Source organism: Ectothiorhodospira sp. BSL-9, from assembly GCF_001632845.1.
Lineage (GTDB): Bacteria > Pseudomonadota > Gammaproteobacteria > Ectothiorhodospirales > Ectothiorhodospiraceae > Ectothiorhodospira.
Map to the genome: position 1 here is coordinate 842750 of NZ_CP011994.1, position 230686 is coordinate 1073435.

Annotated in this window: 196 protein-coding genes, 1 tRNA gene and 3 pseudogenes (2 of these 200 cut by a window edge); 111 read left to right on the forward strand and 89 right to left on the reverse strand. The window is 62.2% G+C overall.

Annotated elements, in window-relative coordinates; all coding sequences use genetic code 11:
* The 3 genes in view from ECTOBSL9_RS04190 to ECTOBSL9_RS04200 are tightly spaced (at most 43 nt apart) and all read left to right on the forward strand, a layout consistent with a single transcriptional unit that may run on beyond the window.
* Positions 1-527, forward strand: partial view of a TatD family hydrolase gene (locus ECTOBSL9_RS04190; protein ID WP_063464011.1) — the 3' portion only. It extends 271 nt beyond the left edge of the window; 527 of the gene's 798 nt are visible here — the last part of the coding sequence; its start codon lies off the left edge, out of view; the stop codon is at positions 525-527.
* Positions 528-570: 43 nt separating this feature from the next.
* Positions 571-1302 (forward strand): ThiF family adenylyltransferase, encoded by a 732-nt coding sequence (locus ECTOBSL9_RS04195; protein ID WP_063465998.1) that lies wholly within the window; start codon positions 571-573, stop codon positions 1300-1302.
* Between the two features lie 43 nt (positions 1303-1345).
* Entirely contained in the window at positions 1346-3586 is a 2241-nt protein-coding gene (locus ECTOBSL9_RS04200; protein WP_063464012.1) for an EAL domain-containing protein, read from the forward strand.
* A 12-nt stretch (positions 3587-3598) separates the two neighbouring features.
* Here the strand turns inward: ECTOBSL9_RS04200 and ECTOBSL9_RS04205 are convergent, their stop codons facing one another.
* The 5 genes from ECTOBSL9_RS04205 to glyQ all read right to left on the reverse strand — a co-directional run bounded on the left by ECTOBSL9_RS04205 (position 3599) and on the right by glyQ (position 8777).
* A complete protein-coding gene (locus ECTOBSL9_RS04205) occupies positions 3599-4270 on the reverse strand; it encodes a beta-lactamase hydrolase domain-containing protein (RefSeq protein ID WP_063464013.1) in 672 nt (223 codons plus the stop codon).
* Positions 4267-5031: a 1-acyl-sn-glycerol-3-phosphate acyltransferase gene (locus ECTOBSL9_RS04210; RefSeq protein WP_082830035.1), complete on the reverse strand. Its 765-nt coding sequence runs from the start codon at positions 5029-5031 to the stop codon at positions 4267-4269. The genes ECTOBSL9_RS04205 and ECTOBSL9_RS04210 overlap by 4 nt, the downstream gene beginning before the upstream one ends.
* Positions 5032-5202: 171 nt before the next feature.
* A complete protein-coding gene (gmhB, locus tag ECTOBSL9_RS04215) occupies positions 5203-5778 on the reverse strand; it encodes a D-glycero-beta-D-manno-heptose 1,7-bisphosphate 7-phosphatase (RefSeq protein WP_063464015.1) in 576 nt (191 codons plus the stop codon).
* The gene (gene glyS, locus ECTOBSL9_RS04220; protein WP_063464016.1) at positions 5775-7847 is read right to left on the reverse strand and encodes a glycine--tRNA ligase subunit beta; all 2073 of its coding nucleotides are present in this window, start codon (positions 7845-7847) and stop codon (positions 5775-5777) included. Before glyS ends, gmhB begins: the two co-directional genes overlap by 4 nt.
* A gap of 3 nt (positions 7848-7850) precedes the next feature.
* Positions 7851-8777 carry a glycine--tRNA ligase subunit alpha gene (gene glyQ / locus ECTOBSL9_RS04225; RefSeq protein WP_063464017.1) on the reverse strand — a complete coding sequence of 309 codons (927 nt, stop codon included), beginning with the start codon at positions 8775-8777 and terminating at the stop codon, positions 7851-7853.
* Between the two features lie 607 nt (positions 8778-9384).
* On the opposite strand from glyQ, the gene glnA reads away from it, so the two are divergent.
* From glnA to ntrC, 5 genes are all read left to right on the forward strand, one after another.
* Positions 9385-10794 (forward strand): glutamate--ammonia ligase, encoded by a 1410-nt coding sequence (gene glnA, locus ECTOBSL9_RS04230; RefSeq protein ID WP_063464018.1) that lies wholly within the window; start codon positions 9385-9387, stop codon positions 10792-10794.
* Positions 10795-10866: 72 nt separating this feature from the next.
* A complete protein-coding gene (locus ECTOBSL9_RS04235) occupies positions 10867-11472 on the forward strand; it encodes a DUF4124 domain-containing protein (protein ID WP_240481044.1) in 606 nt (201 codons plus the stop codon).
* On the forward strand, positions 11462-11656 hold the full coding sequence (locus ECTOBSL9_RS16855) for a hypothetical protein (RefSeq protein ID WP_156500034.1): 195 nt from the start codon (positions 11462-11464) through the stop codon (positions 11654-11656). The genes ECTOBSL9_RS04235 and ECTOBSL9_RS16855 overlap by 11 nt, the downstream gene beginning before the upstream one ends.
* Positions 11657-11748: 92 nt before the next feature.
* Entirely contained in the window at positions 11749-12816 is a 1068-nt protein-coding gene (gene glnL / locus ECTOBSL9_RS04240) for a nitrogen regulation protein NR(II) (protein ID WP_063464019.1), read from the forward strand.
* A complete protein-coding gene (gene ntrC, locus ECTOBSL9_RS04245) occupies positions 12809-14221 on the forward strand; it encodes a nitrogen regulation protein NR(I) (protein ID WP_063464020.1) in 1413 nt (470 codons plus the stop codon). The genes glnL and ntrC overlap by 8 nt, the downstream gene beginning before the upstream one ends.
* Positions 14222-14261: 40 nt before the next feature.
* Here the strand turns inward: ntrC and ECTOBSL9_RS04250 are convergent, their stop codons facing one another.
* The 3 genes from ECTOBSL9_RS04250 to ECTOBSL9_RS04260 form a co-directional block, all read right to left on the reverse strand.
* On the reverse strand, positions 14262-14666 hold the full coding sequence (locus tag ECTOBSL9_RS04250) for a Fur family transcriptional regulator (RefSeq protein WP_063464021.1): 405 nt from the start codon (positions 14664-14666) through the stop codon (positions 14262-14264).
* 56 nt (positions 14667-14722) lie between these two features.
* Complete coding sequence (gene thiO, locus ECTOBSL9_RS04255; protein WP_063464022.1) at positions 14723-15838, reverse strand: glycine oxidase ThiO; 1116 nt, start codon at positions 15836-15838, stop codon at positions 14723-14725.
* 50 nt (positions 15839-15888) lie between these two features.
* Positions 15889-15962 (reverse strand) — tRNA-Gly (locus tag ECTOBSL9_RS04260).
* A gap of 111 nt (positions 15963-16073) precedes the next feature.
* Between ECTOBSL9_RS04260 and thiS the strand changes: the two genes are divergently transcribed.
* The 4 genes from thiS (at position 16074) to ECTOBSL9_RS04280 (ending at position 18782) form a co-directional block, all read left to right on the forward strand.
* Positions 16074-16277, forward strand: coding sequence for a sulfur carrier protein ThiS (thiS, locus tag ECTOBSL9_RS04265; protein ID WP_082829730.1), 204 nt, complete (start codon positions 16074-16076; stop codon positions 16275-16277).
* Between the two features lie 36 nt (positions 16278-16313).
* The gene (locus ECTOBSL9_RS04270; RefSeq protein ID WP_063464023.1) at positions 16314-17126 is read left to right on the forward strand and encodes a thiazole synthase; all 813 of its coding nucleotides are present in this window, start codon (positions 16314-16316) and stop codon (positions 17124-17126) included.
* Positions 17127-17242: 116 nt separating this feature from the next.
* Complete coding sequence (gene trmB, locus ECTOBSL9_RS04275; protein ID WP_063464024.1) at positions 17243-17950, forward strand: tRNA (guanosine(46)-N7)-methyltransferase TrmB; 708 nt, start codon at positions 17243-17245, stop codon at positions 17948-17950.
* Positions 17925-18782, forward strand: coding sequence for an ion transporter (locus ECTOBSL9_RS04280; RefSeq protein WP_063464025.1), 858 nt, complete (start codon positions 17925-17927; stop codon positions 18780-18782). Before trmB ends, ECTOBSL9_RS04280 begins: the two co-directional genes overlap by 26 nt.
* On the opposite strand, the gene ECTOBSL9_RS04285 is transcribed toward ECTOBSL9_RS04280, so the two are convergent.
* A complete protein-coding gene (locus tag ECTOBSL9_RS04285; protein WP_063464026.1) occupies positions 18775-19629 on the reverse strand; it encodes a universal stress protein in 855 nt (284 codons plus the stop codon). The two genes, ECTOBSL9_RS04280 and ECTOBSL9_RS04285, sit on opposite strands and share 8 nt — an antisense overlap.
* 131 nt (positions 19630-19760) lie before the next feature.
* Between ECTOBSL9_RS04285 and ECTOBSL9_RS04290 the strand changes: the two genes are divergently transcribed.
* The 4 genes from ECTOBSL9_RS04290 (at position 19761) to ECTOBSL9_RS04305 (ending at position 24515) form a co-directional block, all read left to right on the forward strand.
* The gene (locus ECTOBSL9_RS04290) at positions 19761-21599 is read left to right on the forward strand and encodes an SLC13 family permease (protein WP_063464027.1); all 1839 of its coding nucleotides are present in this window, start codon (positions 19761-19763) and stop codon (positions 21597-21599) included.
* Positions 21600-21719: 120 nt separating this feature from the next.
* Entirely contained in the window at positions 21720-22610 is an 891-nt protein-coding gene (locus ECTOBSL9_RS04295; protein ID WP_063464028.1) for a phosphoribulokinase, read from the forward strand.
* Positions 22611-22858: 248 nt separating this feature from the next.
* Positions 22859-23893, forward strand: coding sequence for an NADP(H)-dependent aldo-keto reductase (locus ECTOBSL9_RS04300; protein ID WP_063464029.1), 1035 nt, complete (start codon positions 22859-22861; stop codon positions 23891-23893).
* 64 nt (positions 23894-23957) lie between these two features.
* A complete protein-coding gene (locus ECTOBSL9_RS04305) occupies positions 23958-24515 on the forward strand; it encodes a thioredoxin family protein (protein WP_063464030.1) in 558 nt (185 codons plus the stop codon).
* 258 nt (positions 24516-24773) lie between these two features.
* Here the strand turns inward: ECTOBSL9_RS04305 and ECTOBSL9_RS04310 are convergent, their stop codons facing one another.
* Positions 24774-25703, reverse strand: a complete 930-nt coding sequence (locus ECTOBSL9_RS04310) for a histone deacetylase family protein (RefSeq protein ID WP_063464031.1) — start codon at positions 25701-25703, stop codon at positions 24774-24776.
* 173 nt (positions 25704-25876) lie between these two features.
* Between ECTOBSL9_RS04310 and ECTOBSL9_RS04315 the strand changes: the two genes are divergently transcribed.
* Positions 25877-28558, forward strand: coding sequence for a bifunctional acetate--CoA ligase family protein/GNAT family N-acetyltransferase (locus tag ECTOBSL9_RS04315; protein ID WP_063464032.1), 2682 nt, complete (start codon positions 25877-25879; stop codon positions 28556-28558).
* A gap of 74 nt (positions 28559-28632) precedes the next feature.
* Here ECTOBSL9_RS04315 and ECTOBSL9_RS04320 read toward each other — a convergent pair.
* Both ECTOBSL9_RS04320 and ECTOBSL9_RS04325 read right to left on the reverse strand, forming a co-directional pair.
* Positions 28633-31671 (reverse strand): annotated as a pseudogene (locus tag ECTOBSL9_RS04320) (efflux RND transporter permease subunit); the annotation flags it as partial.
* Positions 31668-32804, reverse strand: coding sequence for an efflux RND transporter periplasmic adaptor subunit (locus ECTOBSL9_RS04325; protein WP_063464033.1), 1137 nt, complete (start codon positions 32802-32804; stop codon positions 31668-31670). The pseudogene ECTOBSL9_RS04320 and the gene ECTOBSL9_RS04325, both read right to left, overlap by 4 nt.
* 198 nt (positions 32805-33002) lie before the next feature.
* On the opposite strand from ECTOBSL9_RS04325, the gene ECTOBSL9_RS04330 reads away from it, so the two are divergent.
* Positions 33003-33398: a hypothetical protein gene (locus ECTOBSL9_RS04330; protein ID WP_156500035.1), complete on the forward strand. Its 396-nt coding sequence runs from the start codon at positions 33003-33005 to the stop codon at positions 33396-33398.
* 24 nt (positions 33399-33422) lie between these two features.
* On the opposite strand, the gene ECTOBSL9_RS04335 is transcribed toward ECTOBSL9_RS04330, so the two are convergent.
* From ECTOBSL9_RS04335 to ECTOBSL9_RS04350, 4 genes are all read right to left on the reverse strand, one after another.
* A complete protein-coding gene (locus ECTOBSL9_RS04335) occupies positions 33423-34424 on the reverse strand; it encodes an acryloyl-CoA reductase (protein WP_063464035.1) in 1002 nt (333 codons plus the stop codon).
* Between the two features lie 5 nt (positions 34425-34429).
* Positions 34430-35818, reverse strand: coding sequence for an OmpP1/FadL family transporter (locus ECTOBSL9_RS04340; protein WP_063464036.1), 1389 nt, complete (start codon positions 35816-35818; stop codon positions 34430-34432).
* Between the two features lie 50 nt (positions 35819-35868).
* Positions 35869-37689, reverse strand: a complete 1821-nt coding sequence (locus tag ECTOBSL9_RS04345; protein WP_063464037.1) for a long-chain fatty acid--CoA ligase — start codon at positions 37687-37689, stop codon at positions 35869-35871.
* Between the two features lie 166 nt (positions 37690-37855).
* Positions 37856-38377 (reverse strand): protein disulfide oxidoreductase, encoded by a 522-nt coding sequence (locus ECTOBSL9_RS04350; RefSeq protein WP_063464038.1) that lies wholly within the window; start codon positions 38375-38377, stop codon positions 37856-37858.
* A 137-nt stretch (positions 38378-38514) separates the two neighbouring features.
* Here ECTOBSL9_RS04350 and nadA point away from each other — a divergent pair, with 137 nt between their 5' ends.
* Entirely contained in the window at positions 38515-39594 is a 1080-nt protein-coding gene (gene nadA, locus ECTOBSL9_RS04355) for a quinolinate synthase NadA (RefSeq protein WP_063464039.1), read from the forward strand.
* 39 nt (positions 39595-39633) lie between these two features.
* Positions 39634-40827 carry a hypothetical protein gene (locus ECTOBSL9_RS04360; protein ID WP_063464040.1) on the forward strand — a complete coding sequence of 398 codons (1194 nt, stop codon included), beginning with the start codon at positions 39634-39636 and terminating at the stop codon, positions 40825-40827.
* Positions 40828-40845: 18 nt separating this feature from the next.
* Here the strand turns inward: ECTOBSL9_RS04360 and ECTOBSL9_RS04365 are convergent, their stop codons facing one another.
* The 9 genes from ECTOBSL9_RS04365 to def form a co-directional block, all read right to left on the reverse strand.
* Positions 40846-41793: a lipid A biosynthesis acyltransferase gene (locus tag ECTOBSL9_RS04365; protein ID WP_063464041.1), complete on the reverse strand. Its 948-nt coding sequence runs from the start codon at positions 41791-41793 to the stop codon at positions 40846-40848.
* Entirely contained in the window at positions 41786-42127 is a 342-nt protein-coding gene (locus ECTOBSL9_RS04370) for a tetratricopeptide repeat protein (RefSeq protein WP_063464042.1), read from the reverse strand. Before ECTOBSL9_RS04370 ends, ECTOBSL9_RS04365 begins: the two co-directional genes overlap by 8 nt.
* Positions 42128-42199: 72 nt before the next feature.
* Positions 42200-43573: a Trk system potassium transporter TrkA gene (gene trkA, locus ECTOBSL9_RS04375; protein ID WP_063464043.1), complete on the reverse strand. Its 1374-nt coding sequence runs from the start codon at positions 43571-43573 to the stop codon at positions 42200-42202.
* 3 nt (positions 43574-43576) lie between these two features.
* Complete coding sequence (locus tag ECTOBSL9_RS04380; RefSeq protein WP_063464044.1) at positions 43577-44950, reverse strand: sigma-54 dependent transcriptional regulator; 1374 nt, start codon at positions 44948-44950, stop codon at positions 43577-43579.
* Between the two features lie 67 nt (positions 44951-45017).
* Positions 45018-47153 carry an ATP-binding protein gene (locus ECTOBSL9_RS04385; RefSeq protein WP_082829733.1) on the reverse strand — a complete coding sequence of 712 codons (2136 nt, stop codon included), beginning with the start codon at positions 47151-47153 and terminating at the stop codon, positions 45018-45020.
* Positions 47138-47731, reverse strand: a complete 594-nt coding sequence (locus ECTOBSL9_RS04390) for a DUF4390 domain-containing protein (protein ID WP_240481045.1) — start codon at positions 47729-47731, stop codon at positions 47138-47140. The genes ECTOBSL9_RS04385 and ECTOBSL9_RS04390 overlap by 16 nt, the downstream gene beginning before the upstream one ends.
* Positions 47728-49023: a 16S rRNA (cytosine(967)-C(5))-methyltransferase RsmB gene (gene rsmB, locus ECTOBSL9_RS04395; protein ID WP_063464046.1), complete on the reverse strand. Its 1296-nt coding sequence runs from the start codon at positions 49021-49023 to the stop codon at positions 47728-47730. The genes ECTOBSL9_RS04390 and rsmB overlap by 4 nt, the downstream gene beginning before the upstream one ends.
* Positions 49024-49031: 8 nt before the next feature.
* Positions 49032-49961 (reverse strand): methionyl-tRNA formyltransferase, encoded by a 930-nt coding sequence (gene fmt, locus ECTOBSL9_RS04400; protein WP_063464047.1) that lies wholly within the window; start codon positions 49959-49961, stop codon positions 49032-49034.
* Positions 49961-50521: a peptide deformylase gene (gene def / locus ECTOBSL9_RS04405; RefSeq protein WP_063464048.1), complete on the reverse strand. Its 561-nt coding sequence runs from the start codon at positions 50519-50521 to the stop codon at positions 49961-49963. The genes fmt and def overlap by 1 nt, the downstream gene beginning before the upstream one ends.
* A gap of 220 nt (positions 50522-50741) precedes the next feature.
* On the opposite strand from def, the gene ECTOBSL9_RS04410 reads away from it, so the two are divergent.
* From ECTOBSL9_RS04410 to hemF, 6 genes are all read left to right on the forward strand, one after another.
* On the forward strand, positions 50742-51842 hold the full coding sequence (locus ECTOBSL9_RS04410) for a LysM peptidoglycan-binding domain-containing protein (protein ID WP_156500036.1): 1101 nt from the start codon (positions 50742-50744) through the stop codon (positions 51840-51842).
* 94 nt (positions 51843-51936) lie between these two features.
* Positions 51937-53064, forward strand: coding sequence for a DNA-processing protein DprA (dprA, locus tag ECTOBSL9_RS04415; RefSeq protein WP_063464050.1), 1128 nt, complete (start codon positions 51937-51939; stop codon positions 53062-53064).
* Positions 53065-53078: 14 nt separating this feature from the next.
* On the forward strand, positions 53079-53552 hold the full coding sequence (locus ECTOBSL9_RS04420; protein WP_063464051.1) for a DUF494 family protein: 474 nt from the start codon (positions 53079-53081) through the stop codon (positions 53550-53552).
* A 31-nt stretch (positions 53553-53583) separates the two neighbouring features.
* Positions 53584-56163, forward strand: coding sequence for a DNA topoisomerase I (locus ECTOBSL9_RS04425; RefSeq protein WP_063464052.1), 2580 nt, complete (start codon positions 53584-53586; stop codon positions 56161-56163).
* A gap of 15 nt (positions 56164-56178) precedes the next feature.
* Positions 56179-56742, forward strand: coding sequence for an L-threonylcarbamoyladenylate synthase (locus ECTOBSL9_RS04430; RefSeq protein WP_063464053.1), 564 nt, complete (start codon positions 56179-56181; stop codon positions 56740-56742).
* Between the two features lie 15 nt (positions 56743-56757).
* The gene (gene hemF, locus ECTOBSL9_RS04435; RefSeq protein WP_371259016.1) at positions 56758-57696 is read left to right on the forward strand and encodes an oxygen-dependent coproporphyrinogen oxidase; all 939 of its coding nucleotides are present in this window, start codon (positions 56758-56760) and stop codon (positions 57694-57696) included.
* On the opposite strand, the gene ECTOBSL9_RS04440 is transcribed toward hemF, so the two are convergent.
* From ECTOBSL9_RS04440 to ECTOBSL9_RS04450, 3 genes are read right to left on the reverse strand one after another with little or no spacing between them, the layout of a single operon-like run.
* A complete protein-coding gene (locus ECTOBSL9_RS04440) occupies positions 57687-59237 on the reverse strand; it encodes a SpoVR family protein (RefSeq protein ID WP_063464055.1) in 1551 nt (516 codons plus the stop codon). The two genes, hemF and ECTOBSL9_RS04440, sit on opposite strands and share 10 nt — an antisense overlap.
* A gap of 34 nt (positions 59238-59271) precedes the next feature.
* Positions 59272-60555, reverse strand: coding sequence for a YeaH/YhbH family protein (locus ECTOBSL9_RS04445; protein WP_063464056.1), 1284 nt, complete (start codon positions 60553-60555; stop codon positions 59272-59274).
* Positions 60556-60586: 31 nt separating this feature from the next.
* Positions 60587-62530 (reverse strand): PrkA family serine protein kinase, encoded by a 1944-nt coding sequence (locus ECTOBSL9_RS04450; protein WP_063464057.1) that lies wholly within the window; start codon positions 62528-62530, stop codon positions 60587-60589.
* Positions 62531-62920: 390 nt separating this feature from the next.
* Between ECTOBSL9_RS04450 and ECTOBSL9_RS04455 the strand changes: the two genes are divergently transcribed.
* The 21 genes from ECTOBSL9_RS04455 (at position 62921) to brxL (ending at position 92750) form a co-directional block, all read left to right on the forward strand.
* The gene (locus ECTOBSL9_RS04455; RefSeq protein WP_063464058.1) at positions 62921-63277 is read left to right on the forward strand and encodes a cysteine-rich small domain-containing protein; all 357 of its coding nucleotides are present in this window, start codon (positions 62921-62923) and stop codon (positions 63275-63277) included.
* A 178-nt stretch (positions 63278-63455) separates the two neighbouring features.
* The gene (bchE, locus tag ECTOBSL9_RS04460) at positions 63456-65141 is read left to right on the forward strand and encodes a magnesium-protoporphyrin IX monomethyl ester anaerobic oxidative cyclase (protein ID WP_063464059.1); all 1686 of its coding nucleotides are present in this window, start codon (positions 63456-63458) and stop codon (positions 65139-65141) included.
* An 88-nt stretch (positions 65142-65229) separates the two neighbouring features.
* The gene (locus ECTOBSL9_RS04465; protein WP_063464060.1) at positions 65230-66795 is read left to right on the forward strand and encodes a cobyric acid synthase; all 1566 of its coding nucleotides are present in this window, start codon (positions 65230-65232) and stop codon (positions 66793-66795) included.
* A 10-nt stretch (positions 66796-66805) separates the two neighbouring features.
* Positions 66806-68353 carry a cobyric acid synthase gene (locus ECTOBSL9_RS04470; RefSeq protein ID WP_063464061.1) on the forward strand — a complete coding sequence of 516 codons (1548 nt, stop codon included), beginning with the start codon at positions 66806-66808 and terminating at the stop codon, positions 68351-68353.
* A gap of 44 nt (positions 68354-68397) precedes the next feature.
* Positions 68398-69393 carry an NAD(P)/FAD-dependent oxidoreductase gene (locus ECTOBSL9_RS04475; protein ID WP_063464062.1) on the forward strand — a complete coding sequence of 332 codons (996 nt, stop codon included), beginning with the start codon at positions 68398-68400 and terminating at the stop codon, positions 69391-69393.
* Positions 69394-69425: 32 nt separating this feature from the next.
* On the forward strand, positions 69426-70445 hold the full coding sequence (locus ECTOBSL9_RS04480) for a diguanylate cyclase (protein ID WP_082829735.1): 1020 nt from the start codon (positions 69426-69428) through the stop codon (positions 70443-70445).
* 157 nt (positions 70446-70602) lie between these two features.
* Positions 70603-70815, forward strand: a complete 213-nt coding sequence (locus ECTOBSL9_RS04485) for a helix-turn-helix domain-containing protein (protein ID WP_063464063.1) — start codon at positions 70603-70605, stop codon at positions 70813-70815.
* Entirely contained in the window at positions 70812-71426 is a 615-nt protein-coding gene (locus tag ECTOBSL9_RS04490; RefSeq protein ID WP_063464064.1) for a DUF1819 family protein, read from the forward strand. Before ECTOBSL9_RS04485 ends, ECTOBSL9_RS04490 begins: the two co-directional genes overlap by 4 nt.
* 17 nt (positions 71427-71443) lie before the next feature.
* Positions 71444-72034 (forward strand): DUF1788 domain-containing protein, encoded by a 591-nt coding sequence (locus ECTOBSL9_RS04495; protein WP_063464065.1) that lies wholly within the window; start codon positions 71444-71446, stop codon positions 72032-72034.
* A 43-nt stretch (positions 72035-72077) separates the two neighbouring features.
* Positions 72078-75647, forward strand: a complete 3570-nt coding sequence (brxC, locus tag ECTOBSL9_RS04500) for a BREX system P-loop protein BrxC (RefSeq protein WP_063464066.1) — start codon at positions 72078-72080, stop codon at positions 75645-75647.
* 23 nt (positions 75648-75670) lie between these two features.
* Positions 75671-77341, forward strand: coding sequence for an ATP-binding protein (locus ECTOBSL9_RS04505; protein WP_063464067.1), 1671 nt, complete (start codon positions 75671-75673; stop codon positions 77339-77341).
* Positions 77342-77474: 133 nt separating this feature from the next.
* Positions 77475-79271 (forward strand): BREX-1 system adenine-specific DNA-methyltransferase PglX, encoded by a 1797-nt coding sequence (gene pglX / locus ECTOBSL9_RS04510; RefSeq protein ID WP_063464068.1) that lies wholly within the window; start codon positions 77475-77477, stop codon positions 79269-79271.
* A gap of 8 nt (positions 79272-79279) precedes the next feature.
* The gene (locus ECTOBSL9_RS04515; RefSeq protein WP_063464069.1) at positions 79280-80422 is read left to right on the forward strand and encodes an ATP/GTP-binding protein; all 1143 of its coding nucleotides are present in this window, start codon (positions 79280-79282) and stop codon (positions 80420-80422) included.
* Positions 80423-80494: 72 nt separating this feature from the next.
* A complete protein-coding gene (locus ECTOBSL9_RS04520) occupies positions 80495-81037 on the forward strand; it encodes a hypothetical protein (RefSeq protein ID WP_205631992.1) in 543 nt (180 codons plus the stop codon).
* Positions 81038-81054: 17 nt separating this feature from the next.
* Entirely contained in the window at positions 81055-82416 is a 1362-nt protein-coding gene (locus tag ECTOBSL9_RS04525; RefSeq protein WP_063464070.1) for an SIR2 family protein, read from the forward strand.
* The gene (locus tag ECTOBSL9_RS04530) at positions 82413-84524 is read left to right on the forward strand and encodes an ATP-binding protein (RefSeq protein WP_063464071.1); all 2112 of its coding nucleotides are present in this window, start codon (positions 82413-82415) and stop codon (positions 84522-84524) included. The genes ECTOBSL9_RS04525 and ECTOBSL9_RS04530 overlap by 4 nt, the downstream gene beginning before the upstream one ends.
* Positions 84517-86268, forward strand: a complete 1752-nt coding sequence (pglX, locus tag ECTOBSL9_RS16860; RefSeq protein ID WP_205631993.1) for a BREX-1 system adenine-specific DNA-methyltransferase PglX — start codon at positions 84517-84519, stop codon at positions 86266-86268. Before ECTOBSL9_RS04530 ends, pglX (ECTOBSL9_RS16860) begins: the two co-directional genes overlap by 8 nt.
* A gap of 10 nt (positions 86269-86278) precedes the next feature.
* A complete protein-coding gene (locus ECTOBSL9_RS04540; RefSeq protein ID WP_063464073.1) occupies positions 86279-87559 on the forward strand; it encodes an AAA family ATPase in 1281 nt (426 codons plus the stop codon).
* Positions 87556-88191, forward strand: a complete 636-nt coding sequence (locus tag ECTOBSL9_RS04545; RefSeq protein WP_063464074.1) for a retron system putative HNH endonuclease — start codon at positions 87556-87558, stop codon at positions 88189-88191. Before ECTOBSL9_RS04540 ends, ECTOBSL9_RS04545 begins: the two co-directional genes overlap by 4 nt.
* Positions 88188-90686, forward strand: a complete 2499-nt coding sequence (gene pglZ, locus ECTOBSL9_RS04550) for a BREX-1 system phosphatase PglZ type A (protein WP_063464075.1) — start codon at positions 88188-88190, stop codon at positions 90684-90686. Before ECTOBSL9_RS04545 ends, pglZ begins: the two co-directional genes overlap by 4 nt.
* Before the next feature lie 12 nt (positions 90687-90698).
* Positions 90699-92750, forward strand: coding sequence for a BREX system Lon protease-like protein BrxL (gene brxL, locus ECTOBSL9_RS04555; protein ID WP_063464076.1), 2052 nt, complete (start codon positions 90699-90701; stop codon positions 92748-92750).
* A gap of 36 nt (positions 92751-92786) precedes the next feature.
* Here the strand turns inward: brxL and ECTOBSL9_RS04560 are convergent, their stop codons facing one another.
* The 3 genes from ECTOBSL9_RS04560 to ECTOBSL9_RS04570 form a co-directional block, all read right to left on the reverse strand.
* Entirely contained in the window at positions 92787-93320 is a 534-nt protein-coding gene (locus tag ECTOBSL9_RS04560; protein ID WP_063464077.1) for a hypothetical protein, read from the reverse strand.
* Positions 93321-93414: 94 nt separating this feature from the next.
* Positions 93415-94140: a DUF4197 domain-containing protein gene (locus ECTOBSL9_RS04565; RefSeq protein ID WP_168161529.1), complete on the reverse strand. Its 726-nt coding sequence runs from the start codon at positions 94138-94140 to the stop codon at positions 93415-93417.
* A gap of 181 nt (positions 94141-94321) precedes the next feature.
* The gene (locus ECTOBSL9_RS04570; protein WP_063464079.1) at positions 94322-95887 is read right to left on the reverse strand and encodes a deoxyribodipyrimidine photo-lyase; all 1566 of its coding nucleotides are present in this window, start codon (positions 95885-95887) and stop codon (positions 94322-94324) included.
* Positions 95888-96182: 295 nt separating this feature from the next.
* Here ECTOBSL9_RS04570 and tcuA point away from each other — a divergent pair, with 295 nt between their 5' ends.
* The 3 genes from tcuA to ECTOBSL9_RS17245 all read left to right on the forward strand — a co-directional run bounded on the left by tcuA (position 96183) and on the right by ECTOBSL9_RS17245 (position 99193).
* The gene (gene tcuA, locus ECTOBSL9_RS04575; protein WP_240481047.1) at positions 96183-97577 is read left to right on the forward strand and encodes an FAD-dependent tricarballylate dehydrogenase TcuA; all 1395 of its coding nucleotides are present in this window, start codon (positions 96183-96185) and stop codon (positions 97575-97577) included.
* 33 nt (positions 97578-97610) lie between these two features.
* Positions 97611-98855 (forward strand): FAD-binding domain-containing protein, encoded by a 1245-nt coding sequence (locus ECTOBSL9_RS04580; RefSeq protein ID WP_063464080.1) that lies wholly within the window; start codon positions 97611-97613, stop codon positions 98853-98855.
* A 137-nt stretch (positions 98856-98992) separates the two neighbouring features.
* A complete protein-coding gene (locus ECTOBSL9_RS17245; RefSeq protein WP_063464081.1) occupies positions 98993-99193 on the forward strand; it encodes a hypothetical protein in 201 nt (66 codons plus the stop codon).
* On the opposite strand, the gene ECTOBSL9_RS04590 is transcribed toward ECTOBSL9_RS17245, so the two are convergent.
* Positions 99177-99788, reverse strand: a complete 612-nt coding sequence (locus ECTOBSL9_RS04590; protein ID WP_205632017.1) for a bifunctional 2-polyprenyl-6-hydroxyphenol methylase/3-demethylubiquinol 3-O-methyltransferase UbiG — start codon at positions 99786-99788, stop codon at positions 99177-99179. The genes ECTOBSL9_RS17245 and ECTOBSL9_RS04590 overlap by 17 nt on opposite strands.
* 100 nt (positions 99789-99888) lie before the next feature.
* Between ECTOBSL9_RS04590 and ECTOBSL9_RS04595 the strand changes: the two genes are divergently transcribed.
* The 4 genes from ECTOBSL9_RS04595 to ECTOBSL9_RS04610 all read left to right on the forward strand — a co-directional run bounded on the left by ECTOBSL9_RS04595 (position 99889) and on the right by ECTOBSL9_RS04610 (position 105090).
* Positions 99889-101769, forward strand: a complete 1881-nt coding sequence (locus ECTOBSL9_RS04595; RefSeq protein ID WP_063464083.1) for an SLC13 family permease — start codon at positions 99889-99891, stop codon at positions 101767-101769.
* 14 nt (positions 101770-101783) lie between these two features.
* Positions 101784-102905 carry a tricarballylate utilization 4Fe-4S protein TcuB gene (gene tcuB, locus ECTOBSL9_RS04600; protein WP_240481048.1) on the forward strand — a complete coding sequence of 374 codons (1122 nt, stop codon included), beginning with the start codon at positions 101784-101786 and terminating at the stop codon, positions 102903-102905.
* 95 nt (positions 102906-103000) lie between these two features.
* A complete protein-coding gene (gene radC, locus ECTOBSL9_RS04605) occupies positions 103001-103672 on the forward strand; it encodes a DNA repair protein RadC (protein WP_063464085.1) in 672 nt (223 codons plus the stop codon).
* Complete coding sequence (locus ECTOBSL9_RS04610) at positions 103669-105090, forward strand: carotenoid oxygenase family protein (protein ID WP_063464086.1); 1422 nt, start codon at positions 103669-103671, stop codon at positions 105088-105090. Before radC ends, ECTOBSL9_RS04610 begins: the two co-directional genes overlap by 4 nt.
* A gap of 7 nt (positions 105091-105097) precedes the next feature.
* On the opposite strand, the gene cls is transcribed toward ECTOBSL9_RS04610, so the two are convergent.
* Positions 105098-106516 carry a cardiolipin synthase gene (cls, locus tag ECTOBSL9_RS04615; RefSeq protein WP_063464087.1) on the reverse strand — a complete coding sequence of 473 codons (1419 nt, stop codon included), beginning with the start codon at positions 106514-106516 and terminating at the stop codon, positions 105098-105100.
* A 189-nt stretch (positions 106517-106705) separates the two neighbouring features.
* Here cls and ECTOBSL9_RS04620 point away from each other — a divergent pair, with 189 nt between their 5' ends.
* Positions 106706-108529: an ABC transporter transmembrane domain-containing protein gene (locus ECTOBSL9_RS04620; RefSeq protein WP_063464088.1), complete on the forward strand. Its 1824-nt coding sequence runs from the start codon at positions 106706-106708 to the stop codon at positions 108527-108529.
* A gap of 56 nt (positions 108530-108585) precedes the next feature.
* Here ECTOBSL9_RS04620 and ECTOBSL9_RS04625 read toward each other — a convergent pair whose 3' ends face one another.
* Positions 108586-109476 (reverse strand): universal stress protein, encoded by an 891-nt coding sequence (locus tag ECTOBSL9_RS04625; RefSeq protein WP_063464089.1) that lies wholly within the window; start codon positions 109474-109476, stop codon positions 108586-108588.
* A gap of 252 nt (positions 109477-109728) precedes the next feature.
* Between ECTOBSL9_RS04625 and ECTOBSL9_RS04630 the strand changes: the two genes are divergently transcribed.
* Genes ECTOBSL9_RS04630 through ECTOBSL9_RS04640 form a run of 3 tightly spaced genes read left to right on the forward strand, consistent with a single transcriptional unit; the run spans position 109729 to position 112578 of the window.
* Positions 109729-110877: an MFS transporter gene (locus ECTOBSL9_RS04630; protein ID WP_063464090.1), complete on the forward strand. Its 1149-nt coding sequence runs from the start codon at positions 109729-109731 to the stop codon at positions 110875-110877.
* A complete protein-coding gene (locus ECTOBSL9_RS04635) occupies positions 110870-111316 on the forward strand; it encodes a hypothetical protein (RefSeq protein ID WP_063464091.1) in 447 nt (148 codons plus the stop codon). The genes ECTOBSL9_RS04630 and ECTOBSL9_RS04635 overlap by 8 nt, the downstream gene beginning before the upstream one ends.
* A gap of 32 nt (positions 111317-111348) precedes the next feature.
* Positions 111349-112578 (forward strand): alpha/beta fold hydrolase, encoded by a 1230-nt coding sequence (locus ECTOBSL9_RS04640; protein WP_063464092.1) that lies wholly within the window; start codon positions 111349-111351, stop codon positions 112576-112578.
* A gap of 89 nt (positions 112579-112667) precedes the next feature.
* Here ECTOBSL9_RS04640 and infA read toward each other — a convergent pair whose 3' ends face one another.
* The 5 genes from infA to ECTOBSL9_RS04665 all read right to left on the reverse strand — a co-directional run bounded on the left by infA (position 112668) and on the right by ECTOBSL9_RS04665 (position 116978).
* Positions 112668-112892 carry a translation initiation factor IF-1 gene (gene infA / locus ECTOBSL9_RS04645; protein WP_025280272.1) on the reverse strand — a complete coding sequence of 75 codons (225 nt, stop codon included), beginning with the start codon at positions 112890-112892 and terminating at the stop codon, positions 112668-112670.
* Between the two features lie 355 nt (positions 112893-113247).
* Positions 113248-114159: a DUF2726 domain-containing protein gene (locus ECTOBSL9_RS04650; protein WP_063464093.1), complete on the reverse strand. Its 912-nt coding sequence runs from the start codon at positions 114157-114159 to the stop codon at positions 113248-113250.
* Positions 114160-114374: 215 nt separating this feature from the next.
* Positions 114375-115547 carry an 8-amino-7-oxononanoate synthase gene (gene bioF / locus ECTOBSL9_RS04655; RefSeq protein ID WP_063464094.1) on the reverse strand — a complete coding sequence of 391 codons (1173 nt, stop codon included), beginning with the start codon at positions 115545-115547 and terminating at the stop codon, positions 114375-114377.
* The gene (bioB, locus tag ECTOBSL9_RS04660; RefSeq protein WP_063464095.1) at positions 115544-116527 is read right to left on the reverse strand and encodes a biotin synthase BioB; all 984 of its coding nucleotides are present in this window, start codon (positions 116525-116527) and stop codon (positions 115544-115546) included. Before bioB ends, bioF begins: the two co-directional genes overlap by 4 nt.
* Positions 116520-116978, reverse strand: a complete 459-nt coding sequence (locus ECTOBSL9_RS04665; RefSeq protein ID WP_063464096.1) for a hypothetical protein — start codon at positions 116976-116978, stop codon at positions 116520-116522. Before ECTOBSL9_RS04665 ends, bioB begins: the two co-directional genes overlap by 8 nt.
* Before the next feature lie 109 nt (positions 116979-117087).
* Here ECTOBSL9_RS04665 and ECTOBSL9_RS04670 point away from each other — a divergent pair, with 109 nt between their 5' ends.
* On the forward strand, positions 117088-117894 hold the full coding sequence (locus tag ECTOBSL9_RS04670; protein WP_240481049.1) for a ComF family protein: 807 nt from the start codon (positions 117088-117090) through the stop codon (positions 117892-117894).
* On the opposite strand, the gene ubiA is transcribed toward ECTOBSL9_RS04670, so the two are convergent.
* On the reverse strand, positions 117809-118639 hold the full coding sequence (gene ubiA / locus ECTOBSL9_RS04675; RefSeq protein ID WP_063466004.1) for a 4-hydroxybenzoate octaprenyltransferase: 831 nt from the start codon (positions 118637-118639) through the stop codon (positions 117809-117811). The two genes, ECTOBSL9_RS04670 and ubiA, sit on opposite strands and share 86 nt — an antisense overlap.
* 1152 nt (positions 118640-119791) lie before the next feature.
* Between ubiA and ECTOBSL9_RS04680 the strand changes: the two genes are divergently transcribed.
* On the forward strand, positions 119792-122914 hold the full coding sequence (locus ECTOBSL9_RS04680) for an SIR2 family protein (protein ID WP_082829739.1): 3123 nt from the start codon (positions 119792-119794) through the stop codon (positions 122912-122914).
* Between the two features lie 684 nt (positions 122915-123598).
* Here the strand turns inward: ECTOBSL9_RS04680 and ECTOBSL9_RS17800 are convergent.
* From ECTOBSL9_RS17800 to ECTOBSL9_RS04695, 3 genes are read right to left on the reverse strand one after another with little or no spacing between them, the layout of a single operon-like run.
* Complete coding sequence (locus ECTOBSL9_RS17800; protein WP_063464098.1) at positions 123599-124174, reverse strand: DUF1566 domain-containing protein; 576 nt, start codon at positions 124172-124174, stop codon at positions 123599-123601.
* Between the two features lie 24 nt (positions 124175-124198).
* Positions 124199-128344, reverse strand: coding sequence for a DUF1566 domain-containing protein (locus ECTOBSL9_RS04690; protein ID WP_063464099.1), 4146 nt, complete (start codon positions 128342-128344; stop codon positions 124199-124201).
* A 55-nt stretch (positions 128345-128399) separates the two neighbouring features.
* Positions 128400-128957, reverse strand: a complete 558-nt coding sequence (locus tag ECTOBSL9_RS04695; RefSeq protein WP_082829740.1) for a hypothetical protein — start codon at positions 128955-128957, stop codon at positions 128400-128402.
* Between the two features lie 539 nt (positions 128958-129496).
* Between ECTOBSL9_RS04695 and ECTOBSL9_RS04700 the strand changes: the two genes are divergently transcribed.
* The gene (locus tag ECTOBSL9_RS04700; RefSeq protein WP_063464100.1) at positions 129497-130126 is read left to right on the forward strand and encodes a tyrosine-type recombinase/integrase; all 630 of its coding nucleotides are present in this window, start codon (positions 129497-129499) and stop codon (positions 130124-130126) included.
* 375 nt (positions 130127-130501) lie between these two features.
* On the opposite strand, the gene ECTOBSL9_RS04705 is transcribed toward ECTOBSL9_RS04700, so the two are convergent.
* Positions 130502-130774, reverse strand: a complete 273-nt coding sequence (locus tag ECTOBSL9_RS04705; protein ID WP_156500038.1) for a hypothetical protein — start codon at positions 130772-130774, stop codon at positions 130502-130504.
* Between the two features lie 921 nt (positions 130775-131695).
* On the opposite strand from ECTOBSL9_RS04705, the gene ECTOBSL9_RS04710 reads away from it, so the two are divergent.
* From ECTOBSL9_RS04710 to ECTOBSL9_RS04720, 3 genes are all read left to right on the forward strand, one after another.
* Positions 131696-133189: a SulP family inorganic anion transporter gene (locus ECTOBSL9_RS04710; RefSeq protein ID WP_063464102.1), complete on the forward strand. Its 1494-nt coding sequence runs from the start codon at positions 131696-131698 to the stop codon at positions 133187-133189.
* Between the two features lie 19 nt (positions 133190-133208).
* Complete coding sequence (locus ECTOBSL9_RS04715; protein ID WP_063464103.1) at positions 133209-134060, forward strand: universal stress protein; 852 nt, start codon at positions 133209-133211, stop codon at positions 134058-134060.
* Between the two features lie 117 nt (positions 134061-134177).
* A complete protein-coding gene (locus tag ECTOBSL9_RS04720) occupies positions 134178-136277 on the forward strand; it encodes a 3'-5' exonuclease (RefSeq protein ID WP_063466007.1) in 2100 nt (699 codons plus the stop codon).
* A gap of 375 nt (positions 136278-136652) precedes the next feature.
* On the opposite strand, the pseudogene ECTOBSL9_RS17400 reads toward ECTOBSL9_RS04720, so the two are convergent.
* The 6 genes and pseudogenes from ECTOBSL9_RS17400 to ECTOBSL9_RS04745 all read right to left on the reverse strand — a co-directional run.
* A pseudogene (locus ECTOBSL9_RS17400) lies at positions 136653-136916 on the reverse strand (VOC family protein); the annotation flags it as partial.
* Between the two features lie 108 nt (positions 136917-137024).
* Complete coding sequence (locus tag ECTOBSL9_RS04725) at positions 137025-137363, reverse strand: addiction module antidote protein (protein ID WP_063466008.1); 339 nt, start codon at positions 137361-137363, stop codon at positions 137025-137027.
* Positions 137364-137367: 4 nt separating this feature from the next.
* Entirely contained in the window at positions 137368-137691 is a 324-nt protein-coding gene (locus ECTOBSL9_RS04730; protein ID WP_063464104.1) for a type II toxin-antitoxin system RelE/ParE family toxin, read from the reverse strand.
* A 375-nt stretch (positions 137692-138066) separates the two neighbouring features.
* Positions 138067-139074 carry a FlgO family outer membrane protein gene (locus ECTOBSL9_RS04735; protein WP_168161531.1) on the reverse strand — a complete coding sequence of 336 codons (1008 nt, stop codon included), beginning with the start codon at positions 139072-139074 and terminating at the stop codon, positions 138067-138069.
* A gap of 67 nt (positions 139075-139141) precedes the next feature.
* A complete protein-coding gene (locus ECTOBSL9_RS16870; RefSeq protein ID WP_156500039.1) occupies positions 139142-140131 on the reverse strand; it encodes a hypothetical protein in 990 nt (329 codons plus the stop codon).
* A complete protein-coding gene (locus ECTOBSL9_RS04745) occupies positions 140055-141470 on the reverse strand; it encodes a hypothetical protein (RefSeq protein WP_063464107.1) in 1416 nt (471 codons plus the stop codon). Before ECTOBSL9_RS04745 ends, ECTOBSL9_RS16870 begins: the two co-directional genes overlap by 77 nt.
* Positions 141471-142649: 1179 nt before the next feature.
* Here ECTOBSL9_RS04745 and ECTOBSL9_RS04750 point away from each other — a divergent pair.
* From ECTOBSL9_RS04750 to ECTOBSL9_RS04785, 8 genes are all read left to right on the forward strand, one after another.
* Positions 142650-142940 carry a type II toxin-antitoxin system ParD family antitoxin gene (locus tag ECTOBSL9_RS04750; protein ID WP_063464108.1) on the forward strand — a complete coding sequence of 97 codons (291 nt, stop codon included), beginning with the start codon at positions 142650-142652 and terminating at the stop codon, positions 142938-142940.
* Positions 142940-143305 carry a type II toxin-antitoxin system RelE/ParE family toxin gene (locus tag ECTOBSL9_RS04755; RefSeq protein ID WP_063464109.1) on the forward strand — a complete coding sequence of 122 codons (366 nt, stop codon included), beginning with the start codon at positions 142940-142942 and terminating at the stop codon, positions 143303-143305. The genes ECTOBSL9_RS04750 and ECTOBSL9_RS04755 overlap by 1 nt, the downstream gene beginning before the upstream one ends.
* Before the next feature lie 797 nt (positions 143306-144102).
* Entirely contained in the window at positions 144103-144303 is a 201-nt protein-coding gene (locus tag ECTOBSL9_RS17405; protein ID WP_240481050.1) for a tyrosine-type recombinase/integrase, read from the forward strand.
* 435 nt (positions 144304-144738) lie between these two features.
* Positions 144739-145281, forward strand: a complete 543-nt coding sequence (locus tag ECTOBSL9_RS17250) for a hypothetical protein (RefSeq protein ID WP_205632059.1) — start codon at positions 144739-144741, stop codon at positions 145279-145281.
* Between the two features lie 98 nt (positions 145282-145379).
* Positions 145380-146825, forward strand: coding sequence for a DDE-type integrase/transposase/recombinase (locus ECTOBSL9_RS04770; RefSeq protein ID WP_063463909.1), 1446 nt, complete (start codon positions 145380-145382; stop codon positions 146823-146825).
* The gene (locus ECTOBSL9_RS04775) at positions 146822-147667 is read left to right on the forward strand and encodes an ExeA family protein (protein WP_063463908.1); all 846 of its coding nucleotides are present in this window, start codon (positions 146822-146824) and stop codon (positions 147665-147667) included. Before ECTOBSL9_RS04770 ends, ECTOBSL9_RS04775 begins: the two co-directional genes overlap by 4 nt.
* Before the next feature lie 16 nt (positions 147668-147683).
* Positions 147684-147911 carry a hypothetical protein gene (locus tag ECTOBSL9_RS04780; RefSeq protein ID WP_063463907.1) on the forward strand — a complete coding sequence of 76 codons (228 nt, stop codon included), beginning with the start codon at positions 147684-147686 and terminating at the stop codon, positions 147909-147911.
* 335 nt (positions 147912-148246) lie between these two features.
* Complete coding sequence (locus ECTOBSL9_RS04785) at positions 148247-150439, forward strand: methyl-accepting chemotaxis protein (protein ID WP_063464110.1); 2193 nt, start codon at positions 148247-148249, stop codon at positions 150437-150439.
* 218 nt (positions 150440-150657) lie between these two features.
* Here the strand turns inward: ECTOBSL9_RS04785 and ECTOBSL9_RS04790 are convergent, their stop codons facing one another.
* A complete protein-coding gene (locus tag ECTOBSL9_RS04790) occupies positions 150658-151581 on the reverse strand; it encodes a nucleotidyl transferase AbiEii/AbiGii toxin family protein (protein ID WP_063464111.1) in 924 nt (307 codons plus the stop codon).
* A complete protein-coding gene (locus tag ECTOBSL9_RS16405) occupies positions 151571-151768 on the reverse strand; it encodes a type IV toxin-antitoxin system AbiEi family antitoxin domain-containing protein (protein WP_240481103.1) in 198 nt (65 codons plus the stop codon). The genes ECTOBSL9_RS04790 and ECTOBSL9_RS16405 overlap by 11 nt, the downstream gene beginning before the upstream one ends.
* A gap of 78 nt (positions 151769-151846) precedes the next feature.
* Between ECTOBSL9_RS16405 and ECTOBSL9_RS04800 the strand changes: the two genes are divergently transcribed.
* A protein-coding gene (locus ECTOBSL9_RS04800; protein WP_371258969.1) for an IS3 family transposase occupies positions 151847-152982 on the forward strand; the annotation gives its coding sequence in 2 pieces (ribosomal slippage) (positions 151847-152123 and positions 152123-152982; 1137 coding nt in all).
* A 41-nt stretch (positions 152983-153023) separates the two neighbouring features.
* Here the strand turns inward: ECTOBSL9_RS04800 and ECTOBSL9_RS04805 are convergent.
* Positions 153024-153665 carry an AbiEi antitoxin N-terminal domain-containing protein gene (locus tag ECTOBSL9_RS04805; RefSeq protein ID WP_240481051.1) on the reverse strand — a complete coding sequence of 214 codons (642 nt, stop codon included), beginning with the start codon at positions 153663-153665 and terminating at the stop codon, positions 153024-153026.
* A gap of 167 nt (positions 153666-153832) precedes the next feature.
* Here ECTOBSL9_RS04805 and ECTOBSL9_RS04810 point away from each other — a divergent pair, with 167 nt between their 5' ends.
* The gene (locus tag ECTOBSL9_RS04810) at positions 153833-154057 is read left to right on the forward strand and encodes a hypothetical protein (RefSeq protein ID WP_156500040.1); all 225 of its coding nucleotides are present in this window, start codon (positions 153833-153835) and stop codon (positions 154055-154057) included.
* A 136-nt stretch (positions 154058-154193) separates the two neighbouring features.
* Here ECTOBSL9_RS04810 and ECTOBSL9_RS17655 read toward each other — a convergent pair whose 3' ends face one another.
* The 5 genes from ECTOBSL9_RS17655 to ECTOBSL9_RS04830 form a co-directional block, all read right to left on the reverse strand.
* Positions 154194-154358, reverse strand: a complete 165-nt coding sequence (locus ECTOBSL9_RS17655; RefSeq protein WP_256366325.1) for an RES family NAD+ phosphorylase — start codon at positions 154356-154358, stop codon at positions 154194-154196.
* Positions 154306-154710 carry an RES family NAD+ phosphorylase gene (locus ECTOBSL9_RS04815; protein WP_256366326.1) on the reverse strand — a complete coding sequence of 135 codons (405 nt, stop codon included), beginning with the start codon at positions 154708-154710 and terminating at the stop codon, positions 154306-154308. The genes ECTOBSL9_RS17655 and ECTOBSL9_RS04815 overlap by 53 nt, the downstream gene beginning before the upstream one ends.
* Positions 154707-155075: a hypothetical protein gene (locus tag ECTOBSL9_RS04820; protein WP_063464113.1), complete on the reverse strand. Its 369-nt coding sequence runs from the start codon at positions 155073-155075 to the stop codon at positions 154707-154709. The genes ECTOBSL9_RS04815 and ECTOBSL9_RS04820 overlap by 4 nt, the downstream gene beginning before the upstream one ends.
* 324 nt (positions 155076-155399) lie before the next feature.
* Entirely contained in the window at positions 155400-155612 is a 213-nt protein-coding gene (locus ECTOBSL9_RS04825) for a hypothetical protein (RefSeq protein ID WP_063464114.1), read from the reverse strand.
* A gap of 275 nt (positions 155613-155887) precedes the next feature.
* A complete protein-coding gene (locus tag ECTOBSL9_RS04830; protein WP_063464115.1) occupies positions 155888-156643 on the reverse strand; it encodes a hypothetical protein in 756 nt (251 codons plus the stop codon).
* Positions 156644-157058: 415 nt separating this feature from the next.
* Here ECTOBSL9_RS04830 and ECTOBSL9_RS04835 point away from each other — a divergent pair, with 415 nt between their 5' ends.
* The 7 genes from ECTOBSL9_RS04835 (at position 157059) to ECTOBSL9_RS04865 (ending at position 162621) form a co-directional block, all read left to right on the forward strand.
* Positions 157059-157376, forward strand: a complete 318-nt coding sequence (locus ECTOBSL9_RS04835) for a DUF2282 domain-containing protein (RefSeq protein WP_063464116.1) — start codon at positions 157059-157061, stop codon at positions 157374-157376.
* 72 nt (positions 157377-157448) lie between these two features.
* Positions 157449-158351: a DUF692 domain-containing protein gene (locus ECTOBSL9_RS04840; RefSeq protein WP_063464117.1), complete on the forward strand. Its 903-nt coding sequence runs from the start codon at positions 157449-157451 to the stop codon at positions 158349-158351.
* Positions 158335-159099, forward strand: coding sequence for a DUF2063 domain-containing protein (locus tag ECTOBSL9_RS04845; protein ID WP_168161532.1), 765 nt, complete (start codon positions 158335-158337; stop codon positions 159097-159099). Before ECTOBSL9_RS04840 ends, ECTOBSL9_RS04845 begins: the two co-directional genes overlap by 17 nt.
* Before the next feature lie 13 nt (positions 159100-159112).
* Positions 159113-160789, forward strand: a complete 1677-nt coding sequence (locus ECTOBSL9_RS04850; protein ID WP_240481052.1) for an ATP-binding protein — start codon at positions 159113-159115, stop codon at positions 160787-160789.
* Positions 160752-161414, forward strand: coding sequence for a response regulator transcription factor (locus ECTOBSL9_RS17720; protein ID WP_063464119.1), 663 nt, complete (start codon positions 160752-160754; stop codon positions 161412-161414). Before ECTOBSL9_RS04850 ends, ECTOBSL9_RS17720 begins: the two co-directional genes overlap by 38 nt.
* Positions 161415-161461: 47 nt before the next feature.
* Positions 161462-161965 (forward strand): DoxX family protein, encoded by a 504-nt coding sequence (locus ECTOBSL9_RS04860; RefSeq protein ID WP_063464120.1) that lies wholly within the window; start codon positions 161462-161464, stop codon positions 161963-161965.
* Positions 161966-162063: 98 nt separating this feature from the next.
* Positions 162064-162621 (forward strand): carboxymuconolactone decarboxylase family protein, encoded by a 558-nt coding sequence (locus tag ECTOBSL9_RS04865; protein WP_063464121.1) that lies wholly within the window; start codon positions 162064-162066, stop codon positions 162619-162621.
* Positions 162622-162637: 16 nt separating this feature from the next.
* On the opposite strand, the gene ECTOBSL9_RS04870 is transcribed toward ECTOBSL9_RS04865, so the two are convergent.
* Positions 162638-163729: an ATP-binding protein gene (locus tag ECTOBSL9_RS04870; RefSeq protein ID WP_063464122.1), complete on the reverse strand. Its 1092-nt coding sequence runs from the start codon at positions 163727-163729 to the stop codon at positions 162638-162640.
* 220 nt (positions 163730-163949) lie between these two features.
* Between ECTOBSL9_RS04870 and ECTOBSL9_RS04875 the strand changes: the two genes are divergently transcribed.
* Positions 163950-164471 (forward strand): carboxymuconolactone decarboxylase family protein, encoded by a 522-nt coding sequence (locus ECTOBSL9_RS04875; RefSeq protein ID WP_063464123.1) that lies wholly within the window; start codon positions 163950-163952, stop codon positions 164469-164471.
* On the opposite strand, the gene ECTOBSL9_RS04880 is transcribed toward ECTOBSL9_RS04875, so the two are convergent.
* A complete protein-coding gene (locus tag ECTOBSL9_RS04880; protein WP_063464124.1) occupies positions 164468-166105 on the reverse strand; it encodes an FMN-binding glutamate synthase family protein in 1638 nt (545 codons plus the stop codon). The genes ECTOBSL9_RS04875 and ECTOBSL9_RS04880 overlap by 4 nt on opposite strands.
* 259 nt (positions 166106-166364) lie before the next feature.
* On the opposite strand from ECTOBSL9_RS04880, the gene ECTOBSL9_RS04885 reads away from it, so the two are divergent.
* Complete coding sequence (locus tag ECTOBSL9_RS04885; RefSeq protein ID WP_082829744.1) at positions 166365-167579, forward strand: DcaP family trimeric outer membrane transporter; 1215 nt, start codon at positions 166365-166367, stop codon at positions 167577-167579.
* Positions 167580-167659: 80 nt separating this feature from the next.
* On the opposite strand, the gene ECTOBSL9_RS04890 is transcribed toward ECTOBSL9_RS04885, so the two are convergent.
* Complete coding sequence (locus ECTOBSL9_RS04890; protein ID WP_240481053.1) at positions 167660-170365, reverse strand: glucosidase; 2706 nt, start codon at positions 170363-170365, stop codon at positions 167660-167662.
* Positions 170366-170555: 190 nt separating this feature from the next.
* Here ECTOBSL9_RS04890 and ECTOBSL9_RS04895 point away from each other — a divergent pair, with 190 nt between their 5' ends.
* The 6 genes from ECTOBSL9_RS04895 (at position 170556) to pgl (ending at position 176902) form a co-directional block, all read left to right on the forward strand.
* Positions 170556-171002 (forward strand): DoxX family protein, encoded by a 447-nt coding sequence (locus tag ECTOBSL9_RS04895; RefSeq protein WP_063464125.1) that lies wholly within the window; start codon positions 170556-170558, stop codon positions 171000-171002.
* A gap of 74 nt (positions 171003-171076) precedes the next feature.
* Positions 171077-172441 carry an NAD(P)/FAD-dependent oxidoreductase gene (locus ECTOBSL9_RS04900; protein WP_063464126.1) on the forward strand — a complete coding sequence of 455 codons (1365 nt, stop codon included), beginning with the start codon at positions 171077-171079 and terminating at the stop codon, positions 172439-172441.
* Positions 172438-173604, forward strand: coding sequence for a transaldolase (gene tal / locus ECTOBSL9_RS04905; protein ID WP_063464127.1), 1167 nt, complete (start codon positions 172438-172440; stop codon positions 173602-173604). The genes ECTOBSL9_RS04900 and tal overlap by 4 nt, the downstream gene beginning before the upstream one ends.
* Positions 173589-174569, forward strand: a complete 981-nt coding sequence (gene gnd / locus ECTOBSL9_RS04910) for a phosphogluconate dehydrogenase (NAD(+)-dependent, decarboxylating) (RefSeq protein ID WP_063464128.1) — start codon at positions 173589-173591, stop codon at positions 174567-174569. Before tal ends, gnd begins: the two co-directional genes overlap by 16 nt.
* Positions 174570-174601: 32 nt before the next feature.
* Positions 174602-176122, forward strand: coding sequence for a glucose-6-phosphate dehydrogenase (zwf, locus tag ECTOBSL9_RS04915; protein ID WP_063464129.1), 1521 nt, complete (start codon positions 174602-174604; stop codon positions 176120-176122).
* A gap of 18 nt (positions 176123-176140) precedes the next feature.
* Complete coding sequence (gene pgl, locus ECTOBSL9_RS04920) at positions 176141-176902, forward strand: 6-phosphogluconolactonase (protein WP_063464130.1); 762 nt, start codon at positions 176141-176143, stop codon at positions 176900-176902.
* A gap of 58 nt (positions 176903-176960) precedes the next feature.
* On the opposite strand, the gene ECTOBSL9_RS04925 is transcribed toward pgl, so the two are convergent.
* Complete coding sequence (locus ECTOBSL9_RS04925; protein WP_063464131.1) at positions 176961-177314, reverse strand: hypothetical protein; 354 nt, start codon at positions 177312-177314, stop codon at positions 176961-176963.
* A gap of 274 nt (positions 177315-177588) precedes the next feature.
* On the opposite strand from ECTOBSL9_RS04925, the gene ECTOBSL9_RS04930 reads away from it, so the two are divergent.
* The gene (locus tag ECTOBSL9_RS04930; RefSeq protein WP_063464132.1) at positions 177589-179013 is read left to right on the forward strand and encodes an NAD(P)/FAD-dependent oxidoreductase; all 1425 of its coding nucleotides are present in this window, start codon (positions 177589-177591) and stop codon (positions 179011-179013) included.
* Positions 179014-179353: 340 nt separating this feature from the next.
* Here the strand turns inward: ECTOBSL9_RS04930 and ECTOBSL9_RS04935 are convergent, their stop codons facing one another.
* Together ECTOBSL9_RS04935 and ECTOBSL9_RS04940 are read right to left on the reverse strand one after the other, a co-directional pair.
* A complete protein-coding gene (locus ECTOBSL9_RS04935) occupies positions 179354-179698 on the reverse strand; it encodes a hypothetical protein (protein ID WP_063464133.1) in 345 nt (114 codons plus the stop codon).
* Positions 179699-179737: 39 nt separating this feature from the next.
* Positions 179738-181129, reverse strand: coding sequence for a heme peroxidase family protein (locus ECTOBSL9_RS04940; RefSeq protein ID WP_063464134.1), 1392 nt, complete (start codon positions 181127-181129; stop codon positions 179738-179740).
* 117 nt (positions 181130-181246) lie between these two features.
* On the opposite strand from ECTOBSL9_RS04940, the gene ECTOBSL9_RS04945 reads away from it, so the two are divergent.
* Positions 181247-181513 carry a DUF2182 domain-containing protein gene (locus ECTOBSL9_RS04945; RefSeq protein ID WP_063464135.1) on the forward strand — a complete coding sequence of 89 codons (267 nt, stop codon included), beginning with the start codon at positions 181247-181249 and terminating at the stop codon, positions 181511-181513.
* An 80-nt stretch (positions 181514-181593) separates the two neighbouring features.
* Here ECTOBSL9_RS04945 and ECTOBSL9_RS04950 read toward each other — a convergent pair whose 3' ends face one another.
* Both ECTOBSL9_RS04950 and ECTOBSL9_RS04955 read right to left on the reverse strand, forming a co-directional pair.
* Positions 181594-181845: a transposase domain-containing protein gene (locus ECTOBSL9_RS04950; RefSeq protein WP_063464136.1), complete on the reverse strand. Its 252-nt coding sequence runs from the start codon at positions 181843-181845 to the stop codon at positions 181594-181596.
* A 339-nt stretch (positions 181846-182184) separates the two neighbouring features.
* Positions 182185-183117: a hypothetical protein gene (locus tag ECTOBSL9_RS04955; RefSeq protein WP_156500041.1), complete on the reverse strand. Its 933-nt coding sequence runs from the start codon at positions 183115-183117 to the stop codon at positions 182185-182187.
* A gap of 168 nt (positions 183118-183285) precedes the next feature.
* On the opposite strand from ECTOBSL9_RS04955, the gene ECTOBSL9_RS17140 reads away from it, so the two are divergent.
* Complete coding sequence (locus ECTOBSL9_RS17140) at positions 183286-183510, forward strand: DUF4389 domain-containing protein (protein WP_063464138.1); 225 nt, start codon at positions 183286-183288, stop codon at positions 183508-183510.
* 632 nt (positions 183511-184142) lie between these two features.
* On the opposite strand, the gene ECTOBSL9_RS04965 is transcribed toward ECTOBSL9_RS17140, so the two are convergent.
* A complete protein-coding gene (locus ECTOBSL9_RS04965) occupies positions 184143-185435 on the reverse strand; it encodes a hypothetical protein (RefSeq protein WP_063464139.1) in 1293 nt (430 codons plus the stop codon).
* A 280-nt stretch (positions 185436-185715) separates the two neighbouring features.
* On the reverse strand, positions 185716-187335 hold the full coding sequence (locus tag ECTOBSL9_RS04970; protein WP_063464140.1) for a hypothetical protein: 1620 nt from the start codon (positions 187333-187335) through the stop codon (positions 185716-185718).
* A gap of 628 nt (positions 187336-187963) precedes the next feature.
* Here ECTOBSL9_RS04970 and ECTOBSL9_RS04975 point away from each other — a divergent pair.
* The 3 genes from ECTOBSL9_RS04975 (at position 187964) to ECTOBSL9_RS04985 (ending at position 190414) form a co-directional block, all read left to right on the forward strand.
* Entirely contained in the window at positions 187964-188593 is a 630-nt protein-coding gene (locus ECTOBSL9_RS04975; RefSeq protein WP_063464141.1) for a DUF1326 domain-containing protein, read from the forward strand.
* A 5-nt stretch (positions 188594-188598) separates the two neighbouring features.
* Complete coding sequence (locus ECTOBSL9_RS04980; RefSeq protein WP_240481105.1) at positions 188599-189381, forward strand: DUF2182 domain-containing protein; 783 nt, start codon at positions 188599-188601, stop codon at positions 189379-189381.
* Positions 189382-189544: 163 nt separating this feature from the next.
* Positions 189545-190414, forward strand: a complete 870-nt coding sequence (locus tag ECTOBSL9_RS04985; RefSeq protein ID WP_063466013.1) for a helix-turn-helix domain-containing protein — start codon at positions 189545-189547, stop codon at positions 190412-190414.
* A 460-nt stretch (positions 190415-190874) separates the two neighbouring features.
* Here ECTOBSL9_RS04985 and ECTOBSL9_RS04990 read toward each other — a convergent pair whose 3' ends face one another.
* Positions 190875-191378 (reverse strand): nucleotidyl transferase AbiEii/AbiGii toxin family protein, encoded by a 504-nt coding sequence (locus ECTOBSL9_RS04990; protein WP_240481054.1) that lies wholly within the window; start codon positions 191376-191378, stop codon positions 190875-190877.
* Complete coding sequence (locus ECTOBSL9_RS04995; RefSeq protein WP_082830037.1) at positions 191368-192186, reverse strand: type IV toxin-antitoxin system AbiEi family antitoxin domain-containing protein; 819 nt, start codon at positions 192184-192186, stop codon at positions 191368-191370. Before ECTOBSL9_RS04995 ends, ECTOBSL9_RS04990 begins: the two co-directional genes overlap by 11 nt.
* Positions 192187-192447: 261 nt before the next feature.
* On the opposite strand from ECTOBSL9_RS04995, the gene ECTOBSL9_RS16880 reads away from it, so the two are divergent.
* Positions 192448-192591: a hypothetical protein gene (locus tag ECTOBSL9_RS16880; protein ID WP_156500042.1), complete on the forward strand. Its 144-nt coding sequence runs from the start codon at positions 192448-192450 to the stop codon at positions 192589-192591.
* A 136-nt stretch (positions 192592-192727) separates the two neighbouring features.
* Here ECTOBSL9_RS16880 and ECTOBSL9_RS17420 read toward each other — a convergent pair whose 3' ends face one another.
* Entirely contained in the window at positions 192728-192892 is a 165-nt protein-coding gene (locus ECTOBSL9_RS17420) for an RES family NAD+ phosphorylase (protein ID WP_240481055.1), read from the reverse strand.
* 236 nt (positions 192893-193128) lie between these two features.
* The gene (locus ECTOBSL9_RS05005) at positions 193129-193497 is read right to left on the reverse strand and encodes a hypothetical protein (RefSeq protein WP_063464113.1); all 369 of its coding nucleotides are present in this window, start codon (positions 193495-193497) and stop codon (positions 193129-193131) included.
* A gap of 372 nt (positions 193498-193869) precedes the next feature.
* Between ECTOBSL9_RS05005 and ECTOBSL9_RS05010 the strand changes: the two genes are divergently transcribed.
* From ECTOBSL9_RS05010 to ECTOBSL9_RS17805, 4 genes and pseudogenes are all read left to right on the forward strand, one after another.
* On the forward strand, positions 193870-195243 hold the full coding sequence (locus ECTOBSL9_RS05010) for an ethylbenzene dehydrogenase-related protein (RefSeq protein WP_063464142.1): 1374 nt from the start codon (positions 193870-193872) through the stop codon (positions 195241-195243).
* A gap of 199 nt (positions 195244-195442) precedes the next feature.
* Positions 195443-195688: a DUF4389 domain-containing protein gene (locus ECTOBSL9_RS05015; RefSeq protein WP_063464143.1), complete on the forward strand. Its 246-nt coding sequence runs from the start codon at positions 195443-195445 to the stop codon at positions 195686-195688.
* Positions 195689-195754: 66 nt separating this feature from the next.
* Positions 195755-196459, forward strand: a complete 705-nt coding sequence (locus ECTOBSL9_RS05020; protein ID WP_063464144.1) for a TVP38/TMEM64 family protein — start codon at positions 195755-195757, stop codon at positions 196457-196459.
* Between the two features lie 603 nt (positions 196460-197062).
* Positions 197063-197110, forward strand: a pseudogene (locus ECTOBSL9_RS17805) (hypothetical protein); the annotation flags it as partial.
* A gap of 36 nt (positions 197111-197146) precedes the next feature.
* Here the strand turns inward: ECTOBSL9_RS17805 and ECTOBSL9_RS17425 are convergent.
* The 4 genes from ECTOBSL9_RS17425 to ECTOBSL9_RS05045 all read right to left on the reverse strand — a co-directional run bounded on the left by ECTOBSL9_RS17425 (position 197147) and on the right by ECTOBSL9_RS05045 (position 203202).
* Positions 197147-197473 (reverse strand): hypothetical protein, encoded by a 327-nt coding sequence (locus tag ECTOBSL9_RS17425; RefSeq protein ID WP_063464146.1) that lies wholly within the window; start codon positions 197471-197473, stop codon positions 197147-197149.
* A 40-nt stretch (positions 197474-197513) separates the two neighbouring features.
* Positions 197514-200756: a hypothetical protein gene (locus tag ECTOBSL9_RS05035; RefSeq protein ID WP_156500043.1), complete on the reverse strand. Its 3243-nt coding sequence runs from the start codon at positions 200754-200756 to the stop codon at positions 197514-197516.
* A 224-nt stretch (positions 200757-200980) separates the two neighbouring features.
* The gene (locus tag ECTOBSL9_RS05040) at positions 200981-202111 is read right to left on the reverse strand and encodes a PD40 domain-containing protein (protein WP_168161534.1); all 1131 of its coding nucleotides are present in this window, start codon (positions 202109-202111) and stop codon (positions 200981-200983) included.
* A 602-nt stretch (positions 202112-202713) separates the two neighbouring features.
* The gene (locus ECTOBSL9_RS05045; RefSeq protein ID WP_063464149.1) at positions 202714-203202 is read right to left on the reverse strand and encodes a hypothetical protein; all 489 of its coding nucleotides are present in this window, start codon (positions 203200-203202) and stop codon (positions 202714-202716) included.
* A 407-nt stretch (positions 203203-203609) separates the two neighbouring features.
* On the opposite strand from ECTOBSL9_RS05045, the gene gorA reads away from it, so the two are divergent.
* Both gorA and ECTOBSL9_RS05055 read left to right on the forward strand, forming a co-directional pair.
* Positions 203610-204956, forward strand: a complete 1347-nt coding sequence (gene gorA, locus ECTOBSL9_RS05050) for a glutathione-disulfide reductase (RefSeq protein WP_063464150.1) — start codon at positions 203610-203612, stop codon at positions 204954-204956.
* A gap of 26 nt (positions 204957-204982) precedes the next feature.
* Positions 204983-205537: a gamma carbonic anhydrase family protein gene (locus tag ECTOBSL9_RS05055; protein WP_063464151.1), complete on the forward strand. Its 555-nt coding sequence runs from the start codon at positions 204983-204985 to the stop codon at positions 205535-205537.
* Positions 205538-205571: 34 nt separating this feature from the next.
* Here the strand turns inward: ECTOBSL9_RS05055 and ECTOBSL9_RS05060 are convergent, their stop codons facing one another.
* The 3 genes from ECTOBSL9_RS05060 to hemB form a co-directional block, all read right to left on the reverse strand.
* Positions 205572-206231, reverse strand: a complete 660-nt coding sequence (locus ECTOBSL9_RS05060; protein ID WP_063466015.1) for an OmpA family protein — start codon at positions 206229-206231, stop codon at positions 205572-205574.
* A gap of 109 nt (positions 206232-206340) precedes the next feature.
* Positions 206341-207153 (reverse strand): shikimate dehydrogenase, encoded by an 813-nt coding sequence (aroE, locus tag ECTOBSL9_RS05065; protein WP_063466016.1) that lies wholly within the window; start codon positions 207151-207153, stop codon positions 206341-206343.
* A gap of 12 nt (positions 207154-207165) precedes the next feature.
* Positions 207166-208167 (reverse strand): porphobilinogen synthase, encoded by a 1002-nt coding sequence (gene hemB / locus ECTOBSL9_RS05070; RefSeq protein ID WP_063464152.1) that lies wholly within the window; start codon positions 208165-208167, stop codon positions 207166-207168.
* A gap of 64 nt (positions 208168-208231) precedes the next feature.
* Here hemB and ECTOBSL9_RS05075 point away from each other — a divergent pair, with 64 nt between their 5' ends.
* The gene (locus ECTOBSL9_RS05075; protein WP_240481056.1) at positions 208232-209005 is read left to right on the forward strand and encodes an alpha/beta hydrolase; all 774 of its coding nucleotides are present in this window, start codon (positions 208232-208234) and stop codon (positions 209003-209005) included.
* Here the strand turns inward: ECTOBSL9_RS05075 and ECTOBSL9_RS05080 are convergent.
* The 5 genes from ECTOBSL9_RS05080 to argH all read right to left on the reverse strand — a co-directional run bounded on the left by ECTOBSL9_RS05080 (position 208992) and on the right by argH (position 216302).
* Positions 208992-211763 (reverse strand): sensor histidine kinase, encoded by a 2772-nt coding sequence (locus tag ECTOBSL9_RS05080; RefSeq protein ID WP_063464153.1) that lies wholly within the window; start codon positions 211761-211763, stop codon positions 208992-208994. The two genes, ECTOBSL9_RS05075 and ECTOBSL9_RS05080, sit on opposite strands and share 14 nt — an antisense overlap.
* Positions 211760-212059, reverse strand: coding sequence for a hypothetical protein (locus ECTOBSL9_RS05085; protein ID WP_205631994.1), 300 nt, complete (start codon positions 212057-212059; stop codon positions 211760-211762). The genes ECTOBSL9_RS05080 and ECTOBSL9_RS05085 overlap by 4 nt, the downstream gene beginning before the upstream one ends.
* Positions 212060-212064: 5 nt before the next feature.
* Entirely contained in the window at positions 212065-214206 is a 2142-nt protein-coding gene (locus ECTOBSL9_RS05090; RefSeq protein ID WP_063464154.1) for an exonuclease domain-containing protein, read from the reverse strand.
* A 45-nt stretch (positions 214207-214251) separates the two neighbouring features.
* Positions 214252-214632 carry a response regulator transcription factor gene (locus ECTOBSL9_RS05095; protein ID WP_063464155.1) on the reverse strand — a complete coding sequence of 127 codons (381 nt, stop codon included), beginning with the start codon at positions 214630-214632 and terminating at the stop codon, positions 214252-214254.
* Between the two features lie 269 nt (positions 214633-214901).
* The gene (argH, locus tag ECTOBSL9_RS05100; protein ID WP_063464156.1) at positions 214902-216302 is read right to left on the reverse strand and encodes an argininosuccinate lyase; all 1401 of its coding nucleotides are present in this window, start codon (positions 216300-216302) and stop codon (positions 214902-214904) included.
* Between the two features lie 90 nt (positions 216303-216392).
* Between argH and ECTOBSL9_RS05105 the strand changes: the two genes are divergently transcribed.
* The 8 genes from ECTOBSL9_RS05105 to ECTOBSL9_RS05140 all read left to right on the forward strand — a co-directional run bounded on the left by ECTOBSL9_RS05105 (position 216393) and on the right by ECTOBSL9_RS05140 (position 224779).
* The gene (locus tag ECTOBSL9_RS05105; protein ID WP_063464157.1) at positions 216393-217466 is read left to right on the forward strand and encodes a sensor histidine kinase; all 1074 of its coding nucleotides are present in this window, start codon (positions 216393-216395) and stop codon (positions 217464-217466) included.
* Positions 217466-218200 carry a LytTR family DNA-binding domain-containing protein gene (locus tag ECTOBSL9_RS05110; protein ID WP_063464158.1) on the forward strand — a complete coding sequence of 245 codons (735 nt, stop codon included), beginning with the start codon at positions 217466-217468 and terminating at the stop codon, positions 218198-218200. Before ECTOBSL9_RS05105 ends, ECTOBSL9_RS05110 begins: the two co-directional genes overlap by 1 nt.
* A 183-nt stretch (positions 218201-218383) precedes the next feature.
* Positions 218384-219352, forward strand: a complete 969-nt coding sequence (gene hemC / locus ECTOBSL9_RS05115) for a hydroxymethylbilane synthase (protein WP_063464159.1) — start codon at positions 218384-218386, stop codon at positions 219350-219352.
* Positions 219349-220182, forward strand: coding sequence for a uroporphyrinogen-III synthase (locus tag ECTOBSL9_RS05120; RefSeq protein WP_063464160.1), 834 nt, complete (start codon positions 219349-219351; stop codon positions 220180-220182). Before hemC ends, ECTOBSL9_RS05120 begins: the two co-directional genes overlap by 4 nt.
* A complete protein-coding gene (locus tag ECTOBSL9_RS05125) occupies positions 220175-221686 on the forward strand; it encodes a uroporphyrinogen-III C-methyltransferase (protein ID WP_082829748.1) in 1512 nt (503 codons plus the stop codon). Before ECTOBSL9_RS05120 ends, ECTOBSL9_RS05125 begins: the two co-directional genes overlap by 8 nt.
* Before the next feature lie 3 nt (positions 221687-221689).
* Positions 221690-222979, forward strand: coding sequence for a heme biosynthesis HemY N-terminal domain-containing protein (locus ECTOBSL9_RS05130; RefSeq protein WP_082829749.1), 1290 nt, complete (start codon positions 221690-221692; stop codon positions 222977-222979).
* A 208-nt stretch (positions 222980-223187) separates the two neighbouring features.
* Positions 223188-224129: an NAD-dependent epimerase/dehydratase family protein gene (locus ECTOBSL9_RS05135; RefSeq protein WP_063464163.1), complete on the forward strand. Its 942-nt coding sequence runs from the start codon at positions 223188-223190 to the stop codon at positions 224127-224129.
* Positions 224130-224218: 89 nt separating this feature from the next.
* Entirely contained in the window at positions 224219-224779 is a 561-nt protein-coding gene (locus ECTOBSL9_RS05140; protein ID WP_063464164.1) for a carbonate dehydratase, read from the forward strand.
* 61 nt (positions 224780-224840) lie between these two features.
* On the opposite strand, the gene ECTOBSL9_RS05145 is transcribed toward ECTOBSL9_RS05140, so the two are convergent.
* From ECTOBSL9_RS05145 to ubiD, 5 genes are all read right to left on the reverse strand, one after another.
* Positions 224841-225251: a DUF4168 domain-containing protein gene (locus ECTOBSL9_RS05145; protein ID WP_063464165.1), complete on the reverse strand. Its 411-nt coding sequence runs from the start codon at positions 225249-225251 to the stop codon at positions 224841-224843.
* A gap of 172 nt (positions 225252-225423) precedes the next feature.
* On the reverse strand, positions 225424-226857 hold the full coding sequence (locus tag ECTOBSL9_RS05150) for a sigma-54 dependent transcriptional regulator (RefSeq protein WP_063464166.1): 1434 nt from the start codon (positions 226855-226857) through the stop codon (positions 225424-225426).
* Positions 226829-228328: an ATP-binding protein gene (locus ECTOBSL9_RS05155; protein WP_063464167.1), complete on the reverse strand. Its 1500-nt coding sequence runs from the start codon at positions 228326-228328 to the stop codon at positions 226829-226831. Before ECTOBSL9_RS05155 ends, ECTOBSL9_RS05150 begins: the two co-directional genes overlap by 29 nt.
* Before the next feature lie 34 nt (positions 228329-228362).
* Entirely contained in the window at positions 228363-230006 is a 1644-nt protein-coding gene (locus tag ECTOBSL9_RS05160; protein ID WP_063464168.1) for a methyl-accepting chemotaxis protein, read from the reverse strand.
* Positions 230007-230151: 145 nt separating this feature from the next.
* Positions 230152-230686, reverse strand: the 3' portion of a protein-coding gene (ubiD, locus tag ECTOBSL9_RS05165) for a 4-hydroxy-3-polyprenylbenzoate decarboxylase (RefSeq protein WP_063464169.1). The gene runs 929 nt beyond the window's last position; the window shows 535 of its 1464 coding nt (coding positions 930-1464); the start codon falls outside the window, past its right edge — the gene reads right to left on this strand; its stop codon occupies positions 230152-230154.

Below are 230686 nucleotides of genomic sequence, written 5' to 3' on the forward strand. Positions count from 1 at the left end.
TGGCCGTGGGCGAATGCGGTCTGGATTGTTTTGTTGAGGGCCTGGACTTTGATGCCCAGTGGACATACTTCACCGCGCAACTGGACCTGGCAGTGCAGTTCGGATTGCCAGTGATCATTCACGCCCGCCGCGCCGTGGACAAGGTGACCCGGGCAGTGCGCGAAAGGCCGGGCCTTACGGGCGTCGTACACAGCTTTTCCGGCAGCCGCCAGCAGGCCGACAAGCTTCTGGAGCAGGGTATGCTGCTGGGCTTTGGCGGCCCCATCACCTATCCCCGTGCCCAGCGCCTGCGGCGCCTGGTGAGCGAACTGCCACTGGAAGGGATCCTGGTGGAGACCGACGCACCGGATCAGCCCGGTGCCTCTCACCGGGGTGAACGCAACGAGCCCGCGTTCCTGCCCGAGATCATCCACACCCTGGCTCAGCTGCGTGAAGACGACCCGTTCAGGGTGTCCCAGGCCACCGCCGACAACGCCCGCCGCCTGTTCCGGTTGCCCGCCGATCCACCCAGCCAACCCGACGCTTGAGACATCCGTGACCGAAACACCCGACATCCACGAACGTACCCGCATGCTCCTGGGAGACGCAGGCCTGGAACAGTTGCGCCGCTGCCACGTCTTCATCGCCGGCCTGGGCGGCGTGGGCGCCAGTGCTGCCGAGGCCATTGCCCGGGCTGGCGTTGGCCAGATCACCCTGCTGGATCACGACGTGGTGGGCCCCTCCAACCTCAATCGTCAACTGGTGGCATTGCACTCCACCCTGGGACGCCCCAAGGCCCAGGTGATGGCCGAACGCATCGCCGATATCCACCCGGCCGCACGGGTGACCGTGCTGCAGGACTTCCTCAGCCCGGACAATGTCGCGGACCTGCTGCCGGCAGATTGCGACTTCGTGCTGGACGGCATCGACTCCATTGCCTGCAAGGCGGCCCTGGTCCATACCTGTCAGCAACGCGGGGTGCCGGTGGTTTCCAGTATGGGTGCCGGAGGGCGGCTGGATCCCACCGCCATTCGCGTGGGCCCGCTGGCAGCAACCGAGAAGTGCCCCCTGGCGCGTGAGCTGCGCAAGCGCCTGCGTCGTCTGGGGGGGCATCTGGATTACCCGGTGGTGTATTCCATCGAGACACCCATCAAGGGAAGCGAGCACCGGCCCATTGATGGGCAGGTGTCCGGTCGCCCCCGGGCGGTGAACGGGACGATCTCGTATCTGCCTGCCCTGTTCGGGCTGACCCTGGCAGGGGAGGTGGTGAGGGGGCTGCTTGCCAGCCACCCCCTCCCCTGCGACCCACGGGCTGGTCTATAGTCTGAAGTGGAAGACGCAACAGGACCTCGTGTCAGGGAAACTCATGAGCAAGACTCTACTCCGCCCCTCTACCGGTCCATCCCGGGCGAAGGACAAACCAGCGCCCAGTGATCTGGAGCGCGTCATCGCCCAGGTTCATGCCATGGACAGGGTGCCCGATGCCTGGCAGGGCAGTGATCACGTGCCCACCATGATTCCCTACATGGCCAAGGCCGTGGATGAACTGAAGCGCATTTACATCAGTCCACGCCTGAAGCAGTGGATGAGCGGCCAGGGCCAGGGCCGGTTTCTCAAGGATCATGACCGCTGGCTGGCTCATCTCCACCCGGATGACCGGGATGCGGTCCTCGATGCCCTGCAGGAAACCCGTGAGATCCAGCGTGCCTACTGCCTGGAGTACCGGCTCCAGGACCGGGACGGTCGACCCCACTGGGTTCGAGACATGGGTGCCTACATCCATGACGGGCGCCCCGAGCGGGCCGTCATCCAGGGCCTGATGATGGAGATCCCGGATCCACAGGGTGGCACCCAACCGGCCAAGGCCCATGAGAGCAACCCGCTGCCCGAGCCCTCCGGCCCCGCGGAGCCACCGCAACTGGCCAGGCATCTGCACCAGCTTCTGGACCAGGCGCCCATGGCCCTGTTGGCGGTGGACGACCAGGGGCAGATCACCTATGTGAACCAGCAGGCACTCACACAACTGGGCTATGCACGCCCGGACCTGCTGGGCCGCGCTGCCCATGGACTGCTGCTCAAGGCCCGCGAGGACGGCACGCCGGTCCCCTGGTCAGACTCCCCCCTGCATCAGGTGCTGCGCAGCGGACAACCCCTGGAACGGCTGGAAACCGTACTTTGGCGCCGGGACCGCCGGGCCCTGCCGGTCCATCTGGCGATCACGCCGCTTCGCGCGGGGACCACTGCCAGCGGGGCGGTGATCACCTTTCAGGACGCTACGGAATACCGTTCCATGTCCACCCAGCTGGACTATCAGGCCAGCCACGATCCGCTCACCGGCCTGCTCAATCGCCGCGAACTCATGTTCCGTCTGGAGCGCGCCCTGCACGATGCGAGGCGTCGGCATGTACAGCACGCTTTACTTTATCTGGACCTGGACCAGTTCAAGCTGATCAACGATACCAGCGGCCACCAGGCCGGCGATGAACTGCTGCGTCGCATTGCCACCCTGCTCACCGATCACGCCCGCCAGGGAGACGCGCTGGCGCGCCTGGGGGGAGATGAATTCGCAGCGATACTGCACGAGGTCAGTCCCGAACAGGCCATGCGCCTGGCCGAGGGGATGCGTGAACTGATAGAGAACTACCGCTTCCACTGGGAGAGCCGCCAGTTCTCGCTCACCGTGAGTGTGGGGCTGGTGCCCGTGAACCGCCAGAGCAGCAGCGGCATCACCCTGCTATCCGCGGCCGACACCGCCTGCAACGCCGCCAAGGACACAGGCCGCAACCGGGTGCATGCCTTCAAGAAGGACGATACCAGCCTGATGCGCATGCAGGGGGACATGCACTGGGTGAGCCGCATCCACTCGGCGGTGGAGGAAAACGGGCTGCAACTCTTCTGTCAGCCCATCCGGCCGGCGGCTCCAGAGGGACAGGAAGCGGGGACGCACTTCGAGATCCTGGTGCGCATGCGTGATCACGATGACAAGCTGATCCCACCATCGGCATTCCTGCCGGCGGCGGAACGCTACAACCTCTCCACCCGCATCGACCGCTGGGTGGTGCGCCAGGCGCTGGACTGGATGTGCGATCAACGTGATCGCATGGGCCATCTGGATGCCTGTGCCATTAACCTGTCAGGGCATTCGGTGGGCAACAGTGAGTTTCTCAAGTTCCTGCTGGAAGCCTTGCAGGAGTCCAATCTGCCACCGGAGAAACTCTGCTTCGAGGTGACCGAGACCGTGGCGATATGCAACCTGGACAACGCCCGGCACCTGTTCTCTTCCCTGGGATCACTCGGCTGCCGCTTCTCCCTGGATGACTTTGGCAGTGGCATGTCGTCCTTCGGCTATCTACGCGACCTGCCGGTGCATTACCTGAAGATCGACGGACTGTTCGTGCGCGACGTGGCTCAGGACGAGACCGACCGGGCCCTGGTACAGTCCATCAACGATATCGCCCACGTGATGGGCAAACAGACCATCGCCGAGTTCGTGGAGTCGGAAGCCATCCTGCAGGTGCTGCGGGAAATGGGGGTGGATTACGTCCAGGGTCATCACATTGGCCACCCGGTGCCGCTGCACTCCATTACCCTCGGCGACACGTCATGAGGGTGCGCGACCCTATTCCCGGCGCAGGATGCTGTTGACCAGGGTGTCCGCCAGCCGGCTGGGGCGGAACGCCTTCCTGAGAACGACCCGGTCATAGCGGGTATCCACCCAGGTGAGCAGGTCCATGGGTTCTTGTGCGGCATCCCGCAGGTAGCTCTCGAAGAACCAATCCAGCAGACCGGTCTTGGCCCAACGGTAATGGAAATAGGGCCAGAGACGCAGTTGCCGGGTCTGGTCCAGGGGCATGCCCTCCATCCAGTGCAGGTAGAGGGTACTCATCACACCCACCCGGTCGGCGCCGGACTTGCAATGAAACCACACCGGATATTCGATGCGATCGAGAAGCTCGTGGGCGGCATGCATCGACTCGGGCGACGGCAGACTGCGGGAGTGCAGCTTGAGGTGCACCAGGGACACCCCGAGGCGTTGGCAGGCATCCGCCTCCAGGGCCATCATGGGGTTGTCCGGCTCCTCTCCCCGCAGGTTCACCACGGTGCGGATGCCATGCAAGGGGATGCGCTGGTGCAGGTGGCGGGGTGAGGGCTGGCCGGAACGAAAGGCCCGATGCGATATCCGGTGAAAGTTGGACAGCCCGAACTCTCTCACCCATCCGTCATCGGCCCAAAGGGCATGCACATAAGTACGCGCCCTTTGGGTGCGCGTACTCAGATCAACATGGCTCATGGGGCGTTGTGATGACCTTCAGACCCGGGTTTGGTCTCTGTGTTGTTGTGTATCCCGCATAGCACGTTGGTTCGGGACTCGATCCACTCTTCCGCGTCAGCCATGATCTCCTCGGCCCGGCGGCCCTCTGTGGGAATGGGCGGCCCGATCTCCATGCGAATGGTGCCAGGATATTTGATGAAGCTGCCCTTGGGCCAGTAAAGCCCGGCGTTGTGGGCCACGGGGATCACCGGGCGACCGCTGCGGGCCGCCAGCACAGCGCCACCCAGCTTGTAACGCCCCCGTTCTCCGGGCGCGGTGCGGGTGCCCTCCGGGAAGATCACCACCCAAAGTCCTCGCTGCAGCCGGTCCTGGCCCTGGCGGACCAACTGGCTGATGGCCTTGCGCCCGGCCGAGCGGTCCACGGCAATGGGGTGCACCAGGGACATTCCCCAGCCAAACAGGGGGATGCGCATCAGCTCCTGCTTGAGCACCCAGACCTGGGGCGGGATCACCCGCTGCAATCCCAGGGTCTCCCAGGTGGACTGGTGCTTGCACAGCAGCACCTTGGCCTCACCGGCCAGGTGTTCGGTGCCGGTGACTTCAAAGCCCAGGCCGCAGGTGACCTTGAGCCACCAGACATTGAAGCGGGTCCACTGGGACAGGACCCGGAAGCGGCCATGCCAGTCCAGGAGTGCGAGGAAGGGGAATGTGCAGGCGAACACGATGGTGGAGCCGGAAAAGCCGGCCCAGAACAGTGTGGCGCGGAGGTAGAGCAGCAGGGTGGGTTGGGGACGGGTCACGGGGTCATTTCAGGGGTTTTGGGCAGGCTGCATGATAACCAGCGGAACTGACGCGGGCCAGTGCCGGGGGGGGGCAGAGGGCTTGACCGCCGCATCCATGCGGCGAACACCCGCCTCCAGAAACCCGCCCCCTCGGGAGAACTGGATGCATCAGTGGCTTCGCCTGGGAGGGCCTCCCTGGGATGGGGGACACTGACGGAGAAGTTCCTGTACCAGTTCCGCCAGATTCCCATAGGCAGGGATGCCTTCGGCGATGCGGCCCTCGGCCAGGGCCCTGGCGCCGTTGCCGGTTCTGACCAGCAGGGGGCGACAGCCGGCGGCGGTGGCGGCCTGGATGTCGCGGGGGGAGTCACCCACGGCGGGCACGTCGGTCAGGTCGATACCCAGGTCCCGGGCCACCTGGTGAAACAGGCCCGGCAGCGGCTTGCGGCAGTCGCAGCCATCGTCCGGACCGTGGGGGCAGTGATAGATGCCACGCAGACGTCCACCCACTGCTTCCACTGCCCGGGTCATGCCCCCGTGGATGGCGTCCAGAGTGGCGGCGTCGAACAGCCCCCGGGCCAGGCCGCTCTGGTTGGTGACCACCACCACCTGCCAGCCAGCCTGGGTCAGCCGGGCGATGGCCTCCAGGCTTCCCGGCAGGGGAATCCATTCCTCCGGCGACTTGATGTAATCGGGGGAGTCCTGGTTGATGACGCCATCCCGGTCCAGAAGGATGAGCTTCATGGCACCCGGGACAGGTCCGCCACCCGCAGGAACAGGCCAGCCAGGCGGTTGAGCAGGGCCAGGCGGTTATCCCGAAGGCTGGCATCCTCGGCCATGACCATCACCTGATCGAAGAAGGCATCCACGGGCTCGCGCAGGCCAGCCAGCGCAGTGAGTCCCTGGGTGTACTCACCTGCATCGAAGTGGGCCGATACCGGCGCCCAAAGATCCTCCAGCCGCTCGTGCAGAGTGCGTTCGGCCTCCTCCTGGAGATGTTCCGGGTCAACCTGGCCGGGCAGGTCGCCTTCCACCTTGCGCAGGATGTTGTGGATGCGCTTGTGGGCTGCTGCCAGGGGTTCTGCCTCGGGCAGGCCCAGGAAGGCTTCCACGGCGCGCACGCGGCGGTCGAAGTCCAGGGGGCGGGTGGGACGCACCGACAGCACGGCGTCGAACACCTCGGGGCGGATGCCCCGGTCGTGGTAGTAGGCGCGCAGGCGCTCCATGACGTAGTCCAGCACCTGGGGAACGGCCTCCATGGCAGGCACGGTGCCCTTGTAGCCCCGGGCCGCCTGTTCCAGCAGGTCCTTGAGGTCCAGGGGCAGTTCCGCCTCCACCAGGATGCGCAGCACGCCCAGGGCGGCGCGGCGCAGACCGAAGGGGTCCTTGGCGCCGGTGGGCTTGAGACCGATGGCGAAGATGCCCACCAGGGTGTCCAGGCGATCCGCCAGGGCCAGCACCCGACCCACGGCCTCGCCAGGCAGGTCATCGCCGGCGTGGCGGGGCAGGTACTGGTCCTCCAGGGCCCGGGCCACGGCGGCGGCTTCGCCGTCGTACTGGGCATAGTACCGACCCATGGTCCCCTGCAGTTCGGTGAACTCGTAGACCATCAGGGTCTGAAGGTCGCATTTGCACAGCCGCGCCGCGCGACGGCATTCGGCCTCGGGCGCCCCAATCTCCCCGGCCAGATATCCGGCCAGTTGTTCCACCCGCAGGGTCTTGTCGTGCAGGCTGCCCAGCTTCTGCTGGAACACCACGTGACGCAGGGCATCCAGATGACTCTCCAGGGGGCGCTGGCGATCCTGCTTCCAGAAAAACTCGGCATCGGCAAAGCGGGGTCGGATGACGCGCTCGTTCCCCTCGCGCACCCGTTCCGGCTCCCGGGAATCCACATTGCTGATGGTGATGAAATGGGGCATCAGGCGACCCTGCTGGTCCACCACGGCAAAGTATTTCTGATTGTCCTGCATGGTGAGGATCAGTGCCTCCTGGGGCACCTCCAGAAAGCGGGATTCGAAATGGCCCACCACGGCCACGGGCCATTCCACCAGGGCGGTCACTTCATCCAGCAAGGCATCATCCAGCACGGCCCGCCCGCCCAGTTCGGCGGCAGCCTGCTCCACCTGGCCACGGATGTTTTCGCGCCGCGCATCGAAATCCGCCAGCACACTGCCCTGTTGCGCCAGCAGTTCCGCGTAGGCGGCCGGCTCCGGCACCTGCAGGGGATCAGGGTGGTGGAACCGATGTCCGCGGGTCTCGCGCCCGGCAGGGATGCCCAGGATGGTGGCGGGGATCTGCCGATCACCGAACAGCAGAACCGCCCAGTGCACCGGCCGCACGAATTCGGCGTCCCCATCGCCCCAGCGCATGCGCTTGGGGATGGGCAGACCCGCCAGGGCGGTTTCCACCACCGCCGGCACCAGGTCCACCGTCTCGCGGCCCGGCTCCACGTGGCGATGCACCAGCCAGGCGCCCTTGTCGGTTTCCATGCGCTCCAGCTCGGACACGTCCACACCGCAGGAGCCGGCAAACCCCTGGGCCGCCCGCGTGGGCTGACCGTCGGCATCGAAGGCAGCACTGACTGCCGGGCCACGACGTTCCATGGACTGATCCGCCTGACGCGGCGGCACGTTCCTGATCAACACCGCCAGGCGACGGGGCGCGGCATAGGCCTGACAGGCCCCGATCTCCAGCCCGGCCTCCGCAAGCCCCTCGGTCACGCCGCGGGCAAAGGCGTCGCGCAACTCCCGCAATGCCTTGGGCGGCAGCTCTTCGGTGCCGATTTCAATCAACAGATCCTGTGCATCACTCATGTCTTACCCCTGTCCGCCTTGCGCCTGACCATTGCCTTCGAGCATCGGGAAACCCAGGGCCTCCCGGGCCTCGTAGTAGGCCCTGGCGACACTCCGGGCCAGTTCGCGCACCCGCAGGATGTAGCGCTGGCGCTCGGTCACGGAGATGGCGCGGCGGGCATCCAGCAGATTGAAGGTATGGGAGGCCTTGAGCATCTGCTCGTAGGCAGGCAGGGGCAGGCCCTGTTCGATCAGGTAACGACTCTGCTGCTCGCAGGTATCAAACCAGGCAAACAGGCTATCCACATCGGCATGTTCGAAGTTGTAGGTGGACTGCTCCACCTCGTTCTGGTGGTAGACATCACCGTAGGTGACCACCCCCTGGGGCCCCCGGGTCCACACCAGGTCGTAAACGCTCTCCACACCCTGCAGGTACATGGCGATGCGCTCCAGGCCATAGGTGATCTCACCGCTCACCGGCCGGCAGTCCAGGCCGCCCACCTGCTGGAAGTAGGTGAACTGGGTCACCTCCATGCCGTTGAGCCACACCTCCCAGCCCAATCCCCAGGCCCCCAGGGTGGGCGACTCCCAGTTATCCTCCACGAAGCGGATGTCGTGCACCAGCGGGTCGATGCCGATGGTCTTCAAAGACCCCAGGTACAGTTCCTGAAAATCCGGCGGGGAGGGCTTGAGCAGCACCTGGAACTGATAGTAATGCTGCAGGCGGTTGGGGTTTTCCCCATAGCGCCCGTCGGTGGGACGACGCGAGGGCTGCACGTAGGCAGTACGCCAGGGTTCCGGCCCCACGGCACGCAGAAAGGTGGCCCAGTGGAAGGTGCCGGCCCCCATCTCCATGTCGTAGGGCTGAAGCAGCACGCAGCCCTGACGGGCCCAGTAGTCCTGCAGGGCCAGGATGAGGCCCTGGAAGGTTGAGGCGTCTTGAGAGGACATTCAGATCGACCCGGTGTGATTCGTGATTGGCATGCGGGCCGCCGGCCACGCAAGGCGTCGCATTATAACGGCGTCGGCAGCAGCCAGACCAGCGCCCTCCCGTGGGAGCGGCCCTCGGCCGCGAAGGGTCTTTGAAAAAACACCGATGTGTCCGGACCTCGGGGGGAGCGGGTTCCTGTAAGCGGGCTTCAGCCGCGGGAAGCGGCTGCAGAGCCTACAGGGATGTATTCACGGCGTCCCGCTGGAAGGGACCCGGTCGCCCCGAGGTCCACTCCGAGCTCCGGCCTGGGTGGCCAAGGCCGCGGGCTTCGTCATTCGCGGCCGAGGGCCGCTCCCACAGGGATGGGGGGGCACAGGTCTGGAGCAAGGCAGGGGATCGCGCCGCCCTGCCCCAACATGAAGCATGCTACCCTGGAGCGCACTATCATGGTGCGGATAGATGAACCGATTTCGGGCACGGAGCCCCGCTCAAGTCCGTATTTCGACCACTCACACCATGGCACGGTCCATGCATTATCCCGACCGAATGTTTTTCAACGCCCCTGCCGTCTGATCAGTGGGCAATCCGTTTCAAAGTGGCACCATTCAAGTCCCTGGAGGAGCACGCATGTCAGCAAGCGACGTACTCAACATGATCAAGGAACACGACGTCAAATTCGTCGACTTCCGTTTCGTGGACAGCCGCGGCAAGGAGCAGCACGTATCCGTCCCCGCCCACACCATCGACGAGGACGTGCTGGAAAGCGGCAAGATGTTTGACGGCTCCTCCATCTCCGGCTGGAAGGGCATCAACGAGTCGGACATGATCCTCATGCCCGATACCGAAAGCGCTGTCATGGACCCCTTCTTCGACGAGCCCACCCTGAATCTGCGCTGTCAGGTGGTGGAACCCACCACCATGCAGGGCTATGACCGCTGCCCCCGCTCCCTGGCCCAGCGCGCCGAGGCCTATCTGGCCAGCACCGGCATCGCTGACGGCTGCATGTTCGGCCCGGAAAACGAATTCTTCGTCTTCGATGACATCAAGTGGGGCACCTCCATCCAGAACTGCTTCTTCCAGATCGACTCCGACGAGGCCAGCTGGAACTCCGAGAAGGTCTTTGAAGACGGCAACATCGGCCACCGCCCCACCGTGAAGGGTGGCTACTTCCCGGTGCCGCCGGTGGACAGCCTGCAGGACCTGCGCTCCGCCATGTGCATGGCCCTGGAAGAAATGGGCCTGACCACCGAGGTGCATCACCACGAAGTGGCCACTGCTGGCCAGTGCGAGATCGGCGTGGGCGCCGCCGCCCTCACCCGCAAGGCTGACGAGGTGCTGATCCTCAAGTATGTGGTGCAGAACGTGGCCCACAACTACGGCAAGACCGCCACCTTCATGCCCAAGCCCCTGGTGGGTGACAACGGCAGCGGCATGCACGTGCACATGTCCCTGTCCAAGGACGGCCAGAACCTGTTCGCAGGCGACAAGTACGGCGGCCTTTCCGAGACGGCCCTTTACTATGTGGGCGGCATCATCAAGCATGCCCGCGCCCTGAACGCCTTCACCAACCCCTCCACCAACAGCTACAAGCGTCTGGTGCCCGGCTTTGAAGCCCCGGTCATGCTGGCCTACTCCGCCCGCAACCGTTCTGCTTCCATCCGGATTCCGTGGGTGTCCAGCCCCAAGGCCCGCCGCATCGAGGTGCGCTTCCCCGACTCCACCGCCAACCCCTACCTGGCCTTCGCCGCCATGCTGATGGCGGGCCTGGACGGCATCCAGAACAAGATCCATCCGGGCGAGGCCATGGACAAGAACCTGTACGACCTGCCCCCCGAAGAGGAAAAGCAGATCCCGCAGGTGTGCGCCTCCCTGGAGCAGGCTCTGGAAGCCCTGGACAACGACCGGGAATTCCTCACCGCCGGTGGCGTGTTCACCGACGACATGCTCGATGCCTACATCGACCTGAAGATGGAAGAAGTCACCCGCATGCGCATGACCACCCACCCGGTGGAATTCGACATGTACTACAGCCTGTAATCACTCGACCCCTGCGGTCATCGTGATTCAGTGAGGGCCTCCGGCAGCGCCGGGGGCCCTTTTTTTGAGTGCTTGTCCGCCAGCCCCCCCCTGCGGTATCGTCCACTCATGGACGTGCGCCTGATCATCCTGCTCCTGCTGCTCGCCCTGGCCACACCGGCCATGGCTGAGGTCTATCGCTGGACCGATGAACAGGGCAATACGGTCTTTGGCGACACACCCCCCGATGGCGTGGAAGCCACACCCATGAACGTGCGCAGCCCCACCGTGACGCCGGGCATGCCGGACGCCCGCGAGATCCTGGAACGCCCCACCCCGCGTGAAGAGGCGCAGGCGCGGGAGCAGGCACGAACCGCGGGCTATACTGGCATCAGCATTGCCAGTCCCGGGGATGATGACGTGGTGCGCACGAATCTGGGCGAGGTGAACGTGTCGGTCCAGGTGGACCCGGAGCTTCAGTCCGACCAGGGCCACCAGGTGCGGATCGTTCTGGATGGCCAGACCGCCGCCGTGGGCGAGTCCACCCGGTTTACACTGGAGGAGGTCACGCCGGGCACCCACACCCTGCGGGCCGAAATCCTGGACAGCAACGACCGGACACTGAAAACGTCCGAGGAGAGCACCTTCCACCTGCTTCGCACCACGGTGCGGCAGCAGACCCGCCCCGGTGGCAACTGAGCCCGATTCACCTCTCCCGCGCCTGGTGCTGGAACCCTCGCCGCGCGGCTACCTGCCTGAAGCCGACCCCTTCGAGCATTCGCCCTTGCACATGGCAGGCAGACCCCGCCTGCACCATAATAGTGCGGATGCGCGTGCGCCCACGGCCACCCGCGCCATCATCGTGATCCTTGGCCGCACCTGAAAGTGGCGCCACGTCTCGTTCCGGGGCCAGGCGGCGCCCGATCACGGTGCATGCATCCGTGCTGGTTCGGTTTTTGCAAAAGGAAAAGCCATATGCCCCAGGATCACACACTGCACCGACATCTGCTGGAGAACCTGACCACCGCCATCCTGGTGGCAGACGAGCGACTGCGGCTGGACTTCATGAATCCCGCTGCCGAGATGCTCATGGAGATCAGCCTGAACCGCGTGCGCGGACTCCCCATGCGCGACCTGTTCCGTGAAGACGAAACCCTGCTGGGCAGCCTGCAGCAGTCACTGAGCACCGGGCACCCCTTCACCGAACGCGAACGCCTGCTGGCGCTGCACTTCGAGCGGGAGGTCACGGTGGACATCACCGTCTCGCCCATTTCCGAGCCGGGCAGCCCACGGCGCTTGCTGATCGAACTGGTGCAGGTGGACCGCCAACTGCGTATCACACGGGAGGAACAACTCCTTAACCAGCAGTCCGCCTCGCGGGCCCTGCTGCGGGGCCTGGCCCACGAGATCAAGAACCCCCTGGGCGGCCTGCGGGGGGCCGCGCAGTTGCTTGAGCGGGAGTTGCCCGACCCGGAACTGCAGGAGTACACCCGCATCATCATTGGCGAAGCCGACCGACTGCAGAACCTGGTGAACCGCATGCTCGGTCCCAACAACCTGCCCCAGCGCCAGCACCAGAACATCCACAAGGCACTGGAACACGTGCGCAACCTGGTGAGCGTGGAAGCCCCCGAAGGCGTTCTGATATGCACGGACTATGACCCCAGCATTCCGGACGTCAACGCTGACCAGGACATGCTCATCCAGTCCATCCTCAACATTGTCCGCAACGCAGTGCAGGCAGTGGGTGATGAGGGTGTCGTCCGGCTACGCAGTCGCGTGCTGCGCCAGTACACCATCGGCCAGGTCCGCCACAAGCTGGTGGCCCTGATACAGGTGATCGATGACGGCCCCGGCATCAGCGAGGAGGTTCGCGAACGTATCTTCTTTCCCATGGTCTCGGGCCGTGATGGGGGCACAGGACTGGGCCTGTCCATTGCGCAATCCCTGATCAACCAGCACGGCGGGCTGATCGAGTGCACCTCCCGCCCCGGCCAGACCGTATTTTCCCTGCTGCTACCCGTGGAGTTGAAGGATGACTAATCGAGAGCATATCTGGGTCATTGATGACGATCGCTCGATCCGCTGGGTCCTGGAACGCACCTTGAGCCGCGCAGGCATCGAGGTCACATCCTTTGCCTCCGCCGCCGAGGCCCTGCAGGCCCTGGAACAGGACGTACCCGACGCCCTGATGACCGACATCCGCATGCCGGGCATGGATGGCCTGGAGATGCTGGGACGACTGCAGCGGGATCACCCCGAGCTGCCGGTGATCATCATGACCGCCCATTCCGACCTGGAGAGCGCCGTTTCCGCCTACCAGGGCGGTGCCTTCGAGTACCTGCCCAAACCCTTCGACGTGGACGATGCGGTTTCCCTGGTGCGCCGAGCCTGCCAACTGCGCAGGGAGCGTGGGCGCGATACCCCAGAGGCCACGGAAAAAACGCCAGAGATCATCGGCGAGGCCCCGGCCATGCAGGAGGTGTTCCGGGCCATCGGGCGCTTGTCCCGATCCAACATCACGGTGCTCATCAATGGCGAATCCGGCACGGGCAAGGAGCTGGTAGCGCACGCCCTGCACCGCCACAGCCCCCGGGCACACATGCCCTTCATCGCCCTGAACACCGCCGCCATCCCCAGGGATCTGCTGGAATCCGAGCTCTTCGGCCACGAAAAGGGGGCCTTTACCGGCGCCCAGAGTGCCCGGCGCGGCCGCTTTGAACAGGCCGACGGCGGCACCCTGTTCCTGGACGAGATCGGCGACATGCCGGCCGAGTTGCAAACACGCCTGCTGCGGGTGCTGGCGGACGGGGAGTTCTATCGGGTAGGGGGGCATCTGCCGGTGAAGGTGGACGTACGTATCATCGCCGCCACCCACCAGAACCTGGACTCCCGGGTCAAGGACGGCCTGTTCCGGGAGGATCTGTTTCACCGCCTGAACGTGATCCGCATCCACGTTCCCTCGTTGCGGGAACGCCGCCAGGACATCCCCTTGCTGCTCAACCACTTCCTGGGACTGGCGGCCTCGGAACTGAACGTGGAACGCAAGGTACCCCTACCTGAGGTGCAGGAATACCTGTCCACCCTGGACTGGCCCGGCAATGTGCGGCAACTGGAGAACATCTGTCGCTGGCTGACCGTGATGGCCTCGGGGCGGGAGCTCCACATGAACGACCTCCCACCAGAGCTGCATGAACGCTCAGCGGGCACGGAGATCAGTGGCTGGGAAGACGGTCTGGCTCAATGGGCAGAACAGGAACTGGCGCGTGGAAACTCAGCGCTGCTGGAACAGGCCACCCCGGCCTTCGAGCGCATCATGATTCGCGCCGCCATGAAAAAGACCGGCGGACGCCGTCAGGATGCCGCCCGCCTGCTCGGATGGGGGCGCAACACGCTGACGCGCAAGATCAATGAACTTCACATGGACGAGGGGCAGGACAATCCCTGAACGCGGACTACACCGCACTGGCCTGAAAGGCCAGCGGCATTCAGCCCTGTCTCACCCTGACAATCACATCCACCCCCTCCACCTGCGTGCCCTCGGGCAGATCAGGCAGCTTGCCGATGTCCACATGCTCCAGGGCCAGGTCTTCCAGGTGACCGGTGTCCAGGTGATACATGTGATGATGCGGGGTCAGGTTGGAGTCGTAAAACAGCTTGGCCGGGTCCACGACCACTTCTCGCACCAGACCCTTTTCCGCGAACAGTCCGAGCGTGTTGTACACCGTGGCCTTGGAGACCCGGTAACGGCGCTCACTGGCGCGCGCCAGTAACTGTTCTGCGGAGACGTGCTGCGGCCTCTCGAACAACAGTTCTGCGATGTCCAGGCGTTGCTGGGTCGGCGTGATGCCGTGATCCCTCAACCGTTTGACGACGGCCTCTCTATCGATCATGGCGAATGCGCTCCACTACAGGTCATACCCCAGTATAACCGTCGGCTAGACAAAGTCTAGTTCGCGTTACTCCGCCGAACAGGAAAATCCGCCCGATCAATCCGGTAGGGCGATGGATCACAGATGGGGGCGTGCCCCATGATCAGGTCCGTGAGCAGGCGGCAGGCACCGATACTCATCACCACCCCGTTACGGTAATGGCCGGCGTTCACAAAGAGCCCCTCCACTTCCGGATGCGGACCAATGTAAGGGATGCCCTGGGGCGAGCCCGGACGCAGTCCGGCCCAGTGTTTCTCGATGGGCAGGTCCGCCAGGGCCGGCACCAGGCGAGCGGCGGCCTCCCGAAAGGTTTGCGCGGCCGCCTCGGTGGTGGACTTGTCAAAGCCCACCTTTTCCAGCGAACTGCCGGCCAGCACATGGCCGTCGCGTCGCGGGATGATGTACTGTTCATCGTTCAGCACCATGCGGCTGACCAGCCCCGGCGGGCCACGGAACAGGATCATCTGACCACGCACCGGCTCGATGGGGGGCGCCCCCAGGGCCAGCAGCAGCCCCCCGGTCCAGGCACCGCCCGCCACCACCACACGCTCGGCCAGGATTTCACCCTGCTCGGTGATCACACCGGTCACGCGGCCACTGCGCACCCGAAACCCGCTCACCGGCGTGCGCGGACGGATATCCACGCCGCGCCTCACCAGACTATGCTGCAGGGCCCGCATGAGCCGGGGATTACGCACCTGGGCCACCCGGGGCATCCATACCCCCTGATCGAAGCCAGCTGCGAGTGCCGGCTCACAGCCATGCACACCCGGCTGATCCAGGGCCTCCAGTTGCACATCCGGCCAGCGGCGAGCCCAGGTTTGAGCCACATCCCACTGGCCGGGATCGAGCACCAACAGGCCGCTTTGCGTCCACTGGGGATCTTCTCCGGTTTCCTGAAGGAGTTCGTCGGCAAAAGAGGGGAAGGCTGCCTGAGTGAGGCTGGCCAGATGGGTCACGGGATCGGGGAAACGCCAGGGGTAAAGTGGCGAGAGGATGCCACCACCGGCCCATGAGGCCTCCTGCCCCGGCTCCTGGCGATCCAGCAGGGTGACATCCAGGCCCTGATCATGAAGCATGCGGGCGGAAAGCATGCCGATCAGCCCGCCGCCCACCACGATACAATCGGTCATGGAATCTCCCGCTGAGGGGAATGGGACAACGCCAGAAAACAGAGGGGAACTGGAGCGGGTGATGGGAATCGAACCCACGTCATCAGCTTGGGAAGCTGAGGTTCTACCATTGAACTACACCCGCACGACACCCATAGTGTATGCGGTTACATCGCGGTTCTCAACGGGGAGATGCGACACCCCGGGAGCCGTTGGATCGGTTAACATAGTCGCCTTTTCCAATCCCGAACACTCCATGATGGAACTCATAGTGAATGGCGAATCGCGCCAGGTGTCCGAGCAGCTGACTGCCGCCGGCCTGGTGGAGGATCTGGGCCTGACCGGACGCCGCCTGGCGGTGGAGGTCAACGGCGAACTGCTGCCACGCAGCCAGTTCAACCAGCACCACTTCAACCCCGGCGACCGCGTGGAGATCGTCCAGGCCATCGGCGGCGGCTGACCCCCTCACTGACCAGAGATTGCACACGGTACCCCCATGTCGAGCATAGCCACTGAAAACCACACGCCCCGGGAAGATGCACTGATCATCGGCGGCACCACCTACCGTTCGCGCCTGCTGGTGGGCACGGGAAAATACAAGGATCTGGATGAGACCCGCGACGCCATAGAAGCCAGCGGCGCCGAGATCGTCACCGTGGCCATCCGACGCACCAACATCGGGCAGAACCCGGGCGAACCCAACCTGCTGGATGTGATCTCCCCGGACCGCTATACCATCCTGCCCAACACCGCCGGCTGCTACACCGCCGACGATGCCGTGCGTACCTGCCGCCTGGCCCGGGAACTGCTGGATGGCCACGACCTGGTGAAACTCGAGGTGCTAGGGGATGAAAGAACCCTGTATCCGGACGTGGTGCAGACTCTCAGCGCCGCCGAGACCCTGGTGGCGGATGGTTTCAAGGTGATGGTGTACACCAGCGACGACCCCATCCTGGCCAAGCGCCTGGAAGAGATCGGCTGCGTGGCGGTCATGCCCCTGGCTGCCCCCATCGGCTCGGGTCTGGGCATTCAGAACCGTTACAACGTGCTGGAAATCGTCGAGAACGCCCAGGTACCCATCCTGGTGGATGCCGGCGTGGGCACCGCCTCCGATGCGGCCATCGCCATGGAACTGGGGTGTGATGGCGTGCTCATGAACACGGCCATTGCCGCGGCTCGAAACCCGGTACTGATGGCTTCGGCCATGAGAAAGGCCATCGAGGCAGGGCGCGAGTCATTTCTGGCGGGCCGGATGCCGAAAAAACGGTATGCTTCGGCATCTTCGCCCTTGGAAGGGACGTTTTTCTGAGGTCTATCGGCTTGGGGGGCCTCCGACCCCCTCATCCCCGGCCCTTCTCCCCAAGGGGGAGAAGGGAGGCATGCACGGATCCCGTAACCTATTGAACCGCTTGAAGTCGTTCTCCCATGACAGCCACCCACCCGCCGCCACACCATCGCCCCATTCGCAGCTTCGTGCGTCGGGAAGGACGTCTCACCGTAGGGCAGCAGCGGGCGCTGGAATTCCTGTGGCCCCGCTTTGGCCTGGAGTTCACGCCCGAGCCCCTGGACCTTGAGGCCCTGTTCGGGCGCCGCGCGCCGGTGACCCTGGAGATCGGCTTTGGCAATGGCGAGTCCCTGGCCCGGATGGCCGCGGACGACCCGGAGCGGGACTTCATTGGCGTGGAGGTGCACCGCCCGGGGGTGGGGCATCTGCTGCAGCAGGTGGAAGACCAGGACCTGACCAATGTGCGCGTGGCCTGTCACGACGCCGTGGAGATGCTCAACCGGCAGATCCCGCCGGGGAGCCTGGATCGCATCCAGATCTACTTCCCCGACCCCTGGCCCAAGAAACGCCATCACAAGCGGCGCCTGGTGCAGCCGGCCTTTGTGGGCCTGCTGGCCAGCCGGTTGCGTGAGGGTGGCATCCTGCACCTGGCCACCGACTGGGAAGATTATGCCCGGCACATGCTTGAAGTCATGCAGCAGGCCGGGGATTTCACCAATCAGGCCGCCGAGGGCGGTTTCAGCCCGCGCCCCTCCTACCGCCCCCTGACCAAGTTTGAACAACGGGGTCAACGACTGGGACATGACGTCTGGGATCTGGTCTATGAACGCACACACCCAAAGCGATAACCCCGCCCTTCCCGACAGCTTCCGCGCCCGGGCCGGACGCTGGATCGAAAGCCCGCGCATCCAGAACCTGATCGTGGCGATCATTGTCCTGAACGCCATCACCCTGGGGCTGGACACCTTCGAGGTGGTTCAGGTGCACGCCGGGAGTGTGCTGCAGTGGATCGAGCGCACGGTACTGACGATCTTCGTCTTCGAGATTGCGGTCAAGCTGTACGCCTTTGGCTTTCGCTTCTTCCGCAGTGGCTGGAATGTCTTCGACTTCCTCATCGTGGCGGTTTCGCTGCTGCCGGGCACGGGGGCCTTCAGCGTGCTGCGGACCCTGCGCATCCTGCGGGTACTGCGCCTGCTCACCAAGATCAAGCGCCTGCGCCATGTGGTGGATTCCCTGCTGCGGGCCATCCCGGGCATTGGCTGGATCGCCGTACTGCTGATGCTGGTGTTCTATGTGTTCGCGGTGATGGGTACGCGGCTGTTCGCCGACAGTTTCCCCGAGTATTTCGGCCATCTGGGGCGCAGCATGTATTCCCTGTTCCAGGTGATGACCCTGGAGAGCTGGTCCCAGGAGATCTCCCGCCCGGTGATGGCGGTATATCCCTATGCCTGGATCTACTTCCTGGCCTTCATCATGCTCACTGCCTTCACGGTGCTCAACCTGTTCATCGGCATCATCGTGAACAGCATGCAGGAGCAGCACTATGAAGAAGAGGAAAACCGACGCCAGGAGCAGGATGCCGCGGCCCGGGAGGAGCGCGACGAGTTGATGGCCAAGCTGCAGGAGATCAACGACCGACTGGCGCGTCTGGAGTCCAGCGGCCGCACGCCGCCTACCTGACGATCAGCACCGGGCAGGGGGCATTGCCCACCACGCGCTTGGAGACACTGCCCATGAACAGGCGTTTCAGGGCGGTGTGCCCGTGGCTGCCCATCACCACCAGGTCGGCGCTGCGGCTGCGGGCCACGTCCACGATCACCGCTTCCGGGCGCCCCTGCTCCACCATGCCATCCAGCTCGATACCCGCCGGGGCCAGTTCCTGCTTGAGCACATACAACACCCGCTGCACAGCCTCTTTGGCCCGTGAGCGTCGCTCATCGCTCTCATCGCCCAGGGTTGCGGAGAGCACCGTCAGCGGCAACCCGGTGGACAGGGCCAGGCGCGCGGCGGTGGCGCAGGCTGCATCCGCATGGCGGGAGCCATCGGTGGCCACCAGGATGCGCCGTCGCAGGGGCTCGGATCCCGGTGGAGCCACCAGCACGCTGCAGGGGGCATGACCGATGATCCGGTTGGTGGAATCCCCGACCACCAATCTTGCCAGATCGCTACGATGGCGGCGCCCCACCACCACACAGTCCACGTTCTCATCTTCCGCCAGGCGGACCACGGCGATGCAGGGATCCGCCCCATGACGCAGCATCACGCGGCACTCGATACCCTGCTTTTCTGCCTCCTGCTGAAGCGTCTCCAGGGACTTTTCCACCTCGCGGGTCTCTGCGTCGACGCGCTGTGGGGCCATGGATTCGTATTCCGGATTGGTCAGCACCACCCGTAGCACCAACAGTTCGGCACCACAATGCTGCGCCAGACTCATGGCCAGGGCACGCGCACCGTCACTGTGTTCCGTGCCATCAAAGGCCAGCAGGATCTTGCGGAACCGGCCGACAGGGGACAACTGGGATTCCATGGGACACTCCACCTGAGGTGATGTTGTGAGCATAGCGGAATTGAGGCGGGGCGAACCAGACGCCCACTCTTTCAAGCCAGGCGCAAAGACATTACACTGCTTATGCCCGCACAGGATATTCATATAATAAAATGCAAGAGATTGCCTTCACACCCCAGATGATGGTGGTGATGGGCCTGCTCGGCCTCACCATCGTGCTCTTCGTCACCGAGGTGGTGCGCATTGATGTGGCCGCTGTGTCCATCATGGTACTGCTGGGACTGCTCAGCCTGGTGCCAGGCCTGGAGTCCATCAGTGATCCGCACCGGCTCTTCGATGGCTTCGCCAGTAATGCAGTGATCTCCATCATCGCCGTCATGATCATCGGTGCCGGGCTGGACAAGACCGGCATCATGTCCCGGGTGGCCGGCCTCATCATGCGCTCGGGCGGCACCACGGAGAAACGCGTCGTTCCCATGATCTCGGGCACCGTGGGGGTGATCTCCAGCTTCATGCAGAACGTGGGGGCTGCGGCCCTGTTCCTGCCCGTGGTCTCGCGCATCAGTGCCCGCACCGGACTGAAGATGTCCCGCCTGCTGATGCCCATGGGGTTCTGCGCCATCCTGGGCGGGACCATCACCATGGTGGGCTCCAGTCCACTCATCCTGCTCAACGACCTGCTGCCGGAGGGCATGGAGCCTTTCGGGCTCTTCGACGTCACCCCCATCGGTCTTGCCCTGGTGGCCACGGGCATCCTCTATTTCGTGTTCCTGGGTCGCTTCGTACTGCCCGTCACCAAGGGAGAGCAGCCCACTGCCGAGAGCACCGAGGAATATTTCCAGCGCGTGTACGGGCTGGATTTCGTCATCCGCGAGGTGCGTCTGGAAGACCACAACGGCCTGGCCGGGCGCACCGTGGGCGAACTGGAGGCCGAGCACCCGGTCATCGTCATCGGCACCTTCATGAACGGGGAATTGCGGGTGGGCCCCTGGAGCGGCCTGGTGCTGGAGCCCAACGCCCACCTGGCCCTGCTGGGTCGTCACGAGGCACTGGAATCCTTCGCCGCCCGTAGCGCCAACCCCCTCAAGGACCGACTGGATGTCTTTGGTGATGCCCTGGCACCCAACCAATCGGGCATTGCCGAGGTGGTGCTGCCGCCCGGCTCGGAACTCATTGGCAAGAAGGTCACCGACATTGCCATGCGCAAGACCTATGGTCTCTCGGTACTCGGCATCCACCGGGGCGAGGAGACCATTCGCAGCGGCGTGCGTGAAATCCCCCTGCTGGCGGGCGACACCCTGGTCTGCCACTGCCGCTGGGATTCCCTGGCGCATATCGAAAAGAACCGTGATTTCGTGGTGATCACCAGCGAATACCCCCACGAGGAATTACGCCCGCAGAAGGTGCCTTTCGCCCTCACCTTCTTCCTCATCGCCCTGGCGCTGATCCTGTTCACCGACCTGCGTCTGTCGGTGGCCCTGCTGGTGGGTGCCGTGGGCATGATCCTGAGCGGCGTGCTGAGCATGGACGAAGCCTACAAGGCCGTGAGCTGGAAGACGGTGTTCCTGCTGGCCAGCCTCATCCCCCTGGGCGCTGCCGTGGAGCAGACCGGCACCGCCGCCTGGATCGCCCATCAGACCCTGACATACCTGGGCCAGGTGTCTCCCTGGGTCCTGCAGGCCACCCTGGCCATACTGGCCACCTTCTTCACCCTGGTGATGTCCAATGTGGGCGCCACGGTTCTGCTGGTTCCCCTGGCGGTGAGCATTGCGGTGGCCGCCCAGGGCATGGGCATGGATGCGGATCCCAGAGTGTTCGCTCTCACGGTGGCCATTGCCACCTCCAACTCCTTCCTCATCCCCACGCACCAGGTCAACGCCCTGATCATGGGGCCCGGCGGCTACCGCGTGAAGGACTTCATGAAGGCCGGCGGCATCATGACCGTGCTGTTCCTGGTTGTGTCGCTCGTCATGCTCAATCTGGTTTTTTAGTCCATTTAACGACACACTATAGAGCTGACTGGCATATAGATTCCGATCCCCCGGCCAGGACCGAGGGACATATAAACAAACCATAGCCATCAACCATCAAGCAATGAAGGAGTCAACCCCATGTCCAGGAAACACCCGATTGTGGCCGTCACCGGTTCATCCGGCGCCGGCACCTCCACGGTCAAGAACGCCTTCGAGCACATTTTCCGCCGCGAACACATCAACCCGGTGATCATCGAGGGCGACAGCTTCCACCGCTACAATCGGGTGGAGATGAAGCAGGCCATGAAGGAGGCCGCCGCCCAGGGGAACAACCACTTCAGTCACTTCGGCCCCGAAGCCAATCTGTTCGACAAACTCGAGGAGATGTTCAAGACCTACGGCGAAACCGGCGGTGGCAAGAAGCGCTACTACATCCATAACGAGGAAGAAGCAGACAGCCACAACGGTCGTCTGGGTACCAGCCTCAAGGCCGGGGAGTTCACCCCCTGGGAAGACATCCCCGACAGCACCGACCTCATGTTCTACGAAGGACTGCATGGCCTGGTGACCGATGGCGACGTGAACGCCGCCCAGCACGTGGATCTGGGCATCGGCGTGGTTCCCATCGTCAACCTGGAATGGATACAGAAGATCTTCCGCGACAACGCCGAGCGCGGCTACACCGCCGAGGCCATCGTCGACACCATGCTGCGCCGCATGCCCGACTACGTGCACTACATCACGCCCCAGTTCTCCAAGACGGACATCAATTTCCAGCGGGTGCCCACGGTGGACACCTCCAACCCCTTCATCGCCCGCGACATCCCCACGCCGGACGAGAGCATGGTGGTGATCCGCTTCCGCGACCCCCAGAAGTTCGGTGTGGATTTCCCCTACCTGCTGAACATGCTGCACGACTCCTTCATGTCACGCCGCAATACCATCGTTGTCCCCGGTGGCAAGATGGGCCTGGCCATGGAGGTCATCCTGGCCCCCATCATCTCCGGCATGCTGGAAAAGCAGCGCTAAGACCTTTCTCCGTAGCAAGAAAGCGGGGCCACTCCCAAAGGGGAGGACGTCCTGGCTTCGGAGAGATGAAGTGATGGAAGTGAGTGTGGGAGCGGCCCTCGGCCGCGAAAAGGGAGGCACCCGAAGAGGGTGGGGCTCCCATATTCGCGGCCAGGGGCCGCTCCCACAGGCCTTGTCTGGCGGCCTGGATTTATCCGGAGTGTGGCTGGATTGTATGCTTTGGGATCAAAGCATCACGGGAGAACAACATGCAGACCAAGCCACTGGGACGTTCCGGCATCCAGGTGAGCACCCTGTGCCTGGGCACCATGACCTGGGGCGAACAGAACACCGAGGCCGAGGCCCACAGCCAGCTCGACATGGCCGTGGAGAGGGGCATCAACTTCATCGACGCGGCCGAGATGTACCCGGTGCCCCCCAAGGCGGAGACCCAGGGCCTCACCGAGCAATACCTGGGCACCTGGCTGGCCCGTCGTGGCCGGCGGGACGACCTGGTGATCGCCTCCAAGGCCTCAGGGCCCAGCGAGAACTTCAGCCACATCCGCGGCGGCCCGCAACTGGACCGCCCCCACCTGGAACAGGCCCTGCACGACAGCCTCCAACGGCTGCAGACGGACTACCTGGACCTGTACCAGATCCACTGGCCCTCGCGCCCCACCAACTATTTCGGCCAGCTGGGCTACCGCCATCAGGACCATGCCGGCGCCACCCCCATTGCCGAAACCCTGGAAGTGCTGGCGGATTTCGTGCGCGCCGGCAAGGTGCGCACCATCGGCATCTCCAACGAGACCCCCTGGGGCCTGATGGAATACCTGCGCCTGGCGGAACAGGCCGACCTGCCCCGCGTGGTGTCCATCCAGAACCCCTACAACCTGCTCAACCGCAGCTTCGAGGTGGGCCTGGCCGAGATGGCCATCCGCGAGGACGTGGGCCTGCTGGCCTACTCCCCCATGGCCTTCGGTGCCCTGAGCGGGAAGTACCTGGACGATGCCCCGCCCGACGGACGCATCACCCTGTACTCCCGTTTCGTGCGCTACTCCGGCGAGACCGGCGTGGCCGCCACCCGCGAATACGTGAACATCGCCCGGCGCCACGGCCTGAGCCCGGCCCAGATGTCCCTGGCCTTCGTGAACGCCCAACCCTTCGTCGCCAGCAACATCATTGGCGCCACCAGGCTGTCGCAGCTGGAGGAGAACATCGACAGCCTGGAGGTCACATTGAGTGAAGCGGTGCTCGAAGAGATTGAAGCCGTGCACGAAAGATATCCCGTTCCGTGCCCCTGATTGAGCACGCCCACCCTCACCCCAACCCCTCTCCCGCCAGCGGGAGAGGAGCAAGGAGAATCCCATGGCCAGAACCGAATCCCGAATGATCGACCTGGGCACCCGCGCCCCCGACTTCAGCCTGCCCGATCCGTCCACCGGCAAGACCGTCTCCCTGGACGACTTTCCTCAGGCCAAGGGCTACGTGGTCGCCTTCATCTGCAATCACTGCCCCTTCGTGCAGCTCATCCGCCACGAATTCGCCCGCTTCGGCCGTGAATACACCGACAAGGGCCTGGCCGTGATCGCCATCAACTCCAACGACGCAGACAACTTCCCGGAAGACAGCCCCGAGAAGATGCAGGACGACGCCCGCCGCTTCGGCTACACCTTCCCCTATCTGTTCGACGAGACCCAGGCAGTGGCCAAGGCCTATGACGCCGCCTGCACCCCGGACTTCTACCTCTTCGACGCCGACCGCAAACTGGTCTACCGCGGCCAGTTCGACGACTGCCGCCCCGGCAGCAACGTCCCCGTCACCGGCAAGGACCTGCGTGCCGCCGCCGACGCCCTGCTCCAGGGCACGCCCATCCCCCAGGACCAGAAACCCAGCCTGGGCTGCAACATCAAGTGGAAGGCATAAGGGCAGGTCCGCGCCACCCCGCCCTCACCCCAACCCCTCTCCCGCCAGCGGGAGAGGGGCTCTGACACGCAACCGAAAGCCCCCGCAGTCTCAAGATGTCCTCGGGGGCGGGTGCCTGGGAGCGGGTGTTCGCCGCATGGATGCGGCGGTCAAGCCTACACGGACGTATTCACGGCGTCCCGCGGACAGGCGCCCGCCCCCGAGGACATCGCTACCCTGATGCCAAACCCAGGCACCACAGCACAAAGCAAACCAGACTCAGTGCCCGATCAACGCATCCAGATGCACACAGGCCGACCGACCCAGCGCTGACAGGGCATACCCCCCCTCCAGGCAGGACACCAGCCGCCCCTCACCATGCCGTTTGGCCACCGCCTTCAACTCCCGGGTCACCCAGGCATAGTCATCTTCCACCAGGCGGAAATCCGCCATATCCTCCTCCCGATGGCCATCAAAACCCGCCGAAATCATGATCAACTGCGGCCGGAAAGCCTCCAGTGCCGGCAACCAGTGACCCTGGACTGCATCCCGGAACTCCTTGCCCGTCACACCCCGCGTCAAAGGCACATTCACCAGATGCGGCGAATCCACCGCCTCACCGGTATGGGGATAAAAGGGATGCTGGAAGGTGGAACAGAACAATACCCGCGGCTCGTCACGGAAAATATCCTCGGTACCGTTGCCATGGTGGACATCGAAATCCACCACCGCCACCCGCTCCAGCCCATACTGAGCCAGGGCATGGGCCGCCCCCACCGCCACATTATTGAAGATGCAGAACCCCATGGCCCGCGCCCGCTCCGCGTGATGCCCCGGCGGACGCACACTGCAAAAGGCACTGCTGACCTCGCCGGACATCACCAGGTCCACCCCCAGAACCGCCGCACCTGCCGCCCGTCGGGCCGCCTGCAGGGTGTGCTCCGTCATCACCGTATCACCCTCGTCCAGGCACACCATGTCGTCCGGGCCGGGCGCCGACGATTCCACGTAGTCCACGTAATCCGCTGTATGCACCCGCAGCAACTGCTCACGCGTGACCAGCGGTGCATCATAATGGCTCAGCAGCATGCTGATCCCCGAAGCCAGCATTCGATCGTCAACGGCCGAAAGACGTTCGGGCACCTCTGGATGGTGGATGGCCACACGGTGCAAACTGCAATCATGATGCGTGATGAAGGCGATGGTCATGGGCGCGACTCCTTGGGCTTTTACCCATGGTAACGCGAAGCGCCAAAAGACGAGATAGGCTTAAGCGATTTCGTTTGTTCGGGTCATGGGTCCCCAAGCGGTTTCGCCGCACCGCAGCATCACCCATACTATACTCAGAGAGAATCTCTAAGGGGGCGATCAGCAGCACAATCATGGGACCACATTTCCTCAACCGAATTTTCGCACCACGCAGCATCGCCGTGATCGGTGCCACCGAACGACACAATGCCCTGGGCAGCCTGGTGTTTGCCAACCTGGTGGACGCCGGTTTCAAGGGCGAGTTGTATCCGGTGAACCCCAAGCACGACACCGTGCACGGACGCCGCTGCTATCCCGATGTGGAGGCCATCGGCCGGCCCGTGGAACTGGTCGTGGTGGCCACCCCCGCACGCACCGTGCCCAACGTCCTGCGTCACTGTGGCGAACACGGCGTGCGCGGCGCAGTGGTGCTCTCCGCCGGTTTCAGTGAATCCGGGCGGGCCGGCAAGCGACTGGAAGAGGAGATCATGGAGATCTCCCGGGAATACGACCTGCGTCTGATCGGCCCCAACTGTCTGGGCGTGATGCGGCCGGGGCGTGGCCTCAACGCCACCTTCAGCAAGAACAAGGCCCTGCCGGGGAATCTGGCATTGGTGTCCCAGTCCGGCGCCATCTGCACGGCCATCCTGGACTGGGCCGAGAGCCAGGAGATCGGCTTTTCCGCCGTGGCCTCCATGGGCGATGCCTCCGATGTGGATTTTGGCGACGTGCTCGATTATCTGGCTCTGGATCGGGAGACCCGCAGCATCCTGCTGTACGTGGAGGGTATTCACAACGCCCGACGCTTCATGAGCGGCCTGCGTGCGGCGGCGCGCATGAAGCCGGTGATCGTCATCAAGTCCGGCCGCCATGCCGAAGGCTCCCGGGCAGCCATGTCCCATACCGGCTCCCTGGTGGGCGCCGACGATGTGTTCGACGCCGCCCTGGAGCGCGCCGGTGGCGTGCGCGCCATGACCATCCAGCAACTGTTCTCCGCGGCCCGCATCCTCTCCAGCGGTTACCGGGTGGAGGGCAACCGTCTGGCCATCATCACCAATGCCGGCGGTCCCGGCGTCATGGCCACCGACCGGGCCGTGGAACTGGACGTCAACATGGCCCGCTTCAGTACCGAGACCATGGACAAACTCAACAAGGCCCTGCCGGAGCAATGGTCCCATGGCAATCCCGTGGACATTCTGGGTGATGCCGACGCGGAGCGCTTCGAAAACGCCATGACCGCGTGCCTGGAAGACAGCGGCGTGGACGCCTCCATCGTCATGCTCACCCCCCAGGCCATGACCGACCCCCTGGCCGTGGCCGAAGTGACCACCCGGGTCGCCAAAAAGGTGAAAAAACCCGTACTCGGATGCTGGATGGGGGACATCCAGGTGCGCGAAGGTCGTGAACATCTCACCCGCGAGCGCCTGCCCCATTTCACCACCCCCGAGGCCTCGGTGGAGGGGTTCGCCTACCTGGCCGCACACAAGCGCAACCAGCGCCTTCTGCTGCAGGTGCCCAGCCCCCTCAGCGACCGCGGCCGCACCGACGTGCACGGCGCCCGGCTGATCATCGAAGGCGCCCTCTCCGAGGGCCGCAAGCTGCTCAGCACCCTGGAGTCCAAGGCGGTGCTTTCGGCCTTCCGCATCCCGGTCACCCAGACCATGCGGGCCAACACCGCTGGCGAAGCCCTGGTGGCGGCAGGCACCGTGGGTTATCCGGTGGCCATGAAGATCGACTCTCCCGACATCACCCACAAGTCCGATGTGCAGGGCGTGCGCCTGAACATCGCCAGCGCCGAATCCGTGCGCAGCGCCTTCCAGACCATGGTGGAGGACGCCCGGCGTCTGAAGCCCGGGGCACGCATCAATGGGGTGACCCTGGAGCGCATGCACCAGAGCACCTACGGGCGCGAACTCATGGTGGGTGTGCTGCGCGATCCGGTGTTCGGGCCGGTGATCAGCTTCGGCTCCGGGGGCACCTCGGTGGAGGTCATCAAGGACCGGGCCGTGGCCCTGCCACCGCTCAACGAGGTGATCATCGAGGGCATGATCGCCCGCACCAAGGTGGCCAAACTGCTCAAGGAGTTCCGCAACATGCCGGCGGTGGACGAGCAGGCCCTGGAGCAGGTGCTGCTGCGGGTCTCGGAGATGGTCTGCGAACTGCCGGAGATCCAGGAGATGGACATCAACCCGCTGATCGCCGACGAACGCGGCCTGGCGGCGGTGGATGCCCGCATCACCGTGAACTTCCCGCCGGTGATGCCGGATCGCTATGCTCACATGGCCATCCATCCCTACCCGGCCCATCTGGTCAACCAGTGGCAGTTGCCCGACGGCACCAATCTGACCATCCGGCCGATCCGGCCCGAGGACGCCAGGATCGAACAGGAGTTCGTGCGCAACCTCTCGGCGGAATCCCGGTACTACCGCTTCATGCAGGCGGTACACGAACTCACCCCGCATATGCTGGTGCGTTTCACACAGATCGATTACGACCGGGAGATGGCCCTGATCGCCGTGCAGGAACGCCCGGACGGCTCCGAGTTGCAGGTGGCCGTGGCCCGTTACACCGCCAACCCGGACCAGCAAAGTTGCGAGTTCGCCCTGGCGGTGGCCGACGAATGGCAGGGCCGGGGCGTGGGCTCACACCTGATGAACGAACTCATGGACGTGGCCCGCACCCGTGGCCTGCGCACCATGGAGGGCGATGTCCTCGCCCAGAACACCAACATGATGGCCCTGATGCACCGCCTGGGCTTCAGCTCCCGCAACAGCCGGGAGGACGAGGGCATCAAGCTGGTGACCAAGCGGCTGTAGGGAACGGTGCCCGCCGCCCCCCTGGGGGGAAGGAAGTTATAACCCCTCTCCCCCCGGGGAGAGGGGTTGGGGTGAGGGTACGAAACCCCGAACAACACAGCATAAAACAGCGGCACCGCCAACAACGTCAGCAATGATGCCAGCGCCAGACCGAACATGATGGCAATGGCCATGGGCGCCCAGAAGGGCCCGGACAACGCCAGCGGCAGCATCCCCAGCACCGTGGTGGCCGCCGCCAGCAGCACCGGTCGTACGCGGCTCACCGCCGCCTCCACCAGGGCAGCGTGGGCATCGTCGGATCGCTCCATCTCCAGATCCACCTGCTCCACCATGACGATGGCGTTCTTGATGATCATCCCCGACAGGCTCATCACCCCCAGCAGGGCCATGAAGCCAAAGGGCTGCTTGAACAGCAGAAGGCCCGCGCTCACCCCCACCACGCCCAGGGGAACGGTCAGCAGGATGATCAGCGATCGCCGGTAACTGTTGAACTGGGCCATCAGCACCAGGGCCATCAACCCCAGCACCACCGGCACCGGCTGCAACACACCCCGCTGCGCCTCCAGGGATTTCACCGGCTCACCGTCCCATTCGATACGGTAGCCTGATGGCAGATCCAGATCTCTGGCCCGCTGCCGAAGATCACGCAGCACCTCATGAGCAATGGCCCCCGGCACGAGATCCATCTGCAGGGTCACACTGCGTTCACGGTCCATGCGCCAGATGGAGGCGTCATCCCACACCACCGACACATCGGCCACCTGCAACAGTGGCACCGGTCGGTGACCTTCCTCGGGCCAGATCACCATGGTCTCCACCTGCGTGGGATCGGTGCGATCCTCCAGGGGGAAACGCCACTTGATGGGAATGCGCTTGTCATCCTCGATATAGACCCCGATGGGCTGTCCGGCAAAGGCGGTGGCCAGCGCCTCAGAGATGGCGGCACTGGAAACATTGGCCCGACGGGCCCGCTCCTGATCCACATCCACCTGGATCTGCGGCGTCCTGTTGCGCCAGTCCAGGCGCACATGATCCAGGCGGGGATCGCCCGCCAGTATCTCCCGCCCCTGCTCGGCCACGGCCCGCAGGGTGTCGCGCTCCGGACCGATGATGCGCATCTCGATGGGATAGCGCACCGGATCCCCCAACTGCATGGGCCGCACCCGGGGCTGGGCATCCGGGAAGCGCTGATCCATGAAACGCCGGGTGGCCACCATCATGGTATCCAGGTCTTCCACGGCCTTCAGGTTCACCAGGATCTGCCCGAAGGCCGCATTGGGGTGTTCGGGCAGCATGGGCAGATAGAAACGCGGCGCCCCCTCACCGATGAAGGCCGTGGCGGCTTCCACCTCGTCCCGCCCCTGCAGCCAATCCTCGATAACCGCCATGTCTTCGGATGTCTGACTGATGCGACTGCCCTCCGGCAGCCAGTAATCCACCATGAACTGGGCCCGTTGCGCGGGCGGGAAGAAGATCTGCGGCACCAGCATGAAGCCGATCAGGGAGAGCACCAGCAGTCCGACGATGACCCCCAGGCTGGCGCGACGCCAGTGCAGCACGCCACCCAGCAGGCGGCGAAAGCCCCGATACAGGCGCCCCCCATAGGGGTCATCGCCCTCGCTGCCCTTGGCCGGTGACTTGAGCCAGCGATGACACATGACCGGTGTGACGGTAATGGCCAGCACCCAACTGAGCAGCAGGGAGAAACCCACCACCCAGAACAGGGAGCGAGTGAACTCCCCGGTGGCGGTATCGGTGAGGGCGATGGGCGAGAAGGCCAGCACGGCGATCAGGGTGGCGGAGAACAACGGCCAGGCGGTCTCGCTCACCGCCTCCTGGGCCGCCTGTAGGCGATCCATGCCCCGCTGCATCTTCACAAAGGTCAGCTCCGCCACCACGATGGCATTGTCCACCATCATGCCCAGCACGATCACCAGCGCCCCCAACGAGACCCGATGCAGGTCGATGCCCGTGCCCCACATGACGATGAAGGTGGCCAGAATGGTGAACGGCACGCCGGCACCGACGATCAGGCCCGTGCGCAGCCCCAGGGCGATGAGCAACACGGCGATGACGATCACCACCGCCGTGACCAGGTTGATCATGAACTCGCCCACCGCCGCCTCCACCTCGCGGGGCTGGTTGGCAATGATGCCGAAGGACATTCCCACGGGCAGGCTGGGTTCGATCCGCGCCAGGCTCTCGCTGATCCGCTCCCCAAGATCCACCACATTCACACCCTGTGTGGGTACGATGCCGATGGCCAGGGCGTCCTGCCCATCATGGCGAAGCAGGGCCTGGGGCGGGTCCGAGAAGCCTCGGCGCACCTCGGCGAAATCGCGCAGATACACCAGGTTGCCGGTGGCCGGACTGCGGATGGAGAGACTGCGGATCTCCTCCAGGGACTCGAACACGCCACTGGCAAAGATGCGCACCTGCCGAGGGCCCATCTCCACGAACCCTGCCGGCTCCACCACGTTCTGTCGATTCAGGGCCTGCACCACCTGATGGGGGGTGAGGCCCATCTCGGCAATCTTCTCCCGGGAGGTCTCCACGAAGACCCGCTCCCCCTGCTGCCCGAACAGCTCCACCTTGGCCACGCCGGGCACCCGAAGCAGTTCCCGGCGCACGTTGTCGGTCACCCGGTCGAGCACGTCATAGCCGTAGCCCTCACCACTGAGGGCGATGAGCAAGGCGAAGACATCGCCGTAATCGTCGTCCACGAAGGGCCCTCGCACCCCATCCGGGAGCTCGCGGGCAGCCTCATTCACCTTGTGGCGCAGCTCATCCCAGATCTGCCGCAGTGATTCCGGATCGTGGCTCTCCTGAATGTCCACGAAGATCACCGACACCCCGTCCCGGCTATGGGACTGCACCTGATCCAGTTCGCCCAGCTGCTGGATCTTGAGTTCAATGCGCTCGGTCACCTCCTGCTCCACGCGCACCGCCCGGGCACCCGGGTATTCGGTGTAGACCACCGCCGTGCGCACGGTGAACTCCGGGTCCTCGAGCTGGCCCAGCTGGATGTAGCTGAAAATGCCCACGAACACGATCAGGGCCACCATGAAGCCCATCAGGCGGCCCCACTGGATGGCCCATACGGCGGCATTCATCGGCGTGCACCCCGCATCTCATCCTCGGTGAGCACCCGTACCGTCTGGCCCTCGCGCAGGTGCTGCACGCCGGCAGTGACCACCTGCTGACCGGCGCGCAGGTCACCCAGGACGCGCACCCCATCCCGCTCCAGCGGGCCCAGGCTCACCGGGCGGCGCGTCACCGTCTCGCCGGCCTCGTCCAGTACCCAGATGTGGGGCTGGCCATCGTGGTCGAATACCGCGGTCATGGGCACGTGGAAATAGCCCTGTTCGTCGGCCTCGGGCAATCCTGCCCGGAAATCCAGGCGGGCGGTCATGCCGGGCAGGATGCGCTGGTCCGGGTTGTCCACCACGATGCGTACCGGATAGGTCTGGGTGTCCTCGTCCACGTCCACCCCCACGGCCCGCACCCGGCCCGTGTAACGGCGGCCCAGGGCGGCGAAATGCACATCCACGGCGGTGAGCCGGTCCCGGTGCACCACCAGGGTCTCGGGCATGCCCACCCGCAATTCGATCTCATCCAGGTCATCCAGCACAAAGACCACCCGCTCCGGGCTGGCCTGCTCGTGGGGTTCGATGTTGCGGCGGGCCACATGGGCGTCGAAGGGTGCCCTCAACACCGTGTCCTCCAGAGCAGCCCGGGCGGTGGACAGGCCCTCGCGGGCCGCATCCCGCTGGCCCTGGGCCTGTCGGAAGGCGGAACGCAGACTATCGAAATCGGCGCGACTGATGGTTCCGTCGCGCACCAGATCCTGGCCGCGCCGGTAATTCACCTCGGCCTCCTCCAGTTGGCCTTCGGCAGCCTCCAGCTGGCCCTCCAGTTCACGCACCTTGAGGCGGTAATCCCGGTCATCCAGCCGAGCCAGCACATCATCCTTCATCACCCGGTCGCCCAGGTCGGCATGCACCAGGGCCACCTGGCCGGACACCCTGAAGGCCAGGGCCGTGCGCTCAGCGGCCTCGGCCCGGGCACTGAAGGTGCGGGAGGTCATGTCCTCGGGGGGCTCAAGGGTGAGGGCCAGGACCGGACGTTCGGGCGGATCCTCGCGCATCTCCGGGGGCTGGTCACAGGCACCGAGCAGCAAAGTGACGGCGAGCACCAGTAGCAGGAGCCCGATGGCCCCCCTGGGAGGCGTGGCGTGGTTGGGCATGGGTCGTTTCCTTTCTTGCTGCACCACAGTGTAACGAGGCATGGTGTTGTCAGGCCATCCTGGTCGTTGCGCCACCTTCGCGGCCGGGGGCCGCTCCCACAGGGAGCGTGTGGCCTTGCGGTAACGGGGCGCACATTTTTTCGGGATAGCTGATAATTCTCACTGACGCATTCATCAGAAAGCGCTAATGTGGGCATCATGAAGATAAATCGTTCAATACTGTTTGTGTGCCTGATGCCGGTGCTGGTGGCCGTGACCCTGCTGGGCTCCGGTTGCCGCCACGATCAGGGCGCGTCCATGCCAGACCGCACCCTGATCGTCCATGTTCAGAACCGCACCTCCGAGACCATCCCCAAAGTGGAGATCGGTTATGCCAATGTGGATACCCAGCAGACCACCACGCTCCTGCAACTGGAAGCAGGAAAGACCCGCACCATCGTGCTGAACCACGAACCTGGCCTGGGTTACAACGTGGAGGCCCATCTGGGGAATGGCAATGTGCTGGAGATCTGCGGGGGTCGCCATCGGGAGAGCCGGGTGATGCGCGAAGTGATCACTCAGGAGTCGATCCTGTCGGGGATTGGCAAGCCTTGAGGACTTGAGCCTGGATTCCAGGGATTATCGCTGAAGATCCACCAGGATTCGCCCGTGTACATCCCCCGCCAGCATGCGCTTGCTGGCTGATTCCAGACCCGCCAGCCCGATCTCCTCGGTGACGATGTCATCCAGGTGGGGAATGGCCCAGTCACTGGCCAGACGTGTCCAGACGGCCGCGCGGCGCTCCGTGGGATAGTTGCTGGAACTCACCCCAAGCAGGGAGACACCCCGCAGGATGAAGGGCATCACGGTGGTGCGCAGTTCCGCGCCGCCTGCCAGCCCGATGGTAACGATATTGCCCCACTCATCCACCGTGCGGGTGAGCCAGCCCAGGATCTCGCCGCCGACGGTATCCACCGCCCCCGCCCAGCGGGCCGTCTCCAATGGGCGCCAGCCCTGCGAGAGACCACGACGATCCATCGCCTTCACCGCGCCCAGGGACTTGAGCCAGTCATGCCGGCGGGTCTTGCCGGACAGGGCCACCACCTCGTAGCCCTGGGCGGCCAGCAGGCTCACGGCAAGGGAACCCACGCCGCCACTGGCCCCCGTGACCAGGATGGGCCCCATGCCCGGGTCCTGATCGTTGGCGCGCAGGCGCTGCAGGGCCAGGGCGGCGGTGAAGCCGGCGGTGCCCAGGATCATGGATTGCCGAAGGTCCAGCCCCTTGGGCATGGGCACCACCCAGTCGGCGGGCACGCGGATGCGACCGGCAAAGCCGCCATGGTGGATCTCGCCCAGGCCACAACCGGTGACCAGCACGGGATCTCCGGCCTTGAAACCGCTGTCCTCGGCGGCACAGAGCACCTCACCGGCAGCATCAATGCCACCCACAAGGGGCGAGCGCCGCAGTACCCGACCGCTGCCGGTGATGCCCAGGGCGTCCTTGTAGTTGAGCGAGGAGTAACGGACCGCCACCTCCACGGCCCCATCCATCAGCTCCGACGGTTCCATGTCCGTGAGTCTGACACGATGGGATCCAAGGACCTCGTCACGGATCAGCAGGGCTGGGAAGGTGGAGGTCATCACGCTCAGAACCGGTAGCGCACGGCGGCGGCCAGGATGTGGACGTGGCCTTCGGTGGTGCCGGTGAGGTCGACGGTCGCGAATGTGTCTCCATTCGGAGCCTCAAACTTCCGCTCCAGTTCAAGCGATTCCTTGGAGATATCGATGTACGTATAGGCCACATCAAAGCCCCAGTTCGGCCCCTGCTCGTAACTGGCACCCAGCGAGTACCACGTACGGTCACCATCCGGCGTGCGGGTGGTGCGGTAGCCATCCTGGGTAGGCGTCCGGTCATACTGCAAACCGCCCCGCAGGGTCCACCGATCGTCCAGTTGGTATTCCGCCCCGACCGACAGGGCCCAGCTGTCCTTGTAGTTCTGCTCGACAACGTTGTCTTCCCGACCGTCGTTGAAGCGAACACGGATTTCGTCGAAGTTGGACCATTGGAACCATTTGTACTGGGCCATCAGGGTCCAGCGATCATTCAACTGGTGATGCGCGCCCAATGCCACCATATCCGGCAGGTGCAGATCGGCCTTGCCGTCCAGGGTTTCTTGCTGGCCTGTGATGGGTCGAGTGATCTTGGCCTTCCCATCCAGAGTGTGTTTCACGCCTTGGCGATAGTGCAGGCCCAGGCGGGTTGCTTCGGTCACCTGCCACATGGCACCCAGGTTAAAACCCACATCCCAGCTATCCGCATCGAGTTGCTGCTCTCCATCACTTTCGAGACTGAGCGCAGGGGGCGTGGAGGGTAAAGCACCCGGAGCGGGTATCGCATTCTTGAGCGTCGCATCTGCATACTGAATATCGATCCCGCCACCAATGGAGAGTCGCTCATTGACCCGGTAAGCCAGGCTCGGTTGAATATTGATGACCTTGAGATCCGTTTCGGTGGAATCATAGCGGGCCCAGAAATCATCGTCATAATGATTGGCGAGACCGAACGGGGCGGTGATTCCCAGCCCAAACCATGTCTGCTCGTTGAGGGGGCGGGCGTAGAACAGATTTGGGACGGGTGTAGGATCATAAGGGTTGCCACCGGAACCACCACCCACAGTATCATTAGTATATTCAGTACCAACTACTGGGACACCCGTTTCGGGATTGACCAATCCGATACCTGAAGCAGTCGATCCACGATTCTTGGCATCCGCGTTCGGAATCAACAAGTGGACACCGGCCTGAAATTCAGGCCCAGGCAGGAACACCATCCCCGCCGGGTTGAAGAAGATGGTGCTGGAGTCCCGAGCCACCGCCGCCTCACCGGCGAAGGCGCGGCCCAGGCCGCTGACGCTCTGTTCCTGGATGTAGAAGCCCGCCGCCTTGACCGGTGAATGCCACAGGGCGGCTCCGGACAGGGCCAGCGCGCCAGCCACGGCGCAGGACAGGGCGTTGCGAGACTGAATGAAAGGCATGTATCCCCCTTGGGTGATTCTTTTATGGTTTTTATAGGTTCGGCAACTGATCAGCGCTTGCTGTGGGCCTCGTACATGGCCTCGATCTGCTTGCTGTAGCGCTCCAGAATCAGGGCGCGCTTGAGCTTCATGGTGGGCGTGAGCAGACCGTTGTCCACGTCCCAGGGCTCCAGGGTGGGCGTGAGGCGGCGTACCTGGGCGTAGCCATGGAACTCGGTCAACTGCTTGCCGGCGCGCTCCAGCAGGGCCTTTTCCACCTTGCGGCTGTAAAGATCCTCACTGCTGTCCGGATCCACCTCCAGTTCCTCGGCCAGCTTTTTCCACTCATCCGGGCTGAGCACCACCAGGGCGGTGAGATAGGGCTTGCCCTCCCCCAGCACCATGGCCTGCTCAAAGATCGGATCCAGGGTGATGGCCATCTCCATATCCGCCGGGGGCACCTTCTCGCCGTTGCCCAGCACCAGGATCTCCTTGATGCGACCGATGATGAAGATATGCCCCTGCTCATCGATGCGGGCCTTGTCGCCACTGTGCAGCCAGCCATCCTTGTCGATGGTGTCGGCGGTGGCCTGCTCATTATTCCAGTAGCCCTGCATCACCGAGGGGCCACGCACCAGCAATTCCTCATCCTTGCCGATGCTCACCTCCACGCCGGGCAGTGCACAGCCCACACTGGCGGGCACGTTATCGTCGGGCCGGTTGACGGCCACCACCGGACTGGCCTCGGTCATGCCAAAGCCATGGAACACAGGCAGCCCCAGGCCGATGAAGAACCGGGCGATGGGGGGTGGCAGCGGCGCGCCGCCGCAGACGGCATAACGCAGACGCCCGCCCAGGCGCTCGGTCACCTTGCCGGCAACGATCTTTTTCAGCAGCGGCCATAACAGCAGCTTGGGATGCCAGCCGGCGCGGCCCTGCTCATGCTCGAAGCGGTGCCAACCCACGGAAACGGTGGTGTGGAACAGGAAGCGGGCGAAGCCGGACTTCTCCTCCAGGCCCGCGGTGATGCGCCCGTAGATGCGCTCGTAGATGCGCGGTACGGAGATGAGCACGGTGGGGCGCAGGTTCATCAGGTCCTCCGCCAGGCCCTGCACCGAGCGGGCGAAGGCCACCTGGGCACCCACCATCATGGGCATGTAGCAGCCACCGGTGCGCTCCAGGGTGTGGGACAGGGGCAGGAAGGAGAGAAACAGATCCTCCCCCCCCATGGGGGCACACTGCTGGGCCGCATAGGCGTTTTGCAGGATATTCTGGTGGGTGAGCATCACCCCCTTGGATCGACCGGTGGTGCCCGAGGTATACACCACGGTGGCCAGGGAGCCGGGATCCACATCACGGGTAATCAGTTCATGATCGCCCTCGGGGGCCCATTCATCCAGGGACTTGAGGCGCGGGTCCTCGGGGAATTCTGCCGGGTCCACTGCTTGCACGGTGACGATGCGATTGACCGTGTCCAGTCGCTCGCGGACCTCCTGGAGGCGCTTCCATTGCTGACGACCGCCCAGCAGCAACAGCTTGGCTCCGGCATCCTTGAGGATATAGGCGATGTTGTCCGGCCGGTCGTCGGTGTATAGCGGCACCGTGATCAGGCCAAGGCCCAGGCAGGCCTGGTCGAAGATCACCCATTCCTGGCAATTGCGCAGCATGACCGCGACGCGGTCGCCCGGAGAAAAGTCTTCCTTTTGCAGTGCCGCCTGCCAGCGGGCCACCTGCTCACCCACCTCCCGCCAGGTGCGCGACACCCATTCGGAAGTGGCCTGATCATACTGTTTGTAAGCCACCGCATCGGGGCTTCGCTTGACTCGCTCCCTGAACAGTCCGGCCAGGGTCCTCGCCTCCCCTGGCGTGACCACGTGATTGGGCTCGCCCATGTTGACTCCTCTGCTTTCGGGGTACTTTGCCCCGGGTTCTTGCCCTTGAGGGGACCCCGCCCGGCGGCGTATCGTCGCCAGCTGAGCATGATTTCCCCGAGTTTCGCCTGAATATATCGCGACTGCCCAGTATAATCACGGGATGGGCCGTTTTTGGTGTGCTGCGTCAGTTCAACGCGCTGGCGGCCCACAGGCGGGCCCGCAAACCCCAGGCGGTGGCAAAGCCGCGCTGGCGAAAGCGCACCTCGCCATCGGCATCCACCACGAAGGTGGCCGGCACCGCTCCCACGCCGAACCGGGCGGACAGTGCGCCGGTCTCGTCCACCAGCACCGGATGGGTATAGTCGTTCTCGTGCATGTATTCCCGCAGCGCCTGGGCATCACCGGACTGCATGGCCACGGTGAGCACAGGCCAGTCCTGGCTGATGGACTCGATGGCCGGCTGCTCAACCCGGCAGATGCCGCACCAGGTGGCCCAGAAATGCACCAGCACCGGCTGGCCCTGGTAGTCCGACAGGCTCACCGGTGAGCCGTCCAGCAGCAGGCCCTGCAGCGGCGGCGCCTCGCCGGAGACCATGTCCCGCTGCAGCCAGGCCTTGATGGCCAGAAACACCAGCAGGATGATGATCAGCTCCAGTCCGCGGCGCAGCCAGCGCCGTCGTCCGGTATGCTTGGGAGTGTCACTCATGGGTTGGAGATGGGCGCCTGCCGCGCAAGTGAAGGGTTTATCGAACGCCATGGGAAGAACATGACGGGTTGATACCGGTCAAAACCATTATCAACAGGCTCAAGGCCTGCCCGCAAGCCAACGGGGACTCAAGATTCATGACCACAGCCACCGTACAACCGCTGCACCACTTCAAGGTTCCGGAAACCGCCTGGGTGGAGCGGCAGATGCCTCACTACACGGGCGCCGAGCGCGAACGGGTGATCGAGCGCATCAAGACCCTGCTCAAGGAGCAGGAGGCCACCCTCGTGGCCCACTATTATGTGCATGAGGATCTGCAAATGCTCGCCGAGCAGACCGGCGGTTGCGTGTCCGACTCCCTGGACATGGCCCGTTTCGGCAAGGAACACCCGGCCTCCACCCTGGTGGTGGCGGGCGTGCGCTTCATGGGGGAGACAGCCAAGATCCTCAGCCCTGAAAAAAGGGTGATCATGCCCACCCTGGAGGCGGAGTGCTCCCTGGACCTGGGCTGCCCGGCAGATGAATTCATCGCCTTTTGCGATCAGCATCCGGACCGCACCGTGGTGGTGTATGCCAACACCTCTGCCGAGGTGAAGGCGCGCGCCGATTATGTGGCCACCTCCAGCATCGCGGTGAAGCTGGTGGAGCACCTCAAGAACGAGGGCAAGAAGATCCTCTGGGCCCCCGACCGTCACCTGGGGGCCTACATCCAGAAGACCACCGGTGCCGACATGGTGCTTTGGGATGCCACCTGCGTGGTGCACGATGAGTTCCGCACCCGGGCCCTGGTGGACCTGAAACAGGAGCATCCGGATGCTGCCGTGCTGGTGCACCCGGAGTCCCCCGCCGGGGTGATCGAACTGGCCGATGCGGTGGGCTCCACCTCACAGTTGATCAAGGCGGCCCGGGAACTGCCCCATGAGACCTTGATCGTGGCCACCGACAGCGGCATCTTCTACAAGATGCGACAGGCGGCACCGCACAAGACCTTCCTGGAGGCGCCCACCGGCGGGCATAGCGCCACCTGTCGCAGCTGCGCCCATTGCCCGTGGATGGCCATGAACGGCCTGGGCAATCTGCTGGAGGTGCTGGAAACGGGTGGCAACGAGATCCACGTGGACGAAACCGTGCGCCAGGGGGCGCTGCGCTCGACCCAGCGCATGCTGGACTTCGCCAGCAGCCAGCACACGCCGGTGCTGGGACGTGGGGACGCCTGATCCCATGGCGCTGGCGGATCGCTGCCTGGTCGCGCGCTCATGAGCAGCAAGGCGGGACCGCAGCCCGTCATCCCCATGGCGGTGTTCCGCAAGATGGTGGCTCAACTGCCGGCGGAGCAGCTGTCCCGCCTGCCGCCAGAGAAGCTGCCGGAGAACATCCCCCTGGATCTGGTGGACGAGGCGCCTTACTACTCCCGTCGTGCAGTGGAAGGCCTGATCCTGTCGGCCAATGCCTATCATCTGGAGCGGCGGCTGAACATCCAGGATCAGTACGGCCCGGAGGTGATGGGCGCCCTGGACAAGTCACAGGTGGTGGGCAACACCGCCAATGTGAAGATCTTCTGGCAAAAGCTGGAGGATCTGCGACAGATGTACGAGCAATGGCGCAAGGACCCCAGCCCACAGAATCTGGACCGTCTTGGCAACCAGATCCGCACCCTCAATGCACTGCTGCTGGACGTGCGCGCCGAGAACGCAGACACCACCCGTTCGGCCCAGTTGCTGCGGGAGCAGGCCTGCGGTCCGGAGCTTGCGTCGATGTTCCAGCAGGCCATCGAGCGCCTGCACGAGCACAGCGAGCGCATCGAGAACCTGCTGGCCCGGTATTTCCGCATCCGCATCACGGTGGCCCAGCACGAGATGCAGGTGCGACTCAAGCAGATCAACACCCTGGACCGGCAGGCGGAGAACCTGCGCGAGCAGATGGAGGATCTGCGCACCCAGCTTGAAGACTCCCAGACCCTGTGGCGCCGCGCGGTCAAGCGACTGCATGCCGATCAGCAGGCAGAGCATCTGCAATCGCGCATCATGGCACTGGCAGGGGAACTGCGCTCCCGCGAGGTGAGCATTTCGGAGAACCAGCTCACCCAATGGCTGGATGCCCTGGTGGACGCGGCCCTGCACCCCCTGACCCGACCCTCCGTTTCCAGCCATATGGGCGATGGGCGCATGGCCCTTTACAGCCTGCTCAGCCGCTATTGTCAGCAGCAGGAGGACTCGGCCCGACAGATCGCCCGCAACCCCTTCCTGCAGGTGGACCCGGCCCAGGCCATTCGTTTCGTGCTGCTCTCGGAGCAGTTCATCCTGGATTATTTTCGCAAGAAGCGTAACGAGACCACGGCCTGGATCAGCGACGTGGCCCAGGTGAAGAGCGAGGATCTGGATGGTCTGGAACGGGAAATACTCAGCGAACTCAAACGCTCAAGCCGGTTCAAGCGCAAGCCCAGCGGGTGAGGACCTGAAGCGGCACCTTCAATACACCTTGGGCTCCCCCCGCGGGCGGGTCTTGAAGAACCGCAGTGTCCACAGATACTGGGCCGGATCGCGACGAATCAGGGCCTCCAGGGCCGCATTCATGCGGGCTGCATCCTGCACGTCGTCCCCGGTGGGAAAATCCGCCAGGGGTTCGGCCATCACCAGTTCGTAACGGTCCTCATCGATCCGGTAAAAGCCCATGCTGGGCACCACCGGTGCGCCGGTGAGACGCACCAGGCGACCCAGGGCCGGGATGGTGGCCTTGGGCACGCCAAAAAACGGGGCAAACACGGTGTGTGCGGGCCCCAGATCCTCGTCCGCCAGATAGTAGAACACCTTGCCCTGGCGGGTGTGGCGAATGGCCGGTCGCAGACCCTGGTCCCGGGCAAACATGGCAGCACCATACTGGGAACGGCTGCGGGTGTTGATCCACTCGATGATGGGGTTCTTCATGGGCTTGGCGAAGGAGACACCGCCGCATTCCAGGCTCAGCCTCAGGCCACCAAAATCCAGGGCCGGGGCATGGGCGGCGCAGATGATGGCCGGCTGACCCTGGCTCTGCATCTCCAGCACACCGGCTTCATCCACCAGCTGGATGCGCGCCCGGTGGCGCCGGTGGCTGCCAAACCAGAGCAGGGGATAATCCACGAAACACTGCCCGACAATGCGGAAATGCTCGCGCAACACCTGCTCGCGTTGCTCTTCCGACCACTCGGGAAAGCACAGCCGCAGGTTCACGCGGCCAACATGCCGACGGCGCCCGCCGGTCACCCAGGCCAGCCAGCCCACCGCCCGACCCACGCCCCGACCCACGGGTCGGGGCAGCCACATGATCACCCAAAGCAGAGCGATACCCAGCCAGGTGCCCCAGTAACGCGGGTGCAGCATGGCCCACTCGAAGTGGGTGCGATAGCCCTCCGGGGCCTGCACCGCGGTATCAGTCATGGCTTCCCTCTTCCGCCGCAATCCGTTTTTCCACTCGTTTGCGGAAGATCCGCATCTCCTTCGCCGCCTGAATATCCCCCCGGGACTCGGCGACCGTGATGCCCTCGTTATAGGCATCCAGGGCCTCGAACAGCGCCCCGCTCTCATCCAGTGCCCGCCCCAGCAACTTCCAGGCAGCGGAGTAAGCCGGGTCATGCCCCACAGCCGCCCGCAAATGGATGGACGCCTCTCCAGGACGACCGTCGGCCAGATACGCATTGCCAAGGGAAAATCGCAGCAATTGATTATCCTGACCGTCGGCCAGCATGGCCTCGAAGCGTTCGATGTTGGTCATGTTCGGCCCGTTCGTTTTACAGAATGAGCCACAAGTATAACGTCAACCAAAGCGGGCAAAACCCGGACGGGCCTACAGGAATGTCACGCTGACCTGGAACAGGCGCTCCACCTCATTGACGCGCTGCTTGTCGGTGAGGAACAGAATCACATGATCCTCCGACTGCACCACGGTGTCGCGGTGGGCGATGATCACCTCATCACCGCGCACCAGGGCGCCGATGGTACAGCCCTTGGGCAGCTTGATCTCCTCCACCCGGCGCCCCACCACCTTGGAGGTCTTTCGGTCCCCATGGGCCACCGCTTCGATGGCCTCGGCGGCGCCGCGACGCAGGCTGTGCACGGCGACCACATCACCGCGGCGCACATGGGTGAGCAGGGCACCGATGGTCACCTGCTGAGGTGAGATGGCAATGTCGATCACGCCACTCTGCACCAGCTCCACGTAGCTGGGCCGGTTGATCAGGGACATGACCGTGCGGGCACCCAGGCGCTTGGCCAGCATGGCCGAGAGGATGTTGGCCTCGTCATCGTCGGTGACCGCCACGTAAACGTCCGTGCCCTCGATGTTCTCCTCGATGAGCAGTTCCTTGTCGGCGGCATCCCCCATCAGCACCACCACGTGATCCAGGGTTTCGGCCAGCTCCTTGGCCCGCGCCGGGTTGCGTTCGATGAGCTTGACGGAGAAATGGGGCCCCAGGTTCTGGGCCAGGCGCTTGCCGATGTTGCCGCCCCCGGCAATCATTAAACGCCGATAGGGCTTGTCCAGGCGCCGCAGTTCACTGGTGACGGCGCGGATATTGCGCCGCGCGGCGATGAAGAAGACCTCGTCATCCACCTCAATGACCGTGTGGCCTTCGGGAAAGATGGGCTTCTCGCGCCGGAAGATGGCTGCCACCCGGGTCTGCACGCCCGGCATGTGGGTGGCCAGATGCTTGAGTTCCTTACCCACCAGGGGGCCGCCATGATAGGCGCGCACCGCCACCAGGGAGACCCGGCCATCGGCAAAGTCCAGCACCTGCAGGGCCCCGGGATGCTCGATGAGGCGCTGGATATAATTGGTGACCACCTCCTCGGGGCTGATGAGCACATCGATAGGCAGCGACTCCGGGGTGAACAGGGCCCGGTACTGCAGATACTCCAGGCCCCGCACCCGGGCAATCTTGGTGGGGGTGTGGAACAGGGTGTAGGCCACCTGACAGGCCACCATGTTGGTCTCATCGGAATTGGTGACCGCGATGATCATGTCCGCGTCCCTGGCACCGGCGCTGATGAGCACATCCGGATGGGAGGCAAAGCCAACGATGGTGCGCAGGTCCAGGCGATCCTGAAGGGCCTGCAGGATGTCCGGGCGGGTGTCCACAACGGTGATGTCGTTGGCCTCGTTGGCCAGGTTGTGGGCCACCGTGCTGCCCACCTGGCCCGCGCCCAGTATCAGTATCTTCATGGCTCAGTCCCGGGACTTCTTCGGCTCAATGCCAAGGGCGCGCAGTTTACGATACAGGTGCGTGCGTTCAAGCCCCACCCGTTCCGCCAGGCGGGTCATGTGACCATCCACCTGCTCCAGCTGGCGCAGCAGGTAATCCCGCTCGAACTGTTCACGGGCCTCGCGCAGCGGCAGTTGCGTATTGGGCTCAGGGCTCTCCCGGTACTCTACCGTCTGCGGGGCAGCCCCGCTGAGTGCTGACTCCACCTCGGCCGCATCCACCTCATCGGCATTGCCCAGGATCAGCAGGCGCTGCACCAGATTGCGCAGTTCCCGGATGTTGCCCGGCCAGGGGTGGCGGGCCAGGCGGGCCCGGGCACCGCCGCTGAAATGGCGCCGTGGCAGACCCTCCTCCTGGTGAAAGGCCCGAACGTAGTGCTCCAGCAGTTCCGGTATATCGTCCACATGCTCGCGCAGCGGCGGGATGTGCAGGGGCACCACGCTGAGGCGGTAGTAAAGATCCTCGCGGAACTGCCCTGCGGTCACCCGGGCACGCAGATCCTCCTGGGTGGCGGCCACCACCCGCACATTGACGGCGATGGGATCACTGCCCCCCACACGGGTCATGCGCTGCCCCTCCAGGGCGGTGAGCAAGCGACCCTGGGTGTGCAGGTCCATCTGTGCCACCTCGTCCAGGAACAGGGTGCCGCCACTGGCCTGCTCCAGCAGACCGTAGCGGATGCGATGCCCCTGCTCCTGGCCAAAGATCTCCACCACCGCCTCATCGGCGCTCATGGCACCCACCGGCACCTCCACGAAGGGCCGCTCAGCCCGGGCACTGCAGGCGTGCAGGTAACGGGCGAAGGTCTGCTTGCCCACCCCGGCCTCGCCGGTGATCAACACCCAGGTATCGTGCTGGGCAATGCGGCTCACCTGATCGCGCAGGGCCTGCATGGCCGTGCTGGACCCCTCCGGCTCGGTGGTGTTGTGGGACCGCCGGCGCAGGCCGATGTTCTCCCGGGTGAGCCGGTCGGCCTCCAGGGCCCGCTCCACGGTGAGGGTGAGCTTGGCCAGGGAGAGGGGTTTTTCCAGGAAATCGTAGGCCCCCAGGCGAGTGGCCTCCACGGCGCTCTCCACGGTGCCATGGCCCGACATCATGATCACCGGGCTGGGCTGACCCCCGGCCTCGATCCATTCCTTGAGCAGGGAAATCCCATCCCCATCAGGCATCCAGATATCCAGCAGAATGAGGTCGAAGCGACGCTTGCGGCGCTGCTCCCGGGCCTCCTCCACGGTGCCGGCCACGGCCACGCCATAGCCTTCGTCTTCCAGGATTTCCTGTACCAGACCACGAATATCCGGTTCGTCATCCACCACCAGGATGTAGGATTCGCTCACACCGCCTCCCGAGACTCATGGGTATCGGCAGGGCTGCTCTCGGAGAGTGGCAGGTTGATGCTGACCATCACGCCCCCCCGGGGCGATTGCCCGCCCGCACCATGCCGTTATGCTCTTCGACCAGCTTCCTGACGATGGCCAGGCCAAGCCCGGTACCTTTGGGCTTGCTGGTCACATAGGGTTCGAACAGCCGCGTCATCATGTCTTCCGACAGGCCGCGGCCATTATCCAGCACCAGGATTTCCACCATATTGCGCTGACCGTCCACCTCCTGGCGGGTCTGGAGCGTCAGGCAGCCATCGTCCATGCCTTCCAGGGCCTCCAGGCCATTCTTGATGAGATTGTGCAGCACCTGACGCAGCCGGCCTGCATCTGCCCGCAGCAGCGGCAGGCGCTCATCCAGGCTCAGCTCCACACGCACACCGATGTCGCCGTGACGATACAGCTCGGCCACCTCGCGCACCAGCTGATTCAGATCCAGGGGCTTGATGGCCAGCGCCGGGGGCCGGGCATACTCACTGAAGGCGTTGACCATGGCCTTCATGGCCTCCACCTGGTTGATGATGGTCTGGGTGGAACGTTGCAGCATGCTGGCCTCGGCCTCCTGGAGATGCGGGTGCAGCTTGCGCTCCAGGCGCTCGGCAGAGAGCTGGATGGGAGTGAGCGGGTTCTTGATCTCGTGAGCCAGCCGCCGGGCCACTTCTGCCCAGGCGGCATCCCGCTGGGCCTGAATCAGGGTGGTGATGTCGTCGAACACCACCACCGGACCGCCCCGCAGCCCGCTGCCGTGGGACAGCCACACCCCCCGGCACATGAGCACCTTGCGACCGCCGGAACCGAAAGCGGTGAGCTGCTCGCTCCATTCCGGCCGTCGCGCGGAGAAGAACGGCCCCAGTTCTTCCTGAAAGCGCTTCACCACCCCGGAGTGGTGGGCGATCTCATCCAGGTCATGGCCCAGATGGCGCTCCAGATCCACCTCCAGAATCTGCGAGGCGGCGGCATTGGCCGTGCGCAGGGTGAGGCGGCGATCCAGGGTGATGACCCCGGAGGAGAGATTCTGCAGCACCGCCTCCAGGTACATGCGCTGACTCTCCGCCAGGCGCCGGCTGCGTTCCACCTCGTCGCGGGTGGCGGCCAGGGTGGCGGTCATGGCATTGAACGAGCGCACCAGAAAACCCAGTTCGTCGTTCTGGGTGACGGGGAGCTTCTTGTGATATTCACCGGCGGCCACGGCGCGGGTGCCCTCGGCCAGTTCCTGGATGGGCGCCACCAGACGTCCGGCAGAGTACAGGGCCCCCCAGACAGCGGCCATCACCGACACCAGCAGGGCCAGGGACAGGGTGATGGTGAAGCTCTGCTTGATGGGGCCCCGCAGATAGGCGAATTCCTTGTACTCGGAGAAGGCATCCTGGACGCTGTCGGCCAGCACACTCATGCGCGGCGCCACCGGATACACCGCCTGCAGGATACGGCCGTCCCCGGAAGGACTGCGACTCGGCACGGGCGCCACCACGCGGATGTGCAGGCCATCGTCATACACCGGCTCCAGGGCCGAATAGGTCCGCCCCTGGGAGAGGATCATCAGCACCTCCCCGGCGGGCAGGGTGGGCAGGCGCTGCAGGCTGGCGCCACTGGTGTAGGCAATGATGCGATTGTCGGCACCGAACAGGGTGAGTTCCATGGCCCGGCTGTCATCGCGCATGTCTCCCAGACGCAACGCCGCCAGGCCCTGGGAGACGTCCATCAGATCCCGGGCCAGGGACTCGGTCTCCTGGGTGTGCTGGCGCACGCGCAGATCCAGGGAGGAGCGGGACAGCTCAAGGGCATCCTCCAGGGCCTTTTCCACGCGCACGTCGAACCAGCTGTCGATCCCCTCGTCCAGGAAGGTGATGGAGAAGTAATACACCACCATCACCGGCACCAGGGCCAGACCCACGAAAAGGGTTACCAGCTTGAGGGTAAGCCGCGACCCGGGCTCATTGCGCAGTACCCGGCGGGTAACGAGAAACAGCTTGGTGCCGATCAGGGCGGCCATGAAAACCAGGGCCAGCGAGTTGAACAGCAACAACCAGATGTAGAGGCGCTCGAAGCGTTCGGAGTTCTGGGCCGCGTCGCCCATCACCAGCAGCGACAACAGCAGCACCACGAAGATGATGCCCATGGGCACCAGACCCAATGATAATCGTCTCAGCGCAGTGACCATGTGTACCAGTCGCTTGCCGGGCTCCAGTCACGCATCACGTAACCGCGCACCCGCAATGGCAGGGGCAAGGCATCCACCCGCAGCCGGGCGCGCACCCGCGCCTCGTACTCCTGTCCATCCTGGAGCAGCGAGGCATCCAGCAGCGGCAACTCATCCATGTCGCCCAGGGTGAACAAGGCCGACTCCAGACGGTAGAAGGTGCGCTTTACGCCCGTATTCAGATGGGTGATCACGTACAGGCGACTCAGGGCATGATATTCCAGGCGGTAGCGCTGGGAGAGCTCGGCCACGGTAGCGTCCCAGATCCAGTCCCGGCCGCGGCTGATCTCCACCTGCACCTCGAAGGTGAGCTTCACCCCATTGTGCAGCGCCTCTTCCAGATTGGGAGTGAGGCGGTAATCGATGGTGGCGTTGAGCAGATACAGGCCGTTGGACAGTTCGGTATGGGCGGACCGGACCTTCAAGGGGGCGTCACCGGACAGGGCGTTGATCGGCAGCGCCACCAGCAGGGACAGCAGGCACGACAGCAGCAGCGCCCGCAAGCCGTGTATCCGGGCCTGTGACGCCAGGAGGGTCAACGTCTGATCAGCCGGGCATAATAAAAACCATCCATTCCCTGATCACCGGAGAGGACCTGGCGACCCGCAGCCTGAGCACGGCCCCAGGGCGCCTGCAGGGGGGATTCGCTGGCCGAGGGTTCGTCCTGGAGAAATTGGGCCACGATCAAGGCGTTTTCATCCGGCAACAAGGAACAGGTGACATACAAAAGCATACCCCCAGGCGCCAGCAGGGGCCAGAGCGCCCGCAGCAATCGGGCCTGCTCGGCGGCCAGGGCGGGGATGTCCGCATCCCGGCGCAGCAGCTTGATGTCCGGGTGTCGACGGATCACCCCGGTGGCAGAACAGGGTACATCCAGGAGGATGCGATCATACGGCGCCCCCTGGTGCCAGCGGTCCGGCTCGGCCCCGTCGCCGGTCACCAGGTGGGCCTGATAACGGCCCCGGTCCAGGTTCTCCCTGACCCGATCCAGGCGCCCGGCATGGGCATCCAGCGCAGTGATGTCCAGGTCGCCGCCGGCCTGCTCCAGAAGGTGCAGGGTCTTGCCGCCCGGGGCCGCACAGGCATCCAGCACCCGCTGACCCGGGCGGCAGTCCAGCAACGGCGCCGCCAGTTGCGCGGCGGCGTCCTGAACCGACACATCGCCATCCTGAAAACCGGGCAGGGCCTCCACAGCCACCGGTTCGGACAGGGTGAGGGCCGAGGGCACGTGCTCATGAGGCTGTGCCTGGATGCCCTGTCCTTCCAGCCGGGCCTGATAATCCTCCCGCGATCCCCGATGCAGATTCACCCGCAGGGTCATGGGGGGATGGGCATTCATGGCCTGGCAGAGGGTGTCGGTATCATCCCCATAGGCCCGCTGCAAACGGGCGAACAGCCAATCCGGCAAGGCATGGCGCAGCGCCGGTGACTCATCCACCTGCTGCCCCCGGGCCTCACCCTCGCGCTGGGCCCGGCGCAGCACGCCGTTGATCAGGCCCACGGCCCAGCGCTTGCGCAGGCTGCGGCCCAGGTCGGCGGTCTGCTGGATGACGGCATAGTCGGGGGTGTTCATGTACTGCATCTCGAACAGCCCCATCAGCAGGGCACAGGCCACGTCCTGATCCCTGCCCCGCAGGGGTTTGTCCATCCAGCCATCGAGCATCGCCTGCAGACGGCGGTGCCAGCGCAGGGTGCCGTAGCACAGGGCCTGGGTCAGGCCCCGATCCCGGGGTGGCACCTGCTGCAGATGATGTGGCAGGGCATCGGAGAGGGAGGCGCCGTCCTTGAGGACGCGCAACAGAACCTTGAGAGCCGCTTCACGAGGTGACATATGTTGTCCTACTGTCCCAGCACGCGGCCCAGCAGGGAGCGTCCATTCAAGAATTCCCGCGCCGACAGTGGCTTGCCGCCCGGCAGTTGCAGGCGGGTGATGCGCAGCAACCCCTCGCCGGTGGCCACATCGATGCCCTGGGGACCTTCGGCAACCACCGTGCCCGGCGCCGCCGAGGCCTGCCCCGCAGGCAGTTCCGACATCCACAGGCGCAAGGGCTGCCCTTCATGAAGGGTCTGGGCCACAGGCCAGGGGTTGAAGGCGCGCACGCGACGATCCAGACAGACGGCCCGCCGTGTCCAGTCCAGCCGGGCCTCGGCCTTGCTGAGCTTCTCGGCATAGGTGACCAGGGCCTCGTCCTGGGGCTCTCCCCGTAGCGATCCCGCCTCCAGGCCTTCCAGCCCCTGGAGCAGCAGCTGCGCCCCCTGGGCCGCCAGGGTGTCGTGCAGGGTGGCGGCGGTATCCTGGGCGGTGATGGGGCAATGGGATTTGAGCAGCATGTCGCCGGTGTCCAGCCCCGCGGCCATCTGCATCAGGGTGATGCCGGTCTTGTCATCCCCGGCCAGCAGGGCACGCTGTATGGGGGCGGCACCACGCCAGCGGGGCAGCAACGAGCCATGCAGGTTGACGCAGCCCAGACGGGGGATGTCCAGCACGGCCTGGGGCAGAATCAGGCCGTAGGCCGCCACCACCATCAGGTCCGGGGCATGGGCCCGCAGGGTTTGCTGATGGGCCTCATCACGCAGGCGCTCGGGCTGTTCCACGGGGATCCCATGGGACTGGGCCAGTTGCTTGACGGGGCTGGGCTTGAGCTTGCGCCCCCGCCCGGCGGGGCGGTCCGGCTGGGTGTAGACCGCCACCACCGTGTGGGGGGAGTCGATCAGGGCCTGCAGGGCGGGTACGGCAAAATCCGGCGTGCCGGCATAGACAATCCGCATCAAACCGCCTCGCGCTGCCGCGTGGCCCGATTGGGGGCGCCGTGACGGTGGGTCTTTTCGAGTTTCTTGCGAATGCGATCGCGCTTGAGCTTGGACAGATGATCCACGAACAGCTTACCGTCCAGATGGTCGATCTCATGCTGGATGCACACCCCCAGCAGACCACTTGCTTCCATCTCGAAGCGCTTGCCATTGCGATCCAGGGCCCTCACCCGGATACGCTCGGCACGCGTCACCGGCTCGTAATAGCCCGGCACGGACAGGCACCCCTCCTCGCAATCGGCCTCTCCCCAGCGATCAACGATCTCCGGGTTGATGAAGCACAGGGGGCGCAGGCCCTGGCCGGAGCGCTCCTCGGAGCCTTCCTCGGCCACATCCATCACGATCACGCGGCGCAGGACGTTCACCTGCACGGCGGCCAGGCCAATGCCCTCGGACGCGTACATGGTCTCGAACATGTCGTCCACGAGCTTGCGGATCTCACCATCCACAACTTTGACCGGGTCGGCCTGACGACGCAGCCGGGGATCGGGAAAACGCAGGATTTCTAGTAGTGCCATGACCGCCTATCCGCTCAATGGGTGTATTTGTGCAGCGTCAAAACCATTTCTGCTAAAGTTGTGATTTCATCAGAACAATGCCGTCCGAGCTTGCGCTCAGGGGAGCCGTGACGGCCGGAACCCGCCGTGGATCGGCGGGAAAACCGCATCCGGGCCATTGGCGCCCTGGCGACGAGGGGGAACGATGTCCGCTCCATATCCGCTGCGTGTCGGACACGCGATGTCCGTCGTGACGCTTATTCTAGCGTTCCTGGCCTCGGGTTGCGCCACCGCGCCCGAACCTTCACCGGAACCGGAGCCCGAACCGCCTCGGGTGCAGGCACCACCGGAGCCCGAACCGGAACCGGAAATCCGCATTCAGCCTACCGCCCCCGAACGCTACGTGGTACAGCCGGGCGACACACTCTGGGACATCTCCAACCACTTCCTGCGTGATCCCTGGTACTGGCCGGAACTGTGGGTGGCCAATCCGCAGATTCCCAATCCCCACCTGATCTACCCCGGCGACATCATCACACTTTACTATGTGGACGGGCGTCCGCACCTCACGGTGGATGGCGGCCCCCGCGTGCGGCCCACGGTGAGACTCTCGCCCCGGGTGCGTGCCGAACCCCTTCCCCCCAGCCTGGATGTACCCATTCAGGCGCTGCAACAATTCCTGGTACGTCCTCGTATTGTGACAGAGCAGCAGATGGAAGATTCCGCCTATCTGCTGGCCTCTCAGGACGAACGCATGGTGTTTGGTGCCCATGACCGCGTCTATGCCCGACGTCTGGCCGAGGATCCCCTGGGCACCCGCTACAACGTCTTCCGGGCCGGCGGAGAACTGCGCGACCCGGTAACCGGCGAGAAGCTGGGATTCGAGGCCATCCCCGTGGGCGACGCCGAACTGGTGCGTGAAGGCGATCCGGCCACGGTGGTGCTGACCCGTAGCGACCGGGAGGCCCTGACCGGCGACCGGCTGCTACCCCAGGACGACAGCGACCAGGCCTTCCTGTTCACACCCAGCACACCCGACCCTGATGCCGAAGGGCAGATCATCTCACTGTTCGATGCCATCAGCCAGATCGCCCGCTTCCAGGTGGCCGTGATCAACCTGGGCGAGCGCGAGGGTGTTGAACGCGGCCATGTGTTTGCCACCTATCAGTCGGGTCGCGAGGTGCGTGACCGCTTTGCCGGGCGCGGCAACGAGACCGTGACCCTGCCGGACGAGCGCGTGGGCCTGATGATGGTCTTTCGCACCTTCGAGAAGGTGAGCTATGCCCTGGTGATGGAGTCCACACATCCCATCGAGCGCGGCTACGCCGTCAAGCATCCCTGATCACTGACAATACCTCGGGGCGGGCCCTCCGGGTTCGCCCCGAGCAGGGATGACCCTTGCTCTTCCCCCTTCACGCTTGAGACCTGCACAGACCATGGACACGGCCGTCCTCACCTCCTGGCTTCACCTGTGGCATACCCCCGGCGTCGGGCCCGCCCTGTTCCGGCGCATCCTGGAACAATACGGCACCCCCGAGGCCTTCCTGCGAGCCCCACGCGGGGCCTGGCGGAACCTGGAGCTGCGCGATGAGGCCATCGCCATCCTGGAACAGGATGCCCCGCCACCCGGCGTGATGGCCGACCTGGATTGGGCGGCGGGCGATCGGCACCACATCCTGCTCCTTGAGGATCCCGGTTACCCGCCCCGCCTGCGGGACATCGCCAGCCCCCCGCCCGTGCTGTATGTGGTGGGGGACCCCCAGGTACTGCATTGGCCCATGCTGGCGGTGGTCGGCAGTCGTCACCCGACCCCGGGCGGCCGCGAGACTGCCAAGGCCTTCAGTGCCCACCTGGCGCGCCAGGGCCTGGTGATTGCCAGCGGCCTGGCGCAGGGGGTGGATGGCGCCGCCCATGCCGGCGCCCTGTCGGCAGGAGGCCTGACAGTGGCCGTCACGGGCACGGGGCCGGATCGCATCTATCCCGGCTCCCACCGCTCTCTGGCCCGACGTCTGGTGGCCGAGGGGGCCATGATCACGGAGTTCCCCGTGGGCACGCAGGTCAAGCGGGAACACTTCCCCCGTCGCAACCGCATCCTGTCGGGCCTGAGCATCGGCACCCTGGTGGTGGAAGCCGCGGCCCGCAGCGGCTCCCTGATCACCGCGCGCCGCGCCGTGGAACAGGGCCGCGAAGTCTTCGCCATCCCCGGCTCCATCCACAACCCCATGGCCCGGGGGTGCCACCGCCTGATCCGCGAGGGCGCCAAGCTGGTGGAAACGGCCGATGACATCCTGGAGGAACTGGGGGCTCAGGCGCTGGTTCCCACCGCATCCCTGCCCAGTGCCACGGCCGCCTCCGAGGGCAACGGCCACCATAACGATCCGCCCGGGGAGACGGAACCGGACCATGCCAGGCTGCTGGAAGCCATGGGTCACGACCCGGTTTCGGTGGATCAGCTCGTGGGACGCACTGGATTGACCGTGGCCATGGTTTCCTCCATGCTGCTGCTCATGGAGTTGCGCGGCCAGGTGGCCTCCCTGTCCGGTGGTCGTTACGTCCGCCTGTAGCCGGAATAGCGAAGATGAAAGAGAACGTGCTCGACGTATTGATGTATCTGTTTGAAAACTATATAGACGACGACACGGAGCTGGAGCCGGATCGTGAGCAGCTGCACAATCTGCTGCTGGACGCTGGCTTCCCGGTCGCCGAGATCAACAAGGCGTTTGACTGGCTGGAAAACCTGGCCAGCCAGGACACCTCGCTCAGGACCCTGCACACCGACTCGGCGCTGCGCCTCTACACCGAGCCCGAGATGAACCGCATGGATGCCACCAGTCGTGGCTTCCTGCTGTTTCTGGAGCAGAACGGCGTCTTGAGTCCATCCACCCGCGAGGTGGTGATCAACCGGGTCATGGACCTGGACACGGAAGAAATCGGCCTGGATGAACTCAAATGGATCACCCTCATGGTGCTCTTCAACCAGCCCGGCCAGGAGGCCGCCTACACCTGGCTCGAGAGCCTGATGTTCGAGAACCCGCCGGAGTATCTGCACTGACCCCCCGCCACACAACACAGGTAGCCAGGACATGAGCAAGCACCTGGTCATCGTCGAATCGCCCGCCAAGGCCAAGACCATCAAGAAGTACCTCGGAAACGATTTCGAGGTACTGGCTTCCTATGGTCACGTTCGTGACCTGGTGCCCAAGGAGGGCGCCGTGGATACCGAAGATGGTTTCCGCATGAATTACCAGGTGATCGAGCGCAATGAAAAGCACGTGGAGAGCATCGCCCGGGCTCTGAAAAAGGCTGACAGCCTGATCCTGGCCACTGACCCCGACCGCGAGGGAGAGGCCATTTCCTGGCACCTCTACGAGTTGCTGAATGAACGGGGTTTGCTCAAGGACAAGGACACCCAACGGGTGGTATTCCACGAGATCACCCAGCGGGCGGTGCGCGAGGCCATTGAGCACCCCCGCGGCCTGTCCAACGACCTGATCAATGCCCAGCAGGCGCGCCGCGCCCTGGATTACCTGGTGGGCTTCAATCTCTCACCGCTGCTGTGGAAGAAGATCAAGCGTGGCCTCTCCGCCGGACGGGTGCAGAGCCCGGCCCTGCGCATGATCGTGGAGCGGGAACAGGAGATCGAGGCCTTCGTCAGCCAGGAGTACTGGACGGTGGATGCCCATGTGGCCAAGGACGCCGAAGGCTTCACGGCCCGGTTGCAGGTCTATGCCGGCAAGAAGCTGGATCAGTTCGACATCAACAACGAAGCCGATGCCCAGAAGGCCCGCGAGACCCTGATTGCGTCCGCGAACGGTCGCCTGCATGTGGCCAAGGTGGAAAAGAAGCAGCGGCGCCGCAACCCGGCCGCCCCCTTCACCACCTCCACCCTGCAGCAGGAGGCCTCGCGCAAGCTCGGCTTCTCCGCCAGCCGCACCATGCGGGTGGCTCAGCAGTTGTATGAGGGCATCGACCTGGGCAGCGGACCCATCGGTCTGATCACCTACATGCGGACCGACTCCTTCACCCTGTCCAATGACGCCATTCAGGAAATCCGGGGGCTGATCGAGGAGCGCTACGGCAAGGAAAAGGTGCCGGACAGCCCGCGCATCTACAAGACCAAGTCCAAGAACGCCCAGGAGGCCCACGAGGCCATCCGTCCCACGTCGGTGCAGCGCCTGCCCGACGAGGTGAAGTCGCATCTCTCCCAGGACCAGGCCCGGCTCTACGACCTGGTGTGGAAACGCACCGTGGCCTGCCAGATGATCCATGCCACCCTGGACACCGTGGCGGCCGATCTGCAGGCGGGGAGCGCCGATCACGTCTTCCGGGCCACTGGTTCCTCCGTGCGCGACCCGGGCTTCATGGCCGTGTACCGGGAAGACCAGGACGACACCAAGGTGGAAAGCGACGAACGTCTGCTGCCGGAGCTCAAGGAAGGCGAGGATATCGACCTGCGGGACGTGCAGGCGGACCAGCACTTCACCGAACCCCCGCCGCGCTACTCCGAGGCCAGCCTGGTGAAGGCCCTGGAAGAGCATGGCATTGGACGCCCCTCCACCTATGCCTCCATCATCAGCACCCTGCTGCAGCGGGAATATGCCGAGCTGGTGAACCGGCGGTTCATACCCTCGGACATCGGCCGCATCGTCAATACCTTCCTGACCCAGCATTTCACGCAGTACGTGGACTACGACTTCACCGCCAGGCTCGAGGATGAGCTGGATGAGATCTCCCGGGGCGAGAAGGAGTGGGTGCCGGTGATGGAACGGTTCTGGGACCAGTTCCACCAACAGGTCAAGGAGAAGGACGCCTCGGTCACCCGGGAAGAGGCCGTGCAGGCGCGGGAGATCGGCACTGATCCCAAGTCGGGCCGACCCGTCTCGGTGCGCATGGGCCGCTACGGGCCCTTCGTGCAGATCGGCACCAAGGACGACGAGGAAAAGCCCCGTTTCGCGGGCCTGCGCCCCGGCCAGAAGATGGACAGCATCACCATGGACGAGGCCATGGCCCTGTTCAAGCTGCCCCGCGAACTGGGCGAGACCCCGGAAGGGGAGCCGGTGCTGGTGAACATTGGCCGTTTTGGCCCCTACGTGAAGTTCGGGGACCGCTATGCCTCCCTGAAGAAGGAAGACGACCCCTATACCATCGAACTGCCCCGGGCCCTGGAACTGGTGGCCGAGAAGAAGGAAATCGACGCCAACCGCTTCATCAAGACCTTCGAGGAAGAAGGCATCCAGGTGCTCAATGGCCGCTATGGCCCCTACATCACCAACGGCGCCAAGAATGCCCGCATCCCCAAGGATCAGGAACCCAAGGACCTGACCCTGGAGCAATGCCAGGAACTGCTCGCCGCGGCGCCTGAGAAGAAGGGTCGCGGTCGCAAGGCCCCCGCCAAGAAGGCGGCGACCAAGAAGGCAGCCACCACCAAGAAAACCGCCACCAAGGCGAGCGCCACGAAAAAGGCCTCCGACGCATCCCCGGACACTGGCAAGACGGCAACCAAGGCCGCCAGCAAGTCCACCACCAAGGCCAAGACCGCCAGCACCAGCAAGAAGTCCACGGGCAGCGGCACCAAGGCCAAGGCATCCACGGGGAAAGGGACCACCCGTCAAAGCAAGAAATCGGCCGAGGACAGCACGGCCGGCGTCTCCAGCGGCACCTGATCACAGGCAACGGGGATGGCCAGACTGACCCGGGACGTGCAGCACGCCGCCGCCATGATTCGCGGTGGAGGCCTGGTGGCCTACCCCACCGAGGCGGTGTTCGGGCTGGGCTGCGATCCGCGTAACGAGCTGGCGGTGCATCGGCTGTTGACCGCAAAACACCGCCTGCCTGACAAGGGGCTGATCCTCATCGCTGCTGATTTCTCCCAGCTGGCGCCGTTTCTGCGCCCGGTGGAGGCAACGCTCCAGGCACGGGCCATGGCCACCTGGCCGGGCCCGGTCACCTGGCTATGGCCATGCCGCCCCGACGTGCCCCGCTGGCTCACCGGGGATCGGGACGTGCTGGCCGTGCGGATGACCGATCACCCCCTGGCCGCGGATCTCTGCCACCAGGCCGGTCGCGCCCTGGTCTCCACCAGCGCCAATCGCTCCGGAGAACCCCCGGCCCGGGACGCGCACACCGTGCAGCAAACCCTGGGCAAACTACTGGACACCATCCTGGAAGGTGATACCGGAGGCCGTGACAAACCCAGCGAGATCAGGGACCTGGTCACGGGAGACATCGTTCGGGATGGCTGACATGACTGAACAGGGATCATGAGCGACGCGCCCCAACTCACGCCCATCCTGGACTACTTCCGTCACCTGCAGGCCGACATCTGCCGGCACCTGGCGAAAGTGGACCCCAAGGCCCCCTGGGTGGACGACCGCTGGGAGCGCGCCGAGGGTGGCGGTGGCCGCAGCCGGGTGCTCAAGGGTGGTGCGGTCTTCGAACAGGCAGGGGTCAACTTCTCCCACGTGCGCGGCGCCCGCCTGCCGCAGACCGCCAGCGCGCGACGACCGGAACTGGCCGGACGCAGCTTCGAGGCCACCGGCGTCTCGCTGGTGATCCACCCCCTTAACCCCCATGTGCCCAGTTCCCACGCCAACGTGCGTTTCTTCCTGGCCGAGAAACCCGGCGAGGTGCCGGTGTGGTGGTTCGGCGGTGGCTTCGATCTCACGCCCTATTACGGCGTGGAGGCCGACTGCGTGCACTGGCACGAGAACGCCCGGCGGGTGTGTGAGCCCTTCGGGGAGGATGTCTACCCGCAGTTCAAGGCAGGCTGCGATGAGTACTTCTTCCTGAAACACCGCAACGAGTCACGCGGTGTGGGCGGGCTGTTCTTCGATGACCTGAACACCTGGGGTTTCGAGCGCTGCTTCGAGTTTGTGCGGCGGGTGGGGGATGGCTATCTGGATGGCTTTGCACCCATTGTGGAGCGCCGCAAGGACACGCCCTACACGCAGCCGCAGCGGGATTTCCAGTTGTACCGGCGGGGGCGGTACGTGGAGTTCAACCTGCTTTACGACCGGGGGACGCTGTTCGGTCTGCAGTCGGGGGGGCGTACCGAGTCCATCCTCATGTCCATGCCACCGCTGGTGCGTTGGGAATACAACCATCAGCCGCAGCCGGGCAGTCCCGAGGCGGAACTGGTGGAGCGGTTTCTCCAGCCCAGGGACTGGCTGAGTCCCGCGGACGGCAATCAGGGCTGAGTGGGCTCCACGTCCACAAACTCATTGATCACCGTATCCGTGCGGGCATCCACCTCGTACAGACGCACGGCATAACCCCACAGGTTGGCCAGATGCTGTAGCACGCGCCGGGCGTCCTTTTCCTCCAGCAGACGGCCATCCTGGGCACGATGCTCCAGGATCAGCTTGCGATCCCCCGCCAGGTCCACGTCCACCACCTGGATGTCCGGCTCGTGCCGGGCCAGGTCGTACTGGGCCGACAGGGCCCGGCGCACCTCCCGGTAGCCCGTATCGTCATGGATGGCCTCCACCTTCAGGTGAGGCTCGTCCGCGTCGTCATGCACGGCGAACAGGCGCATGTCCCGCATCACCTTCGGCCCCAGAAACTGGAGGATGAAGCTCTCGTCCCGGTATTCCGCCCAGGCGTGCTTCCAGGTGCCCAGGAAATCCCCGTTGCCGGCGATATCCGGGAACCAGCGCCGATCCTCTGCCGTGGGCGCAAGGCACACCCGCTTGAGGTCCTGCAGGATGTTGAAGCCCAGGGCATAGGGGTTGATGCCCGAGAAGCGCGGGTCATCGAATTCCGGCTGGAACACCACGTTGGTGTGCTGGTGCAGGAATTCCATGAAGGACCCTTCGGTCACCTGGCCCGTCTCATGGAGCCGGTTCATGATGTGATAGTGCACCGAGGTGGCGCAGCCTTCGTTCATCACCTTGGTCTGCTTCTGCGGGTAGAAATACTGCGACACCATGCGCACGATGCGCAGGATCTCACGTTGCCAGTGCTCCAGCCTGGGGGCCCGTTTCTCCAGGAAATACAACAGGTTTTCCTCGGGCAGACCCAGGGCCTGACGGCGTGCGCTCACATCCTGGGCGCCGGAATCCTCATCTTCATCACCGCGACGCGGCAGGGTGCGCCACAGGTCGTTGAAGGTCTGCTCCTCGTAGCGGGCCCGATCCCGCTTGCGCTGCATTTCCTGCACCAGATTCAGTGGCTGCCGACGTGGGTAGCGGTGTACCCCGTGGGACATCAGGGCGTGGGCGGCATCCAGTACTCGCTCCACCTCCCAGCGTCCGTAGCGCTCCTCGCACTGGGCCACATAGGACTTGGCAAAATCCAGGTAGTCCAGAATGCCCTCGGCATCGGTCCAGGACTTGAACAGGTGATTGTTCTTGAAGAAATGGCTGTGCCCGAATGCGGCATGGGCCATGACCAGGGTCTGCATGGTCATGGTGTTCTCTTCCATGATGTAGCACAGGCAGGGGTTGGAGTTGATGACGATCTCGTAGGCCAGACCGGTCATGCCCTTGCGGTAGTACATTTCGTCGCGGGCAAAGTGCTTGCCGAAGGACCAGTGACGGTAGAACAGGGGCATGCCCATGGAGGAATAGGCATCCAGCATCTGCTCGGAGCTGATCACCTCCACCTGACTGGGGTAGGGATCCAGGCCCATCTCGTCGATGGCGATGCGCTCAATGGCATCGTGGGCCCGTTTGATCAGGGCGTAGTCCCAGTCGGCGCCGGTGTAGAGCAGGCGGGTATCATCAGTGGTGGTGTTCATAAGGGCACCTTTAAGGAGGCTGGGGCATGCGCCATCAGCGGCGTAACTCCACCGGTGTGAACAGATCCCGAAACACCGGGAAGATGTCCCCCCGGTTGCGCACCTTGCGCATGGCCAGGGGGCGGCCGGAAGTTGCCAGGCGCTCGTACACCTGCCACAGGTCCGTGGTCATCTCCCAGCCCCGGTCCTCGGCCACCTCGATGTAGGCAAAATACCGGCACACCGGCAGGATCACCGACTCCATCATCTCCAGCACCGCCGGGTTGTCAGCGGGGGTGTTGTCGCCATCGGAGGCCTGGGCAGCATAGATGTTCCAGTCCGCCGGATCGTAACGATCCGCCACCACCTTGCGCATCTCGTCCAGGGCCGGCGACACCAGGGTGCCACCCGTCTCCCGGGAGTAGAAAAAGGTGTCCTCATCCACCTCCTGGGCAATGTGGGTGTGACGAATGAAGACGATGTCCACATGCCGGTAACGCCGCTGCAAAAAGAGATACAGCAGCATGAAGAACCGCTTGGCCAGATCCTTCATGTCCTCGGTCATGGAACCGGAGACATCCATCAAACAGAACATCACCGCCTGGGAAATGGGCCGGGGCACCGGGGTGAAACGGTTGTAGCGCAGGTCGATGGGGTCGATATACGGGATGGATCGGGTCCGCCGGGTGACCTCCTCCCGCATCTGGATCAGATCCCGCAACCGCTCCGGCTCCTTCCCGGTGCGCTCCAGGCGGTCGATCTCCTCGTCCAGGGCACGGGTCTCCTCCCGCTTGGGACGACGCAGGGCCAGGCGGCGGGACAGGGAGTTGCGCATGGTCCGCGCCAGATTGAGATTGGAGGGCGAGCCGGATACGGAATAACCGGCCCGCTGAATGCCATGACGCTCCACCTTCGTCACCTGGGTGTGCGCCAGGTCGGGCAGCTCCAGGTTTTCGAAGAAAAGATCCAGAAACTCGTCCTGACTCACGGTGAACTGGAAGGGATCTTCCCCCTCGCCCTGGGGGCTGCCGCCACGGCCGCCGCCCCCCTGCCCGCCTTCGGGTCGAGCGATGGTGTCGCCGGCCACGAACTCCTTGTTGCCCGGGACCACATGGTCACGCACACCACGGCCGGTGCCCTTGCGGAAGCTGGGCTCCTGCAGGCCGTCGGCGGGGATGCTGATCTCCTCCCCACCCTGGCCGATGTCCGCCACCTTGCGACGTGACGACACGTCCCGCACCGCGTCCAGGATCTGACGCTTGGCACGGCCGATGAAGCGCTGGCGGTTGGCCAGGCTCTTGTCCTTGGGGTTCAGACGGCGGTCGACGATATTCACCACAGGGGGCGCACCTCCCGCAGACGGGGCTTGATCAGCCTGCCTGCTTGACTCGCATGTACCATTCCACCAACCGGCGGACCTGGCGTTCGGTATAGCCGCGTTCCACCATACGCTGCACAAAATCGTTGTGCTTGCGCTCCATCTCCGAGTCGGTCTTGGCCCCGAAGCTGATCACCGGCAGCAGGTCCTCCACCTGGCTGAACATGCGCTTCTCGATCACCTCGCGGATCTTCTCGTAGGAGGTCCATGAGGGCATCTTGCCACCCTGAGCCGCCTGCGAACGCAGGGCGAACTTGACCACTTCGTTACGAAAATCCTTGGGGTTGGCGATGCCGGCGGCCTTCTCGATCTTGGTCAGTTCCTGATTCAGTGACTGACGATCCAGCAACTGGCCGGTGTCCGGGTCCTTGAAGTCGTGATCCTCGATCCAGGCATCGGCGTAGGCCACGTAACGCTCGAACAGGTTCTGCCCGAAGTCGCTGTAGGACTCCAGATAGGCCTTCTGGATCTCATTGCCGATGAAGTCCGCATAACGCGGCGCCAACTCGGCCTTGATGAACTCCAGATAACGCCGCTCGGTTTCCTCGGGGAACTGCTGGCGACGAATGGACTGCTCCAGCATGTAAAGCAGGTGCACCGGGTCGGCCGCCACCTCGCGGGTGTCATAGTTGAAGGTCTCGGAGAGCACCTTGAAGGCGAAGCGGGTGGACACACCATCCATGCCCTCGTCCACGCCGGCCATATCCCGGTACTCCTGCATGGACTTGGCCTTGGGGTCGGTATCCTTGAGGCTCTCGCCGTTGTAGACCCGCATCTTGGAGAACAGGTTGGAGTTCTCGTGCTGACGCAGGCGGGTGAGCACCGAGAACTTGGCCAGCATGTCCAGGGTGGCCGGGGCGCAGGAGGCATCGGCCAGTTCACTGCTCTGGATGAGCTTCTCGTAGATCCGCGTCTCCTCGTTCATGCGCAGGCAGTAAGGCACCTTGACCACGGAGATCCGGTCGATGAAGGCCTCGTTGTTCTTGTTGTTCTTGAAGGCCTGCCATTCCGATTCATTGGAGTGGGCCATGATGATCCCCTGATAGGGGATGGCCCCGATGTTCTCCGAGCCCACGTAATTACCTTCCTGAGTGGCGGTGAGCAGGGGGTGCAGCATCTTGATGGGGGCCTTGAACATCTCCACGAATTCGAGGACGCCCTGATTGGCCCGGTTCAGGCCACCGGAGTAGCTGTAGGCATCGGTGTCGTTCTGGCTGTAGAGCTCCAGCTTGCGGATATCCACCTTGCCCACCAGGGAGGAGATGTCCTGGTTGTTTTCGTCGCCGGGTTCCGTCTTGGACACGCCGATCTGCCGCAGCCGGGAGGGATACATGCGCCCCACGGAGAAACGGGAGATATCGCCGCCAAACTCGTCCAGTCGCTTCACCGCCCAGGGGGACATCAGTCCGCTCAGGCGCCGGCGGGGAATCCCGAAACGCTCTTCCAGATCCTGCCCCATGGCGGGATCGAACAGCCCCAGGGGGCTCTCGAACACCGGCGAGACCTCATCACCGGCCTTGAGCACGTAAATGGGGAATTTCTCCATGAGCGCCTTGAGCCGCTCCGCCAGGGACGACTTGCCGCCCCCCACCGGACCCAGCAGGTAGAGGATCTGCTTGCGCTCCTCCAGGCCCTGCGCCGCATAGCGGAAGAAACCCACGATGCGCTCGATGGTCTCTTCCATCCCGTAAAAGTCCTCGAAGGCGGGATACACCTTGATGGTGCGGTTCATGAAGATACGACCCAGACGCTCGTCCTTGGCGGTGTCCACCACCTTCGGTTCACCGATGGCCTGCACCAGGCGCTCGGCCGCGGTGGCGTACCGCATGGGGTCGTCCCGGCATCCTTCCAGGTACTCACTCAATGACATGTCGGCCTCCTGCCGCTTCTGATAGGAACGTGCATACTGCGCAATCAAGGCTTCGGCCGAATCCATCGCAATCACCCCCTTGTTGGAGTCCGATCTCACTGTGCATTCCCCATGCAAGGGAGATACCACAGTCAGCAATTGTCGCACCCGATTCACCAGGCTGCCCCGTCGCGAACGGGGCCCGGATGGGGACAGCCTGCATGGGATCGTGGGTGGGATGCCCGGGCCTTCTCGAAGCGTGGCCCGTGGCTCGTCTGTTGAGTTGGACGCTGGCCCGGGCGCGCAGTTCCTGTGCATACCCGGGTTTTTGCCTCAGGATTGTGCAGGCGGCCCCCACACCGGCAAGCCGTTAAGATACCGTGCCGGACGTGTACTGAGCATAGACCATGGCAGCGAGCATTCGGCGCCCGCTGGCCGACGACCCAACTTCCCCGACCCCGGGGACCGGAGTTCAACATGGAACCCAAAGACAGCACCCGAAACGAGGCCTTCAAGGGTTTCACCAACGACGCCTGCCCGTTCATGCCTTGCCACCAGGGGGTGAAACGCGAATTCAATTGCCTGTTCTGCTACTGCCCCCTGATTGCCTACGAATGCCCCGGCCCCTACCGCGTGATCACCGATCGCCACGGCATGCGGCGCAAGGATTGCAGCCCCTGCAACCTGCCCCATAACGGCTATCTGCAATCGTGGAGCTTCATCCAGAAATGGCTGGAGCGACCCGTGCTGTGGGACGGTCACGAGCAGACCCGTTATCAGGTGGACCTGCCCGAGGATGCCGAGCCCCGACGTGGTGGGCCGCAAGGGGACTGATTGACGGAGATCACGTGAAGCCAAGGCCCGGACACCCAACTGTCCACCGAGGTTGACAGTCTTTAAAACGCGCGGGTAGGATCAAGCGATCCGGGGACCAAAGGAATCTGCCCCGCCTGTATTGTTCGTCTCCGCCCGCCGGGCGGGGGCGATGAATCCTTTTCGCGGGAGCGTACGTATGCGAATCCTCTTCGTCCATCCGAACTACCATTCCGGTGGCGCCGAAATCGCCGGTAAATGGTCACCCGCCTGGGTGGCCTACCTGGCTGGCTACCTCAAGAGCCATGGCTACACGGACTACACCTTCGTGGATGCCATGACCGACGAGATCTCCGACGAGGATCTGCGCAAGATCTTCGCCGAAGCCCAGCCGGACATCATCGCCTGTACCGCCGTGACCCCCGCCATCTACAAGGCGGAGGAAACCCTCAAGATCGCCAAGGAAGCCTGCCCCAACGCAGTCACCCTGCTGGGCGGCATCCACGCCACGTTCATGTTCCAGCAGGTGCTCACTGAAGCGCCCTGGATCGATGCCATCATCCGCGGCGAAGGCGAGGCAGTCACCCTGGACCTGGTGCGCACCGTGGACGAGGGTCGCTGGCCCGAGGCACGCAGCGAAGTGCGTGGCATCGCCTACGTGGAAAACGACCAGGTTGTTGCTACCCCCGCCGCCCCCACCATCCGTGACGTGGACTCCATCATCCCCGACTGGGGCGTGCTGGACTGGAAGAAATACATCTACATCCCCATGGGCGTGCCGGTGGCCACCCCCAACATGGCGCGCGGTTGCCCCTTCACCTGCAGCTTCTGCTCCCAGTGGAAGTTCTGGCGTGACTATCGGGTGCGCGATCCCAAGAAGGTGGTGGACGAGATCGAGATCCTGGTCAAGGAGCACGGTGTCGGCTTCTTCATCCTCGCCGACGAAGAGCCCACCATCAACAAGGCCAAGTTCGTGGAGTTCTGTCAGGAACTCATCGACCGTGACCTGGGCGTGCTCTGGGGCATCAACACCCGCGTGACCGACGTCATGCGCGACGAGGACCTGCTGCCCTTCTACCGCAAGGCCGGCCTGGTACACATTTCCCTGGGCACCGAGGCTGCTGCGCAGCTCAACCTGGACCTGTTCGTCAAGGAAACCACGGTGGCCCAGAACAAGCGCGCCATCGAACTGCTGCGTAACGCCGGCATCGTCACCGAGGCCCAGTTCATCGTCGGCCTGGAGAACGAGACCGCCGAGACCCTGGAAGAGACCTTCAAGCTGTGCATGGACTGGAATCCGGACATGGCCAACTGGGCCATGTTCACCCCCTGGCCCTTCTCGGACCTGTACACCGAGATGGGGGACAAGGTGGAGATCCACGATTTCGCCAAGTACAACTTCGTCACCCCCATCATGAAGCCGGCCGCCATGACCCGGGGCGAATTGCTCGACCGGGTGATGCACAATTACCGCCGCTTCTACATGAAGAAGGCCTTCCTGGGTTATCCCTGGGAGCGCAACCCGCTGCGTCGCAAGTACCTGCTGGGCTGCCTCAAGGCCTTCTTGAAGAGCGCCTTCGAGCGTCGCTTCTACGACCTGGGCAAGGCCGGTTACTGGGGTCCACAGTCCCGCAAGACGGTGGACTGGAAGTTCGACCACTCCCGCAAGCTGGTCAAGCCGGACGCCCAGCTGGAAGAGCAGATCGTCAAGTGGAAGAGCGCCCCGGCCCGCAAGCGCGGCGGCAAACCCGCCAAGGCCGGTGCTGCAGCCGAAGCCTCGCAGATGGATCCGTCCCAGGTGAAGATCTGCGGCGGTGGCGATCAGCAGCTTGAAGAGAGCCTGGACGACGCCAAGATCAAGGAGAAGATCAAGGAAAACGCCTGATCCCTCGGGCTGACCTGATCCAACCTGATCCGCAATCGCAAAGGGCGCCCATGGGGCGCCCTTTTTCTGTCCGCTGAGGAAAAACCACGTGATCGATGACCCTACTGCCCCCATCGACTTCCCCGCCCTGCCCCAGGCCGGCCCACGCCAGGCGAAGGCGCTGATGATCCAGGGCACCAGCTCGGATGTGGGCAAGAGCCTGCTGGTGGCCGGCCTGTGTCGGGCCTATGCGCGCCGGGGCCTGAAGGTGCGGCCCTTCAAGGCCCAGAACATGAGCAACAACGCCGCCGTCACCGCCGACAGCGACCTGCCGCCGGGGCCCGACGGCCAGGTGCCCCGGGGCGAGATCGGTCGCGCCCAGGCCCTGCAGGCCCGGGCCTGTGGCGTGGAACCCTCCATCCACATGAACCCGGTACTGCTCAAACCCCAGACCCTCATCGGCTCCCAGGTGGTGCTGCGCGGCCGTGTGCTGGGCAACTGCCGGGCCAAGGTGTACCACAAGATGAAGCCGCAACTGCTGCCGGCGGTACTGGACAGCTTTCACCGCACCGCCGCCCAGGCGGACCTGGTGCTGGTGGAGGGGGCCGGCAGCGGCGCCGAGGTGTACCTGCGCAAGTCCGACATCACCAACATGAAGCTGGCGAAACTGGCCGACCTGCCAGTGGTGGTCCTGGGCGACATCGATCGTGGCGGTGCCCTGGCAGCCATCGTCGGCACCCATGCCCTGCTCAACGACGATGAAAATGCCCGTGTGGTGGGTTACATCATCAACAAGTTCCGGGGCGACCTGTCCCTCTTCGAGCCCGCCTGCGAACTCATGACCGAGCGCACCGGCTGGCCCTGGCTGGGGGTGGTACGCTGGTTCGAATCCGCCTCGCGGCTGCCGGCGGAAGACTCCCTGGCCCTGGAGCGGCCCGCGGAAGGTGAGGGGCACGGCCTCAACATCGCCGTACCGCAGCTCTCCCGGGTGGCCAATTTCGACGATCTGGACCCCCTGGCGGCCGAACCTGGGGTCAGCGTGAACTGGGTCAAGCCCGGCACACCGATACCCCGGGATACCGATGTGGTCATCCTGCCAGGTTCCAAGTCCACCCGTGCGGATCTTGAAGTGATGCGCCGCGAGGGCTGGGACATCGACATCCTGGCCCATGTGCGCCAGGGAGGGCGCGTGGTGGGCCTGTGCGCGGGATTCCAGATGCTGGGTCGTGTGGTGCGCGACCCCCAGGGTATCGAGGGCGACCCGGGCGAGACGCCGGGGCTGGGATTGCTGGACGTGGACACCGAGATCAGCGGTGAGAAGCAACTCATCGACCTGGATGCCATCGACCAGACCAGTGGCTGTCGTGTCACCGGCTACGAGATGCACATGGGCCGCACCCACGGCGCCGGTCTGGAGCGCCCCTGGCTGATGCTGGAGGACGCACAGGGCAAGCCCCGCCCCGAAGGAGCCCTGTCTGCCGATGGCCGGGTCGCCGGCGCCTACGTGCATGGCATCTTCGGCAATGATGACTTCCGCGCCCACTGGCTGCGCCGGGTGGGCGCCGAGGCCTCCACCCTGGACTATGAGGCCCGCGTGGAAGCCGCCCTGGAGGCCCTGGCAGATCACTGCGAGGACAACCTGGACCTGGACGCGCTGCTGGCGCTGGCCCGGTAGGGGTCGGTCCATGTCCTCCAGCACCCCGAGGTCTCCCGCCCGCGTCCTCATGATCCAGGGCACCAACGCCGATGTGGGCAAGAGCCTGGTGGTGGCGGGCCTGTGCCGGGCCTTCACCCGTCGCGGCCTCACCGTGCGCCCCTTCAAGGCGCAGAACATGAGCAACAATGCCGCCGTCACCGTGGACTCGGACGCCCCACCCCGGGCCGATGGCACGCCGGTGCGGGGCGAGATCGGCCGGGCCCAGGCCCTGCAGGCCCTGGCCTGCGGCGCACCCAATTCGGTCCACATGAACCCGGTGCTGCTCAAACCCCAGAGCGACAGGGACAGCCAGGTGGTGCTGCGCGGACGGGTGCTGGGCACCTGGTCGGCCGCCGGCTATCAGGCCATGAAGACGGACCTGCTGCCCGCCGTGGTGGACAGCCTGCAGCACCTGACGAACGAGTCGGACCTGGTGCTTATCGAAGGGGCCGGTTGCGGTTCGGAGCGCTACCTGCGGGCCCGGGACATCACCAACATGGGCCTGGCCGAGGCGGCGGACATCCCGGTGATCCTGCTGGGCGAGGATGCCCGGGGCGGCATCACTGCCTCGGTGCTGGGCTCGCACCAGCTCTGGACCGCGTCGGAACGGGGCCGCGTCCAGGGTTACCTGGTGAACCGTTTTCGCGGCGACCCAGCGGTCTTCGCCCCCGCCGCCGAGGAGATGACCCAGGCCACCGGCTGGCCCAACCTGGGCCTGATCCGCTGGTTCCATGGTGCCACGCGCCTGGCCCAGGAGGACTCCCTGGCTTTGGACCAGCAACACTCAGGGTCAGGCCATGGCCTGCGCATCGTCGTGCCACGCCTGCCCCGGGTGGCCAATTTCGACGACCTGGATCCCCTGGCGGCGGAACCGGGCGTGGACGTGCGCTGGATTCCCCCGGGGCAACCCCTGCCCCGGGATGCCGACGTGGTCCTGCTCCCCGGCTCCAAGGCCACCCGCAGCGACCTGGAATGCCTGTACCGGGAAGGCTGGCACCACGACATCCACACCCATGTGCGCCACGGCGGCCATGTGGTGGGCCTGTGTGCCGGCTATCAAATGCTGGGCCGGGTGATCCGCGACCCCGAGGGGATCGAAGGCCCGCCGGGTGACACCCCCGGCCTGGGCCTGCTGGACATGGAAACCACCCTCACCGGTGATAAGCGCCTGCTGGACCTGGACGCCAGGGACCAGCGCAGCGGCCAAAGGCTCACCGGCTACGAGATGCACATGGGCCGCACCTCCGGCCCCGGGCTGAATCGATCCTGGCTGATCCTGGAGGACGCAGACGACACCCGACCGGAGGGTGCACAGTCCGCCAATGGGCGCGTCATGGGGGGATACGTCCACGGTATCTTCGCTGCCGACGGCTTCCGTCGCCACTGGCTGGAAGGCCTGGGTGCAAAAACCTCCGGGCTCCATTACGCTGAGCGAGTGGAGGCCACGCTGAATGCCTTTGCGGATCAGCTGGAAGAGGATCTTGACCTGGATCGGCTATGGGAACTGGCGCGACCACCGGGGCTCAAACAGCGCTAGAGGGACCGCAAATTGATGAAATCACTGGCATTCGAGGCCTGCCCATGAGCCGTATCGCGATCATTGGTGCCGGTATGGCCGGGCTGGCTGCCGCACGACGCCTGGCGGACCAGGGGCATGACTGTACGGTGCTCGAAAAGAGTCGGGGCCTGGGCGGGCGCATGGCCACACGCCATGCCGACGCATTGCGATTCGATCACGGGGCGCAATACTTCACTGCGCGAGGCGAGTCACTGAGGGCATACGTGCGAGGCTGGCAGCAGGAGGGGGTCGTGGCGGAATGGGGGTCAGACCGACTGGTCGGTTGTCCCGGCATGACCGCGCCGGCCTGGGCCATGGCCCGCGGCCTGAACATTCATCGCAACTGTCGGATCACACATCTGGAACACCATCCGGAGGGCTGGCACCTGCACGCCGAGCCAGGCCCGGATCATGAGGCCCTGGCAAAGCCCTTCGACGCCGTGCTGCTGGCCATTCCCGCCCCCCAGGCCATCACCCTGGCCGCCACTGCGGGGATCCAGTTCCCGGCAATGGCGCAGGTGCGCTACGCCCCCACGATCACATTGATGGCTGCGTTCGATCACCCCCTCTCACTCCCCGATGTGGCACTCGAGCCCACCCAGGGGCCGTTGGCATGGATCGCCCGCAATGCCACCAAGCCGGGGCGGGACGCCGAGCCTGAAACCGTGGTAGCCCATGCCGGCAGCGAATGGTCACGTGCCCATGTGGACACGCCGGCCGAGGCGCTCGGAGAACCCCTGCTGGAAGCCTTGGGCGCCATTGTGGGCAAGGCGCAGCCGTTCCATTGGCAGGTTCACCGCTGGCTGTATGCCCGTGTGGAGCAGTCCGCCGGAACACCATGCCTGTGGGATGCCCAACAGCGGATCGGTGCCTGCGGCGACTGGGCCCTTGGCGCCCGTGTGGAAGCGGCCTTCGACAGCGGCGAGGCACTGGCTGCGGCGGTGATCCGGTCCATGTCTGCCGGCGGGGATCAGGCCAACGGCCCAGACCCGAGTGAATCTGAACGACAGCCACCATGAGTCCCTTTCCCGACCATCAGGTGTGCTGACAAGTGACCCGTGCTGAAGGCATCGAGCAGGAACTGAGGGGGGCTCTGGAAGAATACCTCACCAATTATTTGTCCAGGCGGGACCTGCACAAGGCGATGGCGTTTTTTAGCCCCACCATCCAAGGCGTGGGGACCGGACACGACGAATTCGTCCCCGAGCGACGTGTCTTCCTGGAAATCTATGAGAGGGACTTTCGGCAGGCCCCCAATCCCATCGTCTGGGAGCAACCCCGCCTGCACGTGGCAGTGCTTTGCGACACGGTGGGCATCACCACTTGCGAATTGCATTTGCACACCCAGATTCAGGGGCAGGAGATCCACCTCAACAATCTGCGCCAGACCCTGGTATGGAAGCGTCATGAATCAGGTCGTTGGCTCATCGAACACCTGCATATCTCCTTCCCGAGCACCGAACACGGACAGGACGAATCCTACCCGAACAAGGAACTGGAGGCGCGCAACCGGGTTCTGGCGCGGCTGGTGGAGAAGCGAACCGCCCAATTGAGCGAGGCGCTGGAAGAACAGCGACAGCTGGCCAACACCGACCGCCTCACCGGCATGAACAACCGGCCGCGCATTGAAGAGCTCGCCAATACAGAGCTGCTGGGGGCCCAGCGATATGGCTACCCGGTCTCCGCCATCCTGATCGACGTGGACTGGTTCAAGCGGATCAATGACCAACACGGGCACCTGATCGGTGACAGCGTCCTCAAGGCCTTTGCCGACATCATCACTGCCCGGCTGCGTGCCGTGGATCACGCTGGCCGCTGGGGTGGGGAGGAGTTCCTGATCATTTGTCCGCACATCGGCATGGAAGGCGCCCTCGCCCTGGCGCGAGGCTTACAGGAAACCATCGCCGCGCACCCGTTCCCCAAGGTCGGGCCCTGGACCGCCAGCATCGGCGTTTCCCAATACCGGCCTGGAGAAACCCTCCAGGACTTCTTTGGCCGCACCGACGCCGCCCTCTACCGCGCCAAGGAGCTGGGCCGCAACCGCGTGGAGGTGGCGCCGAACGGGCCTTAGGGCGCGGATGTGGTCCTTGTTCGGCCCTTTGAGCCGATCTTTGCTGGTCTATCCAGGTCAAATCGGTTAAAAGCAGTGCAGTGTCGGGCCGCTGCGCCCACGCCAACGGGCCAACTCAGATGAGGTGGCAACACCATCGTACATAGGAAACGACAGCATGGCCGAGCAGGACGATCGCTGGTTATCCGTCGACGAGATAGGCAAGCACCTTGGTGTCAGCAACGACACCGTGTACCGCTGGATCGACAAGCACTCAATGCCTGCCCACCGTATGGGGCGATTCTGGAAGTTCCAAAAGGTCGAGGTGGACGAGTGGGTCAAAGCGGGGGGAGCCGCCGAAACACCACGCAAGGATCAGCGTCGCGAATGACCGAGGGCAGGTATCGCATCTCCTTCACGTCCGGCAGCCTGTATCACCGCGAATCGGTGAAGCTGGCCGAACTGTACCTCTCGCTCCGTGACTGGGAAGCAGTGCGGGCGCAAGCGCTGCGTGACAACCTGCTCCAGGCCAGGACCGAAAGCACGGCAAAGCGCACCTGCAGAGAGGCTCTAGCACGCCTGCAGAGGTTGAACGATCGCGAACTGGCGTTCCTGCCAGAGGCCAACCACCACGACCAGGCTCACCTCCTATGGGTTGCGGTGTGTCGTCTGTACCGCTTGATTGCGGACTTTGCGGTGGAAGTGATCCATGAGCGGTTCGTTACGATGAATCTGGGCCTCAGCTTCGAGGACTTCGATGCCTTCTATAACCGCAAATCGGAATGGCATGACGAGCTTGATAACGCCAGCGCTTCAACGCGCAACAAATTACGGCAGGTTCTGTTCAGGATGCTGCGTGAGGCTGGGTTGTTAGGGAAAGACAAAACCATCAACGCGGTGCTGCTAAGCCCGAGGCTGGTCGAGCTGCTGAGTCAGCACCAACCTGATGAGTGTCTTTACTTTCCAGTCCATGAATCAGATATCAAAGGGATGTCCACTTGACTCTAGACATTGCCAAAATGCCGATGCAGGATCGGCTTCAGCACTTGTTCAGCGTGGTTTCCGGCCAGCGATTCCTGCACAAACAAGGCCTGGGCAATGAAGTGCCATTCTTCATCTGCCCCTTTCGGCCAGAAGAAGCGGTCGAAATGGAGCGTCTTCAGCGGCAGCTGGTCAATCGCCTGGAGCAAGCGGGCATCAGGATTCTGAGCATCAACCTGTATGACCTTGCCATCGATATCCTGAAAGAAAGAGAAATCTGGGACCAGGTGTTGCAGCTCGAGCCCACCGTCTCAAAGGATCAACTGAAAGAATTATTACAGGGTGTGCTTGACCCTGAAGCTCACTTGGTACCCGCCATTGCGGCAAAACTCCACCCCGATGAGTTTGATGTTCTGTTTCTTTCAGGGGTGGGGGAAATATTCCCCTACATACGCTCCCATAACGTGCTCAACAACCTGCAAAGCACGGCCAAAGACCGACCAACGGTGATGTTTTTCCCTGGGTCCTACACCCACTCGCTGGAAACCGGGGCATCACTGGACTTGTTCGGCCGGCTGCATGACGACAAGTACTATCGTGCATTCAACATCTTTCATTACGAAGCCTGAACGGACGACAGCATTCGAGGCGCCATCATTAAGGGAAAGTGCAATGACATTGAAGAACATTTTTCTAAAGCCCGTTGACCGCCCCATTGAAGGCGTCATCAAAGCCGATGATGAAGCCAGTCTTCGCCTCGAGATTGAAGAATACGTACTGACCAACGAAGTCGAGAAGCGTCTTGAAGAGTTTCTGGATGCTTACAACAATTACGAAGGCGCCAACGGTGTATGGGTGTCCGGCTTCTTCGGGTCAGGTAAGTCACACCTGCTCAAGATGCTGGCCCTGTTACTCGAGAACCGGGAAATGGGTGGTGCCTCCACCCTGGATCTTTTCCTTCCCAAATGCAGTGACAATGAAATTCTCCGGGGCGACCTGAAGCGAGCCGTCTCTATTCCAGCAAAGAGCATTCTGTTCAACATTGACCAGAAAGCCGATGTCATTAGTAAAACCCAGATCGATGCCCTTTTAGCCGTGTTCGTTAAAGTCTTCGACGAGATGTGTGGCTACTATGGCAAGCAAGGGCACATTGCACAGTTTGAGCGCGATCTGGACAGCCGCGGCTTGTACCAGCAGTTCAAAAACGAGTACGAGGGCATCGCCGGTCGTTCCTGGCACAAAGGCCGGGAACAAGCGCTCCTGGAGGGTGCCAATATCGCCAACGCCTACGCGGCTGTGACCGGCGGCGACCGGCAGTCAGCAGCGGGTATTCTCGACAAGTACCGCAGCGAATATCGAGTGTCGATTGAGGATTTCGCGGACAACGTGAATGCATACATTGAGAAGCAGGCAAAAGAGAGGGGGCACGAAGAGTTCCGCCTCAACTTTTTTGTGGATGAGGTCGGTCAGTATATCGCCGACAACACCAAGCTGATGACCAATCTGCAAACCATTGCCGAGAGCCTCGCCACCAAATGCCGGGGCCGGGCCTGGATTATCGTCACCGCGCAGGAAGAGATGAAAGACGTGGTGGGCGAAATGAGCAAACAGCAGGGCCACGACTTCACGAAAATTCAAGCGCGCTTCAATAACCGCATGAAGCTGTCCAGCGCGGACGTGGCAGAGGTCATCCAGAAGCGTCTGCTGACCAAGACCGAAGATGGCGTCAATCAGCTATCGGACGTCTACCACGCGCAAGCCAATAACTTCAAAACACTCTTCGGCTTCGCAGATGGATCGGCCACCTACCGAAACTTCCGGGACAGGGACCACTTCATCCACAGCTACCCCTTTGCCCCATACCAGTTCGCGCTGTTCCAATCAGCAATCCAGAATCTGTCGCAGCATAATGCCTTTGAGGGTAAGCACAGCTCTGTCGGTGAACGCTCCATGCTGGGCGTTTTCCAGCAGGTGGCCATCCAGATCAGCAACCACGAAGTGGGTCAGCTGGCCACCTTCGACCTGATGTTTGAGGGCATACGCTCTGCACTGAAATCACAAATTCAGCGTGCGATTATCCAGGCAGAAAACCACCTGGATAACGCCTTCGCCATCCGCCTGCTGAAAGCCCTGTTTCTGGTGAAGTATGTCAAAGAGTTCAAACCCACGGTGCGCAACCTCTGCGTGTTGATGCTGGACGCCTTCGAACAGGACCTGCCGGCGCTTCGCGACAGGGTCGAGGAGGCCCTCTGTCTCCTGGAGCAACAGACCTACATACAGCGTAATGGAGATCAGTACGAGTACCTGACGGATGAGGAAAAGGACGTCGAACAGGAGATCAAGAACACGGAGGTCGAATCATCGGATGTTGCGGACGAGCTGGAAAAAATCGTTTTCGACTATGTCATCAAGCAGCGCAAGATCCGCCATGACGCGGGCTCATCCCAGAATCAGGGGCAGGACTACGCCTTTTCGCGCAAACTGGATGATCGTCTGCATGGTCGTGAATACGAGCTGTCGATCAATGTCATCAGTCCGTTCCATGAGCATACCGACAACGAGCAAATGCTCCGTACAGCCTCAACGTATAAGGCGGACGAGTTGTTTGTGCTCATGCCGTCGGACGAGCGCCTGGTGCGTGATCTGCTCATGTTCAAGCGCACCGAGAAATACATCAAGCAGAATATTTCGGTCACCCAGCAGGCAGCCGTCAAACGCATCCTGAATGACAAGAGCTTTCAGAATCGTGAGCGGGAGGCCAGGCTCCGGCAACAGGTTCAAACCCTCATGGGCCAATCAAAACTGCTCATCGGGGGCGCAGATGTGGAAGTGACCAACGAGCACGCCCAGACGCGCATCATCCGAGGCTTCCATGAGCTGATCGCTCGGGCTTACCCCAACCTTCGCATGTTGCGCGGCGTTGCCTACACGGAAAAAGATATCAGCCATTGCCTCAATCGTTCAGATGAGGGTCTTTTTGGTAACGACACCACGGCCCTGGCGGAATCCGAGCAGGAGGTGCTGGCATTCATTCAAAGCAACAACCGGGGCGGTGTCCGTACCACTCTGAAGAGTCTGCTGGAGAGATTCGAACGCAAACCCTATGGCTGGTACTATGCCGCGATTCTGTGCACCCTGGCCAACCTGTGCGCCCGTGGCAAGTTGGAGGTTCGCCTCGACGGGAACATCCTGGAAGGCAGCGAACTGGAGCGCGCCCTGCGCAACACCCACGGCCACGGCAACGTGGTGCTGGAGCCGCAGATTGAATTCACCGCCTCTCAGGTCCGGGGGCTCAAGTCGTTTTACGAGGACTTCTTCGATAGCCCGCCGCGCAGCAGCGAAGCCAAGGCCCTGGGTAAGGAGGCCGGCGAGGCTTTCCAGGAAATGTTCCAGGACCTGGATCGGCGAATAGCGCAGGTGGACCAGTACCCGTTCCTCAATGCCTTGCAACCTGCTCTGGATACGCTGAAAGAGGTTGCCGGGAAGCCCTACACCTGGCACCTGACGGAATTGAGCAGGCAGGAAAATCAACTGCTGGACCTGAAAGAGAATGTCATCGATCCCATTCGCAAGTTCATGGGCGGCTCACAAAAGGACATCTACAACCAGGCCCGGTCCTTCCTGCAGAGCCAGGAGCCCAACTTCATCTATGTGTCCGGGGACGAAATCGAGCAGATTCGCACCATTCTGAACGACCCCAATTGCTACAAGGGGAATCGCATTCAGCAGCTCAAGGGCCAGCTTGACAGCCTGCAGGCGCGCATCAATAAAAAGGTGCAACAAACCCGGTCTCAGGCAGAAACGTCCCTGAAGACCATGCAGGAGCGCATGCAAACCATGGATGAATATCAGTCCCTTCCGGAACCACGCCAGGATGAGCTCAACAAGCCGTTCCGGGATCTGTCCGATGACATCGGGCAGGAGCGCCTGATTGCCGTGATCAAGGACCGGGCCCGGTACTTTGAAGAAGAGGGCTACCAGAAACTGCTGGGCAAAATGGTGGATATGGCCCGGCAGAAGTCTGCACCGGCAGGAAGTCCCGAACAGCCACAGGGTGGCGAGAATGGCAGGCCGCCTCATGGGATCAAGGAATTACCTGCCGACTACATTCACTTGCGCAACCTCCAGGTTGCGTTTGACAAGGCCTGGCTGGCCGACGAAAACGACCTGGACCAGTACCTGAACGCTTTACGCGATGCCCTGCTGACTCAAATTCAGCAAGGCCTGAAGGTTCGAATCTAAGCGTGCCGACCCAGGGGATAGCCATGCACGACGCCGAACAGGAGATCCGGGCGCTCATTCGCGGCGGCGAAAACCTTGCCGTTGAGTTCAAGAGCGACGTCAAAAGCCTGCCTGACCGGGAACTGGTGGCCGCCGTGGTGGCCCTGGCCAACACCGAGGGCGGCGACCTGTTCCTGGGCATTGAAGACGATGGCACACCGACCGGGCTGCATGCCAACCACCGTCACCTCACCGGCCTGCCCGCACTGATTGCCAATAAGACCATTCCATCACTGGCGGTGCGCGTCGAGGCCCTGGAACTGGAAGGGCAGCCCATTGCCAGAATCCACGTACCCAAATCCCGGCAACTGGTATCCACCTCGGAAGGTCTTCTGCAACGTCGGCGCCTGAGAATGGACGGCACCCCGGAGGCCGTGCCCTTCTACCCCCATGAGTTTGTTCAACGGCAATCCAGCCTGGGCGTAACAGACCCCTCTGCCCTGCCGGTGGAAAACCTTGCGATTGAGGATCTGGATCCGATCCAGCGTATCCGCATCCGCAACGCCATCAAGAAATACGGTGGCGACCAGAGCCTGACCCCTCTGGCGGATGATGAGTTGGATGGCGCCCTGGGGCTGACGGTGAGCATAGATGGCCAGCGCCACCCCACCGTGGCGGGCTTGTTACTGCTGGGAAACGAGACGCAGCTCCGGCAGCACCTGCCCTCCCACGAGGCAGCGTTCCAGGTGCTGCGGGGCACGGATGTTTTGGTCAATGAGTTCTACCGCAAGCCGCTGCTGGAGACCTTTGAAGAGATCGAGGTGCTATTCCGCGCCCGGGTCGAGGAAGAGGAGATTCAGGTCGGGCTGTTTCGCGTGCCCATCCCCAACTTCGACCGCCGGGCCTTCCGGGAAGCCTTCGTGAACGCTCTGGTTCACCGCGACTACAGTGCTCTGGGCGCCGTGCACGTCAAACTGGACGATGACGGCCTGAGCATCAGTAATCCGGGTGGTTTTGTGGAGGGCGTCAACCTGGACAACCTGCTGGTGGCCGATCCCCGCTCCCGCAACCCCCTGCTGGCCGACATCATCAAGCGCATCGGCCTGGCAGAACGCACGGGTCGGGGCATTGACCGCATCTTCGAGGGCATGCTCCGCTATGGGCGTACCGCCCCCGACTACTCCATGTCATCCGCCCACACCGTCTCCGTGCGCATGAGCGCAGCGGACGCGGACGCCGAGTTCCTGCGCATGATCGTCGGACGCGAGGAACAGACCGGTGCCGCCATGCCCATCGACAGCCTGATCATCCTGTCCCGGCTGCGCAATGAGCGGCGCTTAAGAACGGCGGATCTGGCCGGGTCCGTGCAAAAGCCCGAAACCGTGGTCCGGGGCACCCTGGAGAAACTGGTGGAGGCCGGCATGGTGCAAGCCCACGGCACGGGCAAGGGCCGTACCTACACTCTGAGCGCCAAGGTGTACCAGGGGGCGGGACAGAAGGCGGCCTATGTGCGCCAGGCGGGTTTTGATGCCATCCAGCAGGAGCAGATGGTGCTGAATTTCATCGATACCCACGGCAGCATCAAACGTGGGGATGTCATGGAGCTTTGCCACCTCGATAGAAACCAGGCTTACCGGCTGCTAGCCAGAATGAAAGCCACCAAGCAAATCAAGCAAATGGGTGAGCAGAAAGGCGCTACTTATGAGCGTGTTTAAGCGCTTTGCTCGCAATATATGCTCCGCGAGCAAATATATGCTCCACGAGCATATGATATGCGCTCAACGCGGAAACGTACCGACAACACAGAGCGCCTGTCCTGCGTCCATAAGCAATTCAGCAGGTTATTGAATGGAAACCGCAAAACTCAAAAAATTCGCCCAGCTCGCCCGCCGCAGTCTGATTGAGCAGGTCAGCGCCAAGCTCAAGCTGGTTCTGGCTGAAGAAAGCTCTGCCCGGCGAGAAAGCCCTGAGGCCGTCAAGAAGCTGGAAGCGGCGATCGCCAAACTGGGCCAGGAGCAGGTCATCGAGCGCGTGGCCTATATCTGGTTCAACCGCTTCTGCGCCCTGCGTTTTATGGACGTGAACCGATACAACCGCCTTGGCGTGGTCTCGCCCACCGACGGACAGTTTCAGCCCGAGATCCTGGCTGACGCCAAGATGGGCCATATCGATGAAGAGATGGTACGGGCAAAAACCCGACAACGGGTCTTTGCCCTACTGGATGGCAAAATGCCCAGCCAGGATCCCCAGGGGGAAGCCTATCGCCTGTTGGTGGTAGCCGCCTGTAACCATTGGCACAGCGCCATGCCGTTCCTTTTCGAACGCATTGACGATTACACCGAGCTTCTCATGCCGGATGACCTGCTCTCCGGCAACTCTATTCTAGCCTACACCCGCGAGGCTATGACGCCGGGTGCCTGTGAGGATGTTGAGATAATTGGCTGGTTGTACCAGTTCTATATATCCGAAAAAAAGGATCAAGTCTTCGAGGCGCTGAAGAAGAATCAGAAAATCACACCGGCCAATATCCCCGCCGCCACGCAGCTTTTCACGCCGCGCTGGATTGTGCGCTACCTGGTGGACAATTCGCTCGGCCGCTTGTGGATGCTTAACAGGCCAAATTCAGGGCTGATCCGTAAGCTTGAGTATTACATCCCTCCGGATGAAGCCGAAACCGATTTCTTGAAAATCAACAGCCCGGAAGAGCTCAGGGTTTGCGATCCAGCCTGCGGCTCCGGCCATATGCTGACCTATGCTTTCGATCTGCTCTACGCCATTTATGAAGAAGAAGGCTACGAGCCGTCCGAAATCCCCGAAAAGATTCTGACGCACAACCTTTACGGTATTGAGCTGGATGAACGGGCCGGTGAGCTAGCCGCCTTTGCGCTAACCATGAACGCCCGAGCGCGTCAGCGGCGTTTTTTCAACAAAGGCATCAATCCCAACATCTGTGTGTTGGAAAACGTTAGCTTCACTCCGGATGAACTGGAAGAGTACATGAGCGCCGTGGGCCGTGACTTGTTCACCCAGGGCTTATGTGAAAGCTTGCAACAGTTCGAGGAGGCTGACAACTTCGGCTCCCTGATCTTGCCCAAGCTTACCAAAGTGACTGACGTGCTAGCCGAGCTGGAGACCAAGAATCTGGGTAGCAACCTGTTCCTGGCCGACACGCACAGCAAGGTACTGAAAGTACTGCGTATGGCCGAAGCCTTGGGCCCGCGCTACGCCGTGGTCGTCGCCAACCCGCCCTATATGGGCGGCAAGGGCATGAATGGACGGCTTGGCGCCTGGGCCAAGGAGAACTACCCAAAGAGCAAGTCCGACCTGTTCGCGATGTTCATAGAGCGCAACCTGGATATGGCCGTGAATGGCGGCGCTGTCGCCATGATCACGATGCAGAGCTGGATGTTTCTGTCTTCCTTCGAGGCTTTGCGCGGCCGCATTCTCAATCAGCACACTATTTTGTCGATGGCCCACCTGGGGGCGCGAGCCTTTGACAGCATTGGTGGGGAAGTTGTCTCGACGACTGCTTTCGTGCTCGAGAACGCCCATAAGCCGCACTATCGCGGCGCGTTTCTCCGATTGGTCGATGGCAATTCGGAAGCCGACAAAATGGCCATGATGGCCAAGGCCATTGAGCAGTAGGGGGCGACATGATCAGTAGCTTACACCTCAAAAACTTCGTCGCCTTCACCGATCTTACCATCAAGTTCTCGCCGGGAATAAACATCATAATTGGTGAAAATGGCACGGGAAAGACACATTTGCTCAAAGCCATTCTCGCACTGAGCGGGCCGGAATCCCTTTCGGAGCATCCTGGCGAGCAACTCGCCCGCAAGCTCTGCCGGCTCTATCAACCGCTGGGTGAGCAAGTGGGCGAACTGCGCCGTACTGGCACTCGTGGGAATGCCATGCTTAGTGCCACCTTTTCGTCTGGACAAGAAGTGTCCGCCAGGTTCAGCGGCATCGCCACTGAAACCAAAGTGAGGATTAACAGAGTCTCCGGCGCTGCTCCGGCCACCTTCATACCGACTAAGGAGATTCTGTCTCTGGTCCGTGGCCTCACCGCCGGCCAGCCAGATCAAGCTACCATCGACCGCATCTTTGACGACGGCTACTTAGATCTGGCCCACCAGCTCATCAAAGAGGGTGCGGATGACCTTGAAACCAAAGTTCAGCTCGATCCACGGTTTGCCAGCATAGTCCCCCGGCTGGCCAACCTGATCGGCGGTAGATACGAACTCCGCAACGGTCGATTCTGCTTTCAGGTTGGCAAGTACGTCGAAAAACTGGGCAAAAGCAGCTCGGCAGAGAAAGCTGCTCAGAGTTTTCAGGATTCGACCCTGCGTTTCGTGCCCGCAAAGTTGCCACTGCTCTCCAGCGGGATGACAGCTGAAGGGTATCGCAAAATCGGCGTGCTTCAGCGCTTGCTCAGTAACGGCAGCCTCAATCCCGGTGCCGCTGGCCCCCTGTTGTGGGATGAACCAGAGTCCAACCTTAACCCCAAGCTGATAAAGGATCTGGTACTGGCGCTTCTGGAACTCGCTCGTAACGGCCAGCAAGTCATCCTCGCGACCCACGACTACGTGCTGCTTAAGTGGTTCGACCTATTAATGGATAAGGGCGAGGGGGACCAAGTGCGTTTTCACGTTCTGTCTCGTGAGGAAAAAACCGGGCAGGTGCACCGTGACAGCATGGATGACTACAAAGCCATCGAGCCGAACGCAATTGCAGACACCTTTAACGAACTGACCAAGGAGCAAGTAGCTCGCAAAATGCGAGGCTTGGGAAAATGAAGCTGCGCGAGCGCGACTTAGAGGGAACTTCTATTAATTGCTTGCGACCGCCAGTAACCCATTGATTTTATTATGTTATCATCCCGGCAAATCGAATTAATAGAGGTTCCCTTAGAGATCGACTTCACCGATGCAATTGATGCCATCGTCTTCGATCAGATGAAGACGGAAAAACCGAACTATCATGGCATAGGCGAGATGCATCGCGTTGATTTTGTAGTGGAACTTGAAGAAGGTATTCTCTTTGTTGAAGTTAAGGATCCAAGCAACCCGAGAGCGCAAGCTAAAGGGCTTGAAAAATTTAATGAAGATCTAAAAAACGGAAGCCTAAGCGACACCTTTGCCGCGAAGTTCATCGACACCTTCCTGTACCGATGGGCTGAAGATCTCCTGCACAAGCCCGTGTATTACATCAGTCTGGTCACATTCGAAGATAGCGAACTTTTGCCAAATTTTTCGGACGAGATCGCCAAGAAGCTTCCCCCCATGGGCAAATCGATCCCGCGCTGGAAGCGACAGTTGGCAGAGAATTGCCAGGTTTTCAACATCGAACTATGGAATCAGAGTTTCCCGAAATGGCCTGCGACTCGAATCACGCCAGCGGAAAACGCATAGGCAAAGGGGAGAACGGCATGACCATCAACACTCTCAAAGTACGTGATGACCATGTGCCGCTGCATTTCGCAGCCGACGGCGACAGGTTTAAGCTACAGTCAGGTAAGGAGGTTTCCTGGTTGAAGTCCGAAGAGTTCGACCTGAAAGACCTGCGAAACCGCATCGAACCTTGGTTGACCTCGCTGTTTCAGTCGGAGCACCTCTCTATGTTGGCTGGCTCGGGGCTGACTCATGCTGTGCACTACCTAGCCGCCGGGAAAGGCGCAGCTGGCATGGGCAACCTGACACTGAGCACACATCAGGCGGAAATTGACCAGGCAGCGGAAAAAGCGGCAGAGGCAGCTGGGCGCAAGAAAGGTAACCTGGAAGATCAATTACGCATTGCCAACGAACTGTTGCGCGGCCTGGCAATTCTAGGGCAGTCCAAGGAAGTGGACGCCTTGCGCGGCGAGCTTCAAACCGGAATGCAGGACTTTGCACAGTCAATTCTGAGCAGCGAAGCGGGCATTGCCACAGCTGAAAAGTCAAAGCGTGAGCAGGCGTTCAACACTCTGGTCACCTTCCTGATGAGTTTTGCCAGTCGCACAGGGATACGGGATCGCCTGAACATTTTCACCACCAACTACGACCGGCTGATCGAGGCCGGAGCGGAGCTGGCCGGCCTGCACTTGCTGGACCGTTTCCTGGGTAATCTCATGCCGATCTTCCGCTCTTCACGGCTGGATTTGGACATGCACTATAACCCACCGGGCATTCGGGGCGAGCCACGCTATCTGGAAGGCGTTGCGCGCTATACCAAGCTGCATGGCTCGGTGGACTGGCTGCAAACCGGAAAAGATATTCGCCGTTTCGGGTTGCCCTTCGGAGCCGAAAACGTTGAACCGTATTTGAAGGCGCCCGGCCTCGGTGATGCTACGGCCCATCGATTGATGATTTACCCTAACGCCGCCAAGGACCGGGAAACCGCTGATTACCCCTACGTGGAGCTATTTCGCGATCTCGCGGCGGCAGTGTGCCGCCCGAATAGCACAATGGTGACCTACGGCTACAGCTTCGGCGACGAGCACATCAACCGCGTGATCCGCGATATGCTCACCATTCCCTCAACCCATCTGGTCGTGATCTCTTATGACGACCCGCTCGGTCGCATCATGGAAACCTACGAGGAGATGGGCAGACCGTCGCAGATCAGTTTGCTGATCGGCCCCGCACTGGCCGACTTGAGTACATTGACTGAAAACTATTTGCCCAAGGCTGCCATCGACAAGACGACCTTCCGCATGAGCGAGTTGCTCAAGCAACGGTGGGGTGCTGAACAACCAGTTGATCAGAAAGCTCCAGAGAACGATCAGCCTGCTTATGGGGAGGGGCCGATATGAGCCTGTCCCCACTGGCTTACGGTGACTCTCTGCGCATCGGGACCATCGACTTCGTCTCGCCCGATGAAATCAAAGTACTGCTGGAGATTGAGGCCCCCGACGGTGTTGCGCTCAATACCGGTACGCCGCGCCCGTTCCCGCGCATCAATGGCTATGTGCTGATCCCCAGTGATGAAGGCCACTTGGTCGCCCAGGTAGAGTGGATCACTATCGAGCGCTCGCAGTATCCCAAGCGCCGAGGTATGCAGGATTTTGGCCTGGTGGACTTGCCCTACCCATTGCGCAAGATGAGCCTGAATCCCCTGGGCTGTCTGTTTTATGACGGCAGAAAAGCAAATAATGAGGAGAACTATCGATTCCGTCGCGGTGTCGAGAGCTATCCCACCGTGGGCGATTCTGTACTGCTTCCCACTCAAAATCAGCTGCGCGCCATCGTGAAATCAGGCGATAACCGCCACGTAATGATCGGCACCAGCCCCCTGGCTGCCAACGCCGAAGTGAGCGTTGATCCGGACCGATTGTTTGGACGCCATTTGGCTGTTCTGGGAAACACCGGCAGTGGCAAATCCTGCTCAGTTGCGGGTTTGATCCGTTGGTCTTTGGAGGCGGCGGAAAGGAAACGAGGTGAAAAACCCAACGCCCGCTTTATCGTACTCGATCCTAATGGAGAATACGCCAACGCGTTTGAAGGACTGGGCGATGTGCGCGTATATGCCGTCGAGCCCAATGATGGCATCGAACAGCTGCAAGTGCCGCTGTGGTTCTGGAATAGCGAGGAGTGGAGTGCGTTTACTCAGGCGAGTGAACGTGCGCAACGTCCGCTGCTACGCAGGGCCCTCCGGGAAATGCGCAGTAGTTCCGATGTCGCTGAAGATACTGTGTTCGTTCTGCGTCGAAAAGTCAGTTCCATCCTTATTACTTTGAAGGCTCAAGTCCGCAACGGTGAAACTTATGAAGGGTGGAAGTTTGGCCCCAAGCTGCCGGTATTTATTGAGGATCTTGAAGCATTTTCACGTGAGTTCACTGATCACAAAGTGAGTTTAGAATTTCTTGCATCTCAGGTGCAATCTCTACTAGATCGCCCACGACAAAGGTTCCATAAACAGAACGGCCAGACTGGATACAACGATTTTCCCGCAACAGCGGTAGAGGAAGTCATTGCTCATTTTCAAGGATTCCTCGCCACCATCGGTGGAGCGGTTTATCAGGACGGTCCTAATGAGGACTCGCCTCTGGAATTTGACGGTGTCCAGTTCGCCGATCACCTAGAAGCATTGGCAAGCCAAGAAACGAACGCACAGTTTTTCGATTTCTTGATCATGCGGATTCGGACCATGTTGTCGGATGCCAGAGTCAAACGAATCGTTACCGGCACTACAGAGCCATCCTTGACCGACTGGCTTGAGAAGCATATTGGAGATAACCAAGCCTCCAATGGCTCCATCACTGTCATCGATCTCTCACTAGTGCCGGCGGAGGTAGTGCATATCATCACTGCGGTCATCGCGCGCATGACACTTGAGGCCCAGCAGCGTTACCGCAATCTGAACCAGGGCGATATCTTGCCTACAGTAATGGTAATGGAGGAAGCGCACACCTTCATAAGGCGCTACAAGGACGGCGCCGAAAACCAGAATTCGGCAACCATCTGCTGCCAGGTGTTTGAAAAGATCGCCCGCGAAGGGCGCAAGTTCGGGCTGGGCCTGGTGCTGTCCTCTCAGCGCCCGAGTGAGCTGTCGCCCACCGTGCTTTCCCAGTGCAATAGTTTTTTGATGCACCGCATCAGCAATGACCGCGACCAAGAGTTGGTCCACAAGCTAGTGCCCGACAACCTGCGAGGCCTGCTGCGGGATTTGCCCTCGCTTCCATCTCAACATGCCATTCTCCTTGGGTGGGCCTCGGAGCTGCCGGTGCTAGTGCAGATGAACGCATTGCCTGAGCAGCATCGACCAAAGTCGGATGATCCGGATTTCTGGGCTGTGTGGTCAGGCAAGGATGATGACGGCGAGATAGTCGAGCGCGAGGTGGATTGGAAAGCGATTGCGGATGATTGGCAGCAGGTCGACGGACCGCCTCAGAAGCAGAATTTGGAGAAAAATGATGAGTAACGTCCAAAATAATCGCACCCAACCAGTTGCGGACAAATATTTTTTCCAAGCTTCAGCAGCAGAATTCAAGAAGATTCCAGGGTGCCCAATTGCATACTGGGCAAGTGCGAGTATTTATTCTGCTTTTGATTCTGCTAAACGCATTTCGGATATGACATCTTTGCATCGAGGAATCTCGACAGGCAACACTGATCTGTTTGCGCGATTATGGCATGAGGTTCCAATAAAAAATCTGTGTATCGGCGATAATGGCGTAGAGTCAGCTCGTCTTTCCGTTGCACGATGGTTTCCATATAACCGAGGTGGATCTTTCCGCAAGTGGTACGGGTTAGGCATCGACATCTTAGATTATGAAAATAATGGTCGCAGGATGATTGAGTCTGCGGAAAAAGGCGAGTCCCCAGGATTCAGACATGATGGATCCTCTGAGTACTTCCTCCCTACAATAACTTGGACTGCGCTTACTGCTGGGAAGCCCTCATTCCGCCTTCTCGAAGCTGGTTATATATTGGGGCATAAGGGTTCTAGCATAAAGACACCGGACGGCAGCCGCTTGGCTTTTCTTTCTTTATTTAACAGTAATACTTTTGAGAGATTTCTAGAGTACACAAGTCCAACCTTGGATATTAATATCTCTCAACTGTCGTCTTTGCCTCTGCCTGAAAATTTCGATTTTTCTCAAGCAGGTAACATGGCGATTGAATTGGTCAACCTGGGGAAAATAGATTGGAACTCCTATGAAACTTCCTGGGACTTCACCAGCCTGCCACTCCTGAGTTCCGACCGCCGTCAGCCAACCCTGAAGGCCACCTACCAGAACCTCCGCGCCCACTGGCGGGAAATGACGCTGGAAATGCAGCATCTGGAGGAAGAAAACAACCGGATCTTCATCGACGCCTACGGCCTGCAGGGTGAGCTGACGCCCGACGTGCCGCTGAGGGAGATCACCCTGACCTGCAACCCCCACTACCGCTACGGCAATGACAAGAGCGAGGAGGAGCTGGAGGCGCTGCTGCTGGCCGACACCATGCGCGAGCTCATCTCCTATGCCGTGGGCTGCATGTTTGGCCGATACTCCCTGGACGAGCCGGGGCTGATCCTGGCCAACCAGGGCGAGACCATCGAGGACTACCTCAAGCAGATCCCCGAACCCAGCTTCATGCCGGATGCCCAGAACGTGATCCCCATGATGGAGGGCGAGTGGTTCACCGACAACATCAATATCCGCTTCCGTGAGTTCCTGCGAACCACCTTTGGTGAAGCGCACTTCAAGGAAAACCTGGCCTTTGTGGAACAGGCGCTGGGCAAGGACATCCGCAAGTACTTCCTGAGGGACTTCTATAGCGACCATGTGCGCCGGTACAAGAAACGCCCCATCTACTGGCTGTTCTCCTCTCCCAAGGGCTCATTCAATGCGCTGATCTACATGCACCGCTACCAGCCCCATACCGTAGGCACGGTGCTGGAGTATCTGCGCGATTTCAAGGATGAGAAGCTTCAGGCCCGGAAGAACCATCTGGAAGCCGTCAGCATCAGTGCGGGGGCCTCGCAGGGCGAGAAGACTAAAGCCCTGAAGGAGATCGAGAAGATCAACAAGATCCTCGCCGAGCTCGATAATTACGAACGGGATGTGCTTTACCCGCTGGCCACCGAACAGCTGGAAATCGACCTCGATGACGGAGTAAAGGCCAATTATCCAAATTTTGGCCCAGCCCTGAAGCATATTGCCGGCCTCTCCGGGTAGGAGTCAATTCATGCACATTCACAGCGTGACCTTGCAGCGCTTCCGTGGTGCCGACGATCTATCGCTAGACCTGGATGACCACCTCAATGTGTTTGTCGGCATGAATGGCGCAGGAAAAACAAGTATCCTGGATGCTTCAGCGATCCTTCTGTCCTGGTTGGCGAATCGGATCAGGCATGCTGGTGCGTCTGGGCGTCCGATTGCAGAATCGGATATCAAGAATGGAGAGCCCTCAGCCAATCTAGCCATTCAGTTAAGCGATGAGGGCACCTGTTTCGGCTGGAACCTGGTGAAGGTGCGTAAGGGGTACAGCAAAAAGGAGTTGGCCTCTGTCCTGATCTCGGTATCCGAAACTGCCAAGGGCATTCAGGCCAGTATCACCGAGCATCGTGGGAAGGTAAACATCCCCTTGCTTGCCTACTACCCGGTGAATCGCGCTGTGTTGGATATTCCACTGCGCATCCGCGAGAAACATCAGTTCGGGCTGTTGTCTGCCTATGAGGAGTCGCTCACCAGTGGCGCCAACTTCCGTACGTTCTTTGAATGGTTCCGGGAGCGGGAAGATCTTGAGAACGAGAACCGTAAGTACAAAGATGATTTGATCAAGCCGGAGGATTTCGAATTCCCGGATCCTCAACTAACGGCTGTTCGGCGGGCCCTTGAGATTTTCATGCCGGATTTTCAAAACCTGACCGTAAGGCGGCAACCGCTACGGATGGAGGTGTCGAAGAAAGGCCAGCGGCTCACAGTAAACCAGCTCTCTGACGGCGAAAAGTGCTTGATGGCCATGGTTGGCGATCTTGCCAGGCGCATGGCCATAGCCAACCCGGAGCAAGAGGATCCGCTGCTGGGAGATGGCATTGTGATGATCGATGAAATTGATCTGCACCTGCACCCGAAATGGCAGCGTTTGGTAGTGCCCAGTCTGACACAGGTTTTCCCGAACTGTCAGTTCCTTATCTCCACTCATTCGCCGCATGTGATTACCCACGTACAACCGGAGAATTTATTCCTTCTGAACATGACAGATGCCGGGAAACTGGAGGTTGTTCGCCCGAACGAGTCCTACGGGAAGACTGTGGATAGAGTACTTGAGGATCTGATGGGCCTTGAGACTACACGCCCCAACCAAGTGGAAAGTGACCTTCGAGCGATTTACGAGAAAATTAGTGACGGTGAACTCGATACGGCCAGAGAAGGCATTGCTGTATTGGAAGAAGACATTGGCGAAGACCCGGAACTGGTGAAAGCCAAGGTGCTGATCAAACGCAAGGAACTGATTGGTCGATGAAACATGTGAAAAAGCGCCAAGAGCCCGAGGCCTTTACTCAATGGAAAGCTCTGGCCAATGAGGATTGGCAGCCCACCTATGACGACTTGATTGGTGAGCCCAAAGCTGCGGTAAAGGGAGCGTTGATGCAGGAGCAGGGCTACCTCTGCTGCTATTGTGAGCGCCGGTTAACCGAGGCGGATTCTCATATAGAGCACTTCCAGCCCCAGAGAGACCCGGCTGTGGATCCGTTGGATTACAGCAATCTTTTGTGTTCTTGCCAGAACCAGATCAGGAAGGGTGAGCCCCGCCACTGCGGCAACCTGAAAGGTGACTGGTTTGACCCCGAGCTGTTGATATCTCCGCTGGACCCGTATTGCGAAAACCGGTTTGCTTTTGAAGGTGATGGATTGATTAAGCCCGCTGATATAAACGATCATGCAGCAAGTGAAACCATCAACAGACTGGGTCTGGATATCCCCAAGCTGAACGACCTCAGGGCAAGTGTCATTGACCCGTTTCTGGAGGACAGTCTGACCCAGGATGAGCTACGCCGGTTTGTTTCGGGCTATTTGAAAGTGGGCGACGATGGCCGTTTCGCTGAATTCTGGACCACTATCAAATACCTATTTGGAGACCTGGCCGCCGCATGAGCAATCGAGTTTCTCAGGCATTAACAAAATTATTCGAGCGGCACCGGATCGTGTTCTGGTACGACACCAAGCAGGAGTTGCGCAGTGACTTCGAGGCGGTTTCCGTCCCGGACGTGGAGAAGCTTGAGATCGCCAACAATGAGTATGGTCTGAAATATCGTGTTCTGCGGGAGTCACCTGAACAGAAGTTCCTGCTGTACAAGGAGGGTCCACAACCGGAGGACCTGGACAACTGGTTGCTGGACGTACAGCTGGCCCACGGCGAGTTCAGGACCGACCAGGTGGCCATCTGGCTATCCGAGCTGGAGCTGGGTCTGGAGTTTGCCGAGGTAGCGCAGGCTCACACGGAGTTTTTCCAGGCGATCAGGCGCAAGGAGGCGTTGAAGAAGTTGCTGAAGCCGGACGACACCGCCGGCCAGTTGCGCCTGAAGATGCTGGCCGTGTGTGCCGGTAGCGAACCCCGCATGGACTCGGTGGTGGAAACCCTGCTGCAGCAACTGGCAGAAGGGCGCGACGACGGCGTTCGGCTGATCGAACGCTGTGGTCTGGATGGCTTTTTGTGGGAGCAACTGACCCGTTTCTACGGCTACGAGGCCAGTGAACCGAGCCTCCGGGACTTCGCGCTCGAGCTGTTCAAGTCCTGCTACGCCATGGGTACCGATGGCGAGGTCAGGTTGACCGGCGACGCCCTGGTGTTCCTCAAGCGCTGGAAGGACAGCCGCCAGTTTGAGAAAGGATTTGAAACCCTATCCGCCGAATGTGCCGAGGTGCTGGGCATTGAGCAGGATCTGGGCAGGCGGGACTTTCGGGATCTGGTTGAGCTGGATTACTTCCGGCTGATCGACCAGAAGATCATCAGTGATCTGGTGCGGGCGGTGGTGGGGCGCACGGTCACCAGCGGCGATGTGGCACTTTGGGTGCGTCAGCGGCGTCAGGGCCACTGGTATGGCGAGTTCCGCCACCTGTATGAAGCCATTGAGTTTGCGGCCCGCTTTATCCAGATGCTGAGTGAGGCCAGCCTGAACATGGACAGCCTGACCGAAGGCGTTCAGCGATACAGCCGTACCTGGTTTCAGCTGGATCAGCTCTATCGCAAGTTCACCTACCATGTGCGCATGTCCGGCCAGGCCTCGCTGATGGGTGAACTCAGTGAGCGGGTGGAGAACCTGTACTCCAACAACTACCTGCTCAAGCTGGGTGATGCCTTTCAGATCCACGTGGACGCCGCGCCCCGCTGGGAGGCCTATCCGGTCGTTCAGCAGAAGGCCTTTTTCGAGCACTGGGTGCGCCCGTACCTGCGCAAGGACAAGCGGATCTGCGTGATCATTTCCGACGCCATGCGCTACGAGATCGGCGACGAACTGCTGGGCCTTATCCGGCAGGAAGACCGCTACAGCGCCGAGCTTGAACCGGCACTCTCAACCCTGCCCAGCTATACCCAACTCGGGATGGCGGCGCTGCTGCCCAACAAGTCGCTGGCGATCGCCGACAACGATACCGGCACGGTACTGGTGGATGGCCAAAGCTCACAGGGCACGACCAACCGAACCAAAATCCTGCAGGCCGCCCTGGATGGGCGGGGCCAGGCCGTCAAGGCGGAAGACTTCATGCAGCTCAACCGGGAAGAGAGCCGGGAGCTGCTCAAGGGTCATGATGTGCTGTACATCTACCACAATCGCATCGATCACACCGGCGACAAGATGCACTCGGAGGGGCAGGCCTTTGAAGCCGCGGAACAAACCCTGGGCGACCTCATTCGTCTGATCAAGAAGCTCACGGCGGCCAATGCCAACAACCTGTTGATCACCGCTGATCATGGCTTTATTTACCAGGACCATGAGCTGGATGAGAGCGATTTCCTGGGTGACGCCGTTTCCGGCGACGATGTCCGCTATCGGGATCGTCGTTTCGTGCTGGGTAAGGGACTGTCCACTTCTCCGGCCTTCCATCACTTCTCGTCTGAGCAACTTGGGCTGGATGGAGACATGGAGGTGCAGATTCCCAGGTCCATCAACCGGCTGCGCCTCAAGGGCTCCGGTAGCCGTTTCGTGCATGGAGGTGCCTGTCTGCAGGAAGTGGTGATACCGGTGCTGAAGGTCAACAAAAAACGCCAGAGTGATGTCAGCGCCGTGGAGGTGGATATCCTGCGTGGGGCCAGTTCGGTGATCACCTCTGGCCAACTGGCCGTCACCGTGTATCAGTCCGCGCCGGTGACGGAGAAAGTGCAGCCTCGCCACCTCCGGGCCGGGATTTACACCCAGTCAGGGGAGTTGATTTCGGATAGCCACGAGCTGTCGTTTGATCTGACCTCGGAGAATCCCCGCGAGCGGGAGCTTCAGGTGCGTTTTGTGCTCAGCCGCAAGGCGGACGAGGCCAACGGCCAGGAGGTCTTCCTGAAGCTGGAAGAGCAGCACGCCGGCACCTCCCACTACAAGGAATACAAGTCGCTCAGGTACCTGATGCGGCGCTCCTTTACCAGCGATTTCGACTTCTGAGGGTTGTAGCTGATGAGTATGCTTGACCAAAAGATCAACGAGCACTTCCCCGGCCTGGTTGTGCGCAAGGATCTGGTAAAGACGGTCAAGGGTAATGCCATCGTCCCCTCGTATGTGCTGGAGTATCTGCTGGGTCAGTATTGCGCCACCAATGACGAGGCCACGATTCAGACCGGCATCGAAACGGTCAAGGAGATCCTGGCCAAGCATTATGTCCACCGGAATGAGGCCGGCCTGGTCCGGTCCAATATCAAGGAGAAGGGACGCTATAAGGTCATCGACAAGATCAGCGTGGCCCTGAATGAGAAAACAGATGCCTATGAGGCGCGGTTTTCCAATCTGGGCATCAAGAAGGTATTGGTGGATTCAGGAACCGTGAAGGCCCACCCCAAGCTATTGGTCAGTGGCGTCTGGTGCATTGCGGACATCGAGTATGTCTTTTCTGAAGACCAGAACGTGAGCCCATGGATCCTCTCCACCCTCAAGCCGATTCAGCTGTCGCACTTTGACTTCGATGCCTACGTGGCTGCACGGCAACGGTTCAGTACCGACGAATGGATTGATCTGCTGATACAAAGCATCGGCTTTAATCCGGAGATGTTCGGTCGGCGCAGCAAGCTGACGCAATTGGTCCGTTTAATACCGTTCTGCGAACGGAACTATAATCTGATTGAACTGGGCCCCAAGGGGACGGGCAAATCCCATGTTTACTCTGAGTTCTCGCCCCATGGGATTCTGGTATCCGGCGGTGAGGTCACCGTACCCAAGCTTTTCGTGAATAACTCCAGCGGCAAGATTGGGCTGGTGGGCTACTGGGATTGCGTGGCCTTCGACGAGTTCGCCGGCAAGCAAAAGCGGGTCGACAAGGCGCTGGTCGACATCATGAAGAACTACATGGCCAACAAGTCCTTTTCCCGGGGCGTGGAAACCCTGGGTGCCGAGGCTTCCATGGTGTTTGTTGGCAATACACGGCATACCGTCCCTTATATGCTGAGGCACTCGGACCTCTTCGAAGAGCTGCCGGACAAGTTCTACGATTCTGCATTTCTGGACCGCATCCATTTTTATATCCCGGGGTGGGAGGTCGACATCATCCGGGGCGAGATGTTCTCCCATGGCTATGGCTTTGTGGTGGACTACCTCGCGGAAATCCTGCGCTCGATGCGGAACCACGATTATTCTGACCAGTATCGGGAGCACTTTACCCTTTCTTCGGATATCTCGACCCGTGACCGCGATGGTATCCAGAAGACGTTTTCCGGGTTGATGAAGATCCTGTTCCCTCAGGGTGGAGCGACCCGGGAAGAAATTGAAGAAGTGCTGCGGTTCGCCATTGAGGGTCGGAAACGGGTCAAGGATCAGTTACAACGAATTGATACCACCTATGGCAACGTGCGATTTGCCTATGAGGATGAGCAAGGCAAGGAAACGCTGGTCACCACACTCGAGGAACAGGAGTACCCGGGTTACTACCACCAGACGGTATCCGGCCGTGAAGATGAGGACATGGCACCCAATCCATCCATGGATGTGAACGATATCGAGGCAGCTTCCTCACGCACCTCTGGGCCCGTGCTGGAGGAAAAGCATCTGACCTTCCAGGAAAATCAGAAGGGTATATCATACGACAGTTTGTTTGGCCCCTATCTGGACAGGGCCGGCAGGATCACCGTAACAGACCCCTATATTCGACTTTTCTACCAGATCCGTAACTTCATGGAGTTTCTTGAGGCCGTAGTGAAAAACAAGGCTCGGGAGGATGAAGTGTCGGTGCATCTGGTCACGGTCCGGGATGAGTTCAAGGGTGATCTGCAAGACGAGAGTTTTGAAAAGATCCAGGAATCCGCTCGTACCGTGGGCATCGAATTCACCTGGGAGTTCGACGAAACCGGCAGCATTCACGCTCGCCATATCGTAACGGACCATGGCTGGAAGATATCGCTGGACAGGGGTCTGGACATCTTTCAGCACTACGAGATGAATGACGCCTTCGCGTTTGCCAACAGACTGCAGCAGTTTCGTTCCAGTAAAGCCTTTGAGGTCACCTTCATCAAGCAACCGTAGGGGCCGTCTGAACGTGTTCTGTTTCCACATGGCGGATCATGGTTTGGGCAACACATGCCCATCGATGACCTTCGTTTCACCCCCCGCCTCGCCTTCGATGATGGAGGACAACAGGCCATAACCGACCCTCCAGTGCGTGGTTCCTACAAGCACGCCGGCGGTCTTCGGGTTCAGCTTGGTCACTTCCCCGAACAGCTCGTTCCCCTTGCGGTCCTTGAAGGCCACCCTGTCGCCGATCCTGAGAGTGTTGCGGTCAAGCTTGCCGGTGGGATTCGAGATGGCCACATCGGCGCCATCAAGGTTGATGAAGTGGAGGGGGATGCTCCAGCGCTGGCCATCATGGCGGTCGGCGACCAGGGCCCGGGTGCTTTTCAACTCGATGATGCTGGCCTCGATGAGGCGGTTTTGCTGCGCATCAAAGTACTCGATCTCCTGCCCCACCTTCAGTGCGCGCCGGATCTGCAGGATCCTCTGGGGATCTTCCAGATTCCGTTGAATGGCCTGCTGGAGACGATAGAGTTCGAACAGGGACGCCCTGTTCAAGGCTTCAAGGATCTGGGAATAGTTCATTCGATGTCCTCACTGTCAGGAGCATGTTGGCCGAAGCTGAGGATCGGGAGTCTCAAGCTGATAGGCCTCCAGCATCAACCCCCTCCATCTCGGCCTACCGCCCGAACAGCTGCCTCAGCATCTGACCGCCCTGCCCCACCGGGTCCTCCCGGATCATGCCTTCGCGTTCCGCCATGAGTTCGAACAGGCCCTCCACGGTTTTGTCGTTCACGTAAGCGTCCAGATCGAAATCCTGCAGCCTGCTCATCCCTGGTAGACGGTTGCCGACGCGGTCGATGAGACGGGAGAGCGCCTCGGTGGCGCCAGTCTCTTCCAGGGCGCGCCGGGTCTCGGGGAGCAGGGCCTGAGTGACCCGCTCTCCCTGTCGATCCTGCAGATGGCGAGTGGCTCCATCGGAGGACCCCAGGATGGGTTGCACATCTTCGAAGCGCACATCCCGGATGGCCTCGGCCAGGATGGGGCGCGCGGCCGGCGCGGCTCGCTCCGCGGCTTCATTGATGGCCGCTTCCAGGTCGTCGAGTTGCTGCGACAGGCCCAATCGGCTCAGCATACTTTGCGCGTCTTGCAGCACCCCCGGCAACGGGATCTTGATGCCGGGATTGTCCAGGAATCCGCCACTTTGCGAGGCTGCAGATACGGCGTGGTCACTGCTGCTGCCGAGCAACTCCCTCAGTCCTTCGACCTGCCCGGATGCAGGCCTTTCGGCGTCACCTCCCGGCAAGGCTCCGCGAAGACGATCGGCCCAGTCGGCCTGAGCACCCATTGGCAGACTCAAGGCCATCACCAGGGCAGCAATCAAGCCAGTTGAATGGGTTTTCATCGTATATTGCCTCCTCATTATGGTGTCTCTTTCGGGACGACAACGGTGCCAGATCAGAGGGTGCCGCGCACCGGGTCAGGTGCTTCATGGCCCCCGCACAGTCATGCCCTCGCTGACGGGGGCATATTAACCCGGGCGGAGCAAGACCAGGTCGCATCGGAAAGCGGTGTCCGGCCCTCTTTCAATGGTCCGTGTCGGGGAAGAGGTCGAGCTGCCTGGAACTGGGCGGGCTGCGGGTGGTGGTGCGTGGAGAAGGGCGGCGACGACTGCCGTGGCGCTGCTGGATGCCGGCACTCTCCTGACGCGATGCCGCCTTGCCACGCACCCCTTTGAAGCGTGCGCGGGCCTCTCGCGCCGCCTGTTCATAATCCACGACGGGCGCCGGATAGTCGTGGCCGATGCGGCAGCCCGACTCACGCTGCTGGAAAGCTGGCATCCGCCATGGCTGGTGGATCCAGTCCCCCGACACCCGCGCCAGTTCCGGCACCCATTTGCGAATGAAACGACCCTCCGGGTCCTGGTCCACCGACTGCTTCACCGGATTATAGATGCGCAGGGCGTTGATGCCCGTGGTGCCGGATTGCATCTGCATCTGGCTGTAGTGAATGCCGGGCTCATAGTCGGTGAAAACCCGTGCCAGGTGCAGTGACGGCTCGCGCCAGTGCAACCAGAGATGATAGGAGGCGAAGGCCACCACCATCGCGCGCATGCGGAAATTGATCCAGCCATGGTCGCGCAGCGCACGCATGCAGGCATCCACCAGGGGATAACCCGTCAGGCCCTGCTGCCAGAGCCGCATGCGCTCCACGTCGAATGCGTCCTCGCGCAGACCGTCACAGGCACGGTGCAGATTGGCGAATTCGATGGAGGGCTGGTCCTCCAGCTTCTGCATGAAATGGCAGTGCCAATGCAGCCGTTCCTCGAACTGACGCAGGGAGCGCTGCCAGGCCGTGCGTTGGCGATCCCCGGCGGGCATCTCACCCACCTGGGCCTTGCGCTCACGGGTGGCCTGCAATACCCGACGCAGCGAGAGCGTGCCGTAGGCCAGGTGCGGGCTCAGCCGTGAACTGGCCGTCCAGGCCTTTTCCGGGCTGCTGATGCCGCCGGCATACCGCTGGCCGCGCGCCTCAAGGAAGTCCCGCAGGACAGTATGACCGGCATCCAGCCCGGGCGTCTGAAGCGATATGGGAGGATCCGCCGCCACACCCGCCGGGCAATCCGGCAAGGTCTCGATGCCACCCGCCACCCCATGGCAGGGCGTGAGCGATTCGGGGAGCGCGGCGGCTGGCTGGCCCATCAACTGTTCCCATTGTGCCGCCCAACCATCGCGGCTACGGAGCGGGCGGACCACGCCATGCTGACGATACTCATGCCAGGGGATGCCTCGATCCCGCAGTCGGCGAGCGACTGCCCGATCCCGATTGAAGGTCCAGCCGTTACCGGTCTCCTGGTGGCTATGGACCGCGGCAATCGGAAGTTCCTCGCACAACCGGTCGAGTACCACCTCGGCCTCGCCCTCACGTACGATCAGCGGTTGCCCAAGCTCGCGCAAGGCCCGGTCAAGATCCCGCAGGCTGCCATGGATGAAATCCCAGTGCCGGCGACTGGTATCCGGCTCATCCCAATACCCGGGCTCCACGATATACAGTGGCAACACGGGCCCGCTCTGTGCCGCCTGGCAGAGCGGGGCATGATCGTCGACCCGAAGGTCACGCTTGAACCAGACCAGTTGCACAGGCGCGGGCATGAGGGGCCTCCGGCGGGGATGATTGGACGTTCGCGGCGTTGATCAGCCTTATGGCCAAGGCCATGACTGTACGGGCGCGTATGGATTAGAGACTCCGAGTCGTGCTTCGGGTTTCAGGTACCTGGTACGACAAAGGTATTGAATACTGATGAGGGATCACCGGGCTGCCCCATTCCTCTCCAGGATCAGTGATGCGAGACTAACGCCATTGGAGATCCATCTCAGGGTCCGCTTCAGGCCAGGATACGGCTCAAGCCGGATGATCCCACCCGCCACCCAGGACATGGCCCTCGGAATGCCCTCACAAATCCATGATGTCATCGTGATCGGTGGTGGCCTGGCTGCCCTGTGCGCAGCCATCTCCGCCCGTGAGCACGGGGCCACGGTGCAGATGGTGGACCGCGCGCCGGCCTATCAGCGGGGTGGCAACTCCCGCCACTCGCGCAACCTGCGCATTGCCCATGAAGCCCCCTCGGCCCTGTTTCCCGGTCGCTATACCGTGGAGGAGTTCATGGAGGACCTGCGTCAGACCAGCCAGGGGGGCTGTGACGAGGCGCTCACGCGCACCCTGGCCGAGGGCTCGCTGGAACTGCCGGCATGGTTGCAGGCCCAGGGGGTGCACTTCGAGCGCCCGGCCCAGGGCACCCTGCCCTGGTCGCGCAAGACGGCCTTCTTCCTGGGGGGTGGGCGCAACATGATCAATGCGCTGTTTGGCCGTGCCGAGGCTCTGGGCGTGGATATCCGCCAGGACACGCGGGTGGAGGATCTCGTCCTGGAAGACCGCGATCTGCATGAGATCCAGGCCCGGCAACAGGATCAACCGCTGACGCTGCGGGCCCGGCGCGTCATCGTCTGCAGCGGCGGCTACCAGGCCGACCGGGAGGCCCTGGCCGCGGCGCGGGGCGATGCGGCGCAAGACTTCATCATTCGCGGCAGTCCGCATGTACGGGGGGAGTTGCTGCTGTCACTGCTGCGGCAGGGGGCCGCACCCAGCGGTCAGCCCGGGGCCTGCCATCTGGTGGCGGTGAATGCCCGGTCACCCGATGCCGACGGCGGCATCGTCACCCGGGTGGACGGCATGCCCTGGGGGCTGGTGGTGGACACCCAGGGGCATCGCTTTCGGGACGAGGGCGAGATCATCTCCCCCAGGCGCTATTCAGCCTGGGGGAGATGGGTGGCCGAGCGCCCCGATGCCCGGGCCCATCTGATCCTGGACGCACGCGGTCATGCCCGGGCACCCACATCCATCTACGCCCCGGTCGTGGCCCACACCCTGGAGGATCTGGCCATACAGCTGGGCATACCGCCCCAGAACCTGGCGGACACCGTCGGGCGTTATCACCAGTCCATAGTCCCCGGGGGGGATGATCCGGAGACACACCACACCCAGGGCATGGAGCCCCCCAAGAGTCGCTGCGCCCTGCCCCTGTCGCAGCCGCCCTATTTTGCCCACACCATGGCCCCCGGTGTGACCTTCACCGGCCACGGTCTGAGCGTGGACACCTGTGGGCACATCCGCCGCAGTCGGGGCCCCACCTGTCAGACGCTGCTGGCCGCTGGCATGATCATGTCGCCGGCGATCCTGGGCACCGGCTATGTGGCCGGCGCCGCGCTGACCATCGGCGCGGTCTTCGGTCGCATTGCCGGTGCAACGGCGGCATCGGGCTGTCCGATGGAGCAACATCATTGATCACCAAAGACTCAGGGACATCATCACACCCCCATGACTGACAACCACGACCCCATCTCCTCCCACAGCGATCTGTTCCCGCCGAGCCATATCGCCGCGCTGGAGCGGCTGAAGGCCTTTGTTCCCAGTGCCGGGCGGCACTACGCAGCACAGCGCAACCGGGACCCTGGGCCGGGCCAGCGCGACAACGTGTCGCTGCTGTCGCCTTATATCCGGCACCGAGTCCTGAGCGAACATCAGGTCATCGAGGCCGTGCTGCAACGGCACTCCCCCGAGGCGGCCGAAAAGTTCGTACAGGAGGTGTTCTGGCGCACCTACTGGAAGGGCTGGCTACAGATGCGCCCGCAGGTCTGGCGGGCGTTCCTGCGGGAACAGGCTGAAGATCGCAAGCGTATGGAAGAAGACACCGCCCTGCAGGCGGCAGTCACCGCAGCCGAGGAGGGGCGCAGCGGGGTGGAGGGATTCGATGACTGGGCCCGCGAACTGGTACACACCGGCTATCTGCACAATCACGCGCGCATGTGGTTCGCCTCCATCTGGATCTTCACCCTCGAGCTGCCGTGGACGCTGGGGGCCGACTTCTTTCTTCGGCACCTGCGCGATGCCGACCCGGCATCCAACACCCTGGGTTGGCGATGGATCGCCGGCATTCAGACGCCGGGCAAGACCTACCTCGCCCGTGCTGACAACATTGCCCGCTTTACCGACAATCGCTTCCAGCCAGCCAACCTGGCCGCCGAGGCCCTCCCGATTCGGGAGGAGTCACCCCCTCCGCCCGCGCCCCTGCCAGCGCTGCGAACACTGCCCCCTGGGCAGCGCGTGCTGCTGTTGCTCCATGGCGACGACCTGAGCGGTCAGGAGGTGTTGCCCGCCAAGGTGGATGTAGGCGGAATTGCCGTTGCCCGGCAGGGTCATCCCGACAACCCTTGGCCTTTCGGTGGGGCGACCGCCAGCTGGTTTGCGGCGCTGGCCGAGGATGCCGCGCAACGGGCCAGCAACACCCTGCAACAACCGGCAAGCGTACTGTCCCACCTGGATGCCGACAGCCTGCGCGAGGCCTGCACCCTTGCTGAGGTCCGCGTGATCGCCACACCCGAAGCACCGGTCGGGCCGATTGCCGATGCGCTTGAGCGTATCGCCGGGGAGTTGGAGGCAGACGGGATTGAACTCATCCCCTTGCGCCGCGAATGGGACGAACTGGCCTGGCCGCACGCAACCCACGGGTTCTTCCGCTTCAAGCGCCAGATCCCCGAGTTGCTGGTTCGGAGCGGTCTGTAGGAGGGTCGACGCAGCCTCACCAGGCGACGGCAGACGGCCGGCCGATCGACGATAGCACGCGGTAGACTTTCGGGTCCGGCTGGGCCACGATCGTAGCGATCGCATGGTACTTTGGTCGACACCTGGACAACATCATCATGGAGTGCGTGAGATGCGGCGGTACATTCGATGGAGCGGGTGATGAAACCCTGGAATCCATGCTCAAGCGCGCCGACCGTGCCCTGTATCGTGCCAAGGCCGAAGGCCGTAACCGCATCGTTGCTGATGGCGAACAGCTCGAACCTGCCGCACCCAGACTGCAACAGAAGGCCACGCAGCGTGCTAGGAACGGCCTATAGGGCGGGCCACAACAAGGCAGGATGTCCGATTCCCATGCCGGGACAGCACCGTGAACTCGTCCACCTCCAGCCCGGCGCTGCGAATATGGGCTTCCAGATCTTCCCGGTAGGTGACCCGCCCGAAATCGATGCTGGTCAGGCGTCTGAGTAACGGTTTGAAGGTTTCCATCCAGCGCGAGCGACGCACCTGGATGGTCTGGGTGAAGAAAATGCGCCCGCCGGGATTCAGCAAATCGCAGCAATGCCGCAGGGCCTTTTCGGGATCGGGCAGGAGCATGAAGCTGGCGGAGAAGTACACGGCGTCATACGGCCCACCCTGATGCGCGTATACCGATTCGAGCCGTACCTGAATCTGATCCTCCACAGGCGACCCCTGCAGCCGCCTGTGGGCGCGCTTCACATAGTCGCCATCAATGTCGATGCCCACCACGCTCAGCGCCTTGACCTTCACCCGTTCGGCGTTGGCCATCAGCGCGCCCGCCGTGCCGACGCCCACATCCAGGAGTGCCGCCCCCTCCGGCATCCGCTCCAGCACCTCGGCATACCAGCGCGAGGTGAGCTGAAGGATCAATCTGTCGTAGATCATGCCTCGAATCATGAGTCCTCCACTCGTCGATGCCGATTTCACGCAGGGATTCGGATATCGTAATAGTCTACGATTCGTGAGCTCCGAAAAACCAAGGACTGAACGGACCATGACCCAGGATCAATGGCTTATTCTAACCATCCTCACCGCGACGGTCGCCATGTTCCTGTGGGGCCGCTGGCGCCACGACATGGTGGCGGCGGGCGCCCTGCTGGCCTGCGTGGTGGCGGGTCTGGTGCCCACCGGCGAGGCATTCGCCGGGTTCGGCCACCCAGCGGTGGTCACGGTGGCCTGTGTGCTGGTGCTCAGTCGCGGCCTGCAGATCTCGGGGGCAGTGGATGTGCTGGCACGCAACGTGTTGCCGGCCCAGTCCGGGCGCGTGCTCAGCCTCATGGCACTCATGGGCCTTGGGGCCTTCCTGTCGGGCTTCATGAACAATGTTGGCGCCATGGCGCTGCTGATGCCGGTGGCAATCCACCTGGCACAGCGGCTCGAACTCACCCCCGGGCAGGTGCTCATGCCACTGGCCTTCGGCACCATTCTCGGGGGCATGACCACGCTGATCGGCACCCCGCCCAACCTGATTGTGTCCGGCTTTCGTGCCGAAGCCGGGCTGGGCAGCTTTGCCATGTTCGACTTCACGCCGATCGGCCTGGCTGTGGCGTTGGTGGGGGTGCTGTTCGTCGCCCTTGTCGGCTGGCGACTGGTACCGGCGCGCAAACAATCAGGCATTGAAGGTTTCGAGTCCGGCGCCTACATCACCGAGGTGCGGGTACTGGAAGACAGCAAGGCCGCGGGCATGCGGCTGCGGGAGATCGAAGACGAACTCGCCGATGTGGATGCGCAGATCATCGGCATGGTGCAAAAGGAGGTGCGGCTCATTGCCGCCAACCCGGGGCGCATGGTGCATGCCGGCGACATCCTGATGATCGAGGCCGAGGCCGAATCCCTCAAGGATGTGCTGTCCATTCTCGGTTTGAAGCTGGAAGAAGAGGTGAAGCCCGAGAAGGATGAGGCCCCCGAAGAGGATGAAAAGACGGGTGCCACCGCCTCCAGGAACGAGGATTCGGACAAATCCGCCAAGCAGGAAGACGGCGATGAGGCCGAGGCCGCCGAAGCCTCGTTGAAGTCCGGCGATGTGGTGCTGATGGAACTGGCCGTGCTGCCCAACTCACCCCTGGCGGGGCGCTCGGCCAGCGACATCCTCCTGCGCACGCGCTATGGGGTCAACCTGCTTGCCCTGTCCCGGGAGGGCAAGCGCTCCATGAAACGGCTGCGTTCCATGGCCTTCCAGTCCGGGGACCTGTTGCTGATGCAGGGCCCGCCTGAGTCCATCTCCGAGTTTGCCTCCGACAATGCCTGCGTGCCCCTGGCCGAGCGTGAGCTGCGCATCCCCAACAAGCGCAAGATCTGGGAGGCCAGTCTGATCATGCTGTTCGCCATCGGCGGCGCCGCCTTCGGGTTATTGCCGGCGGCGGTGGCCTTCGCCATCGGCGTGCTGGCTTCCATGGCCCTGCGCACCGTGCCGCCACAGCAGGTGTACCATGCCATCGACTGGCCGGTGATCGTGTTGCTGGGCGCCCTGATACCGGTGGCGGGTGCCATGGCGAGCACCGGCACCGCTGACCTGATCGCTCGTTTCATGATCGAGAATGTGGCGCAGGGTCATGCCGTGGTCGGGCTGGCGCTGATCCTGGTGGTCACCATGTTCCTGTCCGACCTGATGAACAATGCTGCCACCGCCGCGGTGATGTGCCCCATTGCCATCGGCACCGCCGCCGCGCTGGGCGTAAGCCCCGACTCCTTTCTGATGGCGGTGGCCATTGGCGCCTCCTGCGCCTTCCTTACACCCATCGGCCATCAGAACAACACCCTGATCCTTGGCCCGGGAGGGTTTCGGTTCAGCGACTACTGGAAGCTGGGTCTGCCGCTTGAGATCCTCGTGGTGGCCATCTCCGTGCCGCTGCTGCTGGTGGTGTGGCCGCTTTAATGGGGAGGAAAGCCTTGCAACAGCCCGAACCCGAACACGACGCCGAACCCCGCCGGGTGATGCAGTTGTGCAATGTGTGCAGCTTCTGCACCGGCCTGTGCGACGTGTTCCCCGCCTCGGAACGCAGGCCGGACCTTGACGATGCCGATCTGGACTACCTGGCCAACCTGTGCCACAACTGCCGGGCCTGCTGGTATGCCTGTCAGTATGCGCCGCCCCATGAGTTCGCCATCAATGTGCCAGCCACCCTGGCCCGTCGCCGCACGCAGAGTTACCGGCGTTACGCCTGGCCACGACCCCTGGCCGCCCTGCTGGCCCGTAGCGGGCTGGCCACCACGCTGGTCAGCCTGGGCGCCACGCTGCTCATCCCCCTGCTCACCCTGCTGCTGGTGCCCTTCGACACCCTGTTTGCCACCCACCAGGCCGAAGGTGCGTTCTATGAGGTCATCCCCTGGGGCGTGATGAGCGCGGTGGCCGCCCTTACCTTGGGGTTCTCCGTGCTGGCGGTGATCGTGAGCGTGATGCGCTACTGGCGGGACATCAGCACCCCGGGACCGCCGGCCATTCGGGTATGGCGCGCCCTGCCCGCCGCTGCCCGCGATCTGTTCACCCTGCGTAACCTGGATGGAGGCGGGGGAGGCTGCAACGACCGCGATCATCGGTTCAGTCAGGTCCGGCGACGCTTTCATCACGCCCTGTTCTATGGCTTTCTGCTCTGCCTGGCGGCCACCACCGTGGCTGCGGGCTATCACCACTTTCTTGAGTGGCAGGCCCCCTACCCCTTCTTCAGCCTGCCCAACCTGCTGGGTACCGTGGGCGGAATAGGCATGATGGTGGGCGCCACGGGCCTGGTATGGGTGAAATGGGGGGCCGATCCGGAACCCACCGCCACCGAGACCCTGCCCGCCGACTACGCGCTCCTGGTACTGCTGTTTGCCACCGCCGCCACGGGCCTGATCCTCATGGCCCTGCGGGAGACCCCTGCCATGGGTCTGTTGCTGGCCTTGCACCTGGGCACGGTGCTGGGGTTCTTCTTGATGATCCCCTACAGCAAGTTTGTGCATGGCGCCTACCGGGGGGCCGCCCTGCTGCAGGCCGCCCGGGAACGACCCGGCCACCGAAGCATTGCCCAGTGACGGGCCTGGGTTTAGAGTCGGGGGGTATGAGCGAATCCGCGCCGCAAGGGATGCAGGCGGTGATCGGGAGAGACGACAAACAAGGAGGTTGAACCATGCGAATCACCGACTGGCCCGCCAGTGAGCGGCCCCGGGAAAAACTGCTGGGCCAGGGCCCCGAGACCCTGTCCGATGCGGAACTGCTGGCCATTTTCCTGCGCACCGGCGTGAGTGGCCTGACCGCCGTGGATCTGGCCCGGGACCTGCTCAACCGCTTCGGCGGGCTCAGGCCGCTGCTGCAGGCAGACATCAAGGACTTCTGCAGCGCCCGGGGCCTGGGCGAGGCCAAGTATGCCCAGTTGCAGGCGGTACTGGAGATGGGTCGCCGGCACCTGTCCGAAACCCTCAAGCGGGGCGATGCGATCACCAGCCCGGAGCACACCCGCCGTTACCTGGCAGCACGGCTCAGGGACTACCCCTTCGAGGTCTTTGCCTGCGTGTTCCTGGACAACCGCCACCGGGTGCTGGCCTTCGAGGAGCTGTTTCGTGGCACCATTGACGGGGCCAGCGTTCACCCCCGGGAGGTGGTGCGCCGGGCCCTTCACCATAATGCAGCCGCCCTGATTCTGGCCCACAATCATCCCTCGGGCATTGCCGAACCCTCCCGCGCCGACCAGAGCATCACCGAACGTCTGCGCGATGCCCTGGGGCTGGTGGATGTGCGCGTGCTGGATCACATCATCGTCGGCGATGAACTGGTATCGTTCGCGGAGCGAGGGTTGATATGAACGCAAGGGTTGGCTATCACCTGGGCCTCACCTCCCAGGGCCGGGAACTGGAACAGACGGCCCTGCCCCTGCGCGGGCAACTGCCCGACTGGCTCAAGGGCGTGCTGCTGCGCAATGGCCCGGGCCTGTTCGAGGTGGGTGGTTACCGCTGCCGGCACTGGTTCGACGGCCTGGCCATGCTGCAGGCATTCATCCTGCGGGACGGTCGCGTGGGGTTTCGTAACCGGCACCTGCTCACCCGCACCCTGGAGCAGGCCCGACGCAGCGGACGCATTGAAGGCTCGGGATTTGCCACCGACACCAACCGCTCCGTGCTCAAGCGCCTGCGGGGCATGATCCGCCCCAACCTCACCGACAACGCCAATGTGAGCATCGCCCACCTGGCGGGACAGCCCGTGTGCCTCACCGAAACGCCCCTGCCCATGGCGTTCGACGCCCACACCCTGGAGACCCGGGGCATCCTGCCCTTCACGGACAACACCACGCTGCACATGAGCACCGCGCATCCAGTGGCGGATCACCACGGCGGCGATCTCTATGGCTTCGGCATACAGTTCGCGCTCACCAGCCAGTACCTGCTGTACCGCATCCCGGCAGGCAGCCGCCGGCGCCGCATTCTCGCACGGCTGCCGGTGAAGACCCCGGCCTACATGCACAGCTTTGCGGTCACCGAGCATCATGTGATCCTCAGCGAGTTTCCCCTGGTGATCCGCCCTGTGGATATGCAGATCACGGGACGGCCCTTCATCGAGAACTTCCGCTGGGAGCCGGAGAGGGGCACCCGGTTCCAGGTCTTCGACAAGCACCGCGGCACCCACCTGGGCACGTGTGTGGGCGAGCCCTGTTTTGCCTTCCACCATATCAATGCCTTCGAGGATCAGGCCGGCCGCCTGCGGGTGGACCTGGCCGCCTACCCCGACGACGACGTGATCCGCCGACTCTATCTGGAGCCGCTGCGCCGGGGCTGGCGGGAGCCCGCCTGCGGGGAGGCATGGCGCTTCACGCTGGATTTACAAAAGGGCACGGCAGAGTGCACCCGGCTCGCTGAGCGCGGCCTGGAATTACCCCGCATCCATGGCGATCGCTGTAGCGGGCGGGACTATCGCTATGTGTACGGCACGGGCAACCACGTGCCCGGCGCGCTCACCGATGAACTGGTGAAGCTGGATGTCAGCCAGGGCACCCACCAGGTCTGGAGCGAGACGGACTGCTACCCCGGCGAAGCTGTGTTCGTACCCAGACCAGAGGCCACGGACGAGGATGATGGCGTGCTGCTGAGCGTGATCCTGGAGGCCGACACCGGCACCAGCAGCCTGCTGATCCTGGACGCCCGCAGCCTGGAGGAGCGGGCCCGGGCCACCCTGCCCTTTCATCTGCCGTTTGGCTTTCATGGGGAGTTCCTGCCCGATCAGGGATAGGGCCCGGTCAAAGATAGGGCGTCAGCAGCCGGGCCGTGCCATCGCGCAGCCGGATCGGCAATGAGCGTTGATCCGCCTCCTGCAGGGTCAAGGGGCGCGCCTCGGCCAGACGCTCGTCCACCCAGGCGGCCAGTTGCTGGCCCAGCACTTCGTCATAACACTCCATGTCGAATTCGAAGTTCAGCCTCAGGCTGCGCGGATCCCAGTTGGCCGAGCCCATCAGCAGCCAGTGGTCATCCACCAGCAGGAGCTTGCTATGGTCAAAGGGCGGCGGGGTGAACCAGATATGGCAGCCCCGCTCCAGCAGCTGCCAATGCAGGGCCTGGGAGGCCCAGTGCACCAGCACATGGTTGTTGCGCGCCGGCAGCAGGATATCCACGCGCACCCCGCGCAGGGCGGCAGCATTGAGCGCCGACATGAGCACGTCATCGGGCAGGAAATAAGGCGTGATCACCACCACCTGCTCCCGGGCCTCGGCCAGGGCCGTATGCATCAGCTGACGCAGCGGATCACGGTGTTCGTCCGGGCCATCCACCACGCCCCTGACGAGGGCCTGGCCGGCTGGCTCCAGGGGTGGAAAGAAGGCCTCGCCGAACAGGTGCTCGCCGCAGGTGAAGTGCCAATCTTCGTTGAAGATGGTCTGCATCTGTACCACCACAGGGCCGCGCAACTGAAACTGGATGTCCTGGATGGCATAAGGGTAAGGGGCCCGGCGTCGATGCCCCTCGCGAATGTTCATGCCGCCGGTGAAACCGATGGCGCCATCCACGATCAAAAGCTTGCGGTGGTTACGCAGATTGAACACCGCCAGGCTGCGCGGCAGGTGCATGGGCAGGAACAGTTGCGCTGGCACGCCGCGTGACCGCAATTCCCGCACCACGCTGCGACGGCTGTAGCGGGCGCCCACGCCGTCAACAAGCACTCGCACGGCCACGCCCCGGGAGGCGGCCGCCACCAGGGCGTCGATGAATTCGCGCCCCGCCGGATCGTGGTCGAAGATGTAGGTGGACAGGCACACGCTGGCGCGGGCCTCCTCGATGGCCTTGAGCATGGCGGGATAGGCCTGCTCGCCGTTGATCAGGGCCTGCACATGGTTGCCGGCCAGCAGGTTGAAGGGGCTGAGGGCGTCGCCGGCCCTGGCCAGGCGCTGCCAGCGTTCGGCCACCTGCACGGCGCCATTCACGGGGGCCGACTCGCGATGCAGCACATCGGGCCGCAAGGCCCGGGCCTGACGCGCGATACGGTTCACGCCCAGCAACCAGTAGAGGACAGAGCCCAGCAATGGCAGCAACATGATCAGGCCCACCCAGGCGATCACCGCGCGGGTGTCCCGTTTGTAGATCACCGCATGACCGGCGCTGTACACGGCCAAACCCAGTACACCCAGGGCAGTGGCGCTGGCCGCGAGGGCCTGCCAATCAAACAATGCGGCCTCCTTGTGAGGAATGATGTATCGGGAACCATACCAAGTAGCGGGGCCATGACCAATGTGTGGGGGTTTGGGTGGCATCGGGGGGCAACATTCGCGGCCGAGGGCCGCTCCCACGGGGGCCCATGAACGGCTCGGCTGCGTTACCATGAAACCGTTTCACGCCATTTCAGGAATCATCGACCCGTGTCTGAACACGCATCCAACGAACTCTCCGATCGTCCCACCAGCCTGAATCTGAGCGTGCTGGGACGCCTGCTGGATTTTGTCCGACCCCATGGCTGGCGGGTGCTGGCGGCCATCACTGCACTGGTGGTGGGTTCGGGTGCGGTACTGGCCTTTGGGGCCGTGTTGCGCCTGGTGATCGACCGGGGGCTCACCGCCGGCAATGCCGACGCCCTGAACCTGGCCCTGATCCTGTTGCTGGGGGTGGTGCTGGTCATGGCCGTGTCGGTGGCCCTCAGGCTCTACCTGGTCACCTGGATCGGTGAACGGGTCGTGGCGGACTTGCGCCGGGCCGTATTCGCCAAGGTGTTGCGCCTGGACCCGGCATTTTTCGAAATGACCCGTACCGGTGAGGTGATCTCCCGCCTGACCACCGACACCTCTCTGGTGCAGGTGGTGGTGGGCTCCACCCTCGCCATTGCCATGCGCAATGCCCTGTTGTTCGCTGGCGGCCTGGTCATGCTGTTCATCACCAGCCCCAAACTCACCCTGTGGGTGATGATGGGGGTGCCGCTGGTATTCATCCCCATCTGGATCCTGGGGCGCCACGTGCGTCAGCTCTCGCGCCAGACGCAGGACCGGGTGGCAGACATCGGCGCCTATATTGACGAGACCCTGTACGGCATCCGCACGGTGCAGGCCTTTTGCCACGAAGCCGTGGATGCGGTGCGTTACGGTCGGCAGGTGGAGAGGGCCTTCGATGCCGCTATTCGCCGCACCCAGGTGAGTGCCCTGCTCAGCGCGGTGGTGATGCTGCTGATCTTCACGGCCATCAGCCTGGTGCTGTGGGTGGGGGGGCACGATGTGCTGGCCGGTCGCATGACCAATGGCCAACTGGCGGCCTTCGTCTTTTACGCCGTGCTGGTGGCTGGCGCCGTGGGCGCCCTGAGCGAGGTCATCGGCGAGTTGCTGCGCGCGGCCGGTGCCGCGGAAAGGCTCATGGAGCTTCTGGACACCGAGCCCACCATCAAGCCGCCGCCGCACCCCAAGGCCCTGCCACAGCCACCCCGTGGGCAGGTGATCCTGGACCAGGTGGTATTCCGCTATCCCTCAAGACCCGAACCCCCCGCCCTGGCGGGCGTTTCCCTGACCCTGGAGCCAGGCGAGAAGGTGGCCCTGGTGGGTCCCTCTGGCGCCGGCAAATCCACCGTGCTGCAATTGTTGCTGCGGTTCTACGACCCGGAATCGGGCGTGATCCGGTTTGACGGTGTGGATGTGCGCGAGACCGACCCGCCGGACCTGCGCCAACGCATGGCCCTGGTGCCTCAGGATGCGGTGATCTTCGGGGCCAATGCCTGGGAGAACATCGCTTTTGGTATGGAGGATGTCACGCGTGACCAGATCCGCGCCGCCGCCGACGCGGCTCATGCCAGCGAGTTTCTGGACCAGTTGCCGGAGGGGTTTGACAGCCACCTGGGCGAGCGGGGGGTGCGCCTCTCCGGCGGCCAGCGTCAACGCATCGCCATTGCACGGGCGATTCTGCGCGACCCCGCGCTGCTCCTCCTGGATGAGGCCACCAGCGCCCTGGATGCGGAGAGCGAACGCCTGGTGCAGGAGGCGCTGGAACGCCTGATGGAAGGTCGCACCACGCTGATCATCGCCCATCGCCTGGCCACGGTACGCAAGGCCGATCGGATCGTGGTGATGGATCAGGGGGCAATCGCGGCGGTGGGTACCCACGATGAGCTGGTGGCTGCCGGGGGCCTGTATGCCCGCCTGGCGGCACTGCAGTTCCGGGATGGGGCTGACGAAGCGGGGGAGATGCTGAGGACGGGGACGGACTAAGGAGCGTGAAACCCCTCTCCTGCTGGCGGGGAGAGGGGTTGGGGTGAGGCTGGGGTTCAGGCGCGCACCAGCAGCACGTCGGCGTCCTTCACCTGGTGCACCACCCGCCGGGCCACGCCACCCAGCAGGGCATCCTGCAGCCGATTGCGGCCATGGGTACCCATGACCACCAGCTGTGCCTTCCATTCCAGCACCGCGCGATCCAGCACGTCCGGCGCATAGCCCGTGCGCAGATATCCCTCCAGCTGTTCCGGGCTGACATCGCAACTCATCAGGAAGGCATCCAGTTCCTGCTGGCGCTCCGCCCGCACCTCCGACTTGATGCGCTCCACCTCTTTGCGGTCCACCCGATTGCGCAGCACATTATCCAGGGCATCCAGGTTGTGGGCGTGCACGGCGTGCAGCTTCTTTCCCGGTGCAAGCGACGCACCCAGCTCCAGGGCGGAACGGGTGCGCTTGGAGAAGTCCACGGGCACCACCACGCGCTCATAGGGGCCATCGACCGGGCGTTTCACCACCAGAATCGGGCGATCCGTGTGGTGCACCAGATTCTGGGTGGTGGTGCCCAGCAGGACATCCTGAAGGGAGCGCTCCCCGTGGGACCCCACCACGATGAGATCGGCGCCATAGCTGCGAGCCTCCGCCAGGATCCGCTTGTGTCCCTGACCCTGAATGCAGTGATACTCGATATCCTCATCATCCGATGCCCCCAACGCCCGCATGCGCTCCTGCATGGCCACCTCGGTAGCCTCTGCCAGGTCGGTCATCATGTCCCCGGGGCTGCCACGCAGGCGACGCATGACCTCCTCGTTGACCACAGGCGCATTGACCACGCTGATGACCCGCAGATTGGCACCATGGGTCCTGGCCAGTTGCAGCGCGCGGCGCCCGGCGTCATCGGCACCGGGCGACAGATCGGTGGCGTAGAGGATCTTTTCAAGTTTCATGTATTGATCTCCCGCACGGCAAACGCAGGGGCGACCCCCGCACCGTGAATGGCTGGATTTGAACTGCCATCAGTGTCGCATAGCCAGAAAGACATGCAAGCCACTTTGGTGAAGTGCCCCGGGGTCATCGATGGTGGTACGAGATGAGGGTGAGGCAGTTCAGGTATCATGAGCGCCGAAAAGCCGCTTGTCGGCCCGTCAGCTGATCCTTTCTCCCGCCCGGCAACCGGGCGTGGCTTCGGGGAATTGTCATTGCCTGCCCGTCACCTTGCCATCGTGCTGTATTGCGCGATCCTCGTCTTTTCCGCCCTGTATGCGCCGCAGCCGCTGCTGCCGGTACTCGCCGATGCCTTTGCGGTGAGCGAGGCCAAGGCCTCGCTGTTGATCACGGTGGCGCTGCTGCCGTTGGCGGTGGCACCCATTGCTTACGGTTTCCTGCTGCAGCGCTTCTCGGCCCGACGCCTGCTGATCACCGCCACCTGGCTGCTGGCCGCCACCCAGGCCCTGGCGTTCTTCGTTACCAGTTTCGAGCTGCTGCTGCTATTGCGCCTGGCCCAGGGGCTCATCATCCCGGCCATGCTCACCTCGCTGATGACCTACCTGGGCGCCAGCGCCGCACCGGGGCAGGTGGCCCGCGTCATGGCCCTTTACATTGCCGGCAGTGTGATGGGGGGCTTTTTGGGGCGCATGGCCTCCGGGCTGATCTCCACCCACCTGGGCTGGCGCTGGTCCTTCCTGTGCCTGGCGGGTGCCATTGCCCTGTGTGCACTGCTGCTGCAGCGGCTGCGCAGCGACCCACCGGCCAGCTTCCAGCGCCTGGAATGGGGAGCCATCCTGAAAGTCCTGCGTGATCCCACCTATCTGCGACTGTATCTGGTGGTCTTCTGCGCCTTTGGGGCCTTTGCCTCGCTGCTGAACTTCCTGCCCTTCCGCCTGGTGGAGCTGGGCACCGGTCTGAATGAGACGGGCATCGCCCTCATGTATGCCGGTTATCTCATGGGCGTGGTCACCTCCCTGCTGTCGTTGCGTCTGTCGGACTACATAGGCGGCACCGTGAACACCATGTTGCTGGGCACGGCCGTGTTTCTGGCTGCGCTGCTGTTCTTCACCGGAAGCCAGGTCTGGGTGATGTTCCTGGGCATGTTCGTGCTATGTGCGGGCATGTTCCTGATCCATTCCCTGGCCCCGGGGGTGCTCAACCAGGGGAACGACGGCCAGCGGGGGGTGGTCAATGGGTTGTACATTGCCTTTTACTATGCGGGAGGCGCCACCGGATCCTTTCTGCCGGGGTATCTCTATCACGGGCTGGGCTGGCACGCGTACCTGGGATCACTGGCGGTGATCGTGGGGCTGGGGGCCTGGCTGCTATGGGGACTCAAGGGGAAACTGACACATGAGTGAGAACAAAAAAGAAGAAAAGCAATCCGGCGGGCTGCCTCGTTGGGCCAGGCTGCTGATGACCCCCCTGATCCTGGTGGTGGCAGGGGCATTGATCTGGAGCCAGCTGCCCAAGGGTGCCTACCCTACGGACCTGTCGCGCATCGGTGATGGGCGCCCTGCCCTGGTGGTCACCTATGATGCTTCCTACATGACCGGAATGCAGGTGCTGGAACTCATGGACCGGATCCGGGATGAGTATCGTGATGAGGTGGAGTTTCTGGTCGCCAACCTTGGCACCCCCGATGGCCGGGATCTGGCCACGCGGTTTCGGGTGAACGACGGCGCGGTGGTGCTGTTTCGGAGCGACGGACAGCCGGTTCAGGTGCTGCAAAGCCCGCGCCATGAGCAGGTTCTGCGCGATGCCATGCAGGAACATCTGGGCGTCTCGCCCGCCCGGTAACGACGCCACCCACTCTCCCCGGAGACGCCCACATGCCAGACCATAACCCTCGTATACGCTTTCCCGGCTCCCAGGGTAACGAGCTCTCCGCACGCCTGGACATGCCCGAGGGCCCTCCCCGGGCCTATGCCCTGTTCGCCCACTGTTTTAGTTGTACCAAGGACATCCTTGCAGCGGTACGCCTGAGTTCGGCCCTGCGGGCCCACGGAATTGCGCTGCTGCGCTTTGATTTCACCGGGCTGGGCCACAGCCAGGGAGATTTTGCCAACACCAACTTCAGTTCCAACCTGGAAGATCTGCGGCGGGCCGCCGATTACCTGCGCCAGGAGCATGAGGCCCCACAATTGCTCATCGGCCACAGCCTGGGAGGGGCGGCCGTGCTGGCCGTGGCGAAGGATGTACCCGAGGTGCGCGCCGTGGCCACCATCAATGCCCCCAGTGATGTGGCCCACGTGACTCATCTGTTCGGCGAGGACACCCTGGAGGTCATTCGGGAGCAAGGGGAATCGGAGGTGAACCTGGCGGGGCAGAAATTCCGCATCCAGCGGCAGTTCCTGGAGGATCTGGACAGCCACAAGGTGCTGGATCAGGTGGCGAAGCTGCGGCGGCCCCTGATGATCTTTCACTCCCCCCACGACAAGATCGTCTCCATCGATCATGCGGCGCAGATCTACCGGGCTGCCAAGCATCCCAAGAGCTTCGTGTCCCTGGATAACGTGGACCACATGCTCTCCCGGCCCGCCGACTCCAACTACGTGGCATCCCTGCTCAGCGCCTGGGCCGAGCGCTTTCTGGACCCGCCGGAGCGAGAGGAATCAGGGGATCACGAGCGGGGCGTGCTGGTGGCGGAAAACGGCGTGGGTCCCTATGCGCAGACCGTCGAGATTGGCCCCCATCGGATCAACGCCGACGAACCCGAGTCCATGGGCGGCAAGGATCAGGGCCCGGCCCCCTATGAGTTCCTCATGGCGGGCCTGGGCGCTTGCACGAGCATGACCCTGCGCATGTACGCGCAGCGCAAGGAGCTGCCTTTGGAGCACGTCTCGGTGCGCCTGCGGCATCGCAAGGTGGAAGAGGAGAACGAGGACGGCGGCAAGCCCGCACAGAGGGATCAGTTCGAGCGGGAAATCACCCTGGGTGGGGATCTCACGGAGGACCAGCGCAAGCGGCTGCTACAGGTTGCCGATCGCTGCCCGGTACATCGCACCCTGGAATCCGAGGTGCGGATCCAGACGCGACTGGGGGATGAGGGGACGGAGTGAGGTAGTGCAGTCCCCCCGGTGATGGGGGAACCCGGTGTCGGCGGGGCGGCGGAGCGCATCAGCGCTCGCGACCGCGGCGCCGCGATCCATCAATGCTTGTAACGGTAGCTGATGCGACCCTTGGTGAGGTCGTAGGGGGACATTTCCAGCTTGACCTTGTCGCCGCTGACCACGCGGATGCGGTAGCGACGCATCTTGCCGGAGGCATAGGCCTGAACATGGACGCCATTGTCCAGTTCCACCTTGAAACGCTGATCGGGCATCACGTCAGTGACGGTGCCTTCCATTTCGATGAGATCTTCTTTATTAGACATGGTTGTACCTCGCACGCATGGGAATGGGGAATTGCAGTCCATTCCCGGGGCTTATGATGAAGTGAATCGGTGTGTCGACCAGACAGCCAGGGCCGAGACGTTATTCGGGCTGCTTCCGGTGAGGCCGCAACCCCGGATCGTCAGTGCAGGATGGTGCGCAGGCTGCCGGGCGTGGCCGTTGCTGGGATTGGAGACGTTCGGCTAATCCACGCCCTGAATGGCCGATGATTTCTTGAAGTCGCGCACAGTATACATGAATCGTCAAGGTGTTTCAGGGGCTTGCCCTGAATCGATGACGGGCCCTGGAGAAAACCCGGGACGCCGGAGGGCGTCCACGGGTCATGAAGGACAGCCTTCAGGAACTGCTGCCGGGCGAGCTCACGGTGCCGCTCAGGGGCTTGGCAGCCTCATCGGTCTTGGCGGCCGTTTTGGCCGGTTCGCTGGCCGGGGCCGCGGCAGCACCCTGCCCTGCCGGAGTCTCTGCCGGCTTGGCGTCAGCCTTTACTTCAGGTTTGGTTTCAGGCTTGGGCTCCGACTTGGCCGCAGGCTTGGGCTCGGGTTTGTCTGCCGCCTTCGGTTCGGGCTTGGGCTCGGATTTGCTTTCGGGCTTGGCAGGTGACGGCGCCGCCTCGGAGGGGGCGGGGCGACCGGCGGGGCCGGACTTCGCGGCAGCCTTCTTGGCCTGGGCAGCCTTTTTCTCCTCGGCGGCCTTCTTTCTCTGCTCTTCAGCCTTGGCCTTGCGGATCCTGGCTTCTTCAGCCCGGTCGGCCACGGCCTTGATAGCCTCTTCCACCACCGTCTTGACCTTGGCAGCCGAGATGGGCTGATCGATACGGATCACCCCCAGAGGCAGTTCGATATGCGCGCAGACCTCCTCCAGGAAGTCGTCCGGGTCGTGCACCAGGCCCTTGCGCCGGGCACTGCGGCAACGAATCGCACAGACCACATCGAAGCTGTCCTTCTTGCACAGGACAAAATCGAAGGTTTCATCGTCGATGCGCTTTTGAGCCGTTTCCTTCAGGGGCTGATCGGGAGTGGGCTTGACGGCCACCACTTCGCTGGCTGTCAGGTTGGGGTAGATACGATGCTGGTCGCCGAAACTCTCTTCGAGAGCCTTGAGGATCTCGACCTCCTTGGGAGTGAGCAGCTTCTCTTCGCGCTGGTAGGCACCGGAATTGGGCGGGGGTAGATCCACCCGGGCACGATACTGGGTATAGAAAGCGATCGCCGCCGCAGCGAACAACAGTATGATCAGTACTTCCGCCATCACAACATCCCTCCATCGGATTGAATAGAAATCCGGGCAAGGGTCCGGTTTTGTTCGGGCTACGGGCCACTTCCCGGCAACAGATTCTGACCGGCCTTGAAAAGGCACAGTCGTCCGATTTTGTAGGCCGTGGCGAACGTATTACAAGCCAATTAATAGGGTTTTTTGAGGGATATCGGGTCTTGGGCACTTGAAATGTGGCAGCCCATGGTTTTTCAGGGCTCGCCGACCAGCCCCTCCAGGGCCTGCAACAGCCTATCCACCTGCACTTTGGAGTGGGTGGCGCTGAGCGTGACACGCAGCCGCGCCCCGCCCTGGGGAACGGTGGGGGGCCGAATGGCCGGCACCAGCAACCCCTGCTCAAGCAGGCTGTCGCTCCACTGGACAGCCTGGTCGGAGGACCCGACCAGGATGGGTTGAATGGGCGTGGCGCTTTCCATCAGCTCCAGACCCAACTGCCCTGCCCCCTCCCGAAAATGCCCCACCAGATCACGCAAATGCCCCCGACGTTCCGGTTCTTGCTGCACGATATGCAGCGAGGCCCGGGTGGCCTCGGCCACTGCGGCGGGCATGGCGGTGGTGTAGATGTAGGTGCGTGCCGACTGGATCAGGGTTTCGATCAGGTCATCAGGGCCGGCCACGAAGGCACCGGATGTGCCCAGTGCCTTGCCCAGGGTGCCCATGAGGATGGGCACCTGGTCCTGGGTGAGCCCCAGGTGCTCCAGGGTTCCTGCCCCCTGCTCGCCCAGCACGCCGATGCCATGGGCATCGTCGGCCATCAACCAGCAGCCGTGGGTATCGGCCAGTGGGGCCAGGGCCTCCAGCGGCGCCAGGTTGCCATCCATGGAGAATACCGCGTCGGTACTGATGAGGGCCTCGCGATCATCATCCGCACCTGCTGCAGCACCCAGACGGCGGGCCAGATCCCCGGCATCGGCATGATGATAGCGGCTGAGCCGGGCACCACTGATCATGGCGGCATCAATCAGCGAGGCGTGGTTGAGGCGGTCCTCGAACAATCGATCACCCCGGCGCAGCAGGGCCTGGGCCACGCCCAGGTTGGCCATGTAGCCGGTGGAGAACAGCAGCGCCCGATCACGACCGGTGAAGACGGCCAGTTCATCCTCCAGGGCGTGATGGGCCCGGGTGTGGCCGTTCACCAGATGGGCGGCACCCGCCCCCACGCCATAGGTCTCGGCCCCTTGCCGGAAGGCCTGGATCACCTGTGGATGATTGGCCAGGCCCAGGTAATCGTTGCTGCAAAAGGCCAGCACGGGCCGACCGTCGATCACCTGTTCCGGCTGCTGGGGCCCCTCCAGGATGCGCCGCGAACGATACCGGTGCTCGTTGTGCAGGGCCTGCAGGGGTGCCTTGAGATCCCGTGTCACGCGACCTGGGTTTCGTCGCCCGCCTTGTGCTCCACTTCCAGGGTGTTCACACCCAGACGACGGAAGAGTTGCTGGTCGTGGTTTTCCGTGGCGTTGGCGGTGGTGAGCAGTTTCTCACCATAAAAGATGGAGTTGGCACCGGCAAAGAAGCACATGGCCTGCATCTCGTCGCTCATCTCGCTGCGCCCGGCCGACAGGCGCACATGGGAGGTGGGCATGATGATGCGGGCCACGGCCACCACCCGCACGAACTCCAGCGGATCCACCGGCTGGGCGTCGGCCATGGGGGTACCCTCCACCGGCACCAGGTTGTTGATGGGCACGGATTCCGGATGGCGCGGCAGATTGGCCAGCTGCTGCAGCAGGCTGGCCCGGTCACGACGGGACTCGCCCATGCCCAGGATGCCGCCGGAACAAACATTGATCCCGGCCTCACGCACATGGGCCAGGGTGTCCAGGCGATCCTGATAGGTTCGGGTGGTGATCACTTCGCCGTAATACTCCGGCGAGGTATCCAGGTTGTGATTGTAGTAGTCCAGGCCGGACTCCTTGAGGCGGCGCGCCTGCATCTCGGTGAGCATGCCCAGGGTCATGCAGGTCTCCAGTCCCATCTCCCGCACGCCCCGCACCATCTCGATGACCCGTTCCAGGTTCTTGTCCGTGGGGTTGCGCCAGGCGGCCCCCATGCAAAAACGGGTGGCGCCCTCGTCCTTGGCCTTGCGGGCCTCGGCCAGCACCTCTTCCACGGGAAGCAACCGCTCCCGCTCCACGTCGGCGTCGTTATGGGCGCTCTGGGAGCAATAGCCGCAATCCTCGGAGCAGGCGCCTGTCTTGATGGAGAGCAGGCGGCTCACCTGCACCTGGTTGGGATCGAAATGGGCCCGATGGATGGTATGGGCCTCGAACAGCAGATCATTGAAGGGACGATCCAGCAGGGTGAGGATCTCATCCACCGTCCAGTCGTGACGGGTTTCAGCCATGGTCAGGCTCCTTGGGAATCTCGACGTCTTGCCAATGCTCCCGGTTGATCCGGATGATGTCGCGGATCGACCAGGGAATGATGATGAGTGCGGCCACCAGCCAGTAGATCCGGAAATAGAAGATCTCGGGCGGGAAGAAGGTGCCGATGACAATCAGCGCCCCCATGAAGGCGTAGTAGCGATAAGCCGCCTGCTGGGTGTAATACCCCACCCGCTCGTCCGGGTGGTGCCGGTTCAGGGCGTACACCAGCATGGAGCCACCGAACCACAATACCAGGGGCACAATCCCCATGATGGCCGCGATGATGGTGGCCACACCCACTTCGCCGGTCACCAGAAACAGGGGCACGCCGGCCACGGTGACAGCGATAATGGTGCCATAGTTGAACAGCTTGGCCGATCCGGCACAGGCACGCGCTGATACATGGCGGGCGGCGGCGGGCTGGGACATACTTGTACACCTAAGGGAAACGGCCGGCCCATCCGGCCACCGGGATGTTCCGGTCGCGACGACGGGCAAACCGTGAATATACCTCAACCCATAGCGAGGTGACAGGGACGTGAATCCACTGATGGAACGTGTGCGGCACCTGGGCGCCGCCTGGATGGAGCGCGCCTACCCGCCTGTGTGTCTGCTCTGCGGGGCCCCTGGGCACGACGGGCTGGATCTGTGCCGACCCTGTGCCGCGGAACTGCCCCGCCCGAGCGGCCCTTGCCCCCGTTGCGGACTACCCGTGCCCGGTGATCCGGGCAGCCTGTGTGGCCATTGCCTGAGCCATCCACCGGCCTTTGATTGCACCTGGGCGGCCCTCACCTATCTCTGGCCGGTGGATGAGCTGGTGGGGCGCTTCAAGTTTCACGCGCGCCTCAACCACGGTCGGCTGCTGGGCGAGTTCATGGCCCGGGAACTGGGGCCCCGGGTAACGCGTCCGAACCGTGTGATTCCGGTGCCACTGCATCCGGATAGGCTGCAGGAGCGGGGATTCAACCAGGCGTTGGAGCTGGCGCGCCCACTCAGTCGCGCCCTGGACTGCCCGCTGGACACCCAGGCGGTGCGCCGGGTACGCGCCACACCGCCCCAGCAGAAGCTCGCCGCAAAGGATCGCCAACGCAATCTGCGCGGCGCCTTCCAGGTGGCTGAAGGGTTTGCGCCGACGCATGTGGCGCTGGTGGATGACGTCATGACCACCGGCTCCACCCTGGATGAACTGGCCGGGCTGCTGAAGGCCAGCGGTGTACGGCGGGTGGATGTCTGGGTGCTGGCGCGGGTGCCGGAGCCCGCTAGAGCGCACCCCGAACCAGATAATCCAAAGCAATCCCGGCAAACACCACCGCCCCAAACCAGTTGTTGTTCAAAAAGGCCTTGAAACAACCCTTGGGGTCCCGGTCATGGATCAGATACTGCTGATAGATGACCAGGCCGGCCGCAACCACCAGGCTCAGGGTGAAGATCATGCCAAGCTCCGCCTGCATGCCCACCAGCACCAGGGCAATCAGCACCAGCAACTGGAGCAGGCCAATGATGCTCCGGTCCGACTCCCCGAACAGGATGGCACTGGATTTCACGCCGATCTTGAGATCATCGGGCCGATCCACCATGGCGTACATGGTGTCGTAGGCCGTGGCCCACAGAATGGTGGCCAGAAACAGCAGCCAGGCCAGCGGGGGAGGGAAAGCGCCGGTCTGGGCGGCGAAGGCCATGGGCACCGCCCAGCCGAAGGCCGCGCCCAGATGCACCTGGGGCAGATGATGGAATCGCTTCATGAAGGGATAGGTGCCCGCCAGCAGCACCGCCACCACCGAGAGGGCAATGGTCAGCGGGTTCATGAGCAACACCAGACCAAAGGCAATGATGGACAGCACCACCGCCACGCCCACGGCCTCGGCAGGACTGATCAGACCCATGGCCAGTGGGCGATCCCGGGTTCGGGTGACATGACCGTCGATATGCCGGTCGGCAAAGTCGTTCATGGCACAGCCGGCCGCCCGCATCAGCGCCACGCCCGCCACGAACACGAACAGCACCAGGGGATCGGGAACCCCCTCGGCAGCAATCCACAGGGCCCAGAGCGTGGGCCACAGCAGCAGCAGCGTGCCCACGGGCCGATGCATCCGCGTGAGCAGCGCATAATTGATCAGCCGGCCCTTCAGGCCCCCATTGGATGATGCGGTCTCGGTGTTCACGGGTGTCGACGCATATTGGGTCAGTGGCGGTCGGTGCCCAAGTGTAGCAAAGCCCGGCCGCTGGGTCAGATCGGGGCCATGACGGCCGCTTACGGCCCGAAACAGCCATTAGGACGAACTGGCCCAGTGACTATTGTGGAACGAACAGCGGACTTTCCATAAGGCCCTCCATCTCACCGAACGCCCGATCCTGAAGTGTCCTTACAGCGTCAATGATGCTCTGGAGGCGGACAAAGACGCGGGAGCCGCCGCGAGGATAGGCGGATCGCCACTTTAAGAGTCACTGAAACCCGCTTTTGGTAAGAGCGGGAGTGGACCTTCCGTCGCGCCATGCGTGTAGTTGAGCACACCATTGACCACAGGGGTCAGGCCTTGGTTTTCCCCGACTGGGGGACGAGGACTGGTACCCCCCCCCTCCGGCAAGTTCGTGTATAACATCCTGCGCCGCATAGGACTGCAGATGTTGATCGCGATGACTTGTCCGTGCGCCATCCCGCTAACCGCCGTCGCACCCGGATGGTGCTCAAGCAGTTGATCAGCCTTTCGGCAAAATGGCTCACTACACCCGCCAGGTCTGGCTGCGCTTTGGCACCCACTATCCCGGCTTTTCTAGCTTCAAAAGAGCGCTCACTCAGCTAGAGGCTTCCGCTTCCGGATAGCGGGACACGCCCCCCCTCATATCCTGAGCCCTCGCCCACGGCCTAGAGCACAAGCGGTGTGGATACCCGTGGCTCTGGCCGCGGAAATCCTCCCAACTTCTTGCTTGGAAGGGCCGACATTTCATGGTTGAACACCATCAGGTACACTTAGCGCTGGTTGGTCGCTACTCACAGCATCCCTCGCGGGATTACTCGCCCCCTAGGGCGGTTTTCCGGTAGGGCAGACGAGGTTGGCCAAGGATTCCGGCAAACCACACAACAATCATGTAATGTGCTATGCGAACCGCTTTAGGGAACCTCTATTAATTCGATTTGCCGGAATTTCCACCCAACAAAATCAATGGGTTACTGACGGCAGCAAGCAATTAATAGAAGTCCCCTTTAATCTCTGGATCTTCTCGCTTCACGTCCCAAACAATAAATGGCCAAATCAATGGACCTCGACCCTAGCCTCCTCGACGCCGTCAAAAAAGGAAAGGCAATACCCATATTCGGTGCTGGCATCCTGCACGGTGCTCACTTTCCTACTGGTAAAAGCCCGTTGTTGGGAGAGGATCTCAAGATCCTCTTATCTGACCATTTCCTATCCGGTGACCACAAAAATACTTCGCTGGCTTTCGTCGCTGAACTGGCCGTAAGCCAATCCGATTTATTTACTCTACAGCGCTTTGTCGCGGATCAATTTTCCGATATAAAACCAGCGACTTTTCATTGCGACCTAACCCGCTTCAATTGGCGAGCGCTTTTCACCACCAACTATGATCTCCTGATTGAGGAAAGCTACAAGGCAAGCGGTAATCCTCTACAGCGTTGCCAGCCGATTCTATCCAACTTCGATCCGCTTGATGAGATACGAAGAACAGACGATCGGGTCCCCCTTTACAAACTACATGGCTGCGTAACGCGCATACGGGACGTATCACTTCCGCTGATTCTAAATATTGAGCAATATAACGACTACCTCACCAATCGAGATCGGCTTTTCACAGAGCTTTTTGAACTGGCACACGAAAACACATTGATCTTTGTCGGACACAGTCTACAAGACGCTGACATTCGCGAAATAATCAAGCGCGTTGATCGCACGATCGGCCAAGGCCGGCCACAATATTACCTTATCAAACCGGGAGTCAAGATCTCGGAGGTCAATCTTTGGGCACAGAAACGAATAAGGGCACTCAACGGCACTCTCGAAGACTTCGTTACGGCCCTACTCGACCAAGTACCCGAACCCCATAGAGCGCTGTCGTTCTCCACCACTCCGGATACCCACCCAATCCAATCCAAGTTCTGCACACACAATACTCTCAGCGAAGATATCCTCTCTTTCCTTACCAATGACGTTCAATTTATTGAACAGACACTTCTAACAGGTACCGGAACACCTCAAGAGTTCTACCGGGGCCATGGCCAAGGATGGTATCCAATATCTGAGAACCTTGATGCCCCACGCACAATCTGTCGAAAGCTTCTTGCCGATGCAATAGTTATTGCCGAAGCCAATCGAACCGATAGCGCCGATCTATTCGTCATCAAGGGTGAAGCGGGTTCCGGGAAGAGCGTTCTTTTGCGCCGACTCGCTTGGGATGCCGGAATCCACAAAAGCCGCATATGCTTTTACGTTTCCGGTCTTTCCTCAATAGACCCGGAGCGATTAGAAGAATTACACGCCAACATTCAGGAACGCTTATTTATTTTCGTCGACAACGCCGCTCAGTGCATTTGCACGATCAATCGACTAATCAAATTTGCACGCATACGGTCTCTTCCTATTACCATTATCACTGCCGAACGGTATACAGAGTGGAACGACCGATGCTCCACACTCGATGAACTTGTTACAGCTCAGTACAAACTACCGTATCTTGGTCCTGATGAAATTGACGCTCTTGTGACTCGTCTTGAGAAATATGATTGCCTCGGAGAGGCACTTTTGCCGTTAACGCATAAAGAAAGGGTGCAACGCTTCCAAGACGCTTTTGGCCGCCAACTTCTTGTTGCCCTGCATGAAGTTACGATGGGTCGCCCATTCGAGGATATTATCTATGACGAATACCGTTCGATTCGATCCGACCGTGCCCGATCCCTCTATCGGACCGTTTGCATTCTAAATCGACATCGCGTACCGGTTCGCGCAGGGTTGATTCACCGAGTTTTCGATATCGATTGGAATGATTTCCAGAGCCAGTTTTTAAAACCGCTAGAGAAAGTTGTTATCGCAAGTGGGCACGGGGAGCGCGACTTGCACTACGCCGCACGTCATCCGGAGATTGCGGATATTGTTTTTCAGCGCGCATACGACTCTGTCCAAGACAGATACCATGAATATGTCCGCGTGCTCAGCTTGCTAAATATTTCATACCAATCAGATCGTACTAGTTTTAGGAGTATGATTCGAGCAAAAACGATTCTAGATCTATTCCCTGACTCCACCGATGTACAAAGAATATATGACACCGTTTTGGAGTGCGTCGGCCGTGATCCCTACGTGCTACAACAGATCGCCAACTTTGAACGGTTACGTGACAACGGTAACCTTCGAAAAGCTATTGATTTTTTAAATGAAGCAAGCAACACTGCTCCTAAGGATGGTTCAATACTCCACAGCCTCGCTACGACTTGGCGGGACCGCGCCAAAACAGAGGCGGATCCAGGCATTAGGGACCAATATCGAGCGGAGGCGAGAGCCACTCTCGAACGCCTTCTCCGCATGGATGGCCACAGCGCTTACACTGATTCCGGAATCATTGATCTCGCGATCGACGATGTCCGTGACGCTATCGCTGATTCGGGAACAGCAGATCGCACCCTGGACCACTTGGTGCGGAACGCAGAGAAGGCCATTTCGGAAAGCAGACGGAGGTTTCCGTCTGAGGGTCACCTTCCTGCGCTCGAAGCGACATTCGCTGAGCTTCTAGCGGACACACCCCGTGCCGTACGTGCGCTCGAGACTGCATGCGGGCAGGACCCAAGTGACCCGTTCTTGGCTATTCGCCTTTCCACTATATACCGACGACAGGGTCGGCAGCCCGAAGCTAAGTCAGTACTGGAACGAGCGCTAGACTCACGCCGGTCAGACCATCGCCTGAACTTTTTTTATGCAGATCTACTCCGCGGCACAGACGAGGCCTCACCTAAATTATTGTCATACTATTTTCGGCGGTCATTCACACCAGGGGATTCAAGTTATGAAGCGCAGTTCTGGTACTCACGTTTCGCCATTGAGAGCGATGACGCGACGGAGCGCAAAGCGGCTGGTATGACTTTCAGTGCGCTCCGGCGAGCAAAGGTTCCCCAAGCGGTAAAATCAAAGATTCGTGATTACCATGGCGGAGAGAATCCAATTAGACACCGGGGCCGCCTCACTGAAAAGAGGGGTGCCTATGGGTTTGTCAATGTACGAGATTTTGACATCACGGCATTTATTCATGAAGAAGCGTTTGATGACGGCCTGTGGGAGCTAGTCAGCCTTGGGGAGGATCTTAAGTTCAACATTGGGTTTGCGTATACGGGCCTTGTGTGCACTAAAGTGGAGCTTGCTTAACCAAGGTCGTGTTATTAACGCGGCAATCAAATAAATCACTTGATTTCGTGTTTACTTTTGGCAAAATCAGCAACTTACCGGGAGCGCGACGGATATGAATGGTCGCCGGGTTAATAAGCGAAACTGGGAATCGATTTGCCGGCGACCGGGATTGAATCGATTCTTGAATTTCAAACCGCTGATACGACACGGTCACGTGGTATGGGCGCCGAGGGCCCAGCCCCACTCAGCGTATGCACGTTCCCACGGCCGCCTTCAGGGCGAGCCTTTTCCCCGCGTGCAGGATTAGGGCTCGTTTTGCAGTTTTCCGGGAACGACCGCTACCCATCATTATGCGGTACTTCGACGTTATTGTCCCGGTGCCCGCTTCGGGTCGGCTAGAGTCAGCCATTGGCAGTGCTCGGCCCGGAGCGGGCACTCGAGCCCAGACCGCCTGCGGCAGCAATGGCGCGCCTACTGGGCACTGAGGAGCATATGTTGTCAAAAAACGGTTCAAATCGCGGCTCGCTCGCTTCGCTCTCACGATCTATTAACCCGGCGACCATTCATATCCGTCGCGCTCCCGGTAAGTTGCTGATTTTGCGAAAAGTAAACACGAAATCAAGTGATTTGTTTGATTGCCGCGTTAATAACCATGTTCGTCGAACGCCGCCCGGAGCCTGCGTTTTTTCGTTGCCTGCCGAACTACAGGTCTAATACCCAGCGGGGAAGGTTTACAACCAACCTGAGGTACGCTCCAGCAATCATGTTTCTCTCCGCATCACTGCCACTGTCGAACGAGACCCCTAGCGCCTTGCCTGACAATAAAAAAGGCGTGGCCGACCAAAACCTGTCCGAAGGTGTGCCCGGGAATACCTCCTCGTTTACGGCAGGGCCTGTTTTGCACAGCTCCACAATGCTGCGCAACTCGCTGATGCTGGGCACGCGAAATGCCGACCCCTCCTGCTCCGCGAATTCCAATGCTGCCCCCCAACTGCCCATGGAGGCGCTGCCGGCACAATCAGTGCCTGTCCAAGACATGCCCACCGGACATCTTAGCCAGAAAAGCTCGGTGGGCTCATGGTACACCATCATACCCCCCAAAACGGGTCTGAAATCGCTGGAAGGCGTGGTTTCCAGAAGGTCCGATACGCACTCGTTGGCGGCCGAAGGGATATCTGCAGCAACGCCGGTAGAGAACAAAACAAGACAGATTGTCAGGAGCCATCGCACGCGAGTTAGTCCAGGTTTCATAATCACGGCCCTTAGTCCAGGTTTCATAATCACGGTCCTTGGTCGAAAAGCTCAATCCGCGCCACTTACTAACCGAGCCGGGCTGGGCCAGAGACTCGATTGTGTACGGGTATAGCCCCTGTCAAGAAGGATCTCCCTCACATCTTGGTTCACGGCCCATGCATCACCGGAACGACCAGCATACGGCGACGCCGACCAGAAACGCCTAGGAACGGTATTTGGGAAGAAGTTCGCATCTACGGGCAGATTATCGCCCCCATGATGGACGATCGAAAGAAGTTCGCCCAAGGTGGGCAGGCGCCAGTCAGTCGTGCCGCAAAGGCCCTGAACGTTGACGGCCTGCACGAAGCCGGTGGTGTCGCAGGCGCTGCCCTCACAACGGCCGCCATCCTGGGTGCCGGGATCGCCCATATTCGGTCCGGCGGGTTGATACCAAGTATAGGTGTTGTCGCGATCGCGCAGGCCGCCGTCGGTGGTCTTCACCTCCCAGATTAGCCCGGTGACATTGTCACGGGTGCAGGCCCACTCATTCGGGCCGCTGCCGAGCGTCGCCGAGGCTGGCAATTCGGCGCCGTCGTTCGCAATCTTGGTATAGTCGAAGCCCGCATCACCGGCGCCGACTTTCTCAAGCGTGCCCTCGCGGGCGGCGGCGTCACGGCCGAACTCGCCGTCCTGTCCAGGATAACCCGCCACCGGGCAGCCCAGGAAGTTGGCGCCGCCATCGGCGCACCAGTCGATGCCGGTGTCGTTGAGGGGGTGTGTACCGGGCAACCCTACCCCCGCTTCGGTCGGGGTGGCTGTGGCTTCATTCGAGTAGATCCGCCGGTCGCCAAATCGTCCCTCGAGCCGGAAAAAGTACTCTTGGGCATTCGCCAACCCGGAAACTAGATGCGGGGGCATGCCGATGTCACCCTCGACGTGCTCACCGCCCTCGGAGTAACAGTTGTCCAGGTGGCTCACAGACGTCTCGGACCGACACAAGTTGTACTCATCGGCGGGAAGTGCAGGCCAGTCCAGAGTGACGCTGTGATCACCAGGCGTAGCGTCCAGAGGGAGCGCATTGACCGCCGTGACTGAGAACTCCGCCGGTACCGTCTGCCACGCGCCTTCCCCGAACGCATAGCTTAGCGATGCGCCAAATGATCCTGGATCCGCGTACGAGCCCCAGACACGTATCCGCCCATCACCCTGGTCTCGGCATACTCCAGACGCGATACAGTCCTGAACCGAAACCCGGGAAAGGAGGGCACCGTTGCCCCAGTCGATCTCCACGTACGTATCCGAGAAATCCGTTTTGGGCGCAAACACGACCTCAAAACCACACAGACCATACTCGGTGCAGCTATCGGCATCCAGAGCCCTGATCTCAATTTCCAGGAAGATGTCAAATAATACTTCCTTGCGCTGGCCGGGGTCGGCGTTTACAAAAGTCAAGAACCAGCCATTCCAACTCTCATCGCCGTACATCTTCATGCCATCATTCGTCACGAAATCCGGCTTTGGGTCTTCACCCTCGCTGTTTCGTAATGACACAAATGCGGTAGTGCCTTCGTGGCCATCAGTTGCTTTCCTGACGCTGAGCGCTCTGCGCCCAAGGTCCCCGTGCTGATCTTCGAGACGCACTACAATAGAAGAAAGCGGCGCCAAATTCAGTGAATGCGTGACACCCGGCTCACTCGATACTGACTCCTCGCGCCCCCATGGTACAAGCCGCGGATAGATCTCACCATCAAACGTCCAATCGTCGAAATCGGACGGTTCGCTCCGATCCAGTAACCGTATGTCTTGCTTGATCTGGGTGGCGTAAGTGTAATGCTCCAGCGCGTTCGCCATCCTGTTGTCGGCACCGAACACGGATCCGAAACCACAGGAAAAGCTCGGATCGCTGATCGCATCAAGAAGACGACCCGCGCCGTCGTCTTTCGATGAGTGTCCTGTAAAGATTTCAGCGAGGAAGTTGCGCTCATCTGAGTTTGTGGCTGTAAAATCGCAGCCATATTCGTCATTGCCCCTCCGTTGCAGCAACTTAAAGAATGGACCGTGGTCGTACCCCCGGCTCACCACCATATTCTCCGGCACCGGCACACCGAACCCGAAGGCGTCTGCAGGCTGCGTGTTGGAAGCTAGCCCGCGATCCAAGATCCTTAGAATCCCGTAGCGAACATAGTAATTATGATGATCGTAAACTTCATCTTGAAACCAAACTGCTGTACCTTCATACAACCATTCTCGAACCTCATCGGAAACCACGGTGCTTCTCCAATCGAAGAGAGGATACAGCCTTTCTTCGACTCGGGTTTGGGCGTGATGAAAATACTCATGAACCAAAGCGGACTTCATTCTCTGTACGGAACTCTCGCGCGCACATGTGTTAAATGCATTGAGATGTAAAACCCGGTAATTATTAACGGGCTTCACTAGTGCCGTATACCTGCATGGATTTCTTAGCCGGCTTATATCTCTTATCTTAACTTCTATGTTGGCATCACGAGTAGAGATCAACGCGTCGGTCCATGCGTCGAACGGAAGTCCTAACGTGTTAAATTTGACCAAGGCGTCAGCAGCCCAACCCGCGACGTGATGGACACTAAAGTCAGGAGGCGGATTGGTCCAATTGTTTTCGGAAAAATCACGTATGCGGATCTTAGCCTTGCAATCGGTGAGTCCGTCCAGCGAACACGCACCAAGCTGGCGGGGGAATTCGACCGTACATAGCTGTAGGTCTATCCAACTCGAATCGCTTTCACACTCGATTGGGACGGTCTCTCTCCCTGCGACCGGAGTGGCCAGCCGATACCAAAATGCCCCAGAGGTGCTCTCGGCGGCGGCAGCAATCACTGCCGATATGCCTACCACCATTGGTTGTCCCGTGGCAGCAATCATTATCAGAGCCCGACCATCCTCGGTCACTCTGAGCCCATGCGTCACCGCTGTCCAGATCGGCCCTTGTGCAGCCGAAATACCAACCGGTCGTTCGTAGACGTAAAGCATGAGTTCTTCGGAATAGCGTCCAGCCGGCAGTTCGACGGGCGGAAGCAGGACTCCAATGTAATCCGTCCCAATGGAGACGGGATCGATCCGGAAGAATTCTGTCAGGAGAATGTCAGTTTCCGGCGAGAAGGAATCTGGGCTGGGCACGTCGGAGGGATTGATAAGCGTGATATCCGGAATCCCGTCCGTAACTGAGGTGACATAGTCCGAAGCCGTGAAGTCCTCCGGCAAGAAAACCTCCAACCCGTCAAGCGCCAGATCAGTATCCGTAACGGTGATCCGGATTCGCCCGTCGTCAAGGACCTCGGAAGTCGTTGCCACCACGGTGGGCTGCGCAACGCGGACGGAAAACACAACCAACGATGACGTCTCGCTATCTGCGGCCGATAATTGCACAGTGAAGGTCTGCCCCGCATGTTCATCCGTGGGCGTCCATCGGAGGTGTCCAGTACGCGCGTTCACGGTCATGCCCAGCGGCGATTCAACAAGCGAGAACTCAAGGAAACCATCCCCGGAATACCGCACCCCCGGACTGAGGTCCGCGGTTGAACCGGGTAGCAGCGCACCCTCAACGACTGGAGCTGAAAGCTGGATTGGGCGATCGTCCCGCGTGAATTCGGCGGTTACCGTGCAGGCCGTGGTAACCGGAGCCGTGGTGAAGAGTGTGGCGTCGAGTGTTCCGCCACACCCGTGGACGGTGTCGATCACGTAGCCGAGGTCCGGAGTCACGCTGAAAACTGCGATGTCACCTGGACTCAACTCGTGGCTGGACGGGCTGATCGCTCCCCCCTCGCCAGCGATGGCGCTGACTGAATAGATGCTTGGCTGGAAGGTGAACGACCACGTTAAGTCGTCCACGCCAAATCTGTGCCGGCGATCGTGCAGAATCTTAAAGGTGTCGCTGCTTGGGGCGCTGGTCCCAGTGGGGACATCGCCGAAACTGAGCGCGCCTTCCTGCACGGTCACACCCGGCGCTTCGACGCTGAGCGTGGCCGCGACATCCAGGGCATCAGCTCCGGTGTTGGTGACCTCGGCGCTGTAGGTGTACTCGAACTCGAAACGGCTGATGCGGTTAGAGGAGACGAGCTCGTAGTTCTCAATCGATAGCTCGGGCGTTGCTTGGGCAGGCACTGCAACCGTCACCAAGACGAGTGTCAGCACTGTTATCAGGGTATTCCATGCGGCGGACATGATAGAGTGCGGCATCGCCAAGGTCTCCCAGTTCCTAGTTGCAGTGTCGGAAGTACGATTCCTAATAGTGCTATCGAGGAACTAAGTCCCGCGGCCGTCTGCGACACATAGATGCCGCAAGCCCAGCGATGCCCCCAAGCATCAAAACCAGGCTACCGGTTGCAGGAACAGCTGTCGCCTCGGGTTGGGTGTCGCCGGTAAAAAGCACATCAAAAGTATCGGGATCGTAGATCTGATATGGTTGCGACCCGGGCGTACCACTACCCAACCAATAGAACTCGACCTTAAAACCAGAAACCGTCTCGCCCACCGCGATAGCGGCTTCGAAGGCGTCGTAGGCCGGATCGACACCGAGGCCACCCGCTAAGATGAACTCATCCCAATCCGATGCAAGCGGATCAGCCGTCACGATCAAAAGAGACCCTTCGTCGTACAGATCGGTATCGAAGAGGATCGTAAACCCCTCCAACGCCACCCCGGCGCCGAGCGAGCCGTCGTTGGTAACAGTGTATTCGTAGCGGAAATCATTACCACCAAGTGATTCGACCTTATACTGGATTGGGATCGCAAGTGCGGCCTGTGAGGCGAACACGAGAGCCAGCATTACGAAAGCGCGAGTCGCGAGCATCTTAAAATCCCCCGGTTAGAGCATAAATCGCACGATCGGCGCATCCCTTTGGTCTCTCTTATGTGCATGCTCTGCGATCGTCAAGGTCCCTTTATTTTACTTTCATCCTTGATGATGCAATCACCTTGCCATTTGACTTATTACGACAAAATTTCCCAAAAAACAGAAAGCTAATCATAAGGCTTACTGATCCATATATGGTAAATGTAAATAAATCTGACACTCCGATATCTCGGCTAAGCCTCATTTCAGCGACGTTGCATAATTTCGGGTTATAAAAATTCGCTTGCAACGATGGAGCACCACACCGTGGTTCGGCTGCACAGAAGGACATGCGAACGAGCGGATCATGTCTTCGGCCGGTAATCAGCTTGGTGCCACCCCGGCCCTACTGATGCGATATAGAGGTGTCGGGCGACAGCTTCACAGCGGACTGCAGCCTCTCGCCTCATGCTGCCGAGTGTCGGCTTTGGGTCGCACACCGCCATCCCTGTGGGCCCATGCTTGTGTTTCCTCCACCTCAAACGAGGAAACTGACCATGAACGATTCGGAAAAGACTGCCCCACACCACCCTGCCCCGTGGAACAAGGGCAAGCTCATTGGCCAGAAGCCGCCACTCAAACTCAGAGAGATCTGGGCCCTACGCACTCGACTGGAACTGGCGGGGAAAATCCGGGAACTCGCCCTGTTCAACCTGGCAATCGACAGCAAGCTCAGGGGCTGTGACCTGGTCCAGTTGCGGGTGAACGATGTGGCCCGTGGTGGGGAAATCCTGACCCGGGCCAGCGTGGTTCAGCAGAAGACCCATGAACCCGTCCGCTTCGAACTTACCGAGCCAACCCGAGCCGCAGTCGCGGCCTGGATCACCAAAGCCGGCCTGACGAGTGGCAGCTACCTCTTTCCAAGCCGGAGGCAGGACTCGCCCCATCTCTCAACACGACAATACGCGCGGATCGTCAAGGGATGGGTGGGACTGATCGGAGGCAATCCACAGGAGTACGGCACCCACTCACTTCGCCGCACCAAGGCCACGCTGATCTACCGGCGAACCAAGAACCTGCGGGCGGTGCAACTCCTGCTTGGTCATCGCAAGCTGGAAAGTACCGTCCGCTACCTCGGCATCGAGGTCGATGACGCCCTGGAGATGGCCGAACGCACCGAATGCTGATACGCCTGGGCCGGTCAGCGCTCCTCCCACCAGGGACGCTGACCGGCCCTGAGCTGCCGTCCGGTTCTCCGGGACCAAAGTCCGCACAACCCCAGGCTGCGGACACTCACCCCATATAGAGATGGCTGTGGTTTGGCACCGGTTGCGATAGGGCCTGGCGCGAGAGATTCTGCACTTTGGGATCCTTGCATCCCGCTGCAAACAATTCATCTACCAGCGGGGAAGTCCCGCCACCCGCATCGATGATGCCGGCGGCACGAGCCGCTATGATCATCGCCTGCGACAGTTCAAGGCTCCCATGCTCCCGGGTGGTGGCTCAGACTGCCGCCCTGTTGGGCAGCCGCGGTGGTGCCCCCCCGCCCCTGTGGGGACGGGTCAGGCTCCTTCATTATCGTAGTGCGTGGAACGTCCCACGTCATTGCGCAGTACCTGCAAGGTGTGAGGGATGGCCACCACATCGCCGGTGTCGGGGCGCCAGGTCTGGATCCAGACGCTCAAACGCCCCAGGCCCGCCAGCCACCAGGCCCAGGTGCGCGCCGCAGCCCAGGCCTCGGATGGGGCGTGTTGGCGGTAGCCTGCCACGGCCGCGTACAGTTCCGGGCCGATCTGGCGTTTCACGGCGAGAATGGAATGCAGGAACAGAAACACGTCAAGCCCGAAATGGGCATTGCGATGCCGCCGAGATGAGAACCACTCCAAGTCGATAAAGGTTGCTTGCGCGCCGTCCCAGCAGATGTCGCGTATCCCCGGGCGGCCATGACTGAAGCCAGCCCCGTGCAAAGTTGCCAACGCGACCCCGGCCGCCGCACAGGCCGCGACGCCTTGCTCGGACTGTGTGCGTAGCAGGCGTTTGATCGGCTTCCCGACATCGGGAGTGGCCAGGAACGTCTCTCCCTCAGCAACGATAGGCGCTACGGGCATCCGCGTAGAGGCCAAAAGATGCAGCCCGCGCCTCTCCCTTTCGAGGGCGCGCTTACTGTTGCCTTTTTGCAATCGCCAGCGCCAGTTCAGGCGTTCAGGCTGCTTGAGCCATAAGGCTTGCCCATCGGCATGCAGCCGTCGTACACGCTGCGGTGGTTCACTGAGGGCCTGTTGCAGGGCGTGCCGTAAGGCGGTAGGTAAGACCACGGCCTCGGCGGAAGATGGGCTCGAAATGGACATACGCACAAATGATCGGATGAGAATTTACCAAGCGAGTGTAGACAGAAAACAACCTTCCCGCCTCCTGGTCACTGTCAAAGAACACGGTGGCCAGGACCCACATCAGGCCGCATTTTAGCCGAGCGCAAGGCTTGACAGACTGGCCAAAACCCTGTTCGCAGTGTATTATTCACGTCCTTTCCGCATTGGCCTCTCCACGGCACCCCCAGAGGACTGCCGTTGGATCACTGGATTCCGGCCACACTCGGGCATCGCTTGGGGCCACCGCCCCCGCGCAGTAACGCCCTTACACGACCGCTTCAACCGCATGCTTCGCGGCTCCGATCATCGCAGACGGGGGCGCGTGACCTCATTTGGCAATAATCCGGGCCCAGCCGGCAACGCATTCGCACTCATAGGACATCATCCATGAACCTCACCCGCATCAAGAAGGAATGGTTTTCCAACATACGCGGGGACATGCTCGCTGGCCTGGTGGTTGCCCTGGCCTTGATCCCGGAAGCCATTGCCTTTTCCATCATCGCGGGGGTGGACCCCAAGGTGGGGCTGTATGCCTCGTTCTGCATCGCGGTAGTCATCGCCTTTACCGGCGGCCGGCCCGGCATGATCTCGGCGGCCACGGCAGCCATGGCCCTGCTCATGATCACGCTCGTCAAGGAACACGGGCTGGAATACCTGCTGGCGGCCACCATTCTGACCGGCGTGCTGCAGATCATCGCAGGCTATCTGCAGGTGGGGCGCTACATGCGCTTCATTTCCAACTCGGTCATGACCGGGTTCGTGAATGCCCTGGCCATATTGATCTTCCTGGCACAGCTGCCGGAGCTCACCGGCGTCACCTGGCATGTATACGCCATGACCGCCCTGGGCCTGGCCATCATCTATCTCTTCCCCTACCTGACCCGCTCCATCCCCTCGCCCCTGGTGACCATTGTCGTGCTCACCCTCTTGGCATGGCTGCTGAACCTGGACATCCGCACGGTCAGCGACATGGGCGAACTGCCCGACACCCTGCCCGTCTTCCTGTGGCCGGACATCCCGCTGAACCTGGAAACCCTGTGGATCATCCTGCCCTATGCCCTGGCATTGACCGTGGTGGGCCTGCTCGAGTCCATGATGACCCAGAACATCGTCGATGACCTCACCGACACCCGCACCGACAAGAACCGCGAGTGCAAGGGTCAGGGCATCTCCAATATCGTCGCCGGCAGCTTTGGTGGCATGGCAGGCTGCGCCATGATCGGGCAGTCGGTGATCAACATCAAATCCGGTGGCCGCGGGCGGTTATCCTCATTCATGGCCGGCATCTACCTGCTGGTCATGGTGGTATTCCTGACCCCGCTCCTGGGGGCCATCCCCATGGCGGCCCTGGTGGCGGTGATGATCATGGTGGCCATCGGTACCTTCAGCTGGAATTCCATCAAGAACATGAAGGACCACCCGCTGAGCACCAATATCGTCATGATCACCACCGTAGCGGTGACCGTGTTCACCCATAACCTGGCCCTCGGCGTGCTTTCGGGCGTGTTGCTGGCGGCCCTGTTCTTCGCCAACAAGGTCAGCCAGTTCATGTTCGTGGGTGCCGACACCGACACCCGTCCGGATGAACACACCCTGCACCGCACCTATCGCGTGTATGGGCAGGTCTTCTTCGCCTCCACGGAGAAGTTCATGCAAGCCTTTAATTTCCGGGAGGATCTGGATAAGGTGACGATCGATCTGTCCCGTGCACACTTTTGGGATATCAGTTCCGTCGCCGCGCTCGACCGCGTGGTCGTCAACTTCCGACGTGAAGGTGCCGAGGTGGAAATCATCGGCATGAACGAGGCCACCGCCACCATCGTCGACCGTCACGCCGTACACGACAAGCCCGATGCCGCTGACCGGCTCATGGGCCACTAACCTGCTGGAGGATGCCCCTATGAACAAGGTCATTGCCTGTATTGATGGCTCGCGCTCGTCGTTATCCGTGTGTGATTACGCCGCCTGGGCCAGCCGGCGCATGGACTCGCCACTCACCCTGCTGCATGTGATCCATAATCCCCATGCCGAATCCCAGCGGGATCTGAGCGGCAACCTCAGCCTGGGGGGCCGCGAAGCCCTGCTGGAGCAGATGGTGGAAGCCGAGGAGCAGCGCGGCAAACTGTTGCGGGAACAGGGGCGCGCCATCCTGGCCGATGCCCTGGATCGGGTGCGGGCCAACGGCGTCGCCGAGCCCGGCAGCCTGCTGCGCAATGATGGCGTCACTGCGGCCCTGGACGATATCCAGGAGGAGGCCCGTCTGGTGGTGGTGGGCAAGCAGGGCAAGGATGGCGACATGCTCAAGCAGCATGTGGGGAGCCACCTGGAGAGCATCATCCGCACCCTGAAGCGCGGCGTGCTGGTAGCCCCCCTGGAATACCGGGAGCCGGAGCGTTTCCTGATCGCCTACGATGGCAGCGCCACGGCGCATACCGTGGTGGAAAAGGTCTCGGAGAGCCCACTGCTCAAGGGGCTGGAGGCCCATGTTCTGATGGTGGGCGAGGACAATCAGGAAAACCGCTCACGCCTGGACAATGCCCGCGGCACGCTGGCCCAGAAAGGCTTCGATGTGCGCTCGGAGATCCGCAGCGGCGAGGTGGCGGAAGCCGTCTGCGCCTACCGCCAGGAACACGACATCCACCTGCTGGCCATGGGCGCCTACGGCCACTCCCGGCTGCGGCGCTGGTTTGTGGGCAGCACCACCACCAACATGATCATGCGGTCGCCGATTCCGCTGATTATCCTGCGGTAGCGGTTTTGCCCCCCCCTCCCCGATCGGGACGGGGGGCAACTGAGCACTTCGTGCAGGTAGATATTCGAATCATGCCGAATGTTCACCCGCATGGCATCCGAGGGTATTCTTCGCGCCATGAATAGCACTGACCCTACCCAAGACCCGCAACGCGCCCGGGAAGAAGAACACCTCCGCCACGTGCAGACACGCCTCGAGCAGACCCTGAAGGGGCTGGACGGGCGCCTACAGCATTACCGCGATGACATCCAGGAACAGAAGACCTATGCCTGGGAGGCGCGATCGGAGATGGATCACGTAGAGAAGATCGCCGCCCGGGAGTCCATTCAGCAGGCGGTGATGACCGGTGAGGCGGTGCTGGATCAGAAAAGGCGCCTCACCCGGCTACTGGACACCCCCTATTTCGGGCGCTTCGATTTCCGGCCCGACGCCAGGCCCACAGCGGATGCCATTTACATCGGCCTGCACCATTTTTTCGATGAGGCCGACAATCACACCCTGATCCACGACTGGCGCGCCCCCATCGCCACATTGTTCTACGACTACGAGACCGGCCCGGCCCACTACACCTCCCCAAAGGGCGAGGTGGCGGGTGAAATCCAGCGTAAACGCCAGTTCCGCATCCGCCAGGGGCGCCTGGAGATGATGCTCGACACCACCCTGAACGTGGTGGACGACGTACTGCAGGACGCTCTGAGCCGCAGCTCGGATGAGCACATGCGCAATATCGTTGCCACCATCCAGCGCGACCAGAATGCCATCATCCGGGATGAACACACCCAGACCCTGATCATTCAAGGGGTGGCCGGATCAGGCAAGACCTCCATCGCCCTGCACCGAATCGCCTTCCTGCTCTATCGGTTCAAGGAGACCCTCACCTCCGAGGACATCCTGATCATTTCTCCAAACCAGGTATTCGCCGACTACATTGCCAACGTGCTGCCCGAGCTGGGTGAGGAATCCATCCAGCAGATCAGCATGGACACCCTGGCCGACAAGCTCCTGGAATCCCGGTACCGTTTCCAGACCTTTTACGAGCAGGCCTGCGCCCTAGTGGAAAAGGAAGACCCGGCCCATCGCGCCCGTGTGGAATACAAGGCCTCGGCCGACTTTTTAAAACGGCTGGATGATTACGCCGCCCACATGGAGACGAATCGCTTTGACAGTTCCGACCTGTGGATTGCCCGGCGACTGGTGCCAGGCTGGCTGCTGGAAGAGATCCATCAGCGCCACCGACGGCAGGCACCTGCGGAGCGCATCCGCCTGATGGCCCGGGAGGTGGAACAGAAGGTCGCCTTCCAGTATCACTACGACCTGCTACCCGAGGAGCGCAAGGCGCTGCAGGTGGCCCTCAAGGAGCGCATGAACGAGTCCAGCCTGCGGGAGACCTACAAGGGTTTCTTTACCTGGATGGGTCAGCCGGAACTCTTCAAACCAACGGGCGGCAAGCTGGAATACGCAGATGTTTTTCCGCTGATCTACCTGAAGCGGCGCCTGGAGGGACTCAAGGCCCCCTACCCCCACATCAAGCATCTGGTCATCGATGAGATGCAGGACTACACCCCGGTGCAGTACGCCGTACTGGCGCGGCTATTCCAGTGCAACAAGACCATCCTCGGGGATGCCCATCAGGCCATCAGCCCCTATGGGGCCTCCGGCGCCGGACAGATCCGGGATGTCTTGATGAAGGCGCTCTGCGTCACGCTGAACAAGAGCTACCGCTCCACCCTGGAAATCACCCGGTTTGCCCAGGGTATCTGCCATAACCCGGATCTGGAACCGGTCGCTCGCCACGGTGAAGCACCGCAAATCCTGGCCTGCAGGAACCGGCGCGAAGAGATGGATCGAATCAAGGCCCTGATCGAGGCATTCCAGGGCTCGGAAGACCACAACCTATGCATCATCTACAAGACCCGTCGCCAGGCGAAACGAGGCCATGAAGCCCTGCAAAAGGCCGGGTACCACACCCACCTCATCGACGAGAATACGGCATCACTGAGCCGTGGGGTGATGATCTGTACCGCCCACCTGGCCAAGGGCCTGGAGTTTGACCGGGTCATCGTGCCCGAGGCCGATGACAAGACCTACCGAAGTGACCTGGACCGCAACCTGCTCTACGTGGCCTGCACCCGCGCCATGCACCGACTGACGCTCACCCATACGGGGAACCCGTCCCCGTTCTGCCAGGTGCCCGACCAGCACGACAGCCGTAACTGAATAAGCTGTAGTGTATGTGATTGATATGAAAGCAATCACAGGGTGAGACGCGCTCGATTCAGGTCCGATACCGGACACCCTTCCATCCCAACTGATTGCCCGCTCAGGATCGGCAAGAGCCCCCAACGGCCAAGAAAGCAAGTGACAGGATATTTCCTCATCGTTGGCACCTGCCGCCGGGCCCTCAGCCGTGTGCGCCCCGAGGGCCGGCGGCAGGACTGGGTTGTTCATCCTCATCTTTCGGGCCAACCCAGAAGAGCGGGTTGTGCGCGACCTCCCATAAATGGCCGTCTGGATCCGCGAAGTAGCCGGAGTACCCCCCCAGAACACTTTTTGCGCAGCTTTCACCAGTTGAGCGCCTGCCAAGACCGCCTGTTCCAGAAGCTCGTCAACTGCCGCTTCGGAATCGACGTTGTGCGCAATTGTGAAGCCGGAAAAGCCGGTGCCGTCGGCAGGCACCCCTACGTCTTCGGCCAGGGACTCGCGGCCGTAGAGTCCCAACCAGGTACCATGGAGCGTGAAGAACGCCACCTCGGGCGGCGAATCCATCCTCGGCAGACCAAGACCCCGCTCGTAGAAGCGAGTCGACTCCTCCAGATCCCGGACGCCCAGGGTGATCATGCTGATCCGTGGCTTCATGCAGAACCTCCTTCCTCGCAGCAATTGCGCTGACGAGATGCTGGAATAACGATGATAGGCAGATTCTGTATTTCCATCCGAGCCCCGGCACGACCGGGGCTTTGCGCATTAGAGTGGCCGCGACTGCACCGAGACGCCGGGTTCCCGGTTCTCGTTCGCACTTTGGGCGTGCAGCCGAAGCCCGAGGGCGCGCACAACCTTTATGATCGTGTTGAACTCAGGGTTTCCCTCGCTGGACAGCGCCTTGTACAGTCCCTCGCGAGCCATGCCGGTGTCCCGGGCTAGTTGGGTCATACCGCGGGCTCGGGCAATGTCTCCGAGCGCGGCCCGGATCAGGCTTCCGTCCCCGGGATCTTCAGCGAAGCAGGCGTCGAGGTAGAGGGCCATGTCCTCGTCAGTGTGGAGGTGGTCCACTGCGTCCCAGCGCTTCAGCGTCACGTCGGTCATGTCGTCAGTCTCCAATCTGCCGGGCCAGCGTCGTGGCCGCGCGTATATCCCGTTGCTGGGAGTCCTTGTCGCCACCAGCCAACAGGATCACGATCTCGATGCCCCGCCGGGTAAAGTAAATCCGGTATCCGGGGCCGCAGTCGATCCGCATCTCCTGCACGCCCTTGCCAACCGCCTTCGCGTCGCCCATGTGCCCCATCTCCAGGCGCCGCAATCGGGCTGCAATCCGGGCCTTGCCTTGCCGATCCCGCAGTGACTCGAACCACGCATCGAACGTACTGGTTGTCTGGATCGTGACCGTTCGACCATATTGTGAACCATAGTTCACTCCTGGTCACGCACTGGCGCGTCGTGGTGCAAACATCTCCTTACCGGGGTAGAACCATCCAGAAACTCGGAATCAATTTAGAAGGAGACCCAGCTCAACGAAAGCGTTGGCCTACCTGACCCCAACACCAAAGGGCGGGTGACGACCGTCCGCTTGAGGCAGGGCTGGAGACACTCATCAATTGAGACCGACTGACCGCTCCGGGTCGGCAAGAGACAACCATTGCTGGGGGTGCTCGGCCTTGAGCGGGCAGTCAACATCAACCGACCAGCGGCTGCAGTTGGACTTGAAGCTGGCAGATGGATAGCAGGGATTGCGAGGGCACATTCAGCAACGGCGCCCCCCCGGATGTTAATCCTTTCCTAGATGCCGAAATCAGTCGTACTTCCCTAGATAAAGAGAGCACTCCTCTCCTGTCTCGTCCTGAACGAATCCCCCGTAAAGCACACCCTTTGAGATCAACTGCAGCGGAATGCCGCGCTGGCCAACATTCAGAATGAAGCTGTTTCCGATACTTCCTGCCGACATATCGTAAGAGAGAGTGGTGATCACTTCCGCGTGCCGACTGCTACTTGTCCTGGGATGATGAAAGTACCATGCTTCTGCGCCGATCCGCGATGGATTGCTAAGCCTTACCGCGCGATCCCATGTTCCTTTCTCACAATTAAGCTGCCCTGACCAGCTACCCGCAAGTGAGGCTATTTCAAAGTCTTCGTCGATGTCAGGAAGCGAGATCTCGAAACTCGGTGCGGGACGACCTTGTGCCTTCGCCTGTACTCTGGAATTCCCTCGCCCTCCCGAGGGCCTCATCGTGCAGCCGCTGGCGGCGGGCTGTTCCATGAGTTGCTCGAATGTTGAGGTGCGTGGAATGTTGACGGCTGCAGCGGAATAGACCTGCGCTGTCTCGGTGTCGATCAGCCGCGCGTTAACGCGCAGATCGTCCCCTATAGTGCTCAGCGTTCCAACAAGCAGCGTGTCAACGCCGTGCACACGTCCGAGTTCTTGGGTAGTGTTGACGTCCACGGCCCCGGAGAGAGAAAGTTCGAGCTCGGAAAAGATCCGGTCAAGTTGCGAACGTTCGATAATTGAGAGCTGGTTGTCAGGCATGCTGAAAAAGCTCAAGACAAGCTCATCGACCAGGAAATTGCTCAGCTCACTGCAGGTATCGTCCACATGGGGGAAAGACGCTATAGCGATGGTTGTCCGGTCTGCCGCAACCGAGCGGGCGACGATTTGAGCCGCAAGCTGGTCGATACCATCAGCTACGCCGGACGAGACTTGGATGGGAGTGACCAGCCCTACGGAAAGCGCGACGCTAGCTAGTAGCTTTATTGACGGTAAACGGTAGCAGGGTCCAACATTCGTGTCCGGGTCATCTTTCATGCTTTGCTCCGTAGCATAACGTGTGTCTCGTGCCATTTCCTGATAGGCTGTTTTTCTCACGGGCTCTTCATCGCCGTGCATAGTCGAGTGCCCCAGCGTCAAGTTGATCAATGAGCAGCGTGCTTGCCAAAGTAGCGCCCTCGACCAGCAGTTCAGCAATGGCGTTATCGGGTGAAACATCGAGTGCAACACGTCGCCGCCGTTCAATGGTTTCAGAAATCGTTCGGCGGTCGACAAAGCGCACTGCACTCAGCGTGGTTGTCACGCTAACCAACTGGAAACGCAACGCCCCTTCGTCGATCATCTCCGGGTCTCGAAACCTGCCCAAGATCGCAGCCTTCTCGGAATGGTCGACGTTGCGCACCTCCACAGCGTGGTCTAGTTCGATGCGAAGATCGTGATAGGTGTCAACAGGTGCCTCGCGAACTACGGCGAGGGAGTCGCTTGCCTCGAACATTTGGGCAAGACGTGCACGGATAACGCCCGAGAGATCAGCCGGAATGCCAACGGGTTCGCCAATCGCGACCACGAGTGCCTGCGGTTCTTGCATCGATGGGCAGACCTTGACGTGAAGATGGACGACAATGGTGGTGCCCTCCATGCCGTCCAAAGTACGATCTTCCTCGTCGATGACCTGCCAGCCCAGCACACGCCCCCCGCTGCGTATGACTAGATGATCGCGCGTCTCGCGATCGAGGCTGGTCAAAGAGCTGGTTGTCGCAGTTTGTGCACTGCGGGCGATCTCTGCCCCAGCGGCTCGTTGCAGTGCATCGACGACTCCGTTTCTTATGGCTGCCTGACGCGCTGCTTCACGCCCAGACGAATCGGAAAAGTCGGACTCACTCGAGAGCTCCACAACCTCGGGGGCGTCACACGCGATGGCCGGCAAGGATACCAGCGTCGCACCGATGGCTAGAAAACTTGCCGCCAGACCTGATGCCCAAATGCGGCGGGCCCATAATTGAACGCAAGTCGGACCCTTAAAACGCACTCGGATCCACCGCTGGGCTCTCGAACATCCTTCCCTTTGCGTCTTGATCATTTTCTTCAGGACCATTCTGCCCCGCCTCGCTGCCCCTGGATCTTGCCGCATCCACCGCATCACCCATGCGCTCCCCCATTGCCTGGCTGGACGGTGACCATGACACTGCAACAATCGCCACGTCTTGTCCTGTCTCGGGATGCTCAACCACGTCCCGCCAGAAGGGCTGAGCACCCGTGATCGACACGCGCCCGCTTGCAGCTCTGATTGTCTGGACCTGCTCAGTCTCGATCTCTACCCCACGCTGGACCAAATCAGCGTAAACCTGTGTGAGCTGTGTAGAGGCCACCTCGCTTTCCAGTGTCACGTTCTCACCGACAAATGAGGCGATCTGCCCCAGTGCGAGATCTTGCGCGGTAGAGAGCGCGGCGCGGCGAGCCATGTCACGCTCCGTGGGGTTGACCCGTGCCGGCTCGGCCTGTGCGAACGAAACGATTGCGCGATCCCCGTTTTCATCTATAAAAACCCGCGTACCCATGGCGGCCACGGCTTCGCCAACCGTCGCGGGCCTCATTTCTTGAAGACTCGTGCGCGCGGCATCAACCGGCAAGGAGGTTCTCCCTTCGCCGATCGCAGATGCGAGGGCGGACAGCCGCGGGCTCCAAACCAGCCCTACGAGAACTTCGTGGTTCGAGCCGTCTGAGCTCGGCCCCTCAATAACGCGGAACGTTGTCGCACCCGCAATGACACGTGATGCGATCCGGTAAGTCTCCTGCTCAAAGAGGTCTTCCAAGGCCACCTGCCGCTGTGGCATAGGCGTTCCTTCATACCGTTGCGCATCGTAATCTGGATCAAGCTCGCGCAGGGCTGTGTCCAGCATGGTTTCGGTCAAATCTGCGGCCTTGTCCAGAATACGGGCCGTTTGTTCGACCTCCTCAACCCTTTGAATATGACCCTGACCGAAACTGGCGTTCGATACGAAGCGTGCATTCCCTGTCTGCTGTATCGTTTGACCCATTGCCGCGACCAGGTCGGCCTTAGCGCGTGCAAAGGCGATATCGTGCGCTATACGCCGGGATTCTATCCAGCCAGGTGCTCCTTTCTCCATCGCAACGTTCGCAAAACCGGAGGCGATAAACACGTCGCGTGGATTCTTACCCTCTACAAGACCCGCCTCGGCGAGCACCGCGCGCCATCGCTGCTCAACCTCCGAACCGTATTCCCCATCGAGCGGCTGAAGGGCACGCTGTTCCACCTCATCCAATAAAGTTTGACCATCGGAAATTTCGCTCTCATCCGTGAGATCAAATGCCTCTTGCGCGACCACTACCCCCGATTGACCACCGACCGCAAAAATTATTGCCCCTGCTAAAGTCAGGTATGCAACCTTCGGTTTCATCAAATTACCAGTCATTCGTTCACCTCCTGCGGTGTGTTAGAACGCCTGCGGGTTAGGTCCATGCATCGTCGCGCAGGGTACGGGGCAGATAAAACCGTATGGACGCTGTCTATTCAAGAGGCCGATGAATGGGATTCAGCGCCCAATCATCCACCGATACCCAGAAACCCTTGCCCATCTCAAGCCCCGCAATCTAAGGATAAGCTCTCCTCGAGGCTGATGCCTCTCAGACCATTTAGGCTGAGTCAATCCCAATACCAATTCATTTTTGTCGGTCGCCAAAATGGTTAGGGACCATTGGTCATAAAGCTAGAATTGAGGAGTATTGTGAGAACGCCTTAACCGATACATCCTTCCCGAACAGAACCGTTGTTGGTAACAGTGTTGTCGTAAAGATAGTCCTCACCACCCAGCAATGTGATTTTGCAGTTGACCTAGTACGCATATGCAATCTGTGCCGTGAATACAAGAGCTAGTGTTCTGGGAAAACAGATGAGATTACTGTCAGTTGCCTCCGTGAAAGCAGAAATCCAGCTATCGGAGCGTGCCTCTACCTTCGGGTCTGTGCACGATCTGCGCTCGAGAAACATAATCTTCAAGCACCACGGTGTGAAGATAGGGGGCAATTTATATGCCGTTTGGTACATTGCGAAACATTTTTTTAAAAAAAACAGTGCACTATCAACTCAGCCTTGATAGCCAGACCTTGTCTTTGTAAAGAAACCTGACACTTCAGAACACTCGGCAAGTGGCCGCCACAGCGGTTCCGCGTCAATTCTTGTTATATTGATCATGTTGAACCTGAGAGGACCTCATTGTCGCTCGGATCCATAGAAAGGTCTTTTGCAGGAGCGATTTGGTCGGTGGTCGACACGCCTAGATCTCAAAGTCGAGGAGATGTCCCGCACGTCCGCTTTACCGTCGATTGCAGCCCGCCATCCGTTCGTGCTGACTTGCTGCTTCGGGTCGTGGACAGCCACCGACTGCGGAGGAGACGGACCTCGCCCCTTGCGGAGATTGTTCCTCAAGGGGCACTTGGGACTCTGGAGGTCAAATACCGCTGCAAGCTCTCTCGAGATCGGTCTGGACGCGCGCGGTCGGGCGTGTGAGCGAGTCCGGGCTGAGCGCGTTCATTGGCATAATATGCCAATACTGCTATGCTCAGGATGGTTCCATCATGGGAGTCAATCCGCCATGCCGACCCGCAATGTGGTGCTGAGCGACCATCAGCAAGAGCTTGTCGAAACCCTGGTGCAATCCGGGCGGTACCAGAACGCCAGTGAGGTGCTGCGCGACGGGCTGCGCATGATCGAGCAGCGCGAACGGCTCGAAGCGGCCAAGCTGCAGGCACTGCAGCAAGCGGCCGAGAAGGGCTGGGCCGATATCACCGCTGGGCGCTATGTCGATATCGTCGAGGACGATCTCGAGGATTTCATGAGCCAACTGGGGCAGCAGGCCGCCAACCGGGTTAAGTTGGCAGGTTGATGGCGCGCTATCGACTCTCCACCGCCGCGCAGGCGGATCTCATCGACATCCTCGCCTGGACACAAAGTCAGTTCGGAGAGGCGGCCCGCAAACGCTACGAAACGCTGCTGGTCACCGCGCTGCGTGACATCTCCAGCCAGCCTGCTCGGGCCGGCAGCGTCGAACGACCGGAGCTTGGCGACGGCGTACGATCCTGGCACCTGCATTTGAGCCGGGAGCGCGCCCGAACGGAATCCGGCGCTGTGCGCCGTCCAAGACATTTTTTGATTTACCGGGTGGAGCACGATCAAGTTGTCGTCGGACGGGTTCTGCACGACGCCATGGAACTCGCGCGACACTTGGATGCCGAGGCACTCTGGGAATAAGAGCCGGTGGAGGTATGGTCTGAGGAGGCATAACGGCGCCTGCCCGGCCGCAAGCCGAGCGAGGTCTCGCGCATGTCTACATTGCAATGACTACTTAGCCAGCCCTCCACCGGCACGCACAGCTCGAGGGCCTCGCGGGCGGGTCCGCCCCTGCTGAAAGTAGAGGCCGGCGAAATTGATGCGGGCGATGATCCGCACTGCGAAACCGCAGGCCGGGCAGGTGTCGATGTCGATACCGAACCCCCGCCAGTGGCAGGTTTACGTCCGGCTACAGCCGCTCATCCTGTGCCGTTGACTGCCCGCTCTGGGTCGCACACCGCCATCCCTGTGGGCCCATGCTTGTGTTTCCTCCACCTCAAACGAGGAAACGACCATGAACGATTCGGAAAAGACTGCCCCACACCACCCTGCCCCGTGGAACAAGGGCAAGCTCATTGGCCAGAAGCCGCCACTCAAACTCAGAGAGATCTGGGCCCTACGCACTCGACTGGAACTGGCGGGGAAAATCCGGGAACTCGCCCTGTTCAACCTGGCAATCGACAGCAAGCTCAGGGGCTGTGACCTGGTCCAGTTGCGGGTGAACGATGTGGCCCGTGGTGGGGAAATCCTGACCCGGGCCAGCGTGGTTCAGCAGAAGACCCATGAACCCGTCCGCTTCGAACTTACCGAGCCAACCCGAGCCGCAGTCGCGGCCTGGATCACCAAAGCCGGCCTGACGAGTGGCAGCTACCTCTTTCCAAGCCGGAGGCTCGCCCCATCTCTCAACACGACAGTACGCGCGCATCGTCAAGGGATGGGTGGGACTGATCGGAGGCAATCCACAGGAGTACGGCACCCACTCACTTCGCCGCACCAAGGCCACGCTGATCTACCGGCGAACCAAGAACCTGCGGGCGGTGCAACTCCTGCTTGGTCATCGCAAGCTGGAAAGTACCGTCCGCTACCTCGGCATCGAGGTCGATGACGCCCTGGAGATGGCCGAACGCACCGAGTGCTGATATGCCTGGGCCGGTCAGCGCTCCTCCCACCAGGGACGCTGACCGGCCCAAACCGGGCATTCGGCCTGCACTGACCAGCGGCCGCAAGCCCGCTCGAACCAGAAAGGTTACTCGCACCTTTTGGACTCAACTCTGGACGGCCTCTTAACCTCTACTAGAACGGGTGGGAGGCCTCGAATAGGGGCTAACGTGCGTTCCCCGCCTCCTGGTTTGGCCCCTCTACCTTGTGATGGCCAGCGACTCCCCAATGTACTGCCGGGTGCTTCACAGCGCCTTACTGAGTACGATCACCCTTACTGAGGGTGTTTGCGGGTGGAATGATCACGCAGGGTGAGGTTTGAGGGGGGATCCCCCTCGGGGAGCTTGAACGAACGCGCCCTTTGGGGGAGTCTCTGGTTACCAAGCCAAGAGACACTCACAGTGTGCCATGTTCCGTTGTCCGATCCCCAGTTTTTCCGGTTTCTAATCCACATCGATGAGGCATTGGCGGCCGAGGCGCAGGCGGCCGGGTGCCCGTGTGGCGGCGTGCTACACCGCGCCAACTATCCACGCAAGCCGCGCGGCTGCCCGCCTGCGTTCCGCGCTGAATACGCGACGCGGCTGAGTTTCTGCTGCAGCCAGTGCCGACGTCGGACGACCAGCCAGTCGGTGCGTTTTCTGGGGCGGCGCGTATGGCTGAGCTGGGTGGTGGTGCTGGGGTCAACCCGGCCGGCCGGGCACGGCACGGCGGCGGCTGCGTTGTGTGAAGCGTTATCGATTCCCTGGCGCACCCTGGCACGGTGGCGGCGGTGGTGGCGCGAAGACTTTGTGCGGACCTCGCTGTGGCGGGTGCTGGGTGCGCGGTTCCTGCTGCCGGTGGCTGCGGCACGGTTGCCGAACGGTCTCCTGGAGCAGTTGCCCGGCCAGGAACACGAACCGCTGCGGTGCCTGCTGGCCTTGCTCACCCCACTCACGATCACGGCGCCCGAGGGGCGCTGAGTTCCCGCAGAGGATGCCAATGGTCGAACCGATTCCCGCTGCGTAGCCTTCTCTCCCGGTCGTGGTGCCGCCGGCACCGCGCATATTGGGAGACGAACGTGCATCCACCGAACGATCCTCTGTTGCGTGATCGATGGGCGCGCTTGCGCTTCTCGATCATTGGTCCCTTGTTCGCCGCACCGCCGGAACCGGGAGCATTGCGGGCGGCACTGGCGGCGTTGGCCGAGCGCGTCTGGCGCCATCCCGTCACCGGCACCGAGGTGCGCTTCGGGGTGTCCACACTGGAGCGCTGGTATTACGCGGCACGGTCGGCCCCCGACCCGGTGGCGGCACTGCGCAACCAGCGCCGCCCGCATGGCCACTTCACCGCCATGACGCCGGCCGTGATCGCCGCCCTGGTGCAGCAATACCGGGAACATCCGGGCTGGACGGTGCAGTTGCACTTCGACAACCTGTGCGTGGACCTGGCCGACAGCGAGGTCTGCATGCCCTCGTATCCCACGGTGCGGCGCTATCTGAAGGCGCACGGGATGTTCCGCCAGGCGCGGCCGAAGTGTGCAACCGACGGCGCGATCCTCGCCCGCGACCGATTCGCAGCGCTGGAGGTGCGCAGCTACGAGCTGGACCATGTCTGTGCGCTCTGGCACCTGGACTTCCACCACGGTTCGCGCAAGGTACTGACCCGAGAGGGCGCCTGGGTCAAACCGTACCTGCTCGGCATCCTGGATGACCGCTCGCGCTTGATCTGCCACCTGCAGTGGTACCTGGACGAGACGGCGCAGAGCCTCGTCCACGGCCTGTCCCAGGCACTCATGAAGCGCGGGTTGCCGCGTGCCCTGATGACGGACAACGGTGCAGCGATGATCGCCGAGGAAACCGTTGCCGGATTGCAGCGCCTGGGTGTGCTGCACCAGACGACGCTACCGTATTCTCCCTACCAGAACGGGAAGCAAGAGTCCCTTTGGGGGCGTATCGAAGGTCGCCTGATGCCGATGCTGGAGGGACAAACCCCACTCACCCTCGATGTGCTCAACCAGACCACGCAGGCTTGGGCCGAGCAGGAGTATCACCGCACCCGCCACAGTGAACTCGACACCACCCCGCTGAAACGCTATCTGGCCGGGCCGAACGTCAGCCGGGACTGCCCGCCGGTCGCGGCACTGGCCGATGCTTTCCGTGTTGAGGTCACCCGCCGCCAGCGACGCTCCGATGGCACGGTGTCTCTGGAGGGGCAGCGCTTCGAGATCCCCGCCCGCTACCAGCACCTCGACCGGGTGTCGCTGCGCTACGCGCGGTGGGATCGCACCCGCGTCGACTTGGTCGATCCCCGCACCGGCACCGTCCTGTGCCCGGTGCTGCCGCTCGACAAATCCGCCAACGCCAACGCACAACGACGCGTCCGGCCACCTGCGGCACGCGCGCTCACGCCACTGCCACCCTCGGGGATGGCGCCGCTGTTGCGCCAGTTGCTGGCCGACTATGCCGCCACCGGCCTGCCGCCCGCCTACCTGCCCACCCCAGACCCCGAAGAGGACTCCGCATGAACTCGAAATTACTGGCCCTCTATGGGCTGAAGTGGAACCCATTCGCCACCGAAATCCCGGTCGAGGCGCTCTATGTGCCCGCACGCGTCGAGGACTTCTACTGGCGCATCGAACAGGGCCTGGTCCGCGAAGGCGGCTTCGCCATGATCAACGGCGACCCCGGCACCGGCAAGAGCGTGGTTCTGCGCCTGATCGCGGAACGCCTGGCACGGCTGCCCGATCTCACCGTCGTCGCCATCCATCATCCGCAGAGCCAGTTGGCCGACTTCTACCGCGAGATGGGCGATCTCTTCGGCGTCCCCCTGCGCCCACACAACCGCTGGGGCGGCTTCAAGGCCTTGCGCGAGAACTGGTTCGCGCATCTGGACACCACCCGCCGGCGCGCAGTGCTCCTGATCGACGAAGCCCAGGAAATGAGTCCCGCGGTCCTGTCCGAACTGCGCCTGATGGCCAGCGCCCGCTTCGACTCACAGACGCTCTTGTGCGTGATCCTTGCCGGCGATGCCCGCCTGCCCGAGAAGCTGCGCCGCGAGGAACTGATCCCGCTCGGCTCCCGCATCCGCACCCGTCTGGTCACCGAAGCGGCCAGCCGCGAGGAACTCCTGGCTTGCCTGCAGCATCTGCTCAACACCGCCGGCAACGCCAGCCTGATGACGCCCACGCTCCAGCACACCCTGTGTGACCACGCCATCGGCAACTACCGCCTGCTCACCACCCTGGCCGCCGAACTGCTCGCCGTGGCCGCCCAGCGCGATCTGCCGCAGCTCGACGAGAAACTCTACCTCGACGTGTTCGCCCCCGCAGAAAAACCCACTCCGCGCCGTGCCGCCGCAAGCCGTTGAACCCCTGGAGACCCTCATGCCCGCAACCCTCCATCCGCAATCCCTGCCCTGGCCCGAACTCAGCGACGACGCTGTCGTCGAGTTGCAGGCCCTGCTCCACGACTTCCTGATCTTGTTCGAATCCCACTACCTGGGGCAGATCCACCGCTACCACGACGAACGCTCGCAGGAAAATATGACCCAGCTCAGCTTACTGTCCGACGTCCCCCTCCCGACCGAGGACCCAGACAACCCTCCGTTCTGACGTCCTCCCAAGACCTACGCCCAAGACGCCGCCGAACTCCCTCCCGGGCGCCGGCGGCGTCTTGCTGATCAGGCCCCTTAACGAACGTGATCAGGAGGACATCAATTCGGGTGATCACACTCACCTTACCAAGGTTTGAGCCGTGTGCGGTGAAAGTCGCACGCACGGTTCTTATGGAACGGGGCGGCGGTAACGTCGCCTCGCTACCCGACGCCTGCGACACCACGTTGAGGTTTATCAAGGGCAGTCACTGAAGACGAGAATTCCACTGAGTGAATGCCCTACCATGGGGAGCTCAAGCGCAGCATTCCCGGATTGTTCCCAGGACAGCCCCAATGTCGATCAAAGCAAAAATTTCCGCCGGTTTCGCAACCGTTGCCCTCATCACACTCGCGCTGGGAGGCCTGGGTTATTGGGGAGCCGTCAAGAGTGAGTCCGCTATCGGCGAATTGGGTTCCTTGCGACTTCCGTCGGTGCAGACCGTACTGGAGATGCAGGTGGCGCTTAGCGACCTGGTGGGCAGTTTCCGCACGCTGATGGATCAGACCGCTACGCAGGAGCAACGGACCGTGCAGTACCAGGCCATTGAAGAAGCCCGCAACGTATACGGCCAGGCAGTCGACCGCTATGACGCGCTGCCCAAGACGGCTGAGGAAGCGGCGGCCTGGGAGGCCTTTCAGACCACCCTGCCCAACTGGCTGGAGGCCAACAACACCATACTCGCCCTGCACCATGAACTGGATGAGATGCGGCGCGCGACCCCACAGGGAGACTTCACCGCACAGTGGCAGCAGATTGCCACCCAAACCATGGGAGAAACGCTGCGCCATCAGGAGGCCGCCTTCCAGGCACTGGACCAGTTGGTGCAACTGAACATGAGAGCTGCCGCAGTGGAGGTGGAAGAAGGCCTCTCCCAGGCGCGCTGGCTGGAAGGCATCAGTCTGGCGGCCATGATCATCGGCGTGCTGCTAGCCGCCCTGCTGGGCATCCTGATCACACGCGGGATCACCGGACCGTTGAGACTGTTGGTGGATTCAGTGGAACGGGTACGCGACACCGGTAATTTCAATGAGCGGATCACCTATCACAGGCGAGATGAGATCGGCGCCGTGATCACCTCTTTCAATGCCCTGCTCGAATCTCAACGACAAGCCCTTGAAGAAGTCAATATGGCAGTCCACGCCCTGGCTAGCGGTGACTTTGGCTCACGGATCAAAGGTGATTATGCCGGCGACCTGGACAGCTTGAAGACGGGCTTCAATGCAAGCGCTGATACCATCCAGCTCACCATGAATGAACTGGCCAAGGTGATGCAGGCCCTTCGGACCGGAGAATTCAGCGTGTCCATCGACCCCAATCGGGTGGAGGGCGAGTTCCGCCGCATGCTGGAAAATGCCTCTACCGGGATGCATTCGCTGGATGACAGTACCAAGGGCATCATCAGCGTCATGGAGCATATGGCAGGCGGCGTGTTTCGACACCGGATCGAGGCCGATGCCGCCGGGCAGATGTTGAAACTCAAACACATGGCCAACGACTCCGTCAGCGCCCTGGAAGAGGCCATCCACGAGATCCAGACGGTCATGATCGCCCAGGCCCGGGGTGATCTGAGCCTGCGCGTTGAAGGCCAGTACGCCGGTGATCTGGCGGTACTGGCCACATCAGCCAACGATACAGCGGAAAAACTCTCCGACATCATCCTGAAGATCAACGACGCGGTCCTCTGCGTGAGCACGGGCGCCGGGCAGATCTCGACGGGCAACACCAACCTGTCCCAGCGGACCGAGGAACAGGCTGCCAGCCTGGAAGAGACCGCCACCAGCCTGGAGGAAATCACCAGCACGGTCCGGCAAAATGCCGATAACGCCCGCCAGGCCAGCCAGCAGGCCGATCAGGCAAAGACCATGGCGGAATCAGGGGGGCACAAGGTCAGACAGGCCATGGAGAACATGCGCGAACTCACCGCCAGTTCCGAAAAGATGACCAACATCATCAGCGTCATCGACGGCATCGCCTTCCAGACCAACATCCTGGCGCTCAATGCTGCCGTTGAGGCTGCCCGGGCGGGTGAACAGGGACGAGGCTTTGCGGTGGTCGCCAGTGAAGTCCGCACCCTGGCACAACGGTCTTCAGCCGCCGCGAAGGAGATCCAGTCGCTGATTAGAGAAGACGTCAGCATCGTGGAGGACGGCACCCGCGCGGTGCATGAAACCAGTGCATCCATGGAGGAAATCATCCGGGCCATCAAGCGCATGAGCGACATCAATGGAGAAATCGCGGCAGCATCGGATGAACAGACCCAGGGCATTGAGCAGATCAACCAGGCAGTGTCGCAGATGGACGACGTCACCCAGCAGAACGCGGCCTTGGTGGAAGAGGCTGCCGCCGCGGCAGAATCCCTGGTGGATCAGGCAGAACAGCTTTCTGCCGCCGTTTCCGCATTCCAACTCAGGGAGGCACAGCCCGATCGCCAACAACTTCTGATGCATGATAAAGAGGTTGAACTGATCCCCAAAAGGTGGGAATAGCCTGCCCGGTTCAAAGCGGTTTGCGGCCGCTGGTCAGCGCAGGCCAAATGCCCGGTTCGGGTCGGCAAGAGACAGCAATCGGCAAGGCACGGCCTAGATCGCGCCCCGCCTTGGGAGTCGTAGAGTCCGGAAGCTGGCCAACCACGGGCGGTCTCGGCAGTGGCCAGGACATCAAACCCAGCTTACCCTGCTCGCTAACAACCCCACGGTCCGACGGGCTACGAGGTGCGGCAAAGATTTTCGAGTTCCACGCGCTGCGCGGCATGCTTGGCTGCGTTCTCATGCGCAAGCTTTTTCAGGTTGAAGAGTTTCCAGCGCACGGCTGGAAGGGTTTGTGCCTGCGGCAAGCCGATCGCTTCGAAATCAGGTTCGCCGTCGTGCAGGCTGAGCAGGAATCGCGCGGTGTTGTCACACAGTCGACCGCGGATATCGGTGATGAGCCGAACTCTGGTCGCTTCGAGCTCGTCGACGGAGATCGGGATGGTCGTCATGCCGACGAATTCCTTGGCATAGGGTTCGTTCAGATCGCTCAGTCCGGGCGCGAGCAGTTCATGCGTCGGGCGCGGGGAGCTGGCGATATAAACCAGGAAGGTGCGGAACAGCGCGTCGGTCAGTCCTTCGTGTTCGTAGAGCAGCTTGATATCGAAAAGGTCGCGCGGGTGCTGGCGATCGACCGCCGCATGGAGTTTGCCACCGAACAAATCCTCAAATGACACGACCTGGACGGTGGCATAGCCGAATTCGTCTTCGACCGTTGGGGATACCGCGCGGCGTTCAGGATCGTGCACGACGCCACGCGTGACGGGTGAGATTTCAATTTTGACTTCGGCGCTGTCGAGCCGGGCTCGGATACGGGTGGCGCCGCCACTACCACCCTCGATGCGCTGCGCGCGGAGACGCGGAATGCCGGCGTTGGCCGCGTCCATGATCCTGTCGAGCGTCTCGTTGATCTCCCTCAGACTTTCCGCTCGGTCCTTGACCGGCAGGTAGGTCAGGTCGATATCTACCGACAGGCGCGGCATGTCGCGGTAGAACAGGTTGATGGCAGTGCCGCCCTTGAGCGCGAACACGGATTCCGCCTCGATGAAGGGCAGCAGGCGCACCAGAAGCGCGACCTGTGCACCATAGGCGTCACGGGCCATCGGCATCTCCCGTTGGGATATCGACGAATTCGGGCGGGACCATGATGCGGTAGCGTGGATGAATTTTGCCGCCCGTTATCAGGGCGCGGTCACCCGTGCCGAGGTTGAAGTCGTCGGGGTTAAGACGCTCGCGCCATACATGTTTGTGGCGGTCGGCGAAGACGAAGAATAGACGTCTGAGCTTGATCTTGCGGCAGCTCTGAGGTGGACCCCAAGATTCGGACCAGGGGTTAAGCTCTGATCATTCCGACAGGAGAATCTGATCATGAGCAGGAAACGCAAGCAATACAGCGCCGACTTCAAGGCCAAGGTGGCCCTTGAAGCCCTCAAAGGGGAACAGACCACCTCGGAGCTGGCAGCCCGCTTCGAGATCCATCCGACCATGGTGAGTCAGTGGCGGCGTGAGTTGCTGGACAAGGCGACGGGGATCTTCGAGGGCAAGGGTGGGGGCAAGGCGGCCCAGAAGACTCAGGAGGAGATCGACACCCTGTACCGTGAGATCGGCAAGCTGACGGTGGAACGCGATTTTTTATCACGCAGGCTCGGTCGTTGAGCCGGGCCCAGCGACAGGCCCTGGTGGAGCCGCAGGCGGTTGATGTCAGCGTCCGGCGACAGTGTCAGTTGCTCGACATCAGCCGTTCTTCGGTGTACTACCGGCCCAAGCCGACCCAGGATAGCGACCTGGAGCTGATGCGCCTGATTGACGAGGAATACCTGCGAAGGCCGTTCTATGGTTCGCGGCGGATGAGGGCCTACCTCAACCGCTTGAGCCACCCGGTAAACCGCAAGCGAGTCCAGCGGCTGATGCGCCAGATGGGCCTGCACGCCGTGTATCCGAGGCCGCGCACCAGTCGACCGGGCGAGGGCCACCAGATCTATCCCTACCTGCTGCGGGATCTGGTGATCGATCGTCCCAACCAGGTCTGGGCGACCGATGTGACGTTCATCCCGATGGCCCGGGGGTTCATGTACCTGGTGGCCATCATGGACTGGCACAGTCGTCGTGTGCTCTCCTGGCGTGTGTCGAACACCCTGGACACCGACTTCTGCATTGATGCCCTTGAGGAGGCTCTGGCACGCCATGGGCGACCCGAGATATTCAACACGGACCAAGGCTGCCAGTTCACCAGCAAGGCGTTCACCCAGGTGCTGAAAGACCACAAAATCCAGATCAGCATGGACGGTAAGGGCTGTTACCAGGACAACATCTTTGTGGAGCGGCTCTGGCGCAGCGTGAAGTACGAGTGCGTCTACCTGAAGGCCTTTGATAATGGCGTCCACTTACGCCAGGATCTGAAGCAGTACTTCACCTGGTACAACGCCGAGCGGCCCCATCAGGGGCTGGACGACGCAACACCGGATGAGGTTTACTTCAACCAACCTCTGACTCGGGCGGCCTGACGCCTGAGAGCTACAACCCCGGTTAGAGCTTAACCCCCCTGTCAGGTGGTCCAGTGGATGGGGTCCACTTCACTCTGCAGCAGCGCCGTCAGCTGGCGAGGCCGCATCGTCGCCAGCCCCTCGAAAACCATGTCAAGGTTATGGAAACTCTCATGCGCGGGCAGTTCGTCAAGTGCTTCGAGGATCGCGCGCTCCGGCGAAGATATTCGGAGCGTCCAGCCCCAGGGCAGAGTCGGGGCATTGCCGTGTTTGTATTCCGTCAGACCGAGCGACGGGTCATCAAACAGGGACAGGGGGCGGCTGATGAGCGGTGCGTCGAGGGTGAGGCGCGACAGCCAGCTTGGCGTGTCACTGCCGTAGACCCACACGGGCGGATACGCACCCAGCGGAAGATAGTGGCGGTAACCCTGGAGGTCAAGGGCGGACGTGCCGCCGACATGGACTTGATAACCCATGATTTTCTGGAGAGACAGGATGCAACTCTTCCAGTCTGGAGGGGCTGGCTGCGGCATGGGGCGACGGAAGACACCGCGCTCCAGCCGCTCCAGCCAGCCGCGATCCACGTATTTCCGGGTGAGGAACCGGTTGACGCCGTGGTTCTCCAGCCAGCGCGCATCCACCACAAAACCGGCGGGAACAGCTTCCAAGACACTCTTCAGCTTTCCCTCTTTTTGTGCACTCATGGCACACATTATGGGTAATGCTCGAAGATTAATGCAAGCCTGCTTCGGACTCGCAAGATTATGGGCGCTTCCGGTCGCCGGCACGAATTGCATGCAATATCCCAAAAAAGGATGCCCGCAATATGGAAGTTTTCGGGCGTCCGCAGGGCAGCAGTGAGGAGTCGTTCGTGAGCAACGGCTCGGCGGCCGCTCCGGGTCGCACACCGCCATCCCACTGGGCCCATGCTTGTGTTTCCTCCACCTCAAACGAGGAAACTGACCATGAAAGATTCGGAAAAGACTGCCCCCCGTGGAACAAGGGCAAACTCATTGGCCAGCTGGAAAGTACCGTCCGCTACCTCGGCATCGAGGTCGATGACGCCCTGGAGATGGCCGAACGCACCGAATGCTGATACGCCTGGGCCGGTCAGCGCCCCTCCCCCGTCAGGTGCGCTGACCGGTACTGGACAGCCAGCGATGCGCGCATGCCCCCGAGAAGGCAACCGACAGATGATGGTAGGCCGGCGGCGCCAATGGTATGCCAGGTCATCAGCGCACCCAACTGGATTGGTCGCGGGGAAACCGCCTGTCCGGATCGTTCACCATGACCGAATTCCCATCCTTGAGACGGGCTGAGTACACGATGAGGTTCGTACCGCCTTCATGCACCTGGCTCGGGAAAAGGATGCCGGTGCAGCCACGGGCCAACACCATGTCTGCAAGAACCCAAGTGGGGGGGTTCGATGTGAAGATCGAACTTCAGGTGCCGCCAATCATGCCAGAGGTCGTCCCAGGGCTCCCCACGATACAACTGGCGAAGGTCGACCAGATCTCGGAGCGTCACAGTGTAGGAGCACATCGTACAGGGCGGCAGGAAGGGTGAGGTCTGCTGGTACTCACGCAACGCAGTCACCTCGTCCAGCGATAGATAGAGTGCCTCAACGCCGTCTCGGTTAAAGCGTCCCCCTTGGATTGCGGCACCCGCGCCGCTTGTCGGTCTGCTGGCCCACTGCGGGGTATGCGCCCGGAATAAGATAGTACCGGCAGGGAGGTTAACGAGGATCACCCGACGAAACCGGTGCTGATCGACTCCAGATAGCCAATCACGTCGTCGGTGCGACCTTCCTGTACGAGTTGCAACAGGGTCTTGTGGCGGAAGGCGGGAATGGGCTCGTTCTTGACCAGGAAGATGGCTCGCTGCAGATCCGACTCCACTGCCATGGCCGCCGACAACACCCGCATGAGATCACGCAGTGCGGATTGGAGTTTTGGGGATTCCGGGTGGGTGCGAAGGGTGTTGCGATGGACACCCGCCAACTCGGCCAGGTCTTGCTGCTGCATGCCGAGAATGTTGGCGACATTCGACGCGGAGAACCGCGAAGTACCGACTTCGCGCGTCGATTCGAGCACGTCTGCGAAGATGGCGGTCATGACGTTACTCCAGACAGGATAATCTAGGGATGCACATTTTACGCACAGAATACGCACTCAGCAAGTATAGTTCCACTGTGCTGATGAGCTCCTCCAGCGCGAATACAGTCGGTCACATCGTGCCTAAACGGGGGGGGGCGTTCGACTGTCAGCTGTGCAGGCAATTGGAGTCTCTCATCCACTCCTACCGAGCGACCGCTCTGGGTCGCACACCGCCATCCCTGTGGGACCATGCTTGTGTTTCCTCCACCTCGAACGTGGCAGCCGATCATGAAAGATGCGGCCTGAATTTGGCTTTTCTGGATCCTGAGCGGGCACAGTGCGTTACGGATTCGCTTCAGAGTCGCGCTCAATGAAATGACGCAGATTGATGGTGTCTCTCAGAGTCGCCCGCTCCATACTGGTCGGGCTACTGAAGGGCGGCACCCAGAAATCCAGCGCAATGTGCATGCCTGCCTTCAGACTGGTTGCGTCACCGGCTGGCTCCAATTCCCAGGGGGTGGAACCGGCGCGCAGATCTAACCAGGCATCGGGCATACGTCCTGACCGCTGCAGGAAGCCAAGCCGACCAGTGGGCCGCGTTGCCAGGCCTAGTATCGGGCATCGACATCCGGACCTGTCACAAGTGCGGGGTGCGCGGGCAGGATCAGTCCAGGCCCCCTCCGTCTCGTCGCAGTGGTGTAGTGGCTTGCGGCGCCCCTTCCCAACTGGGGTCCAACCCAAGAAAGGTCTGGATATCTGATACTTCGCTTGGTCCGACTGTGCATGCGATGAGTTCCGTTTCGGACACGGATCGGCGTTGGAACCTCTTTTCAATTCGATTCGTGATCTTCCAGTGGATCCTGCGGCTGTTCGACCGAGACCCAGTGCAGATCGGCGACCGGCTCCTTGAAACCAAATTCAACGGCATGATTGCCGATGAAAAATTCGCCTCGGGCATGAGACCAGCCATGGTCTTTCACCCGCGTATCCATCCACTCAAAAAGTGCCTGCAGCGCAAGGGCGATGCGTGGACGCGCCTCATAGTCCAGCCCGTGCGCTTCCCAGGTGGTCCGGGCAGTGTCCCACCGCAGCCAGCCCTCGCGCACGAACCCGGCGGTGAACAATGCCCGGAGAAGGCCGTCGCCGAGTTTGCAACGTAAATCCTGGATGCCCGCGCTGGGGCTGGCTGCGGTGGGAATCGACACTATCAGCGGCGCCGGTAGCAGAGTTTGCCAGTCCCGCCCCTCGACAGTTCCGGTGAGCAGGTCCTCGTCGATAATCTGCTGGAAATCTGGCACTGGGTCCGACCCGGTACGCTGAGCCAACTGGATCAGCGCGCCGGCCTCATCGAGGTAGCCAGACAGCTGAAAGCCACATAGGTGGTGATCGACGAGGTCGTGGACGAAGACAGAGGTGGGGATTCGCTCCCCCGTGTATGGGGTCGTGGCTATCACGTCGGGCCCCGCGCCAGGCACATCAAGCTTCCAGCCCCGGGCACCAAACCCGTCATCCCATTGCTCGGCGAAGATGGCCGATACCCGGACCTGACGCCGGCTAGCGCAAGGGGGCGGCGCAGCAGAAGACATCTCGGCTTACCCAATGAATTTGTCCCTCAGTCTAGCGGCCAATGCAGTATTTTTCAGCACCCGCTCACCCGCATCCGTTCGCCAGCGGAGGTCCTCCTCCGAACCTCATAGTCCGGAAAAATCCGCCTTGCATCCAGAATCAGCGTGGGACAAGGAGCTTGGAGTAATCCGGGAAACAACAGGCGGCAGCGAAGCATCTTTTCCCGATCGTTGAACATGCCCGCCTCTCCTGACTCACGCATGGATTAATGGCCTTGTTCCAGCCAGCGTGAAACGCCCTGCCAATGCCTCGTCGAGCCGCCTCACTAGGTATTCCTACGAATTACCCCTTCAGGCCGTGCCCCCTAATCTAAAACCAGGCTTGGAGCAAACCCCAGGCCCCGCGCGTTCTATTCATTGATCAAGGAGCACCCTCATGACCCAACATACCGCCCAATCCCTCTCCGCCGCCAGCATGGCCGGTGCCTTTGCCCTGGCCGTGGCGGGCGCCGTGTATGCACCCAGCGCCGTGGCGTCCTCGGCCACCATGGAAAAATGCTACGGCGTTTCACCTGCAGGCGAGAATGACTGCGCCGCCGGGCCGGGCACCTCCTGCTCGGGGACCTCCACCCAGGACTACCAGGGCAACGCCTGGAGCCTGGTACCCGCTGGCACCTGTGAAGAGCTTGAACTCCCGGGCGACCGGCAAGGCAGCCTGGAACCGCTGGACCGGGATCTGCCGAGCCGGTCCTGAGAGACCGGCCCGGCATCGTCTTGATATCCACACCGCAAGGATGCGGTACTCCAATTCATCGCGGGAGGTTTCATGTCTGATCCGACGCGCCCCCTCACATTGGCCGGTGCAGATGCCATCCCCCCATCGGCTGGCGTGGGCCTCAAACCGGCACACTACCGGACGATCCTTGAACAAGCTCCCCAGATGGGTTGGTTCGAGGTCCACGCCGAGAACTACATGGGCGCCGGTGGTCCGCCTCATCGTTACCTGACGGCCATCCGCGAGCGCTACCCCCTCTCCATTCATGGTGTGGGGCTTTCCATCGGTGGCGCACAGGCACTGGACCGCCAGCATCTCAACCGACTGGCTGAGCTGGTGCGCCGCTATCGCCCCGGGCTGTTTTCGGAACACCTGGCCTGGTCCACTCACTCGGGTGGATTCTTGAACGACCTGCTGCCCCTGCCCTACACCGACGAGACCCTGGATCGCGTCTGCCGCCACATCGATCAGGTGCAGGACGTGCTCGGACAACGCCTGTTGCTGGAAAACCCGTCCACCTATGTGGACCTGGCAGACAGCACCATCAGCGAGATCCAGTTTCTCGATGCCGTATCGCACCGCACTGGCTGCGGATTGTTGCTGGACGTGAATAATGTTCAGGTCTGCGCCACCAACCATGGCTTTGAGGCCCAGGCGTATCTGGATGCGTTCCCCATGAATCGGGTGGCCGAGATCCATGTGGCCGGCCACGATCAGCAACAGGACGACGGGGGTCGGCCGCTGCTCATCGACACCCATGACCGCCCCGCAACCGCCGGGGTCTGGCAGTTGCTGGACCACACCCTGGCACTCACCGGCCCCCTGCCCGTGCTCATCGAATGGGACAACCACATCCCCTCGTGGCCAACCCTGTTCGATGAGTCCCGCAGGGCTCAGCATCTGCTGGATCGCCATATCCTGGATGAGGAGGCAGGCCATGCCCTTGCAAGCTGAATACGAGGCCGATTTCGTGCAGGCCCTGCGCCAGCCCGACACCCCGCTGCCCGTGGGGGTTCGCGGCCATGGTTCCCTGCCGCCAGTACTGCGGTTTGGCGTTTATCGCAACAATGTGCACGTCAGCCTGGTGGAAGCCGTGACCCGGCTCTACCCCGTGGTCCAGCGGCTGGTGGGAGAATCATTCTTTCATGCCCTTGCCCGCCGCTTTGTGGGGCAGGTGCTGCCTGAAAGCCCGGTACTCATCGACTATGGAGAGGCATTTCCCGATTTTATCGACTACTTTGAACCGGCCGCTCGCCTACCCTATCTTGGCGATGTGGCGCACATCGAGTGGGCCTGGCACCGTGCCTATCATGCCCAGGATCAGACGCCACTGCCGCCCCAGGCACTGTCCCGGATACCGCCCGAACAAGTGGGGCACCTGCACCTTGGGTTGCACCCCTCCCTGCGCGTGCTCGAGTCCCCCTGGCCGGCCCGTTCCATCTGGCATACCAATCGCCATGATGCCCAGGTGAAGCGTATCGATCTGGAGAGCGGCGCTGAGGCCACCCTCGTCTGCAGGCCCCACATGGATGTCCAGGTTCACCGGGTTCCCTTGGGCACGGCAACCTTTGTCAAGGCCCTGAGCGCAGGTTGCCGCCTGGCACAGGCGGTCGACCAGGCCACCCAGCACCCCGGTTTCGATCTGCAGGCCAGCCTTGAGAGGCTGGTGGGCAGTGGCGGCGTCACCGCGTTTCGGTTCTGACAGGCCCACGCACATGAACACACTCCCCCTCTCCCTGAGTCGACATCACTGGCGCCGGGTGGTATCGGTCAACGGCATGGCCCTGTTACTGCGCAGCCTGATGCTGGTCACCCTGTATTATGCCGTGGGCATGTGGGGGTTCGTCTTTACCCCCGATGCCCATGGCATTCCCCTGGTGTGGCCTGCCACCGGTGTGGGACTGGCCTTCGTGTTTCTCTACGGCTACTGGATGCTGCCTGCTGTGGGCATCGCCGCCGCCCTGATCACCTGGCAGTTCACTCTGGAAGTGGTGCCCCCGCTCGAAGCGGTCGGGATCGTCGCGGCCACGTTGATGGGGGTGGCCTTGGGCGGTCACCTGCTGCGGCGCCTGATCATGAGGCCGCGACTGGATCGGTTGCGGGATGTGTGGCTGTTCCTGAGCGTTGGCGCCGTGGCGTCCTCAGGGCTGGCGGCCCTGGCCGGGGCCTGGGGCATGGCCGTGGGCCTGGAGGAGGTGCGCTTCACCCAGACCTGGTGGCTGTGCTGGGTGGCGGACCTGATGGGACTGGTGCTGGTGGCGCCGGCGCTCATCAGTTGGCTGGGGGCGCCGGTCCGTCTCAGCCGACCGGTATGGATCAAGGCGGTGGTCCTCACGACCGGCATTACCGGCATTGCTGCGCTCGTGTATTCCGGCGTGCTGCCTGCGGGGATCGCCATGCCGCTGTCCTACGCGGTCTTTCCACTCATCATGCTGGCAGCGGTGCGCTGCCCTGTTCAGATCACCGTAACGCTCACCCTGATCGCCGGGCTCATCGCCCTGTCCGGGACCGGCTGGGGCTTGGGGCCATTCGTTGACATGGGTCTGGACGAGAGCCTGTTGTCCCTCAATGCCCAACTGGCCCTGCTGGTCCTGACCGGACTGGTGCTCAACGCCCTGAGCCATGAGCGCGAGGCGGCAGAGCAGCGGGCACGTCACTACCTGGAGGATCTCGCCCGGGCGGGACGACTGAGCACGCTGGGCGAGTTGTCCTCCAGTCTAGCCCATGAACTCAACCAGCCCTTATGTGCCTTATCAAGCTATGCCCAGGCCTGCAAGCGCCTGCTGGCCCAGGGCAAGATGGATGCCCTCCAGGAGGCACTGGGGCAGCTGGACGCCAGTGCCCACCGGGCTGCAGAAACGGTGCGACAGATGCGTGCCTTTGCAGCCGGTCAAACCCCCGAGCAACAACCCGTATCGCCCCGTGACCTGGTGCATCCGGTACTTGAACTGCTGCGACCGGAACTGAACCGGCGCCATATCCCATTGACGGTCCATCTCCCCGACGCGCTGCCCAGGGTCTCCGTGGTTCCCCTACAGGTGGAACAGGTGCTCATCAACCTGCTGCGCAATGCCATGGACGCCGTCCAGGGCAGGAGTCCAGCGCGCATTGATCTTCAGGTGGCCTCCACGCGCGATGGCCTGACCATGATTGTCACCGACACGGGACCGGGGATCCCCCCCGAACGCCTGCCCCGACTCTTCGATCCTTTCGCCACCTGGAAGGAAGGGGGACTGGGGTTGGGCTTGTCCATCAGCCGATCCCTGATCGAGGCCCACGGGGGGCAATTGACCGCACGCAACCTGCCGGAAGGCGGGGCCGAATTTCGTTTCAACCTCCCTTTGGAGACGCATCATGCCAACCCAAACACCCCATATTCATCTCGTGGATGACGATCCGGATGTGCGCGCCGGGGTGAGCCTGCTGCTCAAGAGCGAGGACTTTCATGTCCGCGCCTTCGGCGACGCCCAGGCGGTGCTCGAGTTCGTGACACCAAAGACCCCCGGCTGCCTGATCCTGGATGTGCGCCTGCCGGACATGGATGGTCTCACCCTGCAGCGTCGGCTGAAGGAGCAGGACATCCGTATGCCCATCGTGTTCATTACCGGCCACGGAGACATTCCCATGGCGGTGCGGGCACTGAGTGAAGGCGCCCTGGATTTCCTGGAAAAGCCCTTCGGCGATGAGGCGCTGCTCGACGCGGTGCGCGATGCCCTGGAGCGGGATGCCGAACAACGGGCCGGTGCCCAGGAAGTCGCCCATCTGCAAGCGCGGCTCGACTCACTGACCCCACGGGAGCGTGACGTTCTGGAGGGTCTGCTGGATGGCAAACCCAACAAGCTCATCGCCCGGGATCTGGATGTGAGCGTGCGCACCGTGGAGATCCATCGCAGCAATCTCATGCAAAAGATGGGGGCCAAGAGCGCATCCCACCTGGCTCGGTTGGCCCTGGCCTGCAGCGAGTATCAACACCGCATGCTGCCGACGACGGCCATCGATGAAAAGTCCTTGTCCTGAGCCGAGCCACATCGGCGACAGGCAACCCCTGGCAGAGGAGAGTGTCCATGAGCACGTCGATCCATCATCCGGGCAAATCAGCCGGCCAGTCCCTGGTGCGCCTTGTCGACGCCACCGCGCGGGGATTTGGGTATCTGCCCGCCTCGCTATCGGCCCTTCTGCTGCGGATCGCCGTGGCCATCCCCTTCTGGCGATCGGGGCTGACCAAGTGGGACGGCCTGCAACTCTCCCCGGGGGCCCGCTGGCTATTCGAGCACGAGTTCCAGCTGCACCTGTTCGGCGAGACCTATACCATGCCCCTGCCCGTTCTCAGTGCTTATCTGGCGGCCATCGGCGAAATCCTCTTGCCAATCCTGCTGATCCTGGGGCTGGGCACCCGCTTTGCGGCCCTCGGCCTGCTATTGATGACCCTGGTGATCCAGCTGACCATCCCCGATGCGTGGGCCACGCATCATTTGCCCTGGGCCGCCATGCTGCTGGCCATCATGACCTGGGGGCCAGGAAGGGCCTCCCTGGATCATGCCCTGGCGCGGTGGTACCGCCGCCCATGACGACCACCCAGGCGGGCACTACGTAACACGACGTGACGTAGCGGCCGCCACTTTCTCCCAACAGGGAACGACACTCAGATCCATCACGAGAGGCCACCATGACCCAAGACCGTTTTCCCCTGCACGAGGATGCTCAAGTCCCTGAGCCTGCGCGTGAACTCAGCATGAGCAAGTTCGGCATGATCCCCAACCTGATTCGCTCCATGTCCACTTCCCCTCAACTGGCCGAGGCCTATCTCACCCTGAATAACCTGTTCGAACAGACCAGCCTGACGGTGATCGAGCGCCACGTGATCCTGCTCACCATCAGCGCGCGCCACCAATGCCACTACTGCGTCGCGGCCCATAGCATCACGGCGGACATGTCGGAAGTGCCGGCAAAGATCACCCAGGCGCTGCGGGCGCAAGAAGTGCTCGAGGATCCGCGTCTGGAGTCATTGCGCCAGTTCACCCTAGCGGTGGTGGAACAGCGTGGCTGGGTGTCGGATGCACAGGTGGAGGATTTTCTGGGCGCCGGGTTCACTGACCAACAGGTGCTGGAAGTCATCCTGGGGGTAGGCCTCAAGACCCTGAGCAATTACACCAACCACGTCACCGCGACCACGCTGGATGAACCCTTTGCGGCTCGCCGCTGGGAACCTTCGGCATCGGGTTGACCGCCGAGCCGAGGGATCAGGGCCTAGGCATCGGGTCACCATCAGGGCGCTTGGCGCCAGGCTGAGGCCTTGATGGTGTCCCTTCCAGCGTCGGCCCTGCAGGCAATACCAGCCGAAAGGTGGTTCCCTCCAGACCCGAGTTCAGGAGGAGCAGATCTCCCTGGTGATTACGCGCCAACTCCCACGCGATGGCCAGGCCCAGCCCCGCCCCTCCAGGCGTTCGTGAGCCGGACTTTTCCGAGAACAAGCGAGCGCGCATCGCCTCCGGGATACCCGGGCCGTCATCCGACAGGTCGATCAGCAACGAGTCGGCTTCACGACTGGCGATCACCTGGAGGCGCGAGGCACCTGCGGCCAGCGCATTACGGACCAGGTTCAGCAGAATACGGTAAACCTGATCGAAGTCCGCATCCACCTCTGCATCCGCTGCTTGCGAGGTATCCAGGGAGGCACGGGCCACCTCTTCGGGGCCGATGGCCGCACGGATCTCTTCAAGCACATCCCCCAGCAAGAACCGCTCCCGCTGGGGTTGCTGCTCTTCGGCATTGCCCACCTCCAGGGTTTGCTGGCACATGTTCACGGCACGGTCCACCGAACGCGTGATCAGTTCCGCACTGCGCCTGACCATGGGATCTTCATGACGGCAGAGTCGATCCCCCATCAGGCGGGATGCCACCATGGTGTTACGCAGGTCGTGGGTGAGCTTGCGGATGGATCGACCCAATTCCGCCAGTTGTTCCTCGCGTCGATCACGGACGACAGTCAGGACGTAGACGTGCCCCCCGATGCACACTTCGGTTGCCCGCACCTGCGCAGGCAACAGGGATCCATCCCGGGTGCGACAGGACAGATCATCGGCCACCCAACGGCCATGCTCACGCACGGACACCATGAAGGCATCCAGCCGCGGGATCTCGTGGGGGTGTATGTCCGTGGGGGTCAGCTGGGTGAATTCCTCGGCCGAATACCCCAGAAACCGACAGGCCGCCGCATTGGCGCCAATGAAACGCCCTTGAGCCGGGTCGATCAGGAATGCCGGGTCGTAGAGCTCCTCGAACAACTGAGCAATGCCCTGTGCGCTGTTCGCAATGGCGTCGGCAAGGATCATAAGTGATTCCCGGACAGCGTCTTTACCCAACCCTTCATGGCTGACCCTCGACCCGATGCACCAATCCTGTGCCCCAAGCCATGTATGGCGGGCGTTGAAGCCCAAGGGCCAGCATTGTGGTTATCCCGGATAGCCAAGCTGGCCAGGCAGTGCCATCCTTGAACCACGACCGGGACCTTCCCCAAGGCGCGCAGCGGGCGCAATGCAAAGGCCGACACCCATGACACAATACGATCATGATAGTGAAACAAGTCGTAGCACCCTGCAACAGGTGGCTGCGGATTTTGCGGGCACCGTTCCCAATCTCTACCGCACACTCGATCGTCATTCGCTGTCACTGGAGGCCTTTGTACAACTGGAGCATCTGCTTGAGCGCCATGGCAGGCTCCCCCCGGATGAGCAGGCCCTGGTGGTTCTCGAGGTGGCCGTGCACAACGAGTGCACCTATTGCCAGGGCGTCTTCTCCAGGGAGGCTGCCCGGGCCGGTGTCGACACCCGAACCATCGCCGAAGTCGTGGCCAGGCGGCCACTGGGTCAGCATCGCTACCGATACCTACTCGAGGCCACGCGCCAGATCATGGAGCGTCGCGGTTGCCTGGGTCGGGCGCAAGTGGGGCTCTTCGAGGAACGGGGCGTGTCCCACGAGGACCTGCTGGAGATCATCACCATCATCTCCACATTCACCCTGGCCACCTATGCCAACAATCTGCTTCACACCCGGATTGATCCCGAATACCGTTAAACCCGCTCCAGCACCTCTTCAGTGCCAGAGCGGGTGCGGGTGAGACAATGCCGGGGCAGGAAGTGGTCCACGTCTGCCTCCTCCCAATAGAGGGCAAACTCCGGTGGCAAGGGCTGTTTGAGCAGTGCGCCATAGGGCATGTAAGGGAAGATCTCGTCATAGCGCCTGATGGCATGCTGATCAATCCGGCGGTGTATGTGAGTCCTGTTCAACTCCAGGGTGTGACACAGGCCGGCAGAGGCGATCAGTTCAGCGGTCGCCCGCAGGGTCCTGGCATGGTAAGAGGCGACTCGATCCCCCTTGTCACTCACCACCAGACCTCGTTGCAATCGGGAATTCTGCGTGGCTACCCCCGTTGGGCAGTGGTTGCTGTTGCACACCAGTGACTGCACGCACCCCAAGGCCAGCATCATGCCCCGGGCGCTGTTGCACAGATCGGCGCCCAGCGCCAGATTCTTGACCAGGTGAAATCCCGTCAGAATCTTTCCCGAGGCGATCACGGTGACCGAGGATCTGAGCCCAAAACCGGTCAGGCAGTCGTCAACGAACGCCAGGGCGGCGCGCAGTGGCATGCCCACCGAGTTGGTGTATTCCAGGGGCGCAGCCCCCGTACCGCCCTCCCCGCCATCCACCGTGATGAAATCCGGGGCAATTCCGGATTCCACCATGGCCTTGCACAGGGCGACAAATTCGCTGCGCCGGCCGATGCACAGTTTGAAACCCACGGGCTTGCCGCCGGAGAGTTCCCGCAGGCGCCCAATGAAAACCATCAGACCCAGGGGAGAATCAAAGGCGCTATGGGTGGGTGGAGACTCCACCTCCACACCCACCGGAACGTCGCGGATCGCGGCAATCTCCGGTGTATTCTTGGCGGCGGGCAGGATACCCCCGTGGCCGGGCTTGGCCCCCTGAGAGAGCTTGATCTCGATCATCCTGACCGAATCCCTGACTGCATTCTCCCTGAATGTGTCGGGACAGAATCGGCCCGCGCGATCCCGGCAACCGAAGTAGCCGGTGCCGATCTGCCAGATCAGATCGCCCCCCTCCCGCAGGTGATAGGGGCTGATACCCCCCTCCCCCGTGTTGTGGGCAAAGCCGCCCTTGCAAGCCCCCCGATTGAGCGCCAGAACGGCATTCTGACTCAAGGCACCATAGCTCATGGCAGAAACGTTCAGGATGCTGGCCCTGTAAGGCTGACGACAGTCGGGCCCACCCACCTTGACACGCAGCGGTTCGACCTTATCCACGGGAATGGCCGCCAGGGAATGGCCGATCCACTCGTAGCCGCTGCGATAGACATCCACCCGGGTGCCAAAGGGCACACTGTCGATCTCCCCCTTGGCCCGCTGATAGACGATGCTGCGAAACATGCGGCTGATGGGCGCCCCATCGATGTCCGACTCGATGAAGTATTGCCGCACGAAAGGCCGTAACGCCTCCATCATCCAACGCCCGCGGGCAAACAAGGGAAAATTGCGGCGCAGGGAGTGGCGGGTTTGAAAATGATCCCGCAGGGCCACCAGGGCCAGGACGACCCCCGCCACCGTAGCCAGGATCACGGGCGGCCAAAACCAGAATAGCGATGCGACAGACAGCGCCACGATGCCGGCCAGGATCAATACAACGATGGGCATGGCAGATCTCCAGGTCCTGTCCAGGTCGAGCACGGCAACGACCTACAGGGACAGAGTAGGCCGCCACCACCCAGACACCCATGCGTAGGAATACTTACCCAGAGGCGCGCCAACGCCAGCCTCTAAGCAAAAACACTTAAGTAAAACAACGCATTACCCCACTCACCCCGGAATCCTACGCTCCTGTTGAGCCCGGGATTCAAGGCCTTTCTCCCTGGCTCCGGCATCCCTAAGACCGCTGACTCCGGGAGTGAAAACCATGAAGCACCCAAACAAGCCTTGCACCGCCCGCCCCACCCGACTCATGGCCTGCATCACCGCCAGCTTGCTGGCAGGCGGGTCCACCGCGGCCTGGTCCCAGACGGAGATCGACTTTGGCGGCTACGTGAAGATGGATGCCATGTTCACGGACCGCACCAACGACGCCGCCGACGATGCCAGTGAGACCTTTCTGGTCCCCGCGTTGATCCCGCTGGATGGGCAGGAAGACACTCGAAACGTCACCCGTTACAGCGTGCGCGAGTCCCGGTTCTATCTGCGAACCCGCACACCCACCGACGGGGATGACCTGGTCACCCATATCGAACTGGATTTCATGGACAGTCGCGAACTGAACCGCAATCGACTGGTGGGTAACCAGGCGCCGCGACTGCGCCATGCCTTCGTCAGCCTGGGCCCTTGGACTGCGGGCCAGACCTGGGGCACCTTCTACAACGTCACCACCAAGCCCGAGACGCTGGACTTCGTGGGTCCGGTGGGCACTCTGTTCAACCGGAATATCCAGATCCGCTACACACGCCCCATGGGCGAATCCGACAACCTGATGCTATCCCTGGAACAGCCCTTCACCACGTTGACGGTGGAAGACAGTGGCACCAACGTGCGCAGTGGCCGGGATGATCGCTGGCCGGACATCGTCGCCCGGTACAACGTGCATCGTGATTGGGGACATGGCTCAGTGGCAGGCATCGTGCGCAACCTGCGGGCCGAACGCAGCACCTCCGACGACATCGACCGGGACATCGATGACGACGTGTGGGGGGCGGCCTTGAGTCTGACAGGCCTGGTCAAGATCGGCGCGAGCGATGATCTCAGGTTTCAGCTCAATTACGGCAATGCCATGGGTCGTTATCTGGGGCTGAACGTGTTCCCCGATGCCTTCATCGAGGCGGACGGCACGCTCGATACCCTGGAGGCCTATGGAGGCTACGTGGCCTATCGCCACTGGTGGAACCAGAACACGCGCAGCAATGCGGTCGTCAGCTATGCTGCGGCCGACAACCCCGGAGATGCCTACGCGGGGGTCAACCAGGAGGTTCAATCCGTGCACCTGAACCTGCTACACGACGTGATGGACAACGTGATGGTCGGACTGGAATACATCTGGGCCGAGCGCTCCATCGAGGGGCGCATCAACGGTCAAGGAAGTGGTGACGTCAACCGGGTGCAGGGGTCCGTGCGGGTGAGCTTCTGAACCCATGCATGCCCACGATTGCGGTGATCCGATCGCCACATGGCCCGTTTGTCCACGCCATGGGCGGGCGATCGGATCACTCATCGCCCGGAGGAGCCCTGCCAATAGTCGGGTACTTCCTCCCGATACCGTCTCAGAAGAAGATTGGCCACCAGCGCCGTCCATCCGGTCTGGTGCTGAGCCCCCAGCCCCCGGCCGGTCTCGGCGTGAAAGTATTCGTGAAACAGCATCATGTCCTGCCAGTGGGGGTCATTCTGCAACGGCGAATCCGGGGGGAATGCCGGGATCAGGCCCCGAGCATCCCGCCGGAAGAGATTCACCAGGCGCTGGGCGATGACTTCCCCTGCCTGGCGCAGGGTGACGGGCTCACCATCCAGACAAGGGGCCGGCAGGGTCAGGCTTGCACCGGCATAGCGGTGGTATTTCTCCAAGGTCTGCACCAACAGATAATTCAGTGGTAACCAGATAGGTCCACGCCAGTTGGAGTTGCCGCCGAACATGCCGCTGTCGGCCTCGCCTGGTTGATAGGCGATGTGCGCGTGTCCAATACCCGGCAGGTTACCCAGATCCTGATGCGTGGCGTGTTCGCGGGAGAGGCTGCGTACGCCAAACCGGGACAGCAACTGTCCCTCGTCCAAGACCCGCTGCAGGATACGTGTCACCTGTTCGGGCGAGGCCAGGGCCAGCAGATGTTCACCCCGTTCGTTTTCGTGTTCCGGACAGGCACACACCACATGACCATCGAAACCACCGCCACCGTGCTCGGCCAGCAACCGGGCGAAGCGGGGCGCCGACCGCAGCAGACGCTGATCCACCACTTCACAGGCAAACAGCGGCACAATGCCTACCCAGGAGTACACGTCCACATGCGCCGACTGGCCATCGGGTGCCAGCACCAGGTCCTTGTAAAACCCGTCAGCCTCGTCCCAGAGCGAGGGTGCTCCGTCGCGACCACCGGACAAGGCCGCGGCAATGTTCAAGAACTGCGTATAGCACTGGATGGCAATGTCCTCGCAATCGGAATCCTCCGTCGTCAGTTCCAGCGCCATCAGGGTGAGATTGAGGGCGAACATGGCCATCCAGCCAGTGGCATCGGCCTGCTTGAGCACATGCCCCGGCGGCAGTGGCTCGGACCGATTGAACACGGAGATGTTGTCCAGCCCTAGAAAACCGCCCTCGTACAGGTGATGTCCATCAGGATCCTTGCGGTTCATCCACCAGGCAAAGTGCAGCAACAGTTTGTGGAGCACGCGCTTGAGAAAACGGTGATCCTGGCACCCGGACTGCACCCGCTCAGCCCGAAAAACCTTCAGGGCCGCCATGGCGTGGACCGGTGGATTGGCATCACCGAAATCCCACTCGTAGGCAGGGATCAGTCCATGGGGGTGCAACAATTGCTCCCCCAGCAACAACTCCAACTGCTGCTTGGCCACACCCACGTCCACCAGCGCCAGGCTGGCGCTGTGAAAGGCCAGGTCCCAGGCCGCAAACCAGGGGTATTCCCACTTGTCCGGCATGGAAATGATCGCCTGCACCTTGAGGTGGCGCCAATGGCCATTGCGAACCTTCCCCCGCTCCGGGGGCGGGGGATGCTGGTCGCCATCGAGCCATCGGGCCACATCAAGGGAATAGAACTGCTTGTTCCAGAGCAGCCCCGACAGTGCCTGGCGCAGGATGCGACGGTCCTGCGGGTCGGCGTTGGGCAGCAGACCGTCGAAAAACCTGTCCGTCTCCTGGCGACGGTGACGGCGCACCGACTCCCAGTCGGCAAAGGGTGTCTGCACAGAGGCTTCACTGAGCACCATATGAAGGCGCGCGCTCCCGCCCGCCTCAACGGTGAGGCGGTGGCAAGCCATGAAGGAGGTACCCACCCGTTCAGGATTCACGGCTTTCGCCTCCCCCGCGATGAGATAACGATGAAACGCATCCTTCACGAAGGGCTGAGGATTGGGCTCTCCCCATAGTCGCTCGAAATTGGTCTCATTTTCGGTGAACAGGCTGTCGGCTGCCTCCTGTCCCTGAAGCAGGTAAGTGCCCAACGTGGCGTGCTCGGCACGAACCGCCCAGGCGGCCCCCTCCAAGGGCTCAACAGCGCGCAGCCGGGGCCGTTGGGTGGCGTCGCCCCAACTCCAGGTGTTGCGAAACCACAGGCGCGGCAACAGATACAAGGTCTCCCGCACCGGCCCCCGGTTGTGCACCTCAAGGCAGATGAGGATCTGCCTTGAACCGGCCTTGGCGTAGGTGATCTCCAGATCCCAGTAACGATCCTCATCAAATGCGCCGCTCTCCAGTAGATCGACCGGTGTGTCACGACGACCGCGGCGAGCGTTCTCCGCCTTGAGCCAGTCGTAGGGAAACGCGGCATGGGGATACTTGTAACGGTAAGCGAGCCAGCGATGGCCAGGTTCGGCATCCAGGTGGAAGTAGTATTCCTTGACGTCTTCTCCATGGCTGCCCTGCAGTCCGCTGAACCCGAACAGACGTTCCTTCAGGATCGGATCCCGACCGTTCCACAGGGCCGGCGCGAAGATCAGACGTTGTTGTGCATCGCACAGCCCACCGATGCCGTCCTCGCCCCAGCGAAAGGCCCGCATGATCGCATCGTCATGGCCGAAGTAATCCCAGGCTTCGCCGTCCGCACTGTAATCCTCCCGCACGGTTCCCCAGGCCCGTTCCGACAGATAGGGCCCCCAGAGACGCCAGTCTGCGGATGCCTCTGAGTCTGTGCGGTGATCACACAGGCCATGGCTTTGAGTCGATGCGGCCGGTTTGTTCGATGGATTCACAGTGAACATCCTCCATACGGGCGAAACGGGGCCCACGTTGCTGGGCACAGCATAGCCCCCTCCCCCTCCCACGCGCATTCGGGGGAATACGTAGGTAGAACACCGGATACCTGTGGCAATACAGCAGGCCTAGGCTTTACACCGTAGGGCGCGAAAGCGCCTGCATCCAGACAATCCGGAGGATTCAGACATGAACACCCGTATCGACACAAATCACTATGAAGCCACCTCTCAAAACGTCAATGCCATCCTTGCGCGCCACGGCCACTGGCTCCTGCGCGCCGGGTTTGCCAGTGTCTTTTTGTTTCACGGGGTGGAGAAGTTCGTCATGGGCATTGGCGGCTTTGCCGCCATGATGAACCTGCCGGTGACGGTCGCCTTCCTGGTCGCTCTGGCGGAGGTGCTGGCGGGCGTGGGCATCATTGTCGGTGCCACCGTGCGTAACCGCCTTGGTGACATCGTCACGCGACTGGCGGGGCTGGCCGCCGCGCCGGTGCTGGTTGGCGCCATCGCCATGGTCCATTGGGGGCAGTGGAGTTTCGTCGCCAGCGACAGTCACCCCATGGGCGGCATGGAGTTCCAGGTGGTGCTCTTGTTGCTGGCACTGAGCTTCATCCTGCGCGGCAACCAATCCTGAGTCACCGCGACTGATCGGGGCTTGGGCGAAGCCTGATTCGCCAGGCCCCGATCACTGACCGGGGAGCATGAGTCATGACCCTGATCTCGAACAGTGCCAACCACCGCCATCGCGTGGTGATCCTGGGTGCCGGATTCGCCGGACTGAGCGCAGCACTGAAGCTCGCCCGGGCACCGGTGGATATCGTCATCATCGATCGTCACAACTACCATCTTTTTCAACCCCTGCTCTACCAGGTGGCCACCGCGGCCCTGTCACCGGCTGACATCGCCGCGCCCATTCGCGGCATTGTGGGCCGGTTTCCCAACGTTCGTGTGCTGCTTGACACCGTCGAGGATATCGACCGGCGGACACGACAGGTTCACACCGTGGGCGGGCGCAGCCTGCCCTATGACGACCTGATCGTGGCCACCGGGGCCACGCACAACTATTTCGGCAAGGACCACTGGCAGCAGTGGGCACCCGGTCTCAAACGCATCGAAGACGCCATCGAACTGCGTCGCCGCATCCTTCTGGCCTTCGAGCAGGCGGAAATGGAAGAAGATATCCCCGCACGGGAGGCCCTGATGACCTTTGTGGTCGTGGGAGGCGGCCCCGCCGGCGTGGAAATGGCGGGAGCTGTGGCCGAACTGGCCCGGTTCACCCTGGCAAGGGATTTTCGGAACATTCAGCCGGAGAATGCCCGTGTCGTCCTGGTAGATGCCAACGAACGCCTGCTTCGCCCCTTCCCACCCTCCTTGTCGCGCAAGGCCGCCAAGACCCTCAGTCGACTGGGCGTGGAACTGATCCTGAACGCCCGGGTGGACGGGATGGATGCGAACTGCGTCAGAATCGGATCACGCGTGCTCCCGACACATACGGTCATCTGGAGCGCCGGGGTTCGGGCCTCCCCCGCCGGGCGATGGCTCAAGGTGGAAACAGACCCCGCTGGACGGATACCGGTGGACGCGACACTGCGTCTGCCCCAGGACCCGACTATCTACGTATTGGGCGACGTCGCCAGCCACCGCAACCCTGACGGATCACACACACCGGGCGTGGCGCCCGCCGCCAAGCAAATGGGGCGCTATGCGGCGCGTCACATTGCCTCGCGCCTCAGGGACCGTCCTGCTCCCGGCCCCTTCCGTTTTCGTAATCCGGGCCAACTGGCCACCATCGGTCGCCACTCGGCACTGGGCCATTTTGGGCGTTTGAAGGTCTCGGGCTACCCGGGTTGGTGGCTGTGGGGCCTGGCCCACATCTATTTCCTGATCGGCTTTCGCAATCGCCTGATGGTGGCAGCCAACTGGTTCTGGTCCTACCTCACCTTCGGCCGCGGCGTCCGCCTCATCACCGGTGATGTGCAATCCAGCGAGGCGTCATCTCAAAAGACCGCAGGAGATTCATCCGCAGGACAATTGCCAACGGCAAAATCAGCCCGCCCAGGAGGCCCGTCATGACACACGCGTTACAGCAGCTACAAACCGCCGGGCAATCCCCGTGGCTGGATGCCATCGATCGCACCATGATCGCCGACGGCACCCTCGAACGTCTCATTCGGGAGGACGGTTTGTGCGGCATCACCTCCAATCCAGCCATCTTTCAGCAGGCCTTCGCCTCCGGCACTGGCTATGAACGGGCCATTGAGAGCAAAGTGGAACAGGGTGAACTTGACCCGCTCAGCGTGTATGAATCCCTGGCTTTGCAGGATATCCGCGATGCCGCCGATCTGCTGGCACCCGTCCATGCGAGGACCTCGGGTACGGATGGTTATGTGAGCCTGGAAGTATCACCCACGTTGGCGGAGTCAGCCCGGGAGACCTACCAGGAAGCACACCGGCTCTGGGAGGCACTGGAACGCCCCAATGTCATGATCAAGATCCCTGGGACCCGCGAAGGTCTTGACGCCATCGAAAAGCTGATCGCCGATGGCATCAACGTGAACGTGACCTTGTTGTTTGACCGGGCCCTGTATCGGCGCGCGGCAGAGGCCTATTTGAGTGGCCTGGAACGTCGTGCCGTGTCGGGCAAGTCCCTGAACACGGTCTCCTCGGTAGCCAGTTTCTTCATCAGCCGCATCGACACGGCGGTGGACGCCGCGTTACAGCAAAGGCTCGATACTCGGCTTTCCGGCGAAAATGCCCGTCAAGCCACAAAACTCATGGGCCAGGTCGCCGTGGCCAATGCCCGCCTGGCTTACAGGGATTACCTTGGTCTCGTGGCCACGCCTCGCTGGAGAGCGCTGGCGGAGATGGGCGCACGACCGCAGCGTCTTCTGTGGGCCAGCACCGGCACCAAAAGCAAGGCGATGTCGGACGTCCATTACGTGGAATCCCTCATCGGATCACAGACGGTCAACACCATGCCCCCGGCAACCTACCGGGCGTTCCGTGATCATGGTCGGGTCGACCCGACATTATCGGAGGGCGTGGCCAAGGCCGAACACGCGTTAACGACCTTGACCCTGCTGGGTATCCCTCTGAAGAGTATTACGGCGCGGCTGCGCCAGGAGGGGATCGACGGTTTCAAGTCGGCCTATGCTCAGTTACTTGAAACCGTTGCAGGCAAGATTGAGGCAAATACCCATCCCACCACAGGAGAACACCCATGCAAATTGGCATGATCGGACTCGGGCGCATGGGCGCCAACATGGCGCGACGCCTGGCACGCAATGGCCATGAGTGTGTGGTCTATAACCGGGATCCGCAGGTCGCCAATGCCCTGGCACAGGAACAACCCGGGGTGCATCCGGCAAAATCCCTGGACGAACTTGCGGCAACCTTGCGTCCCCCTCGCAGCATCTGGCTGATGGTCCCGGCCGGTGCGGTCACTGACTCGGTCATTGAGACACTGACTCCGCATCTGAGCCCGAACGATGTGCTCGTGGACGGCGGCAACAGTTATTTCAAGGACACTGTCCGCCGCTCACGGGCGCTGGCAGAGCAGGGCATTCTTCTGCTGGATGCAGGGACCAGTGGCGGTATCTGGGGCCTGGAGCGTGGCTATTGTCTCATGGTGGGCGGCGCCGAACAGGCCTTCCAGCAATTGGAGCCCGCGCTGGAAACCCTGGCCCCCGGTAACGACCACAGCGCACGCACGCCGGGACGCGAAGGGGCGGTGGCACCGGCGGAGAAGGGTTATCTGCGCTGCGGCCCCTCGGGGGCCGGGCACTACGCGAAGATGGTTCATAACGGCATCGAGTATGGGCTGATGCAGGCCTATGCCGAGGGTTTCAACATCCTTGAAAGCGCGGCAACGTCCGAGGCGCCCGAGCCCTATCGCTATCAATTCGATGTGGCTGCAATCGCTGAGCTGTGGCGACGCGGCAGCGTGGTGGAATCATGGCTTCTGGACCTGACGGCGGCAGCCCTGCAAGCAGATCCGGATCTGCGTGGCTTTACCGGCCATGTACAGGACTCGGGCGAAGGGCGCTGGACCGTCCAGACCGCCGTGGAACAGGCCGTGCCCGCTCAAGTGCTCACGGCGGCCCTGTATGCGCGTTTCCGTTCGCGCCAGGAGCACAGCTTCTCCGACAGGATCCTGTCGGCCATGCGTCATCAGTTTGGTGGCCATACCGAGTCCCAATGAGTGGAAATCACGCCGATGCAGGAGTCCGTCAAATGCAGAACCCCACCCTTTCGGTACCCAGGGCCCCCGCTTCCGGGCTAATGATCATCTATGGCGCCTCGGGCGATCTCGCCCAGCGCAAGCTTCTACCCGCCCTCTATCACCTGGCCCGCGACGGTTTGCTCCAGGACGCCTTCGGGGTCATCGGTGTGTCGTCCAAGGCCTTCACCGAACAAGGCTTTCGGGAATATCTGAACGAGACCGTCCGCCCACACCTCAAGGGGGGACTCGATGAAGCGAGCTGGCGCTGGCTCCTGGAACGGGTGAGCTATGTTTCCCTGAACTGGGACGATCCTGAAGGCTTCAAGCGTCTGGCCCAACAAATACGCGAGATGGACGCACACTGGGGAACCGATGGCAACCACGTGCACTATCTGGCGACGCCCCCCAGTCGCGTTGCGCCCCTGGTAACACACCTGTGTGAGGCCGACATCCTGAGGCGAGATCCGCAGGCCGGGAAACGGGTCATCATCGAAAAACCCTTTGGCCATAACCTGGATTCGGCCATCGCACTGAACAGGCGCCTGCTGGAAGGCCTGGATGAAGGCCAGATCTACCGGATCGATCACTATCTGGGCAAGGAGACCGTGCAGAATCTGCTGGTGTTTCGCTTTGCCAACGCCATCTTCGAGCCCATCTGGAATCGCCGCTATGTGGACCACGTGCAGATCACCGTGGCCGAAGATCTGGGGATCGGCCATCGCGCCGGTTATTACGACAGCGCCGGCGCACTCAGGGACATGACCCCCAACCACGTGATGCAACTGCTCTCCCTGATCGCCATGGAGCCACCTGCCTCCTTCAGTGCGGAAGCCGTGCGCAACGCCAAGGGTGACGTGCTCAAGGCCATACCGCCCCTGACGCCCGATCAGGTTCTGAACAGGACGGTACGGGGCCAGTATGGTCCGGGACACCTGGAGGACGAGGGAAACGTATCGGGCTATCGCGAGGAGTCGGGCACCGCCCCGACCTCCACCACGGAGACCTTCGCCGCCATGCGCCTGGAAATCGACAACTGGCGCTGGGCCGGCGTGCCCTTTTACCTGCGAACCGGAAAACGCATGCCCGTGCGCCAGACAGAAATCATGATTCAGTTCAAGTCAGTGCCCTCCATGATGTTCCGCAGCACCGGCGTGGAGGACCTGACCCCGAATCGACTGCTGTTGCGGATTCAGCCCAGAGAGGCCATCGTCCTGAGCTTTGGGGCCAAGCAACCCGGGCCCTCGGTGCGTATTGCCGATGCAGATCTGGAATTCTGTTATCGGGACCGCTTCGGACTCGGGCCCAGCACCGGCTATGAGACCCTGCTGTTCGATGCATTGCGCGGCGATGCCACGCTGTTCCAGCGGGCCGACAGCATTGAAGGGGGCTGGGCGGTCATCGAACCCATTCTCCAGGTATGGGGTGAGATGCCACCCGGGGAATTCCCCAATTACGCCGCTGGCACCTGGGGCCCCGAGGCGGCCGAGCAACTCATGCAACGCGACGGCCGCCAGTGGAAAAATCGGCCCTGAAACCGATGGTGAACCCCCATGCTTGAGCGGATAGACAATCCCCGGGTCTTCAACGACCCTGACACTCTGGCACGCACTGCGACCGCCGATTGCCTGAGGCTGGCCAATGACATCATCGCCAAGCGCGGTCACTTTTACATGGCCCTCTCCGGTGGCAGCACGCCACAGCGATTGTATGAAGAGCTGGCAGCCGCCGCTGGACAGACCGATTGGTCCTGCTGGCACATCTATTTCGGTGACGAGCGCTGCGTGGCACCCGATCATCCCCGCAGCAACGCGGGCATGGCCCGCAAGGCCTGGCTCTCGCGAGTACCGATCCCGTCATCCCAGGTACACATCATGTTCAACGCCGGTAACGATCCCGACAGCGCCGCAGCTGAATACGCGGCCCGCCTTCAATCCTTGCCAAGGAGTGCTGACGGGTGTTGGCCGATCTTTGATCTGGCCCTGATGGGTTTGGGATCGGATGGACACATCGCCTCGTTATTCCCGCACACGGATGCCCTGCATGAAGATCGCCACCCTGTGGTGGCAGTGCAACCCTCGGAGGGGGAAGAATGGCGCATCACCCTCACCTATCCGGTCTTCAATCATGCCCGGAACCTTTGGTTCATGGTGGCGGGTGCGGAGAAACATGAGGTGCTGGCACGTATCCAGCGGGGTGAGCATCGGGCGACACCGCTGCCGGCACAGCGACTGAAGCTCATGGCTCAGCCGCGCTGGTACCTTGATCTGGCTGCCGCCCACGGTACCTCGGACCACAGCGACTCTGCATCCTGAGGGTTCATCCTGCCACCCCTGGAGGTGCCGACCGGCATCTCCAGGGGGTCGGCGATCATCATTCAACCGTGGCCACAAAGGCCTGCAGCTGAGGGTCGTAATGGCTACCCGTGATGGTGACGGCCTCGGCGGGTTGGGAGGGTGCGGGTGAACGGATTGATCCCACCGGCTGGCCCTCCACCTTGCCGACGAAGGCCTGCAGGTGCGGGTCATAGACTGAACCGACCACCCTATTGCCCTCCGAGCGCGTCTCGCTGGGCGGCGTGGTCAGGGTGGTCTGGTATGCCGCGCCTGCCGGCACGTAGATCTGCAGCAGGTGGTCCCACTCGGAACCAATGGCCTGGCCGGTGGTGGCGATCATCATTGTGGCGGCACCGGCAATGAGGCTGTTTTTCAAGGTCAGGGTTTTCATGGTGATTCTCCTTCCATTCGCGGTTTCTGGTCTCATCCCAAGGCGTTGTTGCTGTGTGCCTTGAGCTTGATTTCAGAATAGGTCGCATCACCTCTGAGCAACATTCGGATGAATACCTAACGGGTTAATACTTAGAGATATTTCTGCCCATCAAGGAAGCAAGAAGTGTTGCGGATACTACGGATGGTCATGGCATGAGTGCCATTGGATACCGGAGAGACGACAACGCAAATTTTGGACTACGCTCGTGGGCCTTGTGCAGAGAAAGAGCAAGATGAATCAATCACATGACCTGATCCTGATCGGCGGTGGCGTGAGCGGACTGGTCATCGCCAGCGTCGCCGGGCAGCTGGGCCTCGACGTGGTGCTCATCGAACGTCGCGAGAAGCTCGGCGGTGACTGCCTCCACTACGGCTGTGTACCGAGCAAGACACTGATCCGCTCGGCTGCGGTGGCACATCAGATGCGGCGCGCCGATCAATACGGTCTGCAGGCGATGACGCCAAAAGTCGATCTGGGCCGCGTGATGGATCGGGTGCGAGCATCCATCAACACCCTGGGGGAACACGATGACCCGGAACGCTTCCGCAACTACGGGGTTTGCGTTCGCTTCGGAATGGCCCGGTTCATCGACCCACACACGGTCGAGGTCGATGGCGAGCGGATTCGGGGGCGGCGACTGGTCATCGCCACGGGCTCACGACCGGCGATGCCCCCCATTCCCGGTCTGGCCGACATCGACTACTGGACCAACGAGACGGTTTTCGACCAGCGCCAGCTACCCGCGCGGCTGGCGGTGCTGGGGGGTGGCCCCGTGGGCGTGGAGCTCGCCCAGGCGTTCGCTCGACTGGGTAGCCGGGTAACGGTGCTCCAGCGTCCCTCCTCGCTTCTGCCGCGGGAAGACCCGGAGATCGCGCGAGAGCTTGCGCGGCAACTCAGCGAGGAAGGCCTTTCCGTGGCCACCGGCAGCGCGGTGGAATCCATCATCTCTGGAGAAGGGGAAATCCTTCTGCAGGGGCGAAATGCCGAAGGTGGCTTCCAGGTGCCAGCCGACGCCGTGCTTGTGGCGACCGGACGACGCCCCCAGATCGACGACCTGGGCCTGGAGGCGGCTGGCGTGGCGGTGGAAAACGGGCTGATCCGCGTGGATCGGCGCATGCGTACAAGCCAGCGTCACATCTATGCGTGCGGCGACTGCTGCGGGCCGTATCCTTTTACCCATGTCGCCGAGTATCAGGCCGGCATCATCATCGCCAATGCCGTCTTCCGCCTTCCCAAACGCGCCGACTATCGAGTGGTGCCCAGGGTGACCTATACGGCACCCGAACTGGCGCACGTGGGATTGACCGAGACCCAGGCGCAAGCCCTGGGCATGGCCATCGAGGTTGCGCGGTTCCCCTTCCGTGATGTGGACCGGGCGGTCTGTGACGGTGATACGGCCGGTTCGGCCAAGCTGGTCATTCACAAGGGAAGGCTGGTGGGCGCCACCCTTCTGGGATCACAGGCCGGTGAGCTGATCCATGAACTGGTGCTGGCCATGCAAGCCCGGCTCAAGATCAGTCAGATCTCGGCTGCCATCCATGCCTATCCCACGCGCGCGCAAGTCCATCGGCGAGCGGTGAACACGCTCTACGCCCCCAGGCTCTTCTCGCCGCGCACACGTCGCCTGGCCGGCTGGATCCAGCGAATACTCCCCTGAAGCCATCGGGACCATCCCGTTGGAAGTCCACGACAGCGACACTATGGGCCACTCTACCAAGTCCTGAGCGAGTGGCACCCACAACCCAAAACAATGCCGGGTAAAACCCTCAAGGTCTCGGGCGTCAGCTTTACAGCAGACTGCAGCCTGTCACCACCTCCCACTGAATAGCCGCTTCGGTCGATTCGGGACCCCCGATCGCCAGCATTGGCGCTACTCGGCCGGAATGAAACCGTCAGTAGCGTGCGTCGCACCATGGCGCCGAAAGCATGTGCCCGCTTGCCATTGAGGTCGCCTCTGGGGAATCGTTCTACCACCCAAGATGGTGCAGGTGGATCCCTTACCACTCGATCAACTCGCCCGGCATCACCGCGACCGGGGCCAGTGCAGTGGAACTGGCGCCCATCGGCTCGAGCAACAGACGCACCCCGCCTCCCGTGGAAATCTCAAGCAGGTAGATCCTCAACTCGGCCGCCGACAATTCCTTGGATTGCCAAGGCCACAGCGCTACGTGGTTACGTCCGGGCTCCCACTGTCCATCCCGACAAATAATCTCCACCGGCGCCGCCATCGGCTTCACTTCCGGCGATTGCCCCCCAGAAAGCGCCAGCGCACGGTGTTCCTGCAACACACCCTGAATTGGCAAACCACCAAGGCCAGCATAAGTTCGGGCTTCCATGCCCATGGTGTCTTGCAGATCGACTACAAGGTCGTCACATGCTGATCAGGCGGCGGCCTGGGATTGGTGACTGCGCTGGGCAATGTTGACCAGATCTTCCAGTGTGAAGTGCCCTTCTTCCTTGGAGGGCAAGGTGGGTCTCCAATGGGGGGCGTGATTAACGAAGCTCGCCCGATCTCCTTCCAGAAGACCAATCAGCACCTCGGCCACGATCTGGCCACCCACCTCGCCCAAGTGCTGGCCGGACTCGCGCATTTCGGCTTCGCGCAGGATGTAGTACCACAACGGTGCGGGTACTGGCAGGGGTGTTGGCAGTCCGGACACATGGCCCCAGAGTTCCTCCTGGCTGAGCACATCGGCCCCCATGCAGGCTGCCACCGATTGCCCCGACGGCAAGGAAAAGGCAGCACCCCGTTTGAGATTGCGGGCGGCGAGTGAGCGTGCCTCATCCGGTATGCCCGGTGGCACCACCGAATCCGGCAGAAATAGCAACGACTCATTGAGCCGGGAGTTGATCAGGCGACTGGGCTGAACACCCTGGCCATCTCCCAGAAAACTCGACCAGTCCACCGTGTGTTCCCTGGCAACAGGCACTCCGCCACGAAGATCGCTGAGTCCCTCGTCTCGCGGCGCATCTGCCTCGGCCGGGAACAGTCGTGCCCCACCTGCGGTGGCGTTGATGCGGTAGCCGGCCCGTACCTGACTGTGTCCGAAGCGGAAGGCGGCGACGCTAAATTCCACCGGCATGTATGGCTCTTCGGCAAACCAGTAGTAGCGGCGCCCGTGATCCAAGATGTCGTCCACCCGCGCCTGACCACAGATACGTGGCAAATAGTCGTGCAGGACAATCCACTGATAATGCCACCGTACGAGTCTCTGGGCCTCCTCGAAATCCCGGGCTGCCTCCTCGTCAAATACCTGATTGTGGAATTTGGCAAAGGCCAGGTGCAGTTGGGAGACAATGAGATTCTCATCGTTTCGGGGATCGCCAATGATGGCGGTGCCACGGTGGTTCCTGAGGACATCATGATCGCCCTCGGCCGATGTGAGGAACCGGCCCTCACCATCATAAAGGTAGGGCTGGGCCGCCGGACCTGCCCCGTAAAGGGAATCCAGTTCCATCATGGGGGTGCGGAAGTTACGCAACGCCTGAGGATCGTTCTGGGATTCCAGGCTGGAGGTGGGGTCGAAGGTAATGTCGTGATCGACAAACTGACCGAAGAAGGTGAAGCCGGCGGGGATGCCGGGATTGTCGCCCTCGTCCCCAAGTTCGTCCTTCATGGGGCCATCGGCGGCCCCCAGGGCATGAGGTTGTGCAGGTTGAGGGAGATGCGACTCCTTGAGGGAGCGCAGGTGCGGAAACATCCGGCCAAAACGACCGGGCTGGCCAAACACGCCCTTTTGAGGACAATGGCCCCGAAGATATTCACCATGCATGGGTATACTCCTCATGAAACTGCAACGTCATCTCGATAGGACTGTAGTGACCTCCTCTGTGTGTGACTCAAGGGTAATCCCTACTCTCTTGCTTGGCTTATAGCCCTTGTGTACAGAATGTCCAGTCCGATCCAGCGCTGCGGGGTGGGCCTCAGGCACGGCCTGTTCTGCCTGAGATGCTGCTGGGCCCTGATGCTGGTGATGTTCGCCGTGGGCATCGCCAACCTTGCCTGGAGTGCCCCTCTGGCACTGCTGATGCTCTACGAGAAAACAGACAGGGCTGGCGACAGGATCGTCCGCCCGGCGGGCGTGGTGTTGATCTTGCCAGGATTGCCCGTGATGCTATCCAGGGGCCCGATGACCTTTGAACATCATCATAGTTGATCCAGGCAACCGGGCAACGTCGCCTAAGATCCTTGTCCCACAGAATCGTAAGTGTCCGGTAGGGCACGTATACCCAACCCTCACTCCCCGCTGGCATTCTCCCCGCAGGCCTGGGTGCGCGGTTCCCAGTGATAGGGCAGCAGTTCGTGGAGGCGATTGGCGGGATGATCCTGGATGCGCTCAAGCACATCGATCAGGTACTGACGGGGGTTCACCCCGTTCTGCTTGCAGGTTTCCAGGAGGGTCAGCAAGATGGCCAGGGCGTGGCCACCATTCTCGGAGCCGGTGAAGTTCCAGTTCTTGCGGTTATGCGGAGCACAGCATAACCGCAATTATGACGAGTTCCGGATTATGTAGAGTCTCAACCCCAAGGGGGGGATCCGCGGGCTTCGAAACAGGCCGCAGTGAAAATAAACGGACATGTCTCCGATAGCAGCAGCTTAGGTGGTTGCCGCGCAGGTCGCTGTTTCGCCGTCCGCAGCAGCGGGAAGGCGAGAGGAATACGCCTGTTCTGTCTGGTCACCGCAGGACCAAGCGCAGCCCCGTCCGAGCGCAGAGTGAACTTCACGTAGGCGTCCCCCCCTGGGGCAATGGGATAGAGCCAGGCAGAGCCTTGGACGCCACGAAGCCCGGCAGCACCTCTGGTCATTGTCTTTCTCGTGCCCATCGCATCAACGATGGGCCGCTTCGAAGCGCCAGCGCTTCAGACTGCTGCCGCCGCCTTCACTGCGCGGGCGGTTTGCGCAGCCGATCAGCTCGTCATCGCCGCGCCAGGCAAAAGCGTAGACCTGGCCGTCCAGCAGATCCGGCTGCTCAGGCTCCTCAAGGACGAAGCTGCGGGTCGGCTGTCCGAAGCGCCAGCTCGTTTCCTCGTGCAGCGTGTAAGCCAGCCGGGTTCTGGAATCCGACCAAGCGTAACTTCCGATCGAAACAAGATCCGACAGCGCGCTGCGGGCCTCGTGGCGAACCAGCAGACGACCATCCGCAAGTCGCAGTTCAGCCGTGCAGCAGCCGTCACGAATCACCTGCAGCCCGCCACGGACTTCGGTGGGAATGACGACCTCGCGGTGCGACTGCCATTCCACCTCGGGTGAGCGGCGGCAGGACTCGGGCGGCGCGGAGACCGGAACCAGCCTCGAGTCGGGCCCGACATCGGCCCGATACCAGGCGCGGTTCGCATCACCTGGCTGGCCACTGCTGCGCACGAATACGCTGTCTCCGGCGTCGTCCCAGCACAGGCTGGATGGGGAGAAGGATGGGCCATCAAAGCGATCCACCGGCCCTGCAGGCAAAACCAGCCGCCGGCCATCCACCTCCAGCAGTGCCGGCGATGTGATGGGAGAGCGCCTGCCGGTATCGGCATCGCCATCGAAATATCGAGTCCAGAACACCATCCACTCCCGGTCGGCGGAAAAACTGACCACCGGGAGGGGACTGCAATACACTGAACCGAGGTCCACCAACCACTCGCCGGTCCTCTCCGGCAGATCCACCGATGCCGAGCAGGCCGTGACAAGCAGGGCCAGCGCAACCAGCAGAAAACCGCGACAACCTCCAACATGGCAGGTGGTCAACGGGTTCTTCGATGGGTTCAGGATCGACATGGTTCGTCGCATCGCTCGACACCGGACATCCCTGGCATCAAGCCGGTACCGTGGTATGGGATCGGAGTAAGCCACCCCCGCAGACATTGGCCAGGAGCACAACCGGTGAATTCAACACGACACACTGTTCAACCCCCGCCCAGAAACCTCTGGCTTCATGGCCTCATCATGTTGATCCTGGTGCTGCTGGTCAATCTCGCCCAGACCGTGCTGGGAATTTGCGCGATCCTCCAGTTCTTCTGGATGCTGTTCACCAACGAGCGCAACGCAGGTATCGCCTGGTTCGGTCAAGGCCTCGCACGGTGGCTGGCCATCACCGCCCGCTTTCTCACGGGTGAATCGGACGAGCGTCCGTTTCCATGGACGAGTTGGTCAGAGTCGAAAGCCGATTGAGCAAAGGCCCACTGCGGCTGCACGCCGGGGCCTTTCAGCCCCCGTTGACTATTTTCCTCCCGACGAGCCCGAGGAATGCCTGCCGGTCCGTCTGTGTGAAGGGGCACAGGAGAATGTGGAGGCACTTAGAATTCCACCCTGGCGAGGCGAGCACAAAAGAACGGAGCATAGTCAGGCGAGCCGTAGAGGTTGCCAATTTCCATAGTGGTGGGGATGGTGAAGCCCTGATGCGTGGCATGCGCCAGCATCCGCGCACCGAAGGGTTGTAGGCGATAGGCCCGGTCCGGATTGGCATGCGACCAACGCTGCGGCCCGGTTCGGTGAGCACGCGCACCACCATGGGGCCGACGTCGCAGGCATCCCCAATCGAGTCGTAGAAGGCATTGTCCTGGTGAATATCCTCGCCCATCACCCGCCCCGCCAGGATGCCAGATGCGGGCGGCAGGTTCGTTTTGGGACATGGCGGCCACGCCGTGCGCAGCGGGCCGGGCTGGCTGGACGTGCTTTTCGCATTGACTGGGGTCGATTTATCAAGGGGCTGCGATCTACCGCAAGGGGAGTAGCAAGGGTCCACTCAATGTTTCCGGCGGTTGAAGAACGGATAATGTCATCATCAGCTCGCCTTACAGTTGCTATCCGTTTTCTCCATGCCATTGCGCCATGTGTTGTGCATGCGTTTCCAGGTACGCCCCCGGTTTGTAGAAGCGGTCATAAAACTCGAGATCCAGATGATGCGCCTGCAGATACGGCATCACGAAGATTGAGGGCACCGTCCCCGGAAACCTACCAAAGGTGTCGAAGACGTACTGGGCCTGCAGTGCCACACACGACCGGAATTCCTCATCATGTACCTGCGCAGCAGAGCGTACTCTTGCTGAGTCCTTCCAGGGCCCGGGGGTCTTCGGATTGAATGGACCGCCGGGGCCGAACTTCCTCTCGCAAACCGCCTCCACAGCCGCCCGCATGTCCGGGTAGTGAGGCGGGCAGAACGCTTCCATCACACCTTCCAGACCCGTGACATTGGGGTATGGCCATCGGTCGTCCATGTCGTAGCGAAAGCCCAAGCCGGGCACCGCGTCCTCGCCGCTCGCACCGAGCATGCTGAAGGGGTCGATGCCGTTGAACATCCAACCGCCCAACCCCATCGCTTGCAGCATCAACATGCCCGCGTAGCAGCTGGTGGAGAGCTCGGCCGTGAGCTCGGACAGGGACCACTGCTCGACGAAGGTAATCGGCCAGGTGTTCTCGACATCGACCATGCTGCTGAACCGCTCGATGCCGGGAATCGACCGCCCGTTGATGTCGTCGGTAAGGACGAGCCCGTTCTGCAGCATGTAGCAGATGTTTAAGAGGACGTGCTGCGCCAGGTCTCCGACCGGGATCACCAGCAGCGTCCCGGAGTGATTGGCGGCCCAGGTGTTGTGGGCTTCGAGGTGCGGGACCTCCGTCGGGAGGGGAAGCCGACCGTCCCGCAGCTTTCTGATGCAACCGCGGAGCTCGTCGAGCACGTCGTCGAGATCGAGTGCGCCGTCCTCACCCCGCTCGGCAGGGGGCGCACTATCGCGGTTCTCCAGCACGTAGACACCATCATCGTCCGTGAAGAAGGTTCGACTGGTGTGGAATCCGGCTGCCGAGGGGAAGGTTCTCCCGGCGGCTGCCCCTGCGTAGTTGGAAAGCTGGGGAGCGTAAAGCTCGGCGCGGTAAATCATGTTGTGCCAGCCCGTGTTGCCTGCACAAGCCGTGACCACAAGAAGTTTTTCCAGTTCGGATAAAGGCAGGTGCTCGTGCTGAGATTTATAGGCGAGGACACCATCGGGGATTTCGGCCCCTCGGAAGAAACGCCGGGAACGTCGGCCCAACAGGGCTGCGACCAGCGGGAACTCGAGCGCTTTTGTGAACCCGGGGGGAAGGGTCTTGGTCGCCATGTATAACCTCTTTGGTTTCGATTAAAAATGCGTACGACGCCATGTGGCCCGGTCCAGAGAGCAAGCGGAACGGTCTACCGGCGTGATTGGACGGTGACGCGCTCAATGTCGCAGATCGGGACACCTGGGGCACATCGCCCCCAGACTGGCTAAGGGGGGGCGGACGATTCCATTAAGGGAAATCGGCCATGCAGCGTTGGCCGCTGGCTGCTGCGGTCGGTCATCGCCGAAGAAGCTACACGCCAGCGGCCGAAGGCCGGATGACTCCTGAAGGGTCGACTTAGTCGCGCTGCGCCAGCATCCGGGCTTGGTCGATGGTCTCTCGCTCGGCGTTCGGTGCCACCTCTACCAGACGCATTGCCCAGCGCGCCGCTGCTTCAGGGGCATTGTCCGTTTCGGCGGCATGGACGGCACCGATCAGCGTGTTGTAACGACCCGGCCACATCCCGTCGGAGCGCTCGAAAGCGGACAGGGCCTCTCCTGGCCGATCCAGGGCCAACAACAGCTCGCCGAGCGCTTCGTAGGGTGGAAACAATGCGCCGGGCGTCACCGGATGCTTCTCGACCGAGGACTCCAGCTCGCCGGCCGTGCGCATCAATTCCACGGCGCCCTCGTTGTCGCCCTCGGCATGCGCGATGAAGCCAGCCAGGATGCGCCGGTCGGCCTCGATGTAGATCGAGAAGCGCTCGTCTGGGGCCGACTCGGCCCCTTCGGCCAGATCGGCCAGGCGTTGCTCGGCCTCGCGAGCCGCTTCCAGATCACCGGTATGGACCGCCCCCAGACCGCGGGCGAACCAGCTCAAGCCCTCGGCCCAATGGAAGTTCTCCCAGGCGATGTAGTCGGGTACGCGTGGCTCAATGGCCGCCGCAGCTTCCCAGTCGCGCCGTTCTACCGCCAGCCGTGCCGGAATCGCGGCCAGGTGGAAAGCGCCGGGAAACGTGCCCTGGTGGCGACCCTGGTCGAAGGCAGTCTGTTGAATGTCCTCGGCGACCGAGTCCTCGCCGCGCTGCAGGTGGCCATAGACGAGATAGTCGACGGCATGGATGTAGTGGAAGGAGATTGCGCCGTTGACATCTTGTTCCCGCGCAGCTTCGGCCGAGCGCGCGTTCCAGTGGATGACCTGTGGCCAGTCGCCGAGGCGCACGTAGATGTGCGAAGGCATGTGCAATGCGTGCGGCACGTTGGGCGCAATCTTGCCGTAGGACTCGACCATCTCGAGCGCGTTCTCGGCGCTGCCGTCGGCGTCGGTGGCGTGAATGGCGTAGTGGACGGCCCCGGGGTGGGTCGACTCTTCTTCCCACACGCGCTTGAGGATCACCTCGGCCTCGTCATGCAGCGCGTGACGGTCTTCAGCCCGCGTGGCCTCGGTGAGCAGCGACAGGGCGTAGAGCGCGGCGATATCGTGATCATTCGGATAAGCCTGATACGCGGCGGACATCCCATCGGTCCAGCCCGACAGACGATCCCAGACCCGGTCGGTTTCCGGCTCGAAGTAGGCCGCAGTCACCTCGATCAACGCCTGTTCACGCTCATCGTCGACCGTAGCACGCGCCTGCTCAATGGCGTCTCGGGCACGGGCAATCTCGTCATCACTGGGCGTCGTGGCCCACAGCGGTTGGAACAGCGTGGTCGCCACGCCCCAGTGGGCCATTGCGCAATCGGGATGGGCGTCGGTAATGGCAGCAAACTCGTCACGCGCCTGCACATACATCATGTGGTGCATCAATCCCAGGGCATGATCAAACGCCTGTCGCGCCTCATCCACGCAGTCTGCCCCGAATGCGACCGTGCCAATCTGCTCTTTGGCATCCATCGGCACGTCGGTATGCATATCGTCGTGCTGGGCTGCTGCCCCGGCGACGAACAACACAGTTGACAAAGTCAGTAGGATTCTTTTCATGGTCAGCCTCCGTCCAGTGTGGGTGTGCACATGGTGTCGGGTGCTTCTGTAACGACAACCCGGTGCCGCACGGGACGGGAAGGCCGCGGTTCGGGTTAGACTGGCACCCTTGATCTCGAGCCTAGTCGGTGGGTCGAATAACGGCTTGCAGAATCTTGCGCTCGGATAGCGGATCTTGCGGTTCAATGCTTTGCTCGCGCGTGCGCTCGGCACGCCGCTTGGCACGGTCTATCCTCGGAGCAGTTGGTCGAAGCGACCCAGGCTCGCGGCACACGACCTACTCGACACAATCCCAACAGGGGCTGCTTCAGCCAGGGGGGGGGCCACCCTGCCCCATCCGCTCACCAGACGCCCCGGTCGATAGTTGGCCCGGATGCATCACGGAAGTGACTGAACACGATCAGGTCCATGCTTCACTTCTGGAAAATCTATGCTATTACTCGGGGCATAGTAGTTGATCTTTTGACTTGGGGATTATCCTCAAGAGGCCTCCGCTGCACTCATGATGGACATTCGCGCGGAGTTGCAAGTCTCATCCCAACTCGCCAAGAGGCCATCCTCGTACGAGTCAGAGAACCAATGACGGTATGTCTCGACGACCGGATCGACCGGCGACAGGAGCGTACCCATGCAACAATCAGCCGAATCCACCTACCAGCTCGACGGTACATTGCTGGAAATCTGCTCTTGCGGAGTCCCTTGCCCCTGTTTTATCGGTGAAGATCCCGATGGCGGCGAGTGCCTTGGCGTCATCGCCTTTCATCTGGATAAAGGAAGGATTGGCGATCAGGATGTCTCTGGCCGGACCGTTGTCAATGTGGCACATATCCCCGGCAATGCCCTGGCCGGCGGCTGGCGCAGTGTCCTGATCATCGACGATGAAGCAACCGACGACCAGTACAACGCCCTGGTCTCCGCCTTTTCCGGTCAATTGGGCGGGGGCCTGGCTGACCTGGCGGGACTGGTGGGGGAACTGGTGGCCGTGGAGCGTGCTCCGGTGATCCACGAAGTGAATCAGGCGAGCGGTCAGTTCCGGATTCCGGGTATCGTCGAGGCGCAGATCTCCCCCATCCAGTCGTCTCCGGATGGCACGACAGCCACGCTGCGTGATAGTGCCTTCTCGACCATCAAGGATGCACCAGCCTATATCGGCAAATCGTCGGGTTATCGGGTCAACCTGCCGAATCACGACATGAGTTGGTCTTTCGAGGGGCGCAATTCAATTCAAACCGCCTGGCACATGGAGCACCAGCCGTGAATACGATGGCCCAGGCCCCAGCGCGGCGCGTATGGAGGGCGTCGCCGCTGGTGCTGACAGCCATATTGTTGGCCTGGGCGCTGGCTCTGGCCTCCGAATTCACCGGCACCCCGGGTTGGGTCCATCATCATCACCTGCTGACTCCGGGCATGGCCGCATGGGCGAGCGTCGGACTCTTTCTGGCGGCATGGCAGATCCATATCGCCGCCATGATGCTGCCTTCCACATTGCCCATGATCGGCCATTTTCGTCACATGGCCGCAGCACAGCCTCACCCCGTCGCAGCCAGATCTGTGTTCCTGGTGGGATATCTCATTGTATGGACAGGCTTTGGTATCGCGGCATCCCTGGCCTACCTGGGCGTTCACGCAGTGGTCGAACAATGGCACTGGCTGGCATCCCGGCCGCAGGTGGGTGTCGGTGGCGTGCTGATATTGGCGGGGGCCTTCCAGTTCTCGGGGCTGAAGGATCGCTGCATGGAAAAGTGCCGCCACCCGGTTGCCTTCCTGATGGCACACTACCAGCGGGGAATCCCCGCGGCACTGAGGGTGGGCCTTCGGCACGGCCTGTTCTGCCTGGGATGCTGCTGGGCCCTCATGCTGGTGATGTTCGCCGTGGGTATCGCCAACCTTGCCTGGATGGCCCCGCTGGCACTGCTGATGCTCTATGAGAAAACAGGCAAGGCTGGCGATAGGATCGTCCGCCCGGTGGGCATGGTGCTCATCCTGCTCGGATTGGCCATGATGCTATTCATGGGCCCGATGCCCGTTGAACATCATCACGGTTGATCCAGCAGCCCGTCAACATCTGCAGCGAGCTGTCGACAAGGCCGAGCCTGCATTTGAGACGCTGCTGGAGCGTGTGCTCGGCGAACCGCTTGAAACGGTCTATAGTCGAAGCAGTTGACTAGGACGACGCGGACTCAGACCCATGCCGCAACCGTCGCAGAACATGCTGGAGTTCTACACCCAGGCCCGGGCCGCGCCGATGTTGCGTGAGTCGCGCACGGCCAAGGGTTTACCCGTGCCCATGGTCGAGTGCATCCAGGCTCCCGGCGATCTGGTGATGCCCGTGGTCCCGGAATTGGTGTTGAGCCAATTGGTCGGGCCACCGTTCCGCTATGCCTGCGACCTGGGTGCGGGTCCGTTTTCCGGGCATGCGCAGCCCATGAATTTCGTGGTGATCGCCCCGCAGGTGCATAGCTATTGTCACATGGCCGATCGGGCTTGCTTGCGGTTTGTCGGTATCCCCGGAGATGTGGCGCGTGCCTGTCTTGAGCGGGATGCCGACGACCCGCTGGACTTCGGTCCACTGCATACCCGGCATCACCACGACCCCTTGATTGCCCAGGCCCTGGACGCCTTATGGCCGGAAATGGCGCGCGATGACCCCGCTGCACGCCTTTTCATCGACAGCATGATTGCGGCGCTGGTGGTGCGGGTGGCCCGATTGGCGGAGCAGGCGCGACATATCGACACGCACCGCGGCGGCCTGGCGCCGCACCTGTCCGCCCGCGTGATCGAGTACATGCAATGCCATCTGGATGAGCACCTTACGCTGCAGGATCTGGCCGACGTCGCTGGGTTGTCCCCCTGGCATTTTGCCCGAGCCTTTCGCCACAGCCATGGCCTGCCCCCACACCGCTACCTGACGCAGCTGCGCATCCAGCACGCCCGGACACTCCTGACCGATACCTCCCTGCCGGTAACAGCAGTGGCTGCCGCCGCCGGCTACTCCGTGGCGCAACTGGCGCGGCACTTCCGCCACGTCGTGGGTATCTCACCTGAAGCGTACCGGCAGCACATCCTCACCCGGCCCTGATTCCTGATAGACGACCGGAACCATCCCACTGTCCGGCTCAAACGGATGCTCAATCTTTCGTCATGCATGATCATGAATCTTGCCCGCAGCCTTTCTCATCGCATGCCCCCCGCCTCCACGCGATCGCGGCTATTGCCCTTGGCGCGGGAGTAAAGACGAGTCCAATGTCAGCTTTAAGTTGCGGTGCGGCCGTGCTTACGGTTCCAATCGACTGGCCGCTCCGGGTCGGCAAGAGACAGCAATCGGCAAGGCACGGCCTAGATCGCACCCCGCCTTGGGAGTCGTAGAGTCCGGAAGCTGGCCAACCACGGGCGGTCTCGGCAGTGGCCAGGACATCAAACCCAGCTTACCCTGCTCGCTAACAACCCCCACGGTCAGACGGGCTACGAGGTGCGGCAAAGATTTTCGAGTTCCACGCGCTGCGCGGCATGCTTGGCTGCGTTCTCACGCGCAAGCTTTTTCAGGTTGAAGAGTTTCCAGCGCACGGCTGGAAGGGTTTGTGCCTGCGGCAAGCCGATCGCTTCGAAATCAGGTTCGCCGTCATGCAGGCTGAGCAGGAATCGCGCGGTGTTGTCACACAGTCGACCGCGCGGCGTTCAGGATCGTGCACGACGCCACGCGTGACGGGTGAGATTTCAATTTTGACTTCGGCGCTGTCGAGCCGGGCTCGGATACGGGTGGCGCCGCCACTACCACCCTCGATGCGCTGCGCGCGGAGACGCGGAATGCCGGCGTTGGCCGCGTCCATGATCCTGTCGAGCGTCTCGTTGATCTCCCTCAGACTTTCCGCTCGGTCCTTGACCGGCAGGTAGGTCAGGTCGATATCTACCGACAGGCGCGGCATGTCGCGGTAGAACAGGTTGATGGCAGTGCCGCCCTTGAGCGCGAACACGGATTCCGCCTCGATGAAGGGCAGCAGGCGCACCAGAAGCGCGACCTGTGCACCATAGGCGTCACGGGCCATCGGCATCTCCCGTTGGGATATCGACGAATTCGGGCGGGACCATGATGCGGTAGCGTGGATGAATTTTGCCGCCCGTTATCAGGGCGCGGTCACCCGTGCCGAGGTTGAAGTCGTCGGGGTTAAGACGCTCGCGCCATACATGTTTGTGGCGGTCGGCGAAGACGAAGAATAGACGTCTGAGCTTGATCTTGCGGCAGCTCTGCAGCAGCGCCGTCAGCTGGCGAGGCCGCATCGTCGCCAGCCCCTCGAAAACCATGTCAAGGTTATGGAAACTCTCATGCGCGGGCAGTTCGTCAAGTGCTTCGAGGATCGCGCGCTCCGGCGAAGATATTCGGAGCGTCCAGCCCCAGGGCAGAGTCGGGGCATTGCCGTGTTTGTATTCCGTCAGACCGAGCGACGGGTCATCAAACAGGGACAGGGGGCGGCTGATGAACGGTGCGTCGAGGGTGAGGCGCGACAGCCAGCTTGGCGTGTCACTGCCGTAGACCCACACGGGCGGATGCGCGCCCAGCGGAAGATAGTGGCGGTAACCCTGGAGGTCAAGGGCGGACGTGCCGCCGACATGGACTTGATAACCCATGATTTTCTGGAGAGACAGGATGCAACTCTTCCAGTCTGGAGGGGCTGGCTGCGGCGTGGGGCGACGGAAGACACCGCGCTCCAGCCGCTCCAGCCAGCCGCGATCCACGTATTTCCGGGTGAGGAACCGGTTGACGCCGTGGTTCTCCAGCCAGCGCGCATCCACCACAAAACCGGCGGGAACAGCTTCCAAGACGACCTTCAGCTTTCCCTTTATTTGTGAACTCATGGTGCACATTATGAGTAAGGCTCGAAGAGCAACGCAACCCTGCTTCGGACTCGCAAGATTATGGGCGCTTCCGGTCGCCGGCACGAATTGCATGCAATATCCCAAAAAAGGATGCCCGCAATATGGAAGTTTTCGGGCGTCCGCAGGGCAGCAGTGAGGAGTCGTTCGTGAGCAACGGCTCGGCGGCCGCTCTGGGTCGCACACCGCCATCCCTGTGGGCCCATGCTTGTGTTTCCTCCACCTCAAACGAGGAAACTGACCATGAACGATTCGGAAAAGACTGCCCGACACCACCCTGCCCCGTGGAACAAGGGCAAGCTCATTGGCCAGCTGGAAAGTACCGTCCGCTACCTCGGCATCGAGGTCGATGACGCCCTGGAGATGGCCGAACGCACCGAATGCTGATACGCCTGGGCCGGTCAGCGCCCCTCCCCCGTCAGGTGCGCTGACCGGTACTGGACAGCCAGCGATGCGCGCATGCCCCCGAGAAGGCAACCGACAGATGATGGTAGGCCGGCGGCGCCAATGGTATGCCAGGTCATCAGCGCACCCAACTGGATTGGTCGCGGGGAAGCCGCCTGTCCGGATCGTTCACCATGACCGAATTCCCATCCTTGAGACGGGCTGAGTACACGATGAGGTTCGTACCACCTTCATGCACCTGGCTCGGAAAAAGGATACCGGTGCAGCCACGGGCCAACACCATGTCTGCAAGAACCCAAGTGGGGGGGTTCGATGTGAAGATCGAACTTCAGGTGCCGCCAATCATGCCAGAGGTCGTCCCAGGGCTCCCCACGATACAACTGGCGAAGGTCGACCAGATCTCGGAGCGTCACAGTGTAGGAGCACATCGTACAGGGCGGCAGGAAGGGTGAGGTCTGCTGGCCCACTGCGGGGTATGCGCCCGGAATAAGATAGTACCGGCAGGGAGGTTAACGAGGATCACCCGACGAAACCGGTGCTGATCGACTCCAGATAGCCAATCACGTCGTCGGTGCGACCTTCCTGTACGAGTTGCAACAGGGTCTTGTGGCGGAAGGCGGGAATGGGCTCGTTCTTGACCAGGAAGATGGCTCGCTGCAGATCCGACTCCACTGCCATGGCCGCCGACAACACCCGCATGAGATCACGCAGTGCGGATTGGAGTTTTGGGGATTCCGGGTGGGTGCGAAGGGTGTTGCGATGGACACCCGCCAACTCGGCCAGGTCTTGCTGCTGCATGCCGAGAATGTTGGCGACATTCGACGCGGAGAACCGCGAAGTACCGACTTCGCGCGTCGATTCGAGCACGTCTGCGAAGATGGCGGTCATGACGTTACTCCAGACAGGATAATCCAGGGATGCACAGTTTACGCACAGAATACGCACTCAGCAAGTATAGTTCCACTGTGCTGATGAGCTCCTCCAGCGCGAATACAGTCGGTCACATCGTGCCTAAACGGGGGGGGGCGTTCGACTGTCAGCTGTGCAGGCAATTGGAGTCTCTCATCCACTCCTACCGAGCGACCGCTCTGGGTCGTTTCCCGCCCCTAATCGCTGATCACCACCTGATTCGACGCGGACTATTCCCCCGGTGGGGGAGTCGGGGCGGTGGCAGCATGCCCTGGCCATGCTTGATTTCTTGTAGAACCCTCGAATAGGGTCGAGGCATCGGTGGATATTGCTTTCGATCAAGGAGACCCCATGAAACGCCGGCCGCTTCACCTGTCGGGTACGGTATTCACTGTCCTGGCGATGACCGTGACGGGTTCCGCCCTGGCCGCCGAGCCGGAGTTCGTCGACGAAGCCCGCAACGTGTACCTACCCGCCCAGGAGGAGCGTCTGCGCACCCTGCGGGTGGGAGCGGTCTACAACGACGAGCATATCCAGATCCGTTACGAGTTCGAGACCGACAACCCCAGCTGGTATCACCAGTACTGGATTTTCGAGGACGGTGAATGGGTCCGTTACGGGCGCGGATCTCCAGGGCCGGATCCCCATGGACTTTACGAGGATCGGATCTCCATGATGCTGGACGACGGATCGGTGCCCCACTTTGGCAAACATGGCGCCTACATGACCGTCCATGAGGGCATGCGCACACTCACCGATGCCGCGGATGGCGAGGCAGTGCGCGCGCATCCCGTGCTGGGCGAGGAAATGGGCCGCTCCGACGTGCGCAAGTACCTGCCCGCCAGCCGCGACGCAGCCGATGATGAAGTCTCCTGGGACACGCTCAAGTCCGATGACGAGATACAGGCCCTGCGCGAACAGGGATATTTCCTGGACCTGTGGCAATGGCGCGCCCATCGCAGCCACCCGGTGGGGCATGCGGACAACAACTACGTGCTGCACTACCGCCTGAACAGCGATGGCCAGGGACCCTTCACCGACAACTGGGACAACAAGGCGGAACGCCCCGCCTGGATGTTCAATCCCGGCATCACCGGCTTCAAGGCCATGGATCGGCAACGCCTCATGGACCGTGACTACGGACAGGATGACTGGTACTACCTTTCCGAGGAGATCGCCGCCCCCTTCGACCCGGATCACGACTGGCAGGAGGGCGATGTCCTGCCCCAGCGCTTCCTGAGACAGCCCACCGGGAGCCGAGGCGCCATCGCCGCCGCGGGCGGCTACGAGGAAGGGGCCTGGCGCATTCGCCTGACGCGCACCCTGGACGCCCCCAACCCGCTGGACAGCAAGTCACTGGAGGACGGCGGACGCTATCAGGTGGCCTTTGCCGTTCACACCGATGCCTCCGGTGCCCGCTGGCACCTGGTCTCACACCCGCAGACCCTGGGCCTGGGCGTGGACGACGCCGACATCGTGGCCCAGCGTGTGGAGGGCGACCTGGACACCGCCGAGGCGGAATGGACCGAATTGCAGGTGTATTACCCAGGCCAGATCACCTGGCAGTGGCTCAACCGCGACGACCACCCGGGCCGCGAGGCCATCGAGGAAGGAGACATCGGCATACGCGAGATCCATCTCACCCTGGAAGAGATCGCGGCTTTCTCGGTGGCCTTCGAACGCCAGAAGTTGGGGGTCGAGCCCGAGGACGATGACCGGAACTGAGGGGCATGGGCTCCGCACGGGGTGACCAATCCGGGTCGACCAAGAACCGGTCCTCTCCGGCGGATCGACCGATGCCGAGCAGGCCGTGACAAGCAGGGCCAGCGCAACCAGCAGACATTGGCCAGGAGCACAACCGGTGAATTCAACCCGACACACTGCTCAACCCCCGCCCAGAAACCTCTGGCTTCATGACCTCATCATGTTGATCCTGGTGCTGCTGGTCAATCTCGCCCAGACCGTGCTGGGAATTTGCGCGATCCTCCAGTTCTTCTGGATGCTGTTCACCAACGAGCGCAACCCGGGTATCGCCTGGTTCGGTCAAGGCCTCGCACGGTGGCTGGCCATCACCGCCCGCTTTCTCACAGTTGCCAATTTCCATAGTGGTGGGGATGGTGAAGCCCTGATGCGTGGCATGCGCCAGCATCCGTGCACCGAAGGGTTGTAGGCGATAGGCCCGGTCCGAACTGCCATGCGACCAACGCTGTGTACTCATTTAAAACGGAGCCCTCCCATGACAGGCTGGAACCGGCAATGGTTGGCACGCGGGATCCTGATCGTGGTCGTCGCGGCCGTAGTGACAATGGGCGTGCTGTACCGCGATGCCCTCAGTGTGGAGGCGGTGCGGCAGCAACTGGACAACCTGGGCGCCTGGGCGCCGATTGCTTTCATGGCTGCTTACGCCGTGGCCGCTGTGGCGTTCCTTCCGGGCTGGATCTTCACGGTGGCGGCCGGGGTGCTCTTTGGCCCGATCTTCGGGCTGATCTATGCGCTGCTCGGGGCAACACTGGGCGCGACCCTGGCATTCCTGGTGGCCCGCTACACCGCTTCCGACTGGGTTGCTGAAAAGGCCGGCGGCATGGTCAAACGCGTGATGGTCGGCGTGGAGCGTGAAGGTTGGCGCTTTGTGGCCTTCACGCGACTGGTGCCCCTGTTTCCATTCAATCTGCTGAACTACGCGCTCGGCCTGACCCGTATCAACCTGATGCACTATGTGGCTGCCACGCTGGTCTGCATGATCCCGGGGGCGATGGCCTATGTCTGGATCGGCCACGCCGGGGCAGAGGCCATCGCTGGCGGCGAACGAGCAGTCCAGGCCGTGCTGATCGCCATCGGTCTGCTGGCCGTGGCCATCTTCCTGCCGCGACTGGTAAAGCGCATTCGTCGTGAACCGGTGCCGGGTGTGGATGACCCACCGGAAGAGGGTGAAGCAAGATGAATCAATCACATGACCTGATCCTGATCGGCGGTGGCGTGAGCGGACTGGTCATCGCCAGCCCGGTGAGCTGATCCATGAACTGGTGCTGGCCATGCAAGCCCGGCTCAGGATCAGTCAGATCTCGGCTGCCATCCATGCCTATCCCACGCGCGCGCAAGTCCATCGGCGAGCGGTGAACACGCTCTACGCCCCCAGGCTCTTCTCGCCGCGCACACGTCGCCTGGTCGGCTGGATCCAGCGAATACTCCCCTGAAGCCATCGGGACCATCCCGCTGGAAGTTCTCGACGGCGATACTATGGACCACTCCACCAAGTCCTGAGCGAGCGTCACACACAGCCCGAAACAATGCCGGGTAAAACCATCAGGGTCTCTGGCGTCAGCTTTACAACAGACTACAGCCTGTCACCACCTCCCACTGAATGGATGCTCCGGGTCGCCAAGAGACAGCCATCGGCAGTGCTCGGGCCCTGAACGTGCACCGGAGGACATGAATCTGCCGGGCTGGTCTTTGCACCCACTCAGGGGCGACCTGTCGGAGCATTGGTCCGTTTCGGTCAGCGGCCATTGCTGCTGAACTAGGACCGCTACTGTATTTTCAGCGCGTGTCCCGACATACGCTCCTGGATATCAGCCTGGACACCATCAGCCGTCAGGAGTGTCCCTATTTTCATATGGACAATCTGGATTTACGGCTGGTATGCAATAATGAACAGACAGAGCATGATGCCCGCAACGATTGCGTAGACCTGGCCAAAGGCCTGCAACCCCCGCATGAATGATCCCTCCAGGGTCTCGATCACCAAGAGCAGCAGGGCCGGCATCAGCGCCGCCAGCAGCGTGATCTTGAAAAGCCTCATGGGGATGACCGTATCCCGCCATAGACTGACGTCATGAATCCATCGGTACTCCTTGCCGCACCTGGTGATATTTTCCGAAATCCTCTCGACGCTGGAACCGACGGGGCCTGTTGACCCATCGGCCATGTCACCGGTCGTGGTGGAACTGTCTTTCATGATTCTCTATCCAGCCCTTGTGTTTGCGGGGTGACCATTTTCAGTCAACACTGGGCGCCCAGCCGCCGAGTGGGTTGCTCGATCCTTGAGATGGTGCTCTTTCTACCAGCACACCGGTTTTACGGCCGCGCTCGAACTCATATTGATAATAAATCTCGCCATCCCGGTAGTATGTATATATGCCATGCGGGACGAACCGCAGGGTCGGTGCCTGGTCTGGTGAACCAACCAGCAATTGTCGGCATTCATCCGGTATGATCTTCTCGACATGATATCCCGTGGCACCGCCCATATACGCCGAGAGATTTCGGAAAAGTCGTTGCCGCTCAGGGGCGGGCAGTTGGTCTATCCAGGCTCGACTGACCAGCATGAAACCCTGTTGCCTGTAGTCATCCTGAAGCTCGAATACCTGATTGATACAGGGGTCCTGCCAAGGTAGTTCATAGGTGACGCTGTGCAATGTGCGAACCAGATCTCCCCTCAGAAGACCGGTTGGCTCAACCCTTTTCTTGACCACTTCTGGGCCCAGGCCTTCATAATTGACATCGAATGAAGCCAGCGTGGTGCCTTCATACGTGAGGTTGAGCTGGTACCTCAGTGAAAGCTGCGGTGTATTTCCAGTGGCAAATGCCCATACCCATGTCGAATAGTCGCCGGTCGAATCTCGATCGGTCGCATTGTGCATAGTCAGCATCTTATGGAGGGCGTCTACCTCGGGTGGGCTTTCGGTCATTCCCAGTCCGAAGCGATGTATTCCCGCACGGGAATCGGAAGCCTGATGTAGACCCAGAAGATTGTTGTCGCCCATATACAGGTAAACAGGTCGGCCACTCTCGGGTACCAGTTCCACCTCGACGCGTTCCATCCATTCTTCGATGCTGGAATGTTCCGTTGCATCACGCCAGTGCTCCAGCAGTTCCTCTTCCAATGTGAACTGCAGCAACTTGCCGGAGGGGGCATTATCATGAAAGTTCACCTCGGCCCAGGCGGTGACATCTTGAGCCCCGATAAATCCGTTGGGACGGCGTACCGGAATACCCAATAGGTCATCCCGGCGCATGGAACCTCCACCCTCCGGTGACCCAAACACGATGCCATTGCCGATGCGACGCTCCGTCTCTCGGCTGAATTCGCGCACCACGAACTGCCTTGACAGGTCTTCCGCGCGCCTGAGGACATCAAGTTTGTCGTAATCCACGAATAACTTGAATCGACCGAGGCCGCTCACCGTATAAGACCCGCTTGCCTGTTCCGGGCGGTGACTCGTGACTCCATCCATGTTGATAACGAAAGCCATCGGCGGCCGGTGGAATCGGTCGTGTTGCCAGAGCCATGCACTGGCGTTTCGGTATCCTGAGGCGCTCCCTTCATTGCGTAGCGATTCAATGCTCTGCAATTCGGCGTGGTCAATGTAATAACTCATGACCATGTCAGTGAGCATGCCAGCGTATTCCAGGGTGTCCAATGAGAGCAAAGCCTCGGGGGTGCCGTCCAAAACCACCTTGCCCAGCAATTTGTTGCCGCTGTACAGCGTCAGGGTGCTGGATACGGAGGCGAACCCTGTGTCGGAAAGCCGCTGGGCTTGTGGCTCAACGAATGCGCGTTCGATGATGGGGGCCACCACAGAATACCCGGAATAGAGGGCGGCGCCCGTACCCGCAACCGGAGCGCCAAAGGCCAGCTTGCCAAGGCCCAGGAGATAGCTTGCGCCACCCACGGCATCCTTGAGCATCGAGTAGTATTCCGAGGTGCTGTATTCGTAGATCCTGGGGGAATAGAGCCGGAGCGTGACGTGGGTCTTGTGCTGACCGGGTTCGATTCGCAGGTAATCCAGCAGCTCTTGCTGGAAATAATCTATCGTCGGCTGATGAGGATAGGCGGCGGAGCTGATGACATAGTCCCCCGGAATCTGGAGGTCCAGGTGGGGCTCCTGGCCGAAGAAAGGCAATACACGCACATCAAAACCCGGTAGCAGCACCTGATCCTCGCCTTCCAGTATGGCCTTTGTCAGACGCAGCCCCCAGGGCGCGAAGGTGCCCAGGTAGTATTCGGTCATGTCTCTCAGGGAGAGTTCACCCCCATAAACCTGGTCTCTTGAAAATCCCGCGAGGCGTGAATCGGTCCCGGTTTGGTCGGCAAACCGTTGAGCCTGCCCATCACGGCCCAGTGCATGGACGGCCCGGGCAGCACGATCCAGGTGGCGCAAACCGTCGAGATAGCGGTAGCTGGCCGTTCTGGCCCCCTGTTCATGTCCGAGGCGTAAGGCGGCATCGGCCCGCAGGAACATGAGGCGGGCACATAGCAACTCCTGGGCAGCGTCGACCTCGGTGCGTCCGCCGTCCTCCGCGCGACAGAGCAACTCCGGGACGATGCCGCGTCCGTGGCCGCTTCTCGCGGTGGCCGAACGAACAAGCAGACGAAGCCAGGGCGGTGGTGTGGCTGAAGGGTGCAGGCCCGCAAGGGAATCCTGTTCAAACGCCGCCAGGAAGGCGGCCTGGTCGGTAACGCGGAGTTGTTCAAGGTATGCCAAACGGGCCAGTGGATGTTCCGCGCCTGCGAGTTGAATTTCGCTCGCCTTGGGCGCATCGGCCACCGTCAACAACCAGGGCATGGGAACATGTTCGATGTTCACCAGGAGCACCGAGTCACCGTCGGGCAGGGATACAGTCCGGGCCGGCAACCGAATCCACTCACCAAAGGAAAAGAACATGACCGCCGGATTATCGCCAGAGGCGGGCAACTGGATCTGAACGGGTTTGCCGGGGGGTGTCGGCATCACCCCCGTCACGGCGATGGCGGTTCCTTTTTGTTTGAAGGGCGCTGTGGAGGGTGGGTTGGATACCGCCTTGAGTTCCACCGCAACATCTTCATGCAAGGCCCCCTCGGGGGCGACCAGCACGGCTCCGGAGGCATGCTCGACCCGGTCCACCTTGGCGATGGGAGACAGCCCGGACTCGGGCAAGGAGGTCAATGAAGGCGGGGTGGGTCTGGCCGCGGGTTGCGGGTGCTGCGCCTTCAGTCGCTGGTAACGCTGATAGGCGTTCCGGTATTCCGTGAGCGCTTCCTGCTGAGCGCGTCCCAGGTCAGGCTCGTCCCGACCGCCCCCCGTGACAAGCGATGTATAGCGTTCGTATGCACGCCGAAACTCAATATAGGCCTGCTCCAGTTCAGACACGGCATCCGGCGGGAGTCCGGAACCTTGCTGGGCCACCAGGATGGGATCCGAGGCCACAGCATCTTTCGAAAGGACGACGGTGCCGAGCAGGAGTATTGCCGTCAGCATCAGAACCAGGCATCGAGCGACCCCATGCACAGGGTCGGTGGCTGCACCCGTATTGGGCCACCTGAAGTGAACCCCGTCTGGTTGAGCGCCTGGGTTTACCGAACCAGTCCGGGTGCCGTGATGATTCGAAGGGGGCATCTGAGGCATGCGTGAGTTCTCTGGCAAGGGTCCGATCATGGTCTGCCTGGGCGCTGGATTCAGGAGTCGCCGTCTGATGCGACGTCTCACAGTGTCTCCGGCAGGGCTGTCAGGTACAGGTCGTAGCCGCCGCTGCCGCCCGGGCGGTTGGATGAAAACAGCAGCAGGCGCCAGGGGTAGTAGGGTTTGCCCTGGTCGAAGAACCATCGCTTCAGCAGGAGCGGACGGAACTCGTCCGCGGTGGTGTTGAGCGAGACGCCTTCGGGCATGAAATGCTGCAGATCGCGGGGTGATTGCCAACGGCCGTCCTGGTGGCGCGTGACGAACAGATCGAACTGCCCATGGCGATCGGAAGCAAAGACAAGCAGATCTCCGGCCACATGAGGCGCCAGGGTGTCACCATGTTCGGCCCATTCGACAGGCTCGATGCTTCCTGCGAGCGTCTTGTCTCCCAGCCATGACCGGAAGTCGGTGTTGCCATCCGGATTGTCAAACCGGTAGATGCGATACCGTCCCGAGCGGTTCGAACTGAAGTAGAGTTGGTGGCGACGGTAGTCGTAGGTGAGGTAGGCCTCATCAGACTTCTCAGTGTTGCCAAAAAATGGTCGTGCCTCACCCATCTCATCCACAAAGTAAAGGTTACGATTACCTTCGTGATCGGAGTCGAACACCCACACAACGTCCCCCGCATCGGGCTCTCCTGTCCAGACCGCCGGGGCCGACCGCTGGGTCAGAGTGATCGCATGGGGATCGCCATGTGTCCGTGGTGGTGCGTAGGAGACCGCTGATGTCTTTTCTGCCAGCAGGGCGGTCGGCCCCCGCTGGTTACCCGGAAGTTTGGGAATCGAGGGGAAGCGGCCCTGTCGATGGGCCTGGATCATCGGTGGCCCGGGCCCCTGGTCGCGACGATGGTGGTAGGGTCGCTGAAGGATCTCCAGATGGCCCTCGACAATATCAAATTCCGCACCGCGTTGGTGCGCATTGCTGGCGAAGACCAGAGGAATGACCGAATGTAGTGGCGGCGGTGGTGCGACCACGTTGAAATCGTCATAGGGTGTATTGAGGCCTTCGATCGGGTGAATGCCCGGTGCCATCTCCAGAGTGTTGTCCAGACCGTAATCCAGTACACAGCCCGTGGCAGCCAGGCAAAGGATGAGAAGAACCGGGAGCGCGCGGGTCCATCCCGTCAAGGCCTTGGCGCCATGGCAACTTTCCATGGGCGAGCCCGCGCGATTGACCAGACCCAAGCCACAGCCGAAAACAGACCGTGATGTGTTTATCCAGTCGCGAAGGCAAGGGCGCTTTCGCGAACATGAATCGGTTTTCCCATTCATCCGTCCAGTGTCATGTGTCCATGGTACTTGGGCAAGTCGACTGACTGTCGACTAAACACCCGCTCGGTCTCGGCAGTGGCCAGGACATCAAACCCGGCTTAGCCTGCTCGCTAACAAGCCCACGGCCTACTGGCGGAACAGATCCGCATGGCTAACGGTCCGGAGAAGGGCTCCGGCCCCACACGTCATCTCGGTTGACTCCAGTGAGGACATTTATAAGGCCGTCCTGAGGTATATTGTCTCGCAAACATATGTTAAATCTCTGTAATGAGCGATCCTCCTGCGGACGGGGTGTCGATACCGAAGCCGCTTTGCATGCGTCCCCTTCGCGCCGAACAGCAGACCCCGATCCGCTCCCACTGACTGCCCGCTCAGGGTCGCACACCGCCACCTTTTACCTCTTTCCGGGTGACAGGGCTTACGTCCCGAGGTAATCCCGACCACCTGCCCTGTCCCATCCCGGGCTCCTGTTCGAGCGCACTGGGTCAGACCTGTTCGTTCAGGATCCTCTGGGATTCACCCTGAGGGGCAGCCGCATCCCCAAAAGCCCGCAGCAGAGCCTGCTGTCGCGGCTGCAGGGTCGCCTGGTCGGCATCTGGTCGCGCAGTAAAGTTGTTCGGGCCCTGCTGGCCTGCCTGGGGATCATTCAGCTGCGCCTGTGGGGTTTGACCCATTGCCAACTGGCTCAGAGTGGCCCGGTCCGCCCCAAAGCCCTGTGGTGCCTCGCTGCCTTCACGGGCGACCTGCAGACGCGCTTCACTGGCCAGCGCGGAGTCGTTGCGCCCAGTCATGCTGGTCTTGTGGGCCGCCTCCGGTGAGTTCCGGGACATATCCTGACCGAGGTTGGGGGTTCCCCGTTCGGTTTGCTGGGAGTTTGTTCCGGAGCGGGCGTTTCCCACCTCCCCGGCTGTACCCGATTGGCGATCCTTGAGTGCCGGCATCACCGGGTTGAATGCGGGTATATTGACGTTCATGGGTTCCACCTTGCGTCTATGTGTTCATATGGATCTCGACATTCGTAGTTGCCGAAGCGGTTATCCGCCTGTGCAGAACAAGACGCAACCGTCATGCCACCTCCAGGACACGGGCGCCGGGAAGACTTCTTAACTCTCTGATTCAAGGGACACATAACATCCACAGGGTCGCAACTTCCCGAGCCTGGATGACAGGTGCGAAATGGGCTCGCAGGCATCACCCCCCGGCAGAAACGGCCCGATTTTTCAGTGCGCGGCATGATTTTGCAGGCTTCTGCACAGACGTGCTCATCGCTGGCTGATACCAAGGGAAGCCGGGACTGCGCTTCTTCCGAAGGTCGTCGATCAGGCTGCTAAGATGAGGCTGAGAGAAAGCCTCTGTCTACTTTCGCTGCAAGGGAGTCCCCATGAACGACCATTACGATCTGATTGCCATCGGCGCCGGTAGCGGCGGCCTGTCCGTGGTGGAGCGCGCGGCCCGTTACGGGGCCCGCTGCGCCGTGGTGGAGTCGGGGCCGCTGGGAGGCACCTGCGTGAACGTGGGCTGCGTGCCCAAGAAGGTCATGTGGTATGCCGCCGACATGGCCCATCGGCTGGATGACGCCCCGGGTTACGGCTTCAAGCTGGCCCGGGAGGGCTTTGACTGGAGCGAACTGGTGGGTGCCCGGGATGCCTATATCGAGGGCATCAACACCTGGTATCACACCTATCTTGCGGACTCGGGCGTGGACGAGATCCCTGGCCGGGCCCATTTCGTGGACGCCCACACCCTGGAGGTGGAGGGTCGACGGGTGAGCGCGGATCACGTGGTGATCGCCGTGGGCGGCCGGCCCAGCGTGCCGGACATCCCGGGGGCCGAACTGGGCATCACCTCCGACGGATTTTTCCAGCTCAGGAGCCAGCCGCGGCGCGTGGCCGTCATCGGGGCAGGCTACATCGCCGTTGAACTGGCGGGCATGCTGCGTGCCCTGGGCTCCGAGGTGTCCATGTATCTGCGCCGCGAGACCCTGCTGCGCCCCTTCGACCCCATGCTGCGCGACACCCTGATGGAACAGATGCTGGCCGACGGGGTGAATCTGTTCCCCAGCACCCAGGTGGGACGGCTCATCGCCCATCCGGACAGCGTGGAGCTGTTCTGCGACCAGGGCGAGTGCCGCGGGGTCTTCGATCAGGTGATCTGGGCCACCGGCCGCACACCGGCCACGGAAGACCTGGATCTGCACAATGCTGGCATTGAGCCCGATGATCAGGGGTATATCCCCACGGATCTCTACCAGAACACCTCGGTGGACGGCGTTTATGCCATCGGCGACGTCACCGGGCGGGCCCAGCTGACGCCGGTGGCCATCGCCGCCGGTCGACGCCTGGCGGACCGGCTCTTCGGTGGCCAGACGGATCGGCACCTGAGCTATGAGACCATCCCGTCGGTGATCTTCACCCACCCCCCCATCGGCACCGTCGGCCTCACCGAGGATGAGGCGCGGGCGGCCCACGGCGAGGCCGTGAAGGTCTATTCCACCCGCTTCACCTCCATGTATCACGCCATGACCCCCCATAAGGTGGCCACCGCCATGAAGCTGGTCACCGTGGGGGCCCAGGAGAAGGTGGTGGGCGTTCATATCATTGGCCCGGAAGCCGACGAGATGCTGCAGGGGTTCGCCGTGGCCGTGCGCATGGGGGCCACCAAGCGCGATCTGGATGATACAGTGGCCCTGCATCCCACCAGCGCGGAGGAGCTGGTGACCATGAAGTGAACGATTCAAGCCACAGGAGCCCTCCCATGATCCGAAGCTTTGAAGGCCATACACCGAAGATCGCACCCTCCGCCTGGGTGGATGACAGCGCCCTGGTATTGGGGGATGTGACCCTGGGTGCCGACAGTTCCGTGTGGCCCATGAGCGTGCTGCGCGGGGATGTGAACCGCATCCGTATCGGCGAATGCAGCAACATCCAGGATGGCAGCGTGCTGCATGTCACCCATGACGGCCCCTATACCCCCGGGGGTCAGGATCTGGCGGTGGGTGACGAGGTCACCGTGGGCCACAACGTCACCCTGCACGCCTGCCACATCCAGGATCGGGTGCTGATCGGTATGGGCAGCGTGGTGATGGACGGCGCCATCATCGCCTCGGACGTCATCCTGGCCGCCGGCAGCCTGGTGTCACCGGGCAAGGTACTGGATTCGGGGTATCTTTGGCGGGGCAGGCCGGCACAGCGGGTGCGCCCACTCACCCAGGAGGAGCGGGACCACCTGCGCTATTCGGCGGAACATTATGTGCGCCTCAAGCTGAGGCACGAGGGGCAGGGCAGGCCACCGGAAGGGATGAAGGTCTGAGCAGGACGCCCCCTTCATCCCCACCGGCACGCGGTCACTGAGTGAGCGGGATGAACGTCAGTTCCACGCGTCGGTTCTGGGCGCGGCCCTCGGGCGTGTGATTGTCCGCCACCGGACGATGCGGACCAAAGCCGATGGTGTCCAGCCGTACCGGTGACACCCCCTGACTCTGCAGATAGCGGGCCACGCTGCGGGCACGACGCTCCGACAGGTCCATGTTGTACTCCACGCTCCCGGTGCTGTCCGTATGGCCAGCCACTTCAACGGCGGTCTGGTCGAATTCCTGGGCCACCTTGGCCACGGAATTGAGCACCTCGTAGAACTGGGACTTCACCTCGTCGCGGTTCACGTCGAAGGTGACGTTACCCGGCATGTTCAATACCACATTGTCTCCCACGCGGGTCACGCTCACACCCGTGCCTTCCAGTTCACGGCGCAGTTCCTGTTCCTGACGGTCCATGTAGTTGCCCACAGCGGCGCCGGCCAGGGCGCCGATGCCGGCACCGATCATGGCCCGCTTGGTGCGATCGCGGCGGGTGGTGAGATTGCCCACCAGGGCGCCGGCAGCCGCGCCGATGGCCGCACCGGTGGTGGACGCGCTGATTTTATCCTCACGGGTATAGGGATCGATGGTGGTACAGCCGGCGAGGCCCACCAGGGCCGCCACGGCGATGATCAGCAATGGATGACGCATGAAAAACTCCCGCAACGCTCAGTCAAGAGGCGGCCCGTCAAGGGCACGCCCCGGTTGTTTCGGTGGATAACCGCCTGGAAGCCAGGCTACCGCAGGCCTCATGAACCCATCATGAACGGGGACGCAGGGCCTCCATGACCGGATCGGTCTGTGGGCGCTGGCCACGCCAGATGGCAAAGGCCTCGGCCGCCTGTTCCACCAGCATGCCCAGGCCATCCCGCGTCCAGGCCGCCCCCTGGGCATCGCCCCAGCGCACGAACGCGGTGGGGGTATCGCCGTACATCATGTCATAACAGCCGGCGCCGGGTGCCAGCAAACCGACGGGCAGGGGAGGGATCTGATCCGACAGCCCGGCGGCCGTGCCGTTGATGATCAGATCGTGGGATTCCCCCGCAAGCGCCTCCAGTCCGCTGCCGGACACCGGCCCCAGATCGGCAAAATCCCGAGCCAGATCCTGGGCCTTGGCGGCGGTGCGATTGGCGATGTGCAACCGTGCCGGCCCCTCGGCCAGCAGCGGGGCCAGCACACCGCGCACCGCCCCGCCGGCTCCCAGCAACAGGATACGGCTGCCGGCCAGGGGGGTGGGCTGGCGCTTCAGATCCGCCACCAGCCCAAGACCATCGGTGTTGTCCCCGTTGAGCCCGTCGGCGGTGACCGTGAGGGTGTTCACGGCACCGGCCCGCCGGGCCCGGTCGGTCAGGGTATCGGCGACTTCGAAGGCCTCGTGCTTGAAGGGCACGGTGACACTGAAGCCCCGATACCCCGCATCCACCAGCCTGCGCACGGTGCCGGGAAAATCATCCTCCGGCGCCAGCACCGCCTCATAGACCATCTCCTGGCCCGTTTGCCGAGCAAACAGGGTATGGATCTGCGGTGACTTGCTGTGGCCGATGGGGTGGCCGATGACGGCGTAATGATCCATGGGCATGACGGATCAGTCCATCCACTCCAGTGCCTGACGGGCGTAGTAGGTGAGGATGCCATCGGCGCCCGCACGCTTCATGCACGCCAGGGCCTCCAGCACACAGGCGCGCTCGTCGATCCAGCCGTTCTGACCGGCGGCCTTGAGCATGGCGTATTCGCCGCTCACGTGATAGGCGAACGTGGGCACCCCGAAGGTCTCCTTCACGCGGCGGACGATGTCCAGATAGGGCATGCCGGGCTTGATCATCACCATGTCGGCACCCTCTTCCAGGTCCATGGCCACTTCCTGCAGGGCCTCGTCGGAATTGTGGGGGTCCATCTGGTAGGTGTACTTGTTGCCGGCACCCAGGTTGGCGGCCGAACCCACGGCATCGCGGAAGGGGCCGTAGAAGCTGGAGGCGTACTTGGCGGAATAGGCCAGGATGCGGGTGTGGATGTGACCGCCTTCCTCCAGGGCCTCGCGGATGGCGCCGATGCGGCCATCCATCATGTCGGAGGGGGCCACCACGTCGGCGCCGGCCTCTGCATGGGACAGGGCCTGCTGGGTGAGCACGTCCACGGTTTCGTCATTGAGCACGTAACCGGTCTCGTCGATGAGCCCATCCTGGCCATGGGTGGTGAAGGGGTCCAGAGCCACATCGGTGATCACACCGATCTCGGGCACGGCGTCCTTGAGGGCGCGCACGGCGGTCTGGGCCAGGCCATTGGGGTTGTAGGCCTCGGCGGCATCTTCGCTCTTCTTCTCCATGGGCACCACGGGGAACAGGGCCATGGCCGGAATGCCCAGGCGGGCACTCACCTTGGCCTCTTCGATGAGCAGGTCGATGGACAGCCGCTCCACGCCGGGCATGGATGGCACCGGTTCACGCTGGCCCTTGCCTTCCAGGACGAAGACCGGGTAGATGAAGTCGTTGGGCGTGACCATGCTCTCCTGCATCAGGCGGCGGGAGAAGTCATCGCGCCGCATGCGACGGGGTCGAACCAGGGGATAGTAGCCTTTGTACTGGGACATTGATCACTCCACGCCTTGATGGGCTGTCTTGGGATGGATTCGAAAGGGGCTCAGGATAGCCGATTTGCCCCGACGGAGCACGGCGTGGCGTCATGCCGGAGTCGCGGCCCGGGCCGCTGCCACCGAGGGTGGTGGCTCCCATAGCGATGACAAACCGGCTATCCTTGCCTCCATGAATACACATCCCTTTGAATCCGTCATCGTCGATACCGGCGAGAATCCCAAAACCTGCGTCATCTGGCTGCACGGCCTGGGGGCCGATGGCCATGACTTCGAGCCCATCGTGCCCGAGATGCAGTTGCCGCCCGGCAAGCCGATCCGCTTCATCTTCCCCCATGCCCCGGTGCGGCGGGTGACCATCAACAACGGCATGTCCATGCGGGCCTGGTACGACTTTCATGAGCTGGCGCCGGGCGAGGGCGAGGACCACAATCAGGTGGCGGAGGGGGTGGCTGCCGTGCAGGGGCTGCTCACCGAGGCGCGCCGCCATTACGATACCGTGTTGCTGGGAGGGTTTTCCCAGGGCGGCGCCATGGCCCTGCTGACCGGCCTGGTGGAAGGACCGGCCCCCGATGCGGTCTTCGGATTATCCACCTACCTGCCCAATCCGGCCAAGGCGGGCCTGAAGCTGTCTCCCCGGGCGGCCGGTCTGCCCGTGTTCATGGGCCATGGCAGCTTCGACCCGATCATTCCGCCGGATTTCGGCCGCCGCACCAGCGAGGCCCTGCGCACCATGGGGGTGAAACTGCAATGGCACGAATACCCCATGCCCCACAGCGTCTGCGCCGATGAGATCCGCGACCTGAGTCAGTGGATGGGGCCGCTCATTCAGGCTTAGGACTCTCCTGCGCCTCCCCGCCAGGGCTGTCCAGCAGTGGCAGGTTGAAGGCGAAGGTGGCGCCGGCACCTTGCTGACTATCTACCCAGATGCGTCCGCCCAGGTGCTGGATGATGTTCTTGCAGATGGCCAGCCCCAGGCCCGTCCCTTCGGGCTTTTCGGTCAGGGCATCCCCCACCTGGCGAAACTTCTCGAACAGGGTGGGCAGATCCTCGGTGGGGATGCCGGGTCCGTTGTCCTCCACCTCCACCTTGACGCCCCCTTCCTCCAGCGGCGTAAGCCTCAGGGTCACGCGCCCCGTATGGGCGGGTGTGAACTTCACCGCATTGGACAACAGGTTGATGATCACCTGCATGAGCCGGTCACGGTCGGTATCCATGTGCACCGGGTGATCGGGCAGGTCCAGCCGCAGATCCACCGCCTTGGTCTTGAAGAGCTGTGACGTGGCCGTGGCAGCATCACTGAGGATGTCCACCAGATCATACGGGCGGATGTACCAGCGCATGGCACCGGATTCCAGCTTGGCCAGGTCCAGCACCTGGTTGATCAGCCGGGTGAGGCGCTCGCTCTCGCTGATGATGATGCCCAGGAATTCCTGGCGCTTGTCCGGGTCCAGGTCCCGGTTGTCGTAGAGGATCTCGGTGAAGGAGCGGATGGAGGTGAGCGGCGTGCGAAGTTCATGGGTGACCGTGGAAATGAAGTCATCCTTCATCCGATCCAGCTGCTTGAGTTGCTCGTTGGCGGCCCGCAGCTCCCGGGTGGCCGTTTCCAGTTCCCGAGACTTGGTCTCCAGTTGCTGGCTGTAGGCGATCACCTGACTGGCCTCGTCCAGGATCTCCATCACCTCCTCCAGACTGACCACATCCCCCTTGGCCACGTTGGAGACCATCACCCGCGCCGAGGCGGCGCCGATGGAGCCGGCCAGCATGCGCTCACACATCTGAATCAGATCCGAGTCCGCCTCGCGCATCTTCGCAAGATCCAGACCACGCCCCCGCGCATAGTGTTCGAAGGCCCGACGGGCACGGGCCTCCCCCACGAAGCGCTTGAGCAGGTCGAACAGGTCATCCACGGTGGCCGTGCCGCGCCAGAAGCGGGAGGTGCCGTAACGCTCGGCCGACAGCCGGAAGACGTCCACGAACAGGTTGGCCTGGATGCGCTCCATGGTGTTCTGCTGGGTGAGCAGGGAGACCGTCACGTAGGCCCCCAGGTTCACCAGCATGGACCAGACCAGGGAATGGGTGATCTGATGCAGCCCGGACAACCCGAACAACTCATAGGGCTTGAGCAGTTCGATACCCCAGGGTCCATGGGTGATGAACGTGGCGGGCAGCCAGCCGGCCTGGGCGAAGGAGGGCAGCAACAGGGTGTACAGCCAGACCACGAAGCCAGCCGTCAGGCCTGCCAGGGCCCCCTTGCGGGTCGCCCCCTTCCAGAAGATGCCCCCGATCAGGGCCGGGGCGAACTGGGCCACGGCGCAGAACGACACCAGCCCCATGCTCACCAGGCCCACCATGTCGCCAGTCACCCGAACATAGGCATAGCCCAGCAGGATGCCGATGAGGATGGCGCCGCGGCGGATATACAGCAACAGCCGGGTGAGGTCCCGGCGACGCTCCAGCCCCAGCCAGCGGATGCGCAGCAGCGCCGGCATCACCAGGTCGTTGCACAGCATGGTGGCCAGGGCCACCGTCTCCACAATGATCATGGCCGTGGCCGCAGACAGGCCGCCCAGGAACACGATCAGGGCCAGCAGCTGCATCTCCTGGGACAGGGGCAGGGCCAGGACGAAGTTGTCCGGGTTCACCTCCCCGTATCCGAACATGAGCACGCCGGCAAAGGCGATGGGCAGCACGAACAGGTTGATGAGGAACAGGTAAAGGGGGAACAGCCAGGCCGCCTTGCGCACGTGGCTTTCGTCCACATTCTCCACCACCGCCACCTGGAATTGCCGTGGCAGTACCAGCACCACCACCATGGCCAGCAGGGTGAAGGCGATCCAGTTGCCATAATCGGAGAGCTCTCCCACGTGGAAGAGTTCGGCAAGCTGAGGGTGGGCCGCCGCCTGACTGAACAGATCCCCCACGCCACCGAAGATCACGAAGGTGACCACCAGGCCCGCCAGTATGAAGGCCACCAGCTTCACCACGGATTCGAAGGCGATGGCGGCCACCATGCCCGAGTGGTGCTCCGATGCATCGATGTGGCGGGTACCGAAGAGGATGGCGAAGGCGGCCAGGATCAGGGCCACATAGAAGGCGGTGTCGGCGTAGAAGGGCACGGTATGAGCCAGCTGCGAGGCCGACGTATCCGGATAACTGACCATCACATTGAAGGTGTCGGACACCGCCCGGAGTTGCAGGGCGATATACGGCACCAGCCCCACCAGGGCGATGATGGTGACCAGGCCGCCCAGCATCTGGCTCTTGCCGTAGCGGGAGGCCACGAAATCGGCGATGGAGGTGATGCGGTTGACCTTGGAGATGCGCACCATCTTGCGCAGCACGATCCAGAACAGGGCCGCCATGAGGGTGGGGCCCAGATAGATGGGCAGGTAGTGGATGCCGCCCTCGGCGGCCAGGCCGACGCTACCGTAGAAGGTCCAGGAGGTGCAGTAAACGGCGATGGAGAGGGCGTAGACGTAGGGGCTGTTGATGATGCTGCGCCCCTGGTCCGAGCGCTTGTCACCCCAGTAGGCGATCCCGAAGAGGAGCAGCAGATACCCCAGGGAGACGCCAATGACCAGCCCGATGTTCACGGCTCGTGCCCCGGATCATGGGTGCGATAGTCTCCCGGCTCCTCATGGGATGAGCGGGCCACAATCAGCACCACCAGAATGATCAGCGCCAGCCAGGCCCCATACAGATAGAAGAACAGCAGCGGGATGCCCAGGACAAATCCATCCGCATCAAAGACCACCAGCAAAGGCGGAAAAAACAGGACGAGCCCCAGCATGAAGGCCGCCACATAGCGCTCGCGGGCACCACTGGGCGGGGCCATGCGCAGATTCCGCTTACCCGGCGCCGTCTTGTCGGACAGCGGTGCGCGGGCCATGGCGATCAGGCCCCCGCCGCCGAGCCGCTGCTGTTCTGATGGGTGATGCTGCGCTCCCGCTGGCGCAGCTGGGCGGCCATGTTGGAGGAACGCATCACCTCGCCGAAGGTCTTGAAGCCCTGGGACTGCAGCCGTTCCACCAGGGTCACCAGCAGGTGGGCCGTGGCGATGGCATCCCCGAGCGCGGTATGTCGACCGGTGATCTGTATCCCGTAGCGTTCGATCAGGGCATCCAGGGAGTGGTCCTCATCTTCGTCCTCCACCATCACCGACAGCAGCAGGGTATCCAGCACCGGATTGTCGAAGCTGACGCCGCAGCGCTTTTCCTTGAGGCTGATGAACTTCATGTCGAAGGCGGCATTGTGGGCCACCATCACCGCGTCGCCCACGAAGGTCTTGAACTGGGGCAGCACCTCGGTGACCGGAGGCTTGCCCTCCACCTGGTCGTCGGTGATGCCATGGAACCGGATCGACGCGGGGGGAATGGGGCGGCCGGGGTGGATCAGGCGCTCGAAGGTCTCGCCGCTGAGCACGCGGCCCTTGACCACGCGCACCCCGGCAATGGAGATGATCTCATCCCCACCCATGGGATCCAGGCCGGTCATCTCGCAGTCAAAGACCACGAAGGTGAGTTCGTCCAGAGGGGTGGCAGCCAGTTCCGGGTCGCCCTCGTGTTCGCGCATCAGGCCGAAGTCGTAGAACTCGGGCCGTGGCGGCAGACGGTCGCCCTCGGGCAGGAACTGCGGCCGCTTGGGCGCAATCATGGGCAGGCGCAACAGGGACTCGCCATTGCGACCACAGGCCTGGCTCCACAACTCGATGCCATGGCGCTCAAGTACCTCGCGGATGGACTGGTGGGCCAGTTCCTCGCCGCAGGAACTGTCCAGCCAGTTTTCCAGGGCACTGGAGGGTACCGGCGGCCCCTGCCAGGAGAAGTCCATATAGACGCGCCGGTCCCCCAGCAGGGCTTCCGCATAGAAGGTATCGGCCCGGGAGAAACGCACCAGGTGGCGCAGCAGTCGTTCGATCACCTGCACCAGCGAGAGGCTGTCCCCCTGGATCCACAGCGGCTGCCCCACCGTGACCAGCTTCACCTCGGGCAGATCCTCCAGACGCCTGGCCACACAGTTGACCAGGTCGGTACTCAGGAGATCGGACATGGGATAGCGCCCCAGGGCATGGCCACGGAAGATGCCAGCCAGTTCGTCCACGCGCCGGCTCAGTTCCTCGCTCTCCGCGCGCAGCACATGATCGAACTGGCGGCGTTTTTCCCCGGGCATGTTCGGGTGGGCCTCGATTGTCTCGGCGGCCGCACGCAGATTGGCCACCCCACCCCGCAGATCCACCGTGAGGGCGCGGCGCACCGTATCCACCTGGGTCATCATTTCCAGTTCGCTGGAGATATCCACCAGGGTGATCAGATAGGCGCTGGTGTTGCCGTCCGGATCCAGGATCAATGACATGCGCCCCTGCAGCATGCGGGTGGCGCTGGCATCGGTGCACACGAATGAGGCGGACAGGTCCTCACCGCTGCCTTCGGCGTCGCGGCGACGCCATTCGAGCCGATCCAGGGTATGCATCACCGGCGCTCGTGAGATCACCTGAAACAGGGGCCGCCCCAGGCCCACGGCCTCCGGCGTCTGCAAAATGGAGACAGCCGACTGGTTGTAGAGCAGCATCTGGTGATTGCGGTTGCACACCAGCACGCCCTCGGTGAGCCCCTGCAGGATCACCTCGAGCCAGGTTTTCTGTTCGTTGATCTGGGCCGTGGCCGTGGCCATGGCGCTGCGCACCTCGCGCCGGGAGCTGCGCAGGGAAAGGGCCAGGGAACGCACCGACTCGGGCAGGTCACCCAGGGCATGATGGGGCGGACTGGTGATCTCGGTGTCGGCGTTGCGGGATTCCAGCAGTGCACGTACATCGCGGCTGATGCGCCGGGCAGGGCGGAACACCAGACGACGCACCACGAACCAGACCAGGTACACGGGCACCGCAAAGGCCAGCGCTCCCACCAGTGGCGGTCCCAGCCACACACTGGGGAACTGGCCCTGACTGATGGCCTCCCAGTTGAATACAGTCACCAGGACTGCGTAGGCGAACGCCACCAGGGAGGCGAAGAGCAGGGCGATGAGGGTGCGTTTATCCACGAAATAGGCTGCCTGGCTTGGATGCAGGTGCGTGAAACGCCCTTATCAACCGTTGTTGTCGGGCATGTAGTCGCGTACCCGCGCCACAACCTCGCGGGTGGAGAAGGGCTTGGTGATGTAGTCATCAGCCCCCATGGCCAACCCTTTCTCCTGCTCGATCTGCCGCCCCTTGGCGGTGAGCATCAGGATACGTACGTCCTTCCAGTCCGGGTTGGCGCGGATGGTCTGGCAGACATCGTAGCCGTCCCGCTTGGGCAGCATGACATCCAGCAGGATCACCTGGGGTGGTCGCTCGCGCACGGCCTCCAGGGCGCTCTCGCCATCCCGGGCGACGCGCACGTCGAAGCCCGCCTCTTTCATCAAAAATTCCAGTGAGAGGACGATATTGGGCTCATCATCCACCACCAGTACGGATTGGGGTGCCATCTCCTCCTCCTTATATCCTCACCAGGCCGTGCGTCTCGATTCTGCCCGCAGGCCCTTGGGGCCAGCGGGTTAGCGGCCATTCAAGGGCCGCACTGGGTGGACGAATCGGCTTGCTTTGGTGTCTTGTCTTGTGGTGCGCAGAACAGAACCCGATGGTCTACTAACCTCTGGCTATAAGGTCAAAATAGCACAGCCAAAGGGGGGCGTCATGACAGGAACGCGCGCGCGCGCACATTTTATGATGCGACCACCTTTCGCAACCGGGACGCTCAGCCCCCGGGGGTCAGACGGTTCCGGGCCTCCCGGATACGCTCGCGTACCTGGGCCGGGGCGGTGCCTCCATGCAGGTTGCGGGCAGCCACCGAGCCCTGCAGGGTCAGCACCTGGAAAACATCATCCTGAATCATGGATGAAAACCCTTGCAACTCATCCAGATCCATCTGGGACAGGTCACGGCCGGTCTCCACCCCCAGGCGCACGGCGCGGCCCACCACCTCGTGGGCATCGCGAAAGGCCATCCCCTTGCTCACCAGATAATCGGCCAGGTCAGTGGCGGTGGCAAAGCCGCCCCGAGCGGCCGCCTCCATGGCCTCGGCGCGCACCTGGATGTGGGGGACCATGTCGGCAAAGGCCCGCAGGCTCCCGGCCAGGGTGTCCACGGTGTCGAACAGGGGCTCCTTGTCCTCCTGATTGTCCTTGTTGTAGGCCAGCGGCTGGGCTTTCATCAGGGTAAGCATGGCCACGAGGTTGCCGTTCACCCGGCCTGTCTTGCCCCGCACCAGTTCCGGCACGTCCGGGTTCTTCTTCTGGGGCATGATGGACGAGCCGGTGCAGAAGCGGTCGGGCAGGTCCACGAACCCGAACTGGGCGCTGGCCCAGAGGATCAACTCCTCGGAGAAGCGTGACAGGTGGGTCATGATCAGCGCCCCGGCGGCACAGAACTCGATGGCGAAATCCCGATCACTGACCGCATCCAGGGAGTTGTCGGACACCCGTTCAAACCCCAGCAACTCAGCGGTGTAGTGACGATCCAGGGGGTAGGGGGTGCCGGCCAGGGCGGCGGACCCCAGGGGCATCACGTTCACCCGACCCCGGCAGTCCACCAGCCGGGCGTGATCCCGCTCCAGCATCTCGAACCAGGCCATCATGTGGTGACCAAAGGTCACTGGCTGGGCCGTCTGCAAATGGGTAAAGCCGGGCATGACGGTCTCGGCCTCGCGCTCGGCCAGATCCAGCAGGCCCTGCTGCAGGCGGCGGATCTCGGCCAGGATGCCATCGATGGCCTCGCGCAGGTACAGGCGGATATCGGTGGCCACCTGGTCATTGCGGGAACGCCCGGTATGCAGCTTCTTGCCCACGTCGCCGATGCGCTCGATCAGGCGGGCCTCCACGTTCATGTGGACGTCCTCCAGGCTCACCGACCAGTGGAAATTCCCCGCCTCGATCTGCGCCAGGATCTCCCCCAGGCCCTGCTGGATCTGCTCGCATTCATCATCGCTGATCACACCCACGCGGGCGAGCATGCGCGCATGGGCACAGGAACCTTCGATGTCGTGCCGGTACAGGCGCTGATCAAAACCCACCGAGGCGGTGAAGGCTTCCACGAATTGATCGGTGGGCTCGGAAAAACGTCCGCCCCAGAGTTTGTCTTGTGCTGGCTTTTCGCTCATGGGTCATGCATGCCTTTGGGTCATTGGCGCGGAGTATACCATTGGGATAACGTACCCTGGAGGACGGCCTTTGCAACGGATATTCAGCCCATGACAGTCATGCCAAAACACTCACGGACCGGGAGCACGACGAGCCGCCGCCGCGCCTTCCTGCCGGATTTCTGCGAAAGCCGCACGGTCTTCGTGGTGGTGCTCATGGCACAGCTGCTGGCCTTCATCCTGGCCCTGGCGTCCGAGCCCCGACCTCAGGGTTTTTGGGTCAACCTGGCCCTGACATCCTTGTTCGTGCAGTGGGTGGCCCTGGGCACGGTGTTCACCCTGTGCCTGAATCGGCGCTGGCTGCGGCGCCTGCGCCCCCTGAACGCTGCGGTGGCTGCCTGGCTCATCATGCTGGCAGTCACCCTGGTGCTGTCCGTCATCGCCGTGCAGCTATCACATCACCTGGGATGGTACACCCTGGGTTCGGGCTTCCCGGTGGATGAATTTCTCATGCGCACCCTGGCCGTGAGCGCCATCGTCTGCGCCGTGGCACTGCGCTATCTGTATGTGCAGAAACAGTGGCAAGAGAACGTGGAAGCCGAGGCCCGCTCCCGGGTGCAGGCGCTGCAGGCCCGCATTCGCCCGCATTTCCTGTTCAACAGCATGAACACCATCGCCAACCTCACCCGCAGCCAGCCGGAGCAGGCGGAATCCACCGTGATGGACCTGGCCGACCTGTTCCGCGCCACCCTGTCCACCAAGGACAGCGTCACGCTTGACGAGGAGGTGGGTCTGACACAACGCTACCTGCGGATCGAGGCCCTGCGACTGGGGGATCGCCTGCGGGTGGACTGGCGCATTGATGAGTCGGTGCCCATGGACTACCCCATTCCCAGTCTGACGCTGCAACCCCTGGTGGAGAATTCCATTTACCATGGTATCGAACCCCTGACCGAGGGCGGCACGGTGACCGTGGAGATTCGGCTGCGGGATCATTATCTGCATATCATGGTGGAAAACCCGTTGCCCCCGGAAAAGGAACGCAATCAGCGGCCCGGCAATCGCTTCGCCCAGGAGAGCATCCGCCAGCGACTGGCGCTGGCCTACCGGGGCGAGGCGCGCATGGAGACGACCCAGAGCCAGGAACGCTATCGTGTGGATATCTCACTGCCCAGGAGGAAGTGATGAAGGTGCTGATCGTGGATGACGAGCAACCGGCCCGTGAGCGGCTGGCCTCGCTGCTGGAGCGGATGCCGGAGTACGAGGTGGTCGCCAATGCATCGAATGGCCTGCAGGCGGTGCGACTGGCCCAGCAACTGGAACCGGACATTGTTCTGCTGGATATTCGCATGCCGGGCATGGATGGCCTGGAGGCTGCCAGCCATATCGCCGAGATGGATACCCCACCGGCCGTCATTTTCATCACCGCCTACGAAGGTCATGCCATCGAGGCCTTCGAGACCCAGGCCGTGGGTTACCTGCTCAAGCCGGTGCGTCAGGAGCGCCTGCAGGAGGCCCTGGAACAGGCCGGTCGGCCCAACCGGGCGCAATTGGGGCATCTGCAGGACTCCACCCCTCAGGGCCGTACCCGTAGCCACATCTGCGCCCGGGTGCGCGGCAACCTGGAACTCATCCCTGTGGAAAGCGTGCATTATTTCCAGGCGGATCAGAAATATGTCACCGTGCGTCACGACGAGGGCGAGGTGTTGATCGAAGAACCCCTCAAGGCCCTGGAAGAGGAGTTCGGCGAGGACTTCCTGCGCATCCACCGCAATGCCCTGGTGGCCAGGAGCCGGTTCTGCGGCATGGAGAAGAACAACCAGGGGGGCTTTGAGGTGGTGCTCAAGGACTCGGGCGAGCGCCTGGAGGTCAGTCGGCGCCACGTGGCCGAGGTGCGCCGTTTCCTGAAGACCCTGTAACACCGTTTTTGGAATTTGGAACAAAGATCGGGGCCTGGAAGATCCAATGACCGGGCCTGGGTCAAGTAAAGTTGACAGAGACCCGTCTGCCCCGTGTGTTGAAAGGCAGACATAATGTATGGTTGCGTTGTACGATACCGCAAACCTTCAACATGGCCAGATTACGCGAGCTTCTACCCGCCCATGCCCAAGACTGAACTCAAGATCGCCACCCGGAAAAGCCCTCTCGCCCTGTGGCAGGCCGAGGAGGTGTCCCGCCGGGTCAGAGCCCTGTTCCCGGATGTGCAGGTCACACTGGTGAAGATGTCCACCCAGGGTGATCGCATCCTGGATACCCCGCTGGCCAAGGTGGGCGGCAAGGGCCTGTTCGTGAAGGAACTGGAAACAGGGCTGCTGGAAGGGGACGCAGACATCGCCGTACACTCCCTCAAGGATGTACCCATGGAATTGCCCGAGGGCCTGGAACTACCCGTGATCCTGGATCGGGAAGACCCCCACGACGCCTTCGTCTCGAATCATTACACCTCCCTTGAGGAGCTCCCCGAAGGTGCCCGGGTAGGCACCTCCAGCCTGCGGCGGCAAAGCCAGCTGCGGGCCCGATTCCCCAGCTTCCAGGTGCTGGATCTGCGCGGCAACGTGAACACGCGCCTGGCAAAACTGGATAATGACGAATACGACGCCATCCTGCTGGCCTCGGCCGGACTCAAGCGTCTGGGATTCGGTGAGCGCATCACTCGGGTGCTCAGCGCGGAGGAGAGCCTGCCGGCCATCGGACAGGGTGCCATCGGCATCGAATGCCGCTGCAATGACCCGGATGTGATGGAACTGATCGGCCCCCTCAATGATCCGGATACCAATGTGAGGGTCACGGCCGAGCGGGCCTTCAACCATCGCCTCAATGGTGGTTGTCAGGTGCCCATCGGCGGCTACGCCGAATTGCGCGACGATGGCACCCTGCACATGCGTGGCCTGGTGGGTGAGCCTGATGGCTCGCTGGTCTACCGGGCCAGCCTGGATGGTCCGCGCGAGAAGGCCCACGAACTGGGCGTGGCCCTGGCGGAGCAACTGCTGCGCGAGGGCGCCGACCGGATCCTCAAGGACCTGGGCCTGAACCCCGCCGAACCGTCCAAAAGTCAAAACCCGATGTCATGAGTTCAGCAGAAGCCAGGGCAACAGCACCCAGGGAAGGCGCCGCGGGCCCGCTGCAGGGGGTGACCGTGATGGTGACCCGTCCGGCCCACCAGGCCGATCGTTTCTGCCAAATGGTGGAAGAGGCCGGCGGGCAGGCCCTGCGATTTCCAACGCTGGAGATCAAGGAGGCGCGTGACACCACCGCTCTGGATGCCCTGATCGACAGGCTCGAAGACTTCCACATCGCGGTGTTCGTCAGCCCCAACGCCGTGAACCGGACCCTCAACCGGATCCATGGAAGAAGGCAGATGCCTTCGGGGCTGAAACTGGCCACCGTGGGCCGTAAATCGGCCCAGGCCCTGGAGCGGCTCGGTTACCAGGTGGACATCTGCCCACCCAGCCGCTTTGACAGTGAGGCCCTGCTGGAACAACCTGAATTGCAGGACATGCAGGGCCGGGAAGTGGTGATCTTTCGGGGCGACGGGGGCCGGGAACTGCTAGGTGCTACACTCACTGCTCGGGGGGCAAGGGTGACCTTCGTGGAGTCCTATCGTCGCGGCCTGCCGGATGCGGATACCGACCGGGTGCTGCGACAGTGGTCCCGAGGGGACATCCATGTGATTGCGATCACCAGCAGCGAGGGGCTGCGCAACCTCTACGAAATGGTAGGCAAGGTGGGGCAGTTCTGGCTGCGCGGCACACCGCTCGTGGTGGGCTGCGAACGCATGCTGGACACGGCCCGGGAGATGGGCTTCAAACAGACCCCAGTCGTGGCCGCAGACCCCAGCGACGAGGCCATGCTGGAGGCCGTGCAGAAATGGGCTGAAAAGAGGAAGCAAACTCATGAGTAGACAACGATCGAATCCAAAGGCCAAAGGCGGCGCCAAGCCAACGGCAACCGGGGCGGGCACCCCTGCGGCCAAGACGAGAACACGGAGCCGTGGCAAGGCCTCCGGTAACTCCCTGAGCGCCGCGGCCAAAACGGATACGGTGGCGTATAACGCCGATTCCAAGGACAAGGACGCACTTTCCGGCCAGGTCGGCACCAAGCCTGCGGACCAGGCCGGGGCAGACAAAACCCAAACCCCAAAGCCCGAGGCATCAAAACCCGTGGACAACAAACCAGAAACTTCGAAAGCCGACTCGACAAAGAGCGGGTCCGACAAATCCGAACCCGTAAAGGGCGCTGCCGCGAAGACGACCGCAGGCAGCCCCGGTGCGGCCAAGCCGGCCAGCCCGGCTCCCGGTCAGGGTGGGGGTGGCGCGGGCCGCACGCCGCCGCCTCCGTCCGGCGGTGACACCAACGGCCGCAACAGCAAGCTGCCGCTGATCGTTGGTGGTGTTGCCGTGGTGCTGGCCCTGGGCATCGGCATGAATGCCTCCTCGAATGCCAACAAGGCGATGGAGATGGCCAACGAGGCCAACGATCGCCTGAGCAGCGCCCTGCGCGAGCTGGCCGAGATCGAGGAACGCACCCAGGCACTGCCCGAAACCATCAGCCGCATGGAGACCCAGGTCAGCGAGCTGGAGGGTGACGTGCGCACCGAGCTGGAGAAGGCCCTGGAAGAGGCCCGCACCGAACTGGCCAGCATCGAGGAGCGTCAGCAGCGTCGCCTGCAGACCCTGGAAGAAGGCCTGGGCGCCATCCAGGATGAATCCGAACGTCCGCATCGCGAATGGCAGACCGCCGAGGTGGCCTATCTGATGGGCATCGCGGATCACCGCCTGAGCCTGATGAACGATCCCAAGGGCGCCATTGCGGCACTGAAATCGGCCGACAACATGCTGCAGGCCATGGGTGATCCCAAGTTCAGTGAAGTACGTGACGCCATCGCCGAGGAAATCGCCGCCCTGGAGGGCTACGAAGGCACCAATGTGCAGGAAATCGTGGCCGAACTGGACAAGATCACCGAAGAACTCAGGCCCCTGCCGCTGCAGAAGCCGGAAACCGAGTCCGGTGGTCGCCTCTCGCTGGTCAACGGTGAGGCCCCCAACGGTGACTCCCCCTGGTGGGAGCGCGCCTACTATCAGGTGGTCTCCGAGTTGAACCAGCAGGTGACGGTGCGCCGTCACGATCAGGCCGTGCGTTCCATGCCTGATGCGGATGCCGAACTGTTCATGCGTCAGGTCCTGGCGCTGCGCATCGAGTCCGCCCGTCTGGCCGCACTGCGCAACAACGAGGCTGAATATCGCGAAAACCTCCAGAGTGCCCGCTCCCTGCTGGCGGAGTACTTCGCCTCCGAGCCTGTCGCTCCTTTGATGAAGCGCCTGGAAGACCTGGAAAAACGTGATCTGCGCCCCGAGCAGCCTGAAATCGGCAAGTCGGCTGAGCTGCTGGCTAAGCTGGAGGGTTAATCAATGAAATCTCTTATCGTAATCTTTCTCGTGTTGATCGCCTCTGCGATCGCGACCCTGTTGTTCATGGAAGAGCCTGGATACGTGCTCTTCGCCTACGGCGACATGAGCATTGAAACCAGCATGGCCTTCTACATCGTGGCCATGGTCGTTGCGCTGCTGGTGCTCTATGGCGTCATCCGCTTCCTGGTGGGCCTGTTTGGTCTCCCCGGTAACATGAGTGCACGCCGCAAGCAGAAGAAGGCCCTGGCCTGCCAGAAGGGCCTGGCCCTGGGCATGGCAGAGATGACCGAAGGTCGCTGGCACAAGGCCGAAAAGCTGCTGGTGCAATCTGCGCGCCGTGGTGATTCCCCCACCCTGAACTACCTGTCCGCGGCACGCGCCGCCCAGGCCCAGGGTGCCTATGACCGCCGCGATGAGTACCTGCGTCAGGCCTCCCAGGCTGAGGCCGGAGCCGAAGTGTCCGTTGGCCTCACCCAGGCCGAGCTGCAGCTGGACCACGGCGAGACCGGTCCTGCCACCAGCACCCTGCGTCACATGAATGACGTGGCCCCTGGTCATCCCCAGTTGCTGCGTCTGCGGGCTCGGCTCTACCGGGAGACCGGCGACAGCGCTTCCCTGCTGAACGTCCTGCCCGAGTTGCGCAAGGCCAAGGCCCTGGACAACGAGGCCCTGAACGAAATGGAAGCCGAGGCGTTCACCGCACGGGCAGCCGAGCTGGCCTCTGCCGGTGACCTGGGCAAGCTGGAAGGTACCTGGGTAAACCTGCCCAAGACCTCCCGCAGCCGCAATGAACTGGTGGAGCCCTATGCCCGCGCGCTGATCAACCTCAATGAGCCGGATCGTGCCGAGGTGGTCTTGCGTAGCAGTCTGAAGCAGAACTGGAATGAGCGTCTGGTGGAGTTGTATGGTCAGCTCAACGTCAACGACACCAACCGCGCCATCAGTGTGGCTGAAGGCTGGCTGCGTGATCATCGCCGTGATCCGGTGCTGCTGCTCACCCTGGGTCGTCTGTGCAAGAAGGGCAAGGCCTGGGGCAAGGCCCGCGGCTACCTGGAATCCAGTGTGAATGCCAAGCCCACGCCCGAGGCTTACCGTGAGCTGGGCGAGATCCTGGATCAGGTGGGTGAAGAAAAGCTGGCTCAGGATGCCTACCGCAAGGGCCTGCAGGTGGCCGTCGACGGCAGCCTCTCCGAGCCGGTGGTGCCCGTGGCACCCAAGCCCGAAGCAGGCAAGCCGCTGTCCGGTCGTCGCCGCGGCAAGATGGGTCAGCCCCGACTGTCCAGCGCCTGATCTCAGGCAGGGACTCCCGACACGGTCCGCACAGGACCGTGTCGGCCCCCTGAAGGCTGGACCCAGCCAAGGCTTGATCCAGATGAATGAAAGGCCATCCGCCCAGGCGGGTGGCCTTTTTTTTGTGCAAAACCTGACGCCTCACGCCGGACACGACCTTCCCCTAAACGGTATAGTCACACAAAGCCAGTCAATCAGGAGAATGACCATGAAACCGGTACTGATCATGGGCTGCGGCTATGTGGGGGAGCGCGTCGGACACCGCATGGCTCACGAGGGGCGCCGGGTCATCGCAGTGGCCCGTAGCATCGACCGGGTGGAGGCCCTCAAGGCCATGGGTTTTGAGGCCATCCGGGCCGATCTGGATACCGGTGAAGGCCTGGACGAACTCCCCCTGGCCGGTTGCCTGGTCCTGCACAGCGCTCCGCCACCCAACGAAGGACGGGTGGATCCAAGAACCGCCAGATTCATCGAATTGTGTCGTCGGCAACCACCCGAGAAGATTGTCTACATCAGCACCACCGGGGTTTATGGGGATCAGGGCGGGGCCCAGGTGGACGACCTCACCGAACCCTCACCCATGACCGACCGGGGGCATCGCCGACTGGATGCAGAAAAGCGCCTGAGCCAGCTCATGGCCGAGGCGGGCATCCCGGTGGTGGTGCTCAGGGCCCCGGGGATCTACGGGCCCTTCCGACTTCCCCTGGCTCGCATCAGGGCAGGAGAGCCGGTCATCTGCCCCGAGGACTCCGGTCCTGGCAATCGCATCCATGCCGATGACCTGGCCACCCTGTGCGCCGCTGCCCTGGATCATGGGCCGGAAGGGCAGACCTACAACGTGGGGGACAGTGACCATCGCTCCATGACGGATTTCGTCTATGCCGTGGCCGACGCTGCAGACCTCCCGCGCCCCCCCTGCGTCAGCATGGCAGAGGCGGAAAAGGTGCTCAGTCCTGGCATGATGTCCTTCCTCCGGGAGTCGCGTGTCGTCGTGGCGGGGCGAAGCCTGGTGGATCTCGGGGTGGACCTGCAGTACCCGCGGATGGAAGCGGGCATCCGGGCGTCGCTCAAGGTGGAACAGGGCGATGACACCCTGGATGACTCGGAGATCACGCCCTACCACATCAGCCGCCGCCACACACCCGGATGATATCCAGGCTGGTGGTGGGGCCATTGCCTTGCCCCCCCAACGGTGGCAGCATTGCGAACCCTTCTTAATACTGACGCGAGGACACACACTTGATACGCAAGAATCCCACGGGCCACCTTCCCCAGGTGGCTGAGTCCGCATTTGTGGACCCCACAGCGATCCTCTGCGGCAAGGTGGTGGTGGGGGAGCATGTCTTCATTGGGCCCTATGCCGTGATCCGGGCCGATGAACTCGATGCTCAGGGTGAGCTGGAGCCCATCATCATCGGCGACAACTCCAACATCCAGGACGGCGTGGTGATCCACTCCAAGTCCGGTGCCCGTGTGGAGATCGGCGAGAACACCTCCATTGCCCACCGCTCCATCATTCACGGCCCCTGCAAGGTGGGGAGCCACGTCTTTATCGGCTTCAATACGGTGCTGTTCAACTGCTCGGTGGGGGCGGGGTCGGTCATTCGCCATAACTCGGTGGTGGAAGACTGCCACATACCGGAATCCTTCTATGTCCCGTCCACCAGCAATATCCACTCGGAGACCGACCTGGAAGGCATCGAGTCGGTCACGGCGGATGCTTCAAGCTTCTCGGAGGATGTAGCCCAGACAAACGTGGGCCTCGTGCAGGGCTACAAGCGCATTCAGAACGAACTCTGAGGGGGGAGCCAGGCCTCCGGCTTGAGCCGGGAGGCCTGGAGCAGGTAGCCCGCAGCAGCGATTACATCCGCTCGGCGGCCATCTCCTGAACCTGCTGGAGCATGGCCGGGTCGTTCTGCAACGACATGGCCACTTGATTGTACTCATCCACACTCATGCCTTCTTCCTGAACGGCATTGATCATTTCCTCCTGTGCCTCCTGCTGCAGGGCCTGGGCCTCGGCTTCATCCGTCACATCCTGGAGCTGCTCGGCAAAGTCATCGCGGATATGCTGCACGGCCACGAAGGCATCCACGAAACGATCCAGGGTTTGGGGATCCACCTGGGGTGCCTGCTGCTGATCCATGCCCGGGGGCTGTTGCTGCTGGCCCTGGAAATCACCCTGCTGCTGGGCCACAGCATGGCCACCCACACCCAACAGGCCGGCGATGGCCACGGCGAGGGACAGGGCGCGAAGGGGATGATGGTTCATACGGTTTCTCCTGACTGTGATTAGCGTTGCGTACTGGATATGCATACGCCGTGCCACTAAAGCCGCATTCCGACCTTCGCCTTTCACCCTATACCTTTTCAACGGGAATGGTCGTGCTACACCGTTGTGATCCTCGCTCAAGATGAGTCACGATGACACATGCGCCAGGATGCTACGTGCGCCTGGGTGCCCGGGTGTCCATATCGGTGTCGTCATCCTGAGAGCCATCCCCCAGGCGCCGGTAGAGGGTGCGGCGACCGATCCCCAGCACCTTGGCCGCCTGGCGCTTGTTGCCATCCAGGCGCTCGAGCACCCAACGGATGTAGCGATCCTCGATCTCCTGAAGGGTAGGCATATGGGTGTCCTCCTCCGACCACAATTGGGTAGCTGCTGCGCTGGCACCTGATTCGGTGCGGGCAGCATCAAGCCGTTCAGGGAGATCGGCCAACTGGATTTCACTGCCGCGACAGAAAGTGACCGCCCGCTCGATGAGGTTGGTCAATTCCCGCACGTTGCCGGGGAATGAGTAACTGCGCAGGGCCCGCAGGGCCTCGGGTGTGATGCCCTCCACTGGACGATCCATGGCCGCTCCGAAACGGGCCAGGAAACGCGCCGCCAGGCGTTCGATGTCATCACCGCGTTCCCGCAGCGGAGGCACGTGCAGGCGGAAGGTTTCCAGCCGATAAAACAGGTCCTCCCGGAAGCAGTTCTCGGCGATCATGGGCCCAAGGTCACGGTTGGTGGCCGCCACGACGCGCACATCGGTTTCCTTTTCCTGATTACTGCCCACCGGACGCACTCGGCCATCCTGTAGCAGGCGCAGCAGCTTGGCCTGCATGGCCATGGGCATCTCGCCGATCTCGTCCAGCAATAGGGTGCCTCCGTGGGCCTCGGCGAAGAGGCCCCGACGGGCCTGTTGCGCCCCGCTGAAGGCCCCCGCAGCATGGCCGAAGAGCTCGCTTTCCATGAGCTCGCCGGGTATGCCCGCGCAGTTGATGGCCACGAAGGGGCCGCCGGCCCGATCACTCTCCGCGTGGATGGCCCGGGCCACCAGTTCCTTGCCGGTGCCCGACTCCCCGGTGACCAGCACCGGTCCGGAGGCACGTGCCAGTCGACGCACATTTTCATACAGGGTCTGCATGGCGGGGCTGCTGCCGATCAGGCCATGGAAATCATCCGCCTCCAGCAGCTCACGGTAGCGGGCCACTTCGGCCTGTAATCGACGTGTGCGCAGGGCACGGCGCACGGAGATGACCAGGTGATCCAGATCCACCGGCTTGGTGAGAAAATCGTCGGCCCCCTGCTTGAGGGCCTCCACCGCCTGAGCGATGGTGCCGAACGCGGTGAGCATGATGAACGAGGGCGGCATGGGCAGGCGACGGGACTGTATGAGCAAGTCCTGGCCATCGTTTCCCGGCAGGCGCAGGTCACTGAGGACCAGCGAGATACGCCCGGTTTCAAGATGCTCCCGGGCCGCCTCGGCATCGCCCACGGCTACCACATTCAGGCCGGCATCCTTGAGCTCTTCCACCACCAGGTCACGATGGGAGGCATCGTCCTCCACGACCAGGATCTGCTCAGGGTTGTTGTTGGAGGTCTGGGTCATCTTTGCCTTCGGTTGCCACGACATTCAGGGGAAGATGAAGCACGAACCGTGCCCCACCCAGGGGGCTATCCTCCACGTGGATCTCGCCATGGTGCTCCGTGACGGCCCCATGGGCCACCGCCAGTCCCAAACCCGTACCGCTGCCCACGGACTTGGTGGTAAAGAAGGGTTCAAACAATCTTGAGCGATGGTTTGGGTCGATGCCCGGCCCATCATCCTCCACCACCAGTTCCAGACGCCCTTGCGCCGATGCCCAACTTACCTGGACCTGTCCGCCCAGCGTGGCCTGGATCGCGTTGCGCAACAGGTTCGTCAGGGCCTGTTCCAATCGTGCCCGGTCCATGGGGATCACCGGGCCATCCTCCTGATTGACCAGACGCAGCGTGGTTCCCCGGGTCTGAGCTTCATCCTCCACCTGGGCGAGGGCAGCGCTGACCAGACGCCGCACGGGTTCATCACGCACACGGGGGGGATTTCGTCGACCAAAGTCCATCAACTGGCGCACGATACGGTCCATGCGGCCCACCTCCTGGCGGATCTCTGCCAGCGCCCGGGCCTGAGGGGTTTCGGCGTCCACGCGTCGCAGAGCCCGTTGCGCCTGCCCGTTGATCACCCCCAGGGGAGAACCCAGTTCATGGGCGACCCCGGCCGCCAGCTGGCCGATGGCGGCCAGCTTTTCCGATTGGCGAAGGCGTTCCTCCAGGGCCGCCTGGTGGCGGCGCTGGGCCTCCAGTTCGGCATTGGAGCGATCCATATTGTCCAGCATCCGGTTCATGGCCTCGGCCAGCACCCGCAGTTCCCGCGGCCCTGCACCCGCCACACGCAACTGACGATCACCCTGGCCCACTCGTGCCATGGCATTGACCAGGCGGCCCACATGGCGCCCCACGGCCCGCTGATGACCCAGCACGACCACTGCAACGAACAACAGGCTGAGAACCCCCAGGGCCATGAGGGCGCGGGAGCGCACCTGCATGAGATCTTCATGGAAGTCGCCGCCGTGGCGGGTGACCTGGAGCAGCCCGTTGATGCGGCCACCGGCATCACTCAGGGGCATGAAGAAGGAATAGATCTCCTGGCCACTGCGGTCGTCAAAGGCCCCGTGGGTGCCGGTCACCGTGGCGAGACGGGCATCGCGACGGCGATCCATGGAGGGACTGCGCGGGCCGCTGGCGGCCACCAGTTCACCCTGCTGGTCGTAGACGTAGGCACCGTAAACCTGATCGATGCGAAAGGCAGAGTCCAGGGCCTGCTGGACATTGGCCCGCTCACCGCGGGCCAGGGCATCGCTCAGCGGCAGGTGGATGGCCCGGGCCACCAGTTCGATGTCCTGCTGCATGCGCGTTTCCATGTGCGCCTCCAGACTCGTGAGGCCCGACCATCCGGCCAGCAGTACGATGAGGAGCAGGGGGGCCAGCACGAAGCCCAGCAGGGCGGCCCGCAGGCTGTAGGGATAGGCAGGGAATTTCATGGTATGCACCGGGCGGTGTATTCATGGGAAGCGATCAGCCGCTTCGGTCATGATACCCGATACGAAAACCACCCCAATGCCGCCCCTTGACGAAAATGGGCACCGAGAGGTCATGCATGATCTCTCCGGTGTCCCGCTTGTAGGTCTGTAACAGATAGGGCTTCTGGTGGGAGCCACAGCGGGAACCGGTCCGGTCCTTGAAGATCCGCTTGGTGCGGTTGTTGGCCAGGTCCTTGGCATAATCGCCGGTCAGGGCCTTGGCATAGCGACGGTTATGGGTGGGGAAATAGCCATGATCATCCACGGCCCCCGCATAGGCGATAAAGCGATGGCGCTCCAGGATGGGCTCCTGAATGGCTGGTAGCACCTTGTCGGTGAAATCGTCGAAGCGGGTCTTGTGCTTCACCGGGTCGGTATCCGGGATGGGCTTGTAGTTGCGGTCGAACAGATCCTCCAGGCGAATGCGGCCCGCATCCACGGCCGCCTCGAACGCGCGGCCCACCGCTGCAGCAGCCTGTTCCGCTTCCTGGCGCACCTGATCGTGCACGCCGCCCAGTCCCACATCGCCCAGAAGCTCGTAGATCAATTCCGCCCGCTCAGCCAGTTGCTCCGCCTGGGAGGACAGATGGCTCACATCGTCCTCGGTCTCCCGCAGGTGGCTGCTCACGGTCTGGATGGCCCGGGTCACCTCGTCCAGGTGATTGTGATTCTGCTCAGCACCACTGACCACCGTCTGGATACAGTTGTCTGCATTGGCTGAGTGGTTGAGGATGTCGGAGAGATGCTGGTCCACCTTCACGGTGCGGTCGGCGCTGCCCTGTACTGACTCTACCAGTTGCTGCATGGTGGAGGCGGCCTGGTGGGTCTCAGTGTTGATCTCCTGGACCATCTGGCCGATCTCACCGGTGGCCTGAGAGGTTCGGTTGGCCAGGCTGCGCACCTCGTCGGCCACCACCGCAAAACCCCGGCCCTGTTCGCCAGCACGGGCGGCCTCGATGGCCGCGTTCAAGGCCAGCAGATTGGTCTGCTCGGCAATGCCGCTGATCACCCCGGTGATGCGCTGGATCTCTCCGGCCCGGCCTTCCAGACGGGACATGAGCCGGGAGGCCTGCTCCATGCGTCCCTTCATCTCCTCCATGTGACTGAGGGCATCCTCGACGCAGGCATGACCGGCGTGACTGGCCTCGTTGGTCAGGCGTGCGCTCTCGGCAGCCTGCTCGGAACTCTCCACGGACGTCTGCACCGTGGCTGAGATCTGCCCGGACGCATCGGCGATGCCATTGACGGTGGAAACCTGGGAGTGCACCCGCTGCTTGAGGATGACCGAGGCATGGGACACCTCGGCGGCAGAGACGGCGATGCGGGATCCGGTATCGGCCAGGCGGCCCGCCAGCTTGCGTTGCCTGTCCAGGGCCTGGGCGATGACCTTGCTGCGCGGATCCTCCGTGACCGTCAGCGGGGCAGGGGAGCGGGAGAGGGTCTGCGCGTAAAGTGTTTCCAGGGCCTGCTCACGGGGTGCCACATGCAATCGGTCCATCAACGTGACGGCGCCGCCGGTGGCCAGCATGGACGCCAGGATGGCGGCCCCCGGCCCGGGTCCCATTAGCCAGACGAGGATCAGTGCGAGCAGCCCGGCCAGAACCACCAGACCGATCATGAGGAGTATGCGTTGTGTCATGGCGAGATCCGTGATGAGAAGAACACGGGGCGCCTGCCCGGCGCCTCCCTGCGAGTATAAGTATCGGCCAATACCGTCAGGCCTGTAGGGTTTGACTCATCTCAATCTAACGCAGACCACGACACCCGCAAAGCACGCTCGTCGGCTAGATGCCCAGTTCGTCCCAGATCTCGTCGACGCGTCGTTTCACCTCGTCACTCATGACGATGGGCGTACCCCATTCCCTTTGGGTCTCTCCAGGCCATTTGTTGGTGGCATCGAAACCCATCTTGGAGCCCAGCCCGGACACGGGCGATGCAAAATCCAGATAATCAATAGGGGTATTATCGATGGTGACCGTATCACGACCCGGATCCATGCGGGTGGTCATGGCCCAGATCACATCCTTCCAGTCCCGCGCGTTCACGTCATCATCGACGATGATCACAAATTTTGTATACATGAACTGACGCAGGAAGGACCATACCCCGAGCATCACCCGCTTGGCATGGCCGGCATACTGCTTGCGGATACTCACCACCGCCAGGCGGTAGGAACAGCCCTCGGGGGGCAGATAGAAGTCCACAATCTCCGGGAACTGCTTGCGCAGGATGGGCACGAAGACTTCGTTGAGAGCCACACCCAGGATCGCCGGCTCGTCCGGTGGCCGGCCCGTATAAGTGCTGTGGTAAATGGGGTCG

Excerpts from the sequence above, each read along its gene's own strand:
- ECTOBSL9_RS04270 (WP_063464023.1), top strand. The coding sequence starts at position 16,314 with ATGTCGAGCATAGCCACTGAAAACCACACGCCCCGGGAAGATGCACTG.
- ECTOBSL9_RS04735 (WP_168161531.1), bottom strand. The coding sequence starts at position 139,074 with ATGAAAGATGACCCGGACACGAATGTTGGACCCTGCTACCGTTTACCG.
- ECTOBSL9_RS04295 (WP_063464028.1), top strand. The coding sequence starts at position 21,720 with ATGTCCAGGAAACACCCGATTGTGGCCGTCACCGGTTCATCCGGCGCC.
- ECTOBSL9_RS04635 (WP_063464091.1), top strand. The coding sequence starts at position 110,870 with ATGAGTGAGAACAAAAAAGAAGAAAAGCAATCCGGCGGGCTGCCTCGT.
- ECTOBSL9_RS04650 (WP_063464093.1), bottom strand. The coding sequence starts at position 114,159 with ATGGCGGAAGTACTGATCATACTGTTGTTCGCTGCGGCGGCGATCGCT.
- ECTOBSL9_RS04475 (WP_063464062.1), top strand. The coding sequence starts at position 68,398 with ATGAGCCGTATCGCGATCATTGGTGCCGGTATGGCCGGGCTGGCTGCC.
- ECTOBSL9_RS05020 (WP_063464144.1), top strand. The coding sequence starts at position 195,755 with ATGACAGGCTGGAACCGGCAATGGTTGGCACGCGGGATCCTGATCGTG.
- ECTOBSL9_RS04865 (WP_063464121.1), top strand. The coding sequence starts at position 162,064 with ATGACCCAAGACCGTTTTCCCCTGCACGAGGATGCTCAAGTCCCTGAG.
- ECTOBSL9_RS04285 (WP_063464026.1), bottom strand. The coding sequence starts at position 19,629 with ATGGAATCCCAGTTGTCCCCTGTCGGCCGGTTCCGCAAGATCCTGCTG.
- ECTOBSL9_RS17420 (WP_240481055.1), bottom strand. The coding sequence starts at position 192,892 with ATGGTGTTGGCCCGTGGCTGCACCGGTATCCTTTTTCCGAGCCAGGTG.
- ECTOBSL9_RS04335 (WP_063464035.1), bottom strand. The coding sequence starts at position 34,424 with ATGACCTCCACCTTCCCAGCCCTGCTGATCCGTGACGAGGTCCTTGGA.
- ECTOBSL9_RS05085 (WP_205631994.1), bottom strand. The coding sequence starts at position 212,059 with ATGGCCCGCGCACCGCTGTCCGACAAGACGGCGCCGGGTAAGCGGAAT.
- ECTOBSL9_RS17425 (WP_063464146.1), bottom strand. The coding sequence starts at position 197,473 with ATGAAAGACAGTTCCACCACGACCGGTGACATGGCCGATGGGTCAACA.
- ECTOBSL9_RS05150 (WP_063464166.1), bottom strand. The coding sequence starts at position 226,857 with ATGACCCAGACCTCCAACAACAACCCTGAGCAGATCCTGGTCGTGGAG.
- ECTOBSL9_RS04700 (WP_063464100.1), top strand. The coding sequence starts at position 129,497 with ATGAACGATTCGGAAAAGACTGCCCCACACCACCCTGCCCCGTGGAAC.
- brxC (WP_063464066.1), top strand. The coding sequence starts at position 72,078 with ATGACATTGAAGAACATTTTTCTAAAGCCCGTTGACCGCCCCATTGAA.
- ECTOBSL9_RS04370 (WP_063464042.1), bottom strand. The coding sequence starts at position 42,127 with ATGACCAACATCGAACGCTTCGAGGCCATGCTGGCCGACGGTCAGGAT.
- ECTOBSL9_RS04830 (WP_063464115.1), bottom strand. The coding sequence starts at position 156,643 with ATGTCTTCTGCTGCGCCGCCCCCTTGCGCTAGCCGGCGTCAGGTCCGG.
- ECTOBSL9_RS04540 (WP_063464073.1), top strand. The coding sequence starts at position 86,279 with ATGCACATTCACAGCGTGACCTTGCAGCGCTTCCGTGGTGCCGACGAT.
- glyQ (WP_063464017.1), bottom strand. The coding sequence starts at position 8,777 with ATGTCCTCTCAAGACGCCTCAACCTTCCAGGGCCTCATCCTGGCCCTG.
- ECTOBSL9_RS04720 (WP_063466007.1), top strand. The coding sequence starts at position 134,178 with ATGAATAGCACTGACCCTACCCAAGACCCGCAACGCGCCCGGGAAGAA.
- ECTOBSL9_RS05060 (WP_063466015.1), bottom strand. The coding sequence starts at position 206,231 with ATGCGTCATCCATTGCTGATCATCGCCGTGGCGGCCCTGGTGGGCCTC.
- argH (WP_063464156.1), bottom strand. The coding sequence starts at position 216,302 with ATGAGCGAAAAGCCAGCACAAGACAAACTCTGGGGCGGACGTTTTTCC.
- ECTOBSL9_RS04925 (WP_063464131.1), bottom strand. The coding sequence starts at position 177,314 with ATGAAAACCCTGACCTTGAAAAACAGCCTCATTGCCGGTGCCGCCACA.
- ECTOBSL9_RS04695 (WP_082829740.1), bottom strand. The coding sequence starts at position 128,957 with ATGCTCGCGACTCGCGCTTTCGTAATGCTGGCTCTCGTGTTCGCCTCA.
- ECTOBSL9_RS05125 (WP_082829748.1), top strand. The coding sequence starts at position 220,175 with ATGAGTAGACAACGATCGAATCCAAAGGCCAAAGGCGGCGCCAAGCCA.
- ECTOBSL9_RS16870 (WP_156500039.1), bottom strand. The coding sequence starts at position 140,131 with ATGGTCCTGAAGAAAATGATCAAGACGCAAAGGGAAGGATGTTCGAGA.
- ECTOBSL9_RS04775 (WP_063463908.1), top strand. The coding sequence starts at position 146,822 with ATGAACTCGAAATTACTGGCCCTCTATGGGCTGAAGTGGAACCCATTC.
- ECTOBSL9_RS04955 (WP_156500041.1), bottom strand. The coding sequence starts at position 183,117 with ATGTCGATCCTGAACCCATCGAAGAACCCGTTGACCACCTGCCATGTT.
- ECTOBSL9_RS04470 (WP_063464061.1), top strand. The coding sequence starts at position 66,806 with ATGTCCTCCAGCACCCCGAGGTCTCCCGCCCGCGTCCTCATGATCCAG.
- ECTOBSL9_RS04450 (WP_063464057.1), bottom strand. The coding sequence starts at position 62,530 with ATGGATTCGGCCGAAGCCTTGATTGCGCAGTATGCACGTTCCTATCAG.
- hemC (WP_063464159.1), top strand. The coding sequence starts at position 218,384 with ATGCCCAAGACTGAACTCAAGATCGCCACCCGGAAAAGCCCTCTCGCC.
- ECTOBSL9_RS17720 (WP_063464119.1), top strand. The coding sequence starts at position 160,752 with ATGCCAACCCAAACACCCCATATTCATCTCGTGGATGACGATCCGGAT.
- thiS (WP_082829730.1), top strand. The coding sequence starts at position 16,074 with ATGATGGAACTCATAGTGAATGGCGAATCGCGCCAGGTGTCCGAGCAG.
- ECTOBSL9_RS04725 (WP_063466008.1), bottom strand. The coding sequence starts at position 137,363 with ATGACCGACGTGACGCTGAAGCGCTGGGACGCAGTGGACCACCTCCAC.
- ECTOBSL9_RS05120 (WP_063464160.1), top strand. The coding sequence starts at position 219,349 with ATGAGTTCAGCAGAAGCCAGGGCAACAGCACCCAGGGAAGGCGCCGCG.
- ubiA (WP_063466004.1), bottom strand. The coding sequence starts at position 118,639 with ATGCATCGGCCCGTGGGCACGCTGCTGCTGCTGTGGCCCACGCTCTGG.
- ECTOBSL9_RS16880 (WP_156500042.1), top strand. The coding sequence starts at position 192,448 with ATGAACGATTCGGAAAAGACTGCCCGACACCACCCTGCCCCGTGGAAC.
- ECTOBSL9_RS04595 (WP_063464083.1), top strand. The coding sequence starts at position 99,889 with ATGACCCAGGATCAATGGCTTATTCTAACCATCCTCACCGCGACGGTC.
- ECTOBSL9_RS04940 (WP_063464134.1), bottom strand. The coding sequence starts at position 181,129 with ATGCATGGTGAATATCTTCGGGGCCATTGTCCTCAAAAGGGCGTGTTT.
- glnA (WP_063464018.1), top strand. The coding sequence starts at position 9,385 with ATGTCAGCAAGCGACGTACTCAACATGATCAAGGAACACGACGTCAAA.
- ECTOBSL9_RS05035 (WP_156500043.1), bottom strand. The coding sequence starts at position 200,756 with ATGCTGACGGCAATACTCCTGCTCGGCACCGTCGTCCTTTCGAAAGAT.
- pglX (WP_205631993.1), top strand. The coding sequence starts at position 84,517 with ATGAGTAACGTCCAAAATAATCGCACCCAACCAGTTGCGGACAAATAT.
- ECTOBSL9_RS04870 (WP_063464122.1), bottom strand. The coding sequence starts at position 163,729 with ATGATCCTTGCCGACGCCATTGCGAACAGCGCACAGGGCATTGCTCAG.
- ECTOBSL9_RS04805 (WP_240481051.1), bottom strand. The coding sequence starts at position 153,665 with ATGAGTGCACAAAAAGAGGGAAAGCTGAAGAGTGTCTTGGAAGCTGTT.
- glyS (WP_063464016.1), bottom strand. The coding sequence starts at position 7,847 with ATGAGTGATGCACAGGATCTGTTGATTGAAATCGGCACCGAAGAGCTG.
- ECTOBSL9_RS05045 (WP_063464149.1), bottom strand. The coding sequence starts at position 203,202 with ATGAACGTCAATATACCCGCATTCAACCCGGTGATGCCGGCACTCAAG.
- ntrC (WP_063464020.1), top strand. The coding sequence starts at position 12,809 with ATGACTAATCGAGAGCATATCTGGGTCATTGATGACGATCGCTCGATC.
- ECTOBSL9_RS04790 (WP_063464111.1), bottom strand. The coding sequence starts at position 151,581 with ATGGCCCGTGACGCCTATGGTGCACAGGTCGCGCTTCTGGTGCGCCTG.
- ECTOBSL9_RS04850 (WP_240481052.1), top strand. The coding sequence starts at position 159,113 with ATGAACACACTCCCCCTCTCCCTGAGTCGACATCACTGGCGCCGGGTG.
- ECTOBSL9_RS04780 (WP_063463907.1), top strand. The coding sequence starts at position 147,684 with ATGCCCGCAACCCTCCATCCGCAATCCCTGCCCTGGCCCGAACTCAGC.
- def (WP_063464048.1), bottom strand. The coding sequence starts at position 50,521 with ATGGCACTACTAGAAATCCTGCGTTTTCCCGATCCCCGGCTGCGTCGT.
- ECTOBSL9_RS17140 (WP_063464138.1), top strand. The coding sequence starts at position 183,286 with ATGTTGATCCTGGTGCTGCTGGTCAATCTCGCCCAGACCGTGCTGGGA.
- aroE (WP_063466016.1), bottom strand. The coding sequence starts at position 207,153 with ATGGATCATTACGCCGTCATCGGCCACCCCATCGGCCACAGCAAGTCA.
- ECTOBSL9_RS04490 (WP_063464064.1), top strand. The coding sequence starts at position 70,812 with ATGACCGAGGGCAGGTATCGCATCTCCTTCACGTCCGGCAGCCTGTAT.
- ECTOBSL9_RS05040 (WP_168161534.1), bottom strand. The coding sequence starts at position 202,111 with ATGGAAAGTTGCCATGGCGCCAAGGCCTTGACGGGATGGACCCGCGCG.
- ECTOBSL9_RS04580 (WP_063464080.1), top strand. The coding sequence starts at position 97,611 with ATGACTGACAACCACGACCCCATCTCCTCCCACAGCGATCTGTTCCCG.
- ECTOBSL9_RS04290 (WP_063464027.1), top strand. The coding sequence starts at position 19,761 with ATGCAAGAGATTGCCTTCACACCCCAGATGATGGTGGTGATGGGCCTG.
- ECTOBSL9_RS04680 (WP_082829739.1), top strand. The coding sequence starts at position 119,792 with ATGGCCAAATCAATGGACCTCGACCCTAGCCTCCTCGACGCCGTCAAA.
- ECTOBSL9_RS04665 (WP_063464096.1), bottom strand. The coding sequence starts at position 116,978 with ATGTCCCAGCCCGCCGCCGCCCGCCATGTATCAGCGCGTGCCTGTGCC.
- ECTOBSL9_RS05010 (WP_063464142.1), top strand. The coding sequence starts at position 193,870 with ATGAAACGCCGGCCGCTTCACCTGTCGGGTACGGTATTCACTGTCCTG.
- ECTOBSL9_RS04895 (WP_063464125.1), top strand. The coding sequence starts at position 170,556 with ATGAACACCCGTATCGACACAAATCACTATGAAGCCACCTCTCAAAAC.
- ECTOBSL9_RS05095 (WP_063464155.1), bottom strand. The coding sequence starts at position 214,632 with ATGGCACCCCAATCCGTACTGGTGGTGGATGATGAGCCCAATATCGTC.
- ECTOBSL9_RS04965 (WP_063464139.1), bottom strand. The coding sequence starts at position 185,435 with ATGGCGACCAAGACCCTTCCCCCCGGGTTCACAAAAGCGCTCGAGTTC.
- nadA (WP_063464039.1), top strand. The coding sequence starts at position 38,515 with ATGACCACAGCCACCGTACAACCGCTGCACCACTTCAAGGTTCCGGAA.
- ECTOBSL9_RS04325 (WP_063464033.1), bottom strand. The coding sequence starts at position 32,804 with ATGCCCAACCACGCCACGCCTCCCAGGGGGGCCATCGGGCTCCTGCTA.
- pglX (WP_063464068.1), top strand. The coding sequence starts at position 77,475 with ATGGAAACCGCAAAACTCAAAAAATTCGCCCAGCTCGCCCGCCGCAGT.
- ECTOBSL9_RS04975 (WP_063464141.1), top strand. The coding sequence starts at position 187,964 with ATGCAACAATCAGCCGAATCCACCTACCAGCTCGACGGTACATTGCTG.
- brxL (WP_063464076.1), top strand. The coding sequence starts at position 90,699 with ATGAGTATGCTTGACCAAAAGATCAACGAGCACTTCCCCGGCCTGGTT.
- ECTOBSL9_RS17800 (WP_063464098.1), bottom strand. The coding sequence starts at position 124,174 with ATGAAACCTGGACTAAGGGCCGTGATTATGAAACCTGGACTAACTCGC.
- ECTOBSL9_RS04690 (WP_063464099.1), bottom strand. The coding sequence starts at position 128,344 with ATGCCGCACTCTATCATGTCCGCCGCATGGAATACCCTGATAACAGTG.
- ECTOBSL9_RS04840 (WP_063464117.1), top strand. The coding sequence starts at position 157,449 with ATGTCTGATCCGACGCGCCCCCTCACATTGGCCGGTGCAGATGCCATC.
- ECTOBSL9_RS04305 (WP_063464030.1), top strand. The coding sequence starts at position 23,958 with ATGGCCAGAACCGAATCCCGAATGATCGACCTGGGCACCCGCGCCCCC.
- ECTOBSL9_RS05135 (WP_063464163.1), top strand. The coding sequence starts at position 223,188 with ATGAAACCGGTACTGATCATGGGCTGCGGCTATGTGGGGGAGCGCGTC.
- ECTOBSL9_RS04515 (WP_063464069.1), top strand. The coding sequence starts at position 79,280 with ATGATCAGTAGCTTACACCTCAAAAACTTCGTCGCCTTCACCGATCTT.
- ECTOBSL9_RS05005 (WP_063464113.1), bottom strand. The coding sequence starts at position 193,497 with ATGACCGCCATCTTCGCAGACGTGCTCGAATCGACGCGCGAAGTCGGT.
- ECTOBSL9_RS04970 (WP_063464140.1), bottom strand. The coding sequence starts at position 187,335 with ATGAAAAGAATCCTACTGACTTTGTCAACTGTGTTGTTCGTCGCCGGG.
- ECTOBSL9_RS04610 (WP_063464086.1), top strand. The coding sequence starts at position 103,669 with ATGAACGCAAGGGTTGGCTATCACCTGGGCCTCACCTCCCAGGGCCGG.
- trkA (WP_063464043.1), bottom strand. The coding sequence starts at position 43,573 with ATGAAGATACTGATACTGGGCGCGGGCCAGGTGGGCAGCACGGTGGCC.
- gnd (WP_063464128.1), top strand. The coding sequence starts at position 173,589 with ATGCAAATTGGCATGATCGGACTCGGGCGCATGGGCGCCAACATGGCG.
- ECTOBSL9_RS04900 (WP_063464126.1), top strand. The coding sequence starts at position 171,077 with ATGACCCTGATCTCGAACAGTGCCAACCACCGCCATCGCGTGGTGATC.
- glnL (WP_063464019.1), top strand. The coding sequence starts at position 11,749 with ATGCCCCAGGATCACACACTGCACCGACATCTGCTGGAGAACCTGACC.
- ECTOBSL9_RS04625 (WP_063464089.1), bottom strand. The coding sequence starts at position 109,476 with ATGAAACTTGAAAAGATCCTCTACGCCACCGATCTGTCGCCCGGTGCC.
- ECTOBSL9_RS04430 (WP_063464053.1), top strand. The coding sequence starts at position 56,179 with ATGGCCAGACTGACCCGGGACGTGCAGCACGCCGCCGCCATGATTCGC.
- ECTOBSL9_RS04200 (WP_063464012.1), top strand. The coding sequence starts at position 1,346 with ATGAGCAAGACTCTACTCCGCCCCTCTACCGGTCCATCCCGGGCGAAG.
- ECTOBSL9_RS04300 (WP_063464029.1), top strand. The coding sequence starts at position 22,859 with ATGCAGACCAAGCCACTGGGACGTTCCGGCATCCAGGTGAGCACCCTG.
- ECTOBSL9_RS05055 (WP_063464151.1), top strand. The coding sequence starts at position 204,983 with ATGATCCGAAGCTTTGAAGGCCATACACCGAAGATCGCACCCTCCGCC.
- ECTOBSL9_RS05130 (WP_082829749.1), top strand. The coding sequence starts at position 221,690 with ATGAAATCTCTTATCGTAATCTTTCTCGTGTTGATCGCCTCTGCGATC.
- bioB (WP_063464095.1), bottom strand. The coding sequence starts at position 116,527 with ATGGCTGAAACCCGTCACGACTGGACGGTGGATGAGATCCTCACCCTG.
- pglZ (WP_063464075.1), top strand. The coding sequence starts at position 88,188 with ATGAGCAATCGAGTTTCTCAGGCATTAACAAAATTATTCGAGCGGCAC.
- ECTOBSL9_RS04205 (WP_063464013.1), bottom strand. The coding sequence starts at position 4,270 with ATGAGCCATGTTGATCTGAGTACGCGCACCCAAAGGGCGCGTACTTAT.
- ECTOBSL9_RS04525 (WP_063464070.1), top strand. The coding sequence starts at position 81,055 with ATGACCATCAACACTCTCAAAGTACGTGATGACCATGTGCCGCTGCAT.
- ECTOBSL9_RS04560 (WP_063464077.1), bottom strand. The coding sequence starts at position 93,320 with ATGAACTATTCCCAGATCCTTGAAGCCTTGAACAGGGCGTCCCTGTTC.
- ECTOBSL9_RS04485 (WP_063464063.1), top strand. The coding sequence starts at position 70,603 with ATGGCCGAGCAGGACGATCGCTGGTTATCCGTCGACGAGATAGGCAAG.
- ECTOBSL9_RS04715 (WP_063464103.1), top strand. The coding sequence starts at position 133,209 with ATGAACAAGGTCATTGCCTGTATTGATGGCTCGCGCTCGTCGTTATCC.
- ECTOBSL9_RS04990 (WP_240481054.1), bottom strand. The coding sequence starts at position 191,378 with ATGGCCCGTGACGCCTATGGTGCACAGGTCGCGCTTCTGGTGCGCCTG.
- ECTOBSL9_RS04420 (WP_063464051.1), top strand. The coding sequence starts at position 53,079 with ATGAAAGAGAACGTGCTCGACGTATTGATGTATCTGTTTGAAAACTAT.
- ECTOBSL9_RS04885 (WP_082829744.1), top strand. The coding sequence starts at position 166,365 with ATGAAGCACCCAAACAAGCCTTGCACCGCCCGCCCCACCCGACTCATG.
- ECTOBSL9_RS04825 (WP_063464114.1), bottom strand. The coding sequence starts at position 155,612 with ATGCCCGATGCCTGGTTAGATCTGCGCGCCGGTTCCACCCCCTGGGAA.
- ECTOBSL9_RS04505 (WP_063464067.1), top strand. The coding sequence starts at position 75,671 with ATGCACGACGCCGAACAGGAGATCCGGGCGCTCATTCGCGGCGGCGAA.
- gmhB (WP_063464015.1), bottom strand. The coding sequence starts at position 5,778 with ATGAAGCTCATCCTTCTGGACCGGGATGGCGTCATCAACCAGGACTCC.
- ECTOBSL9_RS04820 (WP_063464113.1), bottom strand. The coding sequence starts at position 155,075 with ATGACCGCCATCTTCGCAGACGTGCTCGAATCGACGCGCGAAGTCGGT.
- infA (WP_025280272.1), bottom strand. The coding sequence starts at position 112,892 with ATGTCTAATAAAGAAGATCTCATCGAAATGGAAGGCACCGTCACTGAC.
- ECTOBSL9_RS04710 (WP_063464102.1), top strand. The coding sequence starts at position 131,696 with ATGAACCTCACCCGCATCAAGAAGGAATGGTTTTCCAACATACGCGGG.
- tcuA (WP_240481047.1), top strand. The coding sequence starts at position 96,183 with ATGCCCTCACAAATCCATGATGTCATCGTGATCGGTGGTGGCCTGGCT.
- ECTOBSL9_RS17245 (WP_063464081.1), top strand. The coding sequence starts at position 98,993 with ATGGAGTGCGTGAGATGCGGCGGTACATTCGATGGAGCGGGTGATGAA.
- ECTOBSL9_RS04495 (WP_063464065.1), top strand. The coding sequence starts at position 71,444 with ATGCCGATGCAGGATCGGCTTCAGCACTTGTTCAGCGTGGTTTCCGGC.
- ECTOBSL9_RS04640 (WP_063464092.1), top strand. The coding sequence starts at position 111,349 with ATGCCAGACCATAACCCTCGTATACGCTTTCCCGGCTCCCAGGGTAAC.
- ECTOBSL9_RS04985 (WP_063466013.1), top strand. The coding sequence starts at position 189,545 with ATGCTGGAGTTCTACACCCAGGCCCGGGCCGCGCCGATGTTGCGTGAG.
- ECTOBSL9_RS05160 (WP_063464168.1), bottom strand. The coding sequence starts at position 230,006 with ATGACACAACGCATACTCCTCATGATCGGTCTGGTGGTTCTGGCCGGG.
- ECTOBSL9_RS04520 (WP_205631992.1), top strand. The coding sequence starts at position 80,495 with ATGTTATCATCCCGGCAAATCGAATTAATAGAGGTTCCCTTAGAGATC.
- ECTOBSL9_RS04340 (WP_063464036.1), bottom strand. The coding sequence starts at position 35,818 with ATGCCTTTCATTCAGTCTCGCAACGCCCTGTCCTGCGCCGTGGCTGGC.
- ECTOBSL9_RS04565 (WP_168161529.1), bottom strand. The coding sequence starts at position 94,140 with ATGAAAACCCATTCAACTGGCTTGATTGCTGCCCTGGTGATGGCCTTG.
- ECTOBSL9_RS04280 (WP_063464025.1), top strand. The coding sequence starts at position 17,925 with ATGAACGCACACACCCAAAGCGATAACCCCGCCCTTCCCGACAGCTTC.
- ECTOBSL9_RS04530 (WP_063464071.1), top strand. The coding sequence starts at position 82,413 with ATGAGCCTGTCCCCACTGGCTTACGGTGACTCTCTGCGCATCGGGACC.
- ECTOBSL9_RS04440 (WP_063464055.1), bottom strand. The coding sequence starts at position 59,237 with ATGAACACCACCACTGATGATACCCGCCTGCTCTACACCGGCGCCGAC.
- ECTOBSL9_RS04755 (WP_063464109.1), top strand. The coding sequence starts at position 142,940 with ATGGCGCGCTATCGACTCTCCACCGCCGCGCAGGCGGATCTCATCGAC.
- ECTOBSL9_RS04945 (WP_063464135.1), top strand. The coding sequence starts at position 181,247 with ATGTCCAGTCCGATCCAGCGCTGCGGGGTGGGCCTCAGGCACGGCCTG.
- zwf (WP_063464129.1), top strand. The coding sequence starts at position 174,602 with ATGCAGAACCCCACCCTTTCGGTACCCAGGGCCCCCGCTTCCGGGCTA.
- ECTOBSL9_RS04195 (WP_063465998.1), top strand. The coding sequence starts at position 571 with ATGCTCCTGGGAGACGCAGGCCTGGAACAGTTGCGCCGCTGCCACGTC.
- ECTOBSL9_RS04845 (WP_168161532.1), top strand. The coding sequence starts at position 158,335 with ATGCCCTTGCAAGCTGAATACGAGGCCGATTTCGTGCAGGCCCTGCGC.
- ECTOBSL9_RS05110 (WP_063464158.1), top strand. The coding sequence starts at position 217,466 with ATGAAGGTGCTGATCGTGGATGACGAGCAACCGGCCCGTGAGCGGCTG.
- pgl (WP_063464130.1), top strand. The coding sequence starts at position 176,141 with ATGCTTGAGCGGATAGACAATCCCCGGGTCTTCAACGACCCTGACACT.
- ECTOBSL9_RS04995 (WP_082830037.1), bottom strand. The coding sequence starts at position 192,186 with ATGAGTTCACAAATAAAGGGAAAGCTGAAGGTCGTCTTGGAAGCTGTT.
- ECTOBSL9_RS04860 (WP_063464120.1), top strand. The coding sequence starts at position 161,462 with ATGAGCACGTCGATCCATCATCCGGGCAAATCAGCCGGCCAGTCCCTG.
- ECTOBSL9_RS04315 (WP_063464032.1), top strand. The coding sequence starts at position 25,877 with ATGGGACCACATTTCCTCAACCGAATTTTCGCACCACGCAGCATCGCC.
- ECTOBSL9_RS05105 (WP_063464157.1), top strand. The coding sequence starts at position 216,393 with ATGACAGTCATGCCAAAACACTCACGGACCGGGAGCACGACGAGCCGC.
- ECTOBSL9_RS04750 (WP_063464108.1), top strand. The coding sequence starts at position 142,650 with ATGCCGACCCGCAATGTGGTGCTGAGCGACCATCAGCAAGAGCTTGTC.
- ECTOBSL9_RS04425 (WP_063464052.1), top strand. The coding sequence starts at position 53,584 with ATGAGCAAGCACCTGGTCATCGTCGAATCGCCCGCCAAGGCCAAGACC.
- ECTOBSL9_RS04570 (WP_063464079.1), bottom strand. The coding sequence starts at position 95,887 with ATGCCCGCGCCTGTGCAACTGGTCTGGTTCAAGCGTGACCTTCGGGTC.
- ECTOBSL9_RS04745 (WP_063464107.1), bottom strand. The coding sequence starts at position 141,470 with ATGACTGGTAATTTGATGAAACCGAAGGTTGCATACCTGACTTTAGCA.
- ECTOBSL9_RS17655 (WP_256366325.1), bottom strand. The coding sequence starts at position 154,358 with ATGGTGTTGGCCCGTGGCTGCACCGGCATCCTTTTCCCGAGCCAGGTG.
- ECTOBSL9_RS04930 (WP_063464132.1), top strand. The coding sequence starts at position 177,589 with ATGAATCAATCACATGACCTGATCCTGATCGGCGGTGGCGTGAGCGGA.
- ECTOBSL9_RS04345 (WP_063464037.1), bottom strand. The coding sequence starts at position 37,689 with ATGGGCGAGCCCAATCACGTGGTCACGCCAGGGGAGGCGAGGACCCTG.
- ECTOBSL9_RS04360 (WP_063464040.1), top strand. The coding sequence starts at position 39,634 with ATGAGCAGCAAGGCGGGACCGCAGCCCGTCATCCCCATGGCGGTGTTC.
- tal (WP_063464127.1), top strand. The coding sequence starts at position 172,438 with ATGACACACGCGTTACAGCAGCTACAAACCGCCGGGCAATCCCCGTGG.
- ECTOBSL9_RS04880 (WP_063464124.1), bottom strand. The coding sequence starts at position 166,105 with ATGCCCATCGTTGTATTGATCCTGGCCGGCATCGTGGCGCTGTCTGTC.
- bchE (WP_063464059.1), top strand. The coding sequence starts at position 63,456 with ATGCGAATCCTCTTCGTCCATCCGAACTACCATTCCGGTGGCGCCGAA.
- ECTOBSL9_RS04385 (WP_082829733.1), bottom strand. The coding sequence starts at position 47,153 with ATGGTCACTGCGCTGAGACGATTATCATTGGGTCTGGTGCCCATGGGC.
- ECTOBSL9_RS04250 (WP_063464021.1), bottom strand. The coding sequence starts at position 14,666 with ATGATCGATAGAGAGGCCGTCGTCAAACGGTTGAGGGATCACGGCATC.
- ECTOBSL9_RS05145 (WP_063464165.1), bottom strand. The coding sequence starts at position 225,251 with ATGAACCATCATCCCCTTCGCGCCCTGTCCCTCGCCGTGGCCATCGCC.
- ECTOBSL9_RS04455 (WP_063464058.1), top strand. The coding sequence starts at position 62,921 with ATGGAACCCAAAGACAGCACCCGAAACGAGGCCTTCAAGGGTTTCACC.
- ECTOBSL9_RS04310 (WP_063464031.1), bottom strand. The coding sequence starts at position 25,703 with ATGACCATCGCCTTCATCACGCATCATGATTGCAGTTTGCACCGTGTG.
- hemB (WP_063464152.1), bottom strand. The coding sequence starts at position 208,167 with ATGTCCCAGTACAAAGGCTACTATCCCCTGGTTCGACCCCGTCGCATG.
- fmt (WP_063464047.1), bottom strand. The coding sequence starts at position 49,961 with ATGCGGATTGTCTATGCCGGCACGCCGGATTTTGCCGTACCCGCCCTG.
- ECTOBSL9_RS04935 (WP_063464133.1), bottom strand. The coding sequence starts at position 179,698 with ATGGGCATGGAAGCCCGAACTTATGCTGGCCTTGGTGGTTTGCCAATT.
- gorA (WP_063464150.1), top strand. The coding sequence starts at position 203,610 with ATGAACGACCATTACGATCTGATTGCCATCGGCGCCGGTAGCGGCGGC.
- ECTOBSL9_RS04330 (WP_156500035.1), top strand. The coding sequence starts at position 33,003 with ATGAAGATAAATCGTTCAATACTGTTTGTGTGCCTGATGCCGGTGCTG.
- ECTOBSL9_RS04365 (WP_063464041.1), bottom strand. The coding sequence starts at position 41,793 with ATGACTGATACCGCGGTGCAGGCCCCGGAGGGCTATCGCACCCACTTC.
- ECTOBSL9_RS05155 (WP_063464167.1), bottom strand. The coding sequence starts at position 228,328 with ATGAAATTCCCTGCCTATCCCTACAGCCTGCGGGCCGCCCTGCTGGGC.
- ECTOBSL9_RS04785 (WP_063464110.1), top strand. The coding sequence starts at position 148,247 with ATGTCGATCAAAGCAAAAATTTCCGCCGGTTTCGCAACCGTTGCCCTC.
- ECTOBSL9_RS04875 (WP_063464123.1), top strand. The coding sequence starts at position 163,950 with ATGACACAATACGATCATGATAGTGAAACAAGTCGTAGCACCCTGCAA.
- dprA (WP_063464050.1), top strand. The coding sequence starts at position 51,937 with ATGGACACGGCCGTCCTCACCTCCTGGCTTCACCTGTGGCATACCCCC.
- rsmB (WP_063464046.1), bottom strand. The coding sequence starts at position 49,023 with ATGTCACCTCGTGAAGCGGCTCTCAAGGTTCTGTTGCGCGTCCTCAAG.
- ECTOBSL9_RS04980 (WP_240481105.1), top strand. The coding sequence starts at position 188,599 with ATGGCCCAGGCCCCAGCGCGGCGCGTATGGAGGGCGTCGCCGCTGGTG.
- ECTOBSL9_RS05015 (WP_063464143.1), top strand. The coding sequence starts at position 195,443 with ATGTTGATCCTGGTGCTGCTGGTCAATCTCGCCCAGACCGTGCTGGGA.
- thiO (WP_063464022.1), bottom strand. The coding sequence starts at position 15,838 with ATGACCGATTGTATCGTGGTGGGCGGCGGGCTGATCGGCATGCTTTCC.
- ECTOBSL9_RS04410 (WP_156500036.1), top strand. The coding sequence starts at position 50,742 with ATGTCCGTCGTGACGCTTATTCTAGCGTTCCTGGCCTCGGGTTGCGCC.
- ECTOBSL9_RS04835 (WP_063464116.1), top strand. The coding sequence starts at position 157,059 with ATGACCCAACATACCGCCCAATCCCTCTCCGCCGCCAGCATGGCCGGT.
- ECTOBSL9_RS04545 (WP_063464074.1), top strand. The coding sequence starts at position 87,556 with ATGAAACATGTGAAAAAGCGCCAAGAGCCCGAGGCCTTTACTCAATGG.
- ECTOBSL9_RS04350 (WP_063464038.1), bottom strand. The coding sequence starts at position 38,377 with ATGAGTGACACTCCCAAGCATACCGGACGACGGCGCTGGCTGCGCCGC.
- trmB (WP_063464024.1), top strand. The coding sequence starts at position 17,243 with ATGACAGCCACCCACCCGCCGCCACACCATCGCCCCATTCGCAGCTTC.
- radC (WP_063464085.1), top strand. The coding sequence starts at position 103,001 with ATGCGAATCACCGACTGGCCCGCCAGTGAGCGGCCCCGGGAAAAACTG.